This is a genomic window from Pseudomonas sp. MWU12-2319 (assembly GCF_023242525.1).
GTDB classification, from domain to species: domain Bacteria; phylum Pseudomonadota; class Gammaproteobacteria; order Pseudomonadales; family Pseudomonadaceae; genus Aquipseudomonas; species Aquipseudomonas gingeri_D.
The window spans coordinates 1-195,863 of sequence record NZ_JALJES010000016.1 but is presented as its reverse complement, the minus strand read 5'-3'; the positions used below and the strand labels follow the sequence as shown (position 1 = coordinate 195,863).

Here is a 195,863-nt window from a genome sequence, read left to right as displayed (position 1 = left end):
TTCGGCGGGGTTTTTTGTGTACGCGGGAAAAACCGGCGATGCCTGGCGTCGGCCAAGGCCGGTGCGGTCTCAATTGGAAATCACATTCTTGCCGGCACCCTTGGCGCGATACAGGGCCTGGTCGGCCCGGCCCATCAGTTCGGCCATGGGCTCGTCGGCGTGACGTTCCACCACCCCAAAACTGATTGTCAGTGAGTTCAAGCCCAAGGGGTTGCGTTGCAGCAGGCGCTCGCGCATTCGCTGTGCCAGGTTCATGGCGGTGGCGAGAGGGCTGTCCAGCAGGACCAGCATGAATTCGTCACCGCCCCAGCGCGCCAGCAGATCAGTGTCGCGCAGGCAGCCCTGGAGTGTTTGCGCGACCTCGACCAGCACCCTGTCTCCGCCTTGATGCCCGTGGCGGTCATTGATGAGCTTGAAGTCATCGATATCCATGGCAATCAGCGACAGCGCCTGGCGAAAGCGCCCGGCGCGCTGGCACTCCCGGGACAGGATCCTCTCCAGGCAATAGCGATTGGCGACCCCGGTCAGCGAATCGCTCTCGGCCAGGCGGCGGTTTTCCTCGAGCTGGGCCTGCAACTGGCGATTGACCCGTGACAGCTCGGCAGTCCGCTCGGCGACGATGGCCTCGAAGGAGTGGGTACGGGCCTCCAGTTGTTCGAGCAGGCGCCGTTGGTCTTCGAGACTACGGTGGGCGCCGATCATCCGGGCGACCGAACCGTCAGGATTGCGGGCGATCACATAGCCGCGGTCTTCGACCAGGATATAGTCGCCGCTGCGGGTGCGGCAGCGGTACTCGGCGTGATAACCCAGGGTGCGTTCATTCAGATGGTCATCGAAATGTGCCATCACCTGTGGGTAGTCGTCGGGATGAATCACGTTTTCCCAGGTGAAGACGCTGTTCGGCAGGCTATTGGGGGAGTAGCCGAGCATTTCGTACCAGCCGGGGCTGCGGTAGACCAGGCCGGTATTGGCATTCCAGTCCCAGACGCCATCGCTGACCAGTTCAAGGATCGCGTGCACAACGTCTTCGTTGATATCGCCGAGTTGGCTGTTCCAGGGTCCGCTTTTGGATGGTTCGACCATCGCTGCTCACTCCTTTGGCATTGATTTCGGTGTCTCAGGCCAAAAGCGGGGACGCAACGGTCTATGGCACGGTAATACTGTACCGTTTGTTGTGGGAAATATAGATGTAGAGCCCTGGCTCTCGGGGTTTTCGAGGTGTTTGGCGCAATGGGGGTGATCCGCATAGGCATGGGCAGTGAAGGCGCGGGCGATGATTTTCCTGGGGCTGGCCTGCCTGCGGGCTGGGGCGGCGGATTTGAGCCCGTCTGCGCAGTTGCCGGTCTGGCAGGGGCGTACCTTGTCCCGCGACGAGGTGCTGGGGTATGCCACGCTGCTGCGCGGCGAGTTCTGGCAGAAGAAAGGGGCGCTCGAAAAAGCCCTGGCGGATTACCGTAGCGGAACCCGGCTTTATCCGCACTCGCCCAAAGGCCAGAACAACCTGGCCTGGCTTATTGCGAGCACTGAAATCTTCAAGGGGGCAGCGTTCCAGGCTGAAGCTCTCACCGCTGCGCAACGGGCGATGGCGCTGCAACCCGATGCCAATACGCTGGAGACCCTGGCCTGTGTGCGGGCCAGGAGCGGTGACTTTACCGGGGCGATCGCGGCTGAGAAGCAGACATTGGCGCTGAAACCGAAGGATAAGTATTTCACGGCGAGAATGGCTGGATTTCGTCAGATACCCGCCAGGGACTGTGTAGGCATTTAGATCGAAGCATGCAAGCCGCCTAGTGGCGATTCCTCTTCTTACATCCTATTGCGGCTGCGACGGACTTACTGCGTTTCAAGGGAAAGCTAATGTCGCTCTGTCGTTGCACGTGCAGCGATCAGGTCTGATAAAGCGCTGGTGGATAACGCTTTCCTGGCGCTTGTTGGCGAGTGCGGGCGTTTCTGCTAGTATCCAGATGGATACTTGATGATTTTGAATTACGTTGTTCAGCAAACGCAGAGTTTTTCGCACTGGCATTCATCCGTACGTGATTTGCGCGCCAAGGTGGCAATTGCCCGTCGCATTGATCGCGTCGCCGCGGGTAATTGGGGTGATGTGAAATCGGTGGGTGAGGGCGTATCCGAGCTACGAGTAGATGTCGGTGCGGGCTATCGTGTGTATTTCACGGTGCGCAACGGTGTGGTGGTCATCCTGCTGGCTGGGGGTGACAAGTCTTCACAGGTTGCCGACATCCGACGAGCAAAGAAACTGTCACAGGAGGTTTGAATATGAGCCAAGCTCTCATCGCATTTGACATGGCTGCGTTGCTGGATAGCGACGAGGCTATCAGTGAGTACCTGTCCCAGGTATTGGCCGATAGAGATAGCGATGAATTTCTTCGCGCGATTGGATATGTGGCCAAAGCGAGGGGAATGGCGCAAATAGCCAAGGACTCGGGGCTCGGGCGGGAAAGCCTCTACAAGACTTTTGCGCCTGGTTCGAAACCACGTTTCGAGACGGTGCTCAGGGTCATGCATGCTTTAGGAATAGATTTGAATGCTCATGCGCGAGCCTTGGTTTAGCTTCGACCCCTCCATGATCAGAATGTCTCTCGCTGCTGCGTGATGTCATTTTTACGGTCGTTATCCAAGAAACCTTCCAGCAGGTTTCCCGCATTCGAATCAAAAAAGGCAGGCCCATCCCCAGGCCAGCCCTCACCGCGACTGACCTCGAAACGCACCTGCCTCTTTTCATTCGCCGCCGCTCCCACTCAGCGGCGGATCGTCATTGCTGTACGACGCTATACCCGGCAAACGCCGTCTGCTGCTGAATCGCCGTGACGATGTTCTGACGGGTGGCCGGCTGTTCGTTGCCTTCGTTGTCGACAAAGGTTTCGCTCAGCAACTCGGCCAGGTCGCCGTGGCCGGCAAAGGCAAAGCCGAGGAATTCGAATGCTTCGCGGTCGGCATTGGCCTTGCTGCGCGGTGTGCGCAGCGGGAAGTTGACGCTGGTGTCGTCCTTGCTGATGACAAAGACCGGCGCCTCTTTCTTGACGCGTGCGGCCTTGCCCTTGCCGGCGCTGGGGTTGCTCAGGGCCTGGTGAGTCTGGTTCAGCACCTTGAGCGCCAAGCCATAGACCAGTTCCTGGAACGCCGCGTCGTCCTTGTAGCTGGAGAGAATCCGGCTGATCGGGAATTTCGTGCTCAGGTCTTCCAGGGCCGCGATGTCGGCCGCCTCGGCGTCCTTGAGTTGCTTGAGCTGGCCCATGAGTTCGTAGGCTTTGTCGTCGTCGAAACGGTCGTGGGCCTGGCGGATCGCCAAGCGCAGTTCGCGAATCTGGTCGCTCTCTTTCGAGGTGTGGAAGGCGTCGAGAACCATCTCGCTGATGTTCTTGGCCTGGGGCACATGCTGGGAAAGATGGATGGCGTTTTCGTATTCGCCCTTGGCGGACAAGGAGGTTACGGCTTCATCGGTATGGGAATCAGGCATCGAAATTTCGCTATTTCAGTGTCATTTAACTGGGGTGAGGCTCGAAAGGCCGGGGCATTTCAGGGCGCCTAATCTATTGGACCCACGCGCCAATGTCACGGCTCAACCGGTCAGCGGTCTCGGAAGAAGGAAATTTACCAGTGAAATGAGGTGGTTGGCTTTGCTCGCCAATTTATTGGCGATGGTCGGTTTTTATTTGATGAAAATCTATTGGACAACAAAATAATGGCGCTATCAAATTGATACTGCGTGGGGAGGGAGCAATCCGGGAATAACGGGCAATGGAATGTAGAGCTAGTCGAGTGCTTGTCCCCTTACATTTTTGAGTTGAACCTAATTGTACGAAGGGACACCTACATGCACCGTTCAGATGACATTGCGAATCTGTTCAATCGATTCGGGGGGAGTGTCGAGAGCTACCGGGAGATCGAGCCCAGCTACGACTACATCGAAGACACGGCGCCTGTCGTATCCGAAGTCCCGATGCCGGAGTCGCTGACTGCCAGCCTCGACCCTCAGCCCACTGAACCCTTGGATGTTTTCCCGTCGTCCTCCATGGCGCTCGTCGGCTCCACGCCGCTGAGCCGGCTGCTGGTGGAAATCGAACAACAGCGCGGCGGCGTGTCTACTGCGCAGCCTGTTGGACAGGGTGCGCCAAAGCTCAAGGCCAAGGTCATTGTCCTGGTGTCGGCCAAGGGTGGGGTGGGCAAGAGCACCCTGGCCGCCGTCCTGGCCTGTGGGATCAAACGTTCGGGCGGGCGCACGCTCGCGCTCGATCTGGACCCGCAAAACGCCTTGTGCCTGCACTTGGGCGGCAACGAAGACTGGCCAGGCATTGCCCAGTCCGAGAGTGCCGACGAAGATTGGCAGCCGCTGATCCACAAGGGCTTTTCCGGTAGCCGTTGCCTGGCCTATGGCGTGGTCGGCGAGCCGCAGCGTCGGAGCCTGGAACAGCGCCTGGAAAACGATCGTTTGTGGCTGGCCCGTCACCTGGCGCAGCTTGGCCTGGATGAGCAGGACACGCTGTTGATCGACACCCCGCCCGGGGCAACGGTCTACCTGGCCCAGGCGCTGGAGATCGCTGATGTGGTGCTTGGGGTGACCCTGGCCGATGCGGCCGCCTACACCAGCCTCAATCAATTGGACCGGCTGCTCGCTCCCTACCTGCAACGGGAAAATCCCGCGCAATACAAAGTTGTGATCAACCAGTTGGACACGTCCCGCCAGTTCAGCCTCGACCTCTGCGAAGTGCTGAAAAAAAGAACAGGACAGCAGCTGTTGGGGGTGATCCGCCAGGATCATTTCATCAGCGAAGCCTTGGCGTACGACCGTAATCCGCTGGCGCATACCCCAAGCACCCGAGGCTGCCAGGACGTCCTCGACCTCTCAGGTTCGCTGTGCGAACTGCTCATGTACGGTACGCAAGAGTCCTCTTTGTCATGACCCGCGATCCCAACCTCACGCCCCATCTCCCGGGGCGCTCTGAACTGCGTCTCAACGCCTGGCTGGAGCGTTTCAACCAATGGCCGGGGGCGCTGCGCAAGGCGCTGATCGCGGGCATTTCGCTGATTGGCGGGCTGTTGCTGATCAGCATCGTCAGCGCACCGCTGGACCTGTACAGCCAATGCCTGTTTGCCGCGCTGTGCTTCGGCCTGGCCTTGCTGGTCAAGCGCATGCCGGGGCGCTGGCCGATCCTGTTGCTGATCGTGCTCTCGCTGGTCGCCTCGTTGCGCTACATGTACTGGCGCCTGACCGAGACCCTCGGTTTCGAAGGCTGGCTGGACATCGCCTTTGGCTATGGCCTGGTGCTGGCGGAAATCTACGCCCTGGTGGTGCTGGTCTTCGGTTATGTGCAGACCGCCTGGCCCCTGCGTCGCCGCCCGGTACTGCTCACCGGCGACCCCAGCGAATGGCCGACGGTGGATGTGTTCATCCCCACCTACAACGAAGCCCTGAGCATCGTGAAACTGAGCATCTTCGCCGCCCAGGCGATGGATTGGCCCAAGGAAAAACTGCGGGTGCATGTGCTCGACGATGGTCGTCGTGACGAGTTCCGACGGTTCTGCCAGAGCATCGGCGTCAACTACATCACCCGTGATGACAATGCCCACGCCAAGGCCGGCAACCTCAATGCCGCTCTCAAGGTCACCGACGGCGAGTACATCGCCATGTTCGACGCCGACCATGTGCCGACCCGTTCCTTCCTGCAGATCGGCATGGGCTGGTTCCTCAAGGACCCACAGCTTGCGATGTTGCAGACGCCGCACTTTTTCTTCTCCCCGGACCCGTTCGAGAAGAACCTCAAGACCTTCCGTGCCGTGCCCAACGAAGGCGAGTTGTTCTACGGCCTGGTGCAGGATGGCAACGACCTGTGGAACGCCACCTTTTTCTGCGGCTCCTGCGCCATCCTGCGGCGCCAGCCATTGGAAGAAATCGGCGGCGTGGCGATCGAGACCGTTACCGAGGATGCCCACACCGCCCTCAAGCTCAACCGCGCCGGTTACAACACCGCCTACCTGGCGATTCCCCAGGCCGCGGGCCTGGCCACCGAAAGCCTGTCGCGACATATCAGCCAGCGCATCCGCTGGGCCCGGGGCATGGCGCAGATCTTCCGCCTGGACAACCCGTTGATGGGCAAGGGCCTCAAGCTCGGCCAGCGGGTCTGCTACGCCAATGCCATGCTGCACTTCTTCTACGGTTTGCCGCGCCTGGTGTTCCTCACCGCGCCCCTGGCGTACCTGATCTTCGGTGCGCAGATCTTCCACGCCTCGGCGCTGATGATCACCGCCTATGTGCTGCCGCACCTGTTCCACTCGAACCTGACCAACTCCTGTATCCAGGGGCGCTTCCGCCATTCGTTCTGGAACGAGGTCTACGAGACGGTGCTGGCCTGGTACATCATGCCGCCAGTACTGATGGCGCTGATAAAGCCCGGCTTTGGCGGTTTCAACGTCACCGACAAGGGCGGGATCATCGACCAGCAGTTCTTCGACTGGAAGCTGGCCCGGCCCTATATCGTCCTGCTGGTGCTGAACCTCACCGGGCTGGGTTTTGCCGTCCACCAATGGATCTGGGGCGATCCCGCCACCGCGATCACGGTGCTGATCAACGCCCTCTGGACCCTCTACAACCTGATCATCACCAGCGCCGCGGTGGCGGTGGCCAGTGAGTCGCGGCAGATCCGCGCCGAGCCGCGGGTCAGCGCCGAGTTGCCGGTCAAGGTTGAACTGCCCGACGGCACCCCGGTGTATGGCATCACCCAGGACTTCTCTCAGCGCGGGCTCGGCATCAAGTTGCCGGCGGGCACTACGGTCACGGCCGGTGAGCGGGTGCGAGTGACACTGTTTCGCAACGCCGCGACCTGTGAGTTCGACACCACGGTGGTGTTCAGCAAGGGCCAGTACCTCGGCGCGCTGTTCGATCCGTTGACCCTGCGCCAGCAAAGCGAACTGGTGCGCATGACCTTCTCCCGTGCCGACACCTGGGCCACCAGTTGGGGCAACGGCAAACTCGATACACCGCTGTCGGCCCTGCGCGAGGTCAGTGCCATTGGCCTGATCGGCCTCGGCACGCTGGTCAAGGCGCTGTTGCTGCCGACGCGCCGACGCCCGGCCGATCAGCCGACGCTTGTTCGCCCAGCCGTACCGGCCAGAAAAAACGCCCCTTTGAACCCGCTCGTACCTCTTATGGATAAGTCATGACCCCTACACCGTTGACCCGTAGCGCCCTGCGTTGCACTCGTCGTCCGCTGATGCTCCTGGCTTCGTCCGCACTGTGCCTGGGGGGGCTGGTCCATAACGCCTGGGCCGAGACCGCCGCAACGCCGCCGATGGTGCCGACGAATGTCGCGCCACAGCCGCCGGCCGGCAGTTACAGCCACAGCCTGACCCTCAAGCAGTTGGGACGCCTGGACACCATGAACCTGCAGGGCGTGGAAGCGGCCGACAGCGTCAGCTTCAACGTCCGCGCCGACGAGGTGGTCAACAGTGCGCAACTGCTGCTGCGCTACAGCTACTCGCCGGCGTTGCTGGCCGACCTGTCGCAGATCAACGTGCTGGTCAACGATGAGGTGGCCGCCAGCCTGGCGCTGCCCAAGGACGGTGCCGGCAAGCCGCAAGAGCAGGTGGTGAATATCCCGGCGCACCTGATCACCGAGTTCAACCGCCTGCGCCTGCAATTTATCGGGCACTACACCATGCAGTGCGAGGACCCGCAGCACAGCAGCCTGTGGGCCAAGATCAACAACAGTTCAGAGCTTGAGCTCAACGTGTCGCCGATCTCGCTCAAGGACGATCTGTCGATCCTGCCGCTGCCGTTTTTCGACCGTCGCGACTCGCAGCCCTTGAACCTGCCATTCGTGTTTGCCAAGGCGCCGGATCACGCCGCCCTCGAAGGCGCCGGTGCGCTGTCGTCGTGGCTGGGCGCCCTGGCGGCTTATCGCGGCGCCAGTTTTACCAGCAACGTCGGGCAACTGCCGGACAAGGGCAACGCCGTTGTCCTGGTCGAGAGCAAGGACGCCGTGCAGTTGGGTGGGCTGGCGATTCCCGCGCCGAAGGGCCCGACGGTCACCCTCGTGACCCATCCCGGCGACCCCCATGCCAAGCTCCTGATCGTCGCCGGTCGCGACGGCGCCGAGCTCAAGCTCGCGGCCTCGGCCGTGGCCCTGGGCAGCAAGGCGCTGGAGGGCAACAGCGTGCTGATCGAGCATCTTGATTCGCTGAGCCCACGCAAACCCTATGATGCGCCCAACTGGCTGCCGTCCGATCGTCCGGTCAAGCTCGGCGAGCTGCTCGATCCGAAGCTGTTCAGCGTGTCCGGCTACAACCCGGGGCCCATCGGCATACCGCTGCGCTTGCCGCCGGACATGTTCAACTGGCGTGAAGAAGGCGTCCGGCTGGACTTGAAATACCGCTACACCCCGCAGCAGGAATCGAGCAATTCCTCCTTGCTGGTGAGCCTGAACAACACCTTCATGAAGTCGATGCCCCTGCCTTCGATGAAGAGCCTGGGCGGTGCTGAAAGCCTGCTGACGCTGCTGCAGAAAGATGAAAGCCTGCCCCGCGAATCCGTCGTCCGCATCCCCCTGGGTTCCGCCGGCGCGCAGTCGCAATTGCAGTTGCGCTTCATGTTCGACTACATCAAGCAGGGCGAATGCCGCGACATCATCATCGACAACATGCGTGGGCTGATCGACCCGGATTCGACCCTCGACCTGACGGGCTACAACCACTACATCGCCTTGCCGAACCTGGGCGTGTTCAATGACAGCGGCTTCCCGTTCACCCGCCTGGCCGATCTTTCGCAGAGCGCCGTGGTGCTGCCCGACGGCAGCGGGCCGGCGGAGTGGGGCGCCTACCTGACCGTGCTCGGTCGCTTCGGCGACTCCACCGGCTACCCGGCCACGGCCGTGCAGGTGGTGGATGCCGCGCAGGTGCAGTCGGTCAGTGACAAGGACCTGCTGGTGCTGGCTTCGGGCGACAACCAGCCTTTGCTCAAGCAGTGGATCGACCGTTTGCCGGCCGGTGTCTCGGGCGACAACCATCGCTTCTCGCTGTCCGACCTGACCTTGCGCGTGCGCCAGTGGATCAGCCCGGACCCTGCGGCCAACCAGCGCAAACCGACCTTGACCGTGAGCTACAGCGGTCCCCAGAGCAGTACCTACCTGGCCGGTTTCGAGTCGCCGCTCAAGCCCGGTCGCAGCGTGGTGGTGATTGCCAGCGGCAAGCCTGAAGGCTTGGCCGAGGCCACGGCCGCGATGATCGGTGGCGACGCCTACAAGGACAGTCTCCAGGGCAGCCTGGCGGTGGTGCAGGGCAAGGAGATCACTTCGCTGGTGGCCGACGAGCAGTATTACGTCGGTGAGCTGAACCTGTTCAAGCGCGTGCAATGGCTGCTGTCGCAGAACATGCAGTGGATGCTGCTGGTGACCGTGCTGGGCCTGTTGCTGGTAGCCAGCCTGCTGTATCTCGCCCTGCGTGCCCGTGCGAAGAAGCGTCTGTCATGATCTGGCGTCGAACCTTGCTGTCCCTGGCGCTGCTGGTGCCGCTGGTCGCGCGGGCCGAGTCCTGCTCGTTGCAGAACTGGCCGCTGTGGAAAGACTACGCCGAGCGTTTCGTGCAGAAGGACGGGCGCATGCTCGGCTCGAGCATGGACCCCAACCAGAGCAGTTCCGAAGGCCAGGCCTATGGGATGTTCTTCGCCCTGGTCGGCAACGATCCGCTGACCTTCGAGGAGCTCTGGCATTGGACCCGCGACAATATGGCCGGGGCCAATATCGCGCAGAACCTGCCCGGCTGGCTGTGGGGCCCAACGCCCACTGGCACCTGGGGTGTGATCGACACCAACTCCGCCAGCGATGCCGATCTCTGGATCGCGTACTCGCTGCTGGAGGCCGACCGTCTGTGGCACAAGCCCGAGTACCGTACGGACGCCCAGCGGATTCTGAACAACCTGGACAAGACCCTGGTGCGCAACATTCCGGGCCTGGGCAAGATGCTCTTGCCGGGCCCGGTCGGCTACGAGCATCCGGACCAGCTCTGGCGCTTCAACGCCAGCTATACACCGATCCCGTTGCTGCGACGCTTCAGCCAGGAGAGCCCGTCCGGGGCCTGGAAGGACATCGCCGAAAGCACCGCGAAGATGATTGCCGACAAGAACATGAACCGTTTCGGCTTTGTGCCCGACTGGGTCGGTTATCGCGGCACGGACGTCAACAAGGGCATGTTCGTGGTCGATAAATTCACCTCGGCCCAGGGCAGCTACGACGCCATCCGCACCTACCTGTGGGCCGGCCTGACCTCGCCTGCCGACCCGCTGGCCAAGCCGATCCTCGACAACCTCGACGGCATGGCCCAGTTCGTCGCCTCCACCGGCGTGCCGCCGGAAAAGGTCCAGGTGGTCACCGGCGTTACCGAGGGCATCGGCCCTTACGGTTTCTCCGCGTCCCTGGTGCCGTATCTGCGGGCCAAGGGCCTGCCGTTGCTGGCCGACCAGCAGCAGCGCATCGTCGACGAAGCCATCGCGCACTATAGCAATCCGGCCGATCCGGCCTACAGCCAGCACCAGTATTACCATGTGATGCTGAGCCTGTTCTCACTGGGCTGGAGTGAAAAACGTTATCAGTTCAACAAGGACGGTACCTTGAAAGTGTCCTGGGAGGCTCCATGCGCCAGCAAACCCTAGCCCTGGCGGTGTGCGCCGCGCTGGCGGCCATGCCCGGCCTGGCCGCCGAGACCGGCAACCCGCAGTCGCTGCTGATCCAGCAGGGCTACTACTGGCAGGCCAAGGAGCATCCCGATCGGGCCGCGGAGGCCTGGAGCAAGTTGTTGAACCTGTCCCCCGAGCAGCCTGACGCGCTCTATGGCCTGGGCCTGATCGACCTGCAACAGAAACGCCTGGACGGTGCCCGCCAGTACCTGGCGCGGTTGCAGGCGATCAAGCCGTTGCCAGGCCTGGCCTTGCAGTTGGAGCAGGATATTGCGCTGAGCCCGGGCGACAAGCAGCAACTGCTGGAAAAGGCCCGCGAACTGAGCGACGCCGATGAGCGCGACAAGGCGGTGGCGGTGTACCGGCAGTTGCTCGATGGCCATCAGCCGCAAGGCTTGATCGCCCGTGAGTACTACAACACTCTGGGCTTCTCCACTGGTGGCTGGCCCGAGGCCCGCGTGGGGCTGGAGCGGTTGCGCCGGGAACGTCCCGACGACGCGATCCTCGACTTGTTCCTGGCCTTGCACCTGGCGCGTAACTCCGACAGCCGCCCGGAAGGCATCCGTGCCCTGGCGCGGCTGTCGCACAACCCGGATATCGGCGGCAATGCCGATGAAACCTGGCGTTTCGCCTTGCAGTGGCTGGGGCCGCCCTCACGCGACCAGGTGTCGTTGTTCCAGCAGTATCTGCAGGCACACCCGGACGATGCCGAGATCCGTGCGCTGATGGACAAGGGCATCGCCCAGGGCCGTGGTGGTTCCGGCTGGCAGCGCGACCCGCAGGTGGCCCGTGGTCTCAAGGCCATCGATGCCGGCGATATCGCGGGTGCCGAGCAGGCCTTGCAGGCCCGTCTCAAGGAGCGTCCCAACGATTACGATGCCCTTGGCGGCATGGGTATCGTGCGCCAGCAACAGAAGCGTCTGGGCGAGGCCGAAAGCTACCTGATACAAGCCACCCGCCTGCCGGGTGGCGCGCAGTGGAACGCGGCCCTCGAGGACGTACGCTACTGGATCCTGCTGGACCAGGCCGGCGATGCCCAGCGCGCTGGCCGACAGAGCCAGGCCCGGGCACTGATCGACCAGGCGATCGCCAAGAACCCCGCCGAGCCGGCCGGTCCCACGGCCCTGGCCAACTGGCAGTCCCAGGCGGGGCAGCTGGATGCCGCCGAAGCCGGCTATCGGCAGGTGCTGGCGCGCACGGCGAACTACCCGGAAGCCCTCGCCGGATTGATCAACGTGCTGTCGCGGGCGGGCAAGTCCGATGAGGCGTTGCGCCTGATCGACGGGCTGTCGGCGGCGGACCAGGCACGCCTGGCGCCTACGGTGAAAATCCGCTCCCTGCGCGCGATCCAGGTGGCCAAGTTGGCTGAACGTCGCGGTGATCTGGCGGCGGCGCAAAAGGCCTACAAGGAGGCCCTGGCCGACGACCCGAAAAATCCCTGGACCCGCTTTGCCCTGGCCCGTGTCTACCTGCGTGACGGCCAGACCCAGGTGGCCCGGGACCTGATCGACGAACTGCTCAAGCAGCAACCCGATCAGCCCGACGCGCTCTACACCAGCACCTTGCTCTCGGCCGAGCTGGGTGAGTGGACCAAGGCCCAGCGCACCTTGTCGCGGATTCCAGCGGCCAAGCGCAGCAGCGACATGAACGATATGGAGTTGGACATCCGCCTGCATATCCAGACCGAATTGGCGGTGGACGTGGCCCGCCGTGGTCAGCGCCAGGAGTCCTGGGCACTGCTGTCGCGCTGTGAGCCCCTGGCCGGGCAGAAACCCGAGCGTGTCGCGGTGCTGGCATCGGCCTATGCCGAAGCCGGCAATCCACAGCAGGCGGTCAACCTGATGCGCCAAGTGCTCGATCACTCGCCATCGACCCCCGACCTGCAATTGCTCTACGCCGGTGTGCTGCTCAAGGCCGATCAGGACGCCCAGGCCAGCGAGATCCTGCGGGACTTGCAGGGCAAGCCGATGAGCGAGACCGCCAGCAAGCGTTATGAAGACCTGTTGTTCCTCTACCGGATCAAGCAGGCCGATGAGTTGCGGGAAAAGAACGACCTGGTGGCGGCTTTCGACATGCTTTCGCCAGCCCTCAAGCAGCGTCCCAATGACAGCCAGGCGGTGTCGTCTCTGGCACGGATGTATGCAGCCAGCGGCAATACGCAAAAGGCCCGGGAACTCTATGCACCGCTGATCAAGGCCGACCCGGGCAATGCCAAATTGCAGCTGGGCCTGGCCGATGTCGCCCTGCAAGGACGGGACTTCGACCTGGCCGAACAGTCGGTGAAAAAGGCCCTTGAGCTGGAGCCCGGGGTACCCCAGACCCTGACCGCGTCGGCGCGGATCTATCGCGGCATGGGCAAGACCGGTGAGGCCGGCAAGCTGCTGCGCAAGGCCATCGAAATCGAAGACAGCCAGCGCCAGGAGATCTATGTGGCAGCGGCTCCGCAAGCCGCGACGCAGTCGGCCAACCCCTTTGTCGGTTTGCCCGGTCAACGCCGGGAGGCGACGGCCCTGGCGTCGTCGAACCTGGTTCCGCCGCCGATCAATGCCTCTGTCGTGGGCCTGGGTTCAGGTTTGGGCGCCCGTGACGGTGACACGGTGCCGACGGCGGTCGGACGCGGGACCGGCATCGCGGCAAATTCGGTTGATCCGTTCGGTGATCCCTACGCCCGCGAAAGTACTTCGCGCCCGACGCTGAGCCCGGCGCAACAGGCCTTGAACGAGATCGTTGAAGACCGTACCGGCTATGCCGTCCAGGGCCTGACCGTGCGCAGCAACAACGGCGAAAAGGGCCTGAGCAAGCTGACGGATGTCGAGGCCCCCTTCGAAGTCAGCGTGCCGGTGGGCGATAACAGCGCCAGCATGGCGTTGCAGATTACCCCGGTTTGGCTGTCTTCCGGTCGTCCGGACAGTTCTGCCCTGGTACGTTTCGGTAGTAGCCGCTCGACGTCGGCCGGTTCGCAGAAAGATAACGGTGTTGGCGTGGCGGTGGCCTACCGGGACAAGGAGCAAGGCCTCAAGGCTGATCTCGGTGTCAGTCCTGTAGGCTTTCTCTACAGCACGCCGGTTGGCGGTGTCAGCCTCAATCGACCCTTCGACGGCAATTCCGATTACCGCTACGGGGTGAGTGTTTCACGCCGGGCGGTTACCGACAGCGTGACCTCTTTTGCCGGCTCCAAGGATCCGAGCACCCGGATCAAGTGGGGCGGCGTCACGGCCAACGGCGTGCGTGGCGAACTGAGCTACGACGACCAGAAATTCGGCGCCTACGGCTATGGTTCGGCGCATGTGTTGCAAGGCAACAACGTCGAGTCGAACAACCGCTTCGAACTGGGCAGCGGTATCTACTGGTATCTGCGCAATGCCCCCGACAGCATCCTCACCTTGGGCCTGAGTGGTTCGGCGCTGACCTATGCCAACAACCAGGACTTCTTCACCGTGGGCCATGGCGGCTACTTCAGCCCGCAGACCTTCTTCGCCCTGGGCGTACCGATCAGCTGGTCGCAACGTACCGAGAACTTCACCTACCGGGTCAAGGGTTCGGTGGGCGTCCAGCATATCGGCCAGGACAGCGCCGAGGTCTTCCCCGGCAACAGCAATCTGCAACCACGGGCCACCGCTGCCGGGCTGACCGGTTATGGCAGCGAGAGCAAGACCGGCGTCGGCTACAGCCTCAATGCGGCGGGCGAATACAAGTTCGGTTCGCGCTTCTTCCTCGGTGGCACGCTGGGCGTGGACAACGCCAGCGATTACCGACAGCTCAGCGGCGGTGTGTACCTGCGCTACACCTTCGAGAACATGACCGGGCCGATGGCTCTGCCGGTCAGCCCTTTTGGCTCCCCCTATTCGAATTGATGCAACGAGGAAATGATTGATGGCTTCTTCTGTACTGGCTGGTTTGACCTTACTCGTGATTGGCGAAAGCCATATGAGTTTTCCCGACTCGCTGATGAACCCGCTCTATGACAACCTGACCCAGCAAGGCGCCCAGGTTCACGCGATCGGTGCCTGTGGCGCCAACCCGGCGGACTGGGTCACGCCCAAGCTGAAACTCGATTGCGGGGCGATTCGCGAACCCGGTGAAAAGATCAAGGTGATGAGTCGCGGCACCCTCGACACGCAGCCGATCAAGGACGTGATCGCCAAGGACAAACCGGATCTGGTGGTACTGATCATGGGCGACACCATGGCCTCCTACAAGACCACGCCGTTTCCCAAGGTCTGGGCCTACCAGAGCGTCACGGCGCTGACCAAGCAGATCGCCGACAGCGGTGCCAAGTGTGTGTGGGTCGGCCCGGCATGGGGCAAGGCCAACGGCAGCAACACCAACGAAAACCAGTACGGCAAGAACCAGGTCCGGACCCAGCTGGTGGCGGGCACCCTGGCCAATATGGTCGCACCGTGTACCTATATCGACTCGACGAAGTTCTCCAAGCCCGGGGAGTGGACCACCTCCGACGGCCAGCACTTCACCATCGCCGGCTACAAGTTGTGGGCGGCGGCCATCGGCAAATCACTGAACGAGCTGCCCGCCGCGGCAGTGAAAGGAGCTGCAAAGTGAAACGGATTTTCAATGCCGTTGGCGCTCTGGCCGGCCTGGCCCTGAGTGCCAGTGCCTTCAGTGGGCCGATTGCCCTGTACCCCACTGGCCCGTCCCAGGACTCGGCCTACCTGCGCTTCGTCAACGCGGCTGACACGCCCCTGGAACTGACCCCCGAAGGAGCGAGCACCAGCTTGAAGCTGGAGAAGGGCCAGGTGGTCAGCGGCTTTATTCCGGTGTCCGGTGGTCAACCGATCAGGGGCAGTTTGAGCCGTGATGGCAAAAAAGTGGCCCTGGACGTGAAGGTCAACGCCGGCGATTTCGCCACGGTGTTCGCCCTGGCCGATGCACAGCAAGGCATTCGACAAGTGGTGGTCAGCGAAGCCTTCGATATCCCCAACCAGCTCAAGGCCTCGCTGGCGTTCTTCGATGCCGACCCAGCTTGCACTGACGCCCGGATCAACCTGGCCGGGCGCGATGTCGACCTGTTCCAGAAGGCGCCGCCGGGTAACCCTCGGCGTCAGGAACTGAACCCACGGGCTTCGCTGGCGGTGCAGTTGGTCTGTGCCGGCAGCCCGGTGGGTTCGGCGGTCGAACTCGGCGCACTGGAGGCGAACAAGCGCTACAGTTTGTTATTACTGCCATCGTCGTCGGGGCCTCGCCTGATTACCGCCACGGATAGCTTGTCCAACTGAATCGGAAGCGCCCGTTGCCATGGTTTTCGCCTCGCTTGAATTCCTGACGCTGTTCCTGCCAGCCTTTCTGCTGGTCTATGCGCTGGCCCGTCCGGGTTGGCGTAACGTCATCCTGCTGATCGGCAGTTGGTTGTTCTACGGCTGGCTGAGCCCGCTGTTCCTGTTCCTGCACATGGTGCTGACCCTGTTGGCCTGGGTCGGCGGCCTGTTGGTGGACCGCTCGCGGGAGGATTCGCGGGGGCGGATACGTTTGTTGATCGCGCTGATCGTGATCAACACCGCGGTGCTCTGCTGGTACAAATACGCGAATATCCTCGCCGCGACCTGGAACCAGTTGATCACCTATTACGGCGCCATGCCCATGGCCTGGCAGCGGGTGGCCTTGCCGGCGGGGTTGTCGTTTATCGTTCTCCAGGCGATTTCCTATCTGGTGGATGTGCACCGGCATGTGGTGCCGGTGGAGCGCAGCTTTATCAACTACGCCACCTACATCTCCATGTTCGGTCACTCGATTGCCGGGCCCATCATTCGTTATGACTGGGTCCGTCGGGAGCTCAACCAGCGTTATTTCAACTGGTTCAACTTCTCCCTCGGCGCACGCCGGTTCATGATCGGCATGTGCATGAAGGTGCTGGTGGCCGATACCTTGTCGCCGCTGGTGGATGTGGCCTTTCACCTGGACAATCCCTCCTTTGTCGATGCCTGGATCGGTTGCCTGGCGTATTCGCTGCAACTGTTTTTCGACTTCGCCGGCTATAGCGCCATGGCCATCGGCCTGGGGCTGATGCTGGGCTTTCACTTCCCGGAAAACTTCAACCGCCCATACCTGGCCTACAGCATCCAGGACTTCTGGCGGCGCTGGCACCTGTCGTTGTCCAGCTGGCTGCGCGACTATCTGTACATCGCCCTGGGTGGCAATCGCAAAGGCGTGTGGAAAACCTATCGCAACCTGTTCCTGACCATGGCCATCGCCGGGCTCTGGCATGGCGGCGACAGCTGGAACTACCTGCTCTGGGGCTCTGCCCATGGTGTGGCCTTGTGCGTCGACCGGGCCTGGTCGCGCTCCAGCCTGCCGGGTCTGCCGCTCTGGGCTTGCCATGTCGCCACGTTGCTGTTCGTGTGCCTGGCCTGGACGCTGTTCCGTTCGCCGGACTTCGCCACGGCCCTGAGCATGTATGGCGGCCAGTTCGGCCAGCACGGCTTTGCCCTGAGCGACGCCCTGGCCGTGACCTTGCGCCCGGTGCATGGCTTGGCGGCGTTGCTCGGATTGGCGTGCATTCTTGCGCCGCTGTTGCAGCCCCGTGTGGAAAGACGCTTCGCAGGCAACGAGCTGTTCGTGTTGGCTGCGGCCCTTTGGCCCGTGCTCGGGTTCACCCTGTCGTTCGCTCTGATCGCCAGCCGTGAAGCCGTGCCCTTTCTGTACTTTCAATTCTGATGAACCAGCCAACGCAATCCCCGTCCGTTGCCCCCACGCCACCTAGCGCGCTGGCGATGCGCGCCAGTCCCCTGGCGGGCGTGATCTTCACCCTGTTCCTGGCACTGGGGGCCTTGTCCTGCGTCTGGTTGATGATCAAGGGTTCGATCGAGTTCGTGCCCAAGGTGGTGACGCCGGACATGCTCCTGCATGGCGAGATCACTCACCGTTTCGCCAAGACACTGTCGGATGCACCACTGCCCAAGCAGGCCGCCGACCTTGAGCGCGGCGGCAGCTGGTTGATCGATGGCGACCTCGGGCCACGGGTGCGCGAGGGCTGTCCGGGTTGGTTGTTCCTGAGTGACGAGTTGCGCGTGAACCGCAACGCGGCGACCAATGCCCAGGCCAAGGCGCAGGCTGTGCTTGATTTGCGCCAGGCGTTGAGCAAGCGCGGTATCGAATTGCTGGTGGCGGTGGTGCCGGACAAGAGCCGGATCGCGGCGGCGCAGTTGTGCTCGCTCAGGCGTCCGATTGCATTCCAGCCACGGATTGCCGCCTGGTTGACCGGGCTGCAAGGCGCGGGCGTGGCGGCGGTGGATCTGACGTCAGGTTTGCAGGCGCTGGGGGAGGGCGCTTTCCTGCGTACCGATACCCACTGGAGCGAGGCCGGGGCCAAGGCGGCGGCGGGGCGGATTGCCGAGGCGGTCGGTGCCTTGAAGTTCAGCGCGACGCCGCGCAAGAGCTATGAACTGAGTACGCAAGCCAGTGCCGTGCGACCGGGTGACCTGGTGCGCCTGGCGGGGATCGACTGGTTGCCGTTGGCGTTGCAGCCGAAGGCCGAGAGCGTGGCGGCGACGCTGATCAAGGAGAAGGCTGATGCGGCGACAGGCGAGAACCTTGACGATCTGTTTGGCGACGACAATCTGCCGAACACGGCGTTGATCGGTACATCGTTCTCGCGCAACTCGAATTTTGTCGGTTTCCTGGAGGCGGTGGTGGGCGCGCCGGTGGGCAATTTCGCCAAGGATGGTGGCGAGTTTTCCGGGGCGGCGAAAGCCTACTTCGACAGCCCGGCATTCAAGCAGACGCCGCCGAAGTTGCTGATCTGGGAGATCCCGGAGCGGGATCTGCAGACGCCCTATGACGGGAATGTGCGGTTACCTTGAGCTGGATATGAAGGCGGCCTGTCAGACCCTGTCGCCTGTATCGCGAGCAAGCTTGCTCCTACAAGAGTTGTGTCGTTCACAAAACCACGGTACGACACAAAACTGCAGGAGCAAGCTTGCTCGCGATGAACGATAACGCGGTCCCCCGGTTAAACTTCGATTGCCCCGGCCCGCCCGCTCTCCACGACAAACTGCTTGAGCGTCGACACGCGGGCGTTCACATCCCGGGGATCGGAGATCACCCGGAAGTGGGTCAGCATCTTTTGCTCCTGCACCTCGACCGAAACATAACCACGCTGGCGACTGTCGAAAAACCGCACGTGAGGATTGAGCGGCAACACGCCGTTGAACAACTCGAATGGCGGCCCATCGGAGGTCACCGAGGTGCCGACGAACTCGGTCGCCACGACCTTCGACTGCGGATCACCTGGGCGCGCGTGCAGGTCCGTGGTCCAGAACGAATGAATATCCCCGCCCCAGAACACCGGGTTGCTCACCTTGCTGCGTTCAATGGACGCCAACACCCGATCCCGCGTCGCCCCATAACCATCCCAGCCATCGGTCCAATGTCCCAATGCCTGGCTGGCCGGATCGCGTTGCGTCAGCGGTGCCACCAGCAGGTCCTGGGCAATCACGTTCCAGCGGGCTTTCGAACGGGCAAAACCCTGCTCCAGCCAAGCTTCCTGTTCCCAGCCGAGCATGGTGCGTTTCGGGTCGCTGAGGTCCGCGCAATCTGATGGCGCGACATGCCCTTGGTGGCTGCGATTGGACGGGATACACGGCTGTTCGGAGCGGTACTGACGGCCGTCGAGGATATGGAATTGCACCAGCCGGCCGTAGTCGAGTCGTCGATAGAGGCGCATGTCCGGTCCCCTCGGCAAGCTGCTGGCGCGTAGCGGCATATGTTCGTAGAAGGCCTGGTAGGCCGCCGCTCGCTGACGCAGGAAATCACCGGTGGAAACAGCCGGATCCTGCGACCACTGGTTCGCATAGTCATTCTGCACTTCGTGATCGTCCCAGGTCGCGGCGCAGGGCGCACAGGCATGCAGGGCCTGGAGATCGGGGTCGGTTTTGTAGAGCGCGTAGCGGTTGCGATAGCCCGCCAGGTCGACGGCGTTGCCGGTGCCATGGGGGCGGATGATCTTGCCCGAATCGGCGGCGTAGGAACTGTCGTAGATATAGTCGCCGAGGAAAAACACCAGGTCCGGTTGTTCCGCCGCCAGGTGCCGGTAGGCGCTGAAATAGCCGCGCTCCCAATGCGAGCAGGAGACGAAACCCAGGCGTGCCGGGGTCATGGCCGTCAGCGCCGGGGTGGTCCGTGACTGCCCCACCGGGCTTTGCGCGCCGAGCCCTTCGAACTGATACCAGTAGGGCCGTCCGGCTTCCAGCCCGGCGACCTCGACGTGCACCGAGTGGGCGAAACGCCGGTCGGCCACCACCTCGCCCTGTTTGACGAGGCGGGTCATCGCCGCGTCGCTCGCCACCCGCCAGCGCACTGGCACCGGTTTGCTCAGGCCACCGCTGCCGTCGGCGGCGTTGAACAGCGGCGCCAGCCGGGTCCAGATAACAAAACCGTCCGGCAGTGGATCCCCCGAAGCCACCCCAAGGGTGAAGGGATAATCGACTCCCGCGCTACGGGCAAAGGGGCTGAGGATCGACAAAACCGCCGCCCCAGCCAGTCCGGTGATAATTCGGCGGCGGTCCTGGTCGACCTGCCGTTCGTCGTCTTTACATGCCACTAAATCATTCATGGGAAACACCTGTGAATTTCAGGTCGGTGTTGGTTCGCTGGAGAACTCCCTCACGTAGGTAGCGGCGTGCACGGCAGGAGGTCCGTCCAGTCAAATTTTGCAAGACTGTACCAACATTGTGTCGTGTTCATTACATGGATAAATTTACTGTGTAACAGCTTGTAAGGCCCGGTTTAGAGCCTTCAAATCGTAAATTAATGTTAACCGTTCGGTCATTTTCCGTTGCTAGCTTGGCGCCCCTAATCGAATGAGGGCATCGGAATGAGAACCTGGGACGAACCCAAAAAGCGCAAGGCACACATCGAATTGATCCCCATGATCGACGTGATGATGTTCCTGTTGGTGTTCTTCGTACTGGTGAGCCTGAACGTGATTCCGGCACTGGGCATGAAGACGCAATTGCCGAGCGCGAGCAGTTCGCAGCAGCTCAAACCACAGAACAAATTCATCCTCACCCTGGGGCTCGCCGGCCAGTTGCAACTCGACGGCAAGGACATTGCCGTGGACGCGCTGGTGTCGGCACTCAAGGCGGCGCAGAAGCCGGATACCAAGTCGACGATCATCGTCAACAGCGACAAGGGCGTGGAAGTCGCGCGCCTGGTGGAAGTCATGGACACCTTGCGTCTGGGTGGCTTCACGTCCGTCTCCATCGCCACGCGTAAGTCCTGACCATGTACGTCCTGTTTCGAGTCCGTCAGTGGCTGGGCAGTGTCCCGGCCATCGTGGCGCTGGTGTTGATTGCCATGGGCATCCAGTCCCAGCCGCTGAAGGTCCAGCCGGTGTACGACGAGTCGGCGGTCGAGCTGGCGTTGGTCGAGCCTGAGCCCGAACCCGAGCCGGTGGTTGAGCAAGAACCTCCACCGCCGGTGATCGAGGACGAGGAGGCCGAGCCCGCGCCACCGCCGCCACCGCCCAAGCCGATGCCAAAGCCCGAACCAAAACCTGAGCCCAAGCCCAAGCCGAAACCTGTGCCCAAGCCACAGCCGGTGACGGCCAAACCGGCGGAGAAGCCGGTCGAGGCCAAGCCCGCTGCCGAGCCCGTGGTCGCCCGTGCACCGGCACCGGCCGCGCCACCGCCGCCGCCGAAAGTCGACGGCCAGGCGCTGGAGGGCGGCTACCTCAAGGGCCTGCGCAACGAGTTGGATACCTACAAGCAGTACCCCACCGGACGTCAGGCCTCCCTCGAACGCCCCAGCGGCGAGGTGGTGGTCTGGTTGCTGGTGGACCGGCAGGGCCGTGTCCTCGACTCCGGGATCCAGACCCCGGCGCCGAGCATGCTGCTCAACCGTGCGGCAACCAACAGCCTGCATCGCATCAAGCAGGTCAAGCCTTTCCCTGAACAAGCCTTTGGCGGACGTAACGAGCAGCGCTTCACCGCCACCTTCAACTACAGCGTGCAATAAAAGCACCGACGATCAGGAATACAGTGATGAGGTTCTCAAAGATTCACCTGGCATTGATTGCCGCGAGCATGGGCCAAGGTGTCGCGTTGGCGGACAGTAACGACAGTGACGTCGGTACCATCGGTGTCCAGGGAAAGGCGACCGTGGGTGGCGGTTACATGGTCCAGGAGGAGAGCGTCAAGGGGCGCTCCACGGTGACCAAGGAAGCGCTGGATAAACAGACCGCGACCGGCAACGCCATCGACAAACTCAAGTACACCCCGGGCCTGAACATCTCCAGTGAAGACGCCACCGGCCTGGGCAGCTTCCGCTTCACCATGCGCGGACTCAACTCCGACCAGGTGGGCATGTCCATCGATGGCATGCCGATCAACGACTCCGGCAACTATGCCTTGTACGCCAACCTGCTGGGCGATCCGGAGAACATCGACCAGATCTTCGTCACCCAGGGTTCGTCCGAGGCCGACGGCCCGCACATCGGTTCCAGCGGCGGCAACATCGGCGTGGTGACCATTCGCCCGACCAAGGAAACCGGGGCCTTCGTCAAGCAAGTGGTCGGCAGCCATGCCACCACCAAGACCTTCGCCCGGCTCAATACCGGTGAGGTCAACGGCCTGAGCAACTGGCTGTCGTTCTCCCACACCGAAGGCCAGAAATGGCGCGGCAACGGCGCCGAGCGTGCCGACAAGGTCGAGTGGAACAGCTTCTTCGACATGGGCAGCGGCAACACCGCGAACCTGATCCTCAAGTACCACGAGCAGGAAAACGCCAGCTACAGCCAACTGACCAAGGCCCAGTTCCAGAAATACGGGCGTACCTACGACCCTTATCCGTCGACTCCGGCCCTGGGCAGCAACGGCAAGATCAGCAGCTACGAGGGCCTGGCGCTCAACCCGTTCCAGACCTTTACCGGCGTACTCAACACCCAGTTCAAACTGGCCGACAACCTGTCGCTGTCGGTGATCCCGTATTACTACTGGGGTAACGGCAGTGGCGTCGGCAGCTCGGCCTATGCACTGAACAGCGGCTCCAACGTCGGCGGGGTCTTCGACCTGAGCAACCTGCCGAGCGCCGCCCAGTACAACGCCGACGGCCAGCCGAACACCGGCGTCTACTACCGGCCTTCACGGACCCAGACCTGGCGTCCGGGTATCACCACCAAGCTGAACTGGGATCTGGGCGACCACGCCCTGCAATTCGGCTACTGGTATGAGCGCGCGCGCCAGAGCCAGACCCAGCCGTTCATTCGTCTCAAGCAGAGCGGCAAGCCGGAAAGCATCTGGCCGGATTCCGATTATGTGGTCGATGCCAATGGCAAAGAGGTCCAGGGTCGTGACCGCTTCACCGTGACCCCGGCACAGAAAGTCTGGGCCCAGGACACCTGGTACTTCGCCCCGGACTGGACCCTGGTGGCCGGCCTCGCCTATATGAACGTCGAGCGTGACGGTACCAACCACGGCAGCATCACCGAGAAAGCGGAAAAACGTCACCAGACCTACAACAAGCTGCTGCCCAACGCCGGCCTGAAATACCAGCTCGACGAGCATGACCAGTTGTTCTATAGCCTGTCACGCAACATGCGTGTGCCGCAGAACTACGTGTTGTATGACCAGGGGGCGGGTTCCATCGACTCCAAGCCGGAAACCAGCTGGAACCATGAGCTGGGCTGGCGCTACACCGAACAGGACATGACCATCGCGGCCACCCTGTTCTACATGCAGTTCGAGAACCGACAGGTGTCGTCCAAGGACATCAACGGCGACTTCGCCGACATCAACGCCGGCAGTGTCGACAACAAGGGTCTGGAACTGGAGTGGAGCGGGCTGCTGCCGCACAACTTCAACTTCTATACCTCGTACACCTACACCCGCGCCGAGCAGAAGGACAACCTGACCGTCTACAACGCCGGCAAGGCCATCCTGCTGCCGACTGCCGGCAAGCAGTTCGCCAACGTGCCGAAGAACATGCTGGCGGCCAATATCGGTTATGACGACGGCCTGTTCTACGGCACCTTCGGTGGCAAGTACACCAGCAAGCTGTATGGCGACCTGACCAACGACGAAGCCATCTCCGGACGCACCGTGTTCAACCTTGGCGCCGGTATCTACCTGCCGGTGGACAAGAAGGTGGTCAAGAGCGCGACCCTGCGCCTGAACGTCGACAACCTGTTCGACAAGAAGTACCTGGACGGCGTGTACACCACCAAGACCAACTCGGCGACCTACAGCGGTTTCCGCGATGGCGACCCGGCCTACATCGTGGGCCTGGATCGTACGGTGACCCTGTCGCTGGAAGCGAATTTCTGATGTTTGTCCCACGCGTATTACCGACAGAGGTCACCCGATCATGGACATGAACCTGCTTCACGAAATCACCTTCTATGTGATGTATGCGGCCCTGGCGATTGCGATCTTTATCGCCATCGAGCGCGCCATCTACTTCGCTTATGTCCGGCGCTCGGCCCGGGCGCTGATGGAGGCACTGGGCTCTCATGTGCACAGCGCGAAGGACCTGCCGCAGGCGTTGACCCGGCGTGACAGCCTGCCGCTGGACATGGCCTCGGCGGTGCTGGCACAGAAGGCCACCCATGGTCCGCGCAAGGACCTGGACGATGTGATCGACACCCAGTACCTGGCCAGTCGCGCGCCGTTGGCCCGCAGCCTGTGGATCATCGAGACCATCACCACCGCCGCGCCACTGTTGGGTTTGCTGGGGACCATCCTCGGCATCATCGACACCTTCAAGGCCTTGGCCAGTGCCGGTGTCTCCGACCCGGGCCAGATCTCCGGTGGTATCGGGACGGCCTTGTTCGCCACCGGCCTGGGGATTGCCATCGCGTTGTTCTGCGTGGTGTTCCACAACTTCTTCCAGGACAGCCTGGAGCGCATCAACGACCAGCTCAAGATGTTGCTGATCCGCGCGTCGACCGGTGCTCGTGTGCAGGCTGAAGTAACACATCGGGCGGCGAGCCCGGCGCAGTTGCAGACGGCCTGATTTCGCGGCTCCCTCTCCGCCCCCTGTCGGTACGAGCCGGCAGGGGACGGTGCATTGATTGAAGAGAGTCTTATGCGCAGCTTCCTTAAGTTTCAACCGACACTGCTTCGCGTCGGCATGGCGGGCCTTGTCGGCCTGCTGCTCAGTCCGCTGGCCCAGGCGGACTTTTCCATTCCCGGTTTCGAGCTGGTGCATACCGTCCCGCTCGCCACCGATCTTGGCACCCCCGATTTGCGTCAACCCGGTCCGGTCTGGATCGAGCTCTTCGATGGCGCCAAAAGCCGCATCGATATCGGCCAGTTCTATGCCGCGGACCATCCCGGTTCGGTGATGGACAAGGTCATTGAAAGCCTCGAAGCCGCCGGCAAGCGTGGCGTCAAGATTCGTTTCCTGCTGGAAGAGAAGGGTGTGAAGCTCTCCGAGGAGGCCACCCTCGAACGGCTGCGCAAGATCCCCAACCTGACCTTCCGCGTCCTGCCCTACGCACGCCTGAGTGGTGGCATCATCCACGCCAAGTACCTGGTGGTGGACGGTCGGCAGGCGTTTATCGGCAGCCAGAATTTCGACTGGCGCTCGCTTGAGCATATCCATGAAACCGGCTTGCTTGTCAGCGAGGCAACGATGGTCGGCCAGGTCCAGGCGATTTTCGACCAGGACTGGAAGGCTCAGGCCGCGTTGGCGGCGAACAAGCCGGTGCCATTGCCCAAGGCCGGGAAAGAACCGGCGCGCACCGGCAACTATCTGGTGGCCAGCCCGCAACGCTACAACCCGCCGGGCGTTGGCGATTCGCAGCTGGAATTACCGCGTTTGCTGGCCGAGGCCAAGCATGAAGTGCGAGTGCAATTGCTCGACTATGCACCGCTGTCCTACGGCCCGGACAAAACCCGCCCGTACTACGCCGTGATCGATAATGCGGTGCGTGCGGCGGCGGCGCGCGGGGTGTCGATCAAGTTGATGGTCTCCGATTGGAACACCGGAAAACCGGAGATTGCCTACCTGAAGAGCCTGGCGGTCCTGCCCAATGTGCAGGTCAAGATCGTCACCTTGCCGCAGGACCCGCAGGGCTTTATCCCCTATGCGCGAGTTATCCACAGCAAGGCCATGGAGATCGACGGGCAGGTGGCCTGGGTCGGGACCAGCAACTGGCTCGGCGGCTACCTCGACAACTCGCGCAACCTGGAAGTGGTGATGCACAACAGCGCCATGGCCGAGCGGATCGAGGCCTTGCATGAGCAACTGTGGGACGGGCCCTATGCCTGGCCGCTGGATATTGCCCGGGATTATCCGGCGCCGCATCCGGGCAAGCCTTGACCGGCACGATGTTGAAAGCAGCACTGATTATCAGGGCCGCGTGCCCTGATGATGCCCAGGCTATCGAGGTCTTCTGTCTGCGAACGGATTGTTCGAAGATCATGTTGCTCAGTTCCAGCGAGCGCGAGCAGGCTCATCGGTTTTTTCAGCGATTAGGCTTTAACGGTGATTCAAAGCGAGGCTTTGTGAAATATCGTTGTGCTTTTCAACCTCTTGATGCATGGGAAGACGAGTATACGCTCTCTTGATTCTTTATTAGAGCTCTTAGGCTGGTAGTGCATTCTATTTGCCAGCCGCCAATGGTAAGCCCAATAAATTAACAGTGCCTGCACACTATTAAATGAGCATGAGTCGCTGAACGACATGCGCTGGCATGTCATGTTCAGATGTTTTAGGGGGGGGAATTAATATTTTAAAAATTTTTGATTTGTAATTTTTCTGAAAAGAAGCCTGGTTATTGTTGCTTTAGGACCAGGGATGTAGCCCTGGTTAAGGAGCTTCATCATTCAGCATAAGGAGATCGTCATGATTCACATCGCACCGCACAACTAAAAAGCAAGAGCCAAGCAGGTAGTTGCTTGGCTTTTTTTTGTTCTTATGGAAGAGTCCAATGAGCCGTCAGCGTTATAAGCTTGCGAAGTATGTGGTTTTTTTGCGGCAGGAAGAGCACGGCATTGTCGGGCTCGGATCGAATCAGCAGGTGGTCAAGGATCTTACATTCTGGGAAACACTAGTGGATGTATCCATGGCGTTCATCAATGACGCTAGCTTTGATGAAATTTACACTCATGAGCCACTAGCCCGTGACGAACGCTTCTCTGAAGCACTGACCTTCTTGATAGATAACAGGTTTCTGGTGCCCCACCATGATTTGGACGAAGAGGGGCGTTATAGTAGAAGTCATCTGTACTACCAGAGCCTGGGCGGTGATCCTCAGACCGTTAGTGAAAGTTTGCATACCTCGTCCATATCCATTATCGGTTGTGGTGGTATTGGAAATCATATATCGGCCATGCTCGCCTGTAGTGGAGTAGGAGACATCCATCTGGTTGATGGCGATGTCATTGAACTGAGTAATTTGACACGGCAGATTTTGTTTTCAGAGTCAGACATTGGTAAGAAGAAAACTGATGTCTTAGCTACTGAGCTCCGGCGGCGTAATAAAACGGTTCGGGTCAATGTAATCGATCGTATGATTCAGGACAAAGCAGATTTGGACGCACTTCCCGGGCGTGATTTGTTTGTGGTGTCGGCCGACTCATTTGCATTGCTGCCATTGATCAATCAGTACTGTCTGGAAGCCGGTGTGCCTTATCTCAGCGTCGGTTATATGAACGACATTTCGGTGTACGGCCCCTTTGTCATTCCGGGAGAGACCGGATGTCTCAATTGTGGCGTATTACGCTTGGGTATTGGGCAAGGTTATTGCGAACGGTTGAATGTCAAGTTGCAAACTCTCAATCGTCGCTTCAAAAGTGCCACATTCCCACCGGTCAACGCGGCCGCAGCAGCGCTGGCGAGCAGTGACGTTTTGAAGTATCTGGGCAAAATCGGTTCATTGGCCTCAAAAGATAAACGAATTGGGCTGCACGATTCTTCGATGGTTATAGAAACCCAGGATTTTTCCGCGAATCCAGAGTGTGAATTATGCGCTCACCTACATTAACGGTGCACGTCGTTGGTATCGCCTACGCCTGCGTGCGAATGCTGATTGGCGCTTTCTCCGTGGCCTATTTGATCCGCGCCGGTTTGAGCCTACCGCAGATCGGTCTGTTGAAGTCATTTCAGGCGGCGGTCATCGTCTTTATCGATATTCCACTTTCTTATTTTTCCGATCACTACAGTCGAAAGTTTTCCATTGCGTTGAGTGTGCTTTTCTCAGCGATTTGGCTGGCGTTGACCGGGATAAGCGAGGGCTTCTATGGCTTTCTCCTGGCGGAATTTTTTAATGCGCTGTCGCTCGGGATGATGTCAGGCACCTTCAGTGCCTATTTGTATGATGTGTCGAAAAGCGAGGGGGCCGATCACCAGGCCGTGACGATATTTGCCCGCTATCAGAAAAATCAGTTCTTCTTCATGGGGATCGCCTCTTTGCTGGGAGCCGGCGTGTTTACGCTGGAGCCAAGGCTAGCCTGGTTCATGGCGGCGCTGCTGATGTCGGTGGTCTTGCTCATTACCTGGTTCCTGCCCTCGGACAACTTTTTTAAAGCGCCCAAAGATCGCGCAATGATGGGGCGCTTGAAAGCCGATATGGCCAGTATGAGGGAGGTGTTCAGGCAGAACGGGCAGGTGGGGCAGGCAGTGATTCTCCTGGCGCTAGGCTACGGTCTGGTGCTGCAGTCGCTGATTCAGTATTGGCAGGTGTTGGCCGATATCGAACACGGCAATCTGCCGTTGGGCGTGCTACTGGGGGCGGTGTTCTTTGTCGTTCTGATGGCGCAGTCCTTGTCAGGAAAAGTCATTGAATCCCTCCACGGCACATCCTGGTTGAAAGTGATTTCCTACCTTGGGCTTGTAGCGACCGTGCTGGTCATGGCGTTGAGTTTTGTCATTCCGAGCCTGGTGGTGCTGTACCTGGTGCTGGCATTCTTTTCATGCAGTTTGCTGTCGTCGCTCAGTGGCGCTTTTATTGTGAAAATGGCACCCCCTCACCTGCGCTCAACCTTTCTTTCGGGGTTTGCCACGGTGGGCAAGATCATCATGTTTGTCACGATGCCGATCATTGCCGGCTTGATCGGAAGCTCGGGCGTTTGGTTTTTTCTGATCGCCTTCGTGCTCCTGGTTTTGACGTCGGGCTTTCTATTTGGCACTGCCGCAGAAGTGCAGAAAGAAAGTTCTCTATAACTCGGTGCCACAAAAAGGGGACCTTGCGGTCCCCTGAGTGTTCGAGTCGTCTATCAAGCCAGCGTCTCAGCTGACGGTACGCATCCGGCCCTTGGCCAGCCGCAGCCGGTACAAGCCATAGATGAACAACACCCACAGCGGCATCACATACACCGAGACACTGATCCCCGGAATCATCAGCATCACTACCAGGATCAGCGCGACAAAAGCCAGGCACAGGTAGTTGCTGAACGGTGTCCAGAACGCCTTGAAGCCCGGGACCACGCCTTGCCGTTCCATGGCCTTGCGGAATTTCAGGTGGGTCAGGCTGATCACGATCCAGTTGATGATCAACGAGGCCACCACCAGCGCCATCAACAACTCCAGCGCTTCATGGGGCGCCACGTAGTTGACCACCACGCACAGCAAGGTCACCAGCGCCGAGACCCCAATCGCCCGTACTGGCACGCCTTGCTTGTTCAGTTTCATCAGGGATTTCGGCGCATCGCCTTGCTCGGCCAGGCCGAACAGCATGCGGCTGTTGCAGTACACGCCGCTGTTGTAGACCGACAGGGCGGCGGTCAGCACCACCACGTTGAGGATCTGCGCCGCCGTGTCGCTGCCGATCAGGGCGAAGATCTGCACGAACGGGCTGCCGCTGTAGGCGTCGCCGGAAGCACCGAGGGTGGTCAGCAACTGGTCCCACGGGTACAGCGACAACAGCACGGTAAGGGCGCCGACGTAGAAGATCAGGATCCGCAACACCACCTGGTTGATCGCCTTGGGGATCACCTTGCGCGGCTCGCTGGCCTCGGCGGCGGTGATGCCCACCAGCTCCAGGCCACCGAAGGAAAACATGATGAAACACAGCGCCATCAGCAGGCCGCTGAAACCGTTGGGGAAGAACCCGCCGTGGCTCCACAGGTTGCTGACCGAGGCTTGCGGGCCGCCGGTGCCACTGATCAGCAGGTAGCAACCGAGAGCGATCATGCCGATGATCGCCACCACCTTGATGATCGCGAACCAGAATTCGGTTTCGCCGAACACCTTGACGTTGGTCAGGTTGATCAGGTTGACCAGCACGAAGAACACCGCCGCGCTGACCCAGGACGGTACATCGGGCCACCAGAACTGCACGTACTTGCCGACGGCCGTGAGTTCGGCCATGCCCACCAGTACGTAGAGCACCCAGTAGTTCCAGCCGCAGAGAAAGCCGGCGTAGCCGCCCCAGTATTTATGGGCGAAGTGGCTGAACGAGCCGGCCACCGGTTCTTCGACGATCATCTCGCCGAGCTGGCGCATGATCAGGAACGCGACGAAACCGCAGATCGCATAACCGAGGATCATTGCCGGGCCCGCGGACTTGAGTACGCCGGCAGAACCCAGGAACAGCCCGGTGCCGATGGCCCCGCCCAGGGAAATCAGCTGGATATGGCGGTTTTTCAGGCCGCGCTTGAGCAAACCCGGTGTCAGGTTTTCACCCGTCATTGCTTCACCTTCTCTAGTTTTTCTTCTCGGTGTCGACCTGAGCGGGCCAGGCGTGCAACCGGTACTGATGCTCGACATAAGCGGCGTGGATATTAAATCCCGAAGGTGCGGGGCTCAAGTATTACGCGGGTTCGAGGGGTAAATAGAGAAGAAACTGTAGGAGCGTGGCAAGCCTCGAGGGTGCCGGGTTCACACTCGAGGTCGATGAGAAGGGCGCCAGGTCAGGCGCCTTGCTCCGCCCGGTGGGCAAGCCAGCGCAACAGATCGTCCATGGCAACCTGCTGATGGCGTTTGACCCATTGCGAGCCTTGCGGGCTGTAGTGCTCGGTGTAGTGGCTGAGGATCAGGTGGCGCCGATCGTCCGACAGCCGCAGGCTGACTTCATGGCAGTGCAGGTCAGTATCGGCGCGCTTGCTCACCCGTTGCTCAAGGATCAATGCCCGCTGTTCAGAAACCATCCTGGGCGGCTCCCTGGCAGCGGTCCTTCTCAGGCTGGGTGCTGCCCTGTTTGCCTTCCTGCACGAAAGCCGCGCGATGTTCGGCGACGACATTACGCAGGGCGCTGTAGTAGTCCGGCAGCTTTTTCAGGCTGTCGGTGAGCGGCAGCAGTTCGGCACGCTGGTCGATCACACCGCCGACCAGGCTGACCGTCTCCAGGGTCTTGACGGTGTCGCTGTGGGTGCCGAAGGGGTTGAAGGCAAGCCCCAGAACACGCCCGGCGGCGTCGCGGGCGTTGCCGGTGCCCAGCAGCGGCAGCTCGACGATGGGCCCGTTGCCGATGCCCCAGACGCCAAAAGTCTGGCCGAAGTCGGCGGTGTGGCGGGGGATGCCCATCGGGTCCGAGACATCGATCAGCCCCGCCACGCCGAGGGTGGTGTTGACCGTGAAGCGCCCCAGGGTCGTGGCCGAACGTTTCAGGTTGCCTTGCAGCAAGTCGTTGACGAAGACCTTGGGCTCGCCAAAGTTGGTGGTGAAGTTATGCACACCCCGCTGGAAGAAATTCGGCAGGTGGAGATACCCACGGGCCACGGGGGCCAGGGCATAGTCATCGACGACCTGGTTGAAGGCGAAAATTCCCCGATTGACCCGCTGGGCCGGGTCGAACACTGGATGGTCGACTTGCGCGCAACTGGCGCTCGCCACCGGGGCCGAGCTGCTGCAGCCGGCCAGGTACGAAACGGTCAGCAACAGCGCGGCGTGACGGAGCAGGGCGGGCGAACACTTGAGCGGGGGCATGGGCAAACGGTCTCTGCGAAATACGGGAGGCTGATGCTGGCAGCCGCGCCTTGCGCAAAGATGTCTGCTTTATTGCTGCGCTGACAGTTTGTTACCGCATTGAAATATATGACGGAGCGCGGCGAATGGTTTTAGATGGAGCTCTTTCCCACTTCGAGTGATGGCCGCCGGTGAGCAGTCTGTTGATCGTGGACGACGACCTCGAGGTCCTTGCCCTGCTGAAGAAATTTTTTGTGTTGCACGGCTACACGGTGGAAGTCGCCGCTGATGGCGCTGCGTTGTGGGCCGCGCTGGAGCGCCAGGCCCCGGACCTGATCATCCTCGATCTGATGCTGCCGGGAGAGAACGGCCTGATGCTGTGCCAGCGCCTGCGTCGGCAATACGCCACTCCGGTGATCATGCTGACCGCCATGGGCGAGTTGAGCGATCGGGTGGTGGGCCTGGAAATGGGCGCCGATGATTACCTGAGCAAACCCTTCGATGCCCGCGAGTTGCTGGCGCGGGTCCGGGCGGTATTGCGCCGGGCCGGGGAAAACCGGCCGTTGACCGGTGAAGTGCCGCGCCCGCTGATCCGCTTCGCCGACTGGCAACTGGACCTGACCCGGCGTGAACTGCGTTCGCCGGATCAGGTGATGATCCCGCTGTCGGCGGGGGAATTCGATCTGCTGCTGGTATTTATCGAGCATTCCCAGCGTATTCTCACCCGCGAGCAACTGCTGGACCTGGCGCGCGGGCACAGCCATGACGCGTTCGACCGCAGCATCGATGTCCAGGTCAGCCGCCTGCGGCGCAAGCTGGAGTTCGATACCAAGCGCCCGGCGATGATTCGCACGGTGCGCAATGGCGGCTATCTGTTCACCCCTGATGTGACACGCCAGTGAGCCGCTTCGGAGCCGGGCGTTATCGCCCCAAGGACACGGTGGCACGCTGGATCGCCCTGACCATCCTGATGGCCATGCTCACGGCGCTGGGGTTCAACGCGCTGTTCGTCAAGCTGGCCGGAGTCTGGGCCTATCCCTCCCTGATCGAGACCGGCCTGCTGGAGAAGATCGCCTCCATCAGTCGGGTGATCGAAGCTTCCGACCCCGGGCAGCGTGCGCGTCTGGCGGCGGTGGTCAGCGATCCGAATATGCAGGTGAACTGGTACCTCGACCGTCAGGATATCGCCCAGCCAAAAATCGTCGAAGAAGTCCGGGGTCGGGGATCGGAGGCCATACGCCGGGCTCTCAATGCGCCGAACCGCCGGATCGAGGCCTATCGGCCCTCCGACTGGCCAGGCCCAGGTGGGCGCTATGCCTTGCTGATCCAGTTGGACGATGACTCCTGGCTGATGTTTTCCGCCGCCTCACGCAGTTGGGGGCTGGAGGAGGGGCCGCGCGGGCTGATCGTGATCGTACTGGTGCTGATTTCTACCGCTGTCGTCACGCTGATCGCCACCCGTCGCCTGGCCAGGCCCCTGCAACAATTTGCCCAGGGCGCACGGCGTTTTGGCGTTGACTTCCGGGCACCGCCGGTGGAGCCGGTGGGGCCCCATGAAATCCGTCAGGCTATCCTCGCTTTCAACGCCATGCAGGCCCAGTTGCAGCACTTCATCAAGGACCGCACGCAGATGCTCGCGGCCATTTCCCATGATCTGCGCACGCCTTTGACCCGCATGCGCCTGCGCGGTGAGTTCATTGAGGATGAGGAACAACAGCAGCGCTTGTTTCGCGACGTCGATGAAATGCAGGCGATGATCAACTCGGCACTGGAGTTCTTCCGTGACGATGCGCGCCTGGAAGAAGCGACTTCCTTCGACCTCGCGGAGCTGCTGCAGACCCTGGTGGACGATTATCGCGACCAGGGGATTGAGGTTGACTTCGTGGGACCGTCCAGATGGGTATATTTCGGGCGGCCGCTGGGGTTGAAGCGGGTCATCGGCAATTTGCTGGATAACGCCATCAAATACGGTCGTGAGCCATCGATCGAGTTGGAACCGGACGGAGAACGGCTGCTGATCCGCGTGCAGGATCGTGGGCCGGGCATCGCCGCGGATTACCTTGAGCAGGTGTTCGAACCGTTCTTCCGGCTGGAGAGTTCGCGTAACAAGAGCACCGGTGGTGTCGGACTGGGCTTGTCGGCGGCGCGGGCGATTGTGCTGGAACAGGGTGGGGCGCTGATCCTGAGCAATCGGGCTGATGGCGGATTGATCGCCCTGGTGGCATTGCCGGTGCAAGGGGCCTTGTAGGTGGTGCCCGGAGGATGTGTTTGTTATCACGTCCTTTCACAAATAAAATCTTGGCAACTTCATACAACGATAAAGAGAACGCTGTAACTCCAGGGGCGATCAGTTTTTTTGATGCCAGCCCCCGGATATTTGTTGTTTGACAGTCTTTTAACTAACACTGAAACTTTCTCCATTAAGGGTGGTTTTCGCCCTGCCCATTGTTTTGCCCTGCCTTGATATAAAACCAAACAAAAAGCCCTCCATTGTGCAGTAGCCAAAACCATGAATATGCGCTTGAAGTTCAGTCAAAAGATCCTGCTCGCCGTTTCTACCGTGGTTGTTGTGGTCTTTGCGGTGTTCGCACTGTATGGCGATTATCAACAGCGCAATGAAATCAGTGGGAATATCGAGAACAACTTGCACACTACCGGGCAGGTCCTGGCCCAGAATATTCAAACCTGGTTGAGCGATCGTTTGCTGCTGGTGGACGCCATGGCCCAGGTCATCGCGCTCGACCCCGCGAAGGAAAAGGTCCGTACTCTGCTTCAGCAGCCTGCGCTCACTTCGACCTTTGTCGCCAGCTACAGGGCAACGCGTGACGGCGCCTTCGACATTTTCCCGGAACGAGTCATGCCCGACGGCTACGATCCCCGCCAGCGGCCCTGGTATTCGGATGCGGTGAAAAACGGTCCGATCCTGACCGAACCCTATATCGGCGTGGGCAGCGACTATCTGGTCATGAGCGAGGCGGCGCCGATCAAGTCTGGCGATCAGGTTCTGGGTGTGCTTGGGGTCAATATCAGCCTGGACAAGATGGCCCGGATGATCAATGCCCAGGATTTCGGCGGCATCGGTTATGCCTTTCTGGTCAGTGCCGACGGCAATATCCTGGTGCACCCCGACAAGACCCTGGTCACCAAGAACCTGCGTGATATCTACGGTATGGAGCCGGCGCGGATCGGCGCCGATCTGACCGAGGTGCATCAGGCGGGCAGCACGCAGTTGCTGACGTTCATGCCCGTGCAGGGCCTGCCTTCGGTGAAATGGTCGGTGGGCCTGGCCGTCGACAAGGATAAAGCCTACGCGGCATTGGCCAAGTTTCGTCTTTCTGTGGTGATCGCCACCGTCGTGCTGCTGGCCATCACTTTTGTCCTGCTCAGCCTGTTGATCCGATTGTTGATGAAACCCTTGCACCATATGACCCGTGCACTGGAGGACATTGCCCAGGGCGATGGCGACCTGACGCAGCGTTTGCCGATCCAGTCGCGTGACGAGTTCGGCAACCTGGCCGGGGCCTTCAACCGTTTTGTCGAGCGTATCCACGGTTCGATCCGCGAAGTGGCCTCGACCACCGCCCGCTTGAGCCAGGTGGCCAGCCGGGTGGTCAACGCCTCCAACGCCTCGATGAGCAACTCGGACAACCAGTCCCATCGCACCAGCAGTGTCGCGGCGGCCATCAATCAACTGGGTGCCGCGGCCCAGGAGATCGCCGTGAATGCCGCGGATGCCTCACAAGGCGCCTCCGATGCGCGGGACACGGCGGATGAGGCTCGGCGGGTGGTCGAGCGCTCGATCCAGGCGATGAATGAACTGTCGGCCAAGATCCTTTCCTCCAGCGCGCGGATCGAGCAGCTCAATAGCCACACTTCGAGCATCGGCCAGATACTCAAGGTGATCCAGGCGATTTCCGAGCAGACCAATCTGTTGGCACTCAATGCCGCCATTGAAGCAGCCCGTGCCGGCGAGTCGGGGCGCGGTTTCTCGGTGGTCGCCGATGAGGTGCGTAACCTCGCCGGACGAACCCAGGCCTCGGCCCAGCAGATCCACGGGATGATCGAGGAGCTGCAAGTCGGTTCCCGGCAGGCGGTGCGGACCATGGCCGAGAGTCAGCAATACAGCGCGGAGAGCGTGGCCATTGCCAATCAGGCCGGCGAGCATCTGGGGCAGGTCACCCGGCGTATCGGCGAGATCGACGGGATGAACCAGTCGGTGGCCGCCGCCACCGAAGAGCAGACCGCCGTGGTCGAGGCGATCAATATGGACATCACCCAGATCGACACCTTGAACAAGGATGCGGTGGAGAACCTCAATGCCACGCTGCTGGCCTGTTCCGACCTGGAGGAGCAGACCGCCCGGCTGGAGCAACTGGTCAGCGGCTTCCGTATTTGAGGTGCGCTTTGCCTGAGAGCCCCTTCGCCCTGAGTTGCTATTCGCCCGAGAGTTTCGTATAAGTCGGCATAAACATGCAGACTCAGGCGTAAACATGCATAACGTCCATCAAGCTTCGGAATTGCCGTACTTGCGGCGGCAAAAGATCCTGTTGTTGCTCGAACGGGATGGCAAGGTCATGGCCTCGGAGTTGGGCCAGCATTTCGCGGTGTCGGAAGACACCATCCGTCGCGACCTGGCCGAGCTCTCCCAGGCCGGGCTGTTGCAGCGGGTCCATGGCGGTGCGTTGCCGCGTCCCAAGGACACCGGCAAGGACTACTTCACCCGGGTCGCCGAGCCCAATGAAGTGAAAACCCAACTGGCGAAAATGGCCGCGCGTCGGGTCGAATCGGGGCAGATCGTGCTGTTCGACTCCGGCAGCACCACCTTGCAGATCGCCCAGTCGCTGCCGTCCGGGTTGTCGATCACCGCCGTCACCTGTTCGCCGATGATCGCCATGACCCTGGCCGAGCATCCGGGCATTACCGTGATTCTGGCCGGCGGCAAGCTCAACCCGGCGACCATGGCCTCTGGTGGACACGAGGCGGTGCGGCTGATCCGGGGCGTCAAGGCCGATCTGCTGTTTACCGGCGTCTGCGCGATTCACCCGGAGATGGGGATTACCTCCCTGCATTACGACGAAGTCGCCGTGAAACAGGCCATGCTCGACAGCGCCTCGCACGTGGTCGCGGTGACCACGGCCGACAAGCTCGGGGCCGTGGAGCCATTTGTGGTGGCGCCTTGTACGCGCTTGCAGACGATGCTGACCGAGCACTTTGTGCCGTCGGGGGATATTCAGGCTTACCGGCGCCTGGGGATCGAGGTCGTGCAGTTGGAGGTTTGAGAGAAAGACGTTGCCGGACACAGCTCACCGTCTGTCGCCTGAGTCAGGATTTCCGGGCTCTGCAGAACCGCCGCGTAGGTCGTTGAGGCCTCTAGCTGAGCCCTCTTGGGAGCGACATCTTGTAATCAGAGGTAACAAAACATTGCAATGGTCGGTCGGCTCGCCGCATCATTGCAGGCCTACTCCACAAAGAGGCCCCCTGAGGAAATGGATTCTCAGATAATAGGCATCGATTTCGCCGATTGGCGGATGCCTGAAGTGAACGCGGACTGGATCGCTGCGTTGGAAGCGGGCAAGGTGCTTTATTTCCCCCGGTTGTCGTTTGAACTGCGGGAAGAAGAGAAGTCCTTGCTCCGTCCGGATATTCGCTCGCCCAAGGCTCGTAATATCAGCCTGGATGCGAATAATCACCTCAAGGGCGCCGAAGGCGATGCTGCCGTGCAACAGGCGCTGACCGAGATGATCGGACGCTTCCGTGAGCAGGCGCAGACGCTGGTGTACTCGCTGCTGCCCCGCTACCAGGGTGCTTTGCGCCTGGCACCTACCAGCTACCGTCCGATGCAGGTCGAGACCCGTGCCCAGTCCTGGCGTGCGGATGATCGTCGCCTGCATGTCGACGCCTTTCCTTCGCGTCCCAACTATGGCGAGCGGATTCTGCGGGTGTTCAGCAACATCAATCCCGAGGGTGTGCCGCGGGTGTGGCGTGTCGGCGAGCCTTTCGAAACGGTCGCCCGCAAGTTCCTGCCACGGGCCAAACCCTATGCGGCCTGGCAGGCCAGCCTGTTGAAGGCGTTGCACATCACCAAGTCATACCGCAGCGAATATGACCACCTGATGTTGCAGTTGCATGACGGCATGAAGGGCGATCAGACCTATCAGGAAACCGCTGAGCAGGTGACGATGCCATTTGCTGCCGGCTCGGTCTGGGTGTGTTTCTCGGACCAGGTGCCCCATGCGGTCATGTCCGGTCAGTACATGCTTGAGCAGACCCTGCACATACCTGCCGACAAACAGTACGACCCTCAGTCCAATCCTTTGGCGATCCTGACACGGATGATGGGGCGGCCTTTGGTTTGAGGCTTCGCACTGGCTGACTTGTGCGCGGCCGACTGGGTCCTCGGCTGTGCACCCCTCGCGAATATTGGCGTCTACCCGGCATGCCGCAGGGTAGAGCGTGCGCGTCGCTTTTTGCCTGAGTTAGAAAAATGACGGAAATATGAACATTTGCTCAATGTTTTTTGAACCAAATGATCATTTTCCTGTTCATAGACCACCGGATTCTTCACGTTTACACCCTAATGGAGTAGTGCTTATGTTCAATCGTCTGACTCACCTGTTCATCAAATCCTCGGCCCTGGCAGTGATCGCCACCCCGATGATCGCGATGGCGGCCCCCTCCACCGACCCTATTTCCCAATTCGGCGTCCTGGGCAGCTACAGCCACTTCAAGCTGGAGGGCGGCAGTCAGTCCGAGAAAAGTCATATGCCCACTGGTGGCCTGTTCTATAACTTCGGCAACAAGATGACCGCCGAATCCGGCCTGATCTACCAGGCTGGTGTTGAAGTGAAGTACGGCAAGAATGATGACAACAAACTCAAGGAAGGCCAGGGCGACCTCGACCTCGGCTGGCGTGCGGCGCTGGACTCGCACAACTTCTTTGATGTGATCGTGGGTGGCGGTTACAGCTGGACCCGCTACGAGCCTGACTCCGCCGACTACGACATCAAGCTCACCGGCCGTTCGCCGTTTGCCAAGGCCGCGCTGGGCTACAACCATCAGTTCGATGCCGCGACGATGCGCATCGAAGCGGGCGTGCGCCGCAGTATTGGTAGCGAGGGGCAGATCAGGGTCGCTGGCGAAGGCTCCGATACGGTGGACCTGAAGGACCATACCAACCCTTATGCCGAAGTGAACTTCCTGTTCAACCAGCAAAGTTCGTTGCCGATTGTCGCGGGCGTTTATTACACCCACACCGAGTTCAAACTGGATGGTGATTCCGACTTGGCGGACAACACCAAACTCAAGATTGACGAGTACGGTGCCAAGGTCGGTATCGCGTTCTGATGCATGAAGCGCGGGAGCCATGGCTCCCGCGCTTTTTATTCCGGCGGTTGCCGCACTTTTACCCGCAATGTCCCATTCCTTCCTGTCCCCTCTAGACGCCGCGCTAGCGAAATAGTAGCTTTCCTCCCCAAAGCCCTCTGCTACTGGCCCTCTCCACGCGCCAGCGACTCAGGCCTTCATAGCGGTTAAGGAATACGCAGTGAAACTGCCGACGACATGCTGATCGATTTCAGCCTTGTCCGGTAGCCACTTTTCAAGGACGAGCGATGGCCTGTCGGTCCAACTACTCAAACCTGAAAAACCACCCGACCGTATTGATTGATGTCGACGAGCGCTGCTCGGCGATTGTCGATGGAGCGTTCGCGCAGGTTCGGGTTGTCCGGGAAAAGTGATTTCCCTGCCTTTAATCCCCTGAACACTACCCTGCACCCCCCTGTCCCGTTCTTCCCAAGGAGCTGTAAATGAAAGGCAAGATCCTGAGTTACGACACCAACACCCGTAACGGCATTATTTCCGGTGATGACGGCAACCGTTACACCTTCGACGTGGTCGAGTGGAAAGCCGCGGTACTGCCCAAGGCCGGCGCGCGCGTCGACTTCGCCAGCAATGGTGCGTTTGCCGAAGCCATCTTCGCCGACGGCGCTGCGGCGAGCGGCAACTCCAAGAAGATCCCGGCGGCCCTGCTGGCGTTCTTTCTCGGTGCCTTTGGCGTGCACAAGTTCTACCTGGGTTACAACGTCCAGGGCGTGATCATGCTGCTGGTGTTCCTGTTCGGCTGGCTGCTGCTGGGTATCCCGTCGATCGTGATCAGTATTGTCGCCTTTGTTGAGTTCATCATTTACCTGCTCAAGTCCGAAGACGACTTCGAGCAGACTTATGTGGTTGGTAAACGCGGCTGGTTCTGAGTCACTGATCCCTGGGCTTGAGTGAGTCCGGGTCGGTTGTCGGCGTTGGCGCCGGTGGGCAGGGGCACGTTGGGTGCTCCTGTTCGACTGACGAATGTCCTGTCTGTATAGCTGCTTGCCTTACCTTCTCGATATTTCCTGAGAACACGCTTGCTAGCGATAGCCGTTGGGTTGACGCGGCGCCTTCGGGCATGCCCTGGTTTTGAGGGTAAGCGAGCGGCGATGTGGCCGCTGCCGGATAAATCGAGGCGAAAAAAAACCACCTTAGTAGGGTGGTTTTTTCCGCAAGCCTGATGTGAAGCTAGCTTGCTCATCTCACTGAGACTAACAACGAACCTTTACTCTACTGAAGTCATGTTTATCACGCAAGCCTGGGAGTGGTTCATCATATTTCTGAGTGTTGAGGTGAGTTGAATGCCTGAAATTTTTTGATTGAGGTTTTTCGGATAAGTAACACTTTTTGCTTTCAGTTCCATATTCGAGCTGAGGTATGATTTTTTGGCTCTTTCGTTAAAAGACTTTTTGAAGTGGTCAAGCCAGCGCGCGCATTTGGGACCTCCTGACACGGTTTAGTACCCCGTGCCGGATTGGCTCAGGGGGCCATCGGCCTGGCCACCTCACTGAGACTAACAACGTAGTTCTCGAAGGCATACGTGTTCCGGTAAGTATGCTGGAGGGTTGGCCCACTTTGGGGGTCAATGTATGTCCAAGATTCTTCGGCGTACCTGGAGCCTCGTAGTCAACTTGTTACGGGTTTATCACCTGTATGAGTTTCTACGGGATCACTACGATAATCAGCGGTAAGGGTTATTGAAGTGGCCTGCCTCGGCTTCGGTCGGGGCGGGTTTTAATTAATGTCTCTGGGCGGTTGTTGGGTCGTCTCCTTCCTCGCCATAACCTGTGCCCCTCGAAAAAACGGATGCTGAATCACTCATCGCATTCGATTTACCTGCCCACCGAGGTATGCTTGGGCACGGCTCAAATATTCCTAGCCACCTTTCCCGACGTACCTGCGAGCTCACGGCGTTCCATGATCACCCACGTTGCCCTGTTTCTCTGCACCCTGATGGCCATGGAAGGGGTCGGCTACCTGGCGCACAAGTACGTCATGCACGGTTGGGGCTGGTTTCTGCACCGTTCCCATCATGAGGAGCACCTGGGCGCCTTCGAGACCAACGACATCTACCTGCTGGTATTGGCGGCGGTGGCCATCACCCTGATCGTGCTGGGCAATAGCGGATACGACCCGCTGCAGTGGATCGGCGCCGGAGTGGCGACGTTTGGAATCATCTATGTCGTGGTGCATGACGGCGTTGTCCACCGCTACTGGCCATTTCGGCCGCGGCCGCGTCATCCCTATTTGAAGCGCCTGTATCAGGCGCACCTGTTGCATCACGCGGTGAAGGGGCGCAAGAACAGTGTGTCGTTCGGCTTTCTGTATGCGCCGTCGTTGCGCACGCTGAAGAGGCAATTGCGTGAGTCCCGTGACGTGACTGAGCGCGAAGAGGAAGGGCGTCCTTCAGTTTGGCGGGGCGATAGTGCGAGTGAGGCTGAATGAAGCCGGGGCGTAAAAATCTCTTGAAGGAGCTGATCGCGTGAAAAGCACTGTCGATCACCTGGCTATCGTGGCGCCGAACCTCGATAGCGGCTGCGCGTTCGTCACTGGCATTCTGGGCGTCGACCTTCAACCGGGCGGTGCCCATCCACGCATGGGCACCCACAACCGGCTGCTTCGCCTTGGCCCCGAGCTCTATCTGGAAGTGATTGCCGTTGATCCATCTGCTGAGCGCCCCAGTCGGCCTCGCTGGTTCGGTCTTGACCAACTTGCACCTGACTCACCGGCACGCCTGGCGACATGGGTTGCGCGAACCGATGATATCCATGCTGTCGGCGTTTCCTGCCACGACATCGTCGGAGATGTTGAGCTCATGAGCAGAGGAACGTTGTCTTGGCAGATAACGATACCCGCGGACGGCAGCCTTCCTTTGGGAGGGGCAGCTCCTACCCTGATTCAATGGGAACAGAAGACTCATCCCGCGAGTACGCTGCAAGACAAAGGCTGTTCTCTAGTGGCTTTGGATGTCTTTCATACTGATCCAGAAAAAGTCAGGGCGATTCTGGCTGCCATGAACTTTTCGGGGCCGGTTTATCTTCACGGGCTCGAAGGAACTTCAACTCCGTATCTGGTCGCTCATATTCAAACACCCGGGGGTTTAAAAACATTGCCGATTTCGGGTGCGTGATTCGCACTCGGATCTGCTGTGGTCACCGGACATCACTTATGGGGCGCGTGCTTTCTACTGCTTCTCGTCAAACCGGACCGACCGAATGATTGCGCCAATCGTGTCGAAGTCCTGGTAGTAGCCCACGGTGTCGAACAGCAACTGCGTCTTGGCGTTGTAGACGATGGCCATCAGGCAAGTGCCTCCGGCGGCATGAAAGCCGGTCTCTTGGTCACCAACACCACAGGTCTGGGTCGTCTGCATGCCTTTCCATCCGGGGCCTTCGATAATGTCGACGGGGCTGGGCGAGTCCATGCCGGCGCTACGCATCCAGACGCCGTCTTCCTGGGAAAAGATCATGCTGTCGGCGGCCTGTTGCAGCGTGCCGTGCTGGACGCACAGGTTGAGGGTGTATTCCTCGTTGGTCTGAGTCTTTGGCTGATTGAGGTTCAGGCACTCCTTGTTCTTGCTGACCTTCCAACCCTTCGGGTAGTTGAAGCTGAAGCCGGTGGCTTGGTAGGGCTTCATGTTTTTGGCCGAGGCCGGCACATCGGGTGGTCGTGGCGCCAGCGGATTGGCCGGCTCGTGCAAGGTCGCATCGTTGCGGCAGGCTGCCAGTGGGCGGGCGACGGCATTGGTGAGGTGGTTCAAGCGGTGGGTCTGGGGATCGGCGCTGGCGGTCATGCAGCCACAGCCGTAGCCGTAATGCCCGTTGGTACGCACCCATTGCGCATCGCTGAACTGTGGCCAGTCGCCTTCGGCCTGGTAGCCACCCTGGGTGGCGATTTCCCAGGTGCCATCACGGTCGGTGAGGGTGGCGTTCGCCGCGGTCGGGTTTTCGAACCAGCCGCAGCGGCGTTCGACCTTGTCGGCGGCTTGGGCCGGCAGGATCACGCAGGTGAACACGAGAGTGAGTAGGGAGAGCTGGCCGAGGGAGAGGCGGGGCATGGAGCGTCCTTGTCTGTGTTCATCACGTGGTGGTAGTGCACTGGAGTGGTCGCTGAAAGCATAGGTGATGATAGCGAATGCTGGGTTTTTCTCGCCGCAGTGCGCGTGTGAGCCCTGCCGCGAGGCCTCGGGTTTCAGCGTCTCCAGCAATCGGCGTAACGCTCGCAGACGCCGTAATGCGCATCCATCTGCGCCATCCGCTCCAGATGATGGTCGATGGTTTCCAGCATGACCCGTTTGCTGGCGCCGAAATAGTAGAGAGTCATCGACTTGTATTCTTCGAGCGCGGCCACGTTGGTCGATTTGGCTGACTTGTCTTCGGGCTGCGCCCGTTGTTCCAGGTCCTCATCCTTCAACCGACGCAGGCGCAGAAGGTACTCGTCCTTGTAAAGCTGCAAGGTCCGCTCTTTGCGCTGGGCAGCTTCTGCATCGAAGGCCTGGAGATTCTGGCGATACAAGGTCCAATAGTCGTCCGGCAGGGTGAAACCCAGCTTGGCCTTGCGCTCGGCGATCAAACCGTCGATTTTTTCCGCGGAGACCGCGCTCTTGGCGATTTCAGCCGGGTCGGGTTTCATGGCTGGAATAAGGCTGTTGTCGATAATCCGGCCTATCAGTTCCAGGCGATGGGGAGTGTCCGGCAATGGTTCCGGTGGTTTCGGGAACATCACGTTGCGCCCGACACAGGCCGGGAGGCCTTTTTCAAAGACCAGGACGGGACTGCGCTGCTCCTTGCCATTGATCTTGCGGACCCGTTGTAACTGGCTGCTGCACTGCCCCTTCCCGGAATCGAAGGTCAGCTCGTATTCGGCATTGCGTTCAGGCTTGAGATTGATGCTGTTGCCACAAACCGAATAACCGTTCTGGGTATGGATCCGCAGAAGGGTTTCGTGTTCGGGCTTGAGTTTGATTTCCAGATAGCCCCTGGCGTTTTCCGGCGGCGCGATACTCATGTCGGCACGTCGCTTGGTATCGCCAAGAAGCAGGTTGTTGAGAATACCGGTGGTTTGCCCGTCGCAATGCTCGGCATCGAAGTAATCGAGCGTGGCGTTTTGCGTATTGGCGATGAAACGCAGCTTGGCGGCGTCTGGGTCCGTGGCGTCCGGGTAAGTGCCGTTGACGCTGCAACCTCCGAGTAGCGCCGATAGCAGCAGGGTTGTGGTGGTTAACAAGCGTGATGGAAACAGTGACAGAACCGGCATTAGTCATCCCTGGCTGACGGATATGGAAGAAAGGCGGCGATGCTACTGAAGTGCCACTATCTGGTCCAGTCCGGGAGAGAGCATGCGGTTTATCCTTGTTTCACGAACCAGGCATTCGGAATAGCTCCACAAATCATTCGGTACACCCAAACCCTGTAGGAGCCGGGCTTGCCCGCGAAAGCGTCGGCCCATACGACGTAGATCTCAAGCGAGCGCCTTCATTCGCCGGGTTACCGATCCCTTTTTAAATCATCCTAACCCTCGGCACCCACGCATTCGCCGGAGGTGCCCAATGACCAATCCACCCTCAAACAAAACCCTGGGCGTCATCACCTTTTCCCAATGCGGCTCCCAAGGCCGTGAACTGTTCCGCGTAAACCCCGGCGTTCCCATGCTGGAAGCCATGGAGCACGCGTCCCTTCTGCTCTATTGCGCCAAAGCACTTTCCCTCGATGCAGCATTGGAAACCGACGGCGAACGCTATGCCTGGGCATCGCATTACCTGGGCGAGATGGGTAAGGCGGTCATCGATGATCTGACGCAGGGGATGTTGCGCGGGGCGTCAGTGTAGGCGGGTGACGTCCGGTTGAGGTCCAGACTGGCGGTGAGTGTTGGCAGACTCACCGCGTTATCGTTCTTCGCGAGCAAGCTCGGCTCCCACAGGTGTGTATTCGGCAATAGCCGCAATCACCAATCTTCTACGTGCTACGTGCGTTGGTGAAGGATGCACAAGATCTGGATTTTCTCCATGAATCACGCGGTAAGGGGCTCTGAACGGGAGTTTGGATAGAGCTAATTCTCTTGCATCCGGCCGTTGGCACGGTTCGCCCACTTGGCCTTGATGGTTTGCAGATCTGTCAGGTTACCGGCCTCAGCGTCGGCGATACCCTCGGCAATTGCATTGAGGTGCCGTGACTCGGGCTCAAGATAACGGATTAAGGCGCGGCTAAGATGGTCCTGGCGATCATGGTCCGTTGCTGCTGACAACTGATCGAGTTGTTCGACCAACACCTCGTCGACACGAAATGACAGCAAGGGGGAATCCATAATTAGGTTCTCATCGGCAGAGGTATACAAGTGATGTGGCTGTATGCCCATGGAGGCATACATTTCAACCGTTAGCTGAATGGCCGGACGAGCGATCCGTCTGCCTTAAACAGTAATACGGGTTGGGGCTCACAGTCTCAGCCGTAAGGTTTCAAAAAGCTGCCGATCTTCCTTTTTCGCCGAGCGAGCATGACGCCGGATGACCTGCAACAGGCAATCCGTGAAGCACTGTGCCGGTTTGCTCAGCGCGCCATTGCGCCGTGTCACGATGCTCAACTGCCTCGGTTCGAACTGTTCCTTCAGCCCCAGGGAAACCAATCGACCAAGAAAGGGCGGCGCCATACTCACAATCGATGGCCCCCAGGTGCACATATCCGCCCGCTCGACCATCATCTGCAAAATAGCCAGCGAATGAGCACGGACGATGCGCTTTTCATCGATCTGCGCGCCATGCTGCCAGAACAACTCCTGCATCAGCCCATCGTGCCCGTCCGGCGCATAGTTCAGCGTCCAGTCCTGTTCCAGCAGTTCGTGAATCGATCGCGCGCCCTGTAGGGCATGGCCCTGACGGACCAGCACCGACGTCTGGTAATCCAGCAAAATTTCGCTGGCAAACTCCTGGGCCGATTGCGTCGGGTGCAACTGGCCAATCGCAAAATCCATGCTGCCATCGCGCAACAGCGGCTGGGCCACCGCCATCAGGCTTTCGAACAACTCCAGGCGAATCTCCGGCATTTGCTCACGAAAGGCCACCACCACTTCGGGCAAGAAAGTCAGCGCAATCCAGGGCGTGACCCCGACACACAGTCGCCCCTGAGCCTTGCCACGCAAGTGATCGAGTTCGGTTTGCGCGTGTTCCAACTGTTTGATCACCAATCGGGCGTGAGTCAGCAAAACCTTGCCGTATTCGGTGAAGCTCAGGCCGCTGGGTGTTCGAGTGAACAGCGGTAGCTGCTGGCTGGTTTCAAGCTCGCGTAGCGCTTTGGTCACCGCAGCCTGGGAAATCTCCAGCGAACGCGCCGCCGCCCGGATACTGCCGGTTTCAGCACTGGCAATCAGCGCCTGTAATTGATGCAGCTTCATCCGCTCACCCTGGTGACAACTCATGGTTGTCATCATAACCAAACTGCGTCTCCCCAGCCCAGAGTCCCTTCCCTAAGATCCACCCCCATCAACTGCTCAGATCTTGTCGAAGGGGTACAACAATGGATGCCGGCCATGTCCTGCCTGGTATTGCAGCGATACAGGATGAAATGATCGCGTTGCGTCACAGCATTCACGCGCATCCCGAGCTGGGTTTTGAAGAGTTCGCCACCAGCGAGCGTGTTGCCCAATGTTTGACCCAGTTGGGCTTTCAAGTCAGCACGGGCGTTGGCAAGACCGGTGTCGTCGGTACCCTGAAAAACGGCGAAGGCCGCTCCATCGGTTTGCGTGCCGACATGGATGCACTGCCGATTCAGGAAACCAGCGGCCTGCCCTATGCCAGCCGGATCGACGGTGTCATGCATGCCTGTGGCCACGACGGTCATACGGCAACCTTGTTGGCCGCCGCCAGGCACTTGGCCCACACTCGGGCGTTCAACGGCACCCTGCAAGTGATTTTCCAACCCGCCGAAGAAGGGCTGGGCGGTGCGCGGAAAATGCTGGAGGAGGGCCTGCTCGAACGTTTTCCGTGTGACGCGATCTTTGCCATGCATAACGTGCCGGGTTATCCCGTCGGGCACCTGGGCTTCTATAGCGGACCGTTCATGGCGTCGGCCGACACGGTGACGATCACCATTATCGGCAGTGGCGGCCATGGCGCCGTGCCGCACAAGGCGGTCGATCCGGTGGTGGTCAGCTCGTCCATTGTGATGGCGCTACAAAGCATCGTCTCGCGTAACGTCAATCCACAGGAAATGGCGATTATCACGGTGGGCTCCCTGCATGCCGGTAGTGCGTCGAATGTCATCCCGTCCAGCGCCCGGATGAGCCTGAGCGTGCGGGCGCTGACGCCTGAGATCCGCCACTTGCTCGAAGTCAGGATTACCGAGCTGGTCCAGGGTCAGGCTGCCAGTTTCGGTGCCCGCGCCGAGATCGACTACCAGCATTGTCATCCGGTATTGATCAACCATCCCGAGCAAACCGCGTTCGCCCGCGAGGTTGCCCTGGACTGGTTGGGCGAAGAGCAACTGATCGACGACCTGCGCCCCTTCACCGCAAGTGAGGACTTCGCCTTCATCCTGGAAAAGTGCCCCGGCAGTTATCTGGTGATTGGCAACGGTGAGGGCGAGCGCGGCTGCCAGCTGCACAACCCCGGCTACGACTTCAATGACGCCTGCCTGCCGATTGGGGCGAGCTACTGGGTCAAGTTGGTCGAGCGTTTCCTGAGTTGAGACGCCGTCTTTTCGCGCGTCAGTCTGTACGAAACATCGTCTCTGGTCTGAAGAGGAAAATAACAATGAACAAGATGATTGCGGCTGTATCCCTGGTTTTCCTGACGGCCTCCAGCCTGGCCGGCGCGGCCGACTGGTCCGGCAAAACCTTGAAGTTGGGTGTCGACCCCACTTACCCACCGTTGGAATACAAGAACAAGGACGGTTCCCTGACCGGCTTTGGCGTCGATATCGCCGAAGCACTCTGCGCCGAGCTGAAAGCCCACTGTGTCTGGGTGGAAAGCAGCTGGGACGGGATGATCCCGGCGCTGCTGGCGCGCAAGTTCGACGCGGTGGCGTCGTCGATGACCGTGACGCCCAAGCGCCAGGAGCAGATCGCCTTTACCGACAAGGTCTCCAATGCGCCGGCGCGGCTGGTGGTGAGGCGCGGATCGGGGCTGCTGCCGACCCTCGAGTCACTCAAGGGCAGGCGCATTGGCGTGGAGCAGGGCTCGACCCAGGAGGCCTTTGCCAAAGCCGTCTGGGGGACGAAGGGTGTGGACGTTCTGTCGTACCAGAATCAGGACCAGGTCTACGCCGACCTGGTGGTGGGCCGACTCGATGCCTCGCTGCAGGGCGCCATTCAAGCCAGTTACGGCTTCCTCGGCACGGCGGCGGGCAAGGACTATGAGTTTGCCGGCGCGACCCTGGATGCCCCGGCCTTTTTCGGCGTTGGCGATGGCATCGGCCTGCGCAAGAACGATGTCGAGTTGCGCGAAGACTTGAACAAGGCCCTGGCGACGATTCTGGCCAATGGCACTTACGCGCGGATCAATAAAAAGTACTTCGATTTCGACGTCTACGGCGCGAAATAAGCCCCTCGCTACCTTGAATGGAGCGGTCGTGCGGACCGCTCCGTTACAGCATCCCCTTCACCTCACTCTAATAAAAACAAGGAGAGTGAAATGCTCCTGGAAGGCTTTGGCCCGCAGATTTTGCTGGGTACCCTGGTCACCCTCAAACTGGCGCTCTGGTCGCTCTCGATCGCCGTTCTGGCAGGGCTGCTCGGCGCCAGTTCGAAGTTGTCCTCCAATCGTTTACTGCGAGCACTGGCCACCGGTTATACAACGGTGATTCGCAGCATGCCGGATCTGGTGATCATGCTGTTGCTGTTCTTCAGCCTGCAAATGTTGCTCAACCGGATGACCGATTGGCTGGGCGTCGGCCAGGTTGATATCGACCCATTCCTGGCCGGTGTCGTCACCTTGGCGTTCATTTACGGGGCCTACTTTACCGAGACGTTTCGCAGCGCATTCCAGGCCGTTCCGGCTGGTCAGCTCGAAGCGGCGCGGGCTTATGGCATGAGCCGCTGGAACACCTTTCGCAAGGTGCTGTTCCCGCAAATGCTGCGTCATGCGCTGCCGGGCATCGGCAACAACTGGCAGGTGTTGATCAAGTCCACGGCGCTGGTCTCGATCATCGGCCTGACCGATGTGGTCAAGGCCACGCAGGATGCGGGCAAGGGTTCGCTGCAGTTCTTCTACTTCACCCTGGTTGGCGGTCTGGTCTACCTCGCCATTACCACCGTGTCCAACGGGGTATTGATGTGGCTTGAGCGCCGCTACTCGGTCGGTGTCAGGAAGGCGGCTCTATGACCGGTATTCTCGGCGACTACTGGCAGGCTTACCTGTGGCGCGACGGGCCGTATTTTTCCGGGTTGGCGGTGACCTTGTGGTTGCTCATTCTGGCAGTGCTGATTGGCTTCTTGTTGGCGGTGCCGTTATCGCTTGCCCGGGTCAGCCGCAATCCGCTGCTGCGCCTGCCGGTCTGGGGTTACACCTACGTGTTTCGCGGCACGCCGTTGTATATCCAACTGCTGTTCTTCTACACCGGGGTGTACAGCTTGCAGGTGATCAGGTCCCAGGATTTGCTCAACGCGTTTTTCCGTGACGGCTTCAACTGCACGGTGTTGGCGTTCGGGCTCAATACCTGTGCCTACATGACCGAAATCTTCGCCGGTGCCATCAGGGCCGTTCCCCACGGTGAAGTCGAGGCCGCACGCGCCTTCGGGATGAATCGCTTCACGCTGTATCGGCGAATCGTCCTGCCCTCGGCGTTGCGCCAGGCCCTGCCGCTGTTCAGCAATGAAGTGATTCTGATGCTGCATTCCACCTCGGTGGCGTTCACCGCCACGGTGCCCGATTTGTTGAAGATTGCCCGGGATGTGAATTCGGCGACCTACGCCTCTTTCACGGCCTTTGGCATTGCCGGGGTTCTGTATGCCGGTAGCGCGTTTTTCCTGATCTGGCTGTTTCGACGTGGCGAGCTGCATTGGCTGGCCTACCTCAAACCCCGGACGCACTGACCCCAAGCGGATTGGCTCGAATGTATAAATTGATCGTTGAAGATGTGCATAAAAACTATGGCAGCCATGAAGTTCTCAAGGGGGTCTCGCTCAAGGCCAAAGCGGGTGATGTGATCAGCATCATTGGCTCCTCGGGTTCTGGAAAAAGTACTTTCCTGCGCTGTATCAACCTGCTCGAACAGCCGTCGGCGGGGCGCATCACTGTCAATGCCGAGGAACTGCTCACACGCAAGAACTCGGGGGGCGACTTGTGTGCGGCCAATCCCCGGCAGTTGCAGCGGATGCGCAGCCAGTTGTCGATGGTGTTTCAGCACTTCAATCTGTGGAGCCATATGACGGTGCTGGAGAACCTTATCGAGTGTCCGATGAGTGTGCTGGGTCTCGCTCGCAAGGAGGCCCTGGAGCGGGCGCGTCATTACCTGGCGAAGGTCGGCCTGGCGGAAAAGGTCGAAAGCCAGTATCCGGCCCATCTGTCCGGTGGCCAACAACAGCGTGTCGCCATCGCCCGTGCGCTGACCATGGAGCCCCAGGTGATGCTGTTCGATGAACCGACTTCGGCCCTGGACCCTGAATTGGTGGGCGAGGTGCTCAAGGTCATGCAGCAGTTGGCGGAGGAAGGCCGGACGATGGTGGTAGTCACCCATGAAATGGCATTTGCCAGGCAGGTGTCGAACCATGTGGTTTTTCTGCATCAGGGCAGGATAGAGGAGCAGGGAGACCCGGACCGGGTCTTTGAGCAGCCTCGTAGTGAGCGGTTGAAGCAGTTTCTGGCGGGGAGTCTTAAGTCGTGATGCCGGGTTGAGCAATCAGGGGGAGTATTGGTAGGTTTCGTACGTCATCGTTCATCGCGAGCAAACTCGGAATTTATAGCAATACAGTGTTTTTTGTTTTCCAACCGTCGAAAAAAGACCTTGAAACTCAAGGTCTTTTTTCAAACGAACACAAGGTGTATAGCTGGAGTGCGAGCCCCAGGACCTCAGGCCATTCTGACTTCATTCAGCAGTTCAGGATGACGGTCCAGCACCTTGAGCAGTTTCACCAACGCCAACGAGGGTCTGGTTTTACCATTCTCATATCGAGAGAAAGCATTGATTCCCCCGCCAAAGATCTCAGCCGCCTCTCGTTGATCAAGAGAGAGTTTCTTGCGTACGCTGGCAATAAATCCAGGGTCGACAATGGCTGCGTTGACCTGTTTCGAGAAAGCACGCATTTCACGCATGACGCGATCTGATTCGGTCATATCCAGGATCGATTCGGCGCACGCCGGACAGAAGTCGCCTGTCACCGCAGTGATCGTGGTGGTTTCGCCCTTGTAGGTATGGGGCAGGTCACGTGTATCGTGGATCAGCTCCGCCGCGCCGCAAACAGGACATTTCATGTTCATAACTCCTTGAAGGACACGATCAGCACGTCATCGATAACCGTCAGCTTTAAATACACGTCGCCCACCTGCGTGCTGGGGCGGTACACGTCTTGCCAGATCATGTGATCGGCATGGGTCGTCATGCTCTTGTAGAAGTCCGTTGCTGTCAGCGCCGTCACGACCGCCAGCATATCTGACAGCTCTAGCCCCAACTCATTCGCGCCCGCTCGTGCGGTGTGGGTGGTGCGTACTTGTCCCGCTTCGACCAAGGCTTTGACGATGGATAGCTTGCAATGCGGGATGCGTTTTTCCATGAGATTAGATACTAACCTATTAGGTTTTTATTTGGCAATTTGGTGGGCGTTTCGGCTGTATTGGAAACCAGCTTACTCCGTAGTGATGGAGGGGGCTTTGGAGGTGTATTTCAAGATTTGAAAGGCGTTGAAATGCCCCCTTGGTCTGTCGTCACCGACCAGGGGGCAACCCCAAGCGATTGTGTGGACCTAAGCCTCCCACCCCGCGCCACTGACCGCCGCCTGCGCCAGCGGATGCATGTCCGCCCCCTGATGTTCTGTCTGCCAGGCCAGTAACTCCTTGCGCATGCCCGGCGTCCAGAACATCTGCAGATGATTACGCACGCCGAGCACGGCCTGTTGCTGGTCCGGTTCGGTAGCGAAGTACTGGGCGATCTGGTTGGCCATCTTGATCAGGTTTTCAGTACTCATCGGCGCACCTCGGCTTTGGCTCCGGCGCTGTGTTCATGGCGGCGCTCATCAAGCAGGCGTTGTTGTTCGTCGCTGAACTCCTGATAGCGTTTCTGCCACTCGGAAGGGTGGTAGACACGGCTGACTTCGACGGCGGTGACCTTGTACTCCGGACAGTTGGTGGCCCAGTCGGAGTTGTCGGTGGTGATGACGTTGGCCCCCGATTCAGGGAAGTGGAAGGTGGTGTACACCACGCCCGGGGCGACCCGTTCGGTGACCCGCGCGCGCAGTACGGTCTGTCCGGCGCGGCTGCCGATGCCGACCCAGTCGCCTTCGTTGATGCCACGGCTCTCGGCATCGCTCGGGTGGATTTCCAGACGGTCTTCGTCGTGCCAGGCGACGTTCTCGGTGCGCCGGGTCTGGGCGCCGACGTTGTACTGGCTGAGGATGCGCCCGGTGGTCAGCAGGAGGGGATAGCGATTGTTGACCTTTTCCTCGGTAGGGATGTAGCCGGTAAGCATGAAACGCCCCTTGCCGCGCACGAATTCCTCGATGTGCATGGTCGGCGTGCCGTCCGGTGCCTCGGCGTTGCACGGCCATTGCAGGCTGCCGTGGCTATCCAGCGCGGCGTAGCTGACGCTGGTGAAGGTCGGCGTCAGGCTGGCGATTTCATCCATGATTTCCGAAGGGTGCTTATAGTGCATGGGGTAACCCAGGGCGTTGGCCAGGGCCACCGTGCCTTCCCAGTCGGCCTTGCCGCCCAGCGGTTCCATGACCTTGCGTACCCGCGAGATACGCCGCTCGGCGTTGGTGAAGGTGCCGTCTTTTTCCAGGAACGAACTGCCCGGCAGGAACACGTGGGCGAACTTGGCGGTTTCGTTGAGGAAAATATCCTGCACCACGATGCATTCCATGGCCGACAGGGCCGCGGTGACGTGCTGGGTATTGGGATCGCTCTGGGCGATATCTTCGCCCTGGCAGTACAGGCCCTTGAAGCTGCCGCCCAGGGCCGCCTCGAACATATTGGGAATACGCAGGCCCGGGTCGGGTTGCAGGCTGACGTTCCAGGCCTGTTCGAACTGCGCCCGCACCACCTCGTTGGAGATATGCCGGTAACCGGGCAGCTCGTGGGGAAAGGAGCCCATGTCGCAGGAGCCCTGCACGTTGTTCTGACCCCGCAGCGGGTTCACGCCCACGCCTTCGCGACCGATATTGCCGGTGGCCATGGCCAGGTTGGCGATACCCATCACCGCGGTGCTGCCCTGGCTGTGTTCGGTGACGCCCAGGCCGTAGTAGATCGCCGCGTTGTTGCCGCCGGCATACAGGCGGGCGGCGGCACGGATATCGGCAGCGGCGACGCCGCAGATCGGGCCAAGGACTTCCGGCGAGTTTTCCGCGCGGCTGACGAATTCGCTCCAGCGGGCGAAATCGTTGCCCTCGCAGCGGGCGTCGATAAAGGCCTGGTCGAGCAGCCCTTCGGTGACGATGACGTGGGCCAGGGCATTGAGCATGGCAACGTTGGTGCCCGGGCGCAGGGCCAGGTGCAGGTCGGCGCGACCATGCACGGCGTCCACCAGGTCGATGCGCCGTGGGTCGATAACGATCAGCCGCGCGCCTTCACGCAGGCGGCGTTTAAGTTGGGAGGCAAACACCGGGTGGGCATCGCTGGGGTTGGCGCCCATCACCAGGATCACATCGGCCTGCATCACCGAGTCGAAACTCTGGGTCCCGGCGGATTCGCCCAGGGTTTGTTTCAGGCCATAGCCGGTCGGCGAGTGGCAGACCCGCGCACAGGTGTCGACGTTGTTGTTGCCGAAGGCGGCGCGCACCAGTTTTTGCACCAGGTAGGTTTCTTCGTTGGTGCAGCGGCTGGAGGTGATGCCGCCGATGGAGTCGCGGCCGTATTTCTGCTGCAGCCGGCGGAATTCGCTGGCGGCATAAGTTACTGCTTCATCCCAGCTGACTTCCTGCCAGGGATCGTTGATGTGCTTGCGGATCATCGGCTTGGTGATGCGATCCGGGTGGCTGGCGTAGCCCCAGGCAAAACGTCCCTTGACGCAGGAGTGGCCGTGGTTGGCGTGGCCGTTCTTGTCGGGAACCATACGCACCAGCTTGTCGCCTTTCATCTCGGCGCGGAACGAGCAACCCACGCCGCAATAGGCACAGGTGGTGATCACGGCGCGTTCGGGCTGGCCCAGTTCGACCACGCTTTTTTCCATCAGGGTCGCGGTGGGGCAGGCCTGCACACAGGCGCCGCAGGACACGCATTCCGAGTCGAGGAAATTATCGCCACCGGCGGCTGAGACCCGGGATTCGAACCCGCGTCCGGTAATGGTCAGGGCAAAGGTGCCCTGGGTTTCTTCGCAGGCGCGCACGCAGCGGTTGCAGACGATGCACTTGCTCGGGTCGTAGTCGAAGTAGGGGTTGGAGGTGTCTTTCTGGTCGGCCAGGTGGTTTTCACCTTCATAGCCGTAGCGCACCTCCCGCAGGCCGACCTGGCCGGCGACGGTCTGCAGTTCGCAGTTGCCGTTGGCCGAGCAGGTCAGGCAGTCCAGCGGGTGATCGGAGATGTACAGCTCCATGACGTTGCGGCGCAGGCTGGCGAGCTTCGGTGTCTGGGTGTGCACGCTCATGCCTTCGCTGACCGGCGTGGTACAGGACGCCGGGTAGCCGCGCATGCCGTCGATTTCCACCAGGCACATGCGGCAGGAGCCGAAGGCTTCCAGGCTGTCGGTGGCACACAGCTTGGGAATGGTGGTGCCCAGCAGCGCGGCGGCACGCATCACCGAGGTGCCTTCGGGCACGCTGATGCTGCGGCCGTCGATATTCAGGGTGACCTGCACCTGGCTGTCGCGGGCCGGGGTGCCGAGGTCGATATCGGTATTCGGGTCGAAGAGAGTGATCATTGCTCGGCCTCCGAGGATTGCAGACCGAAGTCGGCGGGGAAGTACTTGAGGGCGCTGGCCACCGGATAGGAAGTCATGCCGCCCAGTGCGCAGAGCGAACCGTATTGCAGGGTGTCGCACAGGTCCTTGAGGATGAGCGCCTGGGTATCACGACCGTTCTGGTCCGGTGCGGCGAGCAGGCGGTCAATGACTTCCACGCCACGGGTCGAGCCGATGCGGCAAGGGGTGCATTTACCGCAGGATTCCTCGGCGCAGAACTGCAGGGCGAAGCGCGCCATGCGGGCCATGTCCAGGCTGTCATCAGCCACTACCACGCCACCGTGACCGAGCATGGCGCCGATGGCGGCGAAGGCTTCGTAATCCAGGGGCGTGTCGAATTGGCTGGGTGGCACCCAAGCGCCGAGGGGGCCACCGACCTGGGCGGCCTTCAGTGGCCGACCGCTGGCAGTACCTCCGCCGTAGTCTTCCACCAGTTCCCGCAAGGTCAGGCCAAATGCCCGTTCCACCAGGCCGCCGTGACGAATATTGCCGGCTAGTTGGAAGGGCATGGTGCCCAGGGAGCGGCCCATGCCGTAATCGCGATAGAACTGCGCGCCCTTGGCCAGGATCAGCGGCACCGAGGCCAGGGTCAGCACGTTGTGCACCAGGGTCGGCAGGCCGAACAGACCCTTCAGGGCGGGAATCGGCGGCTTGGCGCGGACGATCCCGCGCTTGCCTTCGAGGGAGTCCAGCAGCGCGGTTTCCTCGCCGCAGATATAGGCGCCGGCACCGACGCGCACTTCCATATCAAAGGCCAGGCCGCTGCCGCTGACATTAGATCCGAGGTAACCAGCGGCGCGGGCGATATCCAGTGCGTCGCGCAGTGTGGCCACGGCCTGTGGATATTCCGAGCGCACATAGATGTAGCCGTAGCTGGCGCCGACGCTGATACCGGCGATGGCCATGCCTTCGATCAGCAGGAAGGGGTCGCCTTCCATCAACATGCGGTCGGCGAAGGTGCCGGAGTCGCCTTCGTCGGCGTTGCAGACAATGTATTTCTGCGCCGCCTGGGCGCTGCGCACCGTGCGCCATTTGATCCCGGCGGGGAAGGCCGCGCCGCCACGGCCACGCAGGCCTGAGTCGAACACGGCGCTGGCGGTCTGCTCGCCGCCCAGGGCGATGGCCTGGGTCAGGCCCTCGAAGCCGCCGTGGGCTTGGTAGTCCTCGAGAGATAGCGGCCGGGTAATCCCGGCGCGGGCGAACAGCAGGCGTTGTTGTGTCTTCAGATAAGGCAACTGTTCCACCGGGCCCAGGGCCAGGGGATGGGCGGATGGATCGCCTTGCAGCGCATCGAGCAGGGATGGCACATCGGCAACCGTCAGCGGGCCGAAGCCGATTCGGCCTTGCGGGCTGTCGATTTCCAGCAGCGGCTCCAGCCAGTACAGGCCACGGGAGCTGGTGCGTTGCAGGTCCAGCGGCAGATTGCGTTCGCGGGCCTGGGTGGCCAGGGCCACGGCGACCTCATCGGCACCCACGGCACGGGCAAGGGAATCGGCGGGGAGATAGAGGATCGGCATCATGCGTCCTCCCGGCAGGTATCGAGCAGGGCATCCAGGCGCTCGGCGCTGAGCCGCGCATGCACCTGGCCGTCCAGTTCGAGGGCCGGCGAGCAGGCGCAGGCGCCGAGGCAATAGACTGGGCGCAGGCTGATGTTGCCGTCGGCACTGCTGCCGTGGTCGTCCAGTTGCAGGCGTTCGCGCAACTGCGCGGCGAGCTGCTCGGCGCCGCGGCTCTGGCAGGACTCGGCACGGCAAAGACGCAGGATATGCCGGGCCGGGGGCGCGGTGCGGAAGTCGTGGTAGAAGCTGATCACCCCGCGTACCTCGGCCTGGCTCAGGTTGAGGGCGTGGGCAATCTCGGGGACGGCGGCATCGGGGATGTAGCCGATGCCCGCCTGAATCTCATGAAGGATGGGCAACAGTGCGCCGGGGGAGCCCTTGTGGCGCTCCAGCACGTTGTTGACCATAGGCAGGTGCAACATCTCATCAGGCATACGGCATTCCTCACGGTCACGGACAAACCAGGCGGTTGTCGGTTGTCCGAAAGTGTCGGCTGCGGCACTCACGCCACGTCACGGTATCGTGGCATTTCAGGCCGTTGGCCAGGCACCCTGGGCGGGCATCTTGTTGGGCCCGATGCGGTCTTTGCCGCACCTCTTCAGGGCATAAAAGGCAGCTTGCCACGCGGCCTATGATTCGCCTGCACCAAAGCGACGTACGCGGTTCTTTTTGCGACCGCCTGTTGAGTCTAGATGAGTGCTGACCGAGGTGTTGTCCACGAGGGGGCGGGGTGCCTCTTTTTCCAGAAAGTGGAGGCGAAAAAAAACCGCCTTAGTAGGGCGGTTTTTTCCGCAAGTCTGGCATAAAGCCAGCTTGCATATCTCACAGAGACCATCGACGTGGAAACTCATTTTACTGAGACCTTTTTCCGCTCGCAATATTTGGGTGTGACCGAAGGTTTCCAGAAGCACCAAGAGATTGCCTTGCACTGACATATCTTGATTAATGCGGTCACACAATGGGTGCTTGCTTCAGGTCTTCGTTCTCAAGAAATCAAGTTCGGACATTGGCACGCTCCTGCTCAGGACCGGTTTATAGAGAATTATAGAGCAATTATAGACCTATTATAGTGCCCGGTTTAGAAGGGGTGGGGCAGATTATGGTGAATTATAGAGTGATTATAGAGCGACTCGGGTTGAGCGTCGGTGTAGTTGGGTAGCGAGTATATACACGCTTTGCATGGTTTAACGCTCGCTGGAATTGTTCCCCTATACAGAATGCGATAGCGGCAAGAAAAAAAGGGATCTCAAAATACAATGGGGCTTTGATCCATCGCTTGAGTTTCGGCGGAATGGCATCGACCTCTTGTTGGGTCAAGAGCCCACGCCAGATAAACATCTTGGGGAATATGATCATCATGCTGATCACCCCTTGTCTCATCGAGCGATCTTTGAACGAGCTTCCGCCCCACCAGCGGCGATCACCGATTATCATTGCATTATTATTGAAGTAGGGCTCGACCAGATCCAATTTTGTATTGACGACATAGGTTGACAAGCCAATACCAAAGAGCATGAAAAATATACTAAAAACAGCTAATAGCGGATAAATGGTCATAAGCCTTTCCACTTATACATTAGATCCCCATCTGCCGAACCGGCACCTGGCGAATTTTCATGATTAGTCGGGCGTCATGAGCACACCAAGCTGACTACTGCAATTATGATGGTCTGGGTTGATCGTTAAATGCAGAGTTTTTTGCGAACACCCCGGCGATGAAATCCATGAATACAATGGCCCTTTTGGGGAGAAGCCGGTCGGCAACGTAAATGACTTGCACGGGGACAGCCGGAGCTGCGTAGTCCCTAAGCAACACCCGCAGATTGCCATTTTTCAGCCCTTCCTCGTAAAGCCATTCGGGCCCCTGTGCGATCCCCAGTCCCTCGTTTACACACTTTCGTATGGCCTCAGGCGAGTTGACCCGAAGCCTGCCAGAAACGGGAACATCGATATCCCGAAAGCGCCATGTGGTGCCTGTCGACAGCAGGGTGTAGATCAGGCAATCGTGCGTTCTCAGATCATTGGGCGTCGTGGGGATTCCGCGTTTGGCCAGGTATCCCTTGCTGGCAACGCATACACGCTCGAACCAGCCTAGCGGCCGGGCACGCATTGCGCTGTCTTCCAGATGTCCGATGCGGATCGCCAGTTCAGCCCCTTCGTCGACCAGATTCACATAGCGATCATTGATCTGCAGGTCGAGCGTCAACTCTGGATAGCGCTCCAGAAATGTGGATACATGCGGCACCACGAATGCATGGGCTAGCGCGGTCGGGCAGGCGACTCGCAACAATCCGGACGGGGCGACGTTCTCCCTGAAGGACGACTCCGATTCTTCCACGGCATCGAGAATGCGCCGGGCATCTGCGTAATAGCGTGCTCCCTCGGGAGTGAGGGCAAGCTTTCGTGTGGATCGGTGAAGCAGCCTGGTTTGCAAATGATCTTCCAGCGCCGCCACATAGCGGCTGACGTTAGGCTGCCCCAGCCCCAGGTCACGCCCCGCAGCCGAGAAGCTTCCTGTCTCAACAGCGCGAACAAAGCAGGTCATCAGCAGTAGTCGATCCATCTAGGCCTCTCATTCATGCAATACCAGCATGAAATGTATTCGAATAGGCCATCTTATCAACGCGCAGGTATGAATACATAGTTTCCCTCTGGCAGGTCAGTACATCGACTGACCGTGAAAAACCGAAAAGGAAACTTACATGTCCCGATTGCAAGGCAAACGCACTCTCATCACCGGCGGTACCAGCGGCATTGGCCTGGAAACGGCTAAGCAGTTCCTCGCCGAAGGCGCGCGCGTGATCGTTACCGGAGTCAATCCGGAGTCCATCGCAAAGGCCCAGGCGGAACTGGGAAGCGAAGTATTGGTACTGCGTGCTGACTCAGCCAGCATCGATGCGCAGAAGGAACTGGCGCAGGCCGTTCAGGCTCACTATGGCCAACTCGATGTTGCCTTTCTCAATGCAGGCGTATCCGTTTGGCTGCCGATCGAAGAGTGGACGGAGGAAATGTTCGATCGCTCCTTCGACATCAACGTTAAGGGGCCGTACTTTCTGATCCAGGCATTGCTACCAGTCTTCGCGAACCCTGCGTCGGTGGTTCTCAATACCTCGGTTAGTGCACACCTCGGCGCCGCGCGTTCATCAGTTTATGGCGCGACCAAGGCCGCGTTCCTGAACATGTCGAAGACGCTTTCTAGCGAACTGCTCCCGCGTGGTATTCGCCTCAATGCAGTCAGCCCTGGTCCGATTGATACGCCGCTTTACGACAAGCTCGGCATTCCCGATGCCTATCGCGAACAGCTCAACCAGGATATCGCCGCGACCATTCCGTTTGGCCGGTTTGGTACGCCCGAGGAAGTGGCCAAGGCCGTGCTGTACCTGGCGTCAGACGAGTCACGATGGACGGTTGGCTCGGAACTCATCGTCGACGGTGGCCGCTCGCTTTAGCTGCCAACGATACGCGAAGGAACGTCTCCTGCGCTTTTACGGAAAATTGATTGCCATTCAGGCTTTCTTGAAGTCACGGACGTAGCTTCTATACGGCCCGCCCCCACTCGTGGCGGCGGGCTTTGATTCTTCAGTGGGTCTATTCCAATGCCACAGTCACAGTTCACACTTGTCAGCCATCCGTTATGCCCATTCGTTCAGCGAGTGGCCATCGTGTTACTCGAAAAAGGTATTACCTTTCAGCGTATCGATGTCGATCTTCGCGACAGGCCGGACTGGTTTCTGGCGATGTCGCCAAGCGGTAAGGTTCCGCTGCTCAAGGTTCCAGACGGCAGTGAAGGCGAGTCCGTTCTATTCGAGAGCGTCGCCATTTGCGAATACCTGGAGGAGGTGTACCCGGAACCTGCGTTACATCCAATGAATGCGTTGATCCGAGCACAACACCGTGCATGGATCGAATTCGCCTCTGCCACGCTGGCGGATGCATGGGGATTTTTGAACGCCACCGACCAGCAGACGGCCCTTGGCAAATCTGCAGCGTTGAGAGGAAAGCTGGAACGATTCGACAGTGAAATATCGGACGGCCCTTATTTCTTCGGCGAGAGGCTCAGCATGGTCGACATCGCCGTGGCTCCAGTTTTTCGCTATTTCGACATACTTGGATTCGAGCCCAATCATCAGTTGTTCGATGGACTGAGTCGAGTGGCTGATTGGCGTCGTGCGCTGGCCAGCCGTTTCAGCATTCAGGCGGCAGTTGCAGAGGACTATGTCATCCGGTTCCGCAAGCACTTGCAGGAAGCAAGAGCACTCTTGGCTACTGCATCGGAAACGCATCCCCTTTGAATGCCGATGCGATCGCGCCGCCGCCAGCTTGGCCAGCAGGGGCGCTGGCCAGGCTGGCCGGGGCAATTAAGCTCCTAATCGCCGAAGCCTTCAAAGAGGGCCTGTGGTGCAAACTGCTGGCAGTGGGCCGCGATGGCCGCGCTGAACAGCACCTCCTTGTTCTCGAAGTGCCGATAGATGCTTAGCTTGGATATCTTCGCCCGCTGGGCGACCTCATTGCGGAAATGGTGACTGTGGAAATGGTGACGGATTTATTTTTGCCGCAGCCCAAGACGTCATCCCTGAATGATCGTAATGCACTTCGGGTAGATTAGGGTCTAGCTTGGGGCTGTGAACGATCTTCTACGCCGACTGAAATTTTTCGACTTACATACCTCCACCACTCACATTGCAGCTCCCCACTGTGCGCGCTACCTTTTTCCTGTCGCTGCCAATTCGGCGACCGGGCCTGGAAACCTGTGGAACAATGGGCGCATAGGCGCCACCATTCATCACGACTGCTGGTGCTTTTTTGTGCCAGTCTCTGCGTGTTATGGCGGCTGTGCGCGGGAGGCCCTTGGGTCTGCCGGGTTTTCCTATTGTCCCGGTTTCCAGCCTGCGTACAGCTGCCACCCATTCGCCTGGAAACGAACGTGGTAGCTCCCTCACATTAGGAGTCCTGCGTATGAACGTTTTTGATGGGTCGACTTTGCATGTTCTTACCCTCGGTACCCGGGTCCACGCCGGAGGTGTCCAATGACCAATCCACCCACAAGCAAAACCCTTGGTGTCATCACTTTTTCCAAGTGCGGCTCCCAAGGTCGTGAACTGTTCCGTGTGAACCCCGGCGTTCCCATTCTGGAAGCCATGGAGCACGCGTCCCTCCTGCTCTATTGCGCCAAAGCACTTTCTCTCGATGCTGCCCTGGAAAGCGACGGTGAACGCTATGCCTGGGCCTCGCATTACCTGGGCGAGATGGGCAAGGCCGTCATCGACGATTTGACGCAGGGGATGTTGCGTGGGGAGAGGGGGTAAGGACCGGGCGATCTTCGATTGATGTCGGGATTGGCGGCGGCGCACGGCAGGCTCACCGCATTATCGTTCTTCGCGAGCAAGCTCGGCTCCTACAGGGATCGTGGTGCCTTTCGCTTTTCTGTAGGCGAAAAAAAAGACCTTGAAATTCAAGGTCTTTTTTAAGATGGTGCCCCGAGGGAGACTCGAACTCCCACTCCTTTCGAAAACGGATTTTGAATCCGCCGCGTCTACCAATTCCGCCATCAGGGCTCAATGGCGGCGAAGTATAGAGACGTGATTACCGTTGGTCAATCGGCTTTCGTGGTCAATTTTTACGATTTCCGCTAAACTTCCCGGCCCTGCTGAACGAACCCCATCATGCGCGTCGCTGACTTTACTTTCGAGCTCCCCGATTCCCTGATCGCTCGCCATCCTTTGGCCGAGCGACGCCTCAGTCGCCTGCTGACCCTCGACGGCCCCAGCGGCGCTCTTGCACACCGTCAATTCACTGATTTGCTTGAGCATTTACGCCCAGGCGATCTGATGGTGTTCAACAATACCCGGGTCATTCCGGCCCGCCTGTTCGGCCAGAAAGCCTCCGGCGGCAAGCTGGAAATCCTCGTGGAAAGGGTCCTCGATACCCACCGCGTGCTGGCCCATGTGCGCTCCAGCAAGTCGCCCAAACCCGGCTCGAAGATCCTGATCGATGGCGGCGGCGAAGCCGAGATGCTCGCCCGCCACGACACGCTCTTCGAACTGGGCTTCGCCGAAGAAGTGCTGCCGCTGCTGGAACGCGTCGGCCATATGCCGTTGCCTCCTTATATAGATCGCCCCGACGAAGGCGCCGACCGCGAGCGTTATCAGACCGTCTACGCCGAGCGCCTCGGCGCCGTGGCCGCCCCCACCGCCGGGCTGCATTTCGATCAGCCGCTGCTGGATGCCATCGCCGCCAAGGGTGTTGAACGCGCTTTCGTCACCCTGCACGTCGGCGCCGGGACCTTCCAGCCGGTCCGTGTGGAGCGTCTCGAAGACCACCATATGCACCACGAATGGCTGGAAGTCAGCCAGGAAGTGGTCGATGCCGTTGCCGCCTGTCGTGCACGCGGCGGTCGGGTGATCGCCGTGGGCACCACCAGCGTCCGTTCGCTGGAAAGCGCCGCCCGCGATGGTGTGCTCAAGCCGTTCAGTGGCGACACCGACATCTTTATCTACCCGGGCCGTCCCTTCCATGTGGTCGATGCCCTGGTGACCAATTTCCACCTGCCCGAATCCACGCTGCTGATGCTGGTTTCGGCCTTCGCCGGTTACCCCGAGACCATGGCCGCCTACAAGGCCGCCGTGGACAACGGCTACCGCTTCTTCAGCTACGGTGATGCGATGTTCATCACCCGCAACCCGGCGCCTGCCGCACCCAAGGATCGGGCCCCAGAGGACCAAGCATGAGTCGCAACTGTCGTATGTCGTTCGAGCTGCTCGCCACTGATGGCAAGGCTCGTCGCGGTCGCCTGACCTTCCCCCGCGGTACCGTCGAAACCCCGGCCTTCATGCCCGTGGGTACCTACGGCACGGTCAAGGGCATGCTGCCTCGGGATATCGTCGCCACTGGCGCCGAAATCATCCTCGGCAACACCTTCCACCTGTGGCTGCGTCCCGGCACCGAGGTGATCAAGGCCCACGGCGACCTGCACGATTTCATGCAGTGGAAAGGCCCGATCCTCACCGACTCCGGTGGTTTCCAGGTGTTCAGCCTGGGCGCCATGCGCAAGATCAAGGAGGAGGGCGTGACCTTCGCCTCGCCGGTCGACGGCGCCAAGGTCTTCATGGGCCCGGAAGAGTCGATGCAGGTCCAGCGCGACCTGGGCTCGGACATCGTGATGATTTTCGACGAGTGCACCCCGTACCCGGCTGACGAAGACGTCGCCCGTGTGTCCATGGAGCTGTCGCTGCGTTGGGCCCAGCGCTCGAAAAACGCCCACGGCGAAAACACCGCCGCGTTGTTCGGCATCGTCCAGGGCGGCATGCACGAAAGCCTGCGCAAGCGCTCCCTCGAAGGCCTCGACCAGATCGGCTTCGACGGCCTGGCCATCGGCGGCCTGTCGGTGGGCGAGCCCAAGCACGAAATGATCAAGGTGCTGGATTACCTGCCCGGCCTGATGCCTGCTGACAAACCTCGTTACCTTATGGGCGTTGGCAAGCCGGAAGATCTGGTGGAGGGTGTGCGCCGCGGGGTGGACATGTTCGATTGCGTGATGCCAACCCGTAATGCCCGCAATGGGCATCTGTTCATCGATACCGGCGTGCTGAAGATCCGCAACGCGTTCCATCGCCATGATGAATCGCCGCTGGATCCGACCTGCGATTGCTACACCTGCCAGAACTTCTCCCGTGCTTATCTGCATCATTTGGACAAGTGCGGCGAAATGCTGGGGAGCATGTTGAATACGATCCACAATTTGCGCCATTACCAGCGCCTGATGGCTGGTTTGCGCGAGGCTATTCAACAGGGTACATTGGCCGCCTTTGTCGATGCCTTCTACGCCAAACGCGGGCTTCCCGTACCGCCTTTGGACTGAATTTTTCAGAATTGAATGATTGCAACTGGAGTGCTAAATGAGCTTTTTCATCTCTAACGCGTTCGCCGACGGCGCCGCGCCTGCTGCTGCAGGCCCGATGGGCGGTGGTTTCGAATGGATCTTCCTGGTCGGCTTCCTGGTCATCTTCTACCTGATGATCTGGCGTCCGCAGGCCAAGCGCGCCAAGGAGCAGAAGAACCTGCTGGGCAACCTGGCCAAGGGTGACGAAGTGGTCACCACCGGCGGTATCGCCGGCAAGATCACCAAAGTGAGCGACGATTTCGTGGTTCTGGAAGTGTCCGACACCGTCGAAATGAAGTTTCAGAAGGGGGCCATCGCGGCCACCCTGCCTAAAGGCACGCTGAAAGCGATCTAGGTTTCAACTCTTAACAATCGACGGGGCGCGCAAGGCGCCCCGCGTCATAAGCGGGCGGCGTGATGCTGAACAAATACCCTCTGTGGAAATACCTACTGATCCTGGCGGTGCTGGCGATCGGTTTTATTTATTCCGCTCCCAATCTCTATCCAGACGATCCGGCGATCCAGGTCAGCGGCGCAAGCACTGCACTGCAGGTCACCCAGGCCGATCTGGACCGCGTGAGCAAAGCGCTCACCGACGCCAAGATCACCGTCAAGGGCGCCACTCTGGCTGCCGGCGGCAAGGGCGGCCTGATTCGTCTGACCAGGCAGGAAGACCAACTGCCGGCCAAGGACGTGGTGCGTAAAGCCCTCGGCGACGACTATGTCGTGGCCCTGAACCTGGCACAGACCACTCCACAATGGTTGCGCAGCCTTGGCGCGCACCCGATGAAGCTGGGTCTGGACTTGTCCGGTGGTGTGCACTTCCTGCTGGAAGTGGACATGGAAAAAGCCGTCGACGCCCGCCTGAAAGTCTATGACGGCGACGTCAAGAGCCTGTTGCGCAAGGAGCGTGTGCGTTATCGCACCCTGCCACCGTTCAATGGCGCCATCCAGTTGGGCTTTGCTGACGCGGATACCCGTGAACAGGCCCGTGCGCTGATTCGCAAGAACTTCAACGATTTCGACATTGTAACGGCCGACCTCGGCGAGCAGCCGGTACTGCGTCTGGCGATGACCCCGGCCAAGCTGGCGGAAATCCGCGAATACTCCATCAAGCAGAACTTGACCACGGTCCGTAACCGCGTCAACGAGCTGGGTGTGGCCGAGCCGCTGGTGCAACGTCAGGGTGCCAACCGCATCGTGGTCGAACTGCCAGGCGTACAGGACACCGCTGAAGCCAAGCGGATCCTCGGCAAGACCGCCAACCTGGAGTTCCGTCTGGCCGCTGAACCGGGTGCTTCGAAGGCGACTTCCGAAGAGTTCGAGTTCCGTGAAGGCAATCGTCCTCCGGCGCAGATCGAGCGTGGTCTGATCATCACCGGTGACCAGGTGACCGATGCCCAGGCGGGTTTCGACGAACACGGTCGTCCGCAGGTGAACATCAAGCTCGATGGCCACGGTGGTGACCTGATGAGCCGCGCGACCCGCAGCAACGTCGGTCGCAGCATGGCGGTGATCTTCATCGAGCAGAAGCCGATCACCACCTACACCAAGCAGGTTGTGGATGGCGTCGAAAAAGACGTGCCGGTGCAGACCTTCAAGGAAGAGAAGAAGATCATCAGCCTGGCGACCATCCAGTCGCCGCTGGGCAGTCAGTTCCGCATCACCGGCCTGAACGGCCAGGGCGAGTCCTCGGAACTGGCGCTGCTGCTGCGTGCCGGTGGTCTGGCCGCGCCGATGTACTTCGCGGAAGAACGTACCATCGGTCCAAGCCTGGGTGCCGACAACATCACCAAGGGTATCGATGCGTCGCTGTGGGGCATGCTGTTCGTCTCGCTGTTCATCATCGCCATCTACCGCTTTTTCGGCATCATCGCCACCGTGGCCCTGGCCTTCAACATGGTCGCCTTGCTGGCGCTGATGTCCTTGCTGGGGGCAACGCTGACCCTGCCGGGTATTGCCGGTATCGTCCTGACCATGGGTATGGCGGTGGACGCCAACGTGCTGATCTTCTCGCGGATACGTGAAGAGATCGCCGCGGGAATGACGGTGCAGCGAGCGATCAACGAAGGCTTTGGTCGTGCGTTCACGGCGATTATCGACGCCAACCTGACCACCTTGCTGGTGGGCGGCATCCTCTTTGCCATGGGGACCGGCCCGGTCAAGGGCTTTGCGGTGACCATGTCCCTCGGGATCTTTACCTCGATGTTCACGGCCATTCTGGTGACCCGCGCGATGGTCAACCTGATCTTCGGCGGTCGTGACTTCAAGAAGTTGTGGATTTAAGGGGCTGCCATGTTACGTACTATCAACTTCATGGGTGTTCGCAACGTTGCGTTCGGCGTCACCCTGTTCCTCACCGCATTGGCCTTGTTCAGCTGCTTTCACAAGGGCATGAACTACGGTCTGGACTTCACCGGCGGTACGCTCATCGAGCTGACCTACGAGCATGCGGCGGATGTCACCAAGGTGCGCGGAGAGCTGGCTGAGGCCGGTTATCACGAGGCGATCGTGCAGAGTTTCGGCGCGACCACCGACTTGCTGGTGCGCATGCCGGGTGAAGACCCGCAGCTGGGCCATCAGGTCGCCGAGGCGCTGCAGAAACTGGGCGGCGACAACCCGGTACAGATCAAGCGCGTCGAGTTCGTCGGCCCGCAGGTCGGTGAAGAGCTGCGCGACCAGGGCGGCCTCGGCATGCTCATGGCGCTGGGCGGCGTATTGATCTACCTGGCGTTCCGCTTCCAGTGGAAGTTCGCGGTGGGCGCCATCGTCTCGCTGGTCCACGACGTGGTGGTGACGGTGGGTATCCTCTCGTTCTTCCAGGTCACCTTCGACCTGACGGTGCTGGCGGCGGTACTGGCGATCATCGGTTACTCGCTCAATGACACCATCGTGGTCTTCGACCGGGTGCGTGAGAACTTCCGTGTGCTGCGCAAGGCCACTCTGATCGAGAACATCAACGTCTCGACCACCCAGACCCTGCTGCGGACCATGGCGACGTCGATCTCCACCTTGCTGGCGATTTCCGCGCTGCTGTTCTTCGGTGGCGATAACCTGTTCGGTTTCTCCATCGCCCTGTTTATCGGTGTGTTGGCGGGTACCTACTCGTCGATCTACATCGCCAACGTGGTGCTGATCTGGCTGAACCTGAACAGCGAGGACCTGATTCCTCCGGCCAATACCCAGAAGGAAGTCGACGACCGTCCTTGACGGAAATCTTTCTTCGGGCTGTTTGCTGATAAAGGCGCGAGTGTTGAACTCGCGCCTTTTTTTGTACTCCAAAGCCATAGAGAAAAGTGGGCACCGATCCACTTGTGATGGTCAGGAGGTTCACGTGAACAAGTCGTTGCTGGTAGGTGCGGTATTGGGTGCTGTCGGTGTCACTGCCGGAGGTGCTGTTGCCACCTACAGCCTGGTAAAAAGCGGCCCTGAGTATGCGCAAGTATTGGCGGTAGAGCCGGTCAAGACCCAGATCAAGACCCCGCGCCAAGTCTGTGAAGATGTCGCGGTGACCCGGCAGAAGCCGGTCCAGGATGAGCACCGCCTGGCCGGTACCGCGTTGGGTGCGGTCGGCGGTGGTCTGCTCGGCAGCCTGGTCGGCGGCGGTCGCGGCAAGACCCTGGCCACCGTGGTCGGTGCGGTCGGCGGCGGTTATGCCGGTAACAAGGTGCAGGAGGGCATGCAGGAGCGTGACACCTACACCACGACCCAGAAACGCTGCAACACGGTCAACGATGTCAGCGACAAGGTGGTCGGCTACGACGTGCGTTATCAGTTGGGCGGCAAGGAAGGCAAGATCCGGATGGATCGTGATCCGGGCAACCAGATCCCGGTGGACAAGGATGGTCATCTGGTCCTGAGTCAGAACCAGGGTCAGCCAGCTCCGCAGCCGGGCCAGTAACGGCTACTGTTGTAGGGACATAAAAAATGCCCCGTATCGCAAGATACGGGGCATTTTTATGTTCGGCGAAAGCTTAGCGCTTCAGCGAAGCCGGCAGGTGCGGCTGGATCGCCGTCAGTACGGCCTTGAAGCACTTGGTGTTGCCGGCAACGATATGGCCTTTTTCCAGGAAGTCGTGACCGCCGGTGAAGTCGCTCACCAGGCCGCCGGCTTCCTGGATCAGCAGGGCGCCCGCCGCCATGTCCCACTCGGACAGGCCCGATTCCCAGAATGCATCGAAACGACCGGCGGCCACATAGGCCAGGTCCAGGCTCGCGGCACCGGCGCGGCGGATGCCGGCGGTCTGGCCGACCAGGGCGCGGAACATGCCCAGGTAGTTGTCCAGGTTGTCCATCTGGTCGTCACGGAACGGGAAACCGGTACCCAGCAGGGCGCCGTCCAGGCTGGTGCGACCGCTGACGCGCAGGCGACGGCCATTGAGCTGGGCGCCACGGCCACGGGAGGCGGTGAATTCTTCCTGGCGGACCGGGTCGAGGACCACGGCGTGTTCCAGGCGACCACGGTATTTGCAGGCGATGCTGACCGCGAAGTGCGGGATGCCACGCAGGAAGTTGGTGGTGCCATCCAGTGGGTCGATGATCCACAGGTATTCTTCGCCTTCGCCGCTGCCGGCGTGGAAGCCGGTTTCTTCGCCACGAATGGCGTGGGTCGGATAGGCCTTGCGCAGCGCGTCGATAATTTTCTGTTCGGCGGCGCGATCCACTTCGGACACATAGTCCTTGGCGTCTTTTTCGTCGACCTTGATGGTATCCAGGCGCTCGATGGAGCGGAAAATCAATTCACTGGCGCTGCGGGCGGCGCGCAGCGCGATATTCAGCATGGGCTGCATGGACGTTTCACCTAGAGTGTTAAAGAAAGCCGAACATTCTACCAGAAAAGTCCCGGGGGAGAAGGACGACGTTGGCGCTCGTGGCGCAATCCCCAGTGCTTCTGTAAGATTTGCTCCCCTTCGCCGAGTCTGAGAGTGTCTCTCGTGCTGCAAAATATTCGTGTTGTCCTGGTCAATACCAGTCATCCGGGCAATATCGGCGGGGCCGCGCGGGCCATGAAGAACATGGGGCTGTCGCGCCTGGTGCTGGTGGAGCCGCGGATCTTTCCGTCCGCTGAAGCCGATGCGCGGGCTTCTGGTGCTACCGATATCCTTGAAAACGCGCAAGTCGTCGCCACCTTGGAAGACGCATTGGTCGGTTGCAACCTGGTGTTTGGTACCAGTGCTCGCGATCGGCGGATTCCGTGGCCGTTGCTCGATCCCCGTGAATCCGGGTTGAAGGTGGTCGAGGAGGCCGGGCAGGGTGCCGAGATCGCGCTGGTGTTCGGTCGTGAAGATTCCGGCCTGACCAACGACGAGCTGCAGCGATGTCATTATCACGTACATATCCCGTCCGATCCGGACTTCAGTTCGCTCAACCTCGCCACGGCGGTGCAGGTGCTGAGCTATGAAGTGCGGATGTCCTGGCTGGCGGCCGTCGGGCAGCCGAGCAAGGTAGAGAAGCATGAAGTGGCGTCGACGCGCAGCGAAGAGCTGGCGACCATGGATGAGATGGAGCGGTTCTACGGCCATCTGGAACAGACCCTGGTGGCCATCGACTTCCTCGACCCCGAAAAACCGCGCCATTTGATGGCACGGTTGCGTCGCCTGTACGGGCGCAGTTCGGTCAGTCGGGCCGAGATGAATATTTTGCGGGGCATCCTCACGGAAACCGAAAAAGCGGCCCGGGGCGAGCTCCTTAAGCGGAAGGATCAGTGATGTTCGAGCGTTTGCGAGAAGATATCCAGAGCGTATTCCACCGTGATCCGGCGGCGCGTAATGCCTTCGAAGTGCTGACCTGCTACCCGGGCCTGCATGCCATCTGGCTGCATCGCCTGGGTCATGCCTTGTGGGGCATGGGCTGGAAATGGCTGGCGCGGGTGGTGTCGAACTTCGGTCGTTGGCTGACCGGCATCGAGATCCACCCCGGGGCCAAGGTCGGGCGGCGGTTCTTTATCGACCATGGCATGGGCATCGTGATCGGCGAAACCGCCGAGATCGGCGATGACGTGACCATCTACCAGGGAGTGACCCTGGGCGGTACCAGTTGGAACAAGGGCAAGCGTCATCCGACTTTGGAGGATGGCGTGGTGGTGGGCGCCGGTGCCAAGGTGCTCGGGCCGTTTACCGTCGGTGCCGGGGCCAAGGTCGGGTCCAATGCGGTGGTGACCAAGGCGGTGCCGGCCGGTGCGACCGTAGTGGGGATTCCTGGGCGGATCATCATGAAGGCCGACGATCAGGTCGAAGCCAAGCGCAAGGCCATGGCGGAGAAGATTGGTTTCGATGCCTATGGCGTCAGCGAAGATATGCCGGACCCGGTGGCGCGGGCCATTGGCCAGTTGCTCGATCACCTGCAGGCGGTGGATGGGCGTCTGGAGGGGGTGTGTGGGGCGCTGAAGGACCTGGGCAGCACGTATTGCGCCAAGGAGCTGCCGGAGTTGCAGTGTGATGGGTTTGTCGAGGTGAAGAGCGAGGCCGAGGCCAAAGCGGGCTGATCTTTGTCGGACTTGCCGGCCTCATTCGCGGGCAAGCTCCGCTCCCACAGTGATCCGCGTCGTACACATACATCACGTACGGCGCAAAACCTGTGGGAGCGGAGCTTGCCCGCGAAGACGTCCTGAAGGGCGCCAAGGAACCACCAGTCAGTCACGACGGCGGTGATGCCATTACGCCCCAGACTTTGCTACAATTTGCGCGCGCTTTTCGCGGTAAACCCGACTAAAGCACTAGGTCTTATAGTTGACTTAAATACTCGGGAATAGCATACTCTTCCCCATCCCGATCCCGTAACTCCGTGGTACCTGTCCATGCGACTGACTACAAAAGGCCGATACGCCGTGACCGCCATGCTCGACCTGGCGTTGCACGCGCAACGCGGGCCGGTGTCTCTGGCCGATATCTCCGAGCGCCAAGGCATCTCCCTGTCCTACCTCGAACAGCTTTTCGCCAAGTTGCGCCGCAGCAACCTGGTGTCCAGTGTGCGCGGTCCCGGCGGCGGCTACCAGCTGTCGCGTGACATGCAGGGGATCCAGGTCGCCCAGGTGATCGATGCCGTGAACGAATCGGTCGATGCCACCAAATGCCAGGGGCTGGGCGATTGCCATGGCGGCGATACCTGCCTGACCCACCATCTGTGGTGCGACCTCAGCCTGCAGATCCACGAATTTCTCAGCGGTATCAGCTTGGCGGACCTTGTCACTCGCCGTGAAGTGCAAGAAGTCGCCCAGCGTCAGGATCAGCGCCGCGGTAATAGCAGGGCGCTACACCTGGACAAGATCGAAGCGTCCACCGTCGAATGACAGCCAAAGAGCCAACGGTGCGCCAGCCAGCCTGATTTAGGAGAGTATCCATGAAATTGCCGATTTACCTTGATTACTCAGCGACTACCCCGGTTGATCCGCGTGTCGCGCAAAAAATGAGTGAATGCCTGCTGGTCGACGGAAACTTCGGTAACCCGGCGTCCCGTTCCCACGTGTTCGGCTGGAAAGCCGAAGAGTCCGTGGAAAACGCACGTCGCCAGGTGGCCGACCTGGTCAATGCCGACCCGCGTGAAATCGTCTGGACCTCCGGTGCCACCGAGTCCGACAACCTGGCGATCAAGGGGGTTGCGCATTTCTACGGCACCAAGGGCAAGCACCTGATCACCAGCAAGATCGAACACAAGGCGGTCCTCGACACCATGCGCCAACTGGAGCGCGAAGGTTTCGAAGTCACCTACATCGAGCCTCGTGAAGATGGCCTGATCACTCCGGCCATGGTTGAAGCCGCCCTGCGCGACGACACCATCCTGGTCTCGATCATGCACGTGAACAACGAGATCGGCACCGTCAACGACATCGCCGCCATCGGCGAGCTGACCCGCTCCCGTGGCGTGCTGTTCCACGTCGATGCCGCTCAGTCCACCGGCAAGGTCGATATCGACCTGCAGAAGCTGAAAGTCGACCTGATGTCCTTCTCGGCCCACAAGACCTACGGCCCTAAAGGCATCGGCGCGCTGTATGTCAGCCGCAAGCCGCGTGTTCGCCTCGAAGCGACCATGCACGGCGGCGGTCACGAGCGCGGCATGCGTTCCGGTACCCTGGCGACCCACCAGATCGTCGGCATGGGCGAAGCGTTCCGCGTGGCCAAGGAAGACATGGCTGCCGAGAACCTGCGCATCAAAGCCTTGAGCGACCGCTTCTACAAGCAGGTCGAGCATCTGGAAGAGCTGTACATCAACGGCAGCATGACCGCCCGTGTACCGCACAACCTGAACCTGAGCTTCAACTACGTCGAAGGCGAGTCGCTGATCATGGCGCTCAAGGATCTCGCGGTTTCCTCCGGTTCCGCTTGTACCTCGGCTTCGCTGGAGCCTTCGTACGTATTGCGCGCCCTGGGCCGCAACGACGAACTGGCCCACAGCTCGATCCGCTTCACCTTCGGTCGCTTCACCACCGAAGAAGAAATCGATTATGCCGCGCAGAAAGTCTGCGAGGCCGTCACCAAGCTGCGCGCTCTGTCGCCGCTGTGGGACATGTTCAAAGACGGCGTCGATATCTCGAAGATCGAGTGGGCGGCACACTAAATAAAGAAGCCGCCACATACAGGTCCTGTAGCGACGCGGCAATCAACGGCTGACGTAACGACAGGACCGAGAGCGGCCCTGATGAGTGAGGATTAAGTACCATGGCTTACAGCGAAAAGGTCATCGACCACTACGAAAACCCGCGTAACGTCGGCAAGATGGACGCCGAAGACCCGGATGTCGGCACCGGCATGGTCGGCGCTCCGGCGTGCGGCGACGTGATGCGCCTGCAGATCAAGGTCAACGAGCAAGGCATCATCGAAGACGCCAAGTTCAAGACCTACGGTTGCGGTTCGGCTATCGCCTCCAGCTCCCTGGCTACCGAGTGGATGAAAGGCAAGACTCTGGATGAAGCAGAGACCATCAAGAACACTCAGCTGGCTGAAGAACTGGCCCTGCCGCCAGTGAAGATCCACTGCTCGGTCCTCGCCGAAGACGCCATCAAGGCCGCCGTTCGCGATTACAAGCAGAAGAAAGGCCTGATCTAAACGATCTGGCGTTCAAGCGATTAGTAAGGAGTCACCGATGGCTATCAGCATGACAGAAGCGGCTGCTCGACACGTGCGACGCTCCCTTGACGGGCGCGGCAAAGGTGAAGGGATTCGTCTGGGTGTTCGCACCACGGGCTGTTCCGGCCTTGCCTATGTGCTGGAGTTCGTCGACGAAGTGGTGGCGGAAGATCAGGTGTTCGAGAGTCACGGCGAAAAAGTGATCATCGACCCGAAAAGCCTCACCTACCTGGACGGCACCGAGCTCGATTTCGTCAAGGAAGGGTTGAACGAAGGCTTCAAGTTCAACAACCCCAACGTGCGCGGTGAATGTGGCTGCGGCGAAAGCTTCAACATCTGAGGCTTCTTGTTGTGGGTACTCCTTGTCATTTCGCTTTATTCGAGTTGCAGCCGAGCTTTACGCTGGATCTCGAACAGTTGGCCGCGCGCTATCGAGAACTGGCGCGCGGTGTGCACCCGGACCGCTTTGCCGACGCTTCAGAGCGTGAGCAACGCCTGGCCCTGGAGCAGTCCGCCAGCCTCAACGAGGCCTACCAGACCCTCAAGAGTCCTCCCAAGCGCGCGCGCTACCTGCTCGCCATGGGCGGTCGCGAGTTGCCGCTGGAGGTCACGGTGCACGACCCCGATTTCCTTATGCAGCAGATGCAATGGCGCGAGGAGCTCGAGGAGTTGCAGGACGAAGCGAACCTGCCCGGTATCGCCACGTTCAAGCGCCGCTTGAAAGTCGCCCAGGATCAATTGAACGACAGCTTCGCAGCTTGTTGGAACGATGCCGCGCAACGCGAACAGGCCGAACGCCTGATGCGGCGCATGCAGTTTCTCGACAAGCTCACCTACGAAGTGCGCCAGTTAGAAGAGCGCCTCGACGATTAACCCAGTGCCGCCTCGGTCGCACGCCTGATATTCAGATAAGTCCAGATAACGATGGCCCTACTGCAGATCGCCGAACCCGGCCAGAGTCCTCAACCGCACCAGCGTCGCCTGGCTGTGGGGATCGACTTGGGCACTACCAATTCGCTGGTCGCTGCATTGCGCAGTGGTCTTTCCGAGCCGTTGCCCGATGCCGACGGGCAGGTGATCCTGCCGTCCGCGGTGCGCTATCACGCCGACCGTGTTGAAGTCGGCCAGTCGGCCAAGTTGGCTGCCGCCGGTGATCCGCTCAATACCGTGATGTCGGTGAAGCGCCTGATGGGCCGTGGCCTGGCGGACGTCAAGCAACTGGGCGAACAACTGCCTTACCGCTTTGTCGGCGGCGAGTCGCACATGCCGTTCATCGATACCGTGCAGGGCCCGAAAAGCCCGGTGGAAGTGTCCGCCGAGATCCTCAAGGTGCTGCGTCTGCGCGCCGAGGCAAGCCTGGGTGGCGAACTGGTGGGGGCGGTGATCACCGTGCCGGCTTATTTCGACGAGCCCCAGCGCCAGGCAACCAAGGATGCGGCCCGACTGGCCGGACTCAACGTGCTGCGCCTGCTCAATGAGCCGACGGCGGCGGCGGTGGCTTACGGTCTGGATCAGAACGCCGAAGGCGTGGTTGCCATCTATGACCTGGGCGGCGGTACTTTCGATATTTCGATCCTGCGCCTGACCCGTGGTGTCTTCGAGGTACTGGCCACCGGTGGCGACAGCGCCCTGGGTGGCGATGACTTCGACCATGCGATTGCCGGCTGGATCATCGAGCAGGCAGGGTTGTCCGCCGATCTCGATCCGGGTACACAGCGTCATCTGCTGCAAACCGCTTGCGCCGCCAAGGAAGCCCTGACCGATGCGGCTTCGGTCGAGGTGGTCTATGGCGACTGGCGCGCGGCGTTGAGCCGTGAAGCCTTCGACGCGCTGATCGAGCCCATGGTTGCCCGCAGCCTCAAGGCTTGCCGGCGCGCCGTGCGTGACTCGAACGTGGAGCTCGACGAGGTCCAGGCCGTGGTCATGGTCGGCGGCTCGACCCGTGTGCCGCGTGTTCGCGAGGCGGTCGCCGAGATGTTCGGCCGTCAGCCGTTGACCGAGATCGACCCGGATCAGGTGGTGGCCATTGGTGCCGCGATCCAGGCTGATACCCTGGCCGGCAACAAGCGCGATGGCGGCGAATTGCTGCTGCTGGACGTGATTCCGTTGTCCCTGGGCCTGGAAACCATGGGCGGCCTGATGGAGAAGGTGATTCCGCGTAACACCACCATCCCGGTCGCCCGTGCCCAGGACTTCACTACTTATAAAGACGGCCAGTCGGCCATGATGATTCACGTGCTGCAAGGCGAGCGTGAATTGATCAGTGACTGCCGCTCCCTGGCGCGTTTCGAACTGCGCGGTATTCCGGCCATGGTCGCGGGCGCGGCGAAGATCCGCGTGACCTTCCAGGTCGATGCCGACGGTCTGCTCGATGTCTCGGCCCGCGAACTGGGTTCGGGCGTCGAGGCGAGCATCCAGGTCAAGCCGTCCTACGGCCTGACCGACGGCGAAATCGCCAGGATGCTCAAGGATTCGTTCCAGTATGCCGGTGACGACAAGGTCGCTCGCGTGCTGCGCGAGCAGCAGGTCGATGCCCAGCGCCTGGTCGAAGCCGTGCAAGCGGCTTTGGAGGCCGATGGCGAACGCTTGTTGGATGCCGATGAACGCATGGTTATCGACCTGCAGGTCCAGGAACTGACCGAACTGATGAAAGGCACCGATGGTTATGCCATCGAGCAGCAGACCAAGCGTCTGTCGCAAGTGACCGATGCTTTTGCTGCCCGCCGCCTGGATTCGACGGTGAAAGCCGCGCTGGCGGGGCGCAACCTGAATGAGATTGGGGAATAACGATGCCGCAGGTGATTTTTCTGCCTCACGAGAAGTTTTGTCCTGAGGGCTTGGTCGTGGAGGCAGAAACGGGGATCTCGATCCTCGAATTGGCCCATGAGCACCATATCGAAATGGAAAGTGCCTGTGGCGGTGTCTGCGCCTGTACCACTTGCCATTGCCTGATTCGCGAAGGTTTCGACTCGCTGGAAGAGGCCGATGAGCTGGAAGAGGACTACCTTGACAAGGCTTGGGGGCTGGAAGCCCAGTCGCGCCTGGCCTGTCAGGCCAAAGTCGGGACTGAGGACCTGACCGTCGAGATTCCGAAGTACTCGCTCAACCACGCCGCCGAAGCGCCGCATTGATTCAAGGAATTATCATGAGCCTGAAATGGGTTGATGTGCTGGAGATCGCAATTCAACTGGCTGAAAGCAAGCCGGAAGTCGATCCAATGTCGGTCAACTTCGTCGATCTACGCAAGTGGGTGATGGAATTGCCCGAGTTCGACGACAAGCCTGAGCACTGCGGCGAGAAGATTCTGGAGGCCATTCAGGCCCAGTGGATCGAAGAACGCGACTGAGCAGCGCGGCAGGTTAGGCAATACTTGGGAACCCGCGTATAATTCGCGGGTTTAATTTTTGGCAAATCACTGTTTCTGGAGTTACACCATGGCTGTTCAACGCACTTTCTCCATCATCAAGCCTGACGCCGTTGCAAAAAACGTGATCGGCAAGATCGTTTCCCGTTTCGAAGACGCCGGCCTGCGCGTTGTTGCTTCGAAAATGAAGCAACTGTCCAAAGCCGAAGCCGAAGGCTTCTACGCTGAGCACAGCGCTCGTGGTTTCTTCGGCGACCTGGTTGCCTTCATGATCTCCGGCCCGGTTGTTGTCCAGGTTCTGGAAGGCGAAAACGCCATCGCTCTGAACCGTGAGCTGATGGGCGCTACCAACCCTAAAGAAGCCGCTGCCGGCACCATCCGTGCTGACTTCGCTGATTCCATCGACGCCAACGCTGTACACGGTTCGGACTCCGAAGCCGCTGCCGCTCGCGAAATCTCGTACTTCTTCGCAGCTACCGAAGTAACCGCTCGCTAAGCAAAGGCTTTCGAGTGAGGGTGAATCCATGACTGTATCAATCGGCAAAATAAACCTGTTGGGTCTGACTCAGCCGGAAATGGAAAAATTCTTCGACTCAATCGGGGAGAAGCGTTTCCGTGCCGGTCAGGTCATGAAGTGGATTCACCACTTTGGCGTCGATGATTTCGACGCCATGACGAACGTCAGCAAGGCCTTGCGTGAAAAGCTCAAGACTGTTGCTGAAGTACGCGGTCCTGAAGTCGTCAGCGAGGACATTTCCACCGACGGCACCCGTAAATGGGTGGTGCGCGTGGCGTCCGGCAGCTGCGTCGAGACCGTCTACATTCCCCAGGGCAAACGTGGCACCTTGTGCGTTTCGTCCCAGGCGGGCTGTGCCCTGGACTGCAGTTTCTGCTCCACCGGCAAGCAAGGCTTCAACAGCAACCTCACCGCCGCCGAAGTCATCGGCCAGGTGTGGATTGCCAACAAATCCTTTGGCAGCGTCCCGGCGACCGTCGACCGTGCCATCACCAACGTGGTGATGATGGGCATGGGTGAGCCGCTGCTGAACTTCGACAACGTCATCGCGGCCATGCACCTGATGATGGACGACCTGGGCTACGGCATCTCCAAGCGCCGCGTGACCCTGTCGACCTCCGGCGTGGTTCCGATGATCGACGTGCTCGCCGAGCACATCGACGTCTCCCTGGCGCTGTCGCTGCACGCACCGAATGACGCATTGCGTAACCAATTGGTGCCGATCAACAAGAAGTATCCGCTTAAGATGTTGCTCGAGTCGTGCCGTCGCTACATGGCGACCCTCGGCGAGAAGCGCGTCCTGACCATCGAGTACACCCTGCTCAAGGATGTCAACGACCAGGTCGAGCATGCCGTCGAGATGATCGAGCTGCTCAAGGACACGCCGTGCAAGATCAACCTGATTCCGTTCAACCCGTTCCCGCATTCGGGCTACGAGCGCCCGAGCAACAATGCGATCCGGCGTTTCCAGGACTTGTTGCATCAGGCCGGTTATAACGTCACGGTACGTACCACCCGCGGTGAAGACATCGACGCGGCCTGTGGTCAGTTGGTGGGGCAGGTGCTGGATCGCACCCGTCGCAGCGAACGCTACATTGCCGTACGTGAGCTGAGCGCCGATGCCGAAAGTGGGCAAAGCGCCGCGAACCGAAACTGAGAGAGGACCTCCATGACCCTGCGCGCTGCGCTCCTTGTCGTATTCGTCGGCCTGCTGGCCGGCTGCGTTTCAACGGGTAATGTCGACCCGCTGAGTACCAGCAAGGGGCGCGATGAAGCGCGCACGGCCTATGTGCAACTGGGCATCGGCTATCTGCAGCAAGGCCAGACCGAGCAGGCCAAGGTGCCGCTCAAGAAAGCCCTGGAGATGGACAGCTCCGATCCGGATGCCAACGGCGCCCTGGCGCTGGTGTTCCAGGCCGAAGGCGAAACGCAACTGGCCGAGGAGCATTTCCACAAGGCCCTGTCCTCGCGTCCGAACGACGCGCGCACGCTCAACAATTACGGCAGCTTCCTGTTCGAACTCAAGCGTTACAAGGACGCCTACGAGCGTTTTGAACAGGCCGCCAACGACAGCCTCTATACCGAACGTTCGCGGGTTTTCGAAAACCTCGGCCTTACGGCGCTGGCCCTTGGCCAGCGCGATCTGGCCCTGCAGCATTTCGACAAATCCCTGCGCCTGAACCGCCAACAGCCACGTGCTTTGCTGGAAATGGCTGAGTTGTCTTACGAAGACAGGCATTATGTGCCCGCACGCGATTATTACGCGCGCTTCAGCCTGCTGAGCGAGCAAAATGCACGTAGTCTATTGCTCGGTATCCGCCTGGCGAAAATCTACGAAGATCGTGACAAAGCCGCCAGTTACGGCTTGCAACTAAAACGACTCTATCCCGGTACGCCGGAATATCAGCAATACCTGTCGGAGCAAAGATGAAAGCGGCGCAACCCGAATTTGTAGCAGCGACTCGCGTCAACCCCGGTGAGACCCTGCGTCAGGCCCGCGAAAGCAATGGTTGGACGTTGGCCGAGGTGGCCGTGAAGCTCAACCTCACGGTGTCGTCCCTGAGCAACCTGGAAGCCGGTGCCTTCGACAAGCTGCCGGGGCATACCTTTGCCCGGGGTTATATCCGCGCCTACGCCAAGTTGCTCGGCATGGACCAGGCCGTCCTGGTCCAGCAGTTCGACCAGAGCACCGGCACCGACTCCCAGGGCAGCAGTGTCCAGGCCCTGGGGCGGATCGAAGAGCCGGTGCGGTTTTCCCACACCCTGTTGCGTATCGTCAGCCTGCTGTTGCTGATCGCCGTGATCGGCGGCGGCTTCGTCTGGTGGCAGGACCAGGCCAGCCTGCGCTCCAAGGATCAGGCGGCGGTCAATATGGAGCACGTCGAAGTCGAAAGCGCCGATGGCACCACGCAGATTCATCCGATCGACGAGCCGGAAGACCAGGCCGTGACCGAGAACCAGGCGGCCTCCGAGGCGCCGGCACCTGAAGGCGCGGCCGAGGCCCAGCCTGCGGCCCCGGCGGCTGCGGCCAGTACTCCGGCGACCCCGGCTGTGGTGCCTGTGCCGCATTCGGCGCAGACCCTGGTGGTGGCCCCTACGCAAGCCCCAGCCCCGGTGTCGACAGTCGCGTCAGGCGCTCCGGTCAGCGGTGCACCCGCTGCCGCCGAGCCCGTGGCCGGCGCCGGCCAGGTCCACCTGACCTTCGTCGCCGATTGCTGGACCCAGGTCACCGACGGCAACGGCAAGGTGCTGGTCAGCGGCCTCAAGCGCAAGGGCGAGAACCTTGAGCTCAGCGGCAAGCCGCCGTTTGCCGTGCGCCTGGGCTATGCCCGCGGTGCCCAGATCACATACAACGGTCAGCCGGTCGATATCGCCCCGTTCACCAGTGGCGAGACCGCTCGCCTGAAGCTAGGTCAATAAGTCATGCACGGCCAATCTCCTATCAAGCGTCGCGAGTCCCGTAAAATCTGGGTCGGCTCGGTACCCGTAGGCGGTGATGCACCGATCGCGGTGCAGAGCATGACCAACAGCGACACCAATGACGTCGCGGCTACCGTGGCGCAGATCAATCGCCTGGAAGCCGCGGGCGTCGATATCGTGCGCATTTCCGTGCCGGACATGGACGCCGCCGAGGCCTTCGGTCGGATCAAGCAGTTGGTCAAGGTACCGCTGGTCGCCGATATCCACTTCGACTACAAGATCGCCCTGCGCGTGGCCGAACTGGGTGTCGACTGCCTGCGGATCAACCCGGGCAATATCGGTCGCGAAGACCGCGTGCGCGCGGTGGTCGATGCCGCCCGTGATCGTGGTATCCCGATCCGTATCGGCGTCAACGCCGGTTCCCTGGAAAAAGACCTGCAGAAAAAGTACGGCGAGCCCACGCCAGAGGCGCTGGTGGAGTCCGCCCTGCGCCATGTCGAGCACCTGGAGCGCCTGAACTTCCAGGACTTCAAGGTCAGCGTAAAGGCTTCCGACGTGTTCATGGCGGTAGCCGCCTACCGCCTGCTGGCCAAGGAAATCGTCCAGCCGCTGCACCTGGGGATCACCGAAGCCGGTGGTTTGCGTTCAGGCACGGTGAAATCCGCCGTCGGCCTCGGTATGCTGCTGGCCGAAGGGATTGGCGATACTATCCGCATCTCGTTGGCGGCCGACCCGGTCGAGGAAGTGAAAGTCGGCTACGACATCCTCAAGTCCCTGCACCTGCGTTCCCGTGGTATCAACTTCATCGCCTGCCCGAGCTGCTCGCGGCAGAACTTCGATGTGGTCAAGACCATGAACGAGCTGGAAGGGCGCCTGGAAGATCTGCTGGTGCCGCTGGATGTGGCCGTGATCGGCTGTGTGGTCAACGGACCGGGTGAGGCCAAAGAGGCTCATATCGGCCTGACCGGTGGCACGCCGAACCTGATCTACATCGACGGCAAGCCGGCGCAGAAACTGACGAATGACAATCTGGTGGATGAGCTCGAAAGGCTGATCCGGCAGAAGGCGGCCGAAAAGGTCGACGCCGACGCGGCGCTGATCGCCCGCGGCTGATCGAAGAATTTAAGGATATTTTGTGAGCAAGTCTTTGCAAGCCATTCGTGGCATGAACGACATCCTGCCCGAGCAGACGCCCCTGTGGCGCTATTTCGAGGGCACTGTCGCGCGTCTGCTGGATAACTACGGCTACAAGCAGATCCGCATGCCGATCGTCGAGTTCACCGAGCTGTTCAAACGCTCCATCGGTGAAGTGACCGACATCGTCGAAAAAGAGATGTACACCTTCGAGGACCGCAACGGCGATTCCCTGACCCTGCGTCCGGAAGGTACCGCGGCCTGCGTGCGCGCCGTGCTGGAACACGGCATCACCGGTGGTGGTCAGCCGCAGAAGCTCTGGTACATCGGCCCGATGTTCCGCCACGAGCGTCCGCAGAAAGGCCGTTATCGCCAGTTCCACCAGATCGGCTGCGAAGTCTTCAATATCGACGGCCCGGACATCGACGCCGAGCTGATCGTGCTGACCTGGCGCCTGTGGGGCCTGCTGGGCATCCGCGGCGCGGTCAAGCTCGAACTCAACAGCCTGGGCACCAGCGAGTCCCGTGGCCGTTATCGCGAGGCCCTGGTGGAGTTCCTCAGCGCACGTCTCGAGCTGTTGGATGAAGACAGCCAACGCCGCCTGAAGACCAACCCGCTGCGGGTGCTCGACACCAAGAACCCGGACACCCAGGCCGCGCTGGTGGATGCGCCGAAACTCGCCGACTACCTCGACGAGGAATCGCGCCTGCACTTCGAAGGCCTCAAGGCCCGTCTCGATGCGGCCGGTATCCCGTACGTGATCAATCCCAAGCTGGTGCGCGGGCTGGATTACTACAGCAAGACCGTTTTCGAATGGGTCACCGACCAGTTGGGCGCCCAGGGCACCGTCTGTGCCGGTGGTCGCTACGATGGCCTGGTGGAGCAGATGGGCGGCAAGCCGACTCCCGGCGTGGGTTTTGCCATGGGTATCGAGCGGTTGATCCTGCTGCTGGAAACCCTGGAGCAGGTCCCGGAAGAAATCGCCCGTCAGGTCGACGTCTACCTGTGCGCCTTCGGCGAGGCCGCGGAACTCGCGGCCCTGGCCCTGAGCGAGAAGGTCCGTGACCAGCTGCCGAACCTGCGTTTGCAGGTCAACGCCGGTGCCGGCAGCTTCAAGAGCCAGTTCAAGAAAGCTGACAAAAGCGGTGCGCTGTACGCCTTGATTCTCGGTGACGACGAATTGGCTCAGCAAGTGGTAGGTTTCAAACCCCTGCGTGGCCAGGGCGAGCAACAAAGCATTGCCTGGGAGGCTCTTTCCGAGCACTTGGCCACCTGCGTCGTGCAGGGTTGAAGCTGTAAAACAGCCGATTTAGAGAATAAGGAGTATTGGGGTGTCGAGTACCGAAGATGATCAGTTGGCGGAGTTGAAGGACTGGTGGCAGCGTAACGGCAAACCCTTGGTCACTGGCGGCTTGCTGGCCCTGGTGGTGGTGTTCGGCTGGCAGGCCTGGCACAAATACCAGAGCAACCAGGCGCAGGGCGCCTCGATGCTTTATCAGCAACTGCTGGAAACCACGCTGACGCCGGACGGCAAGCCCGACCCTGGACGCGTGGCGGACCTGGCCAACAAGCTCAACACCGATTTCGCCGGCAGCGCCTATGCGCAGTACGGCAGTCTGTTCGTAGCGAAAGTTGCGGTCGATACCGGTAAACTCGACGACGCCGCGCGTGAGCTGAAAGCCATTACCGACAAACCGGCCAACATCACCCTCGGCGAAGTCGCGCGTCAGCGCCTGGCCCAGGTGCTGGCGGCACAGAACAAAGTCGACGACGCACTGAAACTGCTCGACGGCGATGCTGACAAGGCGTTCCTGGCCAGTCGCGAAGAACTCAAGGGGGACCTGTTGGTTCAACTGGGTCGGACCGATGAAGCTCATGCCGCGTACCAAAAGGCCAAAGCGGCGCTGTCTGATGAAGCAGCGGTCGGTGGCTTACAAATCAAGCTGGACGACCTGGCCAAAGGGGATGCGTGACGTGATCCGTTGGAAACATGCAGCATTGCTGGCTCTGGCCATTCTGGCCGCGGGTTGCAGCAGCAACAGCAAGAAAGAACTGCCACCGGCCGAACTGACCTCCTTCAAGGAAGAAGTGGTTCTGCACAAAGAGTGGAGCCGTTCCATCGGTGACGGCCAGGGCAAGATCTACAACATGCTGGTGCCGGCGATTGACGGCGATACCATCTACGCGGCCGATGACACTGGCGTCGTGATCGCGATGGATCGCATGAACGGCGACGTGAAGTGGAAGAAAGACCTGGAAGTGCCGGTTTCCGGCGCCATCGGCGTCGGCTACGGCCTGGTGTTGATGGGCACCCTCAAGGGCGAAGTGATTGCCCTGGATGCCAGCAGCGGCGAGCAGAAATGGCGCGCCCAGGTGACCAGCGAAGTGCTGGCGCCGCCGGCCACCAACGGTGACGTGGTGGTTGTGCAGACCCAGGACGACCGTGTGATCGGCCTCGATGCCGACACCGGCAACCAGCGCTGGTTGTACGACAGCAGCCCGGCGGTCCTGACCTTGCGTGGTACGGGTGCACCCTTGGTGACCAACCATCTGGCGGTGGCGGGTCTGTCCAGCGGTAAAGTGGTCGCCCTGGATACCCATAACGGCGTGCCGGCGTGGGAAACCCGCGTGGCCATCCCGCAAGGGCGTTCGGAACTGGAGCGCATCGTCGACATCGACGGCGGCCTGCTGTTGTCCGGCGGCAACCTGTATGTCGCCAGCTACCAGGGCCGCATGGCGGCACTGGAGCTGGAAAGCGGTCGAGTGCTCTGGCAGCGTGATGCTTCCAGCTACTCGGGCGTTGCCCAGGGCTTCGGCAGTGTTTATGTCGCCTTGGCGTCCGGCACGGTTGAAGGCGTTGACGAACGTTCCACCACGGCGATCTGGAGCAATGACGCCCTGGCTCGTCGCCAGCTGACGGCACCGGAAGTGTTCTCCAGCTACGTCGCAGTCGGCGACTTCGAAGGCTACCTGCACCTGCTGAGCCAGGTGGACGGTCGCTTCGTCGGTCGCGAGCGCATTGACAGCGATGGCCTGCGTGCACGTCCGCTGGTGATGGGTGACATGATTTACGTGTATGGCAACAGCGGCAAACTGGAAGCCCTGACCATCAAGTAAAGGTTTGACTATGCTTGGGGGTACCCCAACGCATCACTTGTAGGAGCGAGCTTGCTCGCGATGAACGTAAGGGCACCGCGAAAGAACCAGTGCCCCGCGTTATCGTTAACGACCATCGCGAGCAAGCTCGCTCCTACAGGTTCGGCGTTGATCCCACAGGCGGCCTCGTTTCATGAGGTTTGCGGCACCTCCCGGTGCTGCCCCGAGCACCAGCCGCTGCCTTGCAGCGGCTTTTGTATTTTCTGAAATAACGAAGTGGAGAGCCGCATGGTTCCCGTAATCGCCCTGGTGGGCCGACCGAACGTCGGTAAATCCACCCTGTTCAACCGCCTGACCAGGACTCGCGACGCCATTGTAGGCGACTTGTCCGGTCTGACCCGTGATCGCCAATACGGTGAGGCTAAGTGGCAAGGGCGCACCTATATCCTGATCGACACCGGCGGTATTTCCGGCGACGAGCATGGCATGGACGAAAAAATGGCCGAGCAGTCGCTGCTGGCCATTGAAGAAGCCGATGTCGTGCTGTTCCTGGTGGATGCCAAAGCCGGCTTCACCGCCGCTGACCAGATGATCGGCGAGCACCTGCGCAAACGTAACAAGCGCTCCTACGTGGTGGCGAACAAGGTCGATAACATCGACCCGGATATGGCCCGCGCCGAATTCAGCCCGATGGGCCTGGGCGACGCGATCCCGATCGCCGGTGCCCATGGTCGCGGCATCACCCAGATGCTGGAAATCGCCCTGAGCGATTTCCCGAAAGACGACGAAGACGAGCCGGAAGACGGCGAGATCGAAGACGTTGCCGAAGGTGAAGAAGCCAAGCGTATTCCTGGCCCGAGCGAAAAAGATGGCATCAAGATCGCCATTATCGGTCGCCCGAACGTCGGCAAGTCGACCCTGGTCAACCGCATGCTCGGTGAAGACCGGGTGATCGTCTATGACGAGCCTGGTACCACCCGCGACAGTATCTACATCCCGTTCGAGCGTAACGACGAGAAGTACACGCTGATCGACACCGCCGGTGTGCGTAAGCGCGGCAAGATCCACGAGGAAGTCGAAAAGTTCTCCGTGGTGAAAACCTTGCAGGCGATCAAGGACGCCAACGTCGTGATCTTCGTCATGGACGCCCGCGAAGGGGTGGTCGACCACGACCTCAACCTGCTCGGGTTTGCCCTGGAGTCGGGTCGCGCGCTGGTGATCGCCCTGAACAAATGGGACGGCATGACCCCGGGCGAACGTGATTTCGTGAAGATCGAGCTGGAGCGCCGGTTGTTCTTCGTCGACTTCGCCGACATCCACTTTATCTCGGCCTTGCACGGCACCGGCGTGGGTAACCTGTACCAGTCGGTACAGAACTCCTTCAAGTCGGCGGTAACCCGCTGGCCGACCAGCCGCCTGACCCAGATCCTCGAAGATGCGGTGACCGAGCACGCGCCTCCGATGGTCAACAGCCGTCGGATCAAGCTGCGCTACGCGCACTTGGGCGGGGCCAACCCGCCGCTGATCGTGATCCACGGTAATCAGGTGGAGAAGGTGCCGAAGTCCTATGTTCGCTACCTGGAAAACACCTACCGCCGTGTACTGAAGTTGGTGGGGACGCCGATCCGCATCGAATTCAAGGGCGGCGAGAACCCGTACGAAGGCAAGAAGACCGCGCTGACTGACCGTCAGGTCAACAAGAAGCGCCGGATGATGTCGCACCACAAGCAGGCCGATAAAAAGCGTCGCGACAAGAAACGCTGATACAGGTCAGGAAAACGGGCGCTTCGGCGCCCTTTTTCATGCCTGGCGTTTACGTTATCCTCGAACGCTCCCGTGCCCCGTAGAGCCGGATGTTCAGCAGGGAAAACGCCCCCATGATCAGCAGTAAGTTGCCGAATGTCGGCACCACCATCTTTACCCGTATGTCTGCGCTTGCGGTGGAAACCGGTGCGCTCAACCTGTCCCAGGGCTTCCCGGATTTCGAGGGCCCGCAGGCCCTGCATGATGCGGTTTGCCGGCATGTGAACAACGGTCACAACCAGTATGCCCCGATGACCGGGCTGCCGGCCCTGCGCCAGCAGGTGGCGACGAAAATCGCCCGCAGCTACGGCGTGCACGTGAACGCCGATGCAGAGATCACCATCACCCCCGGCGCGACCCAGGCGATCTTCTGTGCTATCCAGGCGGTGATCCACCCCGGCGACGAGGTGATCGTTTTCGACCCTTGCTACGACAGTTATGAACCTTCGGTGGAGTTGGCCGGTGGGCGTTGCGTGCATGTGCAGCTCGGGTTGGAAGACTTCTCCATCGATTGGCAGAAGCTCACCGACGCGCTGAGCCCGCGCACCCGCATGATCATCCTCAACAGCCCGCACAATCCCAGCGGCGCGCTGATCAGCCATGCCGAGCTGGACCAGTTGGCAAAGCTGATCGCCGACCGCGATATCTATCTGGTCAGTGATGAAGTCTATGAGCACCTGGTGTTCGACGGCGTGCCCCATGCCAGTGTCCTGGCCCATGAGGCCTTGTATCAGCGCGCCTTTGTGGTCAGCTCGTTCGGCAAGACCTACCACGTCACCGGTTGGAAAACCGGCTATGTGGTGGCACCGCCGGCCCTCACCGCCGAACTGCGCAAAGTGCACCAGTACATCAGCTTCTGCGGCGTGACGCCATTGCAGTATGCACTGGCCGACTTTATGGCGATGCGTCCGGAGCATGTCGAGGAACTGCCGGTGTTCTATCAGGAGAAGCGCGATCTGTTCTGCGACCTGCTGGGCGAGTCGCGATTCAGCTTCAAACGGGCGGCGGGGACCTATTTCCAATTGGTCGACTACTCGCAGATTCGCCCGGACCTGAACGACGTCGACATGGCCGTGTGGATGACCCGCGAACATGGCGTGGCAAGTATTCCGGTGTCGGTGTTCTACCAGAACCCGCCGGAAGGACAGCGCCTGGTGCGCCTGTGTTTTGCCAAGCGCGAGGAGACGCTGCGTGAAGCAGCGGCAAAACTATGCGTGATCTGAGTGCGTTGCCGGACCTGAAACTCGCATTGGTGCAGACCACCTTGGCCTGGCATGACCGTCAGGCCAACCTCGAGCACTTCGACGTGCTGCTGGAGCAGGCCGCGGGGGCTGATCTGGTGATCCTGCCGGAGATGTTCACCACCGGTTTTTCCATGGAGTCGCAGACCCTGGCCGAAGCCGAAAACGGCCCGACCAGTGTCTGGCTGCGCGGGCAGGCGAAAAAGCTTGATGCGGTGATCACCGGCAGCGTGATCGTCCGCGCAGCCGACGGCAGTCACCGCAATCGTCTGTTGTGGGCGCGGCCGGATGGCGAGGTGTTGCACTACGACAAGCGCCACCTGTTCCGCATGGCCGGCGAGCATAACCACTACACCCCGGGCGAGCGCCAGATGCAGTTCGAGCTCAAGGGCTGGCGGGTGCGTCCGCTGATCTGCTACGACCTGCGTTTTCCGGTGTGGAGCCGCGATGCCCAGGACACCGACCTGCTGCTGTACACCGCCAACTGGCCGGGTGCGCGGCGCTTGCACTGGAACCGATTGTTGCCGGCGCGGGCAATTGAAAACCTGTGTTATGTGGCGGCGGTGAATCGGGTCGGCACCGATGGCAAGGGTTTCGCCTATACCGGCGACAGCCAGGTGCTGGATTTCCAGGGCGAGTCGTTGCTGGGGGCGGGGGAGGCCGACGGTGTGTTCCAGGTCACCTTGAGTGCGGCGGAACTGGCGGCCTATCGGACGCGGTTTCCGGCCTACCTGGATGCCGACAGCTTTGAGTTGAATCAGTAACACCGCGTTATCGTTCATCGCCAGCAAGCCGGCGATGACGGACTCAGACGCACAAAAAGGCCCCGGGGGTTCACACCGCCGGGGCCTTTTTATTTCTGCCGACGCTTACGCCGCCTTGCTGGTATCCAGCTGGCTCAGCGAGCGGTTCAGCGCGCTGAACAGCGCCTTGAAGCTGGCGGTGGTGATGTTTTCATCGATCCCTACGCCGTGCACCGCACGTTCGCCGTTCACCCGCAGCTCGATATAGGCCGCGGCCTTGGCGTTGGTCCCGGCGCCGATGGCGTGCTCGTTGTAGTCCATGATTTCCACTGGTATCGGCAGACCGGCCACCAGCGCCTCCAGGGCACCGTTGCCCTTGCCGCGCCAGTGCAGATTGGTCTCGCCCTGGCCCTTGCCGGACACTTCCACTTCCACCGCACTGTTGCCGTTCTCTTCCTGCAGGCGATGGCTGACCAGCGCATACGGGGTGTTGGCTTGCAGGTACTCGCTGTGCAGCAGGGCATGAATCTGCTGCGCGGTCATTTCCAGGCCGAGGCGGTCGGTTTCACGCTGCACCACCTGGCTGAACTCGATCTGCATGCGACGCGGCAGGCTGATGCCGTATTCCTGCTCCAGCAGGTAGGCGATACCGCCCTTGCCCGACTGGCTGTTGACGCGGATCACCGCCTCGTAGCTGCGGCCGATATCGGCCGGGTCGATCGGCAGGTACGGCACTTCCCACAGGGCGTCGGCTTGCTGCTGGGCGAAGCCCTTGCGGATCGCATCCTGGTGGGAGCCGGAGAAGGCGGTATGGACCAGGTCGCCGACATACGGGTGACGTGGGTGCACCGGAATCTGGTTGCACTCCTCGACCACCTTGCGCACGCCGTCGATATCGGAGAAGTCCAGCTGTGGGTCGAGACCCTGGGTGTACATGTTCAGGGCCACGGTGACCAGGTCGACGTTACCGGTACGCTCGCCGTTGCCGAACAGGCAGCCTTCGACACGGTCGGCGCCGGCCATCAGGCCCAGTTCGGTGGCGGCCACGCCGGTGCCACGGTCGTTGTGGGTGTGCAGGCTGATGATCACGCTGTCACGACGGTTGATATGGCGACCGAACCACTCGATCTGGTCGGCATAGATGTTCGGGGTGGCACACTCGACCGTGGCGGGCAGGTTGAGGATCACCTTGTGCTCGGGCGTCGGGTTCCAGACTTCGATGACCGCGTCGCAGACTTCCTTGGCGAACTCAAGCTCGGTGGCGCTGAAGGTTTCCGGGGAGTATTCGAACTGCCACTGGGTGTCCGGCTGCTGGGCGGCGTATTTGACGAACAGCTTGGCGGCGTTGACCGCGATGGCCTTGATCCCGTCCTTGTCCTGGTTGAAGACAATGCGGCGGAAGGACGGCGAGGTGGCGTTGTACAGGTGAACGATGGCTTTCTTCGCCCCGCGCAGGGATTCGAAAGTGCGCTCGATCAAGTCTTCACGGCCCTGGGTCAGCACCTGGATGGTGGTGTCCTCGGGGATGTGGTTGTCTTCGATCAGGGTACGGACGAAGTCGAAGTCGGTTTGCGAAGCGGCCGGGAACGAGGCTTCGATTTCCTTCACGCCGACGCTGACCAGGGTTTTCCAGAAGCGCAGTTTTTTCACCGCGTCCATCGGCTCGATCAGCGACTGGTTGCCGTCGCGCAGGTCGGAGCTGCACCAGATCGGCGCGCTGGTGATGGTTTTCGACGGCCAGGTGCGATCAGGGAGATCGATGGTCGGAAACGCGCGGTACTTCGAAGACGGGTCTTTGAGCATGCTCATGGGGAAATTCCTTGGGGTCAGGGCCGAAAAAAGGCGGCCAGCCGGTAATGCGTTATCAGGGAGAAAACCGGGGACGAGGTCGTTCGATTCAGCCTGGCAGTCGTGCGCTGACGAGGCAGAGGCTGCGATGTTGACGTCGCTGAATGAGGGTGTGAGAAGTTTTCATGTCTTCAACCCTAACCACTGGGGTGAAAGATGGCAAGCCTGTGGAAAAAATTGAGAGAAATACTCGGAAAATCGGCTTTTCCGAGATTTTATTCTGCTTGAACGACTAAAAATCTAGAACAATTGCGCACTATTTTGGACCTGCGCAATCTTTGCCGCTGGGATGGTTGGCTGCAACATCGGTCGCCCAGACCGAACGAGGTCCTTGTAGGAGCGAGCTTGCTCGCGATGGACGTCAACGATAACGCGGGGGCACCTGATACCCAGTGGTGCCTGGACTACCATCGCGAGCAAGCTCGCTCCTACAGGGGGGGGCGGTGGTGTTCCGGGGATCAGGGATGGAACGCGCCGATAAAGATCGCCGGATCGACCCGCGCGTCATTCAGGCTGACGTTCCAGTGCATATGGGGGCCGGTCGCCCGCCCTGTGGAGCCGACCTTGCCCACCACCGCACCACGGGCCAGTGACTGGCCCACCTGCACGTCGATCTTCGACATATGGCAGAACATGCTGATAAAGCCCTGGCCGTGGTCGACGAACACCGTATTGCCATTGAAGAAGTAATTGCCGATCAGAATCACCTTGCCCGCTGCCGGGGTCTTGATCGGCGTACCCGCCGGAACCGCGAAGTCCAGCCCGGCGTGGGGATTACGTTCCTCGCCGTTGAAGAAGCGGCGCACGCCGAAGCGGCTCGACAGCGGGCCGTTGACCGGCTTGTCCAGCAACAGGTTGCTCGGCGTGCCGGGACTGAAGCTGCGATAGGCGCGAACCTGTACCGCCAGTTCTTCATCGATGCGCTTGAGGTCGGCCGGGTTCGGGTTGACCTGGCGGGTGTTCTTCAAGGTGATGTGCTGTTCCGGGTACTTTTTGCCGCCGACATTGAAACTCAGGCTGCGACCGGCCGAACTGATCTGTTGGCTGCCGGGCTTCACCGTCAGGGGGATACCGACAATCGCCAGCCAGTTGTTCTGTTCCTTGACCACCAAAACCGGCTTGCCCTGGTAGCTGGCCTTGGGCGCCTGGGCGTTTGCTCCGAGATCGACCACGGCCACGCCGCCGGGCACCGGCTTGTTCAGCAGGCGGGTGAGATAGCTGTCGGCGTGGGCGTTGAAGGCGAGGCCCAGCAACAGCAGGGCACCAAGAAAACGGGGCATGCTCGGATCCCTTGAAAATCAGTCCAGTAAAGAAAGGGTGACGGGCGTCAGGTGATTGTCCTCGACCCGCACCTGCAATTCCCCTTCACCGAGTTTCGCCTTGAGGCGTTGGCCGGTGTGGGTCTGCTCGGCACTGCGGATCGCCTGGCCACGTTCGTCCAGCAGGATACTGTAGCCACGGCCGAGTGTGGCCAGGGGACTTACTACATGAAGTGTCTGCATCTGGCTTTGCAGTTGCAGGCGCCGGGCTTTCAGGCCCTCGCGCATGGCTCGGGGCAGGCGTTCGGAGAGACTGTCCAGGCGTTGACGCAGAAGCGCCAGTTGCCGCCCCGGATGTTGCCCGGCGAGGCGGGTTTCCAGGCGGATCAGTTTTTCCCGGCGGGTATTGAGCTGGCGCTCGAACGCCCGGCGCATGCGCATGTCCAGGTCATCCAGGCGTTGGGCCTGTTGGCGCAGACGTTCACCGGGGTGGCGCAGGCGTCGGGCCAGGCCGTCGAGGCGCAGGCGGTCGCGCATCAGGCGGTCGCGGATACGCATCACCAGGCGGCGGTGCAGGCTCTCGACCCGGCGTTGCAGGTCGCTGGAGTCCGGGGCCAGCAGTTCTGCGGCGGCGGAGGGAGTGGGGGCGCGGACGTCGGCGACAAAATCGCTGATGGACACATCGGTTTCATGGCCGATGGCGCTGACGATGGGCGTGATACAGGCGTCCACCGCCCGGGCCACGGCTTCTTCGTTGAAGCACCAGAGGTCTTCCAGCGAGCCGCCGCCACGGGCCAGGATCAGCGCGTCGAAGCCCTTGGCATCGGCCAGTTTCAGCGCTCGGACGATTTGCGTGATGGCTTCGCGGCCCTGTACGGCGGTGGGGATCAGCGTCAGTTCGACCTGCGGAGCTCGGCGGCGAAAGACACTAATAATGTCGCGGATCACCGCACCGGTGGGCGAACTGATAATGCCGATGCGTTGCGGATGGGCGGGCAACGGGACCTTGCGCTCGGCGCTGAACAGGCCTTCGGCGCTGAGTTTTTCCTTCAGGGCATCGAAGGCCAGGCGCAGGGCGCCATCGCCGGCCGGCTCCACGGTGTCGAGGATCAGTTGGTAGTCGCCACGGCCTTCGAACAGCGAGACCTTGCCCCGGACCTTGACCGCCAAACCGTCCTTCAGCGCCTGGCGCACCCGGGCGGCGTTCTGCCGGAACAGTGCGCAACGCACCTGGGCGCCGCTGTCCTTGAGGGTGAAATAGATATGGCCGGACGCCGGGCGGGCGAGGTTGGAGATTTCGCCTTCGACCCAGATATTGCTGAACACGTCTTCGAGCAGCACCCGGGCGCGGCCGTTGAGCTGGCTGACGGTGAGGACTTCGCGGTCGAGGCCCAGGCGTGAAAAGGGATCTTTAATCATGGGGGCATGATAAAGGCATTCGACCGGCAATCTCTACGTTATGTCGTCGAACGCAGATTTTGTCTCCTGCCCGAATCTAATGTGGGAGCAGAGCTTGCTCGCGAAGGCGGCCGCGAGGGCGCTAAAAGCTTCGCGGGCAAGCTCCGCTCCCACACAAGCCCTGCTCCTATGAGTTTCGCGGTGTTTTCAAGGGCGTCGCAGATCTTCGCTGAACCTCTCGACAAACTGCGCCACCAGCGGCGTCGGCTCCTGGCGGCAGGCCAAGGCCAGGGTGCTCTGACAATCCGGGTCCTTGAGGGGCAGGAAATGGATATTCGTCGGTGCGATGTCCCGCATCGACTCGGGCAGCAGCGCAATACCGAACCCAGCCTGGATCAACTGCAATTGAGTGGTCTTGCGCGACACCACCCGCGCCGCCCGGGGAAAGAAACCCTGGCGCATGCACAGCTCGGCCGAGAGATAACTCAAGCCACCCCGCTGCGGATGCGGAATGGAAATAAAGGCTTCGTCCTTCAGCACCGCCAGGTCGATGCCCTCGGTCGAGCCCGCCAACGGATGATTCGGCGGCACCGCCAGCAGCAGGCGCTCGCTGAACAGCGGCAGGATCTGCACACCCTCGCGCTGGCGCAGTACCGGCAGGCGCAGCAGGCCGATGTCCAGTCGCCCCTCGGCCAGTTCTTCGAGTTGGGCTTCGGAGGACAGCTTGACGATATCCATCGACGCCCCCGGACTCTGCTCCAGAAAATGACTGATTGCCCGTAGCAATCGACCGCTCATCGGCACCGTGCTGGAATGACTCAGACGCAAGGTTCCCAGTTGTCCTTTGCCCACCTGGGTCGCCAACTCGCTGGCCTTGTTCAGTTCGCTCAACAGATTTCTTGCCCGCGGATAAAACGCCTCGCCTGCCGCGGTCAGTCTTGGCTGGCGCGCCGTACGTTCGAACAAGGGCGTCTGCAAATGATTTTCCAGTTCCTTGATCTGCCGGCTCAAGGCCGACTGCGCGATAAACAGGCGTTCGGCGGCGGCGCTGAAACTGCCGGATTCGGCGATTTCAACGAAGTAGCGCAGTTGGCGGGTGGAAATCACGAGTCATGCCTTTTCGAGATGGGTGGCGGGCTTTGAATATATTAGTCGCAAGGCTCGCCACTGGCTAAAGTCAATCGAACCCATTGTGGAAGTGTTCTTCATGAGTCTTGTTGCCCTATTGAACCAGTGGCCGTTCAGTGCCACCGATTGGCTGGTGGTGGAGCTGGGCGTGGCCTTGGCCTATATCGTTTTCGGCGTGGCCGGTTTTGGCACGGCGCTGGTGGCGGGGCCGATCCTGATCCTGTTTATGCCGCTGTCGAAAATCGTGCCCTTGCTGGTGCTGCTGGATTTCGTCGCGGCCTTTGGCAATCTGCTGCCTTCGCGCAAGGATGTCGCCAAACCCGAGTTGCTGCGGTTGCTGCCGTGCATGGCGGTGGGTTGCACCCTGGGGGTGATCTTCCTGTTGAATCTCAAGTCCGACATCCTGTTGCTGCTGATGGGCTTGTTTATCAGCGCCTATGCGGTCTACAGCCTGTCGGTCAAGGCGCGACCGACCCAACTGGCGGCGGGTTGGGCGGTGCCCATGGGCACGGTGGGCGGAATGTTCGGCGCGCTGTTTGGCAGCGGCGGCTTTCTTTATGCGATCTACCTCAACAGCCGCTTGCCCAAGGACGCGGCCCGTGCCACCCAAAGTGCGCTGATCAGTTGCAGCACGGTGGTGCGTCTGTCGCTATTCGTGATCGCCGGGGTCTATGCCGAGCTACCCTTATTGATGTTGGCGGTCTGTTTGCTGCCGGCAATGGCGCTGGGTCTCTGGATCGGCAGGCGTTTGACCCGCCGGCTATCGCGTGAGGCCTTCGTACGCCTGGTGACCTGGTTGGTGCTGGCCAGTGGAATTGCCCTGATCACCCGTTACTTCAGCACTTGACCTCGGGGTTTCAGGGATTAAGCTGCCGGGTCGCAAACGCTCCAGGCCGTCCCCATGAATTCGCAAAGCATCATCGTCCCGAAGATTTCCACCTTGCCGGTCCATGAACCCCGGGCCCGGGCCGTCGTGCGCTGGCTGGTGCGCAAGAACATCATCGAGGAGCAACTGAGCACCTGCGGTCGCACCGGCAACCGCATGGCCCATGCCATCGCCCCGGGCGCCGCCAGCGTGGTCCTGCACCCCGACGCGCTGCCGTTCAATGAGCCGATCAACGGTCTGGAGATCGTCACCAAGCGCTGCATCTATACCCCGGCCAAGGGCTTTCTCGAAGAGGCGGGCTGCGCCGAGTGCCGCAAGGAAGTCGGCGAGGCGTTGTTCGACAGCCTCGAAGAGTGGATGCCGGGGCGCACCGAGAACTTCATCTGCCCGCTGTGCGGCCATGAAGACGATATCAACGGCTTTCTGTTCCTGCAGGAATGCGCCTTCTCCAACCTCGGATTTATCTTCAATAACTGGGCTGAAGCCGGCTTCAAGCAGAGCTTTCTCGACGAGTTCGCCGACTGGCTGGATCAGCCCGTCGCCTGGGTAAAAGTGGAGCTTTAAATAAGCCAAGGTTTACATTGAGCCCAAGGGTCCATCTGAGTATAATGGCGCGCTTCCATTTTCCCGCTCGGGAGCCCCCGCGATGCTGCGTATCAGCCAAGAAGCTCTGACCTTCGACGACATTCTCCTAGTGCCCGGTTATTCCGAGGTACTCCCTAACGAAGTCAGTCTCAAGACCCGCCTTACCCGTGGCATCGAGCTGAATATTCCGCTGGTTTCCGCCGCCATGGATACCGTGACCGAAGCCCGTCTGGCCATTGCCATGGCCCAGGAAGGCGGTATCGGTATCATCCACAAGAACATGACCATCGAGCAGCAAGCTGTCGAAGTGCGCAAGGTCAAGAAGTTCGAAGCCGGTGTGGTCAAGGACCCGATCACCATCGAGGCCGATGCCACGGTGCGTGAACTGCTCGAACTGACCCGCATGCACAACATCTCCGGCGTGCCGGTGCTGCATGACGGCGACCTGGTCGGTATCGTCACTTCCCGTGACGTGCGTTTCGAAACCCGCATGGATGTCCCGGTTCGCGAAGTGATGACGCCGAAAGAGCGCCTGGTCACCGTCCGCGAAGGCGCCAACAAGAACGAAGTCCGCGAGTTGCTGCACAAGCACCGTCTGGAAAAAGTCCTGATCGTCGACGACAAGTTCGCCCTCAAGGGCATGATGACCGTCAAGGACATCGAAAAATCCAAGGCCTATCCACTGGCCAGCAAGGACGACCAGGGTCGTCTGCGTGTCGGCGCCGCGGTCGGCACCGGTAAAGACACCGCCGATCGTGTGGCCGCACTGGTCCATGCCGGTGTCGACGTGGTGGTGGTCGACACCGCCCACGGTCACTCCAAGGGTGTGATCGACCGCGTTCGCTGGGTCAAGCAGAACTTCCCTGAAGTCCAGGTGATCGGCGGCAACATCGCCACCGGCGCTGCCGCCAAGGCACTGGCCGAAGCGGGCGCGGATGCGGTCAAGGTCGGTATCGGCCCTGGCTCGATCTGCACCACCCGTATCGTCGCCGGTGTCGGTGTACCGCAAATCAGTGCCATCGCCAACGTCGCCGCCGCCCTTGAAGGCACCGGCGTACCCTTGATCGCCGACGGCGGCATCCGTTTCTCCGGTGACCTGTCCAAGGCCATCGTCGCCGGTGCTTCCTGCGTGATGATGGGCTCGATGTTCGCCGGTACCGAAGAGGCGCCGGGCGAAATCGAACTGTTCCAGGGCCGTTCCTACAAGGCTTACCGTGGCATGGGTTCGCTGGGTGCGATGTCGCAGTCCCAGGGTTCTTCCGACCGCTACTTCCAGGACTCCTCCGCGGGTGCCGAGAAGCTGGTACCGGAAGGCATCGAAGGGCGTGTCCCCTACAAGGGCAGCCTGAGCGCCATCGTCCATCAACTGATGGGCGGCCTGCGCTCCTCGATGGGCTACACCGGTAGCGCCGATATCGAAGAAATGCGTACCAAGCCTGAATTCGTGCGTATCACCGGCGCCGGCATGGCCGAATCTCACGTTCACGACGTGCAGATCACCAAGGAAGCTCCAAACTATCGCGTAGGTTGATAGTGATCGCCTCCTGGCCGAGGTCGGGAGGCGATTGACGAATTTGAACCGGGGCTGTTGATGACAGCCCCGTGTTGTTTCTGATTTCACTGACGAGAATGACTCATGGCCCTCGACATTCACGCCCACCGCATCCTGATCCTCGACTTCGGTTCCCAGTACACCCAGCTGATTGCCCGCCGCGTGCGTGAAATCGGCGTGTACTGCGAACTGCATCCGTTCGACATGGACGACGAAGCGATTCGCGAATTCGCTCCAAAAGGCGTCATCCTCGCCGGCGGTCCCGAGTCCGTGCACGAAGCCAACAGCCCTCGCTGCCCGCAAGCCGTGTTTGACCTGGGCGTTCCGGTCTTCGGTATCTGCTACGGCATGCAGACCATGGCCGAGCAGTTGGGCGGCAAGGTCGAAGGTTCCGAGTTGCGTGAGTTCGGTTATGCCCGCGTTGATGTGGTCGGCAAGAGCCTCCTGCTCGAGGGTATCGAAGACCACGTCGACGCCGACGGCCTGTTCGGCCTCGACGTCTGGATGAGCCACGGCGACAAGGTCACCCGGATGCCGGAAGACTTCCACATCCTGGCCAGCACCCCGAGCTGCCCGATTGCCGGCATGTTCAACGACGACCTGCGTTACTACGGCGTGCAGTTCCACCCGGAAGTGACCCACACCAAGCAGGGTGGTCGCATCCTGTCGCGCTTCATTCTCGATATCTGCGGCTGCGAAGCACTGTGGACGCCATCGAAAATCGCTGAAGACGCCATCGCCAACGTCCGTGCCCAGGTCGGCACCGACAACGTCCTGCTGGGCCTGTCCGGCGGTGTTGACTCCTCGGTGGTTGCGGCGTTGCTGCACAAGGCCATCGGCGACCAGCTGACCTGCGTCTTCGTCGACAACGGCCTGCTGCGCCTGCACGAAGGCGAGCAAGTGATGGCCATGTTCGCCGAGAACATGGGCGTCAAGGTGATCCGCGCCAACGCCGAAGAGCAGTTCCTGAACAACCTGGCCGGCGAGTCGGACCCGGAGAAGAAGCGCAAGATCATCGGTCGCACCTTTATCGACGTGTTTGATGCCCAGTCCAACAAACTGGACAACATCAAGTACCTGGCCCAGGGCACCATCTACCCGGACGTGATCGAGTCGGCTGGCGCGAAAAGCGGCAAGGCCCATGTGATCAAGTCCCACCACAACGTCGGTGGCCTGCCGGAAGAGATGAACCTCAAGCTGGTCGAGCCGCTGCGCGAGCTGTTCAAGGATGAGGTCCGTCGCCTTGGCCTGGAACTCGGCCTGCCGTACGACATGGTCTACCGTCACCCGTTCCCGGGCCCGGGCCTGGGTGTGCGGATCCTCGGTGAAGTGAAGAAGGAATACGCCGACCTGCTGCGTCGCGCCGACCATATCTTTATCGAAGAACTGCGCAAGGCTGACTGGTACCACAAGGTCAGCCAGGCGTTCGTGGTGTTCCAGCCGGTGAAATCGGTGGGTGTGGTCGGTGATGGCCGTCGTTACGCCTGGGTCGTGGCCCTGCGTGCGGTGGAAACCATCGACTTCATGACCGCCCGTTGGGCGCACCTGCCGTACGAACTGCTGGAAACCGTCAGCGGCCGGATCATCAATGAGATCGAAGGCATCTCCCGTGTCACCTACGACGTGTCGAGCAAGCCGCCGGCGACGATTGAGTGGGAATGATGGCTTCATCCTCGCGTCAGCGGGGTGAAGAATAGGCGCTTTAGCCCAATGCCAGTCAGTCACGCTGACTGGCATTTTCATTTGTGCTCGGATGCTTCGGGGATTCAAGTCTGATGGTCTTTGGAGGCATCACACTCCGACACAATTGCACTCATTACTCTGATCGCCTGGTGAGCTGATAGGCGCTTATAGTCTGTGCTTCGCTGCTAAATCAGCGAACGGATTTCGCAGTCCGTACACATTCTAACCAACAGCGCCGCAAGCCTGTTGTTGGCGTTTTCTCTCGCCTCCAATAAGCTTCCATGGCGACTGTGCGTGGGAGACCTTCGGGTCTGCCGGGTTTATGGTTGGAATTACCGGTCTGCGAACCCGCGCACAGTTGCCACCCATTTCGTTTCGCAGCGGACGGTGGTGACCCTTTAAGACATTTAAGGGAATTCCTACCATGCAAAGTAACGAACGCTTTACCCCCGTCGATACCGTAGCTTCCGAGCGCCCAGTCCTGTACATCGATAGCCATGCTCCCTTGGTTGACCTGCATGCCTGCGTCAGCGAGCGCATCGGTGCCTTGGGTAATATCCTGAGTCTTTTTTCTTGTTGTAGCTTGAATGACAGCGATCCAGGTGACATTGCTTCTATCGCCAACATCAGTCGAATCCTGTTGCAGGACGTCAATGATGTCTTCGCGGTGATTCAACGGCGTGGCCTGATGGCAGAGCGGCGCGTCTGCTGATTTTTACTCAACACTCTGCTGAGGCCGCGATAACCCGTTGGGTTTTATTGCGGCCCTTCCCTGAATTCGGTTTGCATGATCCTGATACGAAAACGACTTTCGCCTAATACCGAACGTTGAGGGGGGTTGAAGCTGAACTCGGCCTGATTTGAGATTGGTTCTTAACGGGTAGGTATTGGGCGCTTTCCTGCCATCAACGAGCACCTAACAACATGCTATCCCGAGAGGGAAATCCAGGCTGACGCAACTATTAGGAAAATCCTAATAGTTCGCCAGGAGAAGGCCCGTCGGATCAAGCGTGCCGCTGCGAGGTTTGAGGCGCGCGCGTTATCTCTTTGAAAATGGGTTCCCATCGGGTGAGAGGCAAAGGCCTTACTTGATAAAGCCTTTGATCGCCGCAATCGTCGGCACCGGCGCCTCTTCCATCAGCCAGTGACCCGCATCGGGAATCACCACCTCGGTGACATCGGTGGCGGCATTGCGCATCACGATGGCTTCGTTCGCGCCAAAGGACTTGGCGCCCCCTATTGCCAGCACCGGCATGTTCAGCTTGTTGCCCATCACCTTCTGGTTCTGCTCCGCGTCCTGGTTGATACTCAGGAACTGCGCGAATGCCGAATGCATTGCACCTGGGCGAGCATAGAACCGGGTGTAGTGCTGGCGGGTCGCTTCGTCGATTTTCGCGGGATCGCCGGCGAACTCGTTCCAGAATCGATCCAGATAAATTCGCTCGCGACCAGCAACCAGGCGTTCGGCATCCTTCCCACCGAAATTGAAATGCCACAGCGCAGGCATCCGTACGATCTGATCCCACGGTGGGATACCCGGTACCGGGGCATCCATCACGACCAGGCGATCAGTCTTGTCCGGGTAGCGAGCGGCATAGGCGTAGGCGACCATGGTGCCGATGTCATGCCCGACTATCGCGGCATGGTCGATCCCCAGCTTGCCCAGCACGGCGCGGATATCCGCCGCCTGGTTCCATTTGTCGTAACCCCCTTCAGGATGAGACGACAGCCCCATGCCACGCAGGTCGGGTACGACCACGGTATGGGTCTTGGCCAACTCGGCCGCCAACGGAGACCACATATCGCCAGTGTCGCCGAAGCCGTGGATCAGTACGACCGCTGAGCCTTGTCCGCCAGTCACGACATGGAGGGTCGCGCCGTTGGCTTGAATCTCTTGGGCGTGGAAGGACTTGGGGAATGGCCGGACTTCGGCGGCTGCCGGCAGGGCCAGAGCCAATGCGATCGCAGTCGCGGCAAAGTATTTGAGCATGATGGACTCCTAACCCTGCGGGGATGGCCACTTGGCGATCACTGTGAGCCCGAGGGAGTGACGCCAGTGTGGCCCCGGGCAATTCGAAGGAGTAGCCTTCGAATTCCTGATCAGGATTTCGGAAAAACCGAACAATCATGAAGCTCGATGGAATTGCGACCTTTGTGATGGTCGCCGAATGCAAGTCCCTGACTGAGGCCGCTCTCAGGCTCCGTGTATCCCGATCCGTGGTGAGCGATCGAATTGCCGAGCTCGAAAAAGAGCTGGGCACCAGCCTGCTGCAGAGAACGACTCGCAAGATTTCAGTGACTGAAGACGGGCATGAGTTTCTGGGGCGCGCAATCCGAATTGTAAAGGAGGTCGAGGAGGCGTCAGCCGCCATGTCCAAGCGCCGGGATACGCTTTCCGGCTCGCTGCGGATCTCGGCTCCTGTGACATTTGGGCGAATGCATCTTGGGCCGGCCTTGTACCCCTTTATGGCGCAGCACCCGGATATACAGATCACGCTGGATTTGAATGATCGCCGGGTGGACCCCTCCGCTGACGGGTTTGACGCCATCGTGCGGCACGGCGTGATCCAGGACCGCTATCTGGTGGCCTGGACGTTGGCCACCAGTCGGCGTGTACTTGTAGCGTCGCCGGAGTACCTGGCGCGCAATGGCAAGCCGACCACCCCTGCTGAGCTGGAAGGGCATCGAGGTATTTTCTACTCGAATCGCGGTGGTGCGGATTGGCGTTTCATGCAGCAAGGACACACCCTCATCGTCCATGGCCGGTCCGATTTGGTGCTCAACAATGGGGACCTGATGCGGGATGCGGCGGTGGCCGGTCTGGGCATTACCTTGCTGCCGCAGTTCATTGTCGGCGAGGCTCTCAAGGCCGGCTCCCTGGTGAAGATCGATATCGGCATAGAGGCTGAGCAGGAGTTCATCTATATCGCACATCCTGACGGTCAGCGCCCCTCGGCGAAGCTCAGGGCGCTGGCGGACTGGCTTCGTGAGGCATTTGGGAGCCCTCCTTATTGGGATGCGGTTTGAAGCGTTCATCCAGCCCTCGCAACACCTCGTAAATACCTCGCTGAGCCTCGACGCCATCCCTCCCTACACTCAAGAAACCGGCACTGAATTGAAGTGCCGGGAGTGTCATTTTTTGTCGATAAATGGATTTGGTTGTCAGTTGACAACCATTGCGCCTGGCGCAAGACTGGAGGCTATGGATGGCTAGAGCAAGACACCCGATCAAGGAGATCGAGAGCGTACTGCGTTATGCAGAGGAATTTGGCTGGCGAATCAAAGTAGGTGGTTCGCATGCCTGGGGCAGGATGTACTGCCCGCTTAACAGTGGGCTGTGCCGTTGCCAGGATCACTGTATCACTAGCATATGGAGTACGCCGCGTGACCTGATCAGTCATGCCCGCAATTTGCAGCGGGTGGTTGATGGTTGTGTCATCAACCACGCTAATGGCGATCCCCTGATCGCTTCTCCCAAGGAGTCGAACCATGGAGTATGAATTCACCCTGAGGTACCAGCTCTCGGAGCAGAACAACGATCCGGATGTATTGATTGAGCTCTTGTTTGAGTGCGGTTGCGATGACTCACTGATCGGCTGCGGAATCCCTGGAAGGCTGGCGCTGAAGTTCTCCCGGGATGCCGACAGCGCCGCTCAGGCATTGCTTAGCGCTTTGCAGGACGTCAAGCGTGCTATCCCCGATGCGCGTCTCATAGAGGTTGTGCCCGACCTGGTCGGCCTTTCAGATATCGCCGATATCGTCGGTGTTTCGCGGCAGAACATGCGCAAGCTCATGCTCAGTCATGGCGCGTCATTTCCGTTGGCGGTCCACGAAGGCAGCGCTTCCGTCTGGCACCTGGCGGAAGTCCTGGGCTGGCTCGAAGGCCGCGGCTATGACCTTCAGCCCTTGATGATTGAAACCGCGCAGGCGGCCCAGGATATCAACCTCACGAAAGCCACCAGCAAGCTCGGCTCGGTGAACCCCGAGTGGCTGGCGCTGGTGCTATGAATCGCCCGACATCAGCGGCTCAGCGCCTTGCCACATCCGAGAAGTAGAACTTGTCCAGGGTGTGCCGCGACTCGGTGTATTCGAACTGTCGGCCGTCCTGCAAAAACGTCTGGTTCTTCACCACGATCACATGGCTGGCCCCATCCAGGTCCAGGTGCAGCACATCGTCCCGGCTGCAACGGGCCGCCTCGATGGTGCGCTGGGCAAAGCTGATGCTCAGTTGCAGGGTTTTCTCGATATAGGCATAGATCGACTGTTCGGCGATCTCCCGGGTCAGGCCGGGGATCAGGTCGGCGACGAAATAGTTGATGTCGAGGATGATCCGCTTGCCGTCGATCCGCCGCACCCGCTTGATGCGAATCACCGAACTGCCCGGTTCGGCATCCAGGCGTTCCTGAAGCGAGCCCTCAAGGGCGATCTCGCTGAACTCCACCACTTCGGTGCCAATATTGCTGCCAAGACTGGAGTGGGCCTCCTGGAAACTGACGATGCCGCCCAATTGAAACTCGATCGGGCTGCGTGACAGCACGAAGGTGCCCTTGCCATGGATCTTCTGGGCGAAACCGCGTTCCTGCAGTTGCTCGATGGCCTTGCGCACGGTGCCGCGGCTGGCCTGGTAGCTGTCCATCAGTTCGGTTTCCGACGGCAGTCGGGCGCCTTTTTCCAATTGCTCTGTGGTAATGCTGGCAAGCAGATCACTGTAGATCTGGTTGTATTTGCTCATGCTGGTCGCTCTGGATCGAAAGTACTCGCCAACAGGGTAGCCGACGCTATGTGCTGTGATCCTGAACCTTAAGGGCAGGCCGAAACTTTGTCCATTTGTCGGATCTTTTACCGATAAACCCATAACTCGTCTGTACGAGTTATTGCTTTAACTCGTACAGACGAGTATTTTTCATTCCTGTGTGCTGCCAACACCCTCCAATAACAAGAAACAGTGGAAGAAAAGCATGAGCCACGACTATCCGAATATCGCCCGCGAGCTGCTGCAAGGCCTCGGTGGCGCTGAAAACCTCGAGCAGGCCGCTCACTGTGTCACCCGTCTGCGTCTGGCCCTCAAGGACCCGAGCCTGGTCGACAAGGCCGCGTTGTCCAATATCGACCTGGTGAAAGGCACCTTCTTCACCGGCGGCTTGTTCCAGATCGTCATCGGTCCGGGGGAAGTGGAGCGGGTCTACGCCGCCTTGCGCGAAATCACCGGGCTGGCCGCCTCGACCATCGCCGACGTCAAGCAGAAGAGCGCCGACAAGATCAACGCGGTACAGCGTCTGGTGCGGGTGTTCTCCGATGTGTTCATGCCGATCCTGCCGGCGCTGATCATTGCCGGCCTGCTGATGGGGGTGAACAACCTCATGGGCGCCAAGGGCATGTTCATCGACGGCAAGACCCTGCTGGAGGCCTATCCGTCCCTGGATGGTGTGTGGAGCCTGATCAACCTGATGGCCAACACCTCCTTCGTGTTCCTCCCGGCCCTGGTCGGCTGGTCGGCGGCCAAGCGGTTTGGCGGCAGTGAAATCCTCGGCATCGTGCTCGGCCTGATGCTGGTGCACCCCGACCTGCTCAATGCCTGGAACTACGGCAAGGCGGTCGCCGGCCTGGACGGCCAGAGCCTGCCGTACTTCAACATCTTCGGCTGGTTCCGGATCGAGAAGGTTGGCTACCAAGGGCAGATCCTGCCGATCCTGATGGCCGCCTATGTCATGAGCGTCATCGAGAAATGGCTGCGGGCGCGGGTGCCGAATGCCATTCAACTGCTGGTGGTGCCGATTACCACCATCGTCGTGACCGGCGTGCTGGCGCTGGCGGTCATCGGTCCGGTGACCCGTCACCTGGGCATCCTGATCACCGAAGGCGTGGTCATGCTGTTCGATGTGGCCCCGGTGCTCGGCGGCGCGATCTTCGGCCTGCTCTACGCGCCACTGGTGATCACCGGCATGCACCACATGTTCCTCGCGGTGGACCTGCAACTGATCGCCACCCAGGGCGGCACCTTTATCTGGCCGATGATCGTCATGTCCAACCTGGCCCAGGGCAGCGCGGCACTGGCGGTGTTCTACATGAGCCGCAATGCACGGGACCGCAGCATGGCGTCGACCTCGGCGATTTCCGCCTACTTCGGTATCACGGAGCCGGCGATGTTCGGCGTCAACCTGCGCTACAAGTTTCCGTTCTATGCCGCGCTGATCGGTTCGGCGCTGGGCAGCATCTTCCTCTCGCTGAACAAGGTCCAGGCCTCGGCCATCGGCGTGGGTGGCCTGCCGGGCTTTATCTCGATCATTCCGCAATACATCCCGATGTTTATCGTCGGCATGGTCATCGCCATGGTCGTGCCGTTCGTGCTGACCTGCGGGTTGAGCCTGAAAATCGTCCGGCCCGGCTACCGCGTCGCCTGATCCGGCAGCGTCAGCGCGAGGGTGCTCGCGCTGACGCCGCAAAACACCACACAGCTACCACTGGCACTACCAAGGAATCCCCATGCAAGACTGGCAGCGTTCGGTGATCTACCAGATCTACCCGAAAAGTTTCTACAGCCACTCAGGCCAGGCCACCGGCGATCTGCTGGGGGTGGTCGACAAGCTCGACTACCTCAAGTGGCTGGGCGTCGATTGCCTGTGGATCACGCCGTTCCTGCGTTCGCCGCAGCGTGACAACGGCTACGACATCAGCGACTACTACGCCATCGACCCGAGCTACGGGACCATGGCCGACTGCGACCTGCTGATCGCCGAAGCCGGCAAGCGTGGCATCACGCTGATGCTCGATATCGTGGTCAACCACACCTCCATCGAGCACGAATGGTTCCGCCAGGCCCGCAGCAGCCTCGACAACCCCTACCGGGACTTCTACATCTGGCGCGACCAGCCGAACAACTGGGAGTCGAAGTTCGGCGGCAATGCCTGGGAGTATGAGGCCCAGACCGGCCAGTACTACCTGCACCTGTTCGACCACACCCAGGCCGACCTGAACTGGGACAATCCCCAGGTGCGCCAGGAAGTGTTCAAGATGATGCGCTTCTGGCGCGACAAGGGTGTCGGTGGTTTCCGCCTGGATGTGATCAACCTGATCTCCAAGCCCGCCGACTTTCCCGAGGACGCCAGCGACGGCCGCCGTTTCTACACCGACGGTCCGAACGTGCACGACTACCTGCAGGAAATGCATCGCGAAGTCTTCGAAGGCCATGACCTGATCAATGTCGGCGAAATGTCCTCCACCAGCCTTGCGCACTGCATCCGCTATTCGCATCCGCAGTCCCGCGAGCTGTCGATGACCTTCAATTTCCATCACCTGAAGGTCGATTATCCGAACATGGAGAAATGGGTTCGCGCCGATTTCGATTTCCTAGAACTCAAGCGCATCCTCTCCGACTGGCAGACCGGCATGCAGGCCGGTGGTGGCTGGAATGCGCTGTTCTGGTGTAACCACGACCAGCCGCGGGTGGTCTCGCGCTTCGGTCATGACGGTGAATACCGGGACGTGTCGGCGAAGATGCTCGCCACCGCGTTGCATTTCCTCCAGGGCACGCCGTACATCTATCAAGGCGAAGAGCTGGGCATGACCAATCCGGGTTTCGAGTCCATCGAGCAGTACCGCGATGTCGAGACCCTGAACATCTACCGGCTCAAGCGCGAGGCCGGCGAGTCCGAAGCCCGGAGCATGGCGGCGATCATGCAGAAATCCCGCGACAACAGTCGCACGCCGATGCAATGGAATGCGCAGCCGAACGCCGGTTTCAGCACTGCCCAACCCTGGATCGATGTGCCGCCGAATGCGGCCTGGATCAACGTCGACAAGCAGTTCGACGATGCCGGCTCGGTGCTGCATCACTACCGCGCCCTGGTCGGTTTGCGGCGCAGCGAAGCGCTGATGGTGGACGGCGTCTACCGCCAGTTGTTGCCCGATCATCCACGGGTCTGGGCCTATGTGCGGGAAGGGCAGGGCGAGCGACTGTTGGTGGTGAACAACTTCTATGCCGAGCCTTGCGAAGTGGCGTTGCCCGAAGGCGTTTTCATCGACGGCCAGAGCCAGCGTCTGGTGATCGGCAACTACATCGACGACGTGCCGCGTAGCCGATATCTGTCGCTGAAACCTTACGAATCTTTTGTATTGCACCTGTCAGAAAAGTAAGACGTTTCATTCATTAAATGCCGTTCGCATCAAATCGTGCGCGGGAGAGCCGCGCCCGATAATCAACAAGCACTACACAATAAAAATAATGGGGGAGCCAATGAAAACAACAATAAATCGCGGTCTTGTGGTGTCTTGCGTATGCCTGGGGTTGCCATTCTCGGCCCAGGCCCTGGAGTTCGCCGGTTACTTGCGTAGCGGCCTGGGCGGTTCGACCGGCGGCGGCTCGCAAAGCTGTTTCCATTTGCCTGGTGCGCAATCCAAGTATCGCCTGGGTAACGAGTGTGAACAGTACGGGGAACTTGAGTTGCGCCAGGACGTGCTGAAACTCGATGACGGGTCGGTGGTCAGCGTCGACGGGATGGCGTCGCTGTACAACAAGTACGATCACAATCCCAGTTTCGACGGTGACAACGGCACGGTGCGGATGCCGCAGATGTTCGCCAAGTGGTCGAACCTGCCCTCGCTCAATGGCGGCTCGGTGTGGGCCGGGCGGCGTTACTACAAGCGTAACGACATCCATATCTCCGACTTCTACTACTGGAACCAGAGCGCCACGGGCGGTGGTATCGAGAATGTGAAGATCGGCGACCTGAAATACAGCTATGCCTTCTCGCGCAAGGACAACCTGTACCAGAAGGACTATATCAATCGTCACGACTTCAACGTCGCCGGCTTCAAGACCAATACCGATGGCGAAGTGGAACTCGGTGCCAGTTACCTCGATGCACCGAATCGCCGCGACACCCACCAAGGCTGGGCCATCACCGCGCAGCATGTGCAGAAGAACTTCCTCGGCGGCAAGAACAAGTTCGCCCTGCAATACGGCGAGGGACCGGGTACCGGGCTGGGCTACACCGGCGATCCGACCCTGGACACCAGCAACAAGAGCTACCGCGCGGTCGAGTTTTTCGACTGGCAGATCACCCGACAATTCGGTGGGCAGATCGAGGCCGTGTACCAGAAGGACATTCGTCCCGACGGCCAGGGCCAGAACTGGATCTCCCTGGGGGTACGTCCGACCTACGCCATTACCGAACAGTTCAAGCTGGTGACCGAACTGGGCCATGACCAGATCGAGGCGCCGGGCGGTACCCGCAAGCTCAGCAAGTTTACCTTCGCCCCTACCTGGTCACCCAGAGGTCCGGATTTCTGGACTCGGCCGGAGATACGCCTCTACTACACCTATGCCAGCTGGAACGCGGCGGCCCAGCGTGCGGCCAATCAGTTCGATGCGGGGTCGGCGTTGTCCGATACCGGTAGTTTCGGCAGCGCCCTGCATGGCTCCAATTTCGGTGTGCAGGTCGAGTATTGGTGGGAATAAGTCCTATGCTGGCGTGGCCTTCGCCGCGCCGGCGCTTCAAAGAACAATGATAAAGGTGATGTCATGACCGCAACCTCTTCCCTGGAACTGCTCGCGCCCCTGTCCGGGGTGCTGATCGAACTGGATCAGGTGCCTGATCCGGTGTTCTCCAGTCGCATGATCGGCGACGGCCTGTGCATCGACCCGACCTCCGCGGTGCTCTGCGCACCGTTGGCCGGGGTGGTGAGCAATCTCCAGGCCAGCGGCCATGCCATCAGCATTACCGATGATCTGGGCGTGCAGGTGCTGATGCATATCGGCCTGGACACCGTGCAGTTGCAGGGCAAGGGTTTCACCGCACTGGTCCGTGAGGGCGAGCGGGTGACGGCCGGGCAGGCGCTGATCGAGTTCGATGTCGACTACATCGCCTTGCACGCCCGCAGTCTGTTGACCCTGGTGTTGGTGGTCAGTGGCGAGACGTTCACCCGGCTGGCTCCGGCCAGTGGTTTGATTGAAAGCGGCGCGCCACTGTTGCGGATCGAGCACAACGGCGCATCGGCGGGCCCGGTGGTGGAAGAGGAAGGCGAGGCGTTGTTCTCAAGCCCCGTGACCTTGCCCAACACCAACGGTCTGCACGCCCGTCCGGCGGCGGTGCTGGCCCAGGCGGCCAAGGGTTTTGCCGCGAGCATCGTGGTGCATCGGCGCCAGGACAGCGCGAATGCCAAGTCCCTGGTGGCGATCATGGCCTTGCAGACGGTGCGTGGCGATGTGTTGCAGGTCAGTGCGGTGGGCGAGGATGCCCAGGCCGCCATCGAAGCGTTGGCGGCCTTGCTGGCCGAGGGGTGTGGTGAGTCGGTCGAGCCTGCGGCGGTGATCGATATTCCCGTGGTGGTCGAGGCGTCTTCACCGAGCCTGTTGCGCGGCGTTTGTGCTTCGCCGGGTTCGGCGTTCGGTCGGGTGGTGCAGGTGGCCGAACAGCGGCTGGAAGTTCCGGAATTCGGTTCCGACGAGCCCCATGAGCGCGCATCGCTCGAACGGGCTCTGGACGAGGCGACCCAGGCCTTGCAGCGGCTGCGGGACAACACCGAGGGCAGCGCTCAGGCGCAGATTTTCCGCGCGCATCAGGAATTGCTGGAAGACCCGAGCCTGCTGGAGCAGGCCCGGGTCCTGCTCGCCCAGGGTAAAAGCGCGGCGTTCGCCTGGCGCCAGGTCACCGAGGACACCTGCGCGTTGTTCGAACGCCTGGGCAGCAGCTTGCTGGCGGAGCGCGCGCTGGATTTGAAGGACGTCGGCCAGCGCGTGCTGCGGCTGATTCTCGGGGTCGAGGAGCGGGTCACCGAGATGCCGGACGACGCCATCCTGATTGCCGAGCAACTGACCCCGTCGCAAACGGCCGCACTCGATACCCGTCGGGTCCTCGGCTTCGTCACCGTCGGTGGTGGGGCGACCAGCCATGTGGCGATCCTGGCCCGGGCATTCGGTTTGCCGGCGCTCTGTGGTTTGCCCGCCGAGGTCCTGAAGGTGCCCGCCGGTACCCAGGTGCTGCTCGATGCCGACCTCGGGCGCCTGCACCTGATGCCGGAAGAGGCGGATGTGCAACGCCTCTTGGTCAAGCGCCAGCAGCAACACCAGCGCCACCAGCGCGAGAAGGAACAGGCGTCCGAGGCGGCGCGCACCCGTGACGGTCATCATTTCGAGGTGACCGCCAACGTCGCCTCGCTGCAAGAGGTGGAGCAGTCTTTGACCCTGGGCGGCGAAGGGGTCGGTTTGCTGCGCTCCGAGTTTCTCTATCTGGAACGCCAGAGTGCGCCGAGTGTCGAGGAGCAGGCGGCGACTTATTCGGCCATTGCCCGCGCCTTGGGGCCGCAGCGCAATCTGGTGGTACGGACCCTTGACGTCGGTGGCGACAAACCCCTGGCCTACGTGCCGATGGACACCGAGGCCAACCCTTTCCTCGGTATGCGCGGCATTCGTTTGTGCCTGCAACGCCCGGAACTGCTGCGTCAGCAATTGCGGGGGATTCTTGCCTGTGCCGGGCTGACCCAGTTGCACATCATGCTGCCGATGATTACTCAACTGTCCGAGTTGCGTCAGGCGCGCCAGTTCCTCGAGGATGAGGCCCTGGCGCTGGGCCTCAAGGCGTTGCCGAAACTGGGGATCATGATCGAAGTGCCGGCGGCGGCCCTGATGGCCGATCTGTTCGCCCCCGAGGTGGACTTCTTTTCCATCGGCACCAATGACCTGACCCAATACACCCTGGCCATGGACCGTGATCACCCGCAACTGGCGAGCCAGGCCGACAGCCTGCACCCGGCGGTATTGCGCCTGATCGCCACCACCGTGAAAGCCGCCCATGCCCATGGCAAGCCGGTCAGCGTGTGTGGCGCGCTGGCCTCCGAGGCCTTGGCGGTGCCGGTGTTGCTGGGCCTGGGCGTGGATGAGTTGTCGGTCAGCGTACCGCTGATTCCGGCGATCAAGGCCGCGGTCCGCGAGGTCGAGTTGACGGAGTGCCAGGTACTGGCGCAACGGATTCTTGGCCTGGAAAACGCCGGGCAGGTGCGTGAAGCCTTGCTCGATCATCAACACACCACGGCGCTGCAGCCGCGGGTCCTGGAGAACTGAACATGTTCGAGAAATTTCAGCGGGCATTCTGGAAAGCCCTGACGCCGGACCTGGTGGCGGATCAACCGAGTACGCCGGTTGCCACGGCAGAAGAGGCGTTGCGCCCGGAGATCGTCGCGGCCCTGGGTGGCGAAGGCAATCTCAAGTCCCACCAGCGCGTGGCCCTGACCCGCCTGCGTGTGGCCTTGAATGACAGTGCCCGGATCGATCAGTCGGCATTGCGGGCGGCGGGTGTCGCCGGCGTGATGATATTGGCCGGTGGCGTGACCCATTTGTTGTTGGGTCTGGACTGATTTTCTTACGGTTTCGCAACTGCGGGTGTATCGTATTCGCCTTTTGCGCGCCCTGGTGCGCGGCTGAATAGGTGAGGTGGTTGCGTTCATGTCCTTTACCCGTCGACAGATACTCGGTGGACTGGCCGGTCTTGCAGTGGTGGGCGTTGGCGCCGGCGGTGCATCGCGTTACTGGTTGGGGAAAATGGCCGACGCCGATGCCGGCCATGACTATGAGCTGATCGCCGCGCCCCTGGACGTAGAGCTGGTGGCCGGGCATCAAACCCCGGCCTGGGCCTTCGGCCCGTCGGCACCGGGCACCGAGTTGCGGGTGCGTCAGGGCGAGTGGCTGCGGGTGCGCTTTATCAACCACCTGCCGGTGGCTACCACCATTCACTGGCACGGTATCCGCCTGCCGCTGGAAATGGACGGCGTGCCCTACGTGTCGCAACTGCCGGTATTGCCCGGCGAATACTTCGACTACAAGTTTCGTGTCCCGGATGCCGGCAGCTACTGGTATCACCCCCACGTCAACAGCAGTGAGGAACTGGGGCGCGGGCTGGTCGGCCCGCTGATCGTCGAAGAGCGAGAGCCCAGCGGTTTCCAGCACGAACGCACCTTGAGCCTGAAAAGCTGGCACGTCGATGAAGCCGGCGCCTTCGTGCCTTTCAGCATTCCCCGTGAAGCCGCGCGTGGGGGCACGGCGGGGCGCCTGTCGACCGTCAATGGCGTGTCGCAAGCCGTGGTCGACTTACCGGCCGGAGAGATCACTCGGGTTCGCCTGCTCAACCTCGACAACACCCTGACCTATCGGCTCAATATCCCCGGTGTCGAGGCGCAGATCTATGCGCTGGACGGCAATCCGGTGGAGCCGCGTCCGTTGGGCAAGGAATACTGGCTGGGACCGGGGATGCGCATCTGCCTGGCGATCAAGGCGCCGGCGGCTGGTGAAGAGCTATCGCTGCGTAACGGTCCGGTGCGTCTGGCGACCTTTCGTTCGGTGGCCGACAGCGGCATGGCGACCGACTGGCCGAAGGCCTTGCCGGCCAATCCCATAGCCGAGCCGGACCTGGCGAACGCAGAAAAGCTCAACTTCAATTTCGAATGGGTTGGCTCGGTTTCGGTGAACGTCGATAATGGCCAGCCGCCGAGCCTCTGGCAGATCAATGGCAAGGCCTGGGACATCACCGACAAGACCTGCGCCGACCGACCCATCGCCAAGCTGGTGAAGGGCAAGAGCTATATTTTCGAATTGAAGAACATGACCCAGTATCAGCACCCGATCCACTTGCACGGCATGAGCTTCAAGGTCATCGCCTCGAACCGCAAGGCGATCACGCCGTACTTCACCGACACCTACCTGCTGGGCAAGAACGAGCGGGCGCGGGTGGCGTTGGTGGCGGATAACCCGGGGGTGTGGATGTTCCATTGCCATGTGATCGACCATATGGAAACCGGCCTGATGGCCGCCATCGAGGTGGCCTGATGCGTCAGATACGGCCGGCGCCGATCATCGACCGCAGCCGCGACCAGGACTTCATGCGTGAAGCCCTGGCGCTGGCTGCCCAAGGTGCCTTGTTGGGCGAGGTGCCGGTGGGTGCGGTACTGGTGCAGGACGGCGAGATCATCGGGCGTGGCTTCAATTGCCCGATCAGCGGCAGTGATCCGAGCGCCCATGCCGAGATGGTCGCCATCCGCGCCGCCGCCCAGGCGCTCGACAACTACCGGCTGCCGGGCAGCACGCTGTACGTGACCCTGGAGCCGTGCAGCATGTGCGCCGGGTTGATCGTGCATTCGCGGATCGCGCGGGTGGTCTACGGCGCACTGGAACCCAAGGCCGGGATCGTGCAGAGCCAGGGGCAGTTCTTTACCCAGGACTTTCTCAATCACCGGGTGTTGTTCGAAGGTGGGGTACTGGCCGAGGAGTGCGGGGCGATCCTCAGCGAGTTCTTCAAGGCCCGCAGAAGCAAGTCCTGAGTAGGGTTGTTGTGGGGGCCTGTCTTGAGGGCCCTTTCGCGGCGGTGCGGCGTCCCGACAAGCTCCGCTCCCACAGGTTTTGTGTCGTACACAATATTCCGATTCGACTCAAATACTGTGGGAGCGGAGCTTGCCCGCGAAGGCGTCAGATCTGACACCGCCTACTTGCGGGCGACCATCACCGCCCGCATCGGCGCCGGCAGCCCTTCGATGGTCTTGCTGTGATCCTCCGGATCCAGGAAGTCACTCAACGACTGATACTTCATCCACTCGGTCCCGCGCTGTTCCTGCACCGTGGTCACGCTCACATCGACACAGCGCACATCGCTGAACCCGGCGCGCCGCAGCCAGCGCTCCAGCGCCGGAACCGACGGCAGGAACCAGACATTGCGCATCTGCGCATAACGATCTTCCGGCATCAGCACCTGATGCTCGTCACCTTCCACCACCAGGGTTTCCAGCACCAGTTCGCCGCCCTTGACCAGGCAATCCTTGAGCGCCAGCAAATGCTCGATGGGCGAGCGCCGATGGTAGAACACGCCCATGGAAAACACCGTGTCAAAGCCTTCCAGCTCAGCCGGCAGGTCCTCGAAGGGGAATGGCAGGTGCCAGGACGACGGCTCCGACAAGTAACGTTGCACCGCCTGGAACTGGCAGAAGAACAGCCAGTTCGGATCGACCCCGATCACCGTGTCCGCGCCGGCCCCGAGCATGCGCCACATGTAGTAGCCGTTGCCGCAACCGACATCGAGAATGCGCTTGCCCTTGAGGTCTAGGTGCGGGGCGACCCGCGACCACTTCCAGTCCGAGCGCCATTCGGTGTCGATATGCACGCCGAACAGATCGAACGGGCCTTTGCGCCACGGGCACAAGCCCATCAGCGCCGTGCGCATCTGCGCGCGGGTGGCCTCGTCGCAATCCGTGTCCAGGGTCAGGCCGTTGAGCAGATCGACCTGGGTCGGCTGGATCTTCGGCAGCGCATCGAGCGCACTCTGCCAGCGTTCCAGGTCGCCATGACCTTTTTCCATGCGGGCATCGAGTTGCGCTTGCAGGCCGTTGGCCCATTCGGCCAAAGGGGTGCCAGCCAGACGGCGGGCGAGGGGAGACAGATCGATCATGGCAGGGCAATCAACGAGGCAAAGTTAAGGCATTGGAACCAGGGCACGACTTTCGAGAAACCTGCGGCCAGCAGGCGTTCGCGGTGCTCTTCGAGGCTGTCGGGTTTCATGACGTTTTCGATGGCGCTGCGCTTCTGGGCAATTTCCAGTTCGCTGTAGCCATTGGCGCGTTTGAAGGCGATGTGCAGGTCGGTGAGCAGCGCGTGTTCTTCGGGATCATTGAAGCGCAGTTTCTCCGAGAGAATCAGCGCACCGCCGGGCAGCAAGGCCTGGCGGATACGCCCGAGCAGGGCCTGGCGCTGTTCGGGGGCGATAAATTGCAGGGTGAAGTTCAGCGCCACCACCGAGGCCGGCTGGAATTCCAGGGCGAGGATATCGCCCTCGATCACGTCCACCGGCAGCAGCTCCTGGAACATCGAGTCCTGGCCGTTGAGGTATTGGCGGCAGCGTTCGACCATGGCCGCGGAGTTATCCACCGCGATCACCCGGCACCCGTCGCTGCGCACATGGCGGCGCAGGGCCTGGGTCACCGCGCCGAGGGAACTGCCCAGATCGTAGAGCACGCTGTGGGGCTGGGCGAACTGCGCGGCGAGCACGCCGAGGTTTTCGACAATGGTCGGGTAGCCGGGCACCGAGCGCTTGATCATGTCCGGGAAGACCCGCACCACGTCTTCGTTGAAGGCGAAGTCCGGCACCTGGGCCAGGGGCTGGGCGAAAAGGCGATCGGGTTCTTTGCTCACGACGGTTCCGGCGGATGCTGAAAAGGCCGGCATTTTAGCCAAGTTGGCGCCGCGATGCGCGCTTTGTCGGATAAAACGCCAAGCCTGCACGCCCCGAAAACTAAAACTGTAGGAGCGAGCTTGCTCGCGATGGGCGTCAACGATAACGCGGGGTATCTGGATGCCAGTGGTGTCCTTGCGTTCATCGCGAGCAAGCTCGCTCCTACAGAAGGGCAGAAGGGCAGAAGGGCAGAAGAGTAGAGGAGTAGAGGAGCAGAGGAGCAGAGGAGCAGAGGAACAGAGGAACAGAGGAACAGAGGAACAGAGGAGCAGGCTGCGTTCAGCGCGGCTTCTGGCTGAAGGCCGAGGCCGCAATGCCCCATTGTCCCAGCCAGTAGGCAATGATGATCAGGTAGGGCGCGGCAGCGAACTTGACCACGAAGCGATCAATACCGATCAGGCTGTCGGAGAAGGCGAAGGTCAGGGCGCCGGCCGCCGCCAACAGCGCGGAGCGCTTGGGCACATCGGTACCCAGTCGGGCCAGGGCGCGCCAGAGCATGGCGCTGATGGCCAGTGCGTAAACCGTGACCGGGATCAGCAGGTCGCCCAGGCCCTTGGACATCAGGATGCCGAGCAACCCGACGCCGATCAGCAGGGCCAGCAACAAGGGCAATGGCGCCAACCGACGGCAGTCGCCCAGGTAAGCCTTGAGATAAGCCAGGTGCGCGACGAGAAACGCGCCCAGGCCGAACACGAACAGATCGCCCGGCCAGGCCAGCAGCACGTCTCCCAGCAGGGAAAAGATCAAACCCAGGCCGATCCAGCGGCGATACTCCGTCACCGGCGCATCGTGCAACCAGCCGAGCAGGACCAGTACCGGCACCGGCTTGGTCAGCAGGCACAGCATCGGCAGCTCGATGCTCACGCCGTAGAGGAACGCGGCAGCCCCCATCAGGGCGAGGATCAGCCAAGGCATGTCAGTTCACCGTGATCGGGCAGTCGAAGCTCTGGGCCGGCGTGGCTTCCGGTTCCCAGGGTTGCTGGTAGGTCAGGCGCAGGCGCCCGGTGCCGGCGGCGAAGGCCTGGAAGCGCCAGGTCGATTGCCCGCCGCTGCCCACCAGGCCGTTGTCGTCGGGATTGTGGTAGACCTCCGGGCCGAGGCTTTTCAGCACGCCGCCCGCCGAGTCCTGGATGGCCCAGCGAAAACCGGTGGTGGGGTTGCTGGGCAGGCTGAGGATCATGTTCTGCCCGGTCTTGAGTTGCATCGGGCAGTCACTTTGTTTTTCCAGCGTCACGTTCTGGCGCGGTTGCTGGGCACAGGCGGCGAGCAAGGCGAGGCTTAACGGCAGCAGCAGGCGAGTCGGGGTCATAGTGTCTCCAGTTGTTACAGCGATGACCGAGCATAACCTGTGGAGCTGGGGTTGCACTAATGCCTGTGAAGCAAGACCGAATATGATCCTGAAGGGGCGGTAATTGCCGCCAAAAGCTTCGCGGGCAAGCCCTGCTCCTACAGTTCATCGTCGAACGCAAAACTTGTGCACGACATAATCCTGTAGGAGCAGGGCTTGCCCGCGAAGAGGCCCGTGAGAACGCTGAAAATCTCACGGGCGAGCCAGATGCCTGCTGTTTAGAACAGAATCTTCGCCGCATCCGAGAAACGTTTGGCGAAATGCACGGTAATGCCTTCCTTCAAGTAATCCGGCAACTCCTCGAAATGCCCACGGTTGGCTTCCGGCAGGATCAGCTCGAACAGCTTCTGCCGCCGCGCCGCAATCACCTTTTCCCGCACCCCGCCAATCGGCAGCACATGCCCGGTCAGCGTCAGCTCACCGGTCATGGCCACGCCCTTTTTCGGCGGCTGGTTGCGCGCCAGGGACAGCAACGCACTGGCCATGGTCACCCCGGCACTCGGACCGTCTTTCGGCGTCGCGCCCTCTGGCACATGCAAATGCACAAAGGCTTTATCGAAAAACTCCGGATCGCCACCAAACTGCTTCAGATGCGAACTGACGTAGCTATAGGCGATCTCCGCCGACTCCTTCATCACCTCACCCAGTTGCCCGGTGAGCTTGAACCCCCGGTTGAGCGTATGAATGCGAGTCGCTTCAATCGGCAAGGTGGCGCCACCCATGCTGGTCCAGGCCAGCCCCGTGATCACACCGACCCCGGAGAGCACCTGCTCATTACGGAACACCGGCATGCCCAGCGAGGCTTCAAGGTCCTTGTTGCCGATCTTGATCGCCGTGTCCGGCGCGTCCAGCAACTTGACCACCGCCTTGCGCACCAGTTTGCCCAGTTGTTTCTCCAACTGACGGACCCCGGCTTCCCGGGCGTAGCCGTCGATCACCGCCCGCAAGGCACCGTCGCTGATGCTCAGGCTGCTTTTGCTGACGCCGGCTTTTTCCAGCTGCTTGGGCCACAGGTGGCGCTTGGCGATGGCGATTTTTTCCTCGGTGATATAGCCCGACAGGCGAATCACTTCCATCCGGTCCAGCAACGGACCCGGGATCGAATCCAGGGTGTTGGCGGTGCAGATGAACAGCACTTTCGACAGGTCCAGGCGCAGGTCCAGGTAGTGGTCGAGGAAATCCACGTTCTGTTCCGGGTCGAGGGTTTCCAGCAGCGCCGACGCCGGGTCGCCCTGGAAGCTCTGGCCCATCTTGTCGATCTCGTCGAGCATGATCACCGGGTTCATCACCTCGACCTCTTTCAAGGCCTGCACCAACTTGCCCGGCTGGGCACCGATATAGGTGCGGCGGTGGCCCTTGATCTCGGCTTCATCGCGCATGCCGCCGACGCTGAAGCGATAGAACGGCCGCCCGAGGGATTCGGCGATGGATTTGCCGACGCTGGTCTTGCCCACCCCCGGCGGCCCCACCAACAGCACGATGGAACCGCTGATCTCGCCCTTGTAGGCGCCGACCGCGAGGAATTCGAGGATCCGCGCCTTGATGTCATCCAGGCCGGCATGGTGCTGGTCGAGGACCTTGCGCGCGTGCTTGAGGTCGAGCTTGTCTTCGCCATACACGCCCCAGGGCAGGGCGGTGGCCCATTCCAGGTAATTACGGGTGACGGCGTATTCCGGCGAGCCGGTCTCGAGGATCGACAGCTTGTTCATTTCCTCGGTGATGCGCTTTTGCGCCTGGGCCGGCAGGACCTTGCCCTGCAAGCGCTGTTCGAACTGTTCGACGTCGGCGCTGCGGTCGTCCTTGGTCAGGCCCAGCTCCTGCTGGATGACCTTGAGCTGCTCCTTGAGGAAGAACTCGCGCTGGTGCTCGCCGATCTTGCGGTTCACCTCGGCGGAGATTTCCTTTTGCAGCCGCGCGACTTCGACTTCCTTGCGCAGCATCGGCAGGACTTTTTCCATGCGCTTGAGCATCGGTACGCAGTCGAGCACTTCCTGCAACTCGTTACCGGTGGCCGAAGTCAGGGCGGCGGCGAAGTCGGTCAGCGGCGACGGGTCGTTGGGGCTGAAACGGTTGAGATAATTCTTCAGCTCTTCGCTGTACAGCGGATTGAGCGGCAAGAGCTCCTTGATCGCATTGATCAGGGCCATGCCGTAGGCCTTGACTTCGTCGGTCGGCTCGCTCGGCTGGTGCGGGTATTCGACTTCCACCAGGTACGGTGGGCGATGGTGCTTGAGCCAGGTGCGGATGCGCACCCGAGTCAGGCCCTGGGCGACAAACTGCAATTTGCCGCCTTCGCGACTGGCATGGTGGACTTTCACCAGAGTGCCATACTCGGGCAGGGCCTTGGTGTCGAAATGGCGGGTGTCTTCGCTGGGCGTGTCCATGAAGAACAGCGCCAGGGAGTGGTGATCGGATTTGCTCACCAGTTCCAGGGTTTCGGCCCAGGGTTCTTCGTTGACGATCACCGGCAGCACCTGGGCCGGGAAGAACGGGCGGTTGTGGATCGGGATGATATAGACCTTGTCCGGCAGGTTCTGCCCGGGCAGGGCCAGGCCGGTGCCGGAGGCGCTCGCGGCGTTGGCGTCGTCAAGGGTGTGTTCGGTGTCGGCCTCTAGGGTCGGATGTTCAGGGAATTCCTGCTGCTCGCTCATGGGGCACCTGCACAGTGATATATGCCAGTTAGATGGGGCGAGCCGCCGGTGGTTTCAATGGCCGGGAGTATAGCTTTGCGAAAGTCGGCCGATAGTTGATCAATAAGCGTTGTACAGAAGTGTTTTGCATGTAAAGGTTTTGCCGATCAAGCGGTTGGTCGTCGGCTGTGCCAGGATAGTGGCTAATGGCCGTATTTGCCGCGTGCTCTTCTCTGCAACCCCCGGTAATCTGCATTCGCGGAACATTTTCATGCCAAGGTCGGCCCCCACGATCACACACTGATGAGTAGTTGCTGCATGGCCCGCCCAACTTCGTTGACCGGATTGTTTCTGTTTGTTGCATGTCTGCTGTCGAGCGGCCTGGGTGTGGCCGCCGGTTTCCAGGCCGAGATCGTCGATCAGGACGGCAAGCCCTTGCCGAACGCGGTCTTGACCTTGCAGGGCGATGTGCCGCCGCCGATCTTCAGCCTCAAGGCCGATATGGACCAGCGCGACAAACAGTACGCCCCCCATGTGCTGGCGGTACATACCGGCACCCAGATCCGCTTTCCCAACAGTGACAATATCCGCCATCAGGTCTATTCCTTCTCGGCGCCCAAGCGCTTCGAGCTGCGTCTTTACGAAGGCACGCCGTCGGACCCGGTGCTGTTCGACAAGCCGGGTATCGTGGTGTTGGGTTGCAACATCCATGACTGGATGCTTGGCTATGTCTATGTGACCGACGATCCCTGGTTTGCGGTCAGTGATAAAAAGGGCTTGATCCGCTTCGACAAACTGCCGGCCGGCCGCTACCACATAACGCTCTGGCATCCCCAGGTGGCCGATATGCTGCCGCAGCCAGGAGGCGAAATCGGTGTGTCCGCCACGGACCTGAAGCAACGCTTCAGCCTGTCGATCCAACCCCTGTCGCCGGATGCACCCGCGGCGCCGGCTCCGAGTGCTTTCGGCGATGCCTTCAATAAAGCTGTCAGTGAAACTGCGAAGTAGCTTTCAGGCGCGGGTCGCCTGCGTCCTGATCCTGCTGTTGCTGGTGGTGGTCGGCGCGCTGTATTTCAGCGTCAAGGCCGCCACCAACAGCGCGATCCGCAGCCAGGCTGGCGAACAATTGCAGCTCGGTACCCGGGTGTTCGAACGCCTGCTGGATGTCCAGAGCCGACGCCTGAGCGATGGCGTGCAACTGTTGGCGTCGGACTTCGGCTTTCGCGATGCCGTGGCCAGCGGCGATTCGGCGACCATCCGCTCGGTGCTGATCAACCACGGCAAGCGCATCAACGCCACTGACATGATCCTCCTGAGCATGGACGGCAAGGTCCTCGCCAGTACCCTGGACGATATGCCAGAAGGTTCGCAGTTCCGTTATGACCACGCGTTGCGCGAAGCGCGGCGGGCCAAGCAGTCGACCCTGATCGTGCCGTTGCAGGGCCATCCGCACCTGCTGGTGGAAGCAACGGTGCTGGCGCCCTTGCCGATCGCCCGGGTAGTGATGGGCTTTTCCATGGACACCGAGTTTGCCCGCGAGCTGCGTTCGTTGAGCAACCTGGAAGTGTCGTTCCTGACCGTGGATATGCAGCAGCCCGGGCAATTGGTGAGCACCCAGCCGCCGGCCATGGCGCAGAGCATTGAACACTTGATGCTCGCCAGCGCCGATAAACACATCCAGCAACTGACCGAATATGAGCAGCACAGTTTCCTGAGCAAGACGCTGATGCTGGCCAGCACCGCCGATGAAAATGACAACCAGGTCATCGCCTTGTTGCAAAGTCCACTGGATGCGGCGATGCAGGCATTCGCGCCCCTCGACCAGAACATTCTGCTGATCGCCCTGATCTCGCTCGTGGCGTCCCTGGCCGGTGCCTTGTTGCTGGCGCGCAGCGTTTCGCAACCGGTGCGGGCGCTGGCCCAGGCGGCGGAACGGATCGGCCAGGGCGATTACCAGACCCCGGTGCCGCTCAAGCGCAGTGACGAGCTGGGACTCCTGGCCACCGCCTTCAACTCCATGCAAAGCGGCATTGCCGAGCGCGAGCAGCAACTGGCGCACAATGCCTTGCACGACGGGCTCACCGGGCTGCCCAACCGGGCGCTGGCCATGGAACGCCTGGGCAGTGCGATCAGCGCCGGGCGGTCGGTGGCCCTGGTCTACCTGGAGATCGACAACCTGCGGGCGATCGGCGAAGCCGGTGGTCCCGACGCGGTGGACCTGATGCTGCAACAGGTCGGCCAGCGCCTGCTGGGCGCCCTGCGTGCCGGCGATACCGTCGCGCACCTGATCGGCGGCGAGTTCCTGCTGCTGTTGCAGGGTACCGCCAGCGACGGCGCGGTCGCCACCGCGGACAAGCTCCAGCAGCTGTTGCTCAAGCCCCAGCGGATTGCCGGGCATGAAGTGGCCCTGGATTGCCGGATAGGGATTGCCGCCTTCCCGGGGGATGGCCTGTCCGCCGAAGAGCTGCTCAGCCGCGCCGCCATCGCCATGAAAGATGCCGAGCAGATTCCCGGCCGCATCCAGATCTACGAACAGGGGCGCGACCTCGCGCATCGCCGCCAGGTCACCCTGATTCGCGACCTGCGCCATGCCGCCGCCAACGGCGAGCTGCTGTTGCATTATCAACCCAAGCTGGATATCCGTGAGGGTCGCGTGCGTCAGGCCGAAGCCCTGTTGCGCTGGCAACACCCGCAGTTCGGCATGGTTTCGCCGGCGGAGTTCATCGTCCTGGCCGAACGCACCGGCAGCATCCAGATCCTCACCCACTGGGTGATCGAGGAGGGCATACGCCAGTTGTCGGAGTGGAACCAGCGGGGCCTGCGCTTGCAACTGTCGTTGAATATTTCGGCGGAGGACCTGCTCGGCCCCGACCTGACCGACCGGGTTTCGGCGTTGCTCAAGCAATACCGGCTGCCGGCCGAACAATTGATTTTCGAGATCACCGAAAGCGCCGTGATGCGCGAGCCCGAGCAGGCCTTGAAGGTCCTGCACCGGCTGCGCGAGTGCGGCATCAGCCTGTCGGTGGATGACTTCGGCACCGGTTACTCGTCGCTGGCCCACCTCAAGCGTCTGCCGGTGCAGGAACTGAAGATCGACCAATCCTTTGTCCGCGACCTGGATGAAACCAGCGAGGATGCGGTGATCGTCCGTTCGACCATCGAAATGAGCCACAACCTGGGGCTGAAGGTGGTCGCCGAGGGCGTCGAATATGCACATAGCTTGCGTCTGCTGGAGCGCTGGCATTGTGACACCGCCCAGGGTTACCTGATCAGCCGCCCGTTGACCGCGGCAGCGTTCGAGGCCTGGGTTGCCTTACCTTTGGGTTCACCGTCCGTTGTGGTTCATTGACGGCCATGAAGCGTTTATCTCTCTTGCTCTGCGGCCTGGCCTGCCTGGGAGCGCAACCGGTTCTGGCCGACAACGGCCGTTTGATCGCCACGGGCGGGGCCAGCAGCCTCGAAGGCCCGGCGGGCGGCGGGATCACGCCCTGGGCGGTGCTGACCGGCTATGGCGAGCAGAACGAGTGGAGCGCCACCGCGTTCGCCACCACGGTCAATCTCCCGGATTATCGGCTCGATGTGGCCGGGGTCGCGTCGTCCTACGACAACCGCGTGGAGGTTTCCTTTGCCCGCCAGCGCTTCGACCTCGGGTCGCTGGTCAGCAAGCTGAGCCTGCCGGAAGATCATCTGGGGCAGGACATCCTTGGCCTGAAGGTGCGCCTGTTCGGTGATGTGATCTACGACCGCTTGCCCCAGGTGTCCCTGGGGCTTGAGTACAAGCACCAGACCAACTTCGAGATTCCGCAACTGGTGGGCGCCAAGCGTGACCAGGATGTGGAGGGCTACCTGGCCGTCAGCCGCCTGTTCATGGGCGCGGCCTTCGGTTACAACCTGCTGGTCAACGGCGGCGTGCGCTACAGTCGGGCCAACGAGCTGGGGCTGATGGGCTTCGGCGGCGATCGGCGCGATACCCGCGGCCTGCTCAAGGAAGGCTCGGTGGCGGTGCTGTTCAACCCGCGCTGGGCCATGGGCGTGGAGTATCGGCAGAAGCCGGACAACCTGTCGTTTTCCGGTGAGAGCGATTGGGCTGATCTGTTTGTCGGCTACTTCCCCAACAAGCATGTGTCCTTTGTCCTGGCTTACGCCAAGCTCGGAGAGATCGCGACCCTGGATAACCAGAACGGCACCTATCTGTCCGTGCAGGGGAGTTTCTGATGCGTGGCCTGAAACTGCTGCTGGTGGTTCTGCTGCTGGCCGGTTGTGCCCAGCAGCCACCCAAGGATGACAGCCTCTATCGTGACCTGGGCGAGCGGGCGGGGATTACCCGGATTGTCGAGGGCATGCTGTTGAACATTGCCCACGATCCCCGGATCGTCGAGCGTTTTCGCAAGATCGATATCCAGCGTTTGCGGGACAAGTTGGTCGAGCAGTTCTGCGTCGAGGCGGGTGGGCCCTGCGTGTACACCGGCGACACCATGGCCGAGAGCCACAAGGGTCAGAACGTCAGCCGCAGCGATTTTAATGCGCTGGTGGAAGACCTGATTGCGGCGATGGATACCCAGGGCATTCCGGTGCCGGTGCAGAATCGTTTGATTGCCCGGCTGGCGCCGATGCGGGGTGAGGTTATTCAGCACTAGGGTGAGTCGCTGCGATTTGGTGTTGTCTGTGTAGGTGTAGTTGCCTGAGTGTTTGCATAACGGCTACTGGCCTCTTCGCGGGCAAGCTCCGCTCCCACAGTATTTGCGTTGAGCCTGGATGTTGTGCACGACACAAATCTAATGTGGGAGCGGAGCTTGTCCGCGAAGAGGCCGGCCCAGACACTACAAATCTTATGGGTGCTCTACGGCACGCTCATTCAACGCCGAATCCACCAACGCCTTCGCCAACTCGATCAGGTGCACCACCCCCAGCACCACCTTGCGATTGGCGCCGCTCAGGTTTTCCACGGATTCATAGGCCGTCGCGGCGGCAGATTCGAGCAGCTCATAGGCGGCGGTCAGCGATTCTTCCGCGCGCACATCGGTGCGGATCCGGTACAGGCTCTCCGGCAGTTTGTAAGGCTCAGGCGGTTCCAGCGGCGGCAGGTTGTAATGGGCGAATACCCGGTCGCTGGTCTTGTCGTGCTTGTACAGCGGGTTGATGGGGGGATCGGGGGTAATCTTCGACATAGGTCTAGCTCTCTCAACATGGGTTGAACTGCTACCGAGTCGCGACTAAACGATGGGGGTGGCAGCTGTACGCAGGTTAGTCGACCGGCGAGCTAAGGAACCGGCGCGCCCGAGGGCGCCCTGCGCACAGCCACCATAAAGTGCAGGCAACAAAAAAGCGCCTGAACAGGACGATGGCGCTATGCGCCTTAACTCAACAGTGGGCGACTAAACCCGATCACTGAATTGGCAGTGACGAACGAAGACTAGCCACGTGTTTTGGCAGGCGCAAGCGGTCAGGATTTTCTAGGAAACTTCATACGAATGAAAGAGCAAAGTCGCATTCGGGGTTGATCCATCAAGCCTTCCAGGGACCGCTAACGCGCCGCACCAGCCTCATCAGTCGGTAGCGCTTTTCCAAAGTGTCTGCGAGCGGGGGCGCCGTTGGTCAGGACTGTCATTTCTGACAGTAGAGCCTTATCTCGCGTTCTTCTAGGGTCATGCTCAAAGGCACTGTGTTGTATCGAGTGCTCGGCCGACGGGGATCTTTGGGATCGCAGAGGTTACGAGAGTCAGGAACCAAGCTCATGAGCGATGGCAGGGGTTGGGCTGGGATTGCCCTGAAGGGCGCGGCACTGCTGGGCTGGGCGACATTGGGCATCCAGCTCTACCAGAACTGTCAGGCCGCGGGGAGCCTGTTGGGTGGACTGGATGACTTCTTCAGTTATCTCACGGTGCTGATCAATATCCTGGCGGCGCTGGTGTTGACCTGCGTGGCAACCTCGGGAGATTCGACCCTGCGGCGTTTCTTTCTCCAGCCCTCGGTTCAGGGTGGCGCGGCGGTCGGCATGATTCTTGTTGCCCTGGTGTACAACCTGCTGTTGCGCGTTCCGTTGAGTTTCCAAGAGTTCCAGTGGGTCCCCGATGAGTTGATGCACGACGTGATGCCGATGCTGTTTTTGCTCTATTGGTGGTTCTGTGCGCCAAGGGGTCGCTTGTTATGGCGGGATGCGTTGCCGTGGCTGATCTATCTGCTGGTCTACTGCGTTTACCTTCTGGTGCGCGGATACCTGATTGGTGCCTACCCTTATGACTTCATCGATGTGGGGGAGCTGGGTTATCCCCGGATGTTTATCAATGCCGGGCTGGTGGTGTTGGTATTCGTGCTGCTGTCGGTGCTGCTGATTGCGGTGGATCGCTGGCGAGGCCAGCGTTGAACGACGATGACCGCTGGTCAGGACTGTCATTTCTGACAGTAGAGTCTTGTCCTGCTTTCTTCTAGGGTTTTGCTCAATAGACAGCCTGTTTATAAGCGTCCAATCGATTGGGGCTTTGCCGTCGCAGGTGCCGCGTGGCCAGGAGTCAGCTTATGAGCAACGAAATGGTATTAACGCAGAGCACGGGCGGTATTGCCGTGAAGATCGCGGCCCTGCTGGGATGGCTTGCATTAGCCCTCCAGCTCTACCTGATCCTGATGTCGCGCTGGCAGGGCGACAAAAGCCTGTTGGGCGGGGTGGATATCTTTTTCAGCTATTTCACGGTGCTGACCAATATCCTGGTGGCGATCGTGCTGACCTGCGCGGCCACATCAGGGGATTCGCCGTTTCGGCGATTCTTTCTCAACCCCAAGGTCCAGGGCGGTGTGACCGCCGCCATCGTGCTGGTCGGGCTGGCGTACAACCTGTTGCTGCGCCATACGTGGAACCCCCAGGGCCTGCAGTGGGTGGCCGATGAATTGCTCCACGACGTGATGCCGGTGCTGTTTGTAATCTATTGGTGGTTCTGCGTGCCCAAGGGCACCCTGCAATGGCGGGATTTCTGGCCGTGGCTGATCTATCCGGCGCTCTACTTCGTTTACGCCCTGGTGCGTGGCTACTTTGTCGGCTCTTACCCCTATCCCTTTATCGACGTGGGCCAGCTGGGTTATCCCCAGGTGTTTATCAATGCCGTGATGGTGCTGGTGGCCTTTGTGGTGATATCGCTGGTGGTGATTGCCGTGGATCGGTGGAAAGGCAAGGGCTGATCCTGCCGGTGCAGGGGAAACGGCTGGGGCCGCAGAGCACTAGCCCGCGAGACGAAGGTTTCGCGGGCTAGTGGAGCGCTGATCAGTTGACCATGGCGTAGATCTCGTATTGATTGTCCGTCATGTCGTAGTCGTTGATCCTCATGAATAAATTTCCGCTATGGGTATCAGCGCCAAGCTCATTGATATTCCACACGGGTAGTGCCGTACCGTTCTCCCCCCACTTGTAAAGAAGCTGTCCATGGCGTGCGCCAGGTCCGCTGTAGGGAAAACGGCTATTGCCTTCGATATTGATGATGCTGCTTTCAACGCCAGCGGGCCCGCACTGGGTCACGATTTCACCGTTTACCCCCGCTACATAAATGCCCCAGCTCGCCGTCCGCTCAGCGACGGCGGGGGCTTCGAGTGCCAACAGAACCGTGGGCGATGGGGTCGATGTGCTGCTGGGTATGTATTCATCCCAGCCGGACTTGCGGGGGATCAACTCATTGGCCCAACCCTCGTTGGCGCTGACCATCACAAACAGGGGCTTACAGGAGGGGAGGTACATGCCAATGTAAATTTTCATTTCGCCTTTGTTGTTTCTCAACTCATCGTCAGGCGTGTTGATTCTCAAGAACAGACTGCCGGTGTCATTGAGGGTGTTGGCGTAGCCTTCATTGTAAATCGGCCTGCTTTTTCCTGAGCGGCCAAACTTATAGAGAAGCTGACCTACCAGTGCTCCAGGGCCCGTGTAGGGAAATGAAGCGGGCGGGATTCTTCCCGCCGTGCCTCCCGCGTCGCAATAGTCTGTTTTACTCCAGGCCCATCTGTCGTTGGGTCGTGGAACAGGAACCGGAAGCGCCGAACTGGCGGGAACGAATGTCTCAATCCAACCGCCCACCACCTGTTGCCTGGCTCGTTGAGCCACGCTGGTGTTGGCAGGCACTTCAACTATCTCTCCAGACCCCGTTCTCGGGGTCGTGTCGGGCTGCCTGTTCCAGACAAATCCGTACTCTTTGATATCGGCATATATTTTCAAGCCAATACCGGTCATTTCTCCCGCCAAACCAATGACTTTGGACCCGGGAGTGGTGAAGCTTGCGGCCAGGCTTTGAAATTTACTGATGGTCCCCACCACATTATCGGCATCGCTTTTGACCCGTTGCACCACATCATTCATATAGTTTCCAATGTCCTCCAGCGTTTGACTGAGGTCTTTCCTCGCGTACACCGTAAAGGGGACATTGGGCGTGTAACCGGACGTTGTGCCATACAGGGTCTGGGTCGCGCTGATGGAGTCCGTACCGGGATCATGTGCCAGGTTGGGAATGACCCAATGGCCGTCGGGCCCCACCCTGGCGGTGCCAAATACATAGTCGCCGCCTGTCCTGTAGACCGTCACCGTGGCGCCGGGGGTGGCACTGCCGTAAATACTGAAGGGCGAGTAGGCAGCGGATTGTGGGTTGTCGATGACGGGTGCCGAGGTAATGGGGAAAGAGGGGGGATTCATGTCAACCCAGAACTGTTGGATCGGTGCAAAGCTTGATCGGCGGTCGCCCAGTGTTTGAGTGGCGGTGATGGAGTCGTGGCCTGCGTATTGCGTCACGTTGGGGATTTCCCAGTATCCGGAGGCGCTCACAATGGCCGTATCAGTTCCGTAGGTCCCTCCTGTCCCGTAGACCGTCACGGTGGCGCCGGGAGTAGCGGTACCGGAAATGAGGAAAGGGGTGTTGACATAGCCTTTCGGATTGTCGATCCGGGGGACGTCGAGGGGGGCGGCGGGTTGCACCTGGAAGGGCAGGTTAGGTGCGTAGCCAGACGTTTGACCATTCAGCGTTTGAGTGGCGCTGATGGAGTCGGGGCCAGGATCCTGGGTGATGTTGTTGAGAGACCACTCCCCATTGTCGTTCACCTGGACGCTGCCAAAGGTGTATTGCCCTCCTGTTCGGTAGACCGTGACGGTAGCGCCGGGCGTGGCCATGCCGGAGATGGAAAAAGGCGAGGTGACGGTACCCGTCGGGTTGTTGATCTGCGGGGCACTGGTGATTGGGTACAACGAGCTGCTGACAGAGAACGAAAAATTCTGCCATTCAGAGGTCACGCCGCCGAGCAGCTGGCGTACGGAGAAAGTGAAAGGACCCAGTGGCAGACTCGTCTCGAGTACTGTGCTCCAGCGACTGTTCTGATCGACCTGTGCCTGTCCGAGGAGACTGCCATTCTGTTGCCAGATTTCGACCGATGCACCGGGGAAACCTGTTCCTGAAAGGGAGGCGTTCTGGCTGGGCAGGGCGGTGTCGGGAGCCGGGGTGTCGATGGCGGCAATGTCTGAGGTATTCATAGTGTTTCTCCCTCAATCAGGTTGAATGGGAGAAGCGCTCGGGACTTCAGAAACGCGAGCGTTTCCAGGAATGGACGGAAGCCAGCACCGATGCTGCGCGCCTTTTTTCGTCCGGTATGGAAGCGATGCTAGGAGTCGATCATTTCAGCGGCTACTGTCAGAAATGACAGTGGCGACCAATGGTTGTCCGAACCGAGGACGTGGATTGGTTTCCAGCGTCTCTCTTTTATCGAGGCATTTCCCACCCAAGCCCACACGAGAGTGCGCTTGGGTGAGCCCGAAGCAGCAGAGCCGTTTCTAGAACGTGGTACGCAACCCAAACTCCACGCTACGCCCCGGTGCCGGTGCGATATCCCGCAGGATCGAACTGGCGTAGCGCACGGTCTGGTTGGTCAGGTTGTCGCCCTTGACGAAGGCCAGCCACTGGCTGCTGCCAATGTCGAAGTGATAACCGGCGCTGGCGCCGAATGTGGTGTATCCCGAAGTGCCGGTCTCGTTGGCCGGCACCCGTCCTTGTCCCGCCGCATGCTCGACGTCGATCCGCGCCTGCCAGCGATCCAACTCCCACAGCAGGCCGCTGTTCAGGCGCAGCGGGGCAATCCGTGGCAGCGCCTCGCCGGTGTCGAGGTTGGTGGCTCGGGTGTAGTCCCCGGACAGTTCCAAGGCAAATTTGCCATAGGCGCTTTCGCCAAGTTTCCAGTGATCCTGCGCCTCGAAACCGGCGAAACGTGCGCGTACCCCGGAGTAGCGGTATTCGGGAATTCCGGCCGCGTCTTCCTGACCTTCGTCGTTGAGGGTGCGGCCGGTGCCCAGCAGGCCGATGTAGTTGGAGAAGTGGCTGTAGAACACGCCGAAGCTACCTTTGTGGGTGCCGTTGTCGAAGCGCAGGGCCAGGTCGCTGGACACGGCTTTTTCCTTCGACAGGTTGGCATCGCCCAGTTCATAGGTGCCGGTCGCCACATGGGCACCGTTGGCGTACAGCTCGTAGAAGGTCGGTGCGCGTTCGGTGTAGTTCAGGGTCGCGGCCACGGACCAGATCGGCGTCAGGCTGTAGATCGCGCCCGATGACAGGCTGCCGGCGGTGAAGTTGCTGGAACGGTCGGCGGCGGCGAAGCGTTCGTTGCCCTGGGCGTTGGGGTCGATGCTCGTATGTTCCAGGCGGCCGCCGAGGCTGAAGGTCAGGCGCTCGCTGGCCTTGAGTTCCTCCAGCAGAAACAGCGCACCGCTGTTGGTGTCGGTCTGTGGGACGAAGGCTTCTTCGCCCAGCGCCGAGAACTCGTTGCGGCTGACCTGCGCGCCGATCACCCCGTTGAACGAACCGACAGGCAGGTGCCGGGCTTCGACCCGCGCTTCGTAACCCTTGTTCTTGAAGGTGGTGCCGACTTGCCCGTCTTCGATCTCGCTGTGCTTGTACTCGGTGTAGCCGGCATCGAGTTTCACCGAGCTGAAGGGGCCTTGCAGGTTGCGTATTTCTGAGGCGAAGGCGTAATGGTCCTGCTGCATGCGAATACGCACGTCCTGCTCGGCAGGGGAGCCGTAGTTGGAGTCGTAGTTGCTGTAGGACAAGCCGGCATAGCCATCGTCCCAGGTGTAGGAACCGCCGATTGCGCCGCCATCCTGGCGTCCGTCGCTGTTGCCCAGGCGCCCCTTGCGTTGATCGGCCTCTTCGTTGGCTGGTGCGTTGCGGTCGCGGGCGAAGCCTGGAATGCGCAGGTCGTTGAACTCGCGGGCGTTGGCATCCAGGTGCAAGGCGAAGGTGCCGTCACCGGCTTCCAGCTTGCCAGCGCTGCTGCGGGTGGTGTCGGCACCGCCGTAGCGTAACTCCCCGGCCCCATGGATACCGTCGATGGCGGTGGTGGGGATGCGGTTGTCGAAGGTGTTGACCACGCCGCCGATGGCGCTGCCGCCGTAAAGCAGGGCGGCCGGGCCGCGGACGATTTCAATCCGTTCGACATTGACCGGGTCCAGTGGCACGGCGTGGTCGTAGGACAGCGCCGAGGCATCCAGCGCGCCGACGCCATTGCGCAGCAGGCGGATGCGATCGCCGTCCTGGCCACGAATGATCGGCCGGCTGGCCCCCGGGCCGAAATACGAGGACGACACGCCGGGTTGCTTGTTCAGGGTTTCGCCGAGGCTGCCTTGCTGTTGCAGGGTCAGGTCATCGCCTTCCAGTACGGTGCTGGGGGAGGCGAGTTGCTGGCTGCCCAATGGGTTGCCGGTGATGACCTGGGGTTGCAAGTCCAGGGCGTAGGCCGGGGAGACCATCAGCAAGGCGGCGGCCAGCGGTGTCAGGTGAGAACGCAGGGGAGAGGAGAGGGACATCGGTGCTTCCTTGGCAAGCGGGGCGCGAAATAGAGCGCCTTGAGTCAGATGAAAGGCTGGAACGGTAGGTGGGTGTGATTGTTAATATTTCTCATATGTTATGACATAACATATCTTTTTTATCAGGAAAACAAAACCCCGAGGGTTTCCGGTGGCAGCGCTAGACTTGAGATAGGGGGCGTTCTTGCGTTTGATCGCCAGCAAGCTGGCTCCTACAGGGACTGTGCTCGGTCGCCAGTCGTGCGTCTTGCCAGATAAGTCTTACAGTCATTTCAGATGCGGGATGCCTTGTCTTCGCCCGTGGCTCTTCCCCCCGCCCCAAGGCTCGGCTAAGGTGCGCGGCTTCTTCCATTTCCTGACCTGAAGGCCTGGCATGACGGCATCGAACAACAACCCTTTGCACGGCGTGACCCTGGAGCAGATCCTCACGGCCCTGGTGACCCATTACGAATGGGAAGGGTTGGCGCAACGCATCGATATCCGCTGCTTCAAGAGTGACCCGAGCATCAAGTCGAGCCTGACGTTCCTGCGCAAGACCCCCTGGGCGCGGGAGAAGGTCGAGGCTCTCTATATCAAGCTGGCGCGTACCAAGCGCGAGCTGTGAATACGGAAAGCGCAGCGATGCATGGCGCAGTGCAAACCTCGGGCGGTTTGCGTCGGCTGCTGTTGCTGGGCGCGGCGTTCCTGGGCTGGGGCGGACTGGCGATCCAGCTCTATCTGCTGCTGATTTTTCGCTGGCAGGTGGAGGCCAGCCTGATCGGCGGGGTGGTGAGCTTCTTCAGTTTTTTCACCGTGCTGACCAATACCCTGGCGGCGACGGTGCTGACCTGTGCGGTGACTTCGCGGGATTCGGCGGGCAGGCGCTGGTTTCTCAAACCGGCGGTGCAGACGGGTGTGACGGCGAGCATCGTGGTGGTCGGGCTGGCCTACAACCTGTTGTTGCGCCATCTGTGGCATCCCCAGGGGTTTCAGTGGTTGGCCGATGAGTTGATGCACGACGTGATGCCGGTGCTGTTTGTGGTCTATTGGTGGTGTTGCGTGAGGAAGGGCACTTTGCGGTTGTGGGATGGAGTGCCCTGGGCGATCTATCCCGTGGTCTATTTCGCTTATGTGCTGTTGCGCGGGCATCTGATCGGGGTGTACCCGTATCCCTTTTTTGATGTGGATAAGTTGGGTTATCCACAGGTGTTTATCAATGCCGGGCAGATTCTGCTGGGATTTTTGCTGGTGTCGGGGGTGTTGATCGGGGTGGATCGGTGGCGGGGTGGCAGGTAGAGCGTGGTGTCCGGGTTGACGCCTTCGCGGGCAAGCCCTGCTCCTACAGTTTCGCGGCGTCCACTGACCTTGTGTACGACACAATCCTGTAGGAGCAGGGCCTGCCCGCGAAGAGCCCCTCCCTAGCGACGAATTACTCCTCGGCGCTGTTGTCCAGTTTCCAGTAGCCGACCGCCTTGAGGAATTCCTCGTTCAAACCATGGCTGCCCAGTAGCACCTTGCGGATCTTGCGCGACAGCGCCGCTTCGGTCGCCACCCAGGCATACAGGCTGCCTTCGGGGATATCCAGCTGTTCGACGGTGCGCAGCAAATCCTGCTCCGGCGCATCGCGTCGTACCCAGGTCACCTCGACCTGTGCCGGGCTCTGCAGCACCTGCTGTTCCCCGGCATTCTCCACCTCGATCACCACCCGAGCCCGTCGATTGGCCGCCAGCCCTTCCAGGCGCCGGGCAATGGCTGGCAACGCGGTTTCATCGCCGATCAGCAGGTAGCTGTCGAAGATATCCGGGACCACCATCGAACCCCGAGGGCCACCGATATTGAGGAACTGACCGGGCGCCGCCTGGGCCGCCCAGGTCGCGGCGGGGCCGTCGCCATGCAGCACGAAGTCGATATCCAGCTCGCCGCTTTCCAGGTCATAACGCCGTGGGGTGTAGTCACGCATGGCGGGCATCGGGCCATTGTCCTTGGCCCCCAGCACCATCGTTTCCAGCGCGGCCTGTTCGGCGGCGTTCTGTGGGAAAAACACCTTTACATGGTCGTCCGTGCCCAGGCTGATAAAGCCCGCCAGCTCCGGCCCGCCCAGGGTGATGCGGCGCATGCGCGGGGTGAGGTCGACGACCCGCAACACTTCCAGGCGGCGTCGTTTGATCTCGTGCATGACACGGTGAATCCCTTGTTGATTGACTGCATTCATTCCGGTTTCTCCGAGCAGGATGGAGCGGATACTGGCCCATCGACGATGGCCTTGGCGGTGTTGTTCAGCAGGTCGCGAACCCGAAGGATTTCTTCCGGGCTCCAGCGACCGTTGTGCAGTTGCAGGGCGTGGCGCAGGTTGTGCACTGCCTCGTGGATTTCCAGCGGCCGTTCATGGCCGCGCAGCGAACGCTTGCTGACATCGATGCGCATGCGTACGCCATCGAGGGCCACGGCCTGTTCGATCAGGGACTGACGTCCGGCGTCGGTCACGCTGTAGCGCTTTTTCCCGGCAGCCGCGTCGCCGAGGATCATTTCGCTTTCTTCGAGGAAGGTCAGGGTCGGGTAGATCACGCCGGGGCTCGGGCTGTAGGCACCGTCGAACATGCCTTCGATCTGGCGGATCAGGTCGTAGCCGTGGCACGGCTGTTCGGCAATCAATGCCAGCAGCAACAGCTTCAGGTCGCCGGGGGCGAAGACCCGGGGGCCGCGGCCACCGCGTTCGCGACCGGGGCGACGTTCGAAGCCGTCATGGCCATCGCCGAATTCCCGGGGATGGTGACGATGGTGGGGATGTTCCTCTCTCATTTCTCTTTCTCCTGTCTAGTTAAGATATACCTTAAGATATATCTTAAGCACTCGACAAGAAAAAGTGACGAACGGATGCATGGCCCGTTTGTGCTTATACGTCTCTCAGGGCTCGGTTGTGTTTTCTGTGTCGACTTGGAGTTTTTCCCTACGCCAATTGGAGAAAAGCACTCTAAGCAAGGCTGGAACAGCTCTTTACCATGCCGTCTTGTGTCAAAAAGGCGGGATTTATCATGCCCAGTTTCTTGTTCGGCGCGCTGCTGTGGGTGTCACCGGGCCTGTTCCTGTCGGCTCACGCCACCCTCGATGTGGCGAAACCTGTTTCATCGGCCAAGGTCCTGAAGGGGCTGCGGCCCAAGGCCGCGCCAGCGCCCATCGACAATGTCGTGGGCCGTGCCCATGAGTTGATCGGCACGCCCTATCGGTGGGGCGGGATGTCGGTCAACGGCTTTGATTGCAGCGGCTTGCTGGTCTATCTGTTTCAGCAGGAAGCCGATATCAAGCTGCCGCGCACCACCGTTGCCATGCGCCGCTCCAACGCCAAGACCATCGAACGGAAAAACCTCAAGCCCGGCGATGCGGTGTTCTTCCGGCGCAATGGGCAGAACACCGTCAATCATGTCGGGCTCTATATTGGCGGAGACAAATTCATTCACTCGCCGCGCAGCGGCAAGACGGTACGCATCGATTCGCTGAGCAATAGCTACTGGAAAAAGAGCTACACCCTCGCCAAGCGATTTCACACGACCCGCTGAGGTTTTTCTCCTGTCGTCAGGGCGTTTGCGCGACCTTCTGTGCGGTGCACAAGGTGTTGCTGCCCGGTTGCAGGTAAGGCGTCAGGATCGGCGCCATGCCCTTGAGCACCTGTACCGGCAACGCCGAGGTGAACTTGAACGACTCGGCCGAGCGCCCCGGCACGAACGCGGTCAGGGTGCCGAAGTGATGATCGCCGATGTAGAACACAAAGGTCGCCGTGCGGTTGATCGACTTCGAACTCAAGACCCGCCCGCCGGCACCAATGGCTTCGATGCGGTTGTCGCCGGTACCGGTTTTCCCACCCATGGCCAGCGGTGTGCCGTCCGGCTGTTTGAAGCTGCCGGAAACCCGTCGTGCGGTGCCCGCATCCACCACTTGTGACAAGGCTTCGCGCAGGGCCGTGGCGACCTCCGACGGCATCACCCGTTTGCCTTTGTCCGGGTCGTTGACCAGGCGGGTTTCGTAAGGTGTACCGGCGGCGAAGTGCAGGCTGTCGATGCGCAATGTCGGCATGCGCACGCCGTCGTTGAGGATGATCCCCACCAATTCGGCCAGCGCCGCCGGACGGTCGCCGGAACTGCCGATGGCGGTGGCCAGCGATGGTACCAGGTGATCGAAGGGGTAGCCGACCTGTTGCCAGCGCTGATGGATATCGAGGAAGGCTTCGATCTCCAGCATCACCCGGATCCGGCTGTCGCGGGCACTCTTGTGCTTGCTCTTGAACAGCCAGCCATAGACTTCCTGGCGTTCGAATTCGCTGGCGGCCACCACCTGGCTGAAGTGCGCCTGGGGGTTATTCAACAGGTAGCCGAGCAACCACAGGTCCAGCGGGTGAACCTTGGCGATAAAGCCCTGGTCGGGCAGGTCGAAGGTGCCGGGGCCGTAGGTCTTGTAGAGTTTGGCCAGGCGTTCGTCGGTGACTTTCTCGGTTTTCAGGTGGGCCCGGACAAAGGTATTGAAAACCGCTTGCGGAGCGTTCGGCAGCAGGTAGCGATGCACGGCGGCGAGGCGAATCGGCGTCGGGTGCATGCCGTCGAGGAAGGTGTCCAGGCGCTCCTGGGACGTCTTGTTCTGGTACTTCTTCCAGAAGCGCAGCATAAAGGCCGTGCCCTCGCGGTCGGCAAAGCGGGCCAGGTATTCCTGGCGGCGCGGCTCGTTGTCGTCCTTGAGCAATTCGGCGCTGTTGTTCGGACCCTGGTAGGTGCTGTAGCGCACCAGGTCGCGCATCAGGCGGATAAACGGCAGGTTGATCGACTCGCGCAGGGCTTCGCGCAAGGTCGGGCTGCGGCCGTTGTCTTCCTTGCGGAAGTTATGGAAGTGATGCAAACCGCCGCCGGTGAAGAAGCTTTCGCCGGGGTTGGCCGAGTATTGCCGGCTGAGGGCCGCGTCGAGCATTTTCGGCAAGGAGCGGTCGCTGTTTTGCGCCAGGTAGTCCGCTGCCCAGCGGGTGATCGGGTCCTGGGCGTCACTCGCCACTTTTTTCAGTTCGGCGGGTGACTGGTTGCCATAACGGTCGTGCAGTTCGGAAATGATCTGCAGGTAGCTGGTCAGCACCCTCAGTTTCGCGGTGGAGCCCAGTTCGAGCTTGCTGCCTTCGTTGATGTCGAAGGGCTGGTCGGTGCTGTCGGTCTGCACCCGCACCCGCGCGCTGTCGGGGGTGAGTTCGAAGAGGGTGAAGCTGTAGCGCACCTGTTGCGTGCTGGTGGGGGTCAGCAGGTGTTCGCCCAACAGGCCCAGGGACTTGGCGAACTCAGGGTCGGCCAGGCGCTTGAGGTAGTCGCTGGCCTGGCTTTGCAGGTCCGATTGCAAGGTGCTGGTAGCCGAGAGATCAAGGCGGTCGAGGTCGTAGAGTGGGCGGTCGAGCATGGCCGACAGGCGGCTGCGGGCCACGCTGATGCCCTTGTTCGACTCCACCGGCTGGATCGTCGGTTCCTGCTGCCAGTCGCGATAGGTCACTTTGCTGGCCAGCGCGGCGGCGGCCAGGGGACCGTCGATCACCGCGTTCTGGGCCAGCAGGCGGATATGGCTGTCGGTCAGTTCGGCCAATTCGTCGCGGCCGCGGGCCAGGTAATGGGAGGGCCGGCGTTGGGCAATCATCAGCGACAGCACTTCACGCAGGGCCAGGCCGCGTTGGGAGAGGCTCAGGGGATCGCTGGCCACGCTGTTCAGGCGGGCGTTGACCTGGGCGAAATCCGCGCCGTACCAGACCCGCAAGCCTTCCGCCATGCCATGCACTTCGCCATGCCCGGGCACGGCGGACAACGGCACGCTGTTGAGGTAGTCGCGGACCACATCCTTGCGCGCTTCCAGGGTTTGCGGCCCGCCCTGGTAGGCGCGCACGCTGGCGGAAATCATCTGGCGGATTTTTTCACCGCCGGAGAGGGTCAGGCCGTCCGGCGAGTGCCGGTATTTTTCCAATTGGGTCGCCAGGGTGCTGCCGCCGGCGGTCTGGCCGCCCATGTGCAGGACCTTGGCAATCTGCGACAGCACCGCCTTGCCGAAGCGTGGCCAGTCCACGGCGGGGTTGGCCTGGGGCTGCTTCGGGTCGAGCAGGTCACGGTTCTCGATAAACAGCAGGCTATTGACCACCAACGGCGGAATGGCTTCGAAGCTGGCATAGAGTTGTTGTGGGTAGTCGTAATGGTAGACATCGCCCCCGCGGCAATCGGTGATCGAGAGTCCGGCCTGGATTTTCTCCTTGTATGGTACGAAAAAGCCTTCCTGGCTGTAGTCCAGGAGTGCCGGGGAGAAGCGGGCCTGGGCCTCGATCCGATAATTGCGTTTCAACAGGCGCGGCAGGAATTCACCGAGGGCGCTGTAGCCCAGACGCTTGTCGAAAGGCCCGTCGCCGGGATAGAGAATCGAGTCACTGGGCCCGGGCTCCAGCGAATAACCGAGGTCGGCGGCGAGACGGCTGAACTCCCGTGCCTGGATCTTGGAGCTGCGCATTTCCCGCGAGGCGGCAAACCCCAGCAATCCCAGGGCAATCAGCAGCACGAGCCAGAACAGCCGCCACCACAGCCTGCGCTTACGCGGTTTTTTCGGTAAAGGCGCTTCATCCTCCCTGTTGGCTGGCGCCACAGTGTTGCTCGAATCGGATTGCCATAAAGCGCCCATAGTCGATTCATCCATTCACGCAGATTGATCGCACTTGCCTGAAGCTTAGACGCTGCTTGGAGGCGGCGAAAAATATGTGAAGTGGGTCAGGTTTTTCTGGCAGGTCATCAGGGGGGGCATGGCTGCTGCAATGACGAATGATTCGTATCAGGCGATCGCTACTGGCGCGGGCCGGCCCAGGCGCTTGTTGAGGTCCAGCCATCCCGCCAGCGCCGCCATCAACGCCACGCCCAGCAGTGCACTGAATACCCGCACCGGCCAGCCATCCCCGGCCTGGGCATTGAGCATGTCCGCCAGCGGTGCCAGCAGCACACCGAAGCAGAACACCTCCAGCGAGTAACGGCCCATCCGGCAACTCTGTCTGGGCAGCCAGTGATCCAGCCAGCGTCCATTGGGCAACAGCTTCGCGACCATATAGGCCAGCGCCAGGAAATGCAGCAGGCGCGCCGGCGACAGATTGGTCTTGCTGATCGGGTAGAGCCACTCGCCCAACAGCTTGGGCATGAAGGCGTCGTGTATCTGCGGCCATTTCCATGACAAGGCGATCACCGCGCAGGCCAGCAGATAGGCCGCCGAGGTGACGAACAATGGCTGCCGCGACAGCGGGCGGAGTTCCGGGCGCTTTTCCCGCTGTCCATGGATCGCCGCCGCGCCACCGAGCACGAACAGCAGCTGCCAGGCCATGGGGTTGAAGAACCACACGCCACCCTCCTGGGCGGCCAGGTTCCACTGGAACCAGGGCGCCAGCAGGTACAGCAGCACCGACACCCCGACCACGTATTCGGCTTTGCGCAGCAGCATCGGCAGGATCAGCGGCAGGCCGAGCAGTAGCAGGATATACAACGGCAGGGGGTCCATCAGGTTGGGTTTGAAGCGCAGTAGCAGTTCGTCCACCAGCGCCTGCTGTGGATGGGTGAGGAAATACTGCAAGCCCATTTCCTGCACCAGGTCACGGGTTTCCACCTGGCTGTTGGCAAAGAACACGATGCCCATCAGCAACGCCAGCAGGAAGATATGCACCACATAAAGCACCCAGGCCCGGCGCAGGATGCGCACGCTGGCGATCAGAAAGCCGTCGCGGCGGGCGATCTTGCCGTAGGCCAGTATCGCGGCGTAACCGGCGAGAAAGACAAAGATCTCCGCCGCGTCGCTGAAACCGAAATTGCGCACGGTGAGGCTGGCGAGGGGGTTCTGCGGCACGTGATCCCAGAAAATGAAGATCAGCGCCAACCCGCGGAAAAAGTCGATGCGATGATCGCGTCCGTTGGACATCACGGGAAAACTCTTGGGCGAATGTTGAATAGGGCTGTTATTGCTGTAAGAAATTGCACGCGCGCAGCGGCGGTGTGCAGGTTGGCGTGAGTCGGAGGGAATTGCAAAGGCGGGGGTATTACTGAATGTCACAATTTTGTGTCGAGGGTTGCCTGCCAGCAGAGCTGTTTTTCAGACAGGCAGAGCAGGCGGGAAGGCGCTTCCTCATGCCGTTTCTTGGCGTCCATGTTTTTATGGCAACGGATATCCACGGGGCAGGAACTTGACACTAGAGTGTCCCGACAGACCTGCCTACTGTCAGAAATAACAGGTGTGTACGGGTCGGAAGTGGCGGCGCAGTGCTCAGGCCATAAGGGGACTCGCTTGTACCTGTGATTTCTGACAGTAGACAGACCTGTTGATGCGGCCTAGTGTTGAACTATCACCACGCTGGCGTTTCGTTGTACGTGGAAGCGCCCCTCGGCTCTTATCGGGTGGGTATTTCTTTCCGGCTGCGGAATCAAGGACATGGCCGTGTGTGTGTTGCCCAAGCATTTTTCGATCTACGTTTATATTGGCGTTCTTAATACGTTGATCCACTGGGGCGTCTTCCTGACGCTGCACAGCGTCCTGTCGGTTGGTCAGCTTGTCAGTAATGTCTGTGCCTTTGCCGTGGCAGCGACCTTCTCCTTTTATGCCAACTCGCGATATAACTTCAAGCGCACTGCATCCTGGGCGCGCTATCTGTCGTTTATCGGTTTCATGGCTTTTTTGAGTCTGGCAATCGGCTGGCTTGGGGATGAGTTGGCCATGCCCGGCATCGTGACATTGTTCGTCTTTTCAGGCGTCAGCTTGGTGGTGGGCTACTTTTATGCCAGCTACGTGGTCTTTCGGGGCACGGCGACGTGAAAATTTCTTTGGTGGTTCCCCTGTTCAATGAAGAACAGACCATCGAGCTTTTTTACCAGACCGTCAGACAAGAGCCTGGATTGAATCATTACCAGGTCGAAATTGTTTTTATCAATGACGGCAGTTTAGATGCTACGGAAAACATCGCTCGTGCGTTGACACTGATGGATGACAATGTAGTGCTGGTCAATTTCTCACGAAATTTCGGTAAAGAACCGGCCTTGTTCGCCGGCCTTGAGTTTGCCAGCGGTGAGGCGGTCATTCCCATCGATGTTGACCTGCAGGATCCGATCAAGGTTGTCCCCCGATTGCTCCAGGCCTGGCAAAACGGCGCTGATGTGGTGTTGGCCAAGCGTCGGGATCGTTCCAGTGATGGTTACCTCAAGCGACACAGTGCCTCGCTCTTCTACCGCCTGCTCAAGCACATCGCCTACACCCATATCGAGGAAAATGTGGGCGATTTCCGCCTGATGGACCGCAAGGTGGTGGACGTGATCAAGGCGTTACCTGAACAGCCACTGTTCATGAAAGGCGTGCTGTCGTGGGCCGGTTTCACGGTCGCCATTATTGAATACGATCGCGCGTCCCGTGTCGGCGGCCGGAGCAAGTTCAATGCCTGGAAGTTATGGAACCTGGCACTCGACGGGGTCACCTCGTTCAGTACCCTGCCGTTGCGTCTGTGGAGTTATATCGGCGGCGGGGTTTCAGTGTTGGCGTTGCTGTATGCCGGTTATATGGCGTTGGACAAGATACTGTTTGGTAATGATGTGCCGGGGTACCCGTCGTTGATGACGGCGATTTTGTTTTTGGGCGGTGTGCAACTGATCGGGATCGGGGTGCTGGGGGAGTATATAGGGCGAATTTACATGGAGTCTAAACATCGGCCCAGATATATTGTTAAAGACGTGGTTTCAGGGAAGCCTGGTGGTTTGCTTTCTCGGCAGTCGAGCGTGAAATAAAAAGGGGCAGTGGTGGGCTATGAAGTTTGATGTTCTAAAGAAGCAGCTGTCGCAAGGTGAGGCGGTAGCTTTTTACCTGATTGTCAGTTTTTTATATGTGCTCCCCTTTATATTGTCAGACTATCTCTATATTGATGATGGTTGGCGTTCTGTATTTGCCAGGGCAGACTTTTCCGACGAGGGACGAGTTCTGACGGATATTCTGTATGGGCTATTATCGTTAAGTCATGCCGCGCCTAATATGTTTCCGTTAGCCCTCCTGCTGGCGATCACAGTATTGGCATTGGCTTTGGCCCGTCTCTCCAGGCATTATTTTACTGACTTGACATACAGCCGTTGTCTAGTCGTCTTGCCCTTGCTGTATTGTCCATTCTTCCTGCAAAATCTGACTTATCAGTATGATGGGCCGTCAATGATACTCGGTATTGTTGCGAGCATCCTGGCGGTGACCTACCAAGAGCAGGTGTTCTGGAAACGAACGGCGATACCGGCTTTACTGGTGGCTGTGCTCACGGCTTTCTATCAGCCTATGATCAACGTATTTGTGGGATTGTGTTGTATTGAGGTGTTCAGGTTGCTGGAGAGGGGCGAGCCTCTTGAGCGTATCTTCAGGGTAACAGGTGATAAACTGCTTCAGTTAGGGATTGGTGTCGTTATTTATTATGTAACGGCCTACCCTTTAATGGGCGATGAACGTAAGACACTGATTAAGTTGGACGCCTCCGCGATCGCGGAAATCGGTTCGAGAATCATGTTGTTTTTCGACGGAATCCCGGAGGCGTTCGTCGGCGCAAGCTATGGGCTTGTTCTGTGCCTGTCAGGGGTGGCAGCAGTCGGCTATTGCTGGGTGATTGTTGAAATGCTCAGATCTGATATTCGGGTTCGAGAAAAATTAATAAGAGTCTTATTGTACAGTGTGTTGCTGGGTGTGCTGGGGCTGTCCATTCACGGGATCATGCTCGTGTTCGAACCTTTTAATTTGGGGGCACGGACACTGGTTGGGGCTTCGGTACTTCTGATGTTCTTGTTTTATCTAAGTGCTTCGGTGTTGGTGAGGTGTCATCCACAAGCCGGGGTTTTGCTAGCGGTGCCGTTGCTGTACATGTTGTCCTTTTCCTACGCCTATGGGCGGGTACTGATGATGAGGCAGGAGATGGAAAAGACAATTTCATTTAATCTGAGTTACGATGTTTTCAGCCGTGTGGAACTCAGAAAGGTCAAAAAATTTCACTTGCAGGATGACGATTCAGGTTGGGTACCGGCCGCTCAAGGCACGCTGGCGGTAATGCCCGGTATTGACGATATCATGGGGCAGGGTGCGGCAGTCAGTTCAGCGGCTCTTTTAAGAGTGGGTATGGATAATGTCGAGGGCGCTGATGAGTCGTATCTCAGTAAAGATAAACTCGATGACTTCAGTATGCCGGTGGTGAATAATAAGTTCTATGACATTTATCTTAGTGGGGAAGAAGGACTTATCATGATGAAACGGATCAAGCCGTAGGCTGAACGTCCAGGAGTGGTGGCGTCATGAGTGATATCCCATCAATTGCCGTGACGGCCCCGCGTTCACACGCCATCGGGTGGTGGGTTTTCGCGATTATTAGCGTGTCGACAGTGCTGCGTTTTTATCTGTTGAGCAACGCCTCCATATGGTCCGATGAAGGTTTTACTCTGGAGTTGATTGCCTATCCGCTGGCTGATATCTGGACGTTAAGTGGCCGCGATGTACATCCCCCTCTTTTTTATATGCTCCTGCATGGGCTGATCGCACTGACCGACAGCAATGCGTTGATCTGGACGAGAGGCTTCAGTGCCGTGCTTGGCGTCGTCAACGTCGGACTTGGCATTTGGCTGGTGCGGATGGTTTCAACACCGCGAGCGGCAATAACGGCGGGCTTGTTGCTGGCGTTGTTACCTATCGCGGTTCGCTACAGCCAGGATGTGCGCATGTATGCGCTGATGGGCGCCGAACTGACGGGCGCCACCCTTGCGTTGGTGTACTGGGTGCTCAAACCGCAAAAAAGTAGCTACCTGGTGATGTATGTTTTATTGATGGTGAGTGGACTTTATACCCATTATTTTTCGATTTTCTGCGCGCTTTCCCATTGGCTGTACCTGCTGTTGATCCGTCTGCCGGCTTATGGGCGGCATCGAGGCATAGAGAGGCCTCAGTGGTGGCTGGCGAACGGAGTGATTGTCCTGCTTTACTTGCCATGGCTGTCAAGTGTTTTTACCCAGTTGAACACCTTTGGCGTGAGTTGGATTCAGCCCATTTCCGGTTATAGCCTGCCATCGGCGATATGGAGATTCTTGATCGTTAACGATGGGCGTGGTTGCAATGCATTTATTTACTGGCTGGTGCCGATCGTGTATGTGGCGACCGGAGGTATCGTGGTGTGGCAAGACCGCAGTCGGTACGCTGTGCAAACGCTGATTGTCATATGCGGTTTTTTAACGGTGATGGTCGTTTTTTTATTCTCTTTCTATATGCCTGTGTTTGTAGAACGCTATTTGTTTTTTTCTGCGGTGATGATGCCTCTTCTTGTGGCGATAGCGCTGGATAAGCTGCGTAATAGATGGGGGTTTGTCATGGCGTTGGGCGTATGCTTAGCAGTAGAGGTTTTCGGCCTGAGTCATGTTTATAGTCAACAACATACAATGAACAACCCTTACCGGATGGCTGACGATAGGCTGGCTGAGCTGATGGAGGATTTTAACGTCAAGTCAATGAGCGGTGATGTATTGGTGGTGAGCGATGCCTATCTCTTTTACGCTGGGCATTTTTACAACGATAAACACCGGAAGCTGTTGTTGCACTTTTCGTCGTCATCAGGCCATCGGCCCATCGCGTCAGGCTTTTCTGCCCCGATGATGAAATATGGCGATGACACTTATGTTGAGTCTCTCGATCGTCTTGAAACGGCAACAGGTCGAGTATGGTGGCTGGACTACGCGTATAAAAAACCGGGTGACGAGGTTGATCTTCCCCGTCGCTGGCATTCGATCACGCAAACAGTGATGGGCGATAATGTTCTGGGGTTGTATGAGATTTGTGGGAGTGTGCCAGGCGATAACCCCGTCAGGTGTGAATGAAGGCGCCTGGCTCTTGGCGGCCAGGCGCTTTTACTCTTTTTACGCGACGGCCATTTCATTGGGCTCGAAGCTGTCTGCCCGTGCCATCTGCCACATCCGTGAATAGAACTCGCCATTGACCTCACCGGTCAGCAACTCCCCCGGCTTGAGGAACACATGCAACTGCGAGAACAGCTTGATCTCGGTCGCCGACATCCGCCGTACCAAGTGCTTGGCCTCCAACTGCGCGGGGTGATCGAGCCCCGCCGCCGCGAGCATTTCGGCCAGCGCCTTCAAGGTATTGCGGTGGAAGTTGAACACCCGCTGGGCCTTGTCCGGCACCACCAGGGCGCGTTGGCGCAAGGTGTCCTGGGTCGCCACGCCGGTCGGGCACTTGTTGGTATGGCAGCTTTGCGACTGGATGCAGCCGATGGCGAACATGAAGCCCCGCGCCGAGTTGGCCCAGTCGGCGCCGATGGCCAGCACGCTGGCGATATCGAAGGCGCTGACGATCTTGCCGCTGGCGCCGAGCTTGATCTTGTCCCGCAGGTTCAGGCCCACCAGGGTGTTGTGGACGAACAGCAGGCCGTCGCGCATCGGAACGCCGATATGGTCGGTGAACTCCACCGGTGCCGCGCCGGTACCGCCTTCCTTGCCGTCGACCACGATAAAGTCCGGGAGGATGCCGGTTTCCAGCATGGCCTTGGCAATGCCCATGAATTCCCACGGGTGGCCCAGGCAGAACTTGAAGCCCACCGGCTTGCCGCCGGACAGCTCACGCAACTGGGCGATGAAATGCATCATCTCGACCGGCGTGGAAAACGCACTGTGCCGTGATGGCGATACGCAGTCTTCACCCATCATGATGCCGCGGGTTTCAGCGATTTCCTTGGTCACCTTGTGCTTGGGCAGGATGCCGCCGTGGCCGGGCTTGGCGCCCTGGCTCATCTTGATTTCGATCATCCGCACCTGGGGGCTCTGTGCCTGGGCGGCGAAGCGTTCCGGGTCGAAACGGCCGTCCGCGGTGCGGCAGCCGAAATAACCGCTGCCCAGTTCCCAGGTCAGGTCGCCGCCATTTTCGCGGTGGTAGGGGCTGATGCTGCCTTCGCCGGTATCATGGGCGAAGTTGCCGAGCTTGGCACCCTGGTTCAGGGCGCGGATGGCGTTGGCGCTCAGGGAGCCGAAGCTCATCGCCGAGATATTGAACACCGAGGCCGAGTACGGTTGCTTGCACTGCGGGCCGCCGACGATGACGCGAAAGCCGCTCGGGTCGCTCAGCGGCGCCGGGCGCATGGAGTGGCCGATAAATTCGAAACCGCCCTGGTACACGTCGATCAGGGTGCCGAAGGGCTTGTCGGCGCTTTCGTTCTTGGCCCGCGAATACACCAGCGAGCGTTGGGAACGGGAGAAGGGCAGGGCATCGCTGTCGGATTCCAGCAGGTACTGGCGGATTTCCGGGCGGATGCCTTCCACCAGGTAACGGATATTGCCCAGGATCGGGTAGTTGCGGCGTACCGCGTGGGGACTTTGCAGCAGGTCAAACAGGCCCAGCAGGCTCAGGCAGCCGGTCAGCAGGGTGAACGGCCACAGCCAGTCATACGCCAGGAACGGCAAGCTGGCGAGGGTGAAGATCACACAACCGGCAAAGAAGGCGTAGCGGCTCAGAAGGGACAGGCTCATACGGTTTCCTTTGGTTCGGACTCGTCGGGAGGTCTGGCATTCTGCACCTCTCGGGAAAGCGATACAAAGTGTGTCACCGAAATCCCTGTCACTCGTGGGGTGTGTTCGCGGGTGTGCGCAGCATGCGCGGGATGGCCGAGCCGAGGCCGACCACCCGGGCCAGGCGGGTCACTTCGAAGCTTGCCTGATTGTCGGTGGCGGAACTGCCCCCGATGTAGACGGTAAACGTACCAGGCTCCACCCGTCGCAGATAGTAGTTGTCCAGAAAGGCGAAGTCGTCCTTGTCGAGCAGGAAGTCCAGCGTACGGGCCTCGCCCGGCTTCAGTTTCACCCGGGTAAAGCCGCGCAGGGCGCGTACCGGGCGGGTCACGCTGGCGACATTGTCGCGCAGGTAGAGTTGCACGATTTCTTCACCCTCGCGCTCCCCGGTGTTATGGACCGTGACCTTGACTTGCAAGGTGTCATCGGCGGTCAGTCGGGTGCTGCTGAGCTGGGGTGGGTCGTAGGCGAAGCTCGTGTAGCTCAGTCCATGACCGAAGGGATAGAGCGGTTTCCAGGACTGGTCAATATAGGTCGAGGTGTAGGGCTCTTCGTCACTGGGTGGTCGTCCGGTATTCTTGTGGCCGTAGTAGATGGGCACTTGTCCTACCGTGCGTGGAAAGGTGATGGGCAGTTTGCCGCTGGGGTTGACGTCGCCGAACAGGACATCAGCCACGGCGTTGCCCATTTCGCTGCCCAGGAACCAGGCCTCGAGAATCGCCGGGACCTGTGCATCCATCCTGGGAATGGCCAGCGGGCGACCGTTCATGAGGATGACCACCAAGGGCTTGCCGGTTTCGACCAGTTGGGCCAGCAGGGCGTCCTGGGCCCCGGGTAAACCGAGGGAGGAGCGGCTGTGGGCTTCTCCGCTCATGTCCGCGCGCTCGCCGAGCACGGCAATCACCACATCGGCATCGGCGGCCGCTTGCTGCGCCTTGTCGATGCCGGAGAGGTCGGCGTCATCGGGCGACGCCCCCGGCAGGTAGACCACCCGCGTGGCGGGCGAAACCGCCTGTTTGATGCCTTGCAGAATACTGATCGATTCTTCGGCGCGCCCATCTCCTGACCAGGGGCCGAGGGTGGAGAGTCTGTCGTCGGCAAGTGCGCCTACCACCAGGAGTTTTGCCAGGTCCTTGTGCAAGGGCAACAAGGCCCCGTCGTTTTTCAACAGCACCATGGATTTCTGGGCGGCCTCCCTGGCCAGGGCGCGTGTTGAGGGGGTCAGCAGACTGGCTTTTTCACGATCTGCATTGCTGTAACGATAAGGATCCTCGAACAACCCAAGCCGTTGCTTGGCCTCCAGTACACGGCGTACGGCATCGTCCAGGGCACGTTGCGGGATTTGGCCGCTGCGCACCATGGCCGGCAACTCCTGGGCGTAGAGACCGCTGACCATATCGATATCCACCGTGGCCGCGAAGGCGAGTTTGACCGCCGCCGTCGGTGTGGCGGCGATACCGTGTTGCATCAGTTCCCGCACACCGGTGAAGTCGCTGACCACGATGCTGTTAAAGCCCCACTGCTCACGTAGCCTGTCCTTGAGCAAGGGACCATTGGCGTGCATGGGGACGCCGGCCAACTCGTTGAATCCAGGCATGATGGCGTCCACCCCGGCTTGCACGGCGGCGCGAAAGGGTGGGAGGTAGGTTTCGAGCAGGGTGCGTTCTGAGAGATCGCTGGTGTTGTAGTCTCGCCCGCCCTCGGCGGCACCGTAACCGACGAAATGCTTGGCGGTGCTCAGCAAGGTGGACGGGTCGGGTGGCCCGTTCCCGTGAAAGCCGCGCACCCGTGCAACGGCCAGTGCGGCACCGAGGAAGGGGTCTTCTCCGGCCCCTTCCACGACGCGTCCCCAACGGGGATCTCGGGCAATATCGACCATGGGGGCGTAGGTCCAGTGTACGCCGCTGGCACTGGCTTCAATGGCGGCGGCACGGGCGGTGCGTTGTGCCAGATCCGGGTCCCAGGCCGAGGCTTCGGCCAGCGGCACGGGGAAAATCGTGCGAAAACCATGGATCACATCGAACGTGAACAACAGGGGGATATGCAGGCGCGATTGTTCCACGGCCAGGCGTTGTAACTGGCGGGTGTCCCGCACGCCGTAGGCCCCGAGCAGGGAACCGACCCCGGGACTGCGTATCGCCTCTTCGCCGCCGTCTTCCACGACCGGGCCGGTGGGGTGTTTCTGTACGCCCAGTTGGGTGAGTTGCCCGGCTTTTTCTTCGAATGTCATCTGCGTGAGCAATTGTTCAATAAACTGCTGCTTGTCGGACAACGACTCGGCCCGCGCATAAGCGCCCACGACGCAGGCTACTGACAGCACTGCCAGGATCAAGCGAAAGAGACTCATGACATTCAGACCCTGTGCCCGGGCAGTGCCGTGATTCCCGACGCCTGTCGGGCAATCGCCCCGGGCCGGGAGTCGAACGGGTGGTACTGATAGAGCCAGGTTTCCGACAGTGTCTTGTCGTCCAGGCGCAGGAACAGGCGCATTTCCACCGGGTCCTGCCCTTCGACGCTCAAATCGAACTCGGCCCGCCAGTGGCCGATCACGCCATCCGGCACCGCTTCGGTGAACACATTGGAAAAGGTCCCTCTCGATGATCCGAGCACGGCTTCGGGCTTGACTCCCGAAGCCAGTTTTTCCAACGGCGCGCCCTTGAACTCGACGACGAATTTGCGCACACCCTTGGGTCGCGGTTGACCGGGCTGACCGCCGTTGCCCAGGCGCGTCGCCACACACCGGGCGAGGGGGGAGGGATAGGGTTCGTCCGCCAGCCAGTGCAGGCGATAGCTCAAACGGTAGCGATTACCCGCCTCGGCAGGCTCCTTGGGGACCCACATGGCAACGATATTGTCGTGAATCTCGTCGTCGGTGGGGATCTCCACCAGTTGTACGCTGCCCTCGCCCCAGTCGCCGAGCGGTTCGACCCAAAGGCTGGGGCGCCGCTCGTAATGCACGCCGTCCAGGTAGTGGTCGAAGTTGCGGTCGCGCTGGAGCAGGCCGAAGCCTTTGGGGTGCTGGTCGCTGAAGGCCGAGGCCATGGTGCGCGGAGGATTGTTCAGCGGGCGCCAGATACGCTCGCCGCTGCCGGTCCAGAGCGCGAGGCCGTCGGAGTCATGGACTTCGGGGCGCCAGTCGGCGGCGGTCGGTTTGGCGGCTTCGCTGAACCAGTGCATGGAGGTCAACGGGGCGATACCGAAGCGGCCGACGTTCTGGCGCAGGAACAGCGCCGTCTCGATATCCATGACCACTCCTTTGTCGCGCTGGATCACGAACCGATACGCGCCGCAAATGCTCGGGCCCTCGAGCAGCACGTAAAGGGTCATGCTCCGGCTGTGGTCATCGCTCGGGGACTCGAACCAGATATTCGAGAAGTTGGGAAATTCTTCGGCAGTACTGGCCTGTGCGACCTCCAGCGCGATGCCGCGCGCCGAAAGGCCGTATTGGTACAACTCGCCAATCGCGCGGAAATACGAGGCGCCCAGAAATGCCAGCCAATCGTTCTGTTGCCAGTCGAGGTTTTTCTCATGACCCAGCCGGCTTTCCTGGATACGAAAGCCGGCAAACCCGCTGTTGGCCGGGAGCTGTCGCGCCGGGCTGTCGGCGGGCATATCGAAATACGCTTCGTCGTAGAGGATTTCCTGTGCGTTGCCTTGCTTGACGACGTGCATCCGCACGGGAAAACGAAAAAACGTCCCCAGGTGGAAGAAGGTCACTGGAAATTGTCCGGGGCCGCGGGCAAACAGCGCATGGTCCGGATTGAATCTGATTTTGCCGTGGGCTTCGTAGTCGATTCTGGACAGCAGTTGTTCCGGCACCGTGGGTGTCAGTACATAAGGTTTCAGGGCGGTTTCTTCGGCGCGTTTGATCAGGCTGTCGAAGGAGAAGGGGGCCGGGTCGCCCAATTTCAGCGGTTCATCGGCCAATGCCGACTGTCGTGGACCCAGTGCGGCGAACAAGGGGGAAAGTGCTGCAAATGCCAGGAAAGAGCGACGTGTAAACATGGTGGCCCGCCGACAATGATCAGTGAAAACGCAAGCGTCAACGCTCGAATTCACTGGCTCCCCTGTCCCTGGCGGGGACCGCTCCCATGGGGATCGGTCCTGGCGTCTTTTCCTTTCGTACAGGCAAGCAGTCGGCGTACAGCAACTCCATCAGTTCGTGAGGGAAGTGTTCGATCAGGACCGGCCGGTTGTCTACTGTCAGAAATGACAGGTCGTGATCATTTCTGACCGGCGGTTATCCAGCCATTGAGCTATTGGATGGCTCAGGCCCGCTGGGCCTGCAGGAATATCGAGAACAGCTCCGACTGGGATTTGATCCCCAATTTGCTGTACATGTGCTTCTTGTGGACCTTGACGGTCTCGATGGAAATTTCCAGCTTGCGGGCGATTTCCTTGCTTGAACAACCGCTGAGCATCAACCGCCCGACATCCAGTTCACGGGCAGTCAGTTGCGCGCCCTTGAGCTGTTGCACCGAGGCTTCCAGTTGCGTGCGCCAGTCGACTTGCCCGGCGGTGTTCGGTTGGGTCACGGCTTCGTGGGTTTCGTAGGGCAGGCGTTGGCGCAGCAGCGCCAGGACCCAGGGCTGGATCAAGGAGAGCAGGGCGATCTGCTCGGCGCTGAAAGGCGTGGTGGAACCCAGCGACAGGCACAAGGTACGGTCGCCGTCGAGCTGGCAGTTGAACTGGATTTCATCGGCCACCACATTCAGGCGGAAGTAGCGCTGGTAGTACTCGGTCAGTTCGAAATGCTCCGGCGCGACCTCCGGCAGGCGGTACAGGCCGGTGCGTTGCTGTTCGCGGCTGGCGATGTAGAAGGGATCGAGCAGGTACAGGCCGCGCAGGTAATCCTGGAACAACTGATCCGGGCCGCCGTCCTCGCCCGGGCATTCGGCGAACACTTCCGGGTGCCGGCCGTTGCTGAACAGCAGCACCACCCAGCTGTCGAAGGTCACGTACTGGTCGAGCAGGCGCACCAGTTGCGTCCAGAAATTCGGCCTGTCGAGGGCCTCGATCATTTGCCCCATCGCACGGTGCCAGGCGATGTCGTCCAGGATCAGTGTCATTCATCTACCCCTATCAGGTTACCCCGGCCGCGTAATTCCCACGGCCCACCCCCGGTGCGCATACTGGACCCACACACAATGGCCGGGCACTCATTCTGCCAGCTCGGCGCCGTCATTGAGCCTGGCCGGCTATAGAAAACAAGGAAAAATCCATGAAGGTCGAATTTGCCCAGCTTGCGGGCCGGGACAACGATACCGCCTACAACCTCGGGCGCGCCCTGGCGGCTATCGCGGCCTGCGCCGCCGATACGCAGCTGATCGTGTTCCCGGAAACCCACCTGATGGGCTTTCCGTCCGCCGAGACCGTGGCCGCTGCCGCCGAGCCGCTGGATGGCCCAACCGTCCGGGCCGTGCAGCAGGCCGCTCGGGAACACAACCGGGCCGTGGTGATTGGCGTCGCCGAAAACGACGCCGGGCAGTTCTATAACACCACCTTGCTGATCACCCCCGAAGGCATTGCCCTGCGCTATCGCAAGACCCATCTGTGGGCCTCGGATCGTGGCGTGTTCACCGCTGGCGATCGCTACGTCACCACTGAGTGGAACGGCATCCGCGTCGGCCTGTTGATCTGCTACGACATCGAGTTCCCGGAAACCGCCCGGGCCCTGGCGCAACTGGGCGCCGAGTTGTTGATCGTCACCAACGGCAACATGGACCCCTACGGCCCGACCCACCGCACCGCGATCATGGCCCGTGCCCAGGAAAACCAGGCGTTCGCGCTGATGGTCAACCGGGTCGAGGAGGGCGACGGCGGCTTGTTGTTCGCCGGTGGCAGCGCGCTGGTGGATCCGTTTGGCAGCCTGCTGTTCGAAGCCGGACGTGAGGAAGGGCAATTCACGGTGCAACTGGACCTGAGCCAACTGGCGGCGGCACGGCGTGACTATCGCTATCTGGATGACCAGCGCCTGCGTTTGCCGGGCGAGGTCATCGAGCATGCCAACGGGGCGAGGGAGTTGCTGATTCCCAAGGATTGACTGACTCCGCCTGGAAATCCGGACTTCCAGGCGCATAGGACTGTAGGAGCAGAGCTTGCTCGCGAAGAGGCCCTTGAGACCGCTAAAAGCTTCGCGGGCAAGCCCTGCTCCTACAGGTTCCCGGTGTTCTCAGGGTTTTTTTTCAAAACAAGAATTTCGTAGTACCGCTCCAACCTTGCCGAACTCGGCTCTGCCATAAATCCAATAACATTCGGAGTAGTCGCCTCATGGCTCGTTTGCAACGCACCCTTTCACTGGGGTCGGTGGTGCTGTTCGGCATCGCCTATATGACGCCGATCATTGTCCTCGGCACTTTCGGCATTCTTGCCCAGTCCACGGCCGGCATGGTTCCGGCCGCTTATCTCGCCGCGCTGGTGGCGATGTTCTTCACCGCCATGAGCTACGGGCGCATGGCCGCGGCCTTTCCGGTGGCGGGCTCGGCCTACAGCTATGTGCGCAAGGCCATCAGCCCCAAGCTGGGCTTTATTGCCGGCTGGGCGGTGTTGCTCGACTACCTGTTCCTGCCCATGGCGATCTGGTTGATCGGTGCGGCGTACCTCAATTCGGCATTCCCCTCGGTGCCGCAAGCGGTCTGGGTGCTGGCCTTTATCGGCATCACCAGCGTGATCAATATCGTCGGCCTGCGCCTGGCCAACGGTATCAATGCCTTGCTGATGCTGGTGCAGTTCCTGGTGCTGGTGGCCTTTGTCGCCCTGGCGATCCACTACATCGGCGGTGACGCCAGCAAGCCGTTGTGGACGATGGCACCGTTTCTCAGCGGCGATATGCAGATGCCCCTGATCATGAGCGGCGCGGCGATTGCCTGCTATTCATTCCTGGGCTTCGATGCGGTGAGTACCCTGACCGAAGAAACCCGCGATCCGCGCCGGACCATTCCGCGGGCGATCATGCTGATCACCCTGATCGGCGGCCTGATCTTCGTTGGGGTGTCGTACTTCGTGCAGTTGGCTCATCCGTCGTTCGTGTTCGACAACGTCGATTCGGCTGCCTATGAAATCGCCCGCAATATCGGTGGCGATCTGTTTGTCACGATCTTCCTGATCGGCCTGATCGTCGGTCAGTTCGCTTCGGGTCTGTCGGCCCAGGCCAGCGGTTCGCGCCTGCTGTATGCAATGGGCCGCGACGGGGTGTTGCCGAAGTCGTTCTTCGGCACCTTGCATGAGCGTTTCGGTACGCCGGTCAACAGCATCCTGCTGTGTGCGGTGGTGGCCTTGCTGGCGCTGAAACTGGACGTGACCACCTCCACCTCGTTCATCAACTTCGGTGCGTTCCTGGCCTTCAGCCTGGTGAACCTGTCGGTGATTTTCCACTACTGGATCGGTGGCGAAAAACGTGGACCGCGTGAGCTGCTGCTGTTCCTGGTGTGCCCGCTGATCGGCCTGGTGGCGGATCTGTGGCTGATGATCAGCCTCGATCACCTGGCGATCTACCTGGGCCTGAGCTGGCTGGCGGCCGGCCTGGTGTACCTGGGCTTCCTGACCGGTGGTTTCCGCAAACAACCGCCGGAAATGGATTTCCAGGAAGCGGCCTGATGCCTTGAGGGCCTGGAGGTCACCATCGTCAACAAGTCAGCTCCCACAGGGGATGGTCAGGCAGCCTTGCTCTGGCGGATCGGCAATTCGATCCTGAACGTGGTGCCCACGCCCACCTCGCTGCGCACGGTGATCTGCCCGGCATGCTTCTGCACGATGCCATAGGACAGTGACAAGCCCAGGCCCGTGCCCTGGCCGATGGGTTTGGTGGTGAAGAACGGGTCGAAGATCTTCTGCACGGTCTCGGGCGCCATGCCCGAGCCGGTGTCGGCCACTTCCAGCCAGATCCTTTCGCCGAGGCTGCCGCCCCGCAGGGTGATGGTGCCGCGCTCCGGCCCCATGGCCTGGGCGGCGTTGACCACCAGGTTCATGATCACCTGGTTGATCTGCGACGCCAGGCACTCGATCTCCGGCAGTGCGGCGTAGTCCTTGACCACATCGGCCTTGTACTTGAGTTCGTTGGCGACAATGTTCAGGGTCGATTCGATGCCCTGTTGCAGATTGCTCCATTGCCACTCCTGGTTCGAATCGACCCGGGAGAAGTTCTTCAGGTCCTTGACGATCTGCCCGACCCGGCCGATGCCTTCCTTGGATTCCTTGATCAGCAACGGAATATCCTCTTCGAGGAAATCCAGCTCGACCCGTTCGCGCAGGTCCTTCAAGCGTGCCCGCAACTCGGGGGCGGCGACCCCTTCCTCGGCGTTCTGATAGGCCTGGAGCATTTCCAGCAGCTTGCCGAAATAGCCCTCCAGGGTCCCCAGGTTCGAGGAAATGAAGCCGATGGGATTGTTGATTTCGTGGGCGACGCCGGCGGCCAGTTGGCCGAGGGAGGCGAGCTTTTCCGATTGCACCAGTTGTCCTTCCAACTGCTTGCGTTCGTCGATCTCATGCTGCAAGGCCAGGCTGGTCTGCTTGAGCGCCAGGGTACGTTGCTCGACCAACTCTTCCAGTCGGTGCATCTGCAGGTTGGCGCGCTCGGTCATTTCCCATTTATTGGTCAGGGTATTGGCCAATTGCTGGACTTCGATATTGTCGAAGGGCTTTTTCAGGATCACCAGCCGGTCGTGACCGTGCAGGCGTTCCAGCAGCTCGTCCCAGGAATAGTCGGTGTAGGCAGTGCAGACCACCACTTGCAGGTTGGGGTCGACCTGCCACAGGTGTTCGATGGTTTCGGCACCGTCCCAGCCCTGGGGCATGCGCATGTCGACGAAGGCCAGGGCGTAGGGCTTTCCACAAGCCACCGACTGCTCGACCTTCTGCAGGCCTTCCTGGCCCTGATAGGCCGAGTCGAGTTCGAACGGCAGGACGCTGCTGGTCTTGACCTCCTGGCCGAACAGCGCGGCTTCCATCAGGTCCAGGTCCGGCGACTCGTCGACCAGGGGGGTGAGAATCTTGCGAAAGTCCTCGTGGATCGACGGGGTGTCGTCGACCAGCAGGATACGGCGGTTGCGGAGTGTGTTCATACAGCCCCCACGGCGGTTTTCAAGGGCAATTCGAGGGTAAAGACGGCGCCTTTTCCGGGGCCGTCGCTGTGGGCGGTCAGGTGCCCTTTCATTTCGATCGCGGCCAGGGCGCAGCTGTGCAGGCCGAAGCCATGGCCGTCCTTGCGGGTGGTGAAGCCATGGGCAAAGATCCGCGTCATGTTTTCCGGCAGGATACCTTCGCCGGCGTCCTTGACGCTGATGCGCAAGGTGTTGTCCTCGATCGCCCGGACTTGCAGGGTGATTTCCCGCGGACGGTCGGCGAGGTTGGCCATGGCCTGCTTGGCGTTGCTGATCAGGTTGATCAGGATCAGCAGCAAGCGGTGCTTGTCGGCCATCACCCGGGGCACGTCCTCGTATTCTCGGATCACCGTGACGTTATGCCGGCTCAGGGCTCCGGAGTTCATGCGCAGCGCGTCCTCGAGCAGATCGCGGATATGCAGCGGCTCCTCCATGGTCGAGACACCGGCATAGGATTGCTGGGTCGAGACGATATCCTTGATGTGGTCGACGCTCTTGCTCAACTGGGTCAGTTCGTCGCCCATGCTCTGTTGTTCCGCGGCAATGACCTCGACCAGTTGGTTGAGATACCCGGGCAACAGCTTGCCACGTTCGTCGCTGGTAATGAACTCGCCGAGATCGTGCTTGTGCTCGTTGATCATCGTCACCGCCTTGGCCAGGCCCTGGGCCTTGCTGCTGCGCAACTTGCGTGCCACCAGGTCGGCGGAGATGTTCACGCTGTTGAGCACGTTGCCGACGTTGTGCAGCACGTTGGTGGCGATCTCGGCCATGCCGGCCAGGCGCGCGCTTTCCATCAGTTCGCTCTGGGCCTCGCGCAGGCTTTGGGTACGTCGCTCGACGCGTTGCTCAAGATCGGTGTTGGCGACTTGCAGGGCGCGGTTGACCCGGTTGATTTCGGCATAACTGCGGATCAGGCGGCTGGCGAGGTACAGCAGCAGGACGAGCAGCAGGGCCGAGAAAATCAACAGGTACAAATGATGGCGCTGGTTGATCTGATCGGCCTTTTGCTGCTCCTGGTTCAGTTGGTCGGTGATGGCGTCCAGGCTTTCGGAGACCGGCACGGCGTCGATCTCTTCGATCAGTGTGTTGACCTTGGGTTGTTCGCGCAGGATCAGGTTGACGTGGTTGAGCAGGATTTGCACCGGCTCATTGAACGAGGGCGGCAGGCGTTGTGTGTCGATCATCACTTGATTGAGCCCCAGTTCGATACTGTGGGCGCGTTCGTCGGTGGTGGTCTGGGCGAACTCCAGGGCGCTGAGCAGCAGGTCGTAGATGTCGTTGGACATGTCCTGGAGCATCAGTTTGTCCTGGTCCTGCAGTTCGCTGAGCTGGTGCTGGATATCGTCTTCGGCGGTCGGCAGGAAGGCCAGGGAGTTGCGCAGTATCGCGTTGCGGGATTTGAACTGTTCGACCAGTCGGGCTTTTTCGTCGAGCGCCTGGGCCAGGGTGTCCCGGCGGTCCTTCCAGGCTTCGGCGGCTTTATGTTCCTGGCCGGGATCGATGGGCGTGAATGTTTGCAGGAGTTGGCGCATTTCCTGCGGGGGCTTGACCAGCGGATCGTAATTACGCGCCACCGCGATCCGGGCCTTGAGGATCTCGGCGTCCCATTGTGCATCCAGCTGTTTGACCCGGCTGATCAGGTCACGGCAACGGGCATAGTCCAGGGTCGCGTCGGTGTCGGCCATGATGTATAGAAGCCCCAGCATCGCCACGAGCAGAAGGGCCAGGCGCGGCAGGAGGACCCGGTTCAGGAAGCCGCTGGTCTGCGTCATAGCGGTTTACCTCCCAGTTCGCCGGTCAGGGTCTTGAGAAACAGCACGATCAGGCGGATGTCCTCGGTGGACGGGACACGTCCCAGTTGGTAAGTGAACATGATATGGACGGCGTCTTCCAGGGTCTTGGCCGAGGCATCGTGAAAATACGGCGCGGTCAGTGCGACGTTGCGCAGGCTGGGGACCTTGAACACGTTGCGGTCGTCTTCTTCCCCGGTTGCCAGGAAGCGCCCCAGGTCGGCCTCGGTAGGGTTGCCCCGGGCCTTGAAGTAGTCGCCCATCACGCCGAACTTCTGGAACATGTTGCCGCCGATATTGACCCCCTGATGGCAGGCGATGCAGCCGTAGTCCTTGAAACGCTGATAACCGTATTTCTCGTCGAGGGTCAGGATGTCGGTATTGCCCTTGAGGTACTGGTCGAAGCGCGAGTTGGGGGTCAGCAGGCTGCGCTCGTAGCTGGCCAGGGCATTCTGCACGTTGGTGATGGTCACGCCATCCTTATACGCCTCGCTGAAGGCCTCCTTGTAACTCTGGGTCTGGTTGAGGGTCTCGACCACATGGGGCCAGGTATTGCCCATTTCTATCGGGCTTTTCACCACCTCTTCGATCTGCGCCTCCAGGGTTTCGGAGCGACCGTTCCAGAACTGCTTGAAGTTCAGCGCGGCGTTGAGCACGGTCGGGGTGTTGATGCCCAGGCTGCCGCCCTGGAAACCGATGGAAAAGGGTTTGTCGTCCGCCCCGCCTTGCTCCAGGTGATGGCAAGTGGCGCAGGACGTGGTGTTATTGATCGACAGTTGCTTTTCATTGAACAACTGGCGCCCCAGCTCGACTTTGCGCGGATCCTGCACCGGGATATCCGGCAATGGCTTGAGCGGTTCGTCCAGCGGCGCGGCGACCAGGGGTGTGCAGAGCAACATCCCGCAGCAGGCGAGCGATCTCGCCAGCAACGACAGCGGTGCGCGAGGCATCATGAGCATGTCCTTGGCAAAAGAGGCGGATTCCGGGGTCAGGTCTGTGCCGGTCGTTCGAAGCGCTTGTCCTGCAACAGGCTCAGGAAAGTCTCGGCTTCGACCGCCTTGCTGAAGTAGTAACCCTGGCCTTCCTCGCAGTCATGGGCCTTGAGGAAGGACAACTGGTCCTGGGTTTCCACGCCTTCGGCGATGACGTTCAGGTGCAGGCTCTTGCCCAGGCTGATGATCGCGCTCACCAGCGCGGCGTCGTTGCTGTCGCCATTGAGGTCTCGGACGAACGACTGGTCGATCTTCAGTACATCGATGGGGAAACGTTGCAGGTAGCTGAGGCTCGAATAGCCGGTGCCGAAATCGTCGATGGCCAGGCGGATACCCAGGGTCTTGATGGCTTTCAGGGTTGCAATGGTGTGGTCGACATTCTGCATCAACACGCTTTCGGTGATTTCCAGCTCCAGCCGGGTCGGCTCCATGCCGGTTTCTTCCAGTATCTGGCGGATGCTGTCGAGGAAATCGCGCTGGCGGAAGTCCATTGCCGAGATATTGAGCGACAGGATCAGCGGTTCGCTGATCTGATCCTGCCAGGCCCGACCTTGCAGGCAGACCTGGCGCAACACCCAACTGCTCAATGGGACGATCAGGCCACTGTCTTCGGCCACCGGGATGAAATCCGCGGGGTGGAGCAGGCCGCGTTCGGGATGCTGCCAGCGGATCAGCGCCTCGGCACCGACCACCTTGGCGGTCTTTAGGTCCAGCTTGGGTTGGTAGTGCAGCACGAACTCGTTACGCTCCAGGGCCAGGCGAATACCGGACTCGATGGATTGATGCTCGCGGGCCCGCAGGTTCAGGTCCTCGATGAAAAAGCCGAAGTTGTTGGCGCCCTGTTCCTTGACGTTGCGCATGGCGGCTTCGGCTTTCTTGACCAGTACCAGCGGGTCCTCGCCATCGTCGGGGTAGAGGCTGATACCCAGGCTCGCGGTCACGCGCAGGCCATGGCCGGCGACTTCATGGGGCGTATTGATTGCCGCGAGGGCTTTCTCGGCGGTGCCACGGGTCTGTTGCGGGTGGAGGAACTCGGGCAGCACCAGGACAAACTCATCGGAGCGGTAACGAAACACCGAGTCTGATCGGCGCAACGCCCCGACCAGGCAGTCGGCGACATGCTTGAGCATTTCATCACCCGCCGGATAGCCCAGGGCATTGTTGATGCGTTTGAAGCGATCCAGCCCGATAAACATCACCGCCACCTGTTCGCCGTGCCGTTTGGCCAGGGCGATGGCCTGGCCCAGGCGGTCGCCGAGCAGGGTGCTGTTGGGCAGTTCGGTGAGCACATCGAATTGCAGCAACCGGGAAACCTGCAGCAGTTCCTGGACCCGCTCCTCGACGGTTCGCTCCAGAGTGGCCATCTTCAAGGCCATGTCCCGCGCCAGTTGCCACTTCCAGGTCAGGGCACTGGCCATCTGACGAATTTCCAGGGCGTCGAAAGGCTTTTTCAGGATCAGCAGTTGGTCACCGAAGGCGACGCGTTCGTCCATGGACTCCCAGGAGTAATCCGAGTAGGCGGTGCACAGGGCGATTTGCAACTCCGGGTCGACGGCCCACAGTTGCTCGATGGTTTCCAGGCCATCCCAGCCCGGTGGCATGCGCATGTCGAGAAAGGCCATGGCATAGGGGTTCTCGGCGGCCAGGGCCAGCTTCACCAGCTCCAGCGCCTCCTGCCCCTGATAGGCGGAATCGATCTCGAAGCTTTGGCGCTGTGGGCGAGTGGTGCCGAACAGCAGGTGTTCGGTGGAGTCCAGGCTCAGTTCGTCCTCCTGCTCGGGCCCGAGGATCTTGCGAAAGTCCTGATGGATCGACGCGGTATCGTCGATGATCAGGATGCGCTTGTTGGCGGCACCGGCTGCGCGGTTCATAGGCGGATCTCCGGCATTGGGCGAGGAGCGATATGACCGGCGTGCAGCAGCTCGCTGGCACGTTGGCTATCGACGGCCTTGCTGAAGTAATAGCCCTGGGCCGTCATCGGTGAGCCAGCGGCCATCAATGAATGGCGTTGCTCCTGGGTTTCCACGCCTTCGGCGATGATGCCGATCCCCACTTCGCGGGCAAAGTTGATGATTGCCCGCAAGGTGGTAGCGCTTTCCACGTCCTGGCTCGCGTGGTTGATCAGCGACTGGGCCAGCTTCAGGTGGTTGACGCGGTAGGTCTTGAGGTAGTCGAAGGACGAGTAGTCGGTGCCGAAATCGTCGATGGCGATCTTTACGCCGAGTTCGCGCAGCTTGGGCAGTACGTCGTTCTTTGTCCATTTGGTGTGGGCCAGGGTCGCTTCGGTGACGTCGAACTGCAGGTCCGCGGGCGACAACCCCCATTTGCCGGTGGTCTCGAGCACGTCCCGAATCAGTTCGCCGCCACTTTTGAGCTGGGCCAGCGACAGGTTGATGGCAATCACCGGCGGTGCCATGCCGTCCCTGCGCCATTGGTGCATCTGCCGGCAAGCCTGTTCCAGTACCCAGCGCCCCAAGGCGACAATGGTGCCGGTCTTTTCCGCAGCGGGGATGAACTGGTCGGCGCCGAGTATGCCGCGCTCGGGGTGGTTCCAGCGCACCAGCGCCTCCATGCCGAGGATCTTGCCGCTGCCCAGGTCGACTTCCGGCAGGTAGTGCAGTTCCAGTTCGTTCTGTTCGATGGCCTTTTTCAGGTCCTGGGTGATGGCGATCCGGTCGATGACTTCCTGGTTGATCTCCTCGGAATGGAAATGGTACTGGTTGCGCCCGCTGTCCTTGGAGCGATACAGCGCCATGTCGGCCTGGACCAGCATGCTGTCGGCGCTTTCGCTGTCCTGGGCATAGGTGCTGATGCCGACGCTGGCCGAAATCCGCACTTCATTGCCTTCCAGTTGGTAAGGCTCCACCAGGGCCTTGAGGATCTTGCTCGCCAGGGCGCCGGATTGCGCCGGGTCGAGCATTTCCATCTGCAACACCGCGAACTCATCGCCACCCAGGCGCGCCACCACATCGTTTTCCCGGGTGCAGGCCAGGATGCGTCGAGAGACTTCCTGCAGCAGCAGGTCGCCCACCGGATGTCCGAGGGTGTCGTTGATGCGCTTGAAGTGATCCAGGTCCAGGTAGAACACCGCGAACGACGAGGCGCCACGCCGGGCGCCGGCAAAACTCTGGTGCAGGCGCTCGATCAGGGTCGAGCGGTTGGCCAGCCCGGTGAGTCCGTCGGTGCGGGCGAGCAGGGCGATTTTCTCTTCGGCGAGCTTGTGTTCAGTGATGTCGATGATGATGCCTTCGACTTCCAGCAGGCGTCCTTCCGGGTCGCGGACCGGTACGTAGCGGTTTTCCACCCAGCGCAACTGACCGTCACCGGTGCGCAGGCGAAACTCGATGGAGGCGCCCTCGGCGTCCTTGTCGAGGACCTTGGCCATGGCCGCGTCGACTTTCTCCTGGTCGTCGCCGTGGATCAACTCCGCGGCCCAGTCGGCCGAGGCCAGCAGGCCTTCGGCCGAATGCCCGAACTTGGTGATGTTGTGGGAGATGTACATCAGCGGGAACGACGGCTCGCCGCGCAGGCGATAGAGCAGGGTCGGGCTGTTCTGCACGATGATGTTGGCGTCGGACAGCTCGCGGGTGCGTTCTTCGACGGCCTGTTCGAGCTGGTCCATTTTCAGCGCGGCGTCTTCGGTCATCTGCCATTTGACGGTCAGGGTGCTGGCCAGTTGGCGAATCTCGATGGCATCGAAAGGTTTCTTCAGGATCAGCAGGCGATCGCCCATGTCGACCCGCTCGTTCATCTCTTCCAGGGAATAATCGGAATAGGCGGTGCACAGCGCGACTTGCAACTTGGGGTCGACCTGCCAGAGCCGTTCGAGGGTTTGCAGGCCGTCCCAGCCCGGCGGCATGCGCATGTCGATAAAAGCCATGGCGTAAGGCTGCCCTTGCAGCAGGGCCTGCTCGACCTTGGCCAGGCCTTCCTGGCCCTGGAAGGCCGAATCGAGCTCGAAACACTCGACCTTGCGGGCGACGGCGTCGCCGAACAAGGCTTGCTCAGCCATTTGCAAATGGTCTTCGACTTCTTCCGGGCAGAGGGTCTTGCGAAAGTCTTCGTGGATCGACGGCGTGTCGTCGATGATCAGGATGCGGCGATTGGCGCCCCCCCCGGGGCTGCTCATCGCAAGGCTCCGGACACATTGACAGCAGGATGTACCGAGTTCATGCGGAGTTCCTTTCCTGATAACCACGCTGGCTTGTGGCGCGCTGGATTGCTTGCAGCATAGATCGGCTTGAGCTGATTTGCTGATAAACATGATGCCAATTGATGGTCGAACATCTACCCTTAGCGCAAAAGACAGGGACCGTCGGCTGTTCAAGGGGCCCTGGATAGAAGCCACACGCAGACATGAGGTGCTCCATGGATGAATCCGCAGTTGAAGTCGTGATCAAACCCCGTGTCCTGCTGGTCGACGATGAAGAGTCGATCCTCAACAGCCTGCGCCGTTTGCTGCGCAGCCAGGGTTATGAACTGTTCCTTGCCGACAGCGGCGCCCGTGCCTTGGAAATCATGGCCGAGCAGTCCATCGACCTGGTGATCAGCGATGCGCGCATGCCGAATATGGACGGTGCCACCCTGCTGGCGCGGATTCATGAGCTGTATCCGGCCTGCCTGCGGATCCTGCTGACCGGTTATGCCGACCTGGACATGATCGCCAAGGCGATCAACGAAGGGCGGATCTACCGTTACCTGAGTAAACCCTGGAACGATGAAGAGCTGTTGATGACCCTCACCCAGGGCCTGGCCTTCCAGCATTCGGAGCGTGAGCGCCAGCGCCTGCAGCTGTTGGTCCGCGAGCAGAACCGGCAGCTGCAGTCGCTCAATTCGACCCTGGAAAAGCGCGTGATCGCGCGCACCAGCGAAGTCCAGCAGACCGCCGACATGCTTGACCTGGCCTATGAAGAACTCAAGCGCAGCTACGCCGTCACGGCCGAGGTGTTCTCGCGGATGGTCGAGTGGCGCCTGCCCAAGGACAAGCAGACCAACCGGGCGATCATCGATCTGGTCAAGGTCTACTGCAAGGTCCATGTCATGAATGAGGCGACCAGCCGCGACCTGGCCATGGCCGCGGCCCTGCACAATATCGGCAAGATGAGTTGGACCGACAGCATGATGGGCGCGCCGGCCGACCTGTTGCACCACACTGATCGCGAGCGTTATCGCGGTTATCCGAAGCAGAGCGAGTCGCTGTTGATGACCCTGGAGCCGATGCAGGATGCGGCCCGGCTGATTCTGCATCATCAGGAGCGCTGGGACGGCACGGGGTTTCCCGACCACCTCAGGGGCGAGGCTATTCCCCTCGGGTCGCGGGTGTTGAAGTTGGCGGTGGACTTTATCGAGTTGCAGCGTGGCCTGATTCTCGAACGGCAGATGAACAGCGACGAGGCACTGCTCTTTATTCGTAAGTACGCCGGCAAACTCTACGACCCGGGCCTGGTCGAGGACTTCGTCAAGGTCTGTGCCGAGTACCTGAACGATGTGACCCTGGGCGACCCGTCGGTCAAGGTCCTGAGCACCCGCGAACTGGTGGCCGGGATGATCCTGGCGCGCAACCTCAATGCCGACAACGGCATGCTGCTGCTCAACGCCGGCAAGCTCCTCAGCGCGGCGCTGGTGGAGAAGCTGATTGCCTTCGAATCCATGGAGGGCGCCAAGTACAGTGTGTTCGTCAAGATTCCGGAAGAAATCCAGGCGCTGCTGGAACAGGCTGAATGACCTGCAAGACTATCCGCATTGCCGCCGCCCTGTTGATCGGTCCCGATGGCCGTACCCTGTTGGTGCGCAAACGCGGTACCCAGGCCTTCATGCAGCCGGGTGGCAAGATCGAAGCCCACGAGCAACCGGTCAATGCCCTGGCCCGTGAACTGGAAGAAGAGTTGGGGTTGGTCATCGACACGGCTGCCGCCACCTACCTCGGCCGGTTCGCAGCTCAGGCGGCCAATGAGCCGGGTCACGAGGTGGTTGCCGAGTTGTTCCGGGTGGATACCGGCATGGCGCCGGAGCCCGCCGCCGAGATCGAAGAAGTGGTCTGGATCGACCCCGCTGGCGATGGCGGCTTGTTTCTCGCGCCGTTGACACGGGATCTGATCCTGCCGTTTTATCGTGCTTCGCGGGTGCCCGGCGCCTGATGTTTCATGGCGCCGCGGTGGCTGCTGGAACCGCGCCGCGGCGGGTGACGCGCGAGCGCCGATGACGCTGCGGGGCTTCAGCGTACCGCGCTGACCCCATCGAGGGTCGAGAACGAAGTGTCCTTGGCCGTCAGCAGGAAGTCGCGCATGTAGGGCGCATCGAGCATGTCGGTGCGGACCGCCGCATACAGCGTGGCAAACAGGCCTTTCTCGCCCAGCCGCTTGGCCTTGACGTAGCCCCGCGAGCTGTATTCGTGCAGCGCCCAGTGCGGCATGCCGCAGACACCACGGCCGCTGGCCACCAATTGCATCATCATCACCGTCAGCTCGGAGGTGCGCACCTGCGCCGGCTCGACGTCGGCCGGTTCCAGGAAGCGGGTGAAGATATCCAGCCGATCGCGTTCCACCGGGTAGGTGATCAGGGTTTCCTTGAGCAGGTCCTCGGGCACGATATAGGGTTTGTTGGCCAGGGCATGCTGGTTGGCCACCGCCAGCATGGCTTCGTAGGTGAACAGTGGCACGTAGGTGATGCCCGCCAGTTCCAGCGGATCGGAGGTCACCACCAGGTCCAGGTCGCCACGGGCCAGGGCCGGCAACGGGGCGAAGGAAAATCCCGAGGCCAGGTCCAGTTCCACTTCCGGCCAGGCATCGCGGAACTGGTCGATGGTCGGCATCAGCCACTGGAAACAACTGTGGCATTCGATCGCCATGTGCAGGCGGCCGGCGGTGCCGCCGGCCAGGCGCGCGATATCCCGCTCCGCCCCGCGCAGCAGCGGCAGGGTGGCATCGGCCAGTTGCAGCAGGCGCAGTCCGGCGCTGGTGAAGCGCACCGGTTTGGTCTTGCGCACGAACAACGGCATGCCCAGGCGCTCTTCCAGTTCCTTGAACTGGTGGGACAGGGCCGACTGGGTCAGGTGCAGGCGTTCGGCGGCCTCTACCAGGCTGTCGGCTTCGCGCAGCGCGTGAAGGGTTTTCAAGTGACGGATTTCCAGCACCTGGGGCTCCATGAGTAGATTTTGTGAGTGGCGGGCAGGGTATGAGTTTGTCTCATGTTGCCCTGGCTGTCGACAGGAGCGCTGTCGCCGGTAAGCCTACCTTCGGGTGTCACTCGGCAATCTTCATCAAACTGTCACTGAACTGTGGCAGCGCCGTTGAACAAATAACATCAAACTCGCGCCTCAATGGGGTTCTGCGTTTCGGTGTTTTCATGCGTGTAGTAATTTTCCTGGCCGCACTACTGTTCGGCCTGCCGTCTTTTGCGGCTTCAAGATGTGATGTCAATGTTCCGACCCAACAGGTCGAACTGGAAAAGGTCAGCCTGGCCTACCAGAGTATCGGGCGTGCCTCGGATCCCGCCTTGCTGCTGGTGATGGGGCTGGGCGGGCAACTGATCCACTGGCCGGACGAGGTGGTGGTCGCGCTCTGTCAACAAGGGTTCCGGGTGATTCGCTATGACAATCGCGATGTCGGCCTGTCCACCTGGCGCCAGGCGCCGGCCAGCGCCAACCTGACCTTCGAGGTGTTGCGCTACAAGCTCGGCTTGCCGGTGGCGGCGCCTTATACCCTGACCGACATGGCCGGCGATGCCCTGGGCCTGATGGATGCGTTGCAGATCCAGCAGTTCCATGTGCTGGGTGCGAGCATGGGCGGGATGATCGCCCAGCACGTGGCAGCGATGGCGCCGGAGCGGGTCGAGAGCCTGACCCTGGTGATGAGCAGTTCCGGTGCCGAGGGCTTGCCGGCGCCCAGTGCGGCACTGGTGCAGTTGCTCTCGCGGCGCAGCGCGCCGAACCGTGAAGTGGCGATCGAGCAGCAGGCTGATCTGCTGGCGGCCCTGGGCAGCCCGGAGGTGCGCGACGACCGCAACAAGCTGTTGCAGCAGGCGGCGGCCTCCTATGACCGTGCCTTCAATCCGGAAGGGGTGAAGCGCCAGATCATGGCGATTCTCGCCGAGCCGAGCCGGGTGCCGTTGCTCAATCAACTGCGGGTGCCGACCCTGGTGGTCCATGGCACGGCCGATCCGTTGCTGCCGGTGATGCACGGCGTGCACCTGGCGGCGCATATCCAGGGCAGTCGACTGGTGTTGGTGCCGGGGATGGCCCATCGTTTCCAGGAGGCGTTCAAGGCGCCGTTGCTGGCGGCGGTGCTGCCGTACCTGCGTCTGCATCAGGCGGATGTCAGTCGCTGGGCGCAGCTCTGAGGGAACTCATCGTTATCGCGGCCAACCCCGTCCTGTAGGAGCGTGGCTTGCCCGCGAAGAGGCCCTTGAGACCGCTAAAAGCTTCGCGGGCAAGCCACGCTCCTACAGGTTATGCGGGGTTTTCCGAACCCGCTTCAGCGGATGATCTTGTCGACGTGGATCGCCAGCTTCTTCAGGCGATACCAGAAGCTGCGTTCGGAAATCCCGATCAACTGCGCCGCGGCCGCCTGCACGCCATTGCTTTCCTGCAGGGCCGCGAGGATATAAGCCTTCTCCACGTCCGCCAGGGCCGCGTCGAGGTCTTTCGGCAGGCCGGGGGCAACGCCGGGTAGCGGGCTGGCGCTGCTCTGGGGCGGCGTCGACTCGAACAGGTAAGCCGGCAGGTCACTCTCTTCGATCACGTGCCCGGCCGCGACGATGGTCGCTCGCTCCACACAGTTCTGCAGTTCGCGGATATTCCCTGGCCAGGGGTAGTTGAGCATCGCCTGCAAGGCTTGCGCGCTGAAACCGTCGATGCGCTTGCCGGCCGTGGCGCCCAGGGTATGGGCGAAATGCCGGGCCAGCGGGGCGATGTCCTCGACCCGGTCACGCAGGGCGGGCAGGGGAATCGGGAAGACGTTCAGGCGGTAATACAGGTCTTCGCGAAACTCCTTGTCGGCCACCGCTTGCAGCAGGTTCTTGTTGGTTGCGGCAATCACCCGCACGTCGACCTTGCGCTCGCGCGGATCACCCACCGGCTCGATGATCCGCTCTTGCAGCGCACGGAGGATCTTGGCTTGCAACGCCAGCGGCATATCGCCGATCTCATCGAGAAACAGCGTGCCCTTGTCGGCCTGCATAAAACGTCCGACACGGTCCGCGACGGCCCCGGTAAAGGCGCCCTTGCGATGGCCGAACATCTCGCTTTCCAGCAAGCCTTCGGGAATCGCCGCGCAGTTGACCGCGACAAACGGCATATCGGCGCGGTTGCCATGCTTGTGGATGGCCCGGGCGACCATTTCCTTGCCGGTGCCGCTCTCGCCGGTCAGCAGGATCGTGGCGTTGCTTTCGCGCACCGAGTCCACGGCTTGCAGGACCCGGCGGAAGGTCGGGCTGTCGCCCACCAGGCTGTCGATCTGCTGGTGTTCGTCGAGCTCGGCGCGCAGGCGCGCATTGTCCCGCAGGATGTCGCGAAATTGCAGGGCCTTGTTGACGGTGATGTCCAGCTCGTCGATGTCGAACGGCTTGGCGATATAGTCGAAGGCGCCGTTGCGCATCGATTGCACGGCATTCTTCACGGTGCTGTAGGCGGTCATCACGATGACCGGCAACTGCGGGTAGCGCAGCTTGACCTCCGAGAGCAATTGCGGCCCGTCCATGCCGGGCATGCGCCAGTCGCTGATGACCAGGTCGATTTCTTCCTGTTCCAGCACTACCAGGGCTTCCAGGCCGTTGCCGGCGGTGAAGACCCGGATATCGTTCTGGCTCAGTGCCGAGCTCAGCAGGTCGCAGAGTTTGGGCTCGTCATCGACCACCAGAACGTTATGCGTCATCGTCTTCTTCCTCATCCTCGTGGTCCAGGTCGCCGCCATGGGCCGGAATGTACAGGTTGAAGGTCGCGCCGGCATCTTTTTCGCTGATGCACTCGATGCGCCCGTCATGGTTCTCCATGATCGAATAGACCTTCGCCAGGCCCAGGCCGGTGCCCGAGGCCTTGGTGGTGACGAATGGCGTGAAAATGCGCTCGATCATGTCCGGCTCGATGCCCTGGCCGGTGTCGGTGACACTGATGATGGTGTAGCGCGGGTCCTTGGCAATGCCAATGGTCAGGCGCCCGCCCTTGGGCATGGCGTCGATGGCATTGAGGATCAGGTTCAGGCAGGCCTGTTTCAACTGCCGGGAGTCGGCATACAGGGTGGCGCCGGGCGCCTGGTCGTCGATCTGCGCGTCGATATTGTGGATCGCCAGTTCCGGAGCGCAGAAACCGAGGATTTCCTCGGCCAGCTCGCGGGCCGGGTAGAGCGCGCGAATCGGTGCGCTGGGCTTGGCGAAATCGAGGAATTCGGTGATCAGGTCGTTGATCCGCGAGACCTCGCTGATCACGTATTCCAGGTGCCGCTTGTCGGTGTCCGGCAGGTTGGCGCGGCGGTGCAGCAACTGCGTGGCGGTCTTGATGATGCCCAGCGGGTTGCGGATTTCGTGGGCCAGGCCCATGGCGACTTCGCCCAGGGCGTGCAAGCGGTCGCGGCGGCGCAGCTGGGCTTCGAGGTGATGCAGCTCGCCCAGGCGTTCGGTCATGTGGTTGAAGGTGTTGCTCAGTTCCGACAGCTCGTCGCTGCCGGTCACCGGGATACGCTTGCTGTAGTCGCCGGAAATCACCGCGCTGACGCCTTCGGCCAGGCCGCGCAAGGGCAGGGTCAGGCGCCGCGAGACCAGCCAGCCGACACTCAGCGACAGCACTGAACCGAGCATGAAGATCAGGATGAACAGGTTGCTCTGGTTGACCAGGCCCACCAGGCTGGTATGGCGCAGCAGACCGCTGAAAATCACCCCCTGCAGGTCGCCGGTGTCGTTGAAGATCGGCCAGTACAGGCCACTGTAGCGGTTGGTGAAGACTTCACTGGGCTGGCGGGTGTCGCGCAGAACGTCGGTGATGCTGTCAGGCACGTTGCTGGGGTGATCTTCGAAGCGCTGGGTGGAGAATATCTCGGAAAAACCCTGGGGGTTGGCCAGGTACAGGCGCAGATCCAGGGAGTGCACATCGGCGACGCTGTTGAGGAAACTGCTGTCCAGGTAGGTGGCGATGACCATCTGGTAGTCGACGCCGTCCTGGGTGGTGTCGAAGGTCGAGACCACCACGCCGGTGGTCACGCCAGCGATCTGAATGGTCTGCAACACCGCGTTGGGCGCGGTACTGATCTGCGAGACGATATCATCCGGCTGGGTGGTGAAGACCACCTTGTGGTCCTGGTTGCGCACCAGCGCCACCAGGTCGATGCCCATGGCGTCGGCGATGTCGGCGGTCAGCTTGTCATGCTTGGCGGCGCGGTGCGAGCTGGGCGGCCGGGTGTAGAGCAGGAACAACTGCGCGACGCGGGCGTTGGAACGCTTGATCTCGCTGATCTCGTCCTTGACCACTTTGGTCGACTCTTGCAGCCAGATGCGCACGTTGCTGTCGAAAATCTGCGACAGGGTGGTGGCCGCCAGTTCCGCGGCAATCATGGTCGGTATCACGCTGACCAGCCAGAACGCCAGCAACAACTTGCGTTGCACGCTCCAGCGCGAGATCGAGAGGGGGCGTCGTTTTCGGCGGCGTTCTGGCGTGTTGGTCATCAGGTTTCGCTTATCGCAGCAGACATGGCAGGGTCGAATCGATCCGGGCGAACCAACAGTTTGACCCCTCTGAGGACATTGTTGACCAGCCAGTTGCGATGGTGGAAAAACATATTATTGCCCTGGAAGCTGCAGCCCAGGCGAATCTTGCTGGCATAACCGGCTTGCCCGGACTCGTAGACCGGGATCTGGTGGCGAATGCAGTAATCGACATTGGCCAGCCAATTGCGGAAATAGAGATTGGGTTCGCGGCTTTGGTTCACCTCATGACCGAAAAACTTGTCGATCAGGCGGTCGCCGTCGAACAGCACCAGGTTGAACGCCACGAGGCGCTCGCCGGCCCAGTACAGGACACAGGCCGCGCGTTCGTCCATGTGTTCGAGTACATGGGTGAAGTAACCCGCCGGCAGCCGCTCGAATTGCAACTCGCTGCGCGCCAACGTGGCCTGGTACAGCTCCATGATCCGTGGCAGCACATCGTCGATATTGTGTCGCCATTCGATTCGCGGTCCGGGCGCTCGCAGTTTGCGCCGCAGGTCCTTGCGGGTTGCCTTGTCCAGGGTCCCCAGGTAGGCGTCGATGGAGCCGAACGGGATCGGCAGCAGCGCGTTGGGCAGGCTGGGCATGGCCTGGTAGCCGGCGGCCTTGCAGCTGCGGCGCCAGTCGTTGTCGTCGCTGGGGGCGTCCTTGACGGCGATCAGGCGGATACCCAATTGCCGGGCGTCAGCGTGGGCCAGGGCGAGCAGCTGTTCGAGCAGGGCCTGGCGCCGTGCCGGCGGTACATGGCTGGCCGTTCCGGCCGTGCAGCGCTCCGCCACCGGCGAGCCGATGGCGTAGAGCGGAAATTTCAGCAATCCCGGCAGGAATCGATTGATCCAGCCGGTGATGCGTTTAACCAAACCCTGCACCGTGGTGTCGAGTTTGTAGGAAGTCAGGAAGGCGGGGGCGACGGCCAGCAAACGGTCGTCTTCGAACAGCGCCAGGTAGCGCCATTCAAAGTCTTCGATGCCGGCTTTCTCCACCGCCAGGTAATACTCCCAATTCTCCAGGACGCCGACAAAGCAATCGTTCCAGGCGTTACGGTCGATAGCCTCGATGGTCGAGAAGGCTTGGGCGCTGATCACGGGTCTTTCCTTAGGCCTGTTGCCGCTGTGCTTCAGGCTCGCTCGAGATGCCGCTCAAACGCTCGACGTAGTCGGCGCTCAGCTCGATCACTTCCTTGTATTGCAGATCGACGGTGATCATGTGATAGCAGTTGTCGAGCATGACCTTGGTCACCGGACCGCCCAGGTGACGCTCGACGTAGTCGGCGTTCCATGGGCTGGTGATGTCGTCCTCGACGGAGTGGATCACCAGGGCCGGGGTCTTGATCGACGGCATGCGGCGCATGACCACGGCGTTCATCCGGTGCAGTTCGCGCACGGTGATGCCTTCCATGGTCAACAGCCCGGCATCGCTGCTCTGGCCGGCTTTCATCTGGCGCTCGACGATGGCCCGCAGGCGTTCGTTCTTGATGCCATAGGGCGGCTTTTCCTCGAAACGGCAGATGTGCACGCCGAACGGAATCTTCATCAGCAATGGCGTCAGGAATGCCAGCTTGTGAATGCTCCAGCCGTCGTAGCGCAGGGTCGTCGAGTACATCAGCAGCCCGGCGATCTGGCCCGGGTGTTCGGAGGCCATGTACATGGACATCACCGCGCCCATGGACAGACCGCCGACGAAAACCTGTTCGTGGCGCTCTTTCACCGCCACGAATGTCTTGCGTACGCCTTCATACCAGTCCAGCCAGCCGGTGGCCTGCAGGTCTTCGTTACCGCCGCAGTGCCCGGCCAGGGTCGGCACGTAAACCGTGCAGTTGCCCTTCTTGGCCAGGCCCTGGGCCACCCGACGGAGTTCCGTCGGGGTGCCGGTCAGGCCGTGGATCAACAAGATCCCGACCGGACCCGAGCCGAGTACGAAGCCAGCATCGCCTTCGCCCAGATCGATAGGTGTCATGTTCACCGCTTCATGGCTCGGTTCAGCAGTTGTTCGAGCAGTTTCAGACCCAGGTCGATTTCCGGGTAGCTGATTTCCAGCGACGGTGCCAGGGTGATCACGTTCTTGTAGTAGCCGCCGACGTCGAGGATCAGGCCGAGTTTCTGACCGTCAACCACCATGTCGCCCTTCATGCCTTCCTCGACCATGTAGTCCAGGGTGGCCTTGTCCGGGGTGAAGCCGTCGGTGGTGCAGATTTCGCAGCGCAGGGCCAGGCCCAGGCCATCGACGTCGCCGATGATCGGGAAGCGTTTCTGCAGCTCTTGCAGGCCTTCGAGGAAGTACTTGCCCTTGGCCATGACCATCGCGCCGTAGTCGACTTCGCTGGTCATTTTGAACATTTCCAGGCCAACGGCCGTACCCAGTGGGTTCGAGGCGAAGGTGGAGTGGGTGGAGCCTGGTGGGAAGATCTTCGGGTTGATCAGCTCTTCACGGGCCCAGATGCCGCCCAGCGGGTTCAGGCCGTTGGTCAGCGCCTTGCCGAAGACGATCACGTCCGGCTTGACGTCGAAGTGTTCAATCGACCACAGCTTGCCGGTACGCCAGAAGCCCATCTGGATTTCGTCGACGACCATCAGGATGCCGTGCTGGTCGAGGACCTGCTTCAGCTCGCTGTAGAAGTTCATCGGCGGGATCACGTAGCCGCCGGTGCCCTGGATCGGCTCGACGTAGAATGCGGCGTATTCGCTGGTACCGACTTTAGGGTCCCAGACACCGTTGTATTCGGTTTCGAACAGGCGGGCGAACTGCTGCACGCAGTGGCTGCCGTATTCTTCCTTGGTCATGCCTTTCGGGCCGCGGAAGTGGTACGGGAACGGGATAAACTGTGCGCGCTCGCCGAAGTGGCCGTAGCGGCGACGGTAGCGGTAGCTCGAAGTGATCGAGGACGCGCCCAGGGTCCGGCCGTGGTAGCCGCCTTCGAAGGCGAACATCAGGCTCTTGCCGTTGGTGGCGTTACGCACGACTTTCAGCGAGTCTTCGATGGACTGCGAACCACCTACGTTGAAGTGCACGCGACCGTCGAGGCCGAACTTGTTCTTGGCGTCGACCGCGATCATTTCCGACAGTTCGATCTTGCCTTTGTGCAAGTACTGGCTGGCGATCTGCGGCAGGGTGTCGATCTGCTTTTTCAGGGCGTTGTTCAGACGTGGGTTGGCGTAGCCGAAGTTGACCGCCGAGTACCACATTTGCAGGTCGAGGTAAGCTTGGTCTTCGGTGTCCCAGACGTAGGAACCTTCGCAGCGGCTGAAAATGCGCGGTGGTTCGATGTAGTGAACTGTATCGCCGTAGGAGCAATATTTGGCTTCTTTTTCCAGAAGCACCTGGTCTTCGGCTGTAGCGATACGAATATCAGACATGGTGGAAGAGTTCCTGTTGTTCAAGATCGATAGAGTAGTTGCCGGCGTTCGCCGCGATGTCGTTCGGCAGCAGGGCCAGCATGGCCGGCAGCTCGGCGAAGGAGTCGAAGCGCGCGTAAGGAATGTTGTTGCGTTCGCAATGCTCGGCCAGGCGGCCCTTGGCGAAAACGAAGTCGGCGGTGCCGGCCACGCACATGTCCGATTGACCGTCACCGATCACCAGGATGCGTTTGCCCTTGGGCGCGGACTTGCATTTGCAGTTGCCGGAGGCGGCGCGGCAGGCGTCGCTGGAATAGGGGAAATCGATGCGCCAGCTATTGTGGTCGACCTGGCGCAGGCGGTTGGCGAGGATCGGCAGCAAGGTCACGTAGTTGCGCGAGAGGATCCGCGCGATGCCTTGTTCGATACCGTCGCTGACCACTTCGATGGAAGCGCCCAGGCCCATGACATGATCGACGAAGTCCGGGAAGTCCGGGTCGATATCGATGGTGTCGAAGTACGCCAGCAAGTCAGCCGGCGAAGCCTTGACCAGCGCCAGTTGGCGGCTGAGGCATTCACGCGAACCGATATGACCGTCCAGCCACTCTTGCTCGATGCTTTCCCAGCTCGGGTCGGCGAAACGCTCAAGGATGTTGTCGATCGCGTCGGTGCGGGAGATGGTCCCATCGAAATCACACACGATATGCCAGTGCATCATCTGCTTGTACCTGTTGAATAAGAGCGCACACTGCGCATGCCCTACGCAGAGCACGGAGTGTGCCAAGTGCTCAAATCCGGTATTCTCGTGGAATATATCCGTTATATGTATCGGGTTTCGTACATGGAGCTACAAAAATTGTAGCTTCCTACAAACAACATCAGTGCTCGCCTACAAAAAGTCGTGTTTGTGAACGCGAAGGCATGTATCTACAAGGACACTTTCATGATTCGTCTCTCCTCCTCATTGCTGCTGGCCGGCCTTTTTTCCCTGGCTGGCTGGAGCCACGTGGCCCTGGCTGATGAAGGTCCGACCGGGCAAGTGGGGGTTGGGGTGGGCTATCAGCCCTATGATCCGTCGGGCAGCCGTTATGAAGTGACGCCACTGCCTTATGTGGACCTGGACTGGGGCAATGTCAGCCTCAGTGGTGATGACGGCCTGACCTGGGACGCGTTCAAGGCCAACGGTTTCAGCATCGGGCCTTTCGCCAATTACGTGCCCGGGCGCAACTCCAACGGCTCGTTGCGCGGTTTGCGCGATGTGCCGGACATGGGCGTGGTGGGTGGTTTCGTGGAATACGCACCGGCCGACTTCTGGCGGTTGTTCGCCGAGCTGGGCAGTGCCGTCGGCGGCGGTAGCGGGCAGGGCGGCGTGCTCGGGCGTTTGGGTGGAGAGCTGGGCTATCCGTTGGGCATGGGGATTATCGGCCGGAGCAATTTCACCGCGCACTATGCCGATGAGCGCCAGGCACAGACGTTCTTCGGTGTGAGTGCCCAGGAGGCGCAGGACTCGGGGATCCGCCAGTATCACGCCGGCGGTGGTTTCCAGAACCTGACCCTGACCCAGAGCTTTGCCATCCCCCTGGGCGGTAACTGGTCGCTGATGACCAGTGCCAGCTGGATTCACCTGGTGGGCTCGGCGGCCGACAGCAGCATCGTCAAACAGAAGGGCGACAGCGACCAGGGTCAGATCCAGACGGCGATCAGCTACAAGTTCTGAGGCCTGACCTTCTTTTGTAGGCGCTGGCGCCGGGATGGCGATGTCATATTCAATGACGCCATCGCCAGCAAGCTGGCTCCTACAGGGTTTTGGGCGCGACGATAATATGCGGCGTGACTCGGATCTGTAGGAGCCGGCTTGCTGGCGATAGCGCTGCGACATTCACCACCATCGCCGGCTAGTTTTTCTCACCTTCTGCCAGCAACGCAATCCCGCCGATAATCACCGCCACACCGATCCAGTGCAGCAGGCTGATCTGCTCGTTCAGCCCCAGCCAGGACGCCAGCAGCACCGCGACAAACACCAGCGAACTCAGCGGAAACGCCAACGACAGCGTGCTGCGTCGCAGAATCAGCATCCAGACGAAAAACGCCCCGATATAACAGGCTACCGCCACCCAGACACCCGGGTTGAGCAGTACCGCGTGCAGCCATTGCAAACTGAAATCGGTCTGCCCGAGTTGATCGCCGCCGACTTTGGTGGCGATCTGTCCGCCGCTTTCGCAAGCGATCAGCAAGGCCCAGAGCACGATGGTGCCGAAGCGCCCGTGCAGCCAATCAATGTGTTTTGAACCGCTCATCAACAATTTCCTTCGAACATGAATGGAGCCCTCAAGCGCCGGAAATGGCCACCAGCATCACGCCGGCGGTGATCACCAGCGTGCCGAGCCAGCGGCGGCGGCTGACGGTCTCGCCCAGCACCATCTTGCCGGCCAGCACCACGCCGCAATAGGCCAGGGCCCCGATGGGAAACACCAGGCTCAAGGGTGCCCGGGACAGGGCTTCGATCCAGACAAAAAACTCGATGACATAAGAGCCGATCCCGCACCACAGCAGGGGGGCGTTGAACACCTGGCCCCAGAAGGCTTTCAGCCTGAAGCCACCCTCCAGCTCCGGCAGACGGTCCAGGCCCATCTTGAAACAGAGCTGGCCGATCACGTCCAGGACAACGGAAAAAAGTACCAGCAAAAAAACGCCAAGGGTCACGGAAACAGCTCCTAGAACAGCAGGGTCAACGCTTTATGGCGCGCCGGATTGCACAGTCGCTCGGCTTCGCTGCAGCGTCCATGAAGGCGCACAGCGTAAGGGCTTTGCCGGCAAATGCAAAGGACAGGCCAGCACAAAGCGGATGGGGCGCCGGGCGAGGGCGGCGGATCAGCCGTGAAAACGCAGCCAGAGGCTGACCAGCACACTGGCCGCCAGCAACCAGGCGAGTACCGCCAGGGCCAGCGATGTCTCCAGGCGCAGCCGGTCCACCAGCACATACAGGGTCGCCAGGTAGATGAAGTAGGGAATGATCGACCACATGCCGAACAGGATGGTGGTTTTCAGATCATCGATCGAACGACCCTTGCCGACGATGTAGTGCGCGATCAGGGCAAAGGTCGGGAACAACGGCACCAGCCCGGCAATGTAGTAATTGCGGGTTTTCGACAGGGCGGCGAGCAGTACCACGACCAGGGCGCCGAGGGCGGCTTTCAACAGTAAATCCATCTTGCTTGCTCGCCGTCAGTGACTCAAACCGTACTTCTTGACCTTGTCGAACAAGGTGGTCTTGGCCATGCCCAGTTCGTGGCTGGCCTGGCTCAGGTTGCCGCCGCTGCGCTGCAGGGCCTCGTTGAGCAGGTTACGCTCGAAGGCTTCCACCGCTTCGGCAAAGCCCAGCCCGCCGCCGCTTTGCGCGCCGGCTTTCTTGAAGGGCGGCAGGCCGAGGGCGAAGCGCTCGGCGACGTTGCGCAGTTCGCGCACATTGCCCGGCCAGTCGTGGCTCATGAGGCTGGACAAGGTCTGGTTGTCCAGCTCCGGCGCGATACGGTCGAAACGCAGGGAGGACTGCTGCAGGAAGTGTTCGAACAATTGCAGGATGTCTTCGCGCCGCTCGCGCAGGGGCGGTAGCTCCAGGGTCACCACGTTCAGCCGGTAATACAGGTCGCTGCGAAACTCGCCGGCGCGGCCCCTTTCGTCGAGGTCGAACTTGGTGGCGGCGATCACCCGGCAATCGACGGCCACGCTCTGGTTCGAGCCCAGGCGTTCCAGGGTGCGCTCCTGCAAGACCCGCAGCAGTTTGATCTGCATGGGGATCGGCATGCTTTCCACTTCGTCGAGGAACAGCGTACCGCCATGGGCGTGCTCGATTTTGCCGATGCGGCGTTTGCCGGCACCGGTGAAGGCATTGGCCTCGTGGCCGAAGATTTCACTTTCGAACAGGTTCTCCGGCAGCCCGCCGCAGTTGAGCGCGACGAACTGTTGCGACTTGCGCCGGCTGAAGTCATGCAGGCAGCGGGCAACCAGTTCCTTGCCGGTGCCGGTCTCGCCTTCGATCAGCACATTGGCCGAGGTATCGGCGACATTGGCGATCAGTTCCCGCAGGTTCTGCATGGCCGGCGAGCGGCCGATGATCCGGCCCTCCAGCGAGTCGCGCTCGGCCAGTTGCCGGCGCAACGACCAGACTTCCCGGGCCAGGCCGCGTTGCTCCAGGGCACGGCGGGCGACGTCCACCAGGCGCTCCGGGGAAAAGGGCTTTTCCATGAAGTCATAGGCGCCGTTGCGCATGGCGCCGACAGCCATGGAAATATCGCCGTGGCCGGTAATCAGCACCACCGGCAGGCTGCTGTCGCGAGCCTTGAGCCGGGTCAACAGCTCCAGGCCGTCGATGCCCGGCAGGCGGATGTCGCTGATGACGATTCCGGGGAAGTTGTCGCCGATCCGTGCCAGGGCTTCCTCGGCACTGCCGACGCCTTCGCTGGGGATATCTTCCAGGGACAGTGCCTGCTGGCAGCCGAGCAGGACATGGGGGTCGTCCTCGACAATCAGGACAGTGAGGTCGTTGTTCATATCGGCTCGGCCTTGGCAGGGGTGACCCGCGGTAAAGTGAGGGCGAAGGCGGTACCGCCCGTGAGGGGGTGTTCGACCCCGAGGTGGCCGCCGGCCGCCGCCGCGAGGCTGGCGGAGAGGGTCAGGCCGAGGCCGAGGCCCTGTTCTCCCGGCTTGGTGGTGAAGAAGGGTTCGAACAGGTGCTTGCGCGCCTCAGGCTCGATGCCGTGGCCGTTGTCGCGTACCAGCAGGCGGTATTTGCCTTCGACGAAGTCGCCTTCCAGCCACAGTTCCGGCAGCGGTTGGGCCTGCATGGCGTCGAGGGCGTTGCCGATCAGGTTGACCAGGATCTGCTCCAGGCGGGTCTGGTCGATGGCCAGTTGCACGTCGTCGAAGTCGCGATGGACTTCCAGGTGCAGGGTTTCGACCCGGCTGCCGAGGACCTGCAGGGCGGCGTCGATGGCCTTGGCCAGGCTCGACTCGCCCTTGTCGTCGCCGCGCCGGGCAAAGGCGCGCAGGCTGGCGGTGATCCGGCCCATGCGGTCGATCAGGTCGTTGATGGTGCGCAGGTTGGTGCTGGCGGTGTCCAGTTCGCCGCGTTCGAGGAAACGCACGGTATTGCCGGACAGGGTGCGCAACGCGGCCAACGGCTGGTTGAGTTCATGGGCGATGCTGGTGGACATCTGGCCGATGGCGGCCAGCTTGCCGGCCTGGACCAGTTCGTCCTGGGCGCGGCGCAGGGTTTCCTCGGCCTGGCGCCGTTCGCGGATCTGGTCCTTGAGCCGATCATTGCTGGCGCGCAGGTCGACCGTGCGCTCGGCGATCCGTCGTTCCAGCTGGCTGTTGGCTTCCTGCAGGGCTTCGCGGGCGGCCAGGCGGGTGGCGATGACCTTGCGCCGTTCGTTCCAGGCGATCAGCAGGAAGGCCACCAGGGCAAAGGCCACGGCCACCAGCATGCCCTGGTTGGCGGCTTCGCGGCGCAGGTCCTGCAAGGGGGTGAGCAGGGTGAGATGCCAGGGCGTGTCGCTCAGGCGCCGGGTCTGGGCCAGGTAGCTGACGCTGTCGCCGTCTTTGGCCAGCTCGGTGTTGGCCGGGAAGGTCAGGGTTTCGACGCCCTCGGCCAGGCGTTCGCGGGCCAGGGGTTGCAGCTCGTTCAGCGGCCACCAGTAATATTGCAGGCTGCGGGCCAGGCGTTCCTTGATCTCCGGGGTCAGCGGGCGCACGGACTTGAGGCGTCGGGCCGGGTCGCTGGAGAGGATGATGATGCCGTTCTCGTCCGTGACAAAAGCCTCCAGGCGGGCCCGTTGCCAGCGCTCTTCAAGGGCTTCGAGACGGACCTTGATCACGGCTACGCCGATGATCTTGCCTTGTTCTTCCAGGCCGTGGGCCAGGTAATAGCCGGGTTCGCCGCTGGTGCTGCCGATCCCGTAGAAACGCCCCGGCAGACCGCGCACGGCGTCCTGGAAATAGGCGCGAAAGGACAGGTCTTCACCGAGGTAACTGTCGGCATCGCGCCAGTTGCTGGTGGCCAATACCCGACCGCTGGTGTCCATGACATAGATGGCCCGACTGCGGCTGCGCCGGTTCAGGCCTTCGAGGTAGGCGTTGACCGCCTGGCGGTGTTCGGCGTCGGGCTCCTTGAGCAGGGCCGAGACGCTGGATTCAAGCTCCAGCAGGCTGGGCAGGTAGGTGTACTTGCTGATCTCGCTTTCGACGGTGCGGGCGTGCAGCTCCAGCTGGCGTTCGCCGTTTTCGCTGAGGGTGCGGATGCCATAGTGTTCGCTGATGCGATAGCCGGCGTAGCCCAGGCCGATCATCAGCAGGATGATCAGGGGCGGTAGGAACAGTTGGCGGATCAGGCGGGGTTTCACGGCGAATGAGGGCGGCGTCGCGCGATAGAGGTTGGGGTCGCATTTCATCACGTTTGCCTTGGGTCAACCAGACCGCGTGTCTGCACGGCCATCACCTGAACCCTGTAGGAGGGAGCTTGCTCGCGATGGTGGAGCAGGCGCCATGGGGCATCAGGTACCCCGTGTTATCGTTGACGTCCATCGCGAGCAAGCTCGACTCCTACAGGGGGGCCTGGGGTTTTAGTGCTGCAGGATCTTCTCGAGGAAATGCTGCGCACGTTCCGAACGGGCACTGATGTCGCCGAAGAACTCGTCCTTGTTGCAGTCCTCGATGATCTTGCCCTGGTCCATGAAGATCACACGGCTGGCGACCTTGCGGGCAAAGCCCATTTCGTGGGTCACGCACATCATGGTCATGCCTTCCTGGGCGAGCTGCACCATCACGTCGAGCACTTCGTTGACCATTTCCGGGTCGAGGGCCGAGGTCGGTTCGTCGAACAGCATCACCACCGGGTCCATCGCCAGGGCACGGGCAATCGCCACACGCTGTTGCTGGCCGCCGGAGAGTTGCCCCGGGTGCTTGTGGGCATGGGCCGACAGACCGACGCGATCCAGCAGTTGCAGGCCTTTGCTGGTCGCTTCTTCCTTGCTGCGGCCGAGGACCTTGATCTGCGCGATGGTCAGGTTTTCGGTGATGGTCAGGTGCGGGAACAGCTCGAAATGCTGGAACACCATGCCGACCCGCGAACGCAGCTTCGGCAGGTTGGTCTTCGGGTCGGCGATGGAGGTGCCGTCGACCACGATGTCGCCTTTCTGGAAGGGTTCCAGGGCGTTCACGCATTTGATCAGGGTGGACTTGCCCGAGCCCGAAGGACCGCAGACCACCACCACTTCACCCTTGCTGACCTCGGTGCTGCAATCGGTCAGCACCTGGAAGTCGCCATACCACTTGTTGATGTTCTTGATAGAGATCATACGGCAAACCTTTTTTGCAGACGCTTGACCAGCAGCGAGGCGGCAAAGCTGATTGTGAAGTAGACCAGACCTGCGAAGATCAGGAATTCATTGGAACGGCCGATGATGTCGCCGCTCGAGCGCGAGGCGTTGAGGAAATCCACCAGGCCCACGGTGTAGACCAGCGACGTGTCCTGGAACAGGATGATGCTCTGCTGCAACAGCAGCGGGGTCATCTTGCGGAACGCCTGGGGCAGGATGATCAGGCGCATGGTCTGGCCATAGCTCATGCCCAGGGCCTGGGCGGCGCCCATCTGGCCCTTGGCGATCGACTGCACGCCGGCGCGGACGATTTCGCAGAAGTACGCCGCTTCGAACATCATGAAGGCCACGATGCAGGAGGCGAACGCGCCGATCGGCGTGTCTTCTCCGGTGATCCAGCGCAGGACGAAGGGTACCGCCAGGTAGAACCAGGTGATCACCAGCAGCAGCGGGATCGAGCGGAAGTAGTTGACGTAGGCACCGGCGACGTTGGCCAGCAGCTTGTTCGAAGACAAGCGCATCAAGGCCAGGAGCGTACCGATGACCAGGCCGCCGACAACACCCAGCACCATCAGCTGCAGGGTCATCAGCATGCCGTTCCAGAGACCGGGAATGGCCGGGACGATGCCACTGAAATCGAAGTCCATTATTTACCCCCCACGGAGATCAGGCCGGGCACCGCGACTTTCTTCTCGACCAGGCGCATCAGCAACATCAGGCTCATGTTCAGGGTGAAGTAGATCAGCGTCGCCAGGGTGAAGGCTTCGAACAGGTTGGCGGAGAACTCGGCGGTCTGCTTGGTCTGCGCGAGCAGTTCCATCAAGCCGATCAGCGAGGCCACGGAGGAGTTCTTGAAGACGTTGAGGAATTCCGAGGTCAGCGGCGGAATGATGATCCGGTAGGCTTGCGGCAGCAGCACGTTCCAGTAGATCTGCGGCAGCTTGAAGCCCATGGCGCGGGCCGCCGATTCCTGGCCGCGAGGCAGCGCCTGGATGCCGGTGCGGACTTGTTCGCAGACCCGGGCGGCGGTGAACAGGCCCAGGCAGACGACGACGCTCAGGTAGGCCGAGGTGGTCGGATTGAGGTCCTGTTTGTACCAGTCCTGCAGGTTTTGCGGCAGCAGATCGGGTATCAGGAAGTACCAGATGAACAGTTGCACCAGCAGCGGCACGTTGCGGAAGATTTCCACGTAGATCGTGGCAATGCCCGATACCACGCGGTTCGGTACGGTACGCATCACGCCCAGCAGCGAGCCGAGGATCAGTGCAACGATCCAGGCCACCACGGCGATGGCGATGGTCCAGCCCAGTCCGGAGATGAACCAGTCGAGATAGGTCTCGCTGCCCACACCGGTGGACTTGAAGAACACGCCCCAGTCCCAGTTGTAATTCATTCGGGTCTCCCCTCGGATCAATCAGTGGTCACGCACGTGCTTCCCGGGACTCCGCCCCGCCTGACGTGCTTCGTCAGGCACACACGTTCCGCTCGCGGTCCGAGTGTCTTTCCCATCTCAATAGAAGAAGCCAGTACAGCAGATATCAACAAACTCCCGGATATGCGTTCGTGCCACCGGGAGTTCGCTCAGAGGTGCATCAGATCTTTTTGTCCGGTGCAGGCTTGTCGTTCGGATTGGCCAGCAGGGCCTTGAGCTCGTCGCTCATCGGGAAGTTCAGGTTCAGGCCTTTTGGTGGAATCGGCTGGGTGAACCACTTGGCGTAGATCTTGTTGATCTCGCCGGACTTGTAGGTTGCGACGATGGCGTCATCCACGGCTTTCTTGAAGGCCGGGTCGTCCTTGCGGACCATGCAGCCATAGATTTCGTAGGATTGCGGGGTGCCGGTCACGGCCCAGTCATCAGGCTTCTTGGCCTTGGCCATTTCCCCGGCGAGCAGGGCGTCGTCCATCATGAAGGCCACGGCGCGGCCGCTTTCGAGCATGTTGAAGGCTTCGCCATGGTCCTTGGCGGAGATGACGTTCATGCCCATCTGCTTGTCGGCGTTCATCGCCTTGATGATGCGCTCGGACGTGGTGCCGGCGGTGGTCACGACGTTCTTGCCCTTGAGGTCGGCGAAGTCCTTGTAGGTGGAGTCTTTCTTCGACAGCAGGCGGGTGCCGATTTCGAAGATGCCGACCGAGAAGTCCACTTGCTGGCCGCGTTCGGCGTTGTTGGTGGTGGAACCACACTCGACGTCGACGGTGCCGTTCTGCACCAGCGGGATACGGGTTTGGGAAGTGACCAGGTTGTACTTGACCTTGAGGTCTGGCATGTCGAGGTCTTTCTTGATGCCTTCGACGATGGCCAGCTGGATATCGTGGGAGTAGCCCACTGGCTTGCCGGACGCATCCGCGATGTAGGAGAACGGAATGGAGCTGTCGCGATGCCCGAGGGTGATGGTGCCGGACTCTTTGATCTTCTTCAGGGTGCCGGTCAGTTCAGCGGCGAAAACTGGAGTACTGATCAGAGCAACAGCGATAGCTGCGCCCAGAAGCTGGGGAACGATGCGCATCAGATGGTTTCCTCGAGATTGTTTTTCTTATGGAGTCGGTCAGCCGACTCTCGGGTACTTCGAAGCGCTCATCCGACCCCAAGGGCGGCCTGAGCATTCGGTATCGAGTGTAGAGCACGACTCATGCCAGGCTTGGGGGTGAGGTTTTAGTCATTGATTTTAAAGGGGAATCTGATTGTTTCGAGAGGTTTCGGAGCGTCTGGCGTCCGGTTTGCCGAATGGTTGGCGAAGGGCTGTTCGGAAAACCGAATGGGAAGGGGCTTGTTTTTGAGGGGGTTGGTGATCGCAAGGGCCTCTTCGCGGGCAAGCCCTGCTCCTACAATGTGGTGTCGTACACAAAATGGGTGAACGACGATGAACTGTAGGAGCAGGGCTTGGTCCGGGCGGCGTTCCGACGAAGCTCTTGGCGGCTTTGAGACGTGCCCGAAATCAGGCCGCTTCGATCTTGCCGCGGTGCTGCTCGACCTTGTCCAGATAGTGCTGCAACTGTTGCTGCTCGGCCGCCGTGGTGAACAGGCCCAGCTTGCTGCGCCGCCACAGGATATCCACGGCCGCGCAGGCCCACTCTTCGCTGCACAGGTAATCGACTTCGCGGGTATAGAGGCCGCCACCCAGGTGTTCGCCCAGGTCGCTCAGGTTCTGCACGCCCTCCAGCAGGCGCCAGGTGCGGCTGCCGTAGGTGCTCGCCCAACGCCGGGCGATCTCGGTTGGAATCCAGTCGAAGCGGGTACGGATCTCGTGGCTCAGGGCCTGGCGCGTGGTCATGTCTTCGCCGCCGGGCAAGGTCGAGGTGGCGGTCCAGCTCGGTTTCATGTTCTTGAAGAACGGTGCCAGCTGGGCCAGCGCCGATTCGGCGAGCTTGCGGTAGGTGGTCAGTTTGCCGCCGAACACCGACAGCAGCGGGGCTTCATCGTTGCCGCCGGAGAGCGCCAGGGTGTAATCGCGAGTCACCGCCGAAGGGTTGTCGGACTCGTCGTTGCACAGCGGCCGGACGCCGGAATAGCTGTGCAGGATATCGCCACGGGCCAGCTGCTTCTTGAAGTGTGCGTTGACCACCTTGAGCAGGTAGTCGGTTTCGGCTTCGGTGATACTGACCTTGGCCGGGTCGCCCTGGTATTCGCGGTCGGTGGTGCCGATCAGGGTGAAACGGTCCAGATACGGAATGGTGAAGACGATGCGCTGGTCCTCGTTCTGCAGGATGTGCGCGTGTTCGCCTTCGTACAACCGAGGCACGATCAGGTGGCTGCCCTGGATCAGGCGGATGCCGTAGGGCGATTCCAGCTTCAGGTCGTCCTTGATGAACTTGGCGACCCAGGGGCCGGCCGCGTTGACCAGGGCCTTGGCCTGGATCGAGAAACGCATGCCGTTGCCGTGTTCCATCTCCAGATGCCACAGGCCATTGCCGCGACGGGCGCTGACGCAGCGGGTGCGGGTGTGTACATGGGCGCCGTTCTCTCGCGCGGCCATGGCATTGAGCACCACCAGGCGCGCGTCGTCGACCCAGCAATCGGAGTATTCGAAACCTTTGGTGATTTCGGCCTTGAGCGCGCTGTCGGCGCCGAACTTCAGGCTTTTCGAACCGGCGAGTTTCTCGCGCTTGCCCAGATGGTCATACAGGAACAGGCCGGCACGAATCATCCAGGCCGGACGCAGGTGCGGACGATGGGGCAGGACGAAACGCATCGGCTTGACGATATGCGGGGCCTTGGCGAGCAGCACCTCACGTTCGGCCAGGGCTTCGCGCACCAGGCGGAATTCGTAGTGTTCCAGGTAGCGCAGGCCACCGTGGATCAGCTTGCTGCTGGCCGAGGAGGTATGGCTGGCCAGGTCGTCCTTTTCGCAAAGGAACACCGAGAGACCGCGACCGGCTGCGTCCGCGGCAATCCCGACACCATTGATACCACCGCCAATCACGGCGATGTCATAGAGCTCGGCAAGGGGTGGGGCAGGCAAGGTGCTGGGGTTCATCGGTGAGCCTCGCAGGGTCTTCTCTATATTTGAATTCGAACATTAATGTTCACTTTCGAAAATAGTAGCGGATAAACGTGCTCACGACCAGTCAACCCTGATTGAAAAAATCCATCAGGATAGGTGGAAAGGAAAATTATCGAACATTGTAGGGCGAGAGAGGTGGTGCGCCCTTGTTACTGTAGGAGCAGCCGGTCGACGCTCGATTGCTCGCGATGGTCGTCAACGCCAACGCGGGGTATCTGAATAATCGCGGTGCCTTTACGTCCATCGCGAGCAAGCTTGCTCCTACAAGGGGGTCAGACCACTTCCAGGCGGATCTTGTGCTGCTGCAGCAGTTGGGCCAGCGCGGGTACGGGCGCCTGGTCGGTCACCAGGGCGTCGATCAGGGTGATGGGCCCCAGGCGAACCATGGCATTGCGCCCGAACTTGCTGGAGTCCGCGGCCAGGATGACCTGGCGCGCATTGGCGATGATCGCCTGGGAAACCCGCACTTCCTGGTAATCGAAGTCCAGCAGGCTGCCGTCTTCGTCGATGCCGCTGATGCCCACCAGGGCAAAGTCGACCTTGAACTGGTTGATGAAGTCGACGCTGGCCTGGCCCACTACACCGCCGTCACGGCGCACGTTACCGCCGGCCAGCTGGACTTCGAAATCATCCTTGGCGCTGAGGATCGAGGCCACGTGCAGATTGTTGGTGATGATCTTCAAGTGGTTGTGATTGAGCAGCGCCCGGGCGATGGATTCGGTGGTGGTGCCGATATTGATGAACAGCGAGGCATGATCGGGGATATGGGCGGCGATGGCTTCGGCTATGCGTTGTTTTTCATCGCGCATCTGGTCGGCGCGCATGGCGTAGGCGGTGTTTTCCACGCTGGAGTCGTAGGCCGCGCCACCGTGGTAGCGACGGAGCAGATTGGAATCCGCCAGTTGGTTGATATCGCGGCGGATGGTTTGCGGGGTCACGACAAAAAGCTGGGCCATTTCCTCGATGCTGACATAACCGCGTTCGCGGACCAGTTCGAGGATTTGTTGCTGGCGGGGAGGCAGATTCATTGGGCGTCCTTTGGGCTGCCGTACAAATTCTTCCATCATGCCGCAGGAAGGACCTGTCTGCCACTTGCGGGGCCAATCAATCGCGGATGTGCGGTGGGGGTGTCGTACGTTGTTGCTGTTGAGGTCGCTCTTGTTTCTGCGGCCTGTTGAGCGTCGTCCGATCTCGGGAGCGCCACAAAACCTGTAGGAGCTTGGCTTGCCAGCGAAGCTTTTGGCGTCTTCAAGGACGCCTTCGCGGGCAAGCCCTGCTCCTACAGGGCCGTGTTCAGCCTAATGAACAGCGTTCGGCTTAGTTGCTTTCTTCGTGCGGTTCCCAATCGCGGGTACGGCTAACCGCTTTCTGCCAGCCGGCGTAAAGTTTTTCCTTCTCGGCCTCAGGACGCTGCGGCTCGAACTCGCGCTCGATCACCGCCTTGCCCCGCAGCTCTTCCAGGCTGCCCCAGAAACCGCACGCCAGGCCGGCCAGGTAGGCCGCGCCGAGTGCCGTGGTTTCGCGCATTTGCGGGCGCTCGACCTGGGTCCCGAGAATGTCGGCCTGGAACTGCATCAGGAAGTTGTTGGCCACCGCGCCGCCGTCCACGCGCAGGGCCTTGAGGCGTTCGCCCGAGTCCTGTTGCATGGCGTCCAGCACGTCGCGGGTCTGGTAGGCGATCGACTCCAGGGCGGCACGAATGATGTGATCCACCTTCACCCCACGGGTCAGGCCGAACAGTGCGCCACGGGCATAGGGGTCCCAGTACGGAGCGCCCAGGCCTGTGAAGGCCGGTACCAGGTACACGCCGTTGCTGTCCTTGACCTTGCCGGCGAAGTATTCGGTATCGAAGGCGTCGTTGATCAGCTTCAGTTCGTCACGCAGCCACTGGATGGTCGAGCCACCGTTGAATACCGCGCCTTCCAGGGCGTAAGCCACTTCGCCGCGAGGGCCGCAGGCGATGGTGGTGAGCATGCCGTGCTTGGAGCGGACGGCCTTGGTGCCGGTGTTCATCAGCAGGAAGCAGCCAGTGCCGTAGGTGTTTTTCGCCTGGCCCGGCTCCACGCACATCTGGCCGAACAGGGCCGCTTGCTGGTCGCCGGCGATACCGCCGATGGCGATGCCGCTCTTGGTGTGGCCGTAGATTTCCGAGGACGACTTCACTTCCGGAAGCATTTCCCGGGGAATGTCGAGGATCTCCAGCATCTTCGCATCCCACTCCAGGGAGTGGATGTTGAAGAGCATGGTGCGCGAGGCGTTGGTGTAGTCGGTGACGTGGGTCTTGCCGCCGGTGAATTTCCAGATCAGCCAGCTGTCGATGGTGCCGAACAGCAGCTCGCCGCTGCGTGCGCGTTCACGGCTGCCTTCGACGTTGTCGAGGATCCACTTCAGCTTGGTGCCGGAGAAGTACGGGTCGGTGACCAGGCCGGTGGTTTCGCGGATGTACTCTTCGTGACCGTCGCGCTTGAGCTGTTGGCAGATCTCGGTGCTGCGGCGGCACTGCCAGACGATGGCGTTGTAGATCGGACGGCCGCTGACCTTGTCCCAGACCACGGTGGTTTCACGCTGGTTGGTGATGCCGATGGCGGCGACCTGGTCGTGGTGCAGGCCGGCTTGCGCCAGGGCTTCAACCATGACCGCGCTCTGGGTGGCGAAGATTTCCATCGGGTCGTGTTCGACCCAGCCGGCTTGTGGATAGTGCTGCTGGAATTCGCGCTGGGCGGTGCCGACCACATTGGCGTCGCGATCGAAGATGATCGCCCGCGAGCTGGTCGTACCCTGATCGAGGGCAATGATGTAGTTCTTATTCTGAGTGTCGGTCATTTTCGATTGCCTTGATGAATATAGGGAAAAAAAGTGCCGGGATGAGTGCCCTCAGGGAGAAGGGCGCTCACAGGGAGTGGCATCTTGCAGGTGTTTCAGGAAGCCTGGACCTTTTTGGCCGCGGTCGCGGGTTCTTCCTGTAGCGCGGGTTGGGCGCTGGGCAGATGGCGGGCAATCATCCCGCGATACAGCACGGCGCCCAGGCAGGCACCGACAATCGGTGCAAAGATCGGAATCAGGAAGTACGGAATGTCGCGTCCGCCGGTGAAGGCGATATCACCCCAGCCGAAGAGGAAGGTCATCAGCTTGGGGCCGAAATCCCGTGCAGGGTTCATCGCAAAACCGGTCAACGGACCCATCGCGCTGCCGATCACGGCGATCAGCAGGCCGATCAGCAGTGGGGCCAACGGGCCATTGGGCAGGCCGTTGTTGTCGTCGGTCAGGGACATGATCACGCCCATCAGGATCGCGGTGATCACCACCTCCACCAGGAACGCCTGGGCAGTGCTCAGGGCCGGGTTGGGGTAGGTGGAAAACACCGATGCCAGTTCCAGGCTGGCCTGGGAGCCGCGGATCATATGGTGGGTTTGTTCGAAATCGAAGAACAGGTTGCTGTAGAGCGTGTAAACCAACGCGGCGGCACAGAAGGCCCCGGCGACCTGGGCAAGGATGTAGAACGGCAGTTTGCGTTTATCGAAATCGGCGAACAGGCACAGCGCAATGCTCACGGCCGGGTTCAGGTGAGCGCCGGAAACGCCGGCGGTCAGGTAGATCGCCATGCTCACGCCCATGCCCCAGATGATGCTGATTTCCCACAGACCAAAGGTGGCACCCGCGACCTTGAGCGCGGCAACACAGCCGGTGCCGAAAAAGATCAACAGCGCGGTGCCGAGGAATTCGGCGATGCATTGGCCCGAGAGCGATGGTTGTTTCAAAGCGGTACTCATTGGACACCTCGATTTTTGTTGTTGTTAGACGTCCGTCCCAATGACGGACGTGGACTTGCACCGAAGCTCAGGAATCCCCATCTCTGATTTCGGCTTACCGCTCGTTGCTGCTGAGTGTAGGACTGTAATCTTCAGTTTCGAAAAAATATAGACAAGAAACGCTGATGTCAAAGGTCGAAAATGAACGATAGTCCACTTTTTGAGGAATAGCTTCGTGAATGAGGATGATTTGTATGTAGGATCAAGGTGTTTTTTACGCATTTATTGGCTCTGGTGAGCCTAGGAAAATCTTGAGGCTTGGCCTGTCATAGAGCCTTTTCGTTGCGAATAGCCTAAAATCCGCGCTTGTCTTCCGAGCCGCCTGGACCTGCCATGACCCCCGCATTGGACCTGCTGAAAAAAGTTCGTGCCGAACATCGCGTACACAGTTATGAACACGATCCGAAAGCCGCTTCTTATGGTCTGGAGGCCGCGGAAAAACTGGGATTGGCTCCGGCGCAGGTGTTCAAGACGCTGCTCGCCAGTACGGAAAAGGCCGAGTTGCTGGTGGCGGTAGTGCCGGTCGTCGGAAGTCTGGACCTGAAGGCGCTGGCCCAGGCGGCGGGGGTCAAGAAGGTCGAGATGGCGGATCCGGCGGCGGCCCAGCGGGCCACCGGCTATCTGCTGGGTGGGATCAGCCCGCTCGGGCAGAAGAAGCGCTTGCGCACGTTTATCGACCAGAGCGCGCAGCCCTTCGCGAGTATTTTCGTCAGTGCCGGCCGTCGTGGCCTGGAAGTGGAGTTGGCGCCGGCGGTGCTGGCCGAGCATACCCAGGCGAAGTTCGCCGATATCGGCCGCGCCTGATCCCGCTCACGGTCTACGCGGCGGGCTGGAACAGCACCAGATGCTCGGCTGTCACGCGAATACCTACCGATGTTCCCGGCAGGTGATCGACGTGACTGGGGAAAATCGATTCCAGCTGGCTGCCGCTGGGCAGTTGCAGGCGATACAGGGTCGAGGCGCCGAGGAAGGTCTTGCCGAGGACCGTGGCCTTCAGCGCGCTGTCCGGGGCATGGACGATGTCATCCGGCCGTAGCAGCACATCCACTGCACCGCCCAGCGGCCAGGCGTAGGCCCGATTGCCGCGCAGCACGCCCAGTTCGGTCTGCACTGACTCCTGGCTGCTCAGCTGCCCACGAATGAAGTAGCCCTGGCCGATAAAGCTCGCGACGAAAGGCGTCTGCGGTTGGTGATAAAGGTTGTAGGGCGTATCCCACTGTTCCAGACGGCCCTCCTTGAACACACCGACCTGGTCGCTGACGGCGAAGGCTTCTTCCTGGTCGTGGGTCACCAGGATCGCGCTGGTGCCGCGCTGCTTGAGGATATCCCGGACTTCCTGGCTGAGCTTGCGCCGCAACTCCACATCGAGGTTGGAAAACGGCTCGTCGAGCAACAGCAGTTGCGGCTCCGGCGCCAGGGCGCGGGCCAGGGCCACCCGTTGTTGCTGGCCGCCGGAGAGTTCATGGGGATAACGCTTGCCCAGTCCCTTGAGGTTGACCAGCTCGAGCATTTCCTCGGTGATCCGAGTCTTGCGCGGGTGCAGGCGAATGCCGAAGGCGATGTTGTCGGCGACGCTCAGGTGCGGAAACAGCGCGTAGTCCTGGAACACCATGCCGATCCGGCGTTTCTCCGGCGCGAGGGTGAAACCGGCGCGGGAGATGACGTTGCCCGCCAGCTGGATTTCGCCCTCGTGCACCGGCTCGAAACCGGCAATGGCTCGCAGGGTGGTGGTCTTGCCGCACCCGGACGCACCGAGGAGGCAACCGATGTCCCCGCTGTTGAGGTGCAGGTTGAGGTTCTGCACGACCCGTTGCGCTTGATAGCCGCAGGCCAGGTCATGCAGGTTCAACAGCGGCGAATGACTCATGCAGGGCGATACGCCGGCGCAACCAGGAATTCGAGCAGGGCCTTTTGTGCATGCAGGCGGTTCTCGGCCTGGTCCCAGGCGACCGAACGCGGGTCGTCGAGCAGGTCGAGGCTGATTTCCTCACCCCGGTGGGCCGGCAGGCAGTGCAGGAACAGCACGTCGGGCGCGGCCAGGTCGAGCAGTTCGCGGGTGACCTGCAGGGGCGCGAACAGGGCCAGGCGCTTGGCGGTTTCTTCTTCCTGGCCCATGGAAGTCCAGACATCGGTGCTCACCAGGTGCGCGCCGCGTACCGCTTCACGTGGATCGCGGACCAGTCGGACCCGCTCGCCAGCCTGGGCCAGCAGCGCCGGGCTGGGGTCATAACCTTCGGGGCAACTGACCCGCAGCTGGAAGTCGAACTGGATGGCCGCCTCGATATAGCTGTTGCACATGTTGTTGCCGTCGCCGATCCAGGTCACGGTCTTGCCCTGGATCGAGCCGCGATGTTCGAGGAACGTCTGCATGTCGGCGAGCAACTGGCAGGGATGCAGGTCATCGGACAGGCCGTTGATCACCGGGACCCGGGAGTTGGCGGCGAACTCGGTCAGGGTGCTGTGCTTGAAGGTGCGGAGCATGACCACATCGAGCATGCGCGACAGGACGATGGCGCTGTCGCCGATCGGCTCGCCCCGGCCCAGTTGGGTGTCGCGCGGCGAGAGGAAAATCGCCTGGCCGCCCAGCTGGATCATGCCGGCTTCGAAGGAGACGCGGGTGCGCGTCGAGGATTTCTCGAAAATCATCCCGAGAATCCGACCCTTGAGTGGCTCGAAGAGTACGCCGCGGTCACGCAGGTCCTTCAGCTCGATGCCTCGACGAATCACGCTGACCAGCTCTTCGGGCGTGCAATCCATCAGGGAGAGAAAGTGCCTTGCGCTCATCATTAACTACCTTTTTGCAACAGACCGCAGATACTCAAAGCCGGGTTTTACGGAAAAACGGGCGAGACCTGCGGCGTAAGCCGCACGGGGCGACGAAATAGGGGAAGACGCGATCGTATAAGAAAATGTCGCGTGTTACCAATAGGAGGCTTAGTTTAAGGGCGGTTGAGGTCTGCATCGTCTTGCTGGGCATGACCTTTTCCCTGTCCGATACACGCCGGCTCACTGGCGACAGCGGGTCTTTGTACACTGTGCCCGGAACCCTTGGCAATCGAGGGCGACGGGCGCAGGCGGGTCCTGGTCGCTTTCTGACTGTCCGGGCGGGGTATTGGCGTGCAAGATGGCCGGTGTGGAAACATTTCCTAAACTAATCCGCTAGGTTGTAAAATGTGTCACCGCGGACACATGGAGGCTTTGGAATGGAATCGAAAGAGCAACAATTGATGGAATTGCTGAAGCTGACGGCGCAGGCACTGACCCATATGACCGCCTCCGTGACCTCGATGTCGTTCGAGTTGTTGCGCAGCGAAGATGAAGTGACCCGGGCGGCCGGTCGTCGGATGATCGATCGCATGGCGACCATCAGTTCCGGTCTCGACGAGCATTGGCGCCTGATCGGCGAGCTGACCGGGGTCCACATGGGCCAGGAGCAGCTCGAGACGATTGAGGAGATCCAGTTGCAACCTGCTCCCATGCTGCCCTCGGCCTGATTTCAGGGCTGCCATCGGCAGGCCTGATGCCCCCCGATTCACAAGATGAACGTCGCTGGCATGCTGCCCGGCGTAGGGCCATAGTTTTGTTCTCGCAACCGATCCGGGTTGCCTTGAACAAGACAGAGACTGGCCATGACCAAGACTCTCCACCACCGTGCCTGCCACCTGTGCGAGGCCATCTGCGGCCTGACCATCGAAACCACCACCACCGAAGCGTCGGTGCAGATCACCTCGATCAAGGGCGATCCGCTGGATACCTTCAGTCGCGGGCATATCTGTCCCAAGGCGGTGGCGCTGCAGGATATCCAGAACGATCCGGATCGTCTGCGCCAGCCGATGCGTCGAGTGGGCAGCGAATGGTTGCCGATCGAGTGGGATGAGGCCTTTGCCCTGGTGGCCGAACGCCTGGCGGCGATCCAGGCCCGGCATGGCCAGAATGCCGTGGCGATCTATCAGGGCAACCCCAGTGTGCACAACTATGGGTTGATGACCCACGGCAACTACTTTCTCGGCCTGTTGAAAACCCGCAATCGTTTTTCCGCGACCTCCGTCGATCAATTGCCGCACCACCTGAGCAGCCACCTGATGTATGGCCATGGCCTGTTGCTGCCGATTCCGGATATCGATCACACCGATTTCATGTTGATCCTGGGCGGTAATCCACTGGCTTCCAACGGCAGCATCATGACCGTGCCGGATGTGGAAAAGCGCCTGAAGGCGATCCAGGCCCGGGGCGGCAAAGTCGTGGTGGTCGATCCTCGGCGCAGCGAAACGGCGGCCATGGCCGACCAGCACCTGTTCGTGCGTCCGGGCGGGGATGCGGCCTTGCTGTTCGGCCTGCTCAATACCTTGTTCGCTGAAGGGCTGACGCGTGCCAGCCATTTGCCGGTGGACGGCCTCGATGAAGTGCGCCAGGCCGTGGCCGGTTTCAGCGCCGAATCCATGAGTTCGCTGTGTGCGGTGCCGGCGGCGCAGATCCGCCAACTGGCCCGGGACTTCGCCGCGGCGGACAAGGCGGTCTGCTATGGGCGGATGGGCGTCTCGACCCAGTCGTTCGGCACCTTGTGTCACTGGCTGGTGCAGTTGATCAACCTGGTGACCGGCAATCTCGATCGGGTCGGCGGGGCCTTGTGCACCGAGCCTGCGGTGGACCTGGTGGCCTCGACCTCCGGCGGCCACTTCAATCGCTGGCAGAGCCGGGTGTCCGGGCTGCCGGAGTACAGTGGCGAACTGCCGGTGTCGGCCCTGGCCGAGGAAATGCTCAGCGAAGGGGAAGGGCAGGTGCGGGCCCTGGTGACGATCGCCGGCAACCCGGTGTTGTCCACGCCCAATGGCCGGCAACTGGAGCAGGCACTGGACGGCCTGGAGTTCATGGTCAGTATCGACCTGTACATCAACGAAACCACCCGTTATGCCGACCTGATCCTGCCGTCGACCTCGGCCCTGGAAAACGATCACTACGACACCACCTTCAATATGTTCGCGGTGCGTAACGTCAGCCGTTTCAACAAGGCGATCCTGGCCAAGCCTGCCGGTGCGTTGCACGACTGGGAGATTTTTGTCGGCCTGGCCAAGGCGTTTTCCAGCCTGACCGGCCAGGTGCTCAAGCCGACCATGGCCCCGGCGCAGATGATCGACATGGGCTTGCGCATGGGGCTGTATGGCGATGCCTCGTCGCACCAGCTGTCGCTCAAGACCCTGGAGGACTTTCCCCATGGCGTCGATCTCGGCGCGCTCAAGCCGAACCTGGCGCCACGCCTCAAGACGCCCGGGCAGCGGGTCCAGGCGGCGCCGGCGGTGATCCTCGCCGACCTCGCTCGCTTCGCCGCGCAACAGGCACCACAAGTCGGGGAGTTGCTGATGATCGGCCGCCGGCATGTACGTAGCAATAATTCGTGGATGCACAACTATCACCGCCTGGTGAAGGGCAAGCCGCGCCATCAACTGCTGATGCACCCCGATGACCTGGCCAGCCGCAGTCTCGAGGATGGGCAGCGGGTGCAGGTCAGCTCGCGGGTCGGCATGATCGAGGTGGAGGTGCTCGCCAGCCTGGAGATGATGCCTGGCGTTGTGAGCCTGCCCCATGGTTGGGGGCATGCGCGGCCCGGGGTGAAGATGGCGATTGCCAGTGGCCAGCCGGGCTCCAGCGCCAACGACCTGACCGATGAACGCCAATTGGACGTCTTGTCTGGCAACGCGGCGCTGAACGGCGTGCCAGTCACGGTGGCGGCGGCCTGACAACGGCCATGGTGGCGGATATCGGGCAGACCGAGCACCACGCTCGGCTTTCCGTTACAATGCCTCACCGTGCCGACAACAGAGTCGGAAAGTTCAGAAGAGGTGCCTTGTGGATATCATCGAAACGATTAAAGAGCAGATTGCCAACAACACCATTCTGCTTTACATGAAAGGCTCGCCGAATGCTCCACAGTGCGGCTTTTCCGCCAAGGCCGCGCAGGCCGTGATGGGCTGTGGCGAGAAGTTCGCCTACGTGGACATCCTGCAGAATCCGGAAATCCGCGCCAACCTGCCGAAGTACGCCAACTGGCCGACGTTCCCACAACTGTGGGTCGGTGGCGAACTGGTCGGCGGCAGCGACATCATGGCGGAAATGTTCGCCAACGGTGAGTTGCAGGCCCTGGTCAAGGATGCAGCGACCAAAGCGGCAGCGGCCAAGACCGAAGCCTGAGTCGATTGCACGCAATCCTGTAGGAGCCGGCTTGCCGGCGATGACGTCCGCAAGATCGATACAAGACTTACGGGCCTCATCGCCGGCAAGCCAGTGCCTACAGGGATAGGTGTTTGTTTATTCGGCACCTGTAAAAAAGCCCCGCACTCTGAACAAGAAGGCGGGGCTTTTTAATGGGCGCTGTTTATTCGCCCATTTGCGACTGCAGGTAGTTCTCGAGACCGACTTTGTCGATCAGGCCCAGTTGGGTTTCCAGCCAGTCGATATGCTCTTCCTCGGATTCGAGGATATCCTCCAGCAGTTCGCGGCTGCCGAAGTCGCCCGTGGCTTCACAGTGGGCAATGGCCACTTTCAGGTCGGCATGGCCGCTGCGTTCGATGCGCAGGTCGCACTCGAGCATTTCCTTGGTGTGTTCGCCGATGTGCAGCTTGCCCAGGTCCTGCACGTTGGGCAGGCCCTCGAGGAACAGGATGCGCTTGATCAGCTTGTCCGCGTGCTTCATCTCGTCGATGGACTCGTGGTATTCGTGCTTGCCCAGCTTGTTCAGGCCCCAGTCTTCATACATGCGTGCGTGCAGGAAGTATTGGTTGATCGCGACCAGCTCATTGGCAAGGATCTTGTTGAGATGCTGGATGACCGTGATATCGCCTTTCATGGTGTGGACCTGTCCTGTAATAACTGACTATAAGGCAGAGTTTGATCCCGGCAACTTCGAGTGTCAAACCTAAGTTGTTGAATCATATATAAAAATTAATCGGAATAAGAATGTTTGTGTTCCGCGTCTTAGTCCTAAGCGATTGAATTACAGGCATAAAAAAACCGGACGCGAGGTCCGGCTCTTTTAAAGTTCGTTCTTTACGCGGCGGAAAATTCTACCGGGTAAGGGATCGCCGCCTGCTGGCTTTGCAGCTCGGTCAGGGTCTCGCGCACCACCTGCTTGGCCAGGCACGCACATTTGCCGCATTGGCTGGCCACGCCGGTGGCTTGTCGCACTTCGCGATAGCTGCAGCAACCTTCATAAATCGCTTCGCGGATTTGCCCATCGGTGACGCCAGTGCAGAGGCAGACATACATAAGGTGAGAACCATCGCTGATTAAGGCTCGATTGCGCTGGATCTTAATGTTAACGAGAATGATTGTCAAAGTGCTTTCGGTAAAGCTTTTGTCAACGCGCTGCTTGTCTGACGAACGGTGTCACCGCCTTGGCGGGCGAGTTTGTAAAAAGCGTTGGGGACAGTGGAAAAACGCGGTGTATGATGGTCGGTCCTTAGGAAGGTAGGTCACGTCACAGTCTTGTCGTCTGCTTATGGCAGGCTGGGCTGGACCTTGTTCTTTACCGCATCAACACCAGGAGATATCCAATGAGCGTACTCGTAGGCAAACAAGCCCCCGACTTCACCGTCCCTGCCGTACTGGGCAATGGCGAAATCGTTGAAAGCTTCACCCTGTCCTCGGCCATCAAAGGCAAATACGGCCTGGTGTTCTTCTACCCGCTGGACTTCACCTTCGTCTGCCCGTCCGAGCTGATCGCCCTGGACCACCGCATGGACGATTTCAAGGCGCGCAACGTTGAAGTCGTGGCCGTTTCGATCGACTCGCATTTCACCCACAACGCCTGGCGCAACACCGCCATCAATGACGGCGGCATCGGCAAAGTCAAATACACCATGGCTGCCGACATGAAGCACGACATCGCCAAGGCCTACGACGTTGAGTCCGAAGGCGGCGTGGCCTTCCGTGGCGCGTTCCTGATCGACGACAAGGGCGTTGTCCGCTCGCAGATCATCAACGACCTGCCGCTGGGCCGTAACATGGAAGAACTGATTCGTCTGGTCGACGCCCTGCAATTCCACGAAGAGCACGGCGAAGTCTGCCCAGCCAACTGGAAAAAAGGCGACAAGGGCATGGACGCTTCGCCAGAAGGCGTTGCCAAGTACCTGACCGAGAACGCCGGCAAGCTGTAAGCGCCAGCTTCATGCATAAAAAAACCGGTCTTGAT

General features: G+C 60.8%; 173 protein-coding genes, 1 tRNA gene and 2 pseudogenes. 103 read left to right on the top strand and 73 right to left on the bottom strand.

Annotated features, from left to right (window positions below; all coding sequences use genetic code 11):
• Positions 1 to 69 precede the first annotated feature (69 nt).
• Complete coding sequence (locus M5C01_RS24590; protein WP_152741013.1) at positions 70 to 1,083, bottom strand: sensor domain-containing diguanylate cyclase; 1,014 nt, start codon at positions 1,081 to 1,083, stop codon at positions 70 to 72.
• A 190-nt stretch (positions 1,084 to 1,273) separates the two neighbouring features.
• Between M5C01_RS24590 and M5C01_RS24585 the strand changes: the two genes are divergently transcribed.
• The 3 genes from M5C01_RS24585 to M5C01_RS24575 all read left to right on the top strand — a co-directional run bounded on the left by M5C01_RS24585 (position 1,274) and on the right by M5C01_RS24575 (position 2,571).
• Positions 1,274 to 1,768: a hypothetical protein gene (locus M5C01_RS24585; RefSeq protein ID WP_152741012.1), complete on the top strand. Its 495-nt coding sequence runs from the start codon at positions 1,274 to 1,276 to the stop codon at positions 1,766 to 1,768.
• 213 nt (positions 1,769 to 1,981) lie between these two features.
• The gene (locus tag M5C01_RS24580; protein WP_152741028.1) at positions 1,982 to 2,275 is read left to right on the top strand and encodes a type II toxin-antitoxin system RelE/ParE family toxin; all 294 of its coding nucleotides are present in this window, start codon (positions 1,982 to 1,984) and stop codon (positions 2,273 to 2,275) included.
• Between the two features lie 2 nt (positions 2,276 to 2,277).
• Positions 2,278 to 2,571 (top strand): addiction module antidote protein, encoded by a 294-nt coding sequence (locus M5C01_RS24575; protein ID WP_103494570.1) that lies wholly within the window; start codon positions 2,278 to 2,280, stop codon positions 2,569 to 2,571.
• Positions 2,572 to 2,773: 202 nt separating this feature from the next.
• Here the strand turns inward: M5C01_RS24575 and M5C01_RS24570 are convergent, their stop codons facing one another.
• Positions 2,774 to 3,478 carry a hypothetical protein gene (locus tag M5C01_RS24570; RefSeq protein WP_152741011.1) on the bottom strand — a complete coding sequence of 235 codons (705 nt, stop codon included), beginning with the start codon at positions 3,476 to 3,478 and terminating at the stop codon, positions 2,774 to 2,776.
• Between the two features lie 357 nt (positions 3,479 to 3,835).
• On the opposite strand from M5C01_RS24570, the gene bcsQ reads away from it, so the two are divergent.
• Genes bcsQ through M5C01_RS24525 form a run of 9 tightly spaced genes read left to right on the top strand, consistent with a single transcriptional unit; the run spans position 3,836 to position 18,498 of the window.
• On the top strand, positions 3,836 to 4,921 hold the full coding sequence (bcsQ, locus tag M5C01_RS24565) for a cellulose biosynthesis protein BcsQ (RefSeq protein WP_152741010.1): 1,086 nt from the start codon (positions 3,836 to 3,838) through the stop codon (positions 4,919 to 4,921).
• On the top strand, positions 4,918 to 7,179 hold the full coding sequence (gene bcsA, locus M5C01_RS24560) for a UDP-forming cellulose synthase catalytic subunit (RefSeq protein ID WP_152741009.1): 2,262 nt from the start codon (positions 4,918 to 4,920) through the stop codon (positions 7,177 to 7,179). The genes bcsQ and bcsA overlap by 4 nt, the downstream gene beginning before the upstream one ends.
• Complete coding sequence (gene bcsB / locus M5C01_RS24555; protein WP_152741008.1) at positions 7,176 to 9,482, top strand: cellulose biosynthesis cyclic di-GMP-binding regulatory protein BcsB; 2,307 nt, start codon at positions 7,176 to 7,178, stop codon at positions 9,480 to 9,482. Before bcsA ends, bcsB begins: the two co-directional genes overlap by 4 nt.
• A complete protein-coding gene (gene bcsZ / locus M5C01_RS24550) occupies positions 9,479 to 10,660 on the top strand; it encodes a cellulose synthase complex periplasmic endoglucanase BcsZ (protein ID WP_152741007.1) in 1,182 nt (393 codons plus the stop codon). The genes bcsB and bcsZ overlap by 4 nt, the downstream gene beginning before the upstream one ends.
• On the top strand, positions 10,642 to 14,538 hold the full coding sequence (locus M5C01_RS24545; protein WP_152741006.1) for a cellulose synthase subunit BcsC-related outer membrane protein: 3,897 nt from the start codon (positions 10,642 to 10,644) through the stop codon (positions 14,536 to 14,538). The genes bcsZ and M5C01_RS24545 overlap by 19 nt, the downstream gene beginning before the upstream one ends.
• Positions 14,539 to 14,557: 19 nt before the next feature.
• Positions 14,558 to 15,244, top strand: a complete 687-nt coding sequence (locus M5C01_RS24540; RefSeq protein WP_152741005.1) for an SGNH/GDSL hydrolase family protein — start codon at positions 14,558 to 14,560, stop codon at positions 15,242 to 15,244.
• A complete protein-coding gene (locus M5C01_RS24535; RefSeq protein ID WP_178129951.1) occupies positions 15,241 to 15,918 on the top strand; it encodes a cell division protein FtsQ in 678 nt (225 codons plus the stop codon). The genes M5C01_RS24540 and M5C01_RS24535 overlap by 4 nt, the downstream gene beginning before the upstream one ends.
• A 19-nt stretch (positions 15,919 to 15,937) precedes the next feature.
• Complete coding sequence (locus M5C01_RS24530; RefSeq protein ID WP_152741004.1) at positions 15,938 to 17,353, top strand: MBOAT family O-acyltransferase; 1,416 nt, start codon at positions 15,938 to 15,940, stop codon at positions 17,351 to 17,353.
• Between the two features lie 56 nt (positions 17,354 to 17,409).
• On the top strand, positions 17,410 to 18,498 hold the full coding sequence (locus M5C01_RS24525) for a cell division protein FtsQ (RefSeq protein WP_248764404.1): 1,089 nt from the start codon (positions 17,410 to 17,412) through the stop codon (positions 18,496 to 18,498).
• A 149-nt stretch (positions 18,499 to 18,647) separates the two neighbouring features.
• Here M5C01_RS24525 and M5C01_RS24520 read toward each other — a convergent pair whose 3' ends face one another.
• A complete protein-coding gene (locus M5C01_RS24520) occupies positions 18,648 to 20,249 on the bottom strand; it encodes an alkaline phosphatase D family protein (RefSeq protein ID WP_152741002.1) in 1,602 nt (533 codons plus the stop codon).
• Positions 20,250 to 20,510: 261 nt separating this feature from the next.
• On the opposite strand from M5C01_RS24520, the gene M5C01_RS24515 reads away from it, so the two are divergent.
• The 7 genes from M5C01_RS24515 (at position 20,511) to M5C01_RS24485 (ending at position 28,801) form a co-directional block, all read left to right on the top strand.
• The gene (locus M5C01_RS24515) at positions 20,511 to 20,918 is read left to right on the top strand and encodes a biopolymer transporter ExbD (RefSeq protein WP_100941360.1); all 408 of its coding nucleotides are present in this window, start codon (positions 20,511 to 20,513) and stop codon (positions 20,916 to 20,918) included.
• Positions 20,919 to 20,920: 2 nt separating this feature from the next.
• Positions 20,921 to 21,652 carry a TonB family protein gene (locus tag M5C01_RS24510; protein ID WP_152741001.1) on the top strand — a complete coding sequence of 244 codons (732 nt, stop codon included), beginning with the start codon at positions 20,921 to 20,923 and terminating at the stop codon, positions 21,650 to 21,652.
• Between the two features lie 26 nt (positions 21,653 to 21,678).
• Complete coding sequence (locus tag M5C01_RS24505; protein ID WP_152741000.1) at positions 21,679 to 23,958, top strand: TonB-dependent receptor; 2,280 nt, start codon at positions 21,679 to 21,681, stop codon at positions 23,956 to 23,958.
• A 40-nt stretch (positions 23,959 to 23,998) separates the two neighbouring features.
• A complete protein-coding gene (locus M5C01_RS24500) occupies positions 23,999 to 24,646 on the top strand; it encodes a MotA/TolQ/ExbB proton channel family protein (protein ID WP_103494585.1) in 648 nt (215 codons plus the stop codon).
• Positions 24,647 to 24,718: 72 nt separating this feature from the next.
• On the top strand, positions 24,719 to 25,957 hold the full coding sequence (locus M5C01_RS24495; protein ID WP_152740999.1) for a phospholipase D-like domain-containing protein: 1,239 nt from the start codon (positions 24,719 to 24,721) through the stop codon (positions 25,955 to 25,957).
• Positions 25,958 to 26,567: 610 nt separating this feature from the next.
• Positions 26,568 to 27,623 (top strand): ThiF family adenylyltransferase, encoded by a 1,056-nt coding sequence (locus M5C01_RS24490; protein WP_152740998.1) that lies wholly within the window; start codon positions 26,568 to 26,570, stop codon positions 27,621 to 27,623.
• Positions 27,605 to 28,801 carry an MFS transporter gene (locus M5C01_RS24485; protein ID WP_152740997.1) on the top strand — a complete coding sequence of 399 codons (1,197 nt, stop codon included), beginning with the start codon at positions 27,605 to 27,607 and terminating at the stop codon, positions 28,799 to 28,801. Before M5C01_RS24490 ends, M5C01_RS24485 begins: the two co-directional genes overlap by 19 nt.
• Positions 28,802 to 28,867: 66 nt before the next feature.
• Here M5C01_RS24485 and M5C01_RS24480 read toward each other — a convergent pair whose 3' ends face one another.
• The 3 genes from M5C01_RS24480 to M5C01_RS24470 all read right to left on the bottom strand — a co-directional run bounded on the left by M5C01_RS24480 (position 28,868) and on the right by M5C01_RS24470 (position 31,504).
• A complete protein-coding gene (locus tag M5C01_RS24480) occupies positions 28,868 to 30,268 on the bottom strand; it encodes an amino acid permease (protein ID WP_152740996.1) in 1,401 nt (466 codons plus the stop codon).
• A gap of 221 nt (positions 30,269 to 30,489) precedes the next feature.
• Positions 30,490 to 30,726, bottom strand: coding sequence for a hypothetical protein (locus M5C01_RS24475; RefSeq protein ID WP_152740995.1), 237 nt, complete (start codon positions 30,724 to 30,726; stop codon positions 30,490 to 30,492).
• Complete coding sequence (locus M5C01_RS24470; RefSeq protein WP_152740994.1) at positions 30,716 to 31,504, bottom strand: VacJ family lipoprotein; 789 nt, start codon at positions 31,502 to 31,504, stop codon at positions 30,716 to 30,718. The genes M5C01_RS24475 and M5C01_RS24470 overlap by 11 nt, the downstream gene beginning before the upstream one ends.
• Before the next feature lie 170 nt (positions 31,505 to 31,674).
• Between M5C01_RS24470 and M5C01_RS24465 the strand changes: the two genes are divergently transcribed.
• The 9 genes from M5C01_RS24465 (at position 31,675) to M5C01_RS24425 (ending at position 41,975) form a co-directional block, all read left to right on the top strand.
• Positions 31,675 to 32,385 carry a response regulator gene (locus M5C01_RS24465; RefSeq protein WP_178129950.1) on the top strand — a complete coding sequence of 237 codons (711 nt, stop codon included), beginning with the start codon at positions 31,675 to 31,677 and terminating at the stop codon, positions 32,383 to 32,385.
• A 68-nt stretch (positions 32,386 to 32,453) separates the two neighbouring features.
• The gene (locus M5C01_RS24460) at positions 32,454 to 33,731 is read left to right on the top strand and encodes an ATP-binding protein (RefSeq protein ID WP_152741025.1); all 1,278 of its coding nucleotides are present in this window, start codon (positions 32,454 to 32,456) and stop codon (positions 33,729 to 33,731) included.
• A 261-nt stretch (positions 33,732 to 33,992) separates the two neighbouring features.
• Positions 33,993 to 35,879: a methyl-accepting chemotaxis protein gene (locus tag M5C01_RS24455; RefSeq protein ID WP_152740993.1), complete on the top strand. Its 1,887-nt coding sequence runs from the start codon at positions 33,993 to 33,995 to the stop codon at positions 35,877 to 35,879.
• A gap of 94 nt (positions 35,880 to 35,973) precedes the next feature.
• A complete protein-coding gene (locus tag M5C01_RS24450; protein ID WP_152740992.1) occupies positions 35,974 to 36,762 on the top strand; it encodes a DeoR/GlpR family DNA-binding transcription regulator in 789 nt (262 codons plus the stop codon).
• A gap of 207 nt (positions 36,763 to 36,969) precedes the next feature.
• On the top strand, positions 36,970 to 37,839 hold the full coding sequence (locus M5C01_RS24445; protein ID WP_152740991.1) for a Kdo hydroxylase family protein: 870 nt from the start codon (positions 36,970 to 36,972) through the stop codon (positions 37,837 to 37,839).
• 235 nt (positions 37,840 to 38,074) lie between these two features.
• Positions 38,075 to 38,827 carry an outer membrane beta-barrel protein gene (locus M5C01_RS24440; RefSeq protein WP_103494596.1) on the top strand — a complete coding sequence of 251 codons (753 nt, stop codon included), beginning with the start codon at positions 38,075 to 38,077 and terminating at the stop codon, positions 38,825 to 38,827.
• 461 nt (positions 38,828 to 39,288) lie between these two features.
• The gene (locus M5C01_RS24435) at positions 39,289 to 39,732 is read left to right on the top strand and encodes a TM2 domain-containing protein (protein WP_100941372.1); all 444 of its coding nucleotides are present in this window, start codon (positions 39,289 to 39,291) and stop codon (positions 39,730 to 39,732) included.
• A gap of 1,030 nt (positions 39,733 to 40,762) precedes the next feature.
• Positions 40,763 to 41,290 carry a sterol desaturase family protein gene (locus M5C01_RS24430; RefSeq protein WP_247263161.1) on the top strand — a complete coding sequence of 176 codons (528 nt, stop codon included), beginning with the start codon at positions 40,763 to 40,765 and terminating at the stop codon, positions 41,288 to 41,290.
• Positions 41,291 to 41,327: 37 nt separating this feature from the next.
• Positions 41,328 to 41,975, top strand: coding sequence for a VOC family protein (locus tag M5C01_RS24425; protein WP_178129949.1), 648 nt, complete (start codon positions 41,328 to 41,330; stop codon positions 41,973 to 41,975).
• Positions 41,976 to 42,029: 54 nt separating this feature from the next.
• On the opposite strand, the gene M5C01_RS24420 is transcribed toward M5C01_RS24425, so the two are convergent.
• Positions 42,030 to 42,902: a DUF4087 domain-containing protein gene (locus M5C01_RS24420; protein ID WP_152740990.1), complete on the bottom strand. Its 873-nt coding sequence runs from the start codon at positions 42,900 to 42,902 to the stop codon at positions 42,030 to 42,032.
• A gap of 134 nt (positions 42,903 to 43,036) precedes the next feature.
• A complete protein-coding gene (locus M5C01_RS24415) occupies positions 43,037 to 44,101 on the bottom strand; it encodes a hypothetical protein (RefSeq protein WP_103494600.1) in 1,065 nt (354 codons plus the stop codon).
• 292 nt (positions 44,102 to 44,393) lie between these two features.
• On the opposite strand from M5C01_RS24415, the gene M5C01_RS24410 reads away from it, so the two are divergent.
• Positions 44,394 to 44,672, top strand: coding sequence for a DUF3077 domain-containing protein (locus M5C01_RS24410; RefSeq protein ID WP_152740989.1), 279 nt, complete (start codon positions 44,394 to 44,396; stop codon positions 44,670 to 44,672).
• A 221-nt stretch (positions 44,673 to 44,893) separates the two neighbouring features.
• Here the strand turns inward: M5C01_RS24410 and M5C01_RS24405 are convergent, their stop codons facing one another.
• Positions 44,894 to 45,148 (bottom strand): transcriptional regulator, encoded by a 255-nt coding sequence (locus M5C01_RS24405; protein WP_152740988.1) that lies wholly within the window; start codon positions 45,146 to 45,148, stop codon positions 44,894 to 44,896.
• A 129-nt stretch (positions 45,149 to 45,277) separates the two neighbouring features.
• Entirely contained in the window at positions 45,278 to 46,267 is a 990-nt protein-coding gene (locus M5C01_RS24400; RefSeq protein ID WP_178129948.1) for a LysR substrate-binding domain-containing protein, read from the bottom strand.
• Between the two features lie 86 nt (positions 46,268 to 46,353).
• Between M5C01_RS24400 and M5C01_RS24395 the strand changes: the two genes are divergently transcribed.
• The 5 genes from M5C01_RS24395 (at position 46,354) to M5C01_RS24375 (ending at position 50,658) form a co-directional block, all read left to right on the top strand.
• Complete coding sequence (locus M5C01_RS24395) at positions 46,354 to 47,523, top strand: M20 aminoacylase family protein (RefSeq protein WP_152740987.1); 1,170 nt, start codon at positions 46,354 to 46,356, stop codon at positions 47,521 to 47,523.
• Between the two features lie 65 nt (positions 47,524 to 47,588).
• Positions 47,589 to 48,377 carry an ABC transporter substrate-binding protein gene (locus M5C01_RS24390; RefSeq protein ID WP_152740986.1) on the top strand — a complete coding sequence of 263 codons (789 nt, stop codon included), beginning with the start codon at positions 47,589 to 47,591 and terminating at the stop codon, positions 48,375 to 48,377.
• A gap of 90 nt (positions 48,378 to 48,467) precedes the next feature.
• On the top strand, positions 48,468 to 49,157 hold the full coding sequence (gene hisQ / locus M5C01_RS24385; protein WP_152740985.1) for a histidine ABC transporter permease HisQ: 690 nt from the start codon (positions 48,468 to 48,470) through the stop codon (positions 49,155 to 49,157).
• Complete coding sequence (locus tag M5C01_RS24380) at positions 49,154 to 49,867, top strand: ABC transporter permease (RefSeq protein ID WP_152740984.1); 714 nt, start codon at positions 49,154 to 49,156, stop codon at positions 49,865 to 49,867. The genes hisQ and M5C01_RS24380 overlap by 4 nt, the downstream gene beginning before the upstream one ends.
• A 20-nt stretch (positions 49,868 to 49,887) precedes the next feature.
• A complete protein-coding gene (locus tag M5C01_RS24375) occupies positions 49,888 to 50,658 on the top strand; it encodes an ATP-binding cassette domain-containing protein (RefSeq protein ID WP_152740983.1) in 771 nt (256 codons plus the stop codon).
• Between the two features lie 185 nt (positions 50,659 to 50,843).
• Here the strand turns inward: M5C01_RS24375 and M5C01_RS24370 are convergent, their stop codons facing one another.
• From M5C01_RS24370 to M5C01_RS24335, 8 genes are all read right to left on the bottom strand, one after another.
• Entirely contained in the window at positions 50,844 to 51,245 is a 402-nt protein-coding gene (locus tag M5C01_RS24370; RefSeq protein WP_103497579.1) for a type II toxin-antitoxin system MqsA family antitoxin, read from the bottom strand.
• Between the two features lie 2 nt (positions 51,246 to 51,247).
• Positions 51,248 to 51,544 (bottom strand): type II toxin-antitoxin system MqsR family toxin, encoded by a 297-nt coding sequence (locus tag M5C01_RS24365; RefSeq protein WP_152740982.1) that lies wholly within the window; start codon positions 51,542 to 51,544, stop codon positions 51,248 to 51,250.
• Between the two features lie 189 nt (positions 51,545 to 51,733).
• Positions 51,734 to 51,955: a formate dehydrogenase subunit delta gene (locus M5C01_RS24360; RefSeq protein WP_152740981.1), complete on the bottom strand. Its 222-nt coding sequence runs from the start codon at positions 51,953 to 51,955 to the stop codon at positions 51,734 to 51,736.
• Entirely contained in the window at positions 51,952 to 54,840 is a 2,889-nt protein-coding gene (gene fdhF / locus M5C01_RS24355) for a formate dehydrogenase subunit alpha (protein WP_152740980.1), read from the bottom strand. The genes M5C01_RS24360 and fdhF overlap by 4 nt, the downstream gene beginning before the upstream one ends.
• The gene (locus M5C01_RS24350) at positions 54,837 to 56,399 is read right to left on the bottom strand and encodes a formate dehydrogenase beta subunit (RefSeq protein ID WP_178129947.1); all 1,563 of its coding nucleotides are present in this window, start codon (positions 56,397 to 56,399) and stop codon (positions 54,837 to 54,839) included. Before M5C01_RS24350 ends, fdhF begins: the two co-directional genes overlap by 4 nt.
• Positions 56,396 to 56,872: a formate dehydrogenase subunit gamma gene (locus M5C01_RS24345; RefSeq protein WP_103497584.1), complete on the bottom strand. Its 477-nt coding sequence runs from the start codon at positions 56,870 to 56,872 to the stop codon at positions 56,396 to 56,398. Before M5C01_RS24345 ends, M5C01_RS24350 begins: the two co-directional genes overlap by 4 nt.
• 673 nt (positions 56,873 to 57,545) lie before the next feature.
• Positions 57,546 to 57,995 (bottom strand): hypothetical protein, encoded by a 450-nt coding sequence (locus tag M5C01_RS24340; protein ID WP_103497585.1) that lies wholly within the window; start codon positions 57,993 to 57,995, stop codon positions 57,546 to 57,548.
• A 103-nt stretch (positions 57,996 to 58,098) separates the two neighbouring features.
• Entirely contained in the window at positions 58,099 to 59,001 is a 903-nt protein-coding gene (locus M5C01_RS24335) for a LysR family transcriptional regulator (protein ID WP_152740979.1), read from the bottom strand.
• A 139-nt stretch (positions 59,002 to 59,140) separates the two neighbouring features.
• On the opposite strand from M5C01_RS24335, the gene M5C01_RS24330 reads away from it, so the two are divergent.
• The gene (locus M5C01_RS24330; protein ID WP_152740978.1) at positions 59,141 to 59,887 is read left to right on the top strand and encodes an SDR family oxidoreductase; all 747 of its coding nucleotides are present in this window, start codon (positions 59,141 to 59,143) and stop codon (positions 59,885 to 59,887) included.
• A gap of 147 nt (positions 59,888 to 60,034) precedes the next feature.
• Positions 60,035 to 60,730, top strand: a complete 696-nt coding sequence (locus tag M5C01_RS24325) for a glutathione S-transferase family protein (protein ID WP_152740977.1) — start codon at positions 60,035 to 60,037, stop codon at positions 60,728 to 60,730.
• An 86-nt stretch (positions 60,731 to 60,816) separates the two neighbouring features.
• Here M5C01_RS24325 and M5C01_RS24320 read toward each other — a convergent pair.
• Positions 60,817 to 60,948 (bottom strand): annotated as a pseudogene (locus tag M5C01_RS24320) (TetR family transcriptional regulator); the annotation flags it as partial.
• A 517-nt stretch (positions 60,949 to 61,465) separates the two neighbouring features.
• Between M5C01_RS24320 and M5C01_RS24315 the strand changes: the two are divergent.
• Positions 61,466 to 61,744 (top strand): DUF3077 domain-containing protein, encoded by a 279-nt coding sequence (locus tag M5C01_RS24315; RefSeq protein ID WP_152740976.1) that lies wholly within the window; start codon positions 61,466 to 61,468, stop codon positions 61,742 to 61,744.
• A 164-nt stretch (positions 61,745 to 61,908) separates the two neighbouring features.
• Here the strand turns inward: M5C01_RS24315 and M5C01_RS24310 are convergent.
• Positions 61,909 to 61,993 (bottom strand) — tRNA-Leu (locus M5C01_RS24310).
• 108 nt (positions 61,994 to 62,101) lie between these two features.
• Between M5C01_RS24310 and queA the strand changes: the two genes are divergently transcribed.
• The 6 genes from queA (at position 62,102) to M5C01_RS24280 (ending at position 68,218) form a co-directional block, all read left to right on the top strand.
• The gene (gene queA, locus M5C01_RS24305) at positions 62,102 to 63,166 is read left to right on the top strand and encodes a tRNA preQ1(34) S-adenosylmethionine ribosyltransferase-isomerase QueA (protein ID WP_152740975.1); all 1,065 of its coding nucleotides are present in this window, start codon (positions 62,102 to 62,104) and stop codon (positions 63,164 to 63,166) included.
• Between the two features lie 14 nt (positions 63,167 to 63,180).
• On the top strand, positions 63,181 to 64,296 hold the full coding sequence (gene tgt, locus M5C01_RS24300; protein WP_164886323.1) for a tRNA guanosine(34) transglycosylase Tgt: 1,116 nt from the start codon (positions 63,181 to 63,183) through the stop codon (positions 64,294 to 64,296).
• Between the two features lie 37 nt (positions 64,297 to 64,333).
• Positions 64,334 to 64,672, top strand: coding sequence for a preprotein translocase subunit YajC (yajC, locus tag M5C01_RS24295; protein ID WP_100941399.1), 339 nt, complete (start codon positions 64,334 to 64,336; stop codon positions 64,670 to 64,672).
• A 62-nt stretch (positions 64,673 to 64,734) separates the two neighbouring features.
• Entirely contained in the window at positions 64,735 to 66,603 is a 1,869-nt protein-coding gene (secD, locus tag M5C01_RS24290) for a protein translocase subunit SecD (protein ID WP_152740974.1), read from the top strand.
• Between the two features lie 9 nt (positions 66,604 to 66,612).
• Positions 66,613 to 67,527, top strand: coding sequence for a protein translocase subunit SecF (gene secF / locus M5C01_RS24285; protein ID WP_100941401.1), 915 nt, complete (start codon positions 66,613 to 66,615; stop codon positions 67,525 to 67,527).
• Between the two features lie 124 nt (positions 67,528 to 67,651).
• Positions 67,652 to 68,218 carry a glycine zipper 2TM domain-containing protein gene (locus tag M5C01_RS24280; protein ID WP_103498552.1) on the top strand — a complete coding sequence of 189 codons (567 nt, stop codon included), beginning with the start codon at positions 67,652 to 67,654 and terminating at the stop codon, positions 68,216 to 68,218.
• A gap of 73 nt (positions 68,219 to 68,291) precedes the next feature.
• On the opposite strand, the gene suhB is transcribed toward M5C01_RS24280, so the two are convergent.
• Positions 68,292 to 69,107, bottom strand: coding sequence for an inositol-phosphate phosphatase (suhB, locus tag M5C01_RS24275; protein WP_152740973.1), 816 nt, complete (start codon positions 69,105 to 69,107; stop codon positions 68,292 to 68,294).
• 144 nt (positions 69,108 to 69,251) lie between these two features.
• Between suhB and trmJ the strand changes: the two genes are divergently transcribed.
• From trmJ to bamB, 18 genes are all read left to right on the top strand, one after another.
• Positions 69,252 to 70,025: a tRNA (cytosine(32)/uridine(32)-2'-O)-methyltransferase TrmJ gene (gene trmJ, locus M5C01_RS24270; protein ID WP_100941404.1), complete on the top strand. Its 774-nt coding sequence runs from the start codon at positions 69,252 to 69,254 to the stop codon at positions 70,023 to 70,025.
• Positions 70,025 to 70,801 carry a serine O-acetyltransferase gene (gene cysE / locus M5C01_RS24265; protein ID WP_152740971.1) on the top strand — a complete coding sequence of 259 codons (777 nt, stop codon included), beginning with the start codon at positions 70,025 to 70,027 and terminating at the stop codon, positions 70,799 to 70,801. Before trmJ ends, cysE begins: the two co-directional genes overlap by 1 nt.
• Before the next feature lie 312 nt (positions 70,802 to 71,113).
• Positions 71,114 to 71,605 carry a Fe-S cluster assembly transcriptional regulator IscR gene (gene iscR / locus M5C01_RS24260; protein ID WP_103498549.1) on the top strand — a complete coding sequence of 164 codons (492 nt, stop codon included), beginning with the start codon at positions 71,114 to 71,116 and terminating at the stop codon, positions 71,603 to 71,605.
• Between the two features lie 50 nt (positions 71,606 to 71,655).
• The gene (locus M5C01_RS24255) at positions 71,656 to 72,870 is read left to right on the top strand and encodes an IscS subfamily cysteine desulfurase (RefSeq protein WP_103498548.1); all 1,215 of its coding nucleotides are present in this window, start codon (positions 71,656 to 71,658) and stop codon (positions 72,868 to 72,870) included.
• 101 nt (positions 72,871 to 72,971) lie between these two features.
• Entirely contained in the window at positions 72,972 to 73,358 is a 387-nt protein-coding gene (gene iscU / locus M5C01_RS24250; RefSeq protein ID WP_003443374.1) for a Fe-S cluster assembly scaffold IscU, read from the top strand.
• 37 nt (positions 73,359 to 73,395) lie between these two features.
• On the top strand, positions 73,396 to 73,719 hold the full coding sequence (iscA, locus tag M5C01_RS24245) for an iron-sulfur cluster assembly protein IscA (RefSeq protein WP_010565230.1): 324 nt from the start codon (positions 73,396 to 73,398) through the stop codon (positions 73,717 to 73,719).
• A gap of 11 nt (positions 73,720 to 73,730) precedes the next feature.
• Positions 73,731 to 74,252, top strand: a complete 522-nt coding sequence (gene hscB / locus M5C01_RS24240; protein WP_103498547.1) for a co-chaperone HscB — start codon at positions 73,731 to 73,733, stop codon at positions 74,250 to 74,252.
• Between the two features lie 51 nt (positions 74,253 to 74,303).
• A complete protein-coding gene (gene hscA / locus M5C01_RS24235; protein ID WP_152740969.1) occupies positions 74,304 to 76,166 on the top strand; it encodes a Fe-S protein assembly chaperone HscA in 1,863 nt (620 codons plus the stop codon).
• 2 nt (positions 76,167 to 76,168) lie between these two features.
• Positions 76,169 to 76,510: an ISC system 2Fe-2S type ferredoxin gene (fdx, locus tag M5C01_RS24230; RefSeq protein ID WP_103498545.1), complete on the top strand. Its 342-nt coding sequence runs from the start codon at positions 76,169 to 76,171 to the stop codon at positions 76,508 to 76,510.
• A 14-nt stretch (positions 76,511 to 76,524) separates the two neighbouring features.
• A complete protein-coding gene (iscX, locus tag M5C01_RS24225) occupies positions 76,525 to 76,725 on the top strand; it encodes a Fe-S cluster assembly protein IscX (protein WP_103498544.1) in 201 nt (66 codons plus the stop codon).
• A gap of 88 nt (positions 76,726 to 76,813) precedes the next feature.
• Positions 76,814 to 77,239: a nucleoside-diphosphate kinase gene (ndk, locus tag M5C01_RS24220; protein WP_103498543.1), complete on the top strand. Its 426-nt coding sequence runs from the start codon at positions 76,814 to 76,816 to the stop codon at positions 77,237 to 77,239.
• Between the two features lie 28 nt (positions 77,240 to 77,267).
• Entirely contained in the window at positions 77,268 to 78,416 is a 1,149-nt protein-coding gene (rlmN, locus tag M5C01_RS24215) for a 23S rRNA (adenine(2503)-C(2))-methyltransferase RlmN (RefSeq protein WP_103498542.1), read from the top strand.
• Between the two features lie 12 nt (positions 78,417 to 78,428).
• Positions 78,429 to 79,190, top strand: coding sequence for a type IV pilus biogenesis/stability protein PilW (gene pilW, locus M5C01_RS24210; protein WP_103498541.1), 762 nt, complete (start codon positions 78,429 to 78,431; stop codon positions 79,188 to 79,190).
• Positions 79,187 to 80,179, top strand: coding sequence for a RodZ family helix-turn-helix domain-containing protein (locus tag M5C01_RS24205; RefSeq protein ID WP_152740968.1), 993 nt, complete (start codon positions 79,187 to 79,189; stop codon positions 80,177 to 80,179). The genes pilW and M5C01_RS24205 overlap by 4 nt, the downstream gene beginning before the upstream one ends.
• Positions 80,180 to 80,182: 3 nt before the next feature.
• Positions 80,183 to 81,292 carry a flavodoxin-dependent (E)-4-hydroxy-3-methylbut-2-enyl-diphosphate synthase gene (ispG, locus tag M5C01_RS24200; RefSeq protein ID WP_152740967.1) on the top strand — a complete coding sequence of 370 codons (1,110 nt, stop codon included), beginning with the start codon at positions 80,183 to 80,185 and terminating at the stop codon, positions 81,290 to 81,292.
• Positions 81,293 to 81,314: 22 nt separating this feature from the next.
• Entirely contained in the window at positions 81,315 to 82,604 is a 1,290-nt protein-coding gene (gene hisS / locus M5C01_RS24195; RefSeq protein ID WP_103498539.1) for a histidine--tRNA ligase, read from the top strand.
• A 40-nt stretch (positions 82,605 to 82,644) separates the two neighbouring features.
• Entirely contained in the window at positions 82,645 to 83,286 is a 642-nt protein-coding gene (locus M5C01_RS24190; protein ID WP_103498538.1) for a tetratricopeptide repeat protein, read from the top strand.
• Positions 83,279 to 84,430 (top strand): outer membrane protein assembly factor BamB, encoded by a 1,152-nt coding sequence (gene bamB / locus M5C01_RS24185; protein ID WP_152740966.1) that lies wholly within the window; start codon positions 83,279 to 83,281, stop codon positions 84,428 to 84,430. The genes M5C01_RS24190 and bamB overlap by 8 nt, the downstream gene beginning before the upstream one ends.
• A 38-nt stretch (positions 84,431 to 84,468) precedes the next feature.
• Here the strand turns inward: bamB and M5C01_RS24180 are convergent.
• Positions 84,469 to 84,546 (bottom strand): annotated as a pseudogene (locus tag M5C01_RS24180) (outer membrane lipoprotein carrier protein LolA); the annotation flags it as partial.
• Between the two features lie 151 nt (positions 84,547 to 84,697).
• Between M5C01_RS24180 and der the strand changes: the two are divergent.
• The 3 genes from der (at position 84,698) to M5C01_RS24165 (ending at position 88,217) form a co-directional block, all read left to right on the top strand.
• Positions 84,698 to 86,173 (top strand): ribosome biogenesis GTPase Der, encoded by a 1,476-nt coding sequence (gene der, locus M5C01_RS24175; protein ID WP_103498536.1) that lies wholly within the window; start codon positions 84,698 to 84,700, stop codon positions 86,171 to 86,173.
• Positions 86,174 to 86,286: 113 nt separating this feature from the next.
• Positions 86,287 to 87,435 (top strand): pyridoxal phosphate-dependent aminotransferase, encoded by a 1,149-nt coding sequence (locus M5C01_RS24170; protein WP_152740965.1) that lies wholly within the window; start codon positions 86,287 to 86,289, stop codon positions 87,433 to 87,435.
• Positions 87,423 to 88,217, top strand: coding sequence for an amidohydrolase (locus tag M5C01_RS24165; RefSeq protein ID WP_152740964.1), 795 nt, complete (start codon positions 87,423 to 87,425; stop codon positions 88,215 to 88,217). Before M5C01_RS24170 ends, M5C01_RS24165 begins: the two co-directional genes overlap by 13 nt.
• A gap of 105 nt (positions 88,218 to 88,322) precedes the next feature.
• On the opposite strand, the gene leuA is transcribed toward M5C01_RS24165, so the two are convergent.
• From leuA to M5C01_RS24145, 4 genes are all read right to left on the bottom strand, one after another.
• Positions 88,323 to 90,005 carry a 2-isopropylmalate synthase gene (gene leuA, locus M5C01_RS24160; protein ID WP_103498533.1) on the bottom strand — a complete coding sequence of 561 codons (1,683 nt, stop codon included), beginning with the start codon at positions 90,003 to 90,005 and terminating at the stop codon, positions 88,323 to 88,325.
• 497 nt (positions 90,006 to 90,502) lie between these two features.
• A complete protein-coding gene (locus tag M5C01_RS24155; protein WP_152740963.1) occupies positions 90,503 to 91,324 on the bottom strand; it encodes a peptidoglycan DD-metalloendopeptidase family protein in 822 nt (273 codons plus the stop codon).
• Positions 91,325 to 91,342: 18 nt separating this feature from the next.
• On the bottom strand, positions 91,343 to 92,722 hold the full coding sequence (gene xseA / locus M5C01_RS24150; protein ID WP_152740962.1) for an exodeoxyribonuclease VII large subunit: 1,380 nt from the start codon (positions 92,720 to 92,722) through the stop codon (positions 91,343 to 91,345).
• 186 nt (positions 92,723 to 92,908) lie between these two features.
• A complete protein-coding gene (locus tag M5C01_RS24145; RefSeq protein WP_177099573.1) occupies positions 92,909 to 93,808 on the bottom strand; it encodes a LysR substrate-binding domain-containing protein in 900 nt (299 codons plus the stop codon).
• Positions 93,809 to 93,908: 100 nt separating this feature from the next.
• Between M5C01_RS24145 and M5C01_RS24140 the strand changes: the two genes are divergently transcribed.
• The 5 genes from M5C01_RS24140 to M5C01_RS24120 all read left to right on the top strand — a co-directional run bounded on the left by M5C01_RS24140 (position 93,909) and on the right by M5C01_RS24120 (position 99,247).
• Complete coding sequence (locus M5C01_RS24140) at positions 93,909 to 94,676, top strand: sulfite exporter TauE/SafE family protein (protein WP_152740961.1); 768 nt, start codon at positions 93,909 to 93,911, stop codon at positions 94,674 to 94,676.
• A gap of 54 nt (positions 94,677 to 94,730) precedes the next feature.
• Positions 94,731 to 95,279 carry a sugar ABC transporter ATPase gene (locus M5C01_RS24135; RefSeq protein WP_103498528.1) on the top strand — a complete coding sequence of 183 codons (549 nt, stop codon included), beginning with the start codon at positions 94,731 to 94,733 and terminating at the stop codon, positions 95,277 to 95,279.
• A gap of 82 nt (positions 95,280 to 95,361) precedes the next feature.
• Complete coding sequence (gene guaB / locus M5C01_RS24130) at positions 95,362 to 96,831, top strand: IMP dehydrogenase (RefSeq protein WP_152740960.1); 1,470 nt, start codon at positions 95,362 to 95,364, stop codon at positions 96,829 to 96,831.
• Between the two features lie 105 nt (positions 96,832 to 96,936).
• Positions 96,937 to 98,514: a glutamine-hydrolyzing GMP synthase gene (guaA, locus tag M5C01_RS24125; RefSeq protein ID WP_152740959.1), complete on the top strand. Its 1,578-nt coding sequence runs from the start codon at positions 96,937 to 96,939 to the stop codon at positions 98,512 to 98,514.
• Between the two features lie 445 nt (positions 98,515 to 98,959).
• On the top strand, positions 98,960 to 99,247 hold the full coding sequence (locus M5C01_RS24120) for a fructose-bisphosphate aldolase (protein WP_152740958.1): 288 nt from the start codon (positions 98,960 to 98,962) through the stop codon (positions 99,245 to 99,247).
• Positions 99,248 to 99,619: 372 nt separating this feature from the next.
• On the opposite strand, the gene M5C01_RS24115 is transcribed toward M5C01_RS24120, so the two are convergent.
• On the bottom strand, positions 99,620 to 100,525 hold the full coding sequence (locus M5C01_RS24115) for an alpha/beta hydrolase (protein WP_152740957.1): 906 nt from the start codon (positions 100,523 to 100,525) through the stop codon (positions 99,620 to 99,622).
• Positions 100,526 to 100,662: 137 nt separating this feature from the next.
• On the opposite strand from M5C01_RS24115, the gene M5C01_RS24110 reads away from it, so the two are divergent.
• The 3 genes from M5C01_RS24110 (at position 100,663) to M5C01_RS24100 (ending at position 102,543) form a co-directional block, all read left to right on the top strand.
• Positions 100,663 to 101,562 (top strand): LysR family transcriptional regulator, encoded by a 900-nt coding sequence (locus M5C01_RS24110; RefSeq protein WP_152740956.1) that lies wholly within the window; start codon positions 100,663 to 100,665, stop codon positions 101,560 to 101,562.
• 179 nt (positions 101,563 to 101,741) lie between these two features.
• Positions 101,742 to 102,035, top strand: a complete 294-nt coding sequence (locus tag M5C01_RS24105; RefSeq protein ID WP_152740955.1) for a hypothetical protein — start codon at positions 101,742 to 101,744, stop codon at positions 102,033 to 102,035.
• Positions 102,025 to 102,543: a DNA-binding protein gene (locus M5C01_RS24100; RefSeq protein ID WP_103498524.1), complete on the top strand. Its 519-nt coding sequence runs from the start codon at positions 102,025 to 102,027 to the stop codon at positions 102,541 to 102,543. Before M5C01_RS24105 ends, M5C01_RS24100 begins: the two co-directional genes overlap by 11 nt.
• A gap of 19 nt (positions 102,544 to 102,562) precedes the next feature.
• On the opposite strand, the gene treR is transcribed toward M5C01_RS24100, so the two are convergent.
• Positions 102,563 to 103,267: a trehalose operon repressor gene (gene treR, locus M5C01_RS24095; protein ID WP_152740954.1), complete on the bottom strand. Its 705-nt coding sequence runs from the start codon at positions 103,265 to 103,267 to the stop codon at positions 102,563 to 102,565.
• A 226-nt stretch (positions 103,268 to 103,493) separates the two neighbouring features.
• Here treR and treP point away from each other — a divergent pair, with 226 nt between their 5' ends.
• From treP to tadA, 7 genes are all read left to right on the top strand, one after another.
• Positions 103,494 to 104,936, top strand: coding sequence for a PTS system trehalose-specific EIIBC component (treP, locus tag M5C01_RS24090; protein ID WP_152740953.1), 1,443 nt, complete (start codon positions 103,494 to 103,496; stop codon positions 104,934 to 104,936).
• An 82-nt stretch (positions 104,937 to 105,018) separates the two neighbouring features.
• Positions 105,019 to 106,668: an alpha,alpha-phosphotrehalase gene (treC, locus tag M5C01_RS24085; RefSeq protein ID WP_152740952.1), complete on the top strand. Its 1,650-nt coding sequence runs from the start codon at positions 105,019 to 105,021 to the stop codon at positions 106,666 to 106,668.
• Between the two features lie 100 nt (positions 106,669 to 106,768).
• Positions 106,769 to 107,992 carry a carbohydrate porin gene (locus tag M5C01_RS24080; RefSeq protein ID WP_103498520.1) on the top strand — a complete coding sequence of 408 codons (1,224 nt, stop codon included), beginning with the start codon at positions 106,769 to 106,771 and terminating at the stop codon, positions 107,990 to 107,992.
• A gap of 63 nt (positions 107,993 to 108,055) precedes the next feature.
• Complete coding sequence (ptsP, locus tag M5C01_RS24075; protein WP_152740951.1) at positions 108,056 to 110,593, top strand: phosphoenolpyruvate--protein phosphotransferase; 2,538 nt, start codon at positions 108,056 to 108,058, stop codon at positions 110,591 to 110,593.
• A gap of 2 nt (positions 110,594 to 110,595) precedes the next feature.
• The gene (locus M5C01_RS24070) at positions 110,596 to 110,886 is read left to right on the top strand and encodes a PTS transporter subunit EIIB (RefSeq protein WP_152740950.1); all 291 of its coding nucleotides are present in this window, start codon (positions 110,596 to 110,598) and stop codon (positions 110,884 to 110,886) included.
• Between the two features lie 88 nt (positions 110,887 to 110,974).
• Entirely contained in the window at positions 110,975 to 112,351 is a 1,377-nt protein-coding gene (locus M5C01_RS24065) for a multicopper oxidase family protein (protein ID WP_152740949.1), read from the top strand.
• On the top strand, positions 112,351 to 112,842 hold the full coding sequence (gene tadA, locus M5C01_RS24060; RefSeq protein WP_103498516.1) for a tRNA adenosine(34) deaminase TadA: 492 nt from the start codon (positions 112,351 to 112,353) through the stop codon (positions 112,840 to 112,842). Before M5C01_RS24065 ends, tadA begins: the two co-directional genes overlap by 1 nt.
• A gap of 161 nt (positions 112,843 to 113,003) precedes the next feature.
• Here tadA and cmoB read toward each other — a convergent pair whose 3' ends face one another.
• The 5 genes from cmoB to lon all read right to left on the bottom strand — a co-directional run bounded on the left by cmoB (position 113,004) and on the right by lon (position 118,739).
• Entirely contained in the window at positions 113,004 to 113,960 is a 957-nt protein-coding gene (gene cmoB, locus M5C01_RS24055; protein WP_152740948.1) for a tRNA 5-methoxyuridine(34)/uridine 5-oxyacetic acid(34) synthase CmoB, read from the bottom strand.
• On the bottom strand, positions 113,957 to 114,733 hold the full coding sequence (cmoA, locus tag M5C01_RS24050; RefSeq protein ID WP_152741018.1) for a carboxy-S-adenosyl-L-methionine synthase CmoA: 777 nt from the start codon (positions 114,731 to 114,733) through the stop codon (positions 113,957 to 113,959). Before cmoA ends, cmoB begins: the two co-directional genes overlap by 4 nt.
• Before the next feature lie 286 nt (positions 114,734 to 115,019).
• Positions 115,020 to 115,655, bottom strand: coding sequence for a lysoplasmalogenase (locus tag M5C01_RS24045; protein ID WP_152740946.1), 636 nt, complete (start codon positions 115,653 to 115,655; stop codon positions 115,020 to 115,022).
• A 1-nt stretch (position 115,656) separates the two neighbouring features.
• Positions 115,657 to 116,049 (bottom strand): protease inhibitor I42 family protein, encoded by a 393-nt coding sequence (locus tag M5C01_RS24040; RefSeq protein WP_103494381.1) that lies wholly within the window; start codon positions 116,047 to 116,049, stop codon positions 115,657 to 115,659.
• A 257-nt stretch (positions 116,050 to 116,306) separates the two neighbouring features.
• Entirely contained in the window at positions 116,307 to 118,739 is a 2,433-nt protein-coding gene (lon, locus tag M5C01_RS24035; RefSeq protein WP_103494380.1) for an endopeptidase La, read from the bottom strand.
• A gap of 297 nt (positions 118,740 to 119,036) precedes the next feature.
• Here lon and M5C01_RS24030 point away from each other — a divergent pair, with 297 nt between their 5' ends.
• Genes M5C01_RS24030 through M5C01_RS24015 form a run of 4 tightly spaced genes read left to right on the top strand, consistent with a single transcriptional unit; the run spans position 119,037 to position 123,355 of the window.
• The gene (locus tag M5C01_RS24030; RefSeq protein WP_247263213.1) at positions 119,037 to 119,726 is read left to right on the top strand and encodes a methylamine utilization protein; all 690 of its coding nucleotides are present in this window, start codon (positions 119,037 to 119,039) and stop codon (positions 119,724 to 119,726) included.
• Entirely contained in the window at positions 119,710 to 122,067 is a 2,358-nt protein-coding gene (locus tag M5C01_RS24025) for an EAL domain-containing protein (RefSeq protein ID WP_103494379.1), read from the top strand. Before M5C01_RS24030 ends, M5C01_RS24025 begins: the two co-directional genes overlap by 17 nt.
• A 5-nt stretch (positions 122,068 to 122,072) precedes the next feature.
• Positions 122,073 to 122,933, top strand: coding sequence for a DUF3034 family protein (locus M5C01_RS24020; protein WP_152740944.1), 861 nt, complete (start codon positions 122,073 to 122,075; stop codon positions 122,931 to 122,933).
• Entirely contained in the window at positions 122,933 to 123,355 is a 423-nt protein-coding gene (locus M5C01_RS24015; RefSeq protein WP_103494377.1) for a group 1 truncated hemoglobin, read from the top strand. Before M5C01_RS24020 ends, M5C01_RS24015 begins: the two co-directional genes overlap by 1 nt.
• A 192-nt stretch (positions 123,356 to 123,547) precedes the next feature.
• Here M5C01_RS24015 and M5C01_RS24010 read toward each other — a convergent pair whose 3' ends face one another.
• Complete coding sequence (locus M5C01_RS24010; protein WP_152740943.1) at positions 123,548 to 123,886, bottom strand: DUF3077 domain-containing protein; 339 nt, start codon at positions 123,884 to 123,886, stop codon at positions 123,548 to 123,550.
• A 566-nt stretch (positions 123,887 to 124,452) separates the two neighbouring features.
• Between M5C01_RS24010 and M5C01_RS24005 the strand changes: the two genes are divergently transcribed.
• Positions 124,453 to 125,082 (top strand): Pr6Pr family membrane protein, encoded by a 630-nt coding sequence (locus tag M5C01_RS24005; RefSeq protein ID WP_152740942.1) that lies wholly within the window; start codon positions 124,453 to 124,455, stop codon positions 125,080 to 125,082.
• Positions 125,083 to 125,234: 152 nt separating this feature from the next.
• Complete coding sequence (locus M5C01_RS24000) at positions 125,235 to 125,888, top strand: Pr6Pr family membrane protein (RefSeq protein ID WP_152740941.1); 654 nt, start codon at positions 125,235 to 125,237, stop codon at positions 125,886 to 125,888.
• An 82-nt stretch (positions 125,889 to 125,970) separates the two neighbouring features.
• Here the strand turns inward: M5C01_RS24000 and M5C01_RS23995 are convergent, their stop codons facing one another.
• Together M5C01_RS23995 and M5C01_RS23990 are read right to left on the bottom strand one after the other, a co-directional pair.
• Positions 125,971 to 128,208, bottom strand: a complete 2,238-nt coding sequence (locus M5C01_RS23995) for a hypothetical protein (RefSeq protein WP_152740940.1) — start codon at positions 128,206 to 128,208, stop codon at positions 125,971 to 125,973.
• Between the two features lie 297 nt (positions 128,209 to 128,505).
• Complete coding sequence (locus tag M5C01_RS23990) at positions 128,506 to 130,530, bottom strand: TonB-dependent receptor (protein ID WP_152740939.1); 2,025 nt, start codon at positions 130,528 to 130,530, stop codon at positions 128,506 to 128,508.
• A gap of 373 nt (positions 130,531 to 130,903) precedes the next feature.
• Here M5C01_RS23990 and M5C01_RS23985 point away from each other — a divergent pair, with 373 nt between their 5' ends.
• Together M5C01_RS23985 and M5C01_RS23980 are read left to right on the top strand one after the other, a co-directional pair.
• Positions 130,904 to 131,134, top strand: coding sequence for a VF530 family protein (locus M5C01_RS23985; protein ID WP_103494373.1), 231 nt, complete (start codon positions 130,904 to 130,906; stop codon positions 131,132 to 131,134).
• Positions 131,135 to 131,151: 17 nt separating this feature from the next.
• Positions 131,152 to 131,805, top strand: coding sequence for a Pr6Pr family membrane protein (locus M5C01_RS23980; protein ID WP_152740938.1), 654 nt, complete (start codon positions 131,152 to 131,154; stop codon positions 131,803 to 131,805).
• A gap of 133 nt (positions 131,806 to 131,938) precedes the next feature.
• On the opposite strand, the gene M5C01_RS23975 is transcribed toward M5C01_RS23980, so the two are convergent.
• The gene (locus tag M5C01_RS23975; protein ID WP_152740937.1) at positions 131,939 to 132,721 is read right to left on the bottom strand and encodes a siderophore-interacting protein; all 783 of its coding nucleotides are present in this window, start codon (positions 132,719 to 132,721) and stop codon (positions 131,939 to 131,941) included.
• A complete protein-coding gene (locus M5C01_RS23970) occupies positions 132,718 to 133,308 on the bottom strand; it encodes a PadR family transcriptional regulator (protein ID WP_152740936.1) in 591 nt (196 codons plus the stop codon). The genes M5C01_RS23975 and M5C01_RS23970 overlap by 4 nt, the downstream gene beginning before the upstream one ends.
• A 233-nt stretch (positions 133,309 to 133,541) precedes the next feature.
• Between M5C01_RS23970 and M5C01_RS23965 the strand changes: the two genes are divergently transcribed.
• On the top strand, positions 133,542 to 134,063 hold the full coding sequence (locus tag M5C01_RS23965) for a C40 family peptidase (RefSeq protein WP_103498372.1): 522 nt from the start codon (positions 133,542 to 133,544) through the stop codon (positions 134,061 to 134,063).
• A 16-nt stretch (positions 134,064 to 134,079) separates the two neighbouring features.
• On the opposite strand, the gene M5C01_RS23960 is transcribed toward M5C01_RS23965, so the two are convergent.
• Together M5C01_RS23960 and M5C01_RS23955 are read right to left on the bottom strand one after the other, a co-directional pair.
• On the bottom strand, positions 134,080 to 137,181 hold the full coding sequence (locus M5C01_RS23960; RefSeq protein WP_152740935.1) for a transglycosylase domain-containing protein: 3,102 nt from the start codon (positions 137,179 to 137,181) through the stop codon (positions 134,080 to 134,082).
• 147 nt (positions 137,182 to 137,328) lie between these two features.
• Positions 137,329 to 138,453, bottom strand: coding sequence for an OpgC domain-containing protein (locus M5C01_RS23955; protein ID WP_152740934.1), 1,125 nt, complete (start codon positions 138,451 to 138,453; stop codon positions 137,329 to 137,331).
• 507 nt (positions 138,454 to 138,960) lie between these two features.
• Between M5C01_RS23955 and M5C01_RS23950 the strand changes: the two genes are divergently transcribed.
• The 4 genes from M5C01_RS23950 to M5C01_RS23935 are packed head-to-tail and all read left to right on the top strand — an operon-like array spanning position 138,961 to position 143,393.
• Positions 138,961 to 139,341, top strand: coding sequence for a GtrA family protein (locus M5C01_RS23950; RefSeq protein WP_152740933.1), 381 nt, complete (start codon positions 138,961 to 138,963; stop codon positions 139,339 to 139,341).
• Positions 139,338 to 140,300 (top strand): glycosyltransferase family 2 protein, encoded by a 963-nt coding sequence (locus tag M5C01_RS23945; RefSeq protein WP_178129946.1) that lies wholly within the window; start codon positions 139,338 to 139,340, stop codon positions 140,298 to 140,300. Before M5C01_RS23950 ends, M5C01_RS23945 begins: the two co-directional genes overlap by 4 nt.
• A 19-nt stretch (positions 140,301 to 140,319) precedes the next feature.
• Complete coding sequence (locus M5C01_RS23940) at positions 140,320 to 141,801, top strand: glucosyltransferase domain-containing protein (protein ID WP_152740932.1); 1,482 nt, start codon at positions 140,320 to 140,322, stop codon at positions 141,799 to 141,801.
• Between the two features lie 26 nt (positions 141,802 to 141,827).
• The gene (locus tag M5C01_RS23935) at positions 141,828 to 143,393 is read left to right on the top strand and encodes a glycosyltransferase family 39 protein (protein WP_152740931.1); all 1,566 of its coding nucleotides are present in this window, start codon (positions 141,828 to 141,830) and stop codon (positions 143,391 to 143,393) included.
• A 39-nt stretch (positions 143,394 to 143,432) separates the two neighbouring features.
• Here the strand turns inward: M5C01_RS23935 and M5C01_RS23930 are convergent, their stop codons facing one another.
• The 4 genes from M5C01_RS23930 to M5C01_RS23915 all read right to left on the bottom strand — a co-directional run bounded on the left by M5C01_RS23930 (position 143,433) and on the right by M5C01_RS23915 (position 150,160).
• Positions 143,433 to 145,052: an FMN-binding glutamate synthase family protein gene (locus M5C01_RS23930; protein WP_152740930.1), complete on the bottom strand. Its 1,620-nt coding sequence runs from the start codon at positions 145,050 to 145,052 to the stop codon at positions 143,433 to 143,435.
• A gap of 88 nt (positions 145,053 to 145,140) precedes the next feature.
• Positions 145,141 to 147,438, bottom strand: coding sequence for a glycoside hydrolase family 3 N-terminal domain-containing protein (locus tag M5C01_RS23925; protein WP_152740929.1), 2,298 nt, complete (start codon positions 147,436 to 147,438; stop codon positions 145,141 to 145,143).
• Between the two features lie 5 nt (positions 147,439 to 147,443).
• Complete coding sequence (locus tag M5C01_RS23920; protein WP_248764405.1) at positions 147,444 to 149,003, bottom strand: glucan biosynthesis protein D; 1,560 nt, start codon at positions 149,001 to 149,003, stop codon at positions 147,444 to 147,446.
• Positions 149,004 to 149,359: 356 nt separating this feature from the next.
• Positions 149,360 to 150,160 carry a LuxR C-terminal-related transcriptional regulator gene (locus M5C01_RS23915; protein WP_152740927.1) on the bottom strand — a complete coding sequence of 267 codons (801 nt, stop codon included), beginning with the start codon at positions 150,158 to 150,160 and terminating at the stop codon, positions 149,360 to 149,362.
• A 152-nt stretch (positions 150,161 to 150,312) separates the two neighbouring features.
• On the opposite strand from M5C01_RS23915, the gene M5C01_RS23910 reads away from it, so the two are divergent.
• Both M5C01_RS23910 and M5C01_RS23905 read left to right on the top strand, forming a co-directional pair.
• Positions 150,313 to 151,134 carry a carbon-nitrogen hydrolase family protein gene (locus tag M5C01_RS23910; protein ID WP_152740926.1) on the top strand — a complete coding sequence of 274 codons (822 nt, stop codon included), beginning with the start codon at positions 150,313 to 150,315 and terminating at the stop codon, positions 151,132 to 151,134.
• Between the two features lie 227 nt (positions 151,135 to 151,361).
• Positions 151,362 to 152,687, top strand: a complete 1,326-nt coding sequence (locus M5C01_RS23905) for an APC family permease (protein ID WP_152740925.1) — start codon at positions 151,362 to 151,364, stop codon at positions 152,685 to 152,687.
• Positions 152,688 to 152,743: 56 nt separating this feature from the next.
• On the opposite strand, the gene M5C01_RS23900 is transcribed toward M5C01_RS23905, so the two are convergent.
• The 5 genes from M5C01_RS23900 to M5C01_RS23880 all read right to left on the bottom strand — a co-directional run bounded on the left by M5C01_RS23900 (position 152,744) and on the right by M5C01_RS23880 (position 161,100).
• Positions 152,744 to 154,150 carry an ATP-binding protein gene (locus M5C01_RS23900; RefSeq protein WP_152740924.1) on the bottom strand — a complete coding sequence of 469 codons (1,407 nt, stop codon included), beginning with the start codon at positions 154,148 to 154,150 and terminating at the stop codon, positions 152,744 to 152,746.
• Entirely contained in the window at positions 154,147 to 155,961 is a 1,815-nt protein-coding gene (locus M5C01_RS23895) for a DAHL domain-containing protein (RefSeq protein ID WP_152740923.1), read from the bottom strand. Before M5C01_RS23895 ends, M5C01_RS23900 begins: the two co-directional genes overlap by 4 nt.
• Complete coding sequence (locus M5C01_RS23890) at positions 155,958 to 156,878, bottom strand: cytochrome c peroxidase (protein ID WP_248746407.1); 921 nt, start codon at positions 156,876 to 156,878, stop codon at positions 155,958 to 155,960. Before M5C01_RS23890 ends, M5C01_RS23895 begins: the two co-directional genes overlap by 4 nt.
• An 89-nt stretch (positions 156,879 to 156,967) precedes the next feature.
• Complete coding sequence (locus M5C01_RS23885; RefSeq protein WP_152740922.1) at positions 156,968 to 158,842, bottom strand: GGDEF and EAL domain-containing protein; 1,875 nt, start codon at positions 158,840 to 158,842, stop codon at positions 156,968 to 156,970.
• Positions 158,839 to 161,100 (bottom strand): EAL domain-containing protein, encoded by a 2,262-nt coding sequence (locus M5C01_RS23880; protein WP_152740921.1) that lies wholly within the window; start codon positions 161,098 to 161,100, stop codon positions 158,839 to 158,841. The genes M5C01_RS23885 and M5C01_RS23880 overlap by 4 nt, the downstream gene beginning before the upstream one ends.
• A 239-nt stretch (positions 161,101 to 161,339) precedes the next feature.
• On the opposite strand from M5C01_RS23880, the gene M5C01_RS23875 reads away from it, so the two are divergent.
• Together M5C01_RS23875 and M5C01_RS23870 are read left to right on the top strand one after the other, a co-directional pair.
• Positions 161,340 to 162,695, top strand: a complete 1,356-nt coding sequence (locus M5C01_RS23875; protein ID WP_152740920.1) for an HD domain-containing phosphohydrolase — start codon at positions 161,340 to 161,342, stop codon at positions 162,693 to 162,695.
• Entirely contained in the window at positions 162,692 to 163,108 is a 417-nt protein-coding gene (locus tag M5C01_RS23870; protein ID WP_152740919.1) for an NUDIX domain-containing protein, read from the top strand. The genes M5C01_RS23875 and M5C01_RS23870 overlap by 4 nt, the downstream gene beginning before the upstream one ends.
• A gap of 77 nt (positions 163,109 to 163,185) precedes the next feature.
• On the opposite strand, the gene metR is transcribed toward M5C01_RS23870, so the two are convergent.
• Positions 163,186 to 164,103, bottom strand: coding sequence for a transcriptional regulator MetR (gene metR, locus M5C01_RS23865; RefSeq protein ID WP_103499384.1), 918 nt, complete (start codon positions 164,101 to 164,103; stop codon positions 163,186 to 163,188).
• A 212-nt stretch (positions 164,104 to 164,315) separates the two neighbouring features.
• On the opposite strand from metR, the gene M5C01_RS23860 reads away from it, so the two are divergent.
• Positions 164,316 to 165,308 carry an alpha/beta hydrolase gene (locus M5C01_RS23860; protein WP_103499385.1) on the top strand — a complete coding sequence of 331 codons (993 nt, stop codon included), beginning with the start codon at positions 164,316 to 164,318 and terminating at the stop codon, positions 165,306 to 165,308.
• 134 nt (positions 165,309 to 165,442) lie between these two features.
• Here M5C01_RS23860 and M5C01_RS23855 read toward each other — a convergent pair whose 3' ends face one another.
• From M5C01_RS23855 to M5C01_RS23830, 6 genes are read right to left on the bottom strand one after another with little or no spacing between them, the layout of a single operon-like run.
• Positions 165,443 to 166,840, bottom strand: a complete 1,398-nt coding sequence (locus M5C01_RS23855; RefSeq protein ID WP_152740917.1) for a sigma-54 dependent transcriptional regulator — start codon at positions 166,838 to 166,840, stop codon at positions 165,443 to 165,445.
• Entirely contained in the window at positions 166,830 to 168,620 is a 1,791-nt protein-coding gene (locus M5C01_RS23850; protein ID WP_152740916.1) for an ATP-binding protein, read from the bottom strand. The genes M5C01_RS23855 and M5C01_RS23850 overlap by 11 nt, the downstream gene beginning before the upstream one ends.
• Positions 168,620 to 169,744 (bottom strand): GNAT family N-acetyltransferase, encoded by a 1,125-nt coding sequence (locus M5C01_RS23845; RefSeq protein WP_178129945.1) that lies wholly within the window; start codon positions 169,742 to 169,744, stop codon positions 168,620 to 168,622. The genes M5C01_RS23850 and M5C01_RS23845 overlap by 1 nt, the downstream gene beginning before the upstream one ends.
• 10 nt (positions 169,745 to 169,754) lie before the next feature.
• Positions 169,755 to 170,621, bottom strand: a complete 867-nt coding sequence (locus M5C01_RS23840) for an alpha/beta fold hydrolase (protein WP_178129944.1) — start codon at positions 170,619 to 170,621, stop codon at positions 169,755 to 169,757.
• Entirely contained in the window at positions 170,618 to 172,012 is a 1,395-nt protein-coding gene (locus M5C01_RS23835; protein WP_152740913.1) for an aminotransferase class III-fold pyridoxal phosphate-dependent enzyme, read from the bottom strand. The genes M5C01_RS23840 and M5C01_RS23835 overlap by 4 nt, the downstream gene beginning before the upstream one ends.
• Positions 172,005 to 172,709, bottom strand: a complete 705-nt coding sequence (locus tag M5C01_RS23830) for an HAD-IB family phosphatase (RefSeq protein WP_100944506.1) — start codon at positions 172,707 to 172,709, stop codon at positions 172,005 to 172,007. The genes M5C01_RS23835 and M5C01_RS23830 overlap by 8 nt, the downstream gene beginning before the upstream one ends.
• A gap of 225 nt (positions 172,710 to 172,934) precedes the next feature.
• Between M5C01_RS23830 and M5C01_RS23825 the strand changes: the two genes are divergently transcribed.
• Positions 172,935 to 173,708, top strand: coding sequence for a MipA/OmpV family protein (locus M5C01_RS23825; RefSeq protein WP_152740912.1), 774 nt, complete (start codon positions 172,935 to 172,937; stop codon positions 173,706 to 173,708).
• A 178-nt stretch (positions 173,709 to 173,886) separates the two neighbouring features.
• Here M5C01_RS23825 and M5C01_RS23820 read toward each other — a convergent pair whose 3' ends face one another.
• The 13 genes from M5C01_RS23820 to M5C01_RS23760 form a co-directional block, all read right to left on the bottom strand.
• Complete coding sequence (locus tag M5C01_RS23820) at positions 173,887 to 174,288, bottom strand: EamA family transporter (protein WP_103494186.1); 402 nt, start codon at positions 174,286 to 174,288, stop codon at positions 173,887 to 173,889.
• A gap of 31 nt (positions 174,289 to 174,319) precedes the next feature.
• Positions 174,320 to 174,694, bottom strand: a complete 375-nt coding sequence (locus M5C01_RS23815) for an EamA family transporter (protein WP_103494185.1) — start codon at positions 174,692 to 174,694, stop codon at positions 174,320 to 174,322.
• A gap of 168 nt (positions 174,695 to 174,862) precedes the next feature.
• Positions 174,863 to 175,192, bottom strand: a complete 330-nt coding sequence (locus tag M5C01_RS23810; RefSeq protein WP_177102831.1) for a GlpM family protein — start codon at positions 175,190 to 175,192, stop codon at positions 174,863 to 174,865.
• Positions 175,193 to 175,216: 24 nt separating this feature from the next.
• The gene (locus tag M5C01_RS23805; RefSeq protein WP_152740910.1) at positions 175,217 to 176,542 is read right to left on the bottom strand and encodes a sigma-54 dependent transcriptional regulator; all 1,326 of its coding nucleotides are present in this window, start codon (positions 176,540 to 176,542) and stop codon (positions 175,217 to 175,219) included.
• Complete coding sequence (locus tag M5C01_RS23800; RefSeq protein ID WP_152740909.1) at positions 176,539 to 178,440, bottom strand: cache domain-containing protein; 1,902 nt, start codon at positions 178,438 to 178,440, stop codon at positions 176,539 to 176,541. Before M5C01_RS23800 ends, M5C01_RS23805 begins: the two co-directional genes overlap by 4 nt.
• Positions 178,441 to 178,611: 171 nt before the next feature.
• Positions 178,612 to 179,346 carry an amino acid ABC transporter ATP-binding protein gene (locus tag M5C01_RS23795; RefSeq protein WP_103494181.1) on the bottom strand — a complete coding sequence of 245 codons (735 nt, stop codon included), beginning with the start codon at positions 179,344 to 179,346 and terminating at the stop codon, positions 178,612 to 178,614.
• Positions 179,343 to 180,014: an ABC transporter permease subunit gene (locus M5C01_RS23790; protein WP_103494180.1), complete on the bottom strand. Its 672-nt coding sequence runs from the start codon at positions 180,012 to 180,014 to the stop codon at positions 179,343 to 179,345. Before M5C01_RS23790 ends, M5C01_RS23795 begins: the two co-directional genes overlap by 4 nt.
• Complete coding sequence (locus M5C01_RS23785; protein WP_103494179.1) at positions 180,014 to 180,760, bottom strand: amino acid ABC transporter permease; 747 nt, start codon at positions 180,758 to 180,760, stop codon at positions 180,014 to 180,016. Before M5C01_RS23785 ends, M5C01_RS23790 begins: the two co-directional genes overlap by 1 nt.
• Positions 180,761 to 180,959: 199 nt before the next feature.
• The gene (locus M5C01_RS23780; RefSeq protein ID WP_103494178.1) at positions 180,960 to 181,874 is read right to left on the bottom strand and encodes a glutamate/aspartate ABC transporter substrate-binding protein; all 915 of its coding nucleotides are present in this window, start codon (positions 181,872 to 181,874) and stop codon (positions 180,960 to 180,962) included.
• A 429-nt stretch (positions 181,875 to 182,303) separates the two neighbouring features.
• On the bottom strand, positions 182,304 to 183,842 hold the full coding sequence (glpD, locus tag M5C01_RS23775; protein ID WP_152740908.1) for a glycerol-3-phosphate dehydrogenase: 1,539 nt from the start codon (positions 183,840 to 183,842) through the stop codon (positions 182,304 to 182,306).
• 299 nt (positions 183,843 to 184,141) lie between these two features.
• Positions 184,142 to 184,897 (bottom strand): DeoR/GlpR family transcriptional regulator, encoded by a 756-nt coding sequence (locus M5C01_RS23770; protein WP_152740907.1) that lies wholly within the window; start codon positions 184,895 to 184,897, stop codon positions 184,142 to 184,144.
• Positions 184,898 to 185,186: 289 nt separating this feature from the next.
• Positions 185,187 to 186,692, bottom strand: a complete 1,506-nt coding sequence (glpK, locus tag M5C01_RS23765; protein ID WP_152740906.1) for a glycerol kinase GlpK — start codon at positions 186,690 to 186,692, stop codon at positions 185,187 to 185,189.
• Positions 186,693 to 186,787: 95 nt separating this feature from the next.
• Positions 186,788 to 187,639 (bottom strand): MIP/aquaporin family protein, encoded by an 852-nt coding sequence (locus tag M5C01_RS23760; RefSeq protein ID WP_103494174.1) that lies wholly within the window; start codon positions 187,637 to 187,639, stop codon positions 186,788 to 186,790.
• 372 nt (positions 187,640 to 188,011) lie between these two features.
• Here M5C01_RS23760 and ybaK point away from each other — a divergent pair, with 372 nt between their 5' ends.
• On the top strand, positions 188,012 to 188,482 hold the full coding sequence (ybaK, locus tag M5C01_RS23755) for a Cys-tRNA(Pro) deacylase (protein WP_040070355.1): 471 nt from the start codon (positions 188,012 to 188,014) through the stop codon (positions 188,480 to 188,482).
• A 13-nt stretch (positions 188,483 to 188,495) separates the two neighbouring features.
• Here the strand turns inward: ybaK and M5C01_RS23750 are convergent, their stop codons facing one another.
• Positions 188,496 to 189,545, bottom strand: coding sequence for an ABC transporter ATP-binding protein (locus tag M5C01_RS23750; RefSeq protein ID WP_152740905.1), 1,050 nt, complete (start codon positions 189,543 to 189,545; stop codon positions 188,496 to 188,498).
• Positions 189,542 to 190,462: an ornithine carbamoyltransferase gene (gene argF, locus M5C01_RS23745; RefSeq protein WP_152740904.1), complete on the bottom strand. Its 921-nt coding sequence runs from the start codon at positions 190,460 to 190,462 to the stop codon at positions 189,542 to 189,544. Before argF ends, M5C01_RS23750 begins: the two co-directional genes overlap by 4 nt.
• A 419-nt stretch (positions 190,463 to 190,881) precedes the next feature.
• Between argF and M5C01_RS23740 the strand changes: the two genes are divergently transcribed.
• The 3 genes from M5C01_RS23740 (at position 190,882) to grxD (ending at position 193,864) form a co-directional block, all read left to right on the top strand.
• Positions 190,882 to 191,172 (top strand): hypothetical protein, encoded by a 291-nt coding sequence (locus M5C01_RS23740; protein ID WP_103494171.1) that lies wholly within the window; start codon positions 190,882 to 190,884, stop codon positions 191,170 to 191,172.
• 135 nt (positions 191,173 to 191,307) lie between these two features.
• Complete coding sequence (locus tag M5C01_RS23735; protein WP_152740903.1) at positions 191,308 to 193,413, top strand: molybdopterin oxidoreductase family protein; 2,106 nt, start codon at positions 191,308 to 191,310, stop codon at positions 193,411 to 193,413.
• A gap of 109 nt (positions 193,414 to 193,522) precedes the next feature.
• On the top strand, positions 193,523 to 193,864 hold the full coding sequence (grxD, locus tag M5C01_RS23730) for a Grx4 family monothiol glutaredoxin (protein WP_103494169.1): 342 nt from the start codon (positions 193,523 to 193,525) through the stop codon (positions 193,862 to 193,864).
• Between the two features lie 184 nt (positions 193,865 to 194,048).
• Here grxD and bfr read toward each other — a convergent pair whose 3' ends face one another.
• Positions 194,049 to 194,519, bottom strand: coding sequence for a bacterioferritin (gene bfr, locus M5C01_RS23725; RefSeq protein WP_152740902.1), 471 nt, complete (start codon positions 194,517 to 194,519; stop codon positions 194,049 to 194,051).
• A 200-nt stretch (positions 194,520 to 194,719) separates the two neighbouring features.
• Positions 194,720 to 194,938 carry a bacterioferritin-associated ferredoxin gene (locus M5C01_RS23720; RefSeq protein ID WP_103494167.1) on the bottom strand — a complete coding sequence of 73 codons (219 nt, stop codon included), beginning with the start codon at positions 194,936 to 194,938 and terminating at the stop codon, positions 194,720 to 194,722.
• 287 nt (positions 194,939 to 195,225) lie between these two features.
• Between M5C01_RS23720 and M5C01_RS23715 the strand changes: the two genes are divergently transcribed.
• A complete protein-coding gene (locus M5C01_RS23715) occupies positions 195,226 to 195,828 on the top strand; it encodes a peroxiredoxin (RefSeq protein ID WP_103494166.1) in 603 nt (200 codons plus the stop codon).
• The last annotated feature ends 35 nt before the right edge of the window (positions 195,829 to 195,863 follow it).

Coding starts and splice junctions, on each gene's coding strand:
- M5C01_RS24590 (WP_152741013.1), bottom strand. CDS start 1,083: ATGGTCGAACCATCCAAAAGCGGACCCTGGAACAGCCAACTCGGCGAT.
- M5C01_RS24585 (WP_152741012.1), top strand. CDS start 1,274: ATGATTTTCCTGGGGCTGGCCTGCCTGCGGGCTGGGGCGGCGGATTTG.
- M5C01_RS24575 (WP_103494570.1), top strand. CDS start 2,278: ATGAGCCAAGCTCTCATCGCATTTGACATGGCTGCGTTGCTGGATAGC.
- M5C01_RS24570 (WP_152741011.1), bottom strand. CDS start 3,478: ATGCCTGATTCCCATACCGATGAAGCCGTAACCTCCTTGTCCGCCAAG.
- bcsQ (WP_152741010.1), top strand. CDS start 3,836: ATGCACCGTTCAGATGACATTGCGAATCTGTTCAATCGATTCGGGGGG.
- bcsA (WP_152741009.1), top strand. CDS start 4,918: ATGACCCGCGATCCCAACCTCACGCCCCATCTCCCGGGGCGCTCTGAA.
- bcsB (WP_152741008.1), top strand. CDS start 7,176: ATGACCCCTACACCGTTGACCCGTAGCGCCCTGCGTTGCACTCGTCGT.
- bcsZ (WP_152741007.1), top strand. CDS start 9,479: ATGATCTGGCGTCGAACCTTGCTGTCCCTGGCGCTGCTGGTGCCGCTG.
- M5C01_RS24545 (WP_152741006.1), top strand. CDS start 10,642: ATGCGCCAGCAAACCCTAGCCCTGGCGGTGTGCGCCGCGCTGGCGGCC.
- M5C01_RS24540 (WP_152741005.1), top strand. CDS start 14,558: ATGGCTTCTTCTGTACTGGCTGGTTTGACCTTACTCGTGATTGGCGAA.
- M5C01_RS24530 (WP_152741004.1), top strand. CDS start 15,938: ATGGTTTTCGCCTCGCTTGAATTCCTGACGCTGTTCCTGCCAGCCTTT.
- M5C01_RS24525 (WP_248764404.1), top strand. CDS start 17,410: ATGCGCGCCAGTCCCCTGGCGGGCGTGATCTTCACCCTGTTCCTGGCA.
- M5C01_RS24520 (WP_152741002.1), bottom strand. CDS start 20,249: ATGAATGATTTAGTGGCATGTAAAGACGACGAACGGCAGGTCGACCAG.
- M5C01_RS24515 (WP_100941360.1), top strand. CDS start 20,511: ATGAGAACCTGGGACGAACCCAAAAAGCGCAAGGCACACATCGAATTG.
- M5C01_RS24510 (WP_152741001.1), top strand. CDS start 20,921: ATGTACGTCCTGTTTCGAGTCCGTCAGTGGCTGGGCAGTGTCCCGGCC.
- M5C01_RS24505 (WP_152741000.1), top strand. CDS start 21,679: ATGAGGTTCTCAAAGATTCACCTGGCATTGATTGCCGCGAGCATGGGC.
- M5C01_RS24500 (WP_103494585.1), top strand. CDS start 23,999: ATGGACATGAACCTGCTTCACGAAATCACCTTCTATGTGATGTATGCG.
- M5C01_RS24495 (WP_152740999.1), top strand. CDS start 24,719: ATGCGCAGCTTCCTTAAGTTTCAACCGACACTGCTTCGCGTCGGCATG.
- M5C01_RS24490 (WP_152740998.1), top strand. CDS start 26,568: ATGAGCCGTCAGCGTTATAAGCTTGCGAAGTATGTGGTTTTTTTGCGG.
- M5C01_RS24485 (WP_152740997.1), top strand. CDS start 27,605: ATGCGCTCACCTACATTAACGGTGCACGTCGTTGGTATCGCCTACGCC.
- M5C01_RS24480 (WP_152740996.1), bottom strand. CDS start 30,268: ATGACGGGTGAAAACCTGACACCGGGTTTGCTCAAGCGCGGCCTGAAA.
- M5C01_RS24475 (WP_152740995.1), bottom strand. CDS start 30,726: ATGGTTTCTGAACAGCGGGCATTGATCCTTGAGCAACGGGTGAGCAAG.
- M5C01_RS24470 (WP_152740994.1), bottom strand. CDS start 31,504: ATGCCCCCGCTCAAGTGTTCGCCCGCCCTGCTCCGTCACGCCGCGCTG.
- M5C01_RS24460 (WP_152741025.1), top strand. CDS start 32,454: ATGGCCATGCTCACGGCGCTGGGGTTCAACGCGCTGTTCGTCAAGCTG.
- M5C01_RS24455 (WP_152740993.1), top strand. CDS start 33,993: ATGAATATGCGCTTGAAGTTCAGTCAAAAGATCCTGCTCGCCGTTTCT.
- M5C01_RS24450 (WP_152740992.1), top strand. CDS start 35,974: ATGCATAACGTCCATCAAGCTTCGGAATTGCCGTACTTGCGGCGGCAA.
- M5C01_RS24445 (WP_152740991.1), top strand. CDS start 36,970: ATGGATTCTCAGATAATAGGCATCGATTTCGCCGATTGGCGGATGCCT.
- M5C01_RS24440 (WP_103494596.1), top strand. CDS start 38,075: ATGTTCAATCGTCTGACTCACCTGTTCATCAAATCCTCGGCCCTGGCA.
- M5C01_RS24435 (WP_100941372.1), top strand. CDS start 39,289: ATGAAAGGCAAGATCCTGAGTTACGACACCAACACCCGTAACGGCATT.
- M5C01_RS24430 (WP_247263161.1), top strand. CDS start 40,763: ATGATCACCCACGTTGCCCTGTTTCTCTGCACCCTGATGGCCATGGAA.
- M5C01_RS24420 (WP_152740990.1), bottom strand. CDS start 42,902: ATGCCCCGCCTCTCCCTCGGCCAGCTCTCCCTACTCACTCTCGTGTTC.
- M5C01_RS24415 (WP_103494600.1), bottom strand. CDS start 44,101: ATGCCGGTTCTGTCACTGTTTCCATCACGCTTGTTAACCACCACAACC.
- M5C01_RS24410 (WP_152740989.1), top strand. CDS start 44,394: ATGACCAATCCACCCTCAAACAAAACCCTGGGCGTCATCACCTTTTCC.
- M5C01_RS24405 (WP_152740988.1), bottom strand. CDS start 45,148: ATGGATTCCCCCTTGCTGTCATTTCGTGTCGACGAGGTGTTGGTCGAA.
- M5C01_RS24400 (WP_178129948.1), bottom strand. CDS start 46,267: ATGATGACAACCATGAGTTGTCACCAGGGTGAGCGGATGAAGCTGCAT.
- M5C01_RS24395 (WP_152740987.1), top strand. CDS start 46,354: ATGGATGCCGGCCATGTCCTGCCTGGTATTGCAGCGATACAGGATGAA.
- M5C01_RS24390 (WP_152740986.1), top strand. CDS start 47,589: ATGAACAAGATGATTGCGGCTGTATCCCTGGTTTTCCTGACGGCCTCC.
- hisQ (WP_152740985.1), top strand. CDS start 48,468: ATGCTCCTGGAAGGCTTTGGCCCGCAGATTTTGCTGGGTACCCTGGTC.
- M5C01_RS24380 (WP_152740984.1), top strand. CDS start 49,154: ATGACCGGTATTCTCGGCGACTACTGGCAGGCTTACCTGTGGCGCGAC.
- M5C01_RS24375 (WP_152740983.1), top strand. CDS start 49,888: ATGTATAAATTGATCGTTGAAGATGTGCATAAAAACTATGGCAGCCAT.
- M5C01_RS24370 (WP_103497579.1), bottom strand. CDS start 51,245: ATGAAATGTCCTGTTTGCGGCGCGGCGGAGCTGATCCACGATACACGT.
- M5C01_RS24365 (WP_152740982.1), bottom strand. CDS start 51,544: ATGGAAAAACGCATCCCGCATTGCAAGCTATCCATCGTCAAAGCCTTG.
- M5C01_RS24360 (WP_152740981.1), bottom strand. CDS start 51,955: ATGAGTACTGAAAACCTGATCAAGATGGCCAACCAGATCGCCCAGTAC.
- fdhF (WP_152740980.1), bottom strand. CDS start 54,840: ATGATCACTCTCTTCGACCCGAATACCGATATCGACCTCGGCACCCCG.
- M5C01_RS24350 (WP_178129947.1), bottom strand. CDS start 56,399: ATGATGCCGATCCTCTATCTCCCCGCCGATTCCCTTGCCCGTGCCGTG.
- M5C01_RS24345 (WP_103497584.1), bottom strand. CDS start 56,872: ATGCCTGATGAGATGTTGCACCTGCCTATGGTCAACAACGTGCTGGAG.
- M5C01_RS24340 (WP_103497585.1), bottom strand. CDS start 57,995: ATGACCATTTATCCGCTATTAGCTGTTTTTAGTATATTTTTCATGCTC.
- M5C01_RS24335 (WP_152740979.1), bottom strand. CDS start 59,001: ATGGATCGACTACTGCTGATGACCTGCTTTGTTCGCGCTGTTGAGACA.
- M5C01_RS24330 (WP_152740978.1), top strand. CDS start 59,141: ATGTCCCGATTGCAAGGCAAACGCACTCTCATCACCGGCGGTACCAGC.
- M5C01_RS24325 (WP_152740977.1), top strand. CDS start 60,035: ATGCCACAGTCACAGTTCACACTTGTCAGCCATCCGTTATGCCCATTC.
- M5C01_RS24315 (WP_152740976.1), top strand. CDS start 61,466: ATGACCAATCCACCCACAAGCAAAACCCTTGGTGTCATCACTTTTTCC.
- queA (WP_152740975.1), top strand. CDS start 62,102: ATGCGCGTCGCTGACTTTACTTTCGAGCTCCCCGATTCCCTGATCGCT.
- tgt (WP_164886323.1), top strand. CDS start 63,181: ATGTCGTTCGAGCTGCTCGCCACTGATGGCAAGGCTCGTCGCGGTCGC.
- yajC (WP_100941399.1), top strand. CDS start 64,334: ATGAGCTTTTTCATCTCTAACGCGTTCGCCGACGGCGCCGCGCCTGCT.
- secD (WP_152740974.1), top strand. CDS start 64,735: ATGCTGAACAAATACCCTCTGTGGAAATACCTACTGATCCTGGCGGTG.
- secF (WP_100941401.1), top strand. CDS start 66,613: ATGTTACGTACTATCAACTTCATGGGTGTTCGCAACGTTGCGTTCGGC.
- suhB (WP_152740973.1), bottom strand. CDS start 69,107: ATGCAGCCCATGCTGAATATCGCGCTGCGCGCCGCCCGCAGCGCCAGT.
- cysE (WP_152740971.1), top strand. CDS start 70,025: ATGTTCGAGCGTTTGCGAGAAGATATCCAGAGCGTATTCCACCGTGAT.
- iscR (WP_103498549.1), top strand. CDS start 71,114: ATGCGACTGACTACAAAAGGCCGATACGCCGTGACCGCCATGCTCGAC.
- M5C01_RS24255 (WP_103498548.1), top strand. CDS start 71,656: ATGAAATTGCCGATTTACCTTGATTACTCAGCGACTACCCCGGTTGAT.
- iscU (WP_003443374.1), top strand. CDS start 72,972: ATGGCTTACAGCGAAAAGGTCATCGACCACTACGAAAACCCGCGTAAC.
- iscA (WP_010565230.1), top strand. CDS start 73,396: ATGGCTATCAGCATGACAGAAGCGGCTGCTCGACACGTGCGACGCTCC.
- hscA (WP_152740969.1), top strand. CDS start 74,304: ATGGCCCTACTGCAGATCGCCGAACCCGGCCAGAGTCCTCAACCGCAC.
- fdx (WP_103498545.1), top strand. CDS start 76,169: ATGCCGCAGGTGATTTTTCTGCCTCACGAGAAGTTTTGTCCTGAGGGC.
- iscX (WP_103498544.1), top strand. CDS start 76,525: ATGAGCCTGAAATGGGTTGATGTGCTGGAGATCGCAATTCAACTGGCT.
- ndk (WP_103498543.1), top strand. CDS start 76,814: ATGGCTGTTCAACGCACTTTCTCCATCATCAAGCCTGACGCCGTTGCA.
- rlmN (WP_103498542.1), top strand. CDS start 77,268: ATGACTGTATCAATCGGCAAAATAAACCTGTTGGGTCTGACTCAGCCG.
- pilW (WP_103498541.1), top strand. CDS start 78,429: ATGACCCTGCGCGCTGCGCTCCTTGTCGTATTCGTCGGCCTGCTGGCC.
- M5C01_RS24205 (WP_152740968.1), top strand. CDS start 79,187: ATGAAAGCGGCGCAACCCGAATTTGTAGCAGCGACTCGCGTCAACCCC.
- ispG (WP_152740967.1), top strand. CDS start 80,183: ATGCACGGCCAATCTCCTATCAAGCGTCGCGAGTCCCGTAAAATCTGG.
- bamB (WP_152740966.1), top strand. CDS start 83,279: ATGCGTGACGTGATCCGTTGGAAACATGCAGCATTGCTGGCTCTGGCC.
- der (WP_103498536.1), top strand. CDS start 84,698: ATGGTTCCCGTAATCGCCCTGGTGGGCCGACCGAACGTCGGTAAATCC.
- M5C01_RS24170 (WP_152740965.1), top strand. CDS start 86,287: ATGATCAGCAGTAAGTTGCCGAATGTCGGCACCACCATCTTTACCCGT.
- M5C01_RS24165 (WP_152740964.1), top strand. CDS start 87,423: ATGCGTGATCTGAGTGCGTTGCCGGACCTGAAACTCGCATTGGTGCAG.
- leuA (WP_103498533.1), bottom strand. CDS start 90,005: ATGAGCATGCTCAAAGACCCGTCTTCGAAGTACCGCGCGTTTCCGACC.
- M5C01_RS24155 (WP_152740963.1), bottom strand. CDS start 91,324: ATGCCCCGTTTTCTTGGTGCCCTGCTGTTGCTGGGCCTCGCCTTCAAC.
- xseA (WP_152740962.1), bottom strand. CDS start 92,722: ATGATTAAAGATCCCTTTTCACGCCTGGGCCTCGACCGCGAAGTCCTC.
- M5C01_RS24140 (WP_152740961.1), top strand. CDS start 93,909: ATGAGTCTTGTTGCCCTATTGAACCAGTGGCCGTTCAGTGCCACCGAT.
- M5C01_RS24135 (WP_103498528.1), top strand. CDS start 94,731: ATGAATTCGCAAAGCATCATCGTCCCGAAGATTTCCACCTTGCCGGTC.
- guaB (WP_152740960.1), top strand. CDS start 95,362: ATGCTGCGTATCAGCCAAGAAGCTCTGACCTTCGACGACATTCTCCTA.
- guaA (WP_152740959.1), top strand. CDS start 96,937: ATGGCCCTCGACATTCACGCCCACCGCATCCTGATCCTCGACTTCGGT.
- M5C01_RS24120 (WP_152740958.1), top strand. CDS start 98,960: ATGCAAAGTAACGAACGCTTTACCCCCGTCGATACCGTAGCTTCCGAG.
- M5C01_RS24115 (WP_152740957.1), bottom strand. CDS start 100,525: ATGCTCAAATACTTTGCCGCGACTGCGATCGCATTGGCTCTGGCCCTG.
- M5C01_RS24110 (WP_152740956.1), top strand. CDS start 100,663: ATGAAGCTCGATGGAATTGCGACCTTTGTGATGGTCGCCGAATGCAAG.
- M5C01_RS24105 (WP_152740955.1), top strand. CDS start 101,742: ATGGCTAGAGCAAGACACCCGATCAAGGAGATCGAGAGCGTACTGCGT.
- M5C01_RS24100 (WP_103498524.1), top strand. CDS start 102,025: ATGGAGTATGAATTCACCCTGAGGTACCAGCTCTCGGAGCAGAACAAC.
- treR (WP_152740954.1), bottom strand. CDS start 103,267: ATGAGCAAATACAACCAGATCTACAGTGATCTGCTTGCCAGCATTACC.
- treP (WP_152740953.1), top strand. CDS start 103,494: ATGAGCCACGACTATCCGAATATCGCCCGCGAGCTGCTGCAAGGCCTC.
- treC (WP_152740952.1), top strand. CDS start 105,019: ATGCAAGACTGGCAGCGTTCGGTGATCTACCAGATCTACCCGAAAAGT.
- M5C01_RS24080 (WP_103498520.1), top strand. CDS start 106,769: ATGAAAACAACAATAAATCGCGGTCTTGTGGTGTCTTGCGTATGCCTG.
- ptsP (WP_152740951.1), top strand. CDS start 108,056: ATGACCGCAACCTCTTCCCTGGAACTGCTCGCGCCCCTGTCCGGGGTG.
- M5C01_RS24070 (WP_152740950.1), top strand. CDS start 110,596: ATGTTCGAGAAATTTCAGCGGGCATTCTGGAAAGCCCTGACGCCGGAC.
- M5C01_RS24065 (WP_152740949.1), top strand. CDS start 110,975: ATGTCCTTTACCCGTCGACAGATACTCGGTGGACTGGCCGGTCTTGCA.
- tadA (WP_103498516.1), top strand. CDS start 112,351: ATGCGTCAGATACGGCCGGCGCCGATCATCGACCGCAGCCGCGACCAG.
- cmoB (WP_152740948.1), bottom strand. CDS start 113,960: ATGATCGATCTGTCTCCCCTCGCCCGCCGTCTGGCTGGCACCCCTTTG.
- cmoA (WP_152741018.1), bottom strand. CDS start 114,733: ATGCCGGCCTTTTCAGCATCCGCCGGAACCGTCGTGAGCAAAGAACCC.
- M5C01_RS24045 (WP_152740946.1), bottom strand. CDS start 115,655: ATGCCTTGGCTGATCCTCGCCCTGATGGGGGCTGCCGCGTTCCTCTAC.
- M5C01_RS24040 (WP_103494381.1), bottom strand. CDS start 116,049: ATGACCCCGACTCGCCTGCTGCTGCCGTTAAGCCTCGCCTTGCTCGCC.
- lon (WP_103494380.1), bottom strand. CDS start 118,739: ATGAGCGAGCAGCAGGAATTCCCTGAACATCCGACCCTAGAGGCCGAC.
- M5C01_RS24030 (WP_247263213.1), top strand. CDS start 119,037: ATGGCCCGCCCAACTTCGTTGACCGGATTGTTTCTGTTTGTTGCATGT.
- M5C01_RS24020 (WP_152740944.1), top strand. CDS start 122,073: ATGAAGCGTTTATCTCTCTTGCTCTGCGGCCTGGCCTGCCTGGGAGCG.
- M5C01_RS24015 (WP_103494377.1), top strand. CDS start 122,933: ATGCGTGGCCTGAAACTGCTGCTGGTGGTTCTGCTGCTGGCCGGTTGT.
- M5C01_RS24010 (WP_152740943.1), bottom strand. CDS start 123,886: ATGTCGAAGATTACCCCCGATCCCCCCATCAACCCGCTGTACAAGCAC.
- M5C01_RS24005 (WP_152740942.1), top strand. CDS start 124,453: ATGAGCGATGGCAGGGGTTGGGCTGGGATTGCCCTGAAGGGCGCGGCA.
- M5C01_RS24000 (WP_152740941.1), top strand. CDS start 125,235: ATGAGCAACGAAATGGTATTAACGCAGAGCACGGGCGGTATTGCCGTG.
- M5C01_RS23995 (WP_152740940.1), bottom strand. CDS start 128,208: ATGAATACCTCAGACATTGCCGCCATCGACACCCCGGCTCCCGACACC.
- M5C01_RS23990 (WP_152740939.1), bottom strand. CDS start 130,530: ATGTCCCTCTCCTCTCCCCTGCGTTCTCACCTGACACCGCTGGCCGCC.
- M5C01_RS23985 (WP_103494373.1), top strand. CDS start 130,904: ATGACGGCATCGAACAACAACCCTTTGCACGGCGTGACCCTGGAGCAG.
- M5C01_RS23980 (WP_152740938.1), top strand. CDS start 131,152: ATGCATGGCGCAGTGCAAACCTCGGGCGGTTTGCGTCGGCTGCTGTTG.
- M5C01_RS23975 (WP_152740937.1), bottom strand. CDS start 132,721: ATGAATGCAGTCAATCAACAAGGGATTCACCGTGTCATGCACGAGATC.
- M5C01_RS23970 (WP_152740936.1), bottom strand. CDS start 133,308: ATGAGAGAGGAACATCCCCACCATCGTCACCATCCCCGGGAATTCGGC.
- M5C01_RS23965 (WP_103498372.1), top strand. CDS start 133,542: ATGCCCAGTTTCTTGTTCGGCGCGCTGCTGTGGGTGTCACCGGGCCTG.
- M5C01_RS23960 (WP_152740935.1), bottom strand. CDS start 137,181: ATGGGCGCTTTATGGCAATCCGATTCGAGCAACACTGTGGCGCCAGCC.
- M5C01_RS23955 (WP_152740934.1), bottom strand. CDS start 138,453: ATGTCCAACGGACGCGATCATCGCATCGACTTTTTCCGCGGGTTGGCG.
- M5C01_RS23950 (WP_152740933.1), top strand. CDS start 138,961: ATGGCCGTGTGTGTGTTGCCCAAGCATTTTTCGATCTACGTTTATATT.
- M5C01_RS23940 (WP_152740932.1), top strand. CDS start 140,320: ATGAAGTTTGATGTTCTAAAGAAGCAGCTGTCGCAAGGTGAGGCGGTA.
- M5C01_RS23935 (WP_152740931.1), top strand. CDS start 141,828: ATGAGTGATATCCCATCAATTGCCGTGACGGCCCCGCGTTCACACGCC.
- M5C01_RS23930 (WP_152740930.1), bottom strand. CDS start 145,052: ATGAGCCTGTCCCTTCTGAGCCGCTACGCCTTCTTTGCCGGTTGTGTG.
- M5C01_RS23925 (WP_152740929.1), bottom strand. CDS start 147,438: ATGAGTCTCTTTCGCTTGATCCTGGCAGTGCTGTCAGTAGCCTGCGTC.
- M5C01_RS23915 (WP_152740927.1), bottom strand. CDS start 150,160: ATGACACTGATCCTGGACGACATCGCCTGGCACCGTGCGATGGGGCAA.
- M5C01_RS23910 (WP_152740926.1), top strand. CDS start 150,313: ATGAAGGTCGAATTTGCCCAGCTTGCGGGCCGGGACAACGATACCGCC.
- M5C01_RS23905 (WP_152740925.1), top strand. CDS start 151,362: ATGGCTCGTTTGCAACGCACCCTTTCACTGGGGTCGGTGGTGCTGTTC.
- M5C01_RS23900 (WP_152740924.1), bottom strand. CDS start 154,150: ATGAACACACTCCGCAACCGCCGTATCCTGCTGGTCGACGACACCCCG.
- M5C01_RS23895 (WP_152740923.1), bottom strand. CDS start 155,961: ATGACGCAGACCAGCGGCTTCCTGAACCGGGTCCTCCTGCCGCGCCTG.
- M5C01_RS23890 (WP_248746407.1), bottom strand. CDS start 156,878: ATGTTGCTCTGCACACCCCTGGTCGCCGCGCCGCTGGACGAACCGCTC.
- M5C01_RS23885 (WP_152740922.1), bottom strand. CDS start 158,842: ATGAACCGCGCAGCCGGTGCCGCCAACAAGCGCATCCTGATCATCGAC.
- M5C01_RS23880 (WP_152740921.1), bottom strand. CDS start 161,100: ATGAGCAGCCCCGGGGGGGGCGCCAATCGCCGCATCCTGATCATCGAC.
- M5C01_RS23875 (WP_152740920.1), top strand. CDS start 161,340: ATGGATGAATCCGCAGTTGAAGTCGTGATCAAACCCCGTGTCCTGCTG.
- M5C01_RS23870 (WP_152740919.1), top strand. CDS start 162,692: ATGACCTGCAAGACTATCCGCATTGCCGCCGCCCTGTTGATCGGTCCC.
- M5C01_RS23860 (WP_103499385.1), top strand. CDS start 164,316: ATGCGTGTAGTAATTTTCCTGGCCGCACTACTGTTCGGCCTGCCGTCT.
- M5C01_RS23855 (WP_152740917.1), bottom strand. CDS start 166,840: ATGACGCATAACGTTCTGGTGGTCGATGACGAGCCCAAACTCTGCGAC.
- M5C01_RS23850 (WP_152740916.1), bottom strand. CDS start 168,620: ATGACCAACACGCCAGAACGCCGCCGAAAACGACGCCCCCTCTCGATC.
- M5C01_RS23835 (WP_152740913.1), bottom strand. CDS start 172,012: ATGTCTGATATTCGTATCGCTACAGCCGAAGACCAGGTGCTTCTGGAA.
- M5C01_RS23830 (WP_100944506.1), bottom strand. CDS start 172,709: ATGATGCACTGGCATATCGTGTGTGATTTCGATGGGACCATCTCCCGC.
- M5C01_RS23825 (WP_152740912.1), top strand. CDS start 172,935: ATGATTCGTCTCTCCTCCTCATTGCTGCTGGCCGGCCTTTTTTCCCTG.
- M5C01_RS23820 (WP_103494186.1), bottom strand. CDS start 174,288: ATGAGCGGTTCAAAACACATTGATTGGCTGCACGGGCGCTTCGGCACC.
- M5C01_RS23805 (WP_152740910.1), bottom strand. CDS start 176,542: ATGAACAACGACCTCACTGTCCTGATTGTCGAGGACGACCCCCATGTC.
- M5C01_RS23800 (WP_152740909.1), bottom strand. CDS start 178,440: ATGAAATGCGACCCCAACCTCTATCGCGCGACGCCGCCCTCATTCGCC.
- M5C01_RS23795 (WP_103494181.1), bottom strand. CDS start 179,346: ATGATCTCTATCAAGAACATCAACAAGTGGTATGGCGACTTCCAGGTG.
- M5C01_RS23790 (WP_103494180.1), bottom strand. CDS start 180,014: ATGGACTTCGATTTCAGTGGCATCGTCCCGGCCATTCCCGGTCTCTGG.
- M5C01_RS23785 (WP_103494179.1), bottom strand. CDS start 180,760: ATGAATTACAACTGGGACTGGGGCGTGTTCTTCAAGTCCACCGGTGTG.
- M5C01_RS23780 (WP_103494178.1), bottom strand. CDS start 181,874: ATGCGCATCGTTCCCCAGCTTCTGGGCGCAGCTATCGCTGTTGCTCTG.
- glpD (WP_152740908.1), bottom strand. CDS start 183,842: ATGAACCCCAGCACCTTGCCTGCCCCACCCCTTGCCGAGCTCTATGAC.
- M5C01_RS23770 (WP_152740907.1), bottom strand. CDS start 184,897: ATGAATCTGCCTCCCCGCCAGCAACAAATCCTCGAACTGGTCCGCGAA.
- glpK (WP_152740906.1), bottom strand. CDS start 186,692: ATGACCGACACTCAGAATAAGAACTACATCATTGCCCTCGATCAGGGT.
- M5C01_RS23760 (WP_103494174.1), bottom strand. CDS start 187,639: ATGAGTACCGCTTTGAAACAACCATCGCTCTCGGGCCAATGCATCGCC.
- ybaK (WP_040070355.1), top strand. CDS start 188,012: ATGACCCCCGCATTGGACCTGCTGAAAAAAGTTCGTGCCGAACATCGC.
- M5C01_RS23750 (WP_152740905.1), bottom strand. CDS start 189,545: ATGAGTCATTCGCCGCTGTTGAACCTGCATGACCTGGCCTGCGGCTAT.
- argF (WP_152740904.1), bottom strand. CDS start 190,462: ATGAGCGCAAGGCACTTTCTCTCCCTGATGGATTGCACGCCCGAAGAG.
- M5C01_RS23740 (WP_103494171.1), top strand. CDS start 190,882: ATGGAATCGAAAGAGCAACAATTGATGGAATTGCTGAAGCTGACGGCG.
- M5C01_RS23735 (WP_152740903.1), top strand. CDS start 191,308: ATGACCAAGACTCTCCACCACCGTGCCTGCCACCTGTGCGAGGCCATC.
- bfr (WP_152740902.1), bottom strand. CDS start 194,519: ATGAAAGGCGATATCACGGTCATCCAGCATCTCAACAAGATCCTTGCC.
- M5C01_RS23720 (WP_103494167.1), bottom strand. CDS start 194,938: ATGTATGTCTGCCTCTGCACTGGCGTCACCGATGGGCAAATCCGCGAA.
- M5C01_RS23715 (WP_103494166.1), top strand. CDS start 195,226: ATGAGCGTACTCGTAGGCAAACAAGCCCCCGACTTCACCGTCCCTGCC.